216 protein-coding genes, 1 tRNA gene, 2 pseudogenes and 1 riboswitch (2 of these 220 only partly in view) are annotated in these 230,686 nt (G+C 36.0%); of the genes and pseudogenes, 120 read left to right on the top strand and 99 right to left on the bottom strand.

Annotated features, from left to right (window positions below; genetic code table 11):
* From BUE84_RS07505 to BUE84_RS07565, 13 genes are all read right to left on the bottom strand, one after another.
* On the bottom strand, nt 1-410 hold the 5' end (the start) of the coding sequence (locus BUE84_RS07505) for a protein-glutamine glutaminase (protein WP_079241097.1). It extends 550 nt beyond the left edge of the window; the window shows 410 of its 960 coding nt (coding positions 1-410); the start codon lies at nt 408-410; its stop codon lies beyond the left edge, outside the window.
* A 510-nt stretch (nt 411-920) separates the two neighbouring features.
* Nucleotides 921-1,649 carry a lipoyl(octanoyl) transferase LipB gene (gene lipB / locus BUE84_RS07510; RefSeq protein ID WP_079241098.1) on the bottom strand — a complete coding sequence of 243 codons (729 nt, stop codon included), beginning with the start codon at nt 1,647-1,649 and terminating at the stop codon, nt 921-923.
* A 31-nt stretch (nt 1,650-1,680) separates the two neighbouring features.
* Nucleotides 1,681-2,415 (bottom strand): tryptophan synthase subunit alpha, encoded by a 735-nt coding sequence (gene trpA, locus BUE84_RS07515; RefSeq protein ID WP_079241099.1) that lies wholly within the window; start codon nt 2,413-2,415, stop codon nt 1,681-1,683.
* 87 nt (nt 2,416-2,502) lie between these two features.
* Entirely contained in the window at nt 2,503-3,681 is a 1,179-nt protein-coding gene (gene trpB / locus BUE84_RS07520; RefSeq protein ID WP_079241100.1) for a tryptophan synthase subunit beta, read from the bottom strand.
* 4 nt (nt 3,682-3,685) lie between these two features.
* A complete protein-coding gene (locus tag BUE84_RS07525; RefSeq protein ID WP_079241101.1) occupies nt 3,686-4,231 on the bottom strand; it encodes a GNAT family N-acetyltransferase in 546 nt (181 codons plus the stop codon).
* Nucleotides 4,228-4,737 (bottom strand): hypothetical protein, encoded by a 510-nt coding sequence (locus BUE84_RS07530; protein WP_079241102.1) that lies wholly within the window; start codon nt 4,735-4,737, stop codon nt 4,228-4,230. The genes BUE84_RS07525 and BUE84_RS07530 overlap by 4 nt, the downstream gene beginning before the upstream one ends.
* Nucleotides 4,738-4,756: 19 nt before the next feature.
* Nucleotides 4,757-5,440 carry a phosphoribosylanthranilate isomerase gene (locus BUE84_RS07535; protein WP_079241103.1) on the bottom strand — a complete coding sequence of 228 codons (684 nt, stop codon included), beginning with the start codon at nt 5,438-5,440 and terminating at the stop codon, nt 4,757-4,759.
* Between the two features lie 11 nt (nt 5,441-5,451).
* Nucleotides 5,452-6,225 (bottom strand): indole-3-glycerol phosphate synthase TrpC, encoded by a 774-nt coding sequence (gene trpC, locus BUE84_RS07540; protein ID WP_079241104.1) that lies wholly within the window; start codon nt 6,223-6,225, stop codon nt 5,452-5,454.
* Nucleotides 6,226-6,258: 33 nt separating this feature from the next.
* A complete protein-coding gene (gene trpD, locus BUE84_RS07545; RefSeq protein ID WP_079243880.1) occupies nt 6,259-7,245 on the bottom strand; it encodes an anthranilate phosphoribosyltransferase in 987 nt (328 codons plus the stop codon).
* Between the two features lie 41 nt (nt 7,246-7,286).
* A complete protein-coding gene (locus tag BUE84_RS07550) occupies nt 7,287-7,889 on the bottom strand; it encodes an anthranilate synthase component II (protein WP_079241105.1) in 603 nt (200 codons plus the stop codon).
* Nucleotides 7,890-7,940: 51 nt separating this feature from the next.
* Complete coding sequence (locus BUE84_RS07555; protein WP_079241106.1) at nt 7,941-9,365, bottom strand: anthranilate synthase component I family protein; 1,425 nt, start codon at nt 9,363-9,365, stop codon at nt 7,941-7,943.
* A 246-nt stretch (nt 9,366-9,611) separates the two neighbouring features.
* Complete coding sequence (locus BUE84_RS07560) at nt 9,612-10,256, bottom strand: hypothetical protein (RefSeq protein ID WP_079241107.1); 645 nt, start codon at nt 10,254-10,256, stop codon at nt 9,612-9,614.
* Between the two features lie 183 nt (nt 10,257-10,439).
* A complete protein-coding gene (locus BUE84_RS07565) occupies nt 10,440-10,892 on the bottom strand; it encodes a cupin domain-containing protein (RefSeq protein ID WP_079243881.1) in 453 nt (150 codons plus the stop codon).
* 200 nt (nt 10,893-11,092) lie between these two features.
* Between BUE84_RS07565 and BUE84_RS07570 the strand changes: the two genes are divergently transcribed.
* The 5 genes from BUE84_RS07570 (at nt 11,093) to BUE84_RS07590 (ending at nt 15,475) form a co-directional block, all read left to right on the top strand.
* Nucleotides 11,093-11,308: a hypothetical protein gene (locus tag BUE84_RS07570; protein WP_034696013.1), complete on the top strand. Its 216-nt coding sequence runs from the start codon at nt 11,093-11,095 to the stop codon at nt 11,306-11,308.
* A complete protein-coding gene (locus BUE84_RS07575; protein ID WP_079241108.1) occupies nt 11,308-11,682 on the top strand; it encodes a c-type cytochrome in 375 nt (124 codons plus the stop codon). The genes BUE84_RS07570 and BUE84_RS07575 overlap by 1 nt, the downstream gene beginning before the upstream one ends.
* Nucleotides 11,683-11,685: 3 nt before the next feature.
* Complete coding sequence (gene rlmF, locus BUE84_RS07580; RefSeq protein ID WP_079241109.1) at nt 11,686-12,615, top strand: 23S rRNA (adenine(1618)-N(6))-methyltransferase RlmF; 930 nt, start codon at nt 11,686-11,688, stop codon at nt 12,613-12,615.
* Nucleotides 12,616-12,906: 291 nt separating this feature from the next.
* A complete protein-coding gene (lysS, locus tag BUE84_RS07585; protein WP_079241110.1) occupies nt 12,907-14,604 on the top strand; it encodes a lysine--tRNA ligase in 1,698 nt (565 codons plus the stop codon).
* A 127-nt stretch (nt 14,605-14,731) separates the two neighbouring features.
* Nucleotides 14,732-15,475, top strand: coding sequence for a hypothetical protein (locus tag BUE84_RS07590; protein WP_079241111.1), 744 nt, complete (start codon nt 14,732-14,734; stop codon nt 15,473-15,475).
* 19 nt (nt 15,476-15,494) lie between these two features.
* Here the strand turns inward: BUE84_RS07590 and BUE84_RS07595 are convergent, their stop codons facing one another.
* Genes BUE84_RS07595 through BUE84_RS07605 form a run of 3 tightly spaced genes read right to left on the bottom strand, consistent with a single transcriptional unit; the run spans nt 15,495 to nt 18,362 of the window.
* Nucleotides 15,495-16,010, bottom strand: coding sequence for a ClbS/DfsB family four-helix bundle protein (locus tag BUE84_RS07595; protein ID WP_079241112.1), 516 nt, complete (start codon nt 16,008-16,010; stop codon nt 15,495-15,497).
* A gap of 7 nt (nt 16,011-16,017) precedes the next feature.
* Complete coding sequence (locus tag BUE84_RS07600; RefSeq protein WP_034695999.1) at nt 16,018-17,022, bottom strand: cytochrome d ubiquinol oxidase subunit II; 1,005 nt, start codon at nt 17,020-17,022, stop codon at nt 16,018-16,020.
* Entirely contained in the window at nt 17,019-18,362 is a 1,344-nt protein-coding gene (locus BUE84_RS07605; protein WP_079241113.1) for a cytochrome ubiquinol oxidase subunit I, read from the bottom strand. Before BUE84_RS07605 ends, BUE84_RS07600 begins: the two co-directional genes overlap by 4 nt.
* A gap of 234 nt (nt 18,363-18,596) precedes the next feature.
* On the opposite strand from BUE84_RS07605, the gene gyrB reads away from it, so the two are divergent.
* The 6 genes from gyrB (at nt 18,597) to BUE84_RS07635 (ending at nt 27,080) form a co-directional block, all read left to right on the top strand.
* The gene (gene gyrB, locus BUE84_RS07610; protein ID WP_079241114.1) at nt 18,597-20,531 is read left to right on the top strand and encodes a DNA topoisomerase (ATP-hydrolyzing) subunit B; all 1,935 of its coding nucleotides are present in this window, start codon (nt 18,597-18,599) and stop codon (nt 20,529-20,531) included.
* 81 nt (nt 20,532-20,612) lie between these two features.
* Nucleotides 20,613-21,035, top strand: a complete 423-nt coding sequence (locus tag BUE84_RS07615) for a DUF5684 domain-containing protein (protein WP_034695994.1) — start codon at nt 20,613-20,615, stop codon at nt 21,033-21,035.
* A gap of 401 nt (nt 21,036-21,436) precedes the next feature.
* A complete protein-coding gene (locus tag BUE84_RS07620; protein WP_079241115.1) occupies nt 21,437-23,329 on the top strand; it encodes a DUF3857 domain-containing protein in 1,893 nt (630 codons plus the stop codon).
* A gap of 2 nt (nt 23,330-23,331) precedes the next feature.
* On the top strand, nt 23,332-25,266 hold the full coding sequence (locus tag BUE84_RS07625) for a DUF3857 domain-containing protein (protein WP_079241116.1): 1,935 nt from the start codon (nt 23,332-23,334) through the stop codon (nt 25,264-25,266).
* A gap of 94 nt (nt 25,267-25,360) precedes the next feature.
* Nucleotides 25,361-26,185 (top strand): RsiV family protein, encoded by an 825-nt coding sequence (locus BUE84_RS07630; RefSeq protein ID WP_079243882.1) that lies wholly within the window; start codon nt 25,361-25,363, stop codon nt 26,183-26,185.
* Between the two features lie 43 nt (nt 26,186-26,228).
* Nucleotides 26,229-27,080 (top strand): diacylglycerol/lipid kinase family protein, encoded by an 852-nt coding sequence (locus BUE84_RS07635; protein ID WP_079243883.1) that lies wholly within the window; start codon nt 26,229-26,231, stop codon nt 27,078-27,080.
* Nucleotides 27,081-27,240: 160 nt separating this feature from the next.
* On the opposite strand, the gene BUE84_RS07640 is transcribed toward BUE84_RS07635, so the two are convergent.
* Together BUE84_RS07640 and ggt are read right to left on the bottom strand one after the other, a co-directional pair.
* Nucleotides 27,241-28,521 carry a dicarboxylate/amino acid:cation symporter gene (locus BUE84_RS07640; RefSeq protein ID WP_079241117.1) on the bottom strand — a complete coding sequence of 427 codons (1,281 nt, stop codon included), beginning with the start codon at nt 28,519-28,521 and terminating at the stop codon, nt 27,241-27,243.
* A gap of 169 nt (nt 28,522-28,690) precedes the next feature.
* Entirely contained in the window at nt 28,691-30,379 is a 1,689-nt protein-coding gene (gene ggt / locus BUE84_RS07645) for a gamma-glutamyltransferase (protein WP_079241118.1), read from the bottom strand.
* 203 nt (nt 30,380-30,582) lie between these two features.
* Here ggt and BUE84_RS07650 point away from each other — a divergent pair, with 203 nt between their 5' ends.
* A complete protein-coding gene (locus tag BUE84_RS07650) occupies nt 30,583-31,548 on the top strand; it encodes an NAD-dependent epimerase/dehydratase family protein (RefSeq protein ID WP_079241119.1) in 966 nt (321 codons plus the stop codon).
* Nucleotides 31,549-31,632: 84 nt separating this feature from the next.
* A complete protein-coding gene (locus BUE84_RS07655; RefSeq protein ID WP_079241120.1) occupies nt 31,633-32,385 on the top strand; it encodes a polysaccharide deacetylase in 753 nt (250 codons plus the stop codon).
* Between the two features lie 129 nt (nt 32,386-32,514).
* Here BUE84_RS07655 and BUE84_RS07660 read toward each other — a convergent pair whose 3' ends face one another.
* Together BUE84_RS07660 and BUE84_RS07665 are read right to left on the bottom strand one after the other, a co-directional pair.
* Nucleotides 32,515-33,720: a metallophosphoesterase gene (locus BUE84_RS07660; RefSeq protein WP_079241121.1), complete on the bottom strand. Its 1,206-nt coding sequence runs from the start codon at nt 33,718-33,720 to the stop codon at nt 32,515-32,517.
* Nucleotides 33,721-33,785: 65 nt separating this feature from the next.
* The gene (locus tag BUE84_RS07665) at nt 33,786-34,859 is read right to left on the bottom strand and encodes a 3-oxoacyl-ACP synthase III family protein (RefSeq protein ID WP_079241122.1); all 1,074 of its coding nucleotides are present in this window, start codon (nt 34,857-34,859) and stop codon (nt 33,786-33,788) included.
* Nucleotides 34,860-34,960: 101 nt separating this feature from the next.
* Between BUE84_RS07665 and BUE84_RS07670 the strand changes: the two genes are divergently transcribed.
* From BUE84_RS07670 to BUE84_RS07705, 8 genes are all read left to right on the top strand, one after another.
* Nucleotides 34,961-35,530, top strand: a complete 570-nt coding sequence (locus BUE84_RS07670; protein WP_034695976.1) for a hypothetical protein — start codon at nt 34,961-34,963, stop codon at nt 35,528-35,530.
* Between the two features lie 72 nt (nt 35,531-35,602).
* The gene (gene ubiE, locus BUE84_RS07675) at nt 35,603-36,265 is read left to right on the top strand and encodes a bifunctional demethylmenaquinone methyltransferase/2-methoxy-6-polyprenyl-1,4-benzoquinol methylase UbiE (RefSeq protein WP_238590583.1); all 663 of its coding nucleotides are present in this window, start codon (nt 35,603-35,605) and stop codon (nt 36,263-36,265) included.
* 3 nt (nt 36,266-36,268) lie between these two features.
* A complete protein-coding gene (locus BUE84_RS07680; protein ID WP_034695972.1) occupies nt 36,269-37,051 on the top strand; it encodes a porin family protein in 783 nt (260 codons plus the stop codon).
* Nucleotides 37,044-37,493 (top strand): hypothetical protein, encoded by a 450-nt coding sequence (locus tag BUE84_RS07685; protein WP_238594386.1) that lies wholly within the window; start codon nt 37,044-37,046, stop codon nt 37,491-37,493. Before BUE84_RS07680 ends, BUE84_RS07685 begins: the two co-directional genes overlap by 8 nt.
* Complete coding sequence (locus BUE84_RS07690; RefSeq protein WP_034695967.1) at nt 37,493-37,780, top strand: cell division protein ZapA; 288 nt, start codon at nt 37,493-37,495, stop codon at nt 37,778-37,780. Before BUE84_RS07685 ends, BUE84_RS07690 begins: the two co-directional genes overlap by 1 nt.
* Nucleotides 37,781-38,013: 233 nt before the next feature.
* Nucleotides 38,014-39,579: a ribonuclease Y gene (gene rny / locus BUE84_RS07695; RefSeq protein ID WP_034695966.1), complete on the top strand. Its 1,566-nt coding sequence runs from the start codon at nt 38,014-38,016 to the stop codon at nt 39,577-39,579.
* A 73-nt stretch (nt 39,580-39,652) separates the two neighbouring features.
* A complete protein-coding gene (locus BUE84_RS07700) occupies nt 39,653-40,894 on the top strand; it encodes an MFS transporter (RefSeq protein ID WP_079241123.1) in 1,242 nt (413 codons plus the stop codon).
* A gap of 168 nt (nt 40,895-41,062) precedes the next feature.
* Nucleotides 41,063-41,245, top strand: coding sequence for a hypothetical protein (locus BUE84_RS07705; RefSeq protein ID WP_079241124.1), 183 nt, complete (start codon nt 41,063-41,065; stop codon nt 41,243-41,245).
* A 183-nt stretch (nt 41,246-41,428) separates the two neighbouring features.
* Here the strand turns inward: BUE84_RS07705 and BUE84_RS07710 are convergent, their stop codons facing one another.
* From BUE84_RS07710 to BUE84_RS07730, 5 genes are all read right to left on the bottom strand, one after another.
* The gene (locus BUE84_RS07710; RefSeq protein WP_079241125.1) at nt 41,429-42,226 is read right to left on the bottom strand and encodes a hypothetical protein; all 798 of its coding nucleotides are present in this window, start codon (nt 42,224-42,226) and stop codon (nt 41,429-41,431) included.
* A 253-nt stretch (nt 42,227-42,479) separates the two neighbouring features.
* Complete coding sequence (locus BUE84_RS07715; RefSeq protein WP_099049879.1) at nt 42,480-43,415, bottom strand: YeiH family protein; 936 nt, start codon at nt 43,413-43,415, stop codon at nt 42,480-42,482.
* A 168-nt stretch (nt 43,416-43,583) separates the two neighbouring features.
* Nucleotides 43,584-44,459: a LysR family transcriptional regulator gene (locus tag BUE84_RS07720; RefSeq protein WP_079241127.1), complete on the bottom strand. Its 876-nt coding sequence runs from the start codon at nt 44,457-44,459 to the stop codon at nt 43,584-43,586.
* Nucleotides 44,460-44,652: 193 nt separating this feature from the next.
* Nucleotides 44,653-45,960 (bottom strand): voltage-gated chloride channel family protein, encoded by a 1,308-nt coding sequence (locus tag BUE84_RS07725; RefSeq protein ID WP_185117017.1) that lies wholly within the window; start codon nt 45,958-45,960, stop codon nt 44,653-44,655.
* A 31-nt stretch (nt 45,961-45,991) separates the two neighbouring features.
* Nucleotides 45,992-46,059, bottom strand: a riboswitch (Fluoride riboswitch).
* A gap of 145 nt (nt 46,060-46,204) precedes the next feature.
* Nucleotides 46,205-46,672: an acyl-CoA thioesterase gene (locus BUE84_RS07730; protein WP_047432118.1), complete on the bottom strand. Its 468-nt coding sequence runs from the start codon at nt 46,670-46,672 to the stop codon at nt 46,205-46,207.
* 121 nt (nt 46,673-46,793) lie between these two features.
* On the opposite strand from BUE84_RS07730, the gene BUE84_RS07735 reads away from it, so the two are divergent.
* The 3 genes from BUE84_RS07735 to BUE84_RS07745 all read left to right on the top strand — a co-directional run bounded on the left by BUE84_RS07735 (nt 46,794) and on the right by BUE84_RS07745 (nt 47,756).
* Nucleotides 46,794-47,150, top strand: a complete 357-nt coding sequence (locus tag BUE84_RS07735; protein WP_079241128.1) for an arsenate reductase family protein — start codon at nt 46,794-46,796, stop codon at nt 47,148-47,150.
* The gene (locus BUE84_RS07740; protein WP_079241129.1) at nt 47,147-47,488 is read left to right on the top strand and encodes a hypothetical protein; all 342 of its coding nucleotides are present in this window, start codon (nt 47,147-47,149) and stop codon (nt 47,486-47,488) included. Before BUE84_RS07735 ends, BUE84_RS07740 begins: the two co-directional genes overlap by 4 nt.
* Before the next feature lie 79 nt (nt 47,489-47,567).
* Complete coding sequence (locus tag BUE84_RS07745; RefSeq protein ID WP_079241130.1) at nt 47,568-47,756, top strand: hypothetical protein; 189 nt, start codon at nt 47,568-47,570, stop codon at nt 47,754-47,756.
* A 56-nt stretch (nt 47,757-47,812) separates the two neighbouring features.
* Here the strand turns inward: BUE84_RS07745 and gcvT are convergent, their stop codons facing one another.
* Genes gcvT through idi form a run of 3 tightly spaced genes read right to left on the bottom strand, consistent with a single transcriptional unit; the run spans nt 47,813 to nt 49,881 of the window.
* Complete coding sequence (gcvT, locus tag BUE84_RS07750) at nt 47,813-48,889, bottom strand: glycine cleavage system aminomethyltransferase GcvT (RefSeq protein WP_079241131.1); 1,077 nt, start codon at nt 48,887-48,889, stop codon at nt 47,813-47,815.
* A 9-nt stretch (nt 48,890-48,898) separates the two neighbouring features.
* The gene (locus BUE84_RS07755) at nt 48,899-49,372 is read right to left on the bottom strand and encodes a hypothetical protein (RefSeq protein WP_079241132.1); all 474 of its coding nucleotides are present in this window, start codon (nt 49,370-49,372) and stop codon (nt 48,899-48,901) included.
* Nucleotides 49,372-49,881: an isopentenyl-diphosphate Delta-isomerase gene (idi, locus tag BUE84_RS07760; RefSeq protein WP_079241133.1), complete on the bottom strand. Its 510-nt coding sequence runs from the start codon at nt 49,879-49,881 to the stop codon at nt 49,372-49,374. The genes BUE84_RS07755 and idi overlap by 1 nt, the downstream gene beginning before the upstream one ends.
* Nucleotides 49,882-50,195: 314 nt before the next feature.
* Here idi and BUE84_RS07765 point away from each other — a divergent pair, with 314 nt between their 5' ends.
* Entirely contained in the window at nt 50,196-50,606 is a 411-nt protein-coding gene (locus BUE84_RS07765) for a phosphoheptose isomerase (protein ID WP_002980498.1), read from the top strand.
* Between the two features lie 86 nt (nt 50,607-50,692).
* Nucleotides 50,693-51,652 (top strand): D-2-hydroxyacid dehydrogenase, encoded by a 960-nt coding sequence (locus BUE84_RS07770; RefSeq protein WP_079241134.1) that lies wholly within the window; start codon nt 50,693-50,695, stop codon nt 51,650-51,652.
* Nucleotides 51,653-51,726: 74 nt separating this feature from the next.
* On the opposite strand, the gene mscL is transcribed toward BUE84_RS07770, so the two are convergent.
* A complete protein-coding gene (gene mscL / locus BUE84_RS07775) occupies nt 51,727-52,104 on the bottom strand; it encodes a large conductance mechanosensitive channel protein MscL (protein WP_079241135.1) in 378 nt (125 codons plus the stop codon).
* Between the two features lie 246 nt (nt 52,105-52,350).
* On the opposite strand from mscL, the gene BUE84_RS07780 reads away from it, so the two are divergent.
* Entirely contained in the window at nt 52,351-53,868 is a 1,518-nt protein-coding gene (locus BUE84_RS07780; RefSeq protein ID WP_079241136.1) for an NAD(P)H-hydrate dehydratase, read from the top strand.
* A gap of 122 nt (nt 53,869-53,990) precedes the next feature.
* Here BUE84_RS07780 and lgt read toward each other — a convergent pair whose 3' ends face one another.
* Nucleotides 53,991-54,779, bottom strand: coding sequence for a prolipoprotein diacylglyceryl transferase (lgt, locus tag BUE84_RS07785; RefSeq protein ID WP_238594421.1), 789 nt, complete (start codon nt 54,777-54,779; stop codon nt 53,991-53,993).
* Between the two features lie 513 nt (nt 54,780-55,292).
* Nucleotides 55,293-55,541: a membrane protein insertion efficiency factor YidD gene (gene yidD / locus BUE84_RS07790; RefSeq protein ID WP_062670874.1), complete on the bottom strand. Its 249-nt coding sequence runs from the start codon at nt 55,539-55,541 to the stop codon at nt 55,293-55,295.
* Nucleotides 55,542-55,643: 102 nt separating this feature from the next.
* Between yidD and BUE84_RS07795 the strand changes: the two genes are divergently transcribed.
* Complete coding sequence (locus tag BUE84_RS07795; RefSeq protein WP_079243887.1) at nt 55,644-56,921, top strand: replication-associated recombination protein A; 1,278 nt, start codon at nt 55,644-55,646, stop codon at nt 56,919-56,921.
* Between the two features lie 49 nt (nt 56,922-56,970).
* On the opposite strand, the gene BUE84_RS07800 is transcribed toward BUE84_RS07795, so the two are convergent.
* From BUE84_RS07800 to BUE84_RS07820, 5 genes are all read right to left on the bottom strand, one after another.
* Complete coding sequence (locus tag BUE84_RS07800; RefSeq protein ID WP_079241137.1) at nt 56,971-57,408, bottom strand: hypothetical protein; 438 nt, start codon at nt 57,406-57,408, stop codon at nt 56,971-56,973.
* A 116-nt stretch (nt 57,409-57,524) separates the two neighbouring features.
* Entirely contained in the window at nt 57,525-59,759 is a 2,235-nt protein-coding gene (locus BUE84_RS07805) for a DUF2339 domain-containing protein (RefSeq protein WP_079241138.1), read from the bottom strand.
* 113 nt (nt 59,760-59,872) lie between these two features.
* Entirely contained in the window at nt 59,873-60,583 is a 711-nt protein-coding gene (locus BUE84_RS07810) for a hypothetical protein (protein WP_079241139.1), read from the bottom strand.
* Between the two features lie 363 nt (nt 60,584-60,946).
* A complete protein-coding gene (gene pheA, locus BUE84_RS07815) occupies nt 60,947-61,795 on the bottom strand; it encodes a prephenate dehydratase (RefSeq protein WP_079241140.1) in 849 nt (282 codons plus the stop codon).
* A 272-nt stretch (nt 61,796-62,067) separates the two neighbouring features.
* Entirely contained in the window at nt 62,068-62,478 is a 411-nt protein-coding gene (locus BUE84_RS07820) for an acyl-CoA thioesterase (protein ID WP_079241141.1), read from the bottom strand.
* 136 nt (nt 62,479-62,614) lie between these two features.
* Between BUE84_RS07820 and dnaA the strand changes: the two genes are divergently transcribed.
* The 5 genes from dnaA to BUE84_RS07845 all read left to right on the top strand — a co-directional run bounded on the left by dnaA (nt 62,615) and on the right by BUE84_RS07845 (nt 68,086).
* Complete coding sequence (dnaA, locus tag BUE84_RS07825) at nt 62,615-64,069, top strand: chromosomal replication initiator protein DnaA (RefSeq protein WP_002980474.1); 1,455 nt, start codon at nt 62,615-62,617, stop codon at nt 64,067-64,069.
* A gap of 100 nt (nt 64,070-64,169) precedes the next feature.
* Nucleotides 64,170-64,619, top strand: a complete 450-nt coding sequence (locus tag BUE84_RS07830) for a low molecular weight protein-tyrosine-phosphatase (protein WP_079241142.1) — start codon at nt 64,170-64,172, stop codon at nt 64,617-64,619.
* 5 nt (nt 64,620-64,624) lie between these two features.
* Nucleotides 64,625-65,125 (top strand): nuclear transport factor 2 family protein, encoded by a 501-nt coding sequence (locus BUE84_RS07835; RefSeq protein WP_079243888.1) that lies wholly within the window; start codon nt 64,625-64,627, stop codon nt 65,123-65,125.
* Between the two features lie 4 nt (nt 65,126-65,129).
* Entirely contained in the window at nt 65,130-65,828 is a 699-nt protein-coding gene (locus BUE84_RS07840; RefSeq protein ID WP_079241143.1) for an SAM-dependent methyltransferase, read from the top strand.
* Between the two features lie 455 nt (nt 65,829-66,283).
* On the top strand, nt 66,284-68,086 hold the full coding sequence (locus BUE84_RS07845) for a lytic polysaccharide monooxygenase (protein WP_079241144.1): 1,803 nt from the start codon (nt 66,284-66,286) through the stop codon (nt 68,084-68,086).
* A 135-nt stretch (nt 68,087-68,221) separates the two neighbouring features.
* Here the strand turns inward: BUE84_RS07845 and BUE84_RS07855 are convergent, their stop codons facing one another.
* Nucleotides 68,222-69,115 carry a DUF4349 domain-containing protein gene (locus BUE84_RS07855; protein WP_079241146.1) on the bottom strand — a complete coding sequence of 298 codons (894 nt, stop codon included), beginning with the start codon at nt 69,113-69,115 and terminating at the stop codon, nt 68,222-68,224.
* Between the two features lie 180 nt (nt 69,116-69,295).
* Between BUE84_RS07855 and BUE84_RS07860 the strand changes: the two genes are divergently transcribed.
* Nucleotides 69,296-70,363, top strand: coding sequence for a DUF2891 domain-containing protein (locus BUE84_RS07860; protein WP_079241147.1), 1,068 nt, complete (start codon nt 69,296-69,298; stop codon nt 70,361-70,363).
* Here BUE84_RS07860 and BUE84_RS07865 read toward each other — a convergent pair.
* Nucleotides 70,360-70,833, bottom strand: coding sequence for a DUF962 domain-containing protein (locus tag BUE84_RS07865; RefSeq protein WP_079241148.1), 474 nt, complete (start codon nt 70,831-70,833; stop codon nt 70,360-70,362). The two genes, BUE84_RS07860 and BUE84_RS07865, sit on opposite strands and share 4 nt — an antisense overlap.
* Nucleotides 70,834-70,907: 74 nt before the next feature.
* Here BUE84_RS07865 and BUE84_RS07870 point away from each other — a divergent pair, with 74 nt between their 5' ends.
* The 7 genes from BUE84_RS07870 (at nt 70,908) to BUE84_RS07900 (ending at nt 80,468) form a co-directional block, all read left to right on the top strand.
* The gene (locus BUE84_RS07870; protein WP_079241149.1) at nt 70,908-71,753 is read left to right on the top strand and encodes a helix-turn-helix domain-containing protein; all 846 of its coding nucleotides are present in this window, start codon (nt 70,908-70,910) and stop codon (nt 71,751-71,753) included.
* 89 nt (nt 71,754-71,842) lie between these two features.
* Complete coding sequence (locus BUE84_RS07875) at nt 71,843-73,153, top strand: TolC family protein (RefSeq protein WP_079241150.1); 1,311 nt, start codon at nt 71,843-71,845, stop codon at nt 73,151-73,153.
* Between the two features lie 22 nt (nt 73,154-73,175).
* A complete protein-coding gene (locus tag BUE84_RS07880) occupies nt 73,176-74,291 on the top strand; it encodes an HlyD family secretion protein (protein WP_079241151.1) in 1,116 nt (371 codons plus the stop codon).
* A gap of 109 nt (nt 74,292-74,400) precedes the next feature.
* Nucleotides 74,401-75,993 carry an MFS transporter gene (locus tag BUE84_RS07885; RefSeq protein WP_079241152.1) on the top strand — a complete coding sequence of 531 codons (1,593 nt, stop codon included), beginning with the start codon at nt 74,401-74,403 and terminating at the stop codon, nt 75,991-75,993.
* A 353-nt stretch (nt 75,994-76,346) separates the two neighbouring features.
* Entirely contained in the window at nt 76,347-78,557 is a 2,211-nt protein-coding gene (locus tag BUE84_RS07890; protein WP_079241153.1) for a TonB-dependent receptor, read from the top strand.
* 104 nt (nt 78,558-78,661) lie between these two features.
* Complete coding sequence (locus BUE84_RS07895; RefSeq protein ID WP_079241154.1) at nt 78,662-79,474, top strand: siderophore-interacting protein; 813 nt, start codon at nt 78,662-78,664, stop codon at nt 79,472-79,474.
* 289 nt (nt 79,475-79,763) lie between these two features.
* Nucleotides 79,764-80,468: a class I SAM-dependent methyltransferase gene (locus BUE84_RS07900; protein WP_079241155.1), complete on the top strand. Its 705-nt coding sequence runs from the start codon at nt 79,764-79,766 to the stop codon at nt 80,466-80,468.
* Between the two features lie 182 nt (nt 80,469-80,650).
* On the opposite strand, the gene BUE84_RS07905 is transcribed toward BUE84_RS07900, so the two are convergent.
* Both BUE84_RS07905 and metG read right to left on the bottom strand, forming a co-directional pair.
* Nucleotides 80,651-81,316: a hypothetical protein gene (locus tag BUE84_RS07905; RefSeq protein WP_079241156.1), complete on the bottom strand. Its 666-nt coding sequence runs from the start codon at nt 81,314-81,316 to the stop codon at nt 80,651-80,653.
* 64 nt (nt 81,317-81,380) lie between these two features.
* Complete coding sequence (metG, locus tag BUE84_RS07910) at nt 81,381-83,417, bottom strand: methionine--tRNA ligase (RefSeq protein WP_079241157.1); 2,037 nt, start codon at nt 83,415-83,417, stop codon at nt 81,381-81,383.
* Nucleotides 83,418-83,751: 334 nt separating this feature from the next.
* Here metG and BUE84_RS07915 point away from each other — a divergent pair, with 334 nt between their 5' ends.
* The 4 genes from BUE84_RS07915 (at nt 83,752) to BUE84_RS07930 (ending at nt 91,556) form a co-directional block, all read left to right on the top strand.
* Nucleotides 83,752-86,613, top strand: coding sequence for a SusC/RagA family TonB-linked outer membrane protein (locus BUE84_RS07915; protein ID WP_145953224.1), 2,862 nt, complete (start codon nt 83,752-83,754; stop codon nt 86,611-86,613).
* Between the two features lie 13 nt (nt 86,614-86,626).
* Nucleotides 86,627-88,186, top strand: a complete 1,560-nt coding sequence (locus BUE84_RS07920) for a RagB/SusD family nutrient uptake outer membrane protein (protein ID WP_079241159.1) — start codon at nt 86,627-86,629, stop codon at nt 88,184-88,186.
* Nucleotides 88,187-88,203: 17 nt separating this feature from the next.
* Nucleotides 88,204-89,316: a SusE domain-containing protein gene (locus BUE84_RS07925; protein ID WP_079241160.1), complete on the top strand. Its 1,113-nt coding sequence runs from the start codon at nt 88,204-88,206 to the stop codon at nt 89,314-89,316.
* A gap of 83 nt (nt 89,317-89,399) precedes the next feature.
* Nucleotides 89,400-91,556, top strand: coding sequence for a glycoside hydrolase family 97 protein (locus BUE84_RS07930; protein WP_079241161.1), 2,157 nt, complete (start codon nt 89,400-89,402; stop codon nt 91,554-91,556).
* Between the two features lie 57 nt (nt 91,557-91,613).
* Here BUE84_RS07930 and BUE84_RS07935 read toward each other — a convergent pair whose 3' ends face one another.
* Nucleotides 91,614-92,603: a sterol desaturase family protein gene (locus BUE84_RS07935; protein ID WP_079241162.1), complete on the bottom strand. Its 990-nt coding sequence runs from the start codon at nt 92,601-92,603 to the stop codon at nt 91,614-91,616.
* A gap of 202 nt (nt 92,604-92,805) precedes the next feature.
* Between BUE84_RS07935 and BUE84_RS07940 the strand changes: the two genes are divergently transcribed.
* The 12 genes from BUE84_RS07940 to guaA all read left to right on the top strand — a co-directional run bounded on the left by BUE84_RS07940 (nt 92,806) and on the right by guaA (nt 106,048).
* The gene (locus tag BUE84_RS07940) at nt 92,806-94,665 is read left to right on the top strand and encodes a glycoside hydrolase family 13 protein (RefSeq protein WP_079241163.1); all 1,860 of its coding nucleotides are present in this window, start codon (nt 92,806-92,808) and stop codon (nt 94,663-94,665) included.
* An 8-nt stretch (nt 94,666-94,673) separates the two neighbouring features.
* Nucleotides 94,674-95,192 carry a nuclear transport factor 2 family protein gene (locus tag BUE84_RS07945; protein ID WP_079241164.1) on the top strand — a complete coding sequence of 173 codons (519 nt, stop codon included), beginning with the start codon at nt 94,674-94,676 and terminating at the stop codon, nt 95,190-95,192.
* On the top strand, nt 95,192-96,610 hold the full coding sequence (locus BUE84_RS07950) for an MFS transporter (protein WP_079241165.1): 1,419 nt from the start codon (nt 95,192-95,194) through the stop codon (nt 96,608-96,610). The genes BUE84_RS07945 and BUE84_RS07950 overlap by 1 nt, the downstream gene beginning before the upstream one ends.
* Before the next feature lie 181 nt (nt 96,611-96,791).
* Entirely contained in the window at nt 96,792-97,316 is a 525-nt protein-coding gene (locus tag BUE84_RS07955) for a hypothetical protein (protein WP_079241166.1), read from the top strand.
* A gap of 459 nt (nt 97,317-97,775) precedes the next feature.
* A complete protein-coding gene (locus BUE84_RS07960) occupies nt 97,776-98,504 on the top strand; it encodes a pirin family protein (RefSeq protein ID WP_034696330.1) in 729 nt (242 codons plus the stop codon).
* 37 nt (nt 98,505-98,541) lie between these two features.
* Nucleotides 98,542-99,093 (top strand): NADPH-dependent FMN reductase, encoded by a 552-nt coding sequence (locus BUE84_RS07965; protein WP_079241167.1) that lies wholly within the window; start codon nt 98,542-98,544, stop codon nt 99,091-99,093.
* 38 nt (nt 99,094-99,131) lie between these two features.
* The gene (locus BUE84_RS07970; RefSeq protein ID WP_079241168.1) at nt 99,132-99,380 is read left to right on the top strand and encodes a hypothetical protein; all 249 of its coding nucleotides are present in this window, start codon (nt 99,132-99,134) and stop codon (nt 99,378-99,380) included.
* Nucleotides 99,381-99,703: 323 nt separating this feature from the next.
* The gene (purM, locus tag BUE84_RS07975) at nt 99,704-100,696 is read left to right on the top strand and encodes a phosphoribosylformylglycinamidine cyclo-ligase (protein WP_079241169.1); all 993 of its coding nucleotides are present in this window, start codon (nt 99,704-99,706) and stop codon (nt 100,694-100,696) included.
* A gap of 99 nt (nt 100,697-100,795) precedes the next feature.
* Nucleotides 100,796-101,362, top strand: a complete 567-nt coding sequence (gene purN, locus BUE84_RS07980) for a phosphoribosylglycinamide formyltransferase (RefSeq protein WP_079243889.1) — start codon at nt 100,796-100,798, stop codon at nt 101,360-101,362.
* Nucleotides 101,363-101,478: 116 nt separating this feature from the next.
* On the top strand, nt 101,479-102,996 hold the full coding sequence (gene purH / locus BUE84_RS07985) for a bifunctional phosphoribosylaminoimidazolecarboxamide formyltransferase/IMP cyclohydrolase (RefSeq protein ID WP_079241170.1): 1,518 nt from the start codon (nt 101,479-101,481) through the stop codon (nt 102,994-102,996).
* A gap of 90 nt (nt 102,997-103,086) precedes the next feature.
* A complete protein-coding gene (gene purD / locus BUE84_RS07990; RefSeq protein ID WP_079241171.1) occupies nt 103,087-104,325 on the top strand; it encodes a phosphoribosylamine--glycine ligase in 1,239 nt (412 codons plus the stop codon).
* A gap of 193 nt (nt 104,326-104,518) precedes the next feature.
* On the top strand, nt 104,519-106,048 hold the full coding sequence (gene guaA, locus BUE84_RS07995) for a glutamine-hydrolyzing GMP synthase (protein WP_034696325.1): 1,530 nt from the start codon (nt 104,519-104,521) through the stop codon (nt 106,046-106,048).
* A gap of 54 nt (nt 106,049-106,102) precedes the next feature.
* Here the strand turns inward: guaA and BUE84_RS08000 are convergent, their stop codons facing one another.
* Both BUE84_RS08000 and BUE84_RS08005 read right to left on the bottom strand, forming a co-directional pair.
* Nucleotides 106,103-106,405, bottom strand: coding sequence for a hypothetical protein (locus BUE84_RS08000; protein WP_079241172.1), 303 nt, complete (start codon nt 106,403-106,405; stop codon nt 106,103-106,105).
* Between the two features lie 356 nt (nt 106,406-106,761).
* Entirely contained in the window at nt 106,762-107,148 is a 387-nt protein-coding gene (locus BUE84_RS08005) for a hypothetical protein (protein WP_079241173.1), read from the bottom strand.
* 89 nt (nt 107,149-107,237) lie between these two features.
* On the opposite strand from BUE84_RS08005, the gene BUE84_RS08010 reads away from it, so the two are divergent.
* A complete protein-coding gene (locus BUE84_RS08010) occupies nt 107,238-108,746 on the top strand; it encodes a carbon-nitrogen hydrolase family protein (protein ID WP_079241174.1) in 1,509 nt (502 codons plus the stop codon).
* Nucleotides 108,747-108,807: 61 nt separating this feature from the next.
* On the opposite strand, the gene BUE84_RS08015 is transcribed toward BUE84_RS08010, so the two are convergent.
* Nucleotides 108,808-109,452: a hypothetical protein gene (locus tag BUE84_RS08015; RefSeq protein WP_079241175.1), complete on the bottom strand. Its 645-nt coding sequence runs from the start codon at nt 109,450-109,452 to the stop codon at nt 108,808-108,810.
* 235 nt (nt 109,453-109,687) lie between these two features.
* The gene (locus BUE84_RS24555; RefSeq protein ID WP_167595386.1) at nt 109,688-109,858 is read right to left on the bottom strand and encodes a hypothetical protein; all 171 of its coding nucleotides are present in this window, start codon (nt 109,856-109,858) and stop codon (nt 109,688-109,690) included.
* A 211-nt stretch (nt 109,859-110,069) separates the two neighbouring features.
* Between BUE84_RS24555 and BUE84_RS08020 the strand changes: the two genes are divergently transcribed.
* The 3 genes from BUE84_RS08020 to BUE84_RS08030 all read left to right on the top strand — a co-directional run bounded on the left by BUE84_RS08020 (nt 110,070) and on the right by BUE84_RS08030 (nt 113,825).
* Nucleotides 110,070-111,716, top strand: coding sequence for an ABC1 kinase family protein (locus tag BUE84_RS08020; RefSeq protein ID WP_079241176.1), 1,647 nt, complete (start codon nt 110,070-110,072; stop codon nt 111,714-111,716).
* 81 nt (nt 111,717-111,797) lie between these two features.
* The gene (locus BUE84_RS08025; protein ID WP_238594387.1) at nt 111,798-112,307 is read left to right on the top strand and encodes a hypothetical protein; all 510 of its coding nucleotides are present in this window, start codon (nt 111,798-111,800) and stop codon (nt 112,305-112,307) included.
* Between the two features lie 165 nt (nt 112,308-112,472).
* Nucleotides 112,473-113,825, top strand: a complete 1,353-nt coding sequence (locus BUE84_RS08030) for a DEAD/DEAH box helicase (RefSeq protein WP_079241178.1) — start codon at nt 112,473-112,475, stop codon at nt 113,823-113,825.
* Between the two features lie 54 nt (nt 113,826-113,879).
* On the opposite strand, the gene BUE84_RS08035 is transcribed toward BUE84_RS08030, so the two are convergent.
* The 6 genes from BUE84_RS08035 to BUE84_RS08060 form a co-directional block, all read right to left on the bottom strand.
* On the bottom strand, nt 113,880-114,536 hold the full coding sequence (locus tag BUE84_RS08035) for a GDSL-type esterase/lipase family protein (protein WP_079241179.1): 657 nt from the start codon (nt 114,534-114,536) through the stop codon (nt 113,880-113,882).
* Between the two features lie 64 nt (nt 114,537-114,600).
* Nucleotides 114,601-115,062, bottom strand: coding sequence for a lipocalin family protein (locus BUE84_RS08040; protein WP_079241180.1), 462 nt, complete (start codon nt 115,060-115,062; stop codon nt 114,601-114,603).
* Between the two features lie 216 nt (nt 115,063-115,278).
* The gene (locus BUE84_RS08045; RefSeq protein ID WP_079241181.1) at nt 115,279-116,442 is read right to left on the bottom strand and encodes an iron-containing alcohol dehydrogenase; all 1,164 of its coding nucleotides are present in this window, start codon (nt 116,440-116,442) and stop codon (nt 115,279-115,281) included.
* A gap of 127 nt (nt 116,443-116,569) precedes the next feature.
* Complete coding sequence (locus tag BUE84_RS08050) at nt 116,570-117,175, bottom strand: hypothetical protein (protein ID WP_079241182.1); 606 nt, start codon at nt 117,173-117,175, stop codon at nt 116,570-116,572.
* A 37-nt stretch (nt 117,176-117,212) separates the two neighbouring features.
* The gene (locus tag BUE84_RS08055) at nt 117,213-117,617 is read right to left on the bottom strand and encodes a hypothetical protein (RefSeq protein ID WP_079241183.1); all 405 of its coding nucleotides are present in this window, start codon (nt 117,615-117,617) and stop codon (nt 117,213-117,215) included.
* 37 nt (nt 117,618-117,654) lie between these two features.
* Nucleotides 117,655-118,320, bottom strand: a complete 666-nt coding sequence (locus tag BUE84_RS08060; RefSeq protein WP_079241184.1) for a hypothetical protein — start codon at nt 118,318-118,320, stop codon at nt 117,655-117,657.
* Between the two features lie 477 nt (nt 118,321-118,797).
* Here BUE84_RS08060 and BUE84_RS08070 point away from each other — a divergent pair, with 477 nt between their 5' ends.
* On the top strand, nt 118,798-121,332 hold the full coding sequence (locus BUE84_RS08070; protein WP_079241186.1) for a phosphoenolpyruvate carboxylase: 2,535 nt from the start codon (nt 118,798-118,800) through the stop codon (nt 121,330-121,332).
* 211 nt (nt 121,333-121,543) lie between these two features.
* Here the strand turns inward: BUE84_RS08070 and BUE84_RS08075 are convergent, their stop codons facing one another.
* Nucleotides 121,544-123,145, bottom strand: coding sequence for a S8 family peptidase (locus BUE84_RS08075; RefSeq protein ID WP_079241187.1), 1,602 nt, complete (start codon nt 123,143-123,145; stop codon nt 121,544-121,546).
* An 88-nt stretch (nt 123,146-123,233) separates the two neighbouring features.
* Between BUE84_RS08075 and BUE84_RS08080 the strand changes: the two genes are divergently transcribed.
* The 4 genes from BUE84_RS08080 to BUE84_RS08095 all read left to right on the top strand — a co-directional run bounded on the left by BUE84_RS08080 (nt 123,234) and on the right by BUE84_RS08095 (nt 126,423).
* Nucleotides 123,234-124,358 (top strand): DegT/DnrJ/EryC1/StrS family aminotransferase, encoded by a 1,125-nt coding sequence (locus tag BUE84_RS08080; RefSeq protein WP_079241188.1) that lies wholly within the window; start codon nt 123,234-123,236, stop codon nt 124,356-124,358.
* A 3-nt stretch (nt 124,359-124,361) separates the two neighbouring features.
* Nucleotides 124,362-124,799, top strand: coding sequence for a hypothetical protein (locus tag BUE84_RS08085; RefSeq protein WP_145953225.1), 438 nt, complete (start codon nt 124,362-124,364; stop codon nt 124,797-124,799).
* A gap of 9 nt (nt 124,800-124,808) precedes the next feature.
* Complete coding sequence (gene galE, locus BUE84_RS08090) at nt 124,809-125,831, top strand: UDP-glucose 4-epimerase GalE (RefSeq protein WP_079241190.1); 1,023 nt, start codon at nt 124,809-124,811, stop codon at nt 125,829-125,831.
* 139 nt (nt 125,832-125,970) lie between these two features.
* Entirely contained in the window at nt 125,971-126,423 is a 453-nt protein-coding gene (locus BUE84_RS08095; RefSeq protein WP_034696297.1) for an adenylyltransferase/cytidyltransferase family protein, read from the top strand.
* A gap of 45 nt (nt 126,424-126,468) precedes the next feature.
* Here the strand turns inward: BUE84_RS08095 and BUE84_RS08100 are convergent, their stop codons facing one another.
* The 5 genes from BUE84_RS08100 to pnuC form a co-directional block, all read right to left on the bottom strand.
* Nucleotides 126,469-129,048 carry a TonB-dependent receptor domain-containing protein gene (locus BUE84_RS08100; RefSeq protein WP_079241191.1) on the bottom strand — a complete coding sequence of 860 codons (2,580 nt, stop codon included), beginning with the start codon at nt 129,046-129,048 and terminating at the stop codon, nt 126,469-126,471.
* Nucleotides 129,049-129,181: 133 nt separating this feature from the next.
* Nucleotides 129,182-130,207: an endolytic transglycosylase MltG gene (mltG, locus tag BUE84_RS08105; protein WP_079241192.1), complete on the bottom strand. Its 1,026-nt coding sequence runs from the start codon at nt 130,205-130,207 to the stop codon at nt 129,182-129,184.
* 33 nt (nt 130,208-130,240) lie between these two features.
* The gene (gene dapF, locus BUE84_RS08110) at nt 130,241-131,008 is read right to left on the bottom strand and encodes a diaminopimelate epimerase (protein WP_079241193.1); all 768 of its coding nucleotides are present in this window, start codon (nt 131,006-131,008) and stop codon (nt 130,241-130,243) included.
* A gap of 88 nt (nt 131,009-131,096) precedes the next feature.
* On the bottom strand, nt 131,097-131,762 hold the full coding sequence (locus BUE84_RS08115) for a hypothetical protein (protein WP_034696292.1): 666 nt from the start codon (nt 131,760-131,762) through the stop codon (nt 131,097-131,099).
* Nucleotides 131,763-131,766: 4 nt separating this feature from the next.
* Nucleotides 131,767-132,429, bottom strand: a complete 663-nt coding sequence (gene pnuC / locus BUE84_RS08120) for a nicotinamide riboside transporter PnuC (RefSeq protein WP_079241194.1) — start codon at nt 132,427-132,429, stop codon at nt 131,767-131,769.
* Between the two features lie 164 nt (nt 132,430-132,593).
* Between pnuC and BUE84_RS08125 the strand changes: the two genes are divergently transcribed.
* From BUE84_RS08125 to hemN, 3 genes are all read left to right on the top strand, one after another.
* Entirely contained in the window at nt 132,594-134,111 is a 1,518-nt protein-coding gene (locus tag BUE84_RS08125) for an amino acid permease (protein ID WP_034696290.1), read from the top strand.
* A 50-nt stretch (nt 134,112-134,161) separates the two neighbouring features.
* On the top strand, nt 134,162-135,175 hold the full coding sequence (locus BUE84_RS08130; RefSeq protein WP_079241195.1) for a WD40/YVTN/BNR-like repeat-containing protein: 1,014 nt from the start codon (nt 134,162-134,164) through the stop codon (nt 135,173-135,175).
* Between the two features lie 178 nt (nt 135,176-135,353).
* Complete coding sequence (gene hemN, locus BUE84_RS08135; protein ID WP_079241196.1) at nt 135,354-136,712, top strand: oxygen-independent coproporphyrinogen III oxidase; 1,359 nt, start codon at nt 135,354-135,356, stop codon at nt 136,710-136,712.
* A 47-nt stretch (nt 136,713-136,759) separates the two neighbouring features.
* On the opposite strand, the gene BUE84_RS08140 is transcribed toward hemN, so the two are convergent.
* A complete protein-coding gene (locus BUE84_RS08140; protein WP_079241197.1) occupies nt 136,760-138,127 on the bottom strand; it encodes a PQQ-dependent sugar dehydrogenase in 1,368 nt (455 codons plus the stop codon).
* Between the two features lie 216 nt (nt 138,128-138,343).
* Here BUE84_RS08140 and secD point away from each other — a divergent pair, with 216 nt between their 5' ends.
* From secD to BUE84_RS08165, 5 genes are all read left to right on the top strand, one after another.
* Nucleotides 138,344-141,253: a protein translocase subunit SecD gene (secD, locus tag BUE84_RS08145; RefSeq protein WP_079241198.1), complete on the top strand. Its 2,910-nt coding sequence runs from the start codon at nt 138,344-138,346 to the stop codon at nt 141,251-141,253.
* A gap of 440 nt (nt 141,254-141,693) precedes the next feature.
* Nucleotides 141,694-142,266, top strand: coding sequence for a hypothetical protein (locus BUE84_RS08150; RefSeq protein WP_079241199.1), 573 nt, complete (start codon nt 141,694-141,696; stop codon nt 142,264-142,266).
* 82 nt (nt 142,267-142,348) lie between these two features.
* Nucleotides 142,349-143,617, top strand: a complete 1,269-nt coding sequence (locus tag BUE84_RS08155) for a hypothetical protein (protein ID WP_145953226.1) — start codon at nt 142,349-142,351, stop codon at nt 143,615-143,617.
* A gap of 215 nt (nt 143,618-143,832) precedes the next feature.
* Complete coding sequence (locus BUE84_RS08160; protein WP_079241201.1) at nt 143,833-145,086, top strand: TCR/Tet family MFS transporter; 1,254 nt, start codon at nt 143,833-143,835, stop codon at nt 145,084-145,086.
* Between the two features lie 108 nt (nt 145,087-145,194).
* A complete protein-coding gene (locus BUE84_RS08165; protein WP_079241202.1) occupies nt 145,195-145,998 on the top strand; it encodes an arylamine N-acetyltransferase family protein in 804 nt (267 codons plus the stop codon).
* 74 nt (nt 145,999-146,072) lie between these two features.
* Here BUE84_RS08165 and BUE84_RS08170 read toward each other — a convergent pair whose 3' ends face one another.
* Complete coding sequence (locus BUE84_RS08170) at nt 146,073-147,020, bottom strand: hypothetical protein (RefSeq protein WP_079241203.1); 948 nt, start codon at nt 147,018-147,020, stop codon at nt 146,073-146,075.
* A 313-nt stretch (nt 147,021-147,333) separates the two neighbouring features.
* On the opposite strand from BUE84_RS08170, the gene BUE84_RS08175 reads away from it, so the two are divergent.
* From BUE84_RS08175 to BUE84_RS08190, 4 genes are all read left to right on the top strand, one after another.
* Complete coding sequence (locus tag BUE84_RS08175; RefSeq protein WP_034696279.1) at nt 147,334-147,675, top strand: twin-arginine translocase TatA/TatE family subunit; 342 nt, start codon at nt 147,334-147,336, stop codon at nt 147,673-147,675.
* A gap of 2 nt (nt 147,676-147,677) precedes the next feature.
* On the top strand, nt 147,678-148,244 hold the full coding sequence (locus tag BUE84_RS08180; RefSeq protein WP_076594296.1) for a phosphatase PAP2 family protein: 567 nt from the start codon (nt 147,678-147,680) through the stop codon (nt 148,242-148,244).
* Nucleotides 148,241-149,053 (top strand): tetratricopeptide repeat protein, encoded by an 813-nt coding sequence (locus BUE84_RS08185; RefSeq protein ID WP_079241204.1) that lies wholly within the window; start codon nt 148,241-148,243, stop codon nt 149,051-149,053. Before BUE84_RS08180 ends, BUE84_RS08185 begins: the two co-directional genes overlap by 4 nt.
* Nucleotides 149,054-149,117: 64 nt before the next feature.
* Complete coding sequence (locus tag BUE84_RS08190) at nt 149,118-149,570, top strand: tRNA (cytidine(34)-2'-O)-methyltransferase (protein ID WP_079241205.1); 453 nt, start codon at nt 149,118-149,120, stop codon at nt 149,568-149,570.
* A gap of 135 nt (nt 149,571-149,705) precedes the next feature.
* On the opposite strand, the gene rlmH is transcribed toward BUE84_RS08190, so the two are convergent.
* The gene (rlmH, locus tag BUE84_RS08195) at nt 149,706-150,179 is read right to left on the bottom strand and encodes a 23S rRNA (pseudouridine(1915)-N(3))-methyltransferase RlmH (protein WP_079241206.1); all 474 of its coding nucleotides are present in this window, start codon (nt 150,177-150,179) and stop codon (nt 149,706-149,708) included.
* Nucleotides 150,180-150,408: 229 nt separating this feature from the next.
* Here rlmH and BUE84_RS08200 point away from each other — a divergent pair, with 229 nt between their 5' ends.
* Nucleotides 150,409-151,422: a YihY/virulence factor BrkB family protein gene (locus BUE84_RS08200; RefSeq protein ID WP_079241207.1), complete on the top strand. Its 1,014-nt coding sequence runs from the start codon at nt 150,409-150,411 to the stop codon at nt 151,420-151,422.
* Here BUE84_RS08200 and nhaA read toward each other — a convergent pair.
* The 12 genes from nhaA to BUE84_RS08260 form a co-directional block, all read right to left on the bottom strand.
* Complete coding sequence (nhaA, locus tag BUE84_RS08205) at nt 151,419-152,597, bottom strand: Na+/H+ antiporter NhaA (protein WP_079241208.1); 1,179 nt, start codon at nt 152,595-152,597, stop codon at nt 151,419-151,421. The genes BUE84_RS08200 and nhaA overlap by 4 nt on opposite strands.
* Nucleotides 152,598-152,599: 2 nt before the next feature.
* Nucleotides 152,600-154,810, bottom strand: coding sequence for a RelA/SpoT family protein (locus BUE84_RS08210; RefSeq protein WP_034696272.1), 2,211 nt, complete (start codon nt 154,808-154,810; stop codon nt 152,600-152,602).
* Nucleotides 154,811-154,919: 109 nt separating this feature from the next.
* On the bottom strand, nt 154,920-155,285 hold the full coding sequence (locus BUE84_RS08215; protein ID WP_079241209.1) for a hypothetical protein: 366 nt from the start codon (nt 155,283-155,285) through the stop codon (nt 154,920-154,922).
* A gap of 256 nt (nt 155,286-155,541) precedes the next feature.
* Nucleotides 155,542-157,449, bottom strand: coding sequence for an acetate--CoA ligase (gene acs / locus BUE84_RS08220; protein ID WP_079241210.1), 1,908 nt, complete (start codon nt 157,447-157,449; stop codon nt 155,542-155,544).
* Nucleotides 157,450-157,501: 52 nt separating this feature from the next.
* Entirely contained in the window at nt 157,502-159,400 is a 1,899-nt protein-coding gene (locus BUE84_RS08225; RefSeq protein WP_079241211.1) for an AMP-binding protein, read from the bottom strand.
* 144 nt (nt 159,401-159,544) lie between these two features.
* Nucleotides 159,545-159,904, bottom strand: a complete 360-nt coding sequence (locus BUE84_RS08230; RefSeq protein ID WP_079241212.1) for a response regulator transcription factor — start codon at nt 159,902-159,904, stop codon at nt 159,545-159,547.
* Between the two features lie 9 nt (nt 159,905-159,913).
* Nucleotides 159,914-162,616: an ATP-binding protein gene (locus BUE84_RS08235; protein WP_167595413.1), complete on the bottom strand. Its 2,703-nt coding sequence runs from the start codon at nt 162,614-162,616 to the stop codon at nt 159,914-159,916.
* Nucleotides 162,609-162,803 carry a hypothetical protein gene (locus BUE84_RS08240; protein ID WP_079241214.1) on the bottom strand — a complete coding sequence of 65 codons (195 nt, stop codon included), beginning with the start codon at nt 162,801-162,803 and terminating at the stop codon, nt 162,609-162,611. The genes BUE84_RS08235 and BUE84_RS08240 overlap by 8 nt, the downstream gene beginning before the upstream one ends.
* Nucleotides 162,804-162,865: 62 nt before the next feature.
* On the bottom strand, nt 162,866-163,093 hold the full coding sequence (locus BUE84_RS08245) for a DUF6814 family protein (RefSeq protein WP_034696261.1): 228 nt from the start codon (nt 163,091-163,093) through the stop codon (nt 162,866-162,868).
* A 43-nt stretch (nt 163,094-163,136) separates the two neighbouring features.
* Nucleotides 163,137-164,717, bottom strand: coding sequence for an MFS transporter (locus BUE84_RS08250; protein WP_079241215.1), 1,581 nt, complete (start codon nt 164,715-164,717; stop codon nt 163,137-163,139).
* 172 nt (nt 164,718-164,889) lie between these two features.
* Nucleotides 164,890-166,269: a porin gene (locus BUE84_RS08255; protein WP_079241216.1), complete on the bottom strand. Its 1,380-nt coding sequence runs from the start codon at nt 166,267-166,269 to the stop codon at nt 164,890-164,892.
* Between the two features lie 242 nt (nt 166,270-166,511).
* The gene (locus tag BUE84_RS08260; protein WP_079241217.1) at nt 166,512-166,928 is read right to left on the bottom strand and encodes a helix-turn-helix domain-containing protein; all 417 of its coding nucleotides are present in this window, start codon (nt 166,926-166,928) and stop codon (nt 166,512-166,514) included.
* 160 nt (nt 166,929-167,088) lie between these two features.
* On the opposite strand from BUE84_RS08260, the gene BUE84_RS08265 reads away from it, so the two are divergent.
* The 8 genes from BUE84_RS08265 to argH all read left to right on the top strand — a co-directional run bounded on the left by BUE84_RS08265 (nt 167,089) and on the right by argH (nt 175,871).
* On the top strand, nt 167,089-167,778 hold the full coding sequence (locus tag BUE84_RS08265) for a GNAT family N-acetyltransferase (RefSeq protein WP_079241218.1): 690 nt from the start codon (nt 167,089-167,091) through the stop codon (nt 167,776-167,778).
* Complete coding sequence (locus tag BUE84_RS08270; RefSeq protein ID WP_079241219.1) at nt 167,750-168,946, top strand: argininosuccinate synthase; 1,197 nt, start codon at nt 167,750-167,752, stop codon at nt 168,944-168,946. The genes BUE84_RS08265 and BUE84_RS08270 overlap by 29 nt, the downstream gene beginning before the upstream one ends.
* A 52-nt stretch (nt 168,947-168,998) precedes the next feature.
* Nucleotides 168,999-169,967 carry an N-acetyl-gamma-glutamyl-phosphate reductase gene (gene argC, locus BUE84_RS08275; protein WP_079241220.1) on the top strand — a complete coding sequence of 323 codons (969 nt, stop codon included), beginning with the start codon at nt 168,999-169,001 and terminating at the stop codon, nt 169,965-169,967.
* Nucleotides 169,968-170,078: 111 nt separating this feature from the next.
* A complete protein-coding gene (locus BUE84_RS08280) occupies nt 170,079-171,218 on the top strand; it encodes an aspartate aminotransferase family protein (RefSeq protein ID WP_079241221.1) in 1,140 nt (379 codons plus the stop codon).
* Nucleotides 171,219-171,418: 200 nt separating this feature from the next.
* Complete coding sequence (locus BUE84_RS08285) at nt 171,419-172,375, top strand: N-acetylornithine carbamoyltransferase (protein ID WP_079241222.1); 957 nt, start codon at nt 171,419-171,421, stop codon at nt 172,373-172,375.
* 68 nt (nt 172,376-172,443) lie between these two features.
* Nucleotides 172,444-173,238: an acetylglutamate kinase gene (gene argB / locus BUE84_RS08290; RefSeq protein ID WP_079243890.1), complete on the top strand. Its 795-nt coding sequence runs from the start codon at nt 172,444-172,446 to the stop codon at nt 173,236-173,238.
* A complete protein-coding gene (locus BUE84_RS08295; RefSeq protein WP_079241223.1) occupies nt 173,213-174,295 on the top strand; it encodes a M20 family metallo-hydrolase in 1,083 nt (360 codons plus the stop codon). The genes argB and BUE84_RS08295 overlap by 26 nt, the downstream gene beginning before the upstream one ends.
* A gap of 271 nt (nt 174,296-174,566) precedes the next feature.
* Nucleotides 174,567-175,871: an argininosuccinate lyase gene (gene argH, locus BUE84_RS08300; RefSeq protein WP_079241224.1), complete on the top strand. Its 1,305-nt coding sequence runs from the start codon at nt 174,567-174,569 to the stop codon at nt 175,869-175,871.
* Nucleotides 175,872-176,315: 444 nt separating this feature from the next.
* Here argH and BUE84_RS08305 read toward each other — a convergent pair whose 3' ends face one another.
* Nucleotides 176,316-176,777, bottom strand: coding sequence for an Lrp/AsnC family transcriptional regulator (locus BUE84_RS08305; RefSeq protein ID WP_002980286.1), 462 nt, complete (start codon nt 176,775-176,777; stop codon nt 176,316-176,318).
* Nucleotides 176,778-177,017: 240 nt separating this feature from the next.
* Here BUE84_RS08305 and BUE84_RS08310 point away from each other — a divergent pair, with 240 nt between their 5' ends.
* The 6 genes from BUE84_RS08310 to BUE84_RS08335 all read left to right on the top strand — a co-directional run bounded on the left by BUE84_RS08310 (nt 177,018) and on the right by BUE84_RS08335 (nt 184,603).
* Nucleotides 177,018-177,908: an aspartate carbamoyltransferase catalytic subunit gene (locus tag BUE84_RS08310; RefSeq protein WP_079241225.1), complete on the top strand. Its 891-nt coding sequence runs from the start codon at nt 177,018-177,020 to the stop codon at nt 177,906-177,908.
* Between the two features lie 167 nt (nt 177,909-178,075).
* Nucleotides 178,076-179,149, top strand: a complete 1,074-nt coding sequence (locus BUE84_RS08315; protein ID WP_079241226.1) for a carbamoyl phosphate synthase small subunit — start codon at nt 178,076-178,078, stop codon at nt 179,147-179,149.
* 160 nt (nt 179,150-179,309) lie between these two features.
* Nucleotides 179,310-182,492, top strand: a complete 3,183-nt coding sequence (carB, locus tag BUE84_RS08320) for a carbamoyl-phosphate synthase large subunit (RefSeq protein WP_079241227.1) — start codon at nt 179,310-179,312, stop codon at nt 182,490-182,492.
* A gap of 118 nt (nt 182,493-182,610) precedes the next feature.
* On the top strand, nt 182,611-183,048 hold the full coding sequence (locus BUE84_RS08325; RefSeq protein WP_079241228.1) for a hypothetical protein: 438 nt from the start codon (nt 182,611-182,613) through the stop codon (nt 183,046-183,048).
* Between the two features lie 14 nt (nt 183,049-183,062).
* Nucleotides 183,063-183,899, top strand: coding sequence for a hypothetical protein (locus BUE84_RS08330; protein WP_079241229.1), 837 nt, complete (start codon nt 183,063-183,065; stop codon nt 183,897-183,899).
* Between the two features lie 203 nt (nt 183,900-184,102).
* Entirely contained in the window at nt 184,103-184,603 is a 501-nt protein-coding gene (locus BUE84_RS08335; RefSeq protein WP_079241230.1) for a hypothetical protein, read from the top strand.
* A 144-nt stretch (nt 184,604-184,747) separates the two neighbouring features.
* Here the strand turns inward: BUE84_RS08335 and BUE84_RS08340 are convergent, their stop codons facing one another.
* A complete protein-coding gene (locus tag BUE84_RS08340) occupies nt 184,748-185,149 on the bottom strand; it encodes a nuclear transport factor 2 family protein (protein WP_079241231.1) in 402 nt (133 codons plus the stop codon).
* A 199-nt stretch (nt 185,150-185,348) separates the two neighbouring features.
* Between BUE84_RS08340 and BUE84_RS08345 the strand changes: the two genes are divergently transcribed.
* The 3 genes from BUE84_RS08345 to BUE84_RS08355 all read left to right on the top strand — a co-directional run bounded on the left by BUE84_RS08345 (nt 185,349) and on the right by BUE84_RS08355 (nt 190,026).
* Nucleotides 185,349-187,499 carry a TonB-dependent siderophore receptor gene (locus tag BUE84_RS08345; RefSeq protein WP_079241232.1) on the top strand — a complete coding sequence of 717 codons (2,151 nt, stop codon included), beginning with the start codon at nt 185,349-185,351 and terminating at the stop codon, nt 187,497-187,499.
* Between the two features lie 216 nt (nt 187,500-187,715).
* Entirely contained in the window at nt 187,716-188,990 is a 1,275-nt protein-coding gene (locus tag BUE84_RS08350; protein WP_238594388.1) for a PepSY-associated TM helix domain-containing protein, read from the top strand.
* Nucleotides 188,974-190,026, top strand: a complete 1,053-nt coding sequence (locus BUE84_RS08355) for an alpha/beta hydrolase (protein WP_079241234.1) — start codon at nt 188,974-188,976, stop codon at nt 190,024-190,026. The genes BUE84_RS08350 and BUE84_RS08355 overlap by 17 nt, the downstream gene beginning before the upstream one ends.
* Nucleotides 190,027-190,386: 360 nt before the next feature.
* Here BUE84_RS08355 and BUE84_RS08360 read toward each other — a convergent pair whose 3' ends face one another.
* Entirely contained in the window at nt 190,387-191,403 is a 1,017-nt protein-coding gene (locus BUE84_RS08360) for a hypothetical protein (RefSeq protein WP_079241235.1), read from the bottom strand.
* A gap of 30 nt (nt 191,404-191,433) precedes the next feature.
* A complete protein-coding gene (locus tag BUE84_RS08365) occupies nt 191,434-192,288 on the bottom strand; it encodes a hypothetical protein (RefSeq protein WP_079241236.1) in 855 nt (284 codons plus the stop codon).
* Between the two features lie 69 nt (nt 192,289-192,357).
* Here BUE84_RS08365 and BUE84_RS08370 point away from each other — a divergent pair, with 69 nt between their 5' ends.
* The 10 genes from BUE84_RS08370 (at nt 192,358) to BUE84_RS08415 (ending at nt 198,861) form a co-directional block, all read left to right on the top strand.
* Entirely contained in the window at nt 192,358-192,876 is a 519-nt protein-coding gene (locus tag BUE84_RS08370; RefSeq protein ID WP_079241237.1) for a Crp/Fnr family transcriptional regulator, read from the top strand.
* Between the two features lie 53 nt (nt 192,877-192,929).
* A complete protein-coding gene (locus BUE84_RS08375; RefSeq protein ID WP_079241238.1) occupies nt 192,930-193,475 on the top strand; it encodes a DinB family protein in 546 nt (181 codons plus the stop codon).
* A gap of 39 nt (nt 193,476-193,514) precedes the next feature.
* Nucleotides 193,515-194,027: a methylated-DNA--[protein]-cysteine S-methyltransferase gene (locus BUE84_RS08380; protein WP_079243891.1), complete on the top strand. Its 513-nt coding sequence runs from the start codon at nt 193,515-193,517 to the stop codon at nt 194,025-194,027.
* A 96-nt stretch (nt 194,028-194,123) separates the two neighbouring features.
* Nucleotides 194,124-194,891 carry an isocitrate lyase/phosphoenolpyruvate mutase family protein gene (locus BUE84_RS08385; protein ID WP_079241239.1) on the top strand — a complete coding sequence of 256 codons (768 nt, stop codon included), beginning with the start codon at nt 194,124-194,126 and terminating at the stop codon, nt 194,889-194,891.
* Complete coding sequence (locus BUE84_RS25005) at nt 194,888-195,934, top strand: bifunctional transcriptional activator/DNA repair enzyme AdaA (RefSeq protein WP_079241240.1); 1,047 nt, start codon at nt 194,888-194,890, stop codon at nt 195,932-195,934. Before BUE84_RS08385 ends, BUE84_RS25005 begins: the two co-directional genes overlap by 4 nt.
* Before the next feature lie 61 nt (nt 195,935-195,995).
* Entirely contained in the window at nt 195,996-196,601 is a 606-nt protein-coding gene (locus BUE84_RS08395) for a CDP-alcohol phosphatidyltransferase family protein (RefSeq protein ID WP_079241241.1), read from the top strand.
* A gap of 128 nt (nt 196,602-196,729) precedes the next feature.
* Entirely contained in the window at nt 196,730-197,332 is a 603-nt protein-coding gene (locus BUE84_RS08400; protein ID WP_079241242.1) for a DUF2911 domain-containing protein, read from the top strand.
* A 3-nt stretch (nt 197,333-197,335) separates the two neighbouring features.
* Nucleotides 197,336-197,863, top strand: coding sequence for a GNAT family N-acetyltransferase (locus BUE84_RS08405; RefSeq protein WP_079241243.1), 528 nt, complete (start codon nt 197,336-197,338; stop codon nt 197,861-197,863).
* Nucleotides 197,860-198,231, top strand: coding sequence for a cupin domain-containing protein (locus BUE84_RS08410; RefSeq protein ID WP_079241244.1), 372 nt, complete (start codon nt 197,860-197,862; stop codon nt 198,229-198,231). Before BUE84_RS08405 ends, BUE84_RS08410 begins: the two co-directional genes overlap by 4 nt.
* Before the next feature lie 249 nt (nt 198,232-198,480).
* Complete coding sequence (locus tag BUE84_RS08415; protein WP_079241245.1) at nt 198,481-198,861, top strand: PEGA domain-containing protein; 381 nt, start codon at nt 198,481-198,483, stop codon at nt 198,859-198,861.
* A 63-nt stretch (nt 198,862-198,924) separates the two neighbouring features.
* Here the strand turns inward: BUE84_RS08415 and BUE84_RS08420 are convergent, their stop codons facing one another.
* The 4 genes and pseudogenes from BUE84_RS08420 to BUE84_RS08435 all read right to left on the bottom strand — a co-directional run bounded on the left by BUE84_RS08420 (nt 198,925) and on the right by BUE84_RS08435 (nt 201,837).
* Complete coding sequence (locus tag BUE84_RS08420) at nt 198,925-199,668, bottom strand: dienelactone hydrolase family protein (protein WP_079241246.1); 744 nt, start codon at nt 199,666-199,668, stop codon at nt 198,925-198,927.
* Nucleotides 199,669-200,309: 641 nt separating this feature from the next.
* A pseudogene (locus BUE84_RS24165) lies at nt 200,310-200,561 on the bottom strand (thrombospondin type 3 repeat-containing protein); the annotation flags it as partial.
* A 193-nt stretch (nt 200,562-200,754) separates the two neighbouring features.
* Nucleotides 200,755-201,375, bottom strand: a complete 621-nt coding sequence (locus BUE84_RS08430; protein WP_079241248.1) for an HAD family hydrolase — start codon at nt 201,373-201,375, stop codon at nt 200,755-200,757.
* Between the two features lie 30 nt (nt 201,376-201,405).
* Nucleotides 201,406-201,837 carry a type I restriction enzyme HsdR N-terminal domain-containing protein gene (locus BUE84_RS08435; protein WP_079241249.1) on the bottom strand — a complete coding sequence of 144 codons (432 nt, stop codon included), beginning with the start codon at nt 201,835-201,837 and terminating at the stop codon, nt 201,406-201,408.
* Nucleotides 201,838-201,844: 7 nt separating this feature from the next.
* Between BUE84_RS08435 and holA the strand changes: the two genes are divergently transcribed.
* The 3 genes from holA (at nt 201,845) to BUE84_RS08450 (ending at nt 204,997) form a co-directional block, all read left to right on the top strand.
* Complete coding sequence (gene holA / locus BUE84_RS08440; protein ID WP_079241250.1) at nt 201,845-202,882, top strand: DNA polymerase III subunit delta; 1,038 nt, start codon at nt 201,845-201,847, stop codon at nt 202,880-202,882.
* Between the two features lie 292 nt (nt 202,883-203,174).
* Nucleotides 203,175-204,116, top strand: coding sequence for a thioredoxin-disulfide reductase (gene trxB, locus BUE84_RS08445; protein WP_079241251.1), 942 nt, complete (start codon nt 203,175-203,177; stop codon nt 204,114-204,116).
* Nucleotides 204,117-204,619: 503 nt separating this feature from the next.
* Nucleotides 204,620-204,997: a VOC family protein gene (locus tag BUE84_RS08450; RefSeq protein WP_079241252.1), complete on the top strand. Its 378-nt coding sequence runs from the start codon at nt 204,620-204,622 to the stop codon at nt 204,995-204,997.
* Nucleotides 204,998-205,255: 258 nt separating this feature from the next.
* On the opposite strand, the gene BUE84_RS08455 is transcribed toward BUE84_RS08450, so the two are convergent.
* The gene (locus tag BUE84_RS08455) at nt 205,256-206,107 is read right to left on the bottom strand and encodes a hypothetical protein (protein ID WP_079241253.1); all 852 of its coding nucleotides are present in this window, start codon (nt 206,105-206,107) and stop codon (nt 205,256-205,258) included.
* Nucleotides 206,108-206,539: 432 nt separating this feature from the next.
* On the opposite strand from BUE84_RS08455, the gene BUE84_RS08460 reads away from it, so the two are divergent.
* Nucleotides 206,540-206,752, top strand: coding sequence for a glyceraldehyde-3-phosphate dehydrogenase (locus tag BUE84_RS08460; protein WP_079241254.1), 213 nt, complete (start codon nt 206,540-206,542; stop codon nt 206,750-206,752).
* 70 nt (nt 206,753-206,822) lie between these two features.
* Here the strand turns inward: BUE84_RS08460 and BUE84_RS08465 are convergent, their stop codons facing one another.
* Entirely contained in the window at nt 206,823-207,194 is a 372-nt protein-coding gene (locus BUE84_RS08465) for a helix-turn-helix transcriptional regulator (protein ID WP_317047295.1), read from the bottom strand.
* A gap of 162 nt (nt 207,195-207,356) precedes the next feature.
* Between BUE84_RS08465 and BUE84_RS08470 the strand changes: the two genes are divergently transcribed.
* The 4 genes from BUE84_RS08470 (at nt 207,357) to BUE84_RS08485 (ending at nt 210,406) form a co-directional block, all read left to right on the top strand.
* The gene (locus BUE84_RS08470; protein WP_079241256.1) at nt 207,357-208,631 is read left to right on the top strand and encodes an AbiH family protein; all 1,275 of its coding nucleotides are present in this window, start codon (nt 207,357-207,359) and stop codon (nt 208,629-208,631) included.
* Nucleotides 208,632-208,795: 164 nt separating this feature from the next.
* Nucleotides 208,796-208,880: transfer RNA gene (locus BUE84_RS08475), tRNA-Ser, on the top strand.
* A gap of 331 nt (nt 208,881-209,211) precedes the next feature.
* A complete protein-coding gene (locus BUE84_RS08480) occupies nt 209,212-209,679 on the top strand; it encodes an NUDIX hydrolase (RefSeq protein ID WP_238594389.1) in 468 nt (155 codons plus the stop codon).
* A 25-nt stretch (nt 209,680-209,704) separates the two neighbouring features.
* The gene (locus tag BUE84_RS08485) at nt 209,705-210,406 is read left to right on the top strand and encodes an HAD family hydrolase (protein ID WP_079241258.1); all 702 of its coding nucleotides are present in this window, start codon (nt 209,705-209,707) and stop codon (nt 210,404-210,406) included.
* Nucleotides 210,407-210,802: 396 nt separating this feature from the next.
* On the opposite strand, the gene BUE84_RS08490 is transcribed toward BUE84_RS08485, so the two are convergent.
* Both BUE84_RS08490 and BUE84_RS08495 read right to left on the bottom strand, forming a co-directional pair.
* Nucleotides 210,803-211,783: a sterol desaturase family protein gene (locus tag BUE84_RS08490; protein WP_079241259.1), complete on the bottom strand. Its 981-nt coding sequence runs from the start codon at nt 211,781-211,783 to the stop codon at nt 210,803-210,805.
* An 11-nt stretch (nt 211,784-211,794) separates the two neighbouring features.
* Entirely contained in the window at nt 211,795-212,445 is a 651-nt protein-coding gene (locus BUE84_RS08495) for a lysoplasmalogenase (protein ID WP_079241260.1), read from the bottom strand.
* A 281-nt stretch (nt 212,446-212,726) separates the two neighbouring features.
* Here BUE84_RS08495 and BUE84_RS24805 point away from each other — a divergent pair, with 281 nt between their 5' ends.
* Entirely contained in the window at nt 212,727-212,894 is a 168-nt protein-coding gene (locus BUE84_RS24805) for a hypothetical protein (protein WP_238594390.1), read from the top strand.
* 31 nt (nt 212,895-212,925) lie between these two features.
* Nucleotides 212,926-212,991: a hypothetical protein gene (locus BUE84_RS24930; RefSeq protein ID WP_262487990.1), complete on the top strand. Its 66-nt coding sequence runs from the start codon at nt 212,926-212,928 to the stop codon at nt 212,989-212,991.
* 123 nt (nt 212,992-213,114) lie between these two features.
* On the opposite strand, the gene BUE84_RS08505 is transcribed toward BUE84_RS24930, so the two are convergent.
* Entirely contained in the window at nt 213,115-213,903 is a 789-nt protein-coding gene (locus BUE84_RS08505) for a PhzF family phenazine biosynthesis protein (protein ID WP_079243892.1), read from the bottom strand.
* 374 nt (nt 213,904-214,277) lie between these two features.
* Between BUE84_RS08505 and BUE84_RS08510 the strand changes: the two genes are divergently transcribed.
* Nucleotides 214,278-215,873 (top strand): tail fiber domain-containing protein, encoded by a 1,596-nt coding sequence (locus BUE84_RS08510; protein ID WP_079241261.1) that lies wholly within the window; start codon nt 214,278-214,280, stop codon nt 215,871-215,873.
* Nucleotides 215,874-216,109: 236 nt separating this feature from the next.
* Here the strand turns inward: BUE84_RS08510 and BUE84_RS08515 are convergent.
* The 3 genes and pseudogenes from BUE84_RS08515 to BUE84_RS08525 form a co-directional block, all read right to left on the bottom strand.
* A pseudogene (locus BUE84_RS08515) lies at nt 216,110-217,159 on the bottom strand (alpha/beta hydrolase).
* Between the two features lie 12 nt (nt 217,160-217,171).
* Nucleotides 217,172-217,738: a sugar O-acetyltransferase gene (locus tag BUE84_RS08520; RefSeq protein WP_079241262.1), complete on the bottom strand. Its 567-nt coding sequence runs from the start codon at nt 217,736-217,738 to the stop codon at nt 217,172-217,174.
* A gap of 81 nt (nt 217,739-217,819) precedes the next feature.
* Nucleotides 217,820-218,641 (bottom strand): helix-turn-helix domain-containing protein, encoded by an 822-nt coding sequence (locus BUE84_RS08525; protein ID WP_079241263.1) that lies wholly within the window; start codon nt 218,639-218,641, stop codon nt 217,820-217,822.
* Nucleotides 218,642-218,904: 263 nt separating this feature from the next.
* Here BUE84_RS08525 and BUE84_RS08530 point away from each other — a divergent pair, with 263 nt between their 5' ends.
* Nucleotides 218,905-220,194, top strand: coding sequence for a hypothetical protein (locus BUE84_RS08530; protein WP_079241264.1), 1,290 nt, complete (start codon nt 218,905-218,907; stop codon nt 220,192-220,194).
* A 53-nt stretch (nt 220,195-220,247) separates the two neighbouring features.
* Here BUE84_RS08530 and arsB read toward each other — a convergent pair whose 3' ends face one another.
* The 7 genes from arsB to BUE84_RS08565 form a co-directional block, all read right to left on the bottom strand.
* Nucleotides 220,248-221,279, bottom strand: coding sequence for an ACR3 family arsenite efflux transporter (gene arsB / locus BUE84_RS08535; protein ID WP_079241265.1), 1,032 nt, complete (start codon nt 221,277-221,279; stop codon nt 220,248-220,250).
* 2 nt (nt 221,280-221,281) lie between these two features.
* Nucleotides 221,282-221,893 carry a low molecular weight phosphatase family protein gene (locus tag BUE84_RS08540; protein WP_079241266.1) on the bottom strand — a complete coding sequence of 204 codons (612 nt, stop codon included), beginning with the start codon at nt 221,891-221,893 and terminating at the stop codon, nt 221,282-221,284.
* Nucleotides 221,894-221,909: 16 nt separating this feature from the next.
* Nucleotides 221,910-222,383, bottom strand: coding sequence for a DUF6428 family protein (locus tag BUE84_RS08545; RefSeq protein ID WP_079241267.1), 474 nt, complete (start codon nt 222,381-222,383; stop codon nt 221,910-221,912).
* Between the two features lie 77 nt (nt 222,384-222,460).
* Nucleotides 222,461-222,790, bottom strand: a complete 330-nt coding sequence (locus tag BUE84_RS08550; protein WP_062670547.1) for an ArsR/SmtB family transcription factor — start codon at nt 222,788-222,790, stop codon at nt 222,461-222,463.
* A 171-nt stretch (nt 222,791-222,961) separates the two neighbouring features.
* Nucleotides 222,962-223,903, bottom strand: a complete 942-nt coding sequence (locus BUE84_RS08555; RefSeq protein ID WP_079241268.1) for a 3',5'-cyclic-nucleotide phosphodiesterase — start codon at nt 223,901-223,903, stop codon at nt 222,962-222,964.
* Nucleotides 223,904-224,029: 126 nt separating this feature from the next.
* On the bottom strand, nt 224,030-225,154 hold the full coding sequence (locus tag BUE84_RS08560; RefSeq protein ID WP_079241269.1) for an agmatine/peptidylarginine deiminase: 1,125 nt from the start codon (nt 225,152-225,154) through the stop codon (nt 224,030-224,032).
* 69 nt (nt 225,155-225,223) lie between these two features.
* Nucleotides 225,224-226,048 (bottom strand): GyrI-like domain-containing protein, encoded by an 825-nt coding sequence (locus BUE84_RS08565; RefSeq protein ID WP_079243893.1) that lies wholly within the window; start codon nt 226,046-226,048, stop codon nt 225,224-225,226.
* A gap of 163 nt (nt 226,049-226,211) precedes the next feature.
* Here BUE84_RS08565 and BUE84_RS08570 point away from each other — a divergent pair, with 163 nt between their 5' ends.
* Entirely contained in the window at nt 226,212-226,460 is a 249-nt protein-coding gene (locus BUE84_RS08570) for a hypothetical protein (RefSeq protein WP_079241270.1), read from the top strand.
* A complete protein-coding gene (locus tag BUE84_RS08575) occupies nt 226,460-226,867 on the top strand; it encodes a YybH family protein (RefSeq protein ID WP_079241271.1) in 408 nt (135 codons plus the stop codon). Before BUE84_RS08570 ends, BUE84_RS08575 begins: the two co-directional genes overlap by 1 nt.
* 75 nt (nt 226,868-226,942) lie before the next feature.
* On the opposite strand, the gene BUE84_RS08580 is transcribed toward BUE84_RS08575, so the two are convergent.
* From BUE84_RS08580 to BUE84_RS08595, 4 genes are all read right to left on the bottom strand, one after another.
* Complete coding sequence (locus BUE84_RS08580; protein ID WP_079241272.1) at nt 226,943-228,397, bottom strand: sigma 54-interacting transcriptional regulator; 1,455 nt, start codon at nt 228,395-228,397, stop codon at nt 226,943-226,945.
* A gap of 61 nt (nt 228,398-228,458) precedes the next feature.
* The gene (locus BUE84_RS08585) at nt 228,459-229,598 is read right to left on the bottom strand and encodes a vWA domain-containing protein (RefSeq protein WP_079241273.1); all 1,140 of its coding nucleotides are present in this window, start codon (nt 229,596-229,598) and stop codon (nt 228,459-228,461) included.
* A gap of 282 nt (nt 229,599-229,880) precedes the next feature.
* Nucleotides 229,881-230,282, bottom strand: a complete 402-nt coding sequence (locus BUE84_RS08590; RefSeq protein ID WP_079241274.1) for a PaaI family thioesterase — start codon at nt 230,280-230,282, stop codon at nt 229,881-229,883.
* A 12-nt stretch (nt 230,283-230,294) separates the two neighbouring features.
* Nucleotides 230,295-230,686, bottom strand: partial view of a DUF2000 domain-containing protein gene (locus tag BUE84_RS08595; protein ID WP_079241275.1) — the 3' portion only. The gene runs 19 nt beyond the window's last position; only the last 392 of its 411 coding nucleotides appear in the window; the start codon falls outside the window, past its right edge — the gene reads right to left on this strand; its stop codon occupies nt 230,295-230,297.

Here is a 230,686-nt window from a genome sequence, read left to right on the forward strand (position 1 = left end):
CTCACTGCTTTTTTGCTGTCTCCTCTCTCTTCTTTATTGAAAACAGATTTGAAATAACGGATGTCATCAGCTGTTGCTTTTTCAACCTTTGCTATTTCATTAGAATTAGCTTTCAGAAAAATCTGAACAGGCGTTTCATTTTCTACAGCTTCTTTGATCATGGAGATAAATCCCGCATTTTCTTTGGTATCCTTAATTTGATAAGGTTGAGCGGAAACCATAAAGGAAACTCTAAATTTTCCATCTTCTTTTTCAATCCCTACCGGAACAGTTTTACCAAAGTCTTTCATTGCGATTTCATTAGACTCTTTAGCAACAAGATTGGGATCCTGATTGGCACCTGAATCCGAACAGGCATTGAATGACAGCATCGTCACGAATACCATCATGGATAACAGAAATTTTTTCATAGTTTTTATATTTTGGTGGTTAATTTTCAGTGAACTTTTTAACTGTAATAGTTCACTATTTTGTGAGATTAAAAGTAATAAAAATTAAAATACATGCAAGAGTTTTTTTGAAAAAAATAAATAATTCTGTTGTTTTATTGATTTTATGATATTGAAAAGGCAGAAAAATGATAATTTTTATAGAGATGTTCAGGGAAAATAGAAAATTATTAAAATAATATTTTTTTGATTCTTGCAGTCTGAATTCCTACGGAATAGACAAGTTGGATGGATAATTTATCACTAGAATACGGATGTTTTTAGTACGTATCTTTTCTTTACTCGCTTTGTCATTCTGTAGGAATCTGAACTCCTATTTTATCTTCATTCATTATCACAAGCTTTCTGTGTCTGGATTCCTGCGGAATGACAAACGTTGTGGATAGTCTAAGCGAATAAAATAACATTATCATATAATAAACCCGGTTTCAACTATTGAAACCGGGTTTATTATATTGTAAGTAAACTTGACTATTTGTAAATCAGTTCTGCCTGAAATACCTCTGCAAAATGTTTTCTGATCTTAGCCTTGAGTTCCTCCATTTCTTCAGGAGTTAATTCTCTTTCAAGTTCTCTTTTTAAAGAAGTAACCTGCTTGTCTTTGATTCCACACGGAATGATGTATTCAAAATAACGCATATCCGTATTTACATTCAGTGCAAAACCGTGCAGGGTAACCCAACGGGAAGCTTTCACTCCCATAGCACACATCTTTCTTGCATAGGGTTTTCCTACATCCAGCCATACTCCTGTTTCTCCAGGTGAGCGTTCTCCTTTAATCCCATATTCGGCAATGGTTCTGATGATTACTTCTTCCAGATTCCTCATATATAAATGAATATCAGTGAAAAAGTTTTCAAGATCCAGAATAGGGTAGCCTACAACCTGTCCGTACCCATGATACGTAATATCTCCGCCACGGTTTACTTTTACGAAAGTAGCATCAATTTCTTTCAGCTTATCAATACCGGCCAACATATTTTCTTCGTGCCCGCTTTTTCCCAAAGTATACACGTGAGGGTGCTCTACAAAAAGAAGGTGATTGGGCGTAGTACTATGCTCCTCTGCAGGAAGATCCCTGTTTTTTATTTTGGTGTCAATGATATTTTTCATCAGCTGTTCCTGATAATCCCAGGCTGGCTGATATTCTTTGACTCCTAAATCTTCAAATTCTACTGCTTTATTTAGATTTGTATTCATTTCAATTTTTGATATACAAATTTAGTGATTTTTACCCTTTTATGGAATGGATAAAATCTATAGCACTTTTCTTCCAGTCTCTATCCTGAAGCAGGATATTTACAAAGGCTGTTCCGATAATACCACCGTCTGCTTTTTCTGTAACATTTTCAAAATCTTCTTTCGATTTGATCCCAAACCCAATCATCACCGGATTTTTGAGTGGAAGAGAAGCTACCCTGGAAAGGTAGTCCTCATTTTTTACAACGGCATTTTCATTACCTGTTGTAGAAGAAGAGCTTACTGCATACAGAAAACCTGAACTTAAAGAATCCAGATAAATCATCCTTTCATCGGACGTTTCCGGAGTTATCAGAAAAGTGAAATTAAGATTATACCGCTTTAAAATATGTTGATAATTTTTCTCAAACTCAATAGGAGGAAGGTCTGGAAGGATCAATCCTGAAACACCACTTTCCGAACATGCTGCACAGAATTTCTCAAATCCGAAACTTAAAACAGGATTGATGTATCCCATCAGAATAATCGGAATTTTGATTTCATCTTTGATGGCTTTCAGTTGAGATAAAAGCTTTTCGATAGTCATTCCGTTTTGTAAAGCAAGCTCGTGCGCTTTCTGGATCACGGGTCCGTCTGCCACAGGATCAGAATAAGGCATTCCGATTTCGATCATATCTGCTCCGGAATCCTGAATCAGTTTTATAATATCAGCGGTATCTTCCAGATGAGGAATTCCTGCTGTGAAGTATATATTTAGTTTTTTCATTTTTTATTGTATTAAAGTATAATGTATAAAGTATAATGTATTGAAAGTTAGGATAGGAAATACATTGTACATTTTACATCCGACATTTTACAGATTTTTCAAATACGTTTCCATATCCTTATCTCCACGGCCGCTCAGACAAATAACGACAACATCATTTTCATTAAATTTTTTCTTGTCCAGAACAGCCAGCGCATGAGAACTTTCCAGTGCCGGAATAATTCCTTCCAGTCGGGTCAGCTCAAAAGCACATTGTAAGGCTTCATCATCATTAATACTAAAGAATTCGGCTCTTTTCTCTTTAAATAAATGCGCGTGAAAAGGTCCGATTCCAGGGTAATCCAGTCCTGCGGAAATAGAGTGGGGCTCTATCACCTGTCCGTCTTCCGTCTGCATCACAAGGCTTTTGCTTCCATGAAGAACTCCAAGCGTTCCTAAAAAGGTAGTCGCTGCAGATTTCCCTGAATTGACTCCCAATCCTCCGGCTTCAGCAGCAATGATTTTCACTTCTTTTTCCTCTACAAAATGATAAAAAGTTCCCGCAGCATTACTTCCTCCACCTACACAGGCAATCACATAATCTGGGTTTTCTCTTCCGATTTTCTCTTGAAGCTGTTCTTTAATTTCTTTTGAAATAATACTTTGAAATCTTGCCACCAGATCCGGAAAAGGATGAGGTCCCACAACGCTTCCAATCACATAATGAGTGGTCACAGGATTGTTGATCCAGTCTCGTAATGCTTCATTCACCGCATCTTTCAGCGTTTTTGAACCTGAAGTAGCTGCTACAACTTCGGCACCCAGCATTTTCATTCTTGCAACGTTTGGGGCCTGTCTCTGAATATCAATTTCTCCCATATAGACGATACACTCCAGCCCCAGTAAAGCACATGCTGTAGCGGTAGCAACACCATGTTGTCCTGCTCCGGTTTCAGCAATAATCCTTGTTTTTCCAAGACGTTTTGCCAGTAAAACCTGTCCCAGAGCATTATTGATCTTGTGAGCTCCGGTATGGTTGAGATCTTCCCGCTTCAAATAGATCTGTGTCTGGTATTTTTGACTTAAGTTTTTAGCAAAATAGAGTGGAGTAGCTCTTCCTACATAATTTTTCAGCAAATCCTGATATTCAGCCTGAAAATCTTCAGATTCTATGATTTCAAGATAGTTTTTTTGCAGTTCTTCTACATTAGGATAGAGCATTTCGGGGATGAAAGCACCTCCAAACTCTCCATAATATCCGTTTTCATCGGGGTTTTTATAATTCATTTTTTTATTCTTTAATAGTTAAATAAGCATTGTTTTGTGCACTCAGCTGGTTCAGTAGTTTTTTTCTTTCCTGTGAAGTATGAAAAATCAAAATATCATCATCTTCAGAATTTACCCACTCCGAACCGATACTTTCTTTGATCATTTTGGCTTTGTCGTGGAGAATTTCTATATCACATTTTTCATAAAAGGAACGGAGATCTGAATGACAGAAACCAATCGTTTCCAAATTTCTCCGAATGACGTTTTCCTTGAAATTCTTTACCAAAGCTGCACCATATCCTTTCTTTTTATGAGTGGCTACAAGTCCTACAGCTTCTGCAAAAGTATATGCTGTGTCTGCTATTTGTAAGGTAAAATCAAAATTTACCCTCAAAACTGCCAATATATTTTCATCTTTATCCATCAGAAAATGAAATTCCGAATCTTTGAAAAACATCCGGAAATAGGGAGATTTCATGGTGTTCCATGCAGAAATGTCCCAAAGTTCAAGAATATGTTTTATCTCGGTTTCCGTTAGATCTTTTGTTTCTTTTATCTGATATTTCATGGGTTTAAACTATTAATAAATGTGAGGTGATAATCGTGCTGTTGTTTAGTAATCAGTTTTTTATAATATAATAGTTCTATTTTGTGCATTAAATCAATTAAGGTTGCTTTATCTATTTTCGACTGATACATGGTAATGGCAATTTCCAGATTGTCAATCAGATAATAAGGATCGGAATCTTCGTAAAGCAGAAATATTTTAGCATAAATCAGTCCCAAGTCATATTTTATACTTGATCTGACATGGGTTTCCAAAAATTTATCTGAAATAATGACCAGATAATAGCTGTTCCATAAGCTGATTCTTTCAAAAAAATACTGAATATCACTTTCTTCAAAATCTTTTATAATACAAATGAAATCGGACAATAATCCACCCACTTCCCAATGTTCTGTAGTACTGTCGTTCTGGGCAACAAAGTGGTATAGATCCTGGATTTTTTCATTCCCAAATTTGGGTGGAAATAATGTTTTATAAAATGTCTTCTTTAGCAAATGTATATTCATCCTTGTGTGTTTTTATGTGTTATTTATTTTGCTGATATAAAGTTTTAAACTTTTTTATGCTGTTAATATTTTTATTTCCGGGCTCTGTTTCAAATTTAGAATTGATATCCAAAGCAAAAGGCTGTTGTTTCAATGTATTAATATTCCCTATATTTTCCTCAGAAATACCGCCGCTTAAAAAGTAGGGCAGTGGAATTTCAAATTCATTCAGAATATTCCAGTCGAATTGTTTTCCCGTTCCACCAAAGGCTTTGCTGTCAGTATCGAATAGGTAGTAGGTAACAGGTTGCAGGTTGGAGGAAAGAGTTTGTGCTATTTTATCTTTGTTGTCAGAATCAATATTTTCTATTCTAATTGCTTTAATGATTCCAACCTTAGGATTCAGTTTTTGTCTTAGTTCAGCAATAAAATCATTATTTTCATCACCATGAAGCTGTACAAAATTTAAATCTGCGTGCTGAACGATCTTTACAATGATATCTACTTCTTCATTGACAAAAACGCCTACTTTTCCCTGATGATCAATGGTTGATATCTCTTCCAGCCTCAGATGATTCAAAACATATCTCGGTGATTTTTTGTACAAGATGAAACCAAGAAAATCTACTTTCATAGAAATCAATTCCTGAATCTGATCCGGTTTTGTAAGACCGCATACTTTAAGTTGAGGTGGCAGGTTTGAGGTTGTAGGTTTGAGGTTCATCGTTGATTATTTTAAATTTGAGACGCGAATTCTTCAAAAGCTTTGGCCGGATCTGTATTTTTCATGAAATATTCTCCCATCAGGAAACTGTCAAATCCTTTTTCTTTTAAAAATTGGAAATCTTCAAGGCTGTAAATACCACTTTCTGCAACAGATAAAACTTCTTTTGGAAGCTGGTTTTTCAACTGAACCGAATGCTGCAGATCCACCTTGAAATCTTTAAGATTCCTGTTATTAATACCAACTAAGTCGATTTTTGAATTAAAGTGCTTCAGTTCATCCTCCGTATGAATTTCCAGTAGAACCTCCATTTTCAGTTCATGAGCCAATTCTGTGAATTCTTGTACCTGAGAAGGTGAAAGGCATGAAGCAATCAGTAAAACGACATCAGCCCCAATACTTTTGGCTTCATAAAACTGGTATTCATCAATCATGAAATCTTTTCGCAGAATCGGAATGTTAATATTATTTCTTACATCTATAACATCATTTAAATTTCCTCCGAAAAAATCATGGTCAGTCAGGATAGAAATTCCGCTGGCTCCAAAATTTTCGTAAGCAGAAACTACTTCCAAAGGCTGTACACTATTGTTTATGATTCCTTTTGAAGGAGATTGTCTTTTAAATTCAGCGATAATACCGCTCTTATTTTTAATGGATTCTTTTAGTGAATATGTTGGTCTTCCAAAAGAGGCTGTATCTTTTAATCGGTCAGGGGAAATGCGCAATTTTGCAGAAGCAACTTCCTCTTTTTTTCGTTCAATAATTGTATCGAGTATCGTCATTTTTTGTGTCCAGAGTTAAGTGAATGGTGACTATTAATTAATCAAAAGATTAAAACTATTCAATGCTTTTCCGCTTTGAAGACTTTCCTGAGCCATTAAAAGACAGTCATCATACGTCCCGAATTTACCAGTGTTGTGTAGCGCTACTGATGCATTGGCAAGGATTACAGAGTTTTGTTGTACTGTACCATTTCCTTCCAGAATATTCATAAATATTTTTGCGGTTTCCTGAATGGAACTTCCGGCTTTAATATCTTCCAGTGTAACCGGATTGAAACCTAAATCTTCTGCAGAATAGATTTCTTCACCGTTTTTTGTAATAATCTTGCTGTCGTCGGTAAGGCTTATTTCATCATATCCGTCAAGACCGTGGACCAGAGTAAAATCACGTTCCTCTTTCTGAAGGAGATACTGATAAATTCTTGCAATTTCCAGATTATAAACTCCAATCATTGAATATTTTGGTTTTGCCGGATTTACCAATGGACCCAAAAGGTTAAAGAATGTCCTCAATCCCAAAGATTTTCTCAATAATCCGACTGATTGCAGTGCAGGATGAAAATAAGGGGCATGTAAGAAACAGATATTGGCTCTTTCAAGATCTTCATTCAATTGTTCTGAACTCTTTTTAAACTGATACCCCAGTTCTTCCAGTACATTCGATGAACCTGTAGTAGTAGAAGCTCCGTAATTTCCATGTTTTGTTACTTTTTGTCCGGCTCCGGCAACTACAAAACTGGCCAGAGTAGATATATTAATGGTGTCCTTTCCGTCACCTCCGGTTCCAACAATGTCAATTGCATCACTGGCATTGATATTTACAGGAACAGCCATTTGTAATAAAGCTTCTCTGAAGCCTTCCAGTTCTTTCAATGTGATATTCCGCATCAGGAAAACACTCATAAAAGCAGTAACTTCTGCAGTGTTGAATTTATTCTGTGCAATCTCAATCATCATTGCTTTTGCTTCAGATTTTGAGAGTGTGTTATGATTGAACAGATATTGCAGTATTTCTTTCATTTGTGGTGTTTTTATGGTTGTTGAAGAGATTTCTAAGGTTTTCATGACAACAGAAAGTTTTTAATAATTACTTCTCCTTCCGGCGTTAAAATACTTTCAGGGTGAAACTGTACTCCGTGTACATCATATGTTTTGTGCTGCAAAGCCATGATCATTCCGTCTTTATCTACAGCTGTAATTTCCAGTTCTTCCGGGAATTCTTCCGGATTTACTGCCCAGCTGTGATATCTTCCTACTTCCAATCCTGAATGTAAATCTTTGAAAACTTTGGTGTTTTCTTTTACAATTTCAGTAGTGGTGGCTACTCCGTGGAAGATTTCAGAGAGGTTAATCAGGCTTCCTCCAAAAGCTTCGGCTATAGCCTGCTGCCCGAGACATACTCCAAGGATACTTTTTGTAGGGGCATATTCTTTAATAAGGTCTAATAAAATACCGGCTTCTTCAGGAATTCCAGGCCCGGGAGAAAGGATGATTTTGTCATATTTTCCAATCTCTTCAAGAGTAATTTTATCATTTCTTACCACATCCACTCTTTGATTCAGAACTCTTTCGATAATCTGGACAAGGTTATAGGTGAAGCTATCATAGTTGTCGAAAACGAGAACTTTAAGCTGTGGCTGTTGGGTGTTTATATTGTTGTTCATTGCTTTTTTTGTTAGATAGTTGCTGGTGATTTTTGTTGCTAATTGACGGACTTATTTTTCAACTATTTTTTCGGCTTTTTCTACAGCTTTTTTAAGAGCATTCAGTTTGTTGTTGACTTCCTGCAGCTCACTTTCAGGAACAGATTTTGCCACAAGGCCGGCACCAGCCTGATAAAATAACGTGTTATTTTTGCTTAAGAATGTTCTGATCATGATGGCCTGATTACAGGTTCCGTTCAATCCGATAATTCCTATACAACCTCCATAGTATCCACGGGAATCTTTTTCGTATTGGTTGATCAGCTGAAGTGCTTTATGCTTAGGTGCACCGCTCAATGTTCCTTGAGGGAAAGTTGCGGAAACCATTTCAAGAGGATTGATATCGTTAGCAACATCTGCAGTCACTTCACTTACCATATGAATCACGTGAGAGAAAAGCTGGATCTCTTTAAGTTTAGTAACGGTTACATTTTTTCCAAGCTTTCCAAGATCATTTCTAGCCAGATCTACCAGCATGGTGTGTTCTGCATTTTCTTTAGGATCAGCTTTTAAAACTTCAATAGCTTCAAGATCAGCTTCAAAGTTTCCTGTTCTTTTTGAAGTTCCGGCAATCGGATGAATAATTGCTTTATTATTTTTAATGATTAACTGGCTTTCAGGACTTGATCCGAATAATTTATAATTTCCGTAATCAAAATAGAACAGGTAAGGGGAAGGGTTGATATTTCTCAAAGCACGGTACACATTGAACTCATCTCCCTTAAACTTCTGTTCAAATCTTCTGCTCAGCACCAACTGGAAGACATCACCGCGCATACAATGTTTCTGTGCTGTTTTTACCAGTTCAAGATAATCTTCATCGGTAATATTAGAGGTTTCCTCACTGGTTTTTTCAAAAGGATAAACTGGAGTATTCTGATTTTTAATAAGGTTTTCCAACAGATGAAGTTCAGATTTTACCCCATCAATAAAGTTTTCAATAATATGCATTTCATCATTGAAATGATTGATAGCAATCACATATTGGTATAATCTGTATCTCATCACAGGAATTTCTACTTCCTTGCTCTGTGCTTTAAGATTAATGTTTTCAAAGAATTGTACCGCTTCAAAGCTTGTATATCCAAAAAGACTCTGAGCTGTCTGTTCAATCGGGTCATGGGTTTCTTCACATTTAAAAATTTTTCGGAACTCTTCAAATATATCTGTGATATTTCGCTCCATAATAAATTGCTTTACAGGAGCAGAAGCAGGAAGTTTGATTTCATATTCGTTGAGGTTTTTCACTTCAATTCCGGCAATAGCGTTCACCGCAATAAAGGAAAAATTATTATCAATACTCTTTGAATCTGAACTTTCCAGAAGAATGGTGTCCCGGAATTTATCCCTGATTTTAAGATAAATATTCATAGGAGTATGAAGGTCTCCCAGTGTTTTTTTCGAAACAGTTTTTATTGTAATTGTGTTGGTCAGCATCTTATTGTTTTTTGTGAGATTAAGGAATAAAAAAAGGCTTTAACGGTATCCGTCAAAGCCTATATATTGTTTTTTGATTATTTCTGCTGTAGTTAACAACATGACAATACCTCCAGACCCGACGAAGAGTTTGAAAGCCACCACCAAATATTGTTGTTCATTTTTAACATGGGACAAATGTAGAAATTTTTTTAATAAAAAAACTAAAAAATATCAGAAAATACTAAAACTTAATATAGAAATCCTTTATTTAAGCTGCCTGAGCTCCTGTTTCAATTCTTTGATTTTTTCTCTGTATATTTTATCATTATCATATTCAACGTAATTTTCCAGTGCAGAAATGTATTCTTTTATGAATTCCTTATTTGTTGTATCAGCTTCATATTTGATTCTGGCAGAGTTAACAGGAGCCAGTTTTGAATACTTAATATTGGCCTGCCCTTCATCAGACTGATAATAGAGAATGACCATGTTTTTTTCATAGCCCGGAATGTATTTTACAGGAAAAGAAACTTCTGTCTGCGGAATCCTGATAGCGTTTTCAATCGGATAAATCGCTGCGCTGGTCGTAGAGAAAAATGTTGAAATATATTTTCCATCCTGTTTTTTGACAATAGCCTCATAATCGTGGATATACATGTCGTTCAGGGTAGAATTGGTTTCTACATCCGAAGTGATAATAGCTGTGCTTTCAACACCATATTTATTTAAAAACCATGCATTTAAAAACTGTCCTCCAAATCCATTTATTATAGCCAGTGGAATGATTGGGATCAAAAACCACGCTTTTTTGGTCAGATAGGAGAGCAATCCAAAGAACGCAAACAACAGAACCACAGTATAAAAACCATGATGGCTGGTGAAAAACAGAATTTTTGAAATTAAAACCATGGATTAAATATAATTATTTTATTTAAACGCTGAGATCGCAAAGATGTTATTAAATGATTATTAAAATGATCGCAAAGGCTTTTCATTCAGCAAAAGACGCTGTCATTAGCTAAACAAAGTGCCATGGCGAACAAAAAATTGAGTTTTATTATAATTACCTTGCGAACCCAGCGTTTAAACCATTTATTGTACCGGTTCAGACAAAGGAATATCAGGAGTTCCGCTGTAGAAAACAATTAAGGTGACTCCTTTGTCACCCGTTTTTCCTCGGTGACCCACATTCACCATTTCCGGTAGCACCTGGCCTTTACGTATCCATTGTGTTTTACCGTCTTCTTTTCTTTCCACCTGAATTTCACCTTTTTCTACATATGCTGCATTGATCACAGGATGTTTATGCCAATTCAGTGCTGAATTAGGAGGTACAGCAATTTTAAGAACCGTGATTTCCGGTTGTGTAGTAGGATAGGCCGGATATACCGTTCCATCCCATGATTTGGTGGTCTTTAATAATGTCACTGATTCAATTTTATCAGAATATTCTGATTGTGGTTCGTTAGATGAATTGTCACACGAAAGAAAGAGGGAAGAGGATACAACAAAGAAAGTTGTAGCCAACAAATTTTTTTTAGTCATAAGCTTCATATTTATATTTCGGTTTTGGTTCGGATCATCCGATATACAAAAATAATAACCTATTTTAAATTTCCCTATTGATGGAATTAATTTTTTATTGTTAAATTAAAACTCTGATCCCAAAAATATTTCTCAAAGAAAACATTTGTCATAAGTTTAAAAGGTTATTTTTTATATTTTTGCTTCCAAATTAGAAAAAAATGAAAAAAGTATTAGCAATCGCATTTATCGGAGGTTTATTATTAGCAAGCTGTTCTAAAAAAGTAGATCACTCTTTACAGGACACCAACACGATGCTTCCAGAGCCAGAAGTAGCTACTGTTGATTCTACGGCTAAAACTGCTGCTCCAGCTGCTGCAACTCCGGCTGCTCCTGCACCTGAAGCTGCTAAAACAGATTCTACAGCGAAGAAATAATGAAAAAAATACTTTTAGCAGGAACTTTGGGTCTTATGATCATTTCCTGTTCTAAAAAAGAAAATACAGCAGAAGTAGCGTCTTCTTCTGAAACAAGTGCTGTTTCAGAACCTGCTCAATCTAATCTTTCAGGTGATCAGATCATCGAAACATTGGACTGTTCAGGATGTCACTCTGTTAATGAGAGAATGATAGGACCTTCTTATAAGGAAATTGCAGGAAAGTATACTGAAAAGGATACAGAACTACTAGCTTCCAAAATTATAGAAGGCGGAAGTGGAGTATGGGGAAGTGTGCCTATGGCCGCCCATCCACAGGTATCTAAAGAAGATGCCAAAAAAATGGTGGAATATATTTTAAGTCAGAAGAAATAGAATATGTCCGCTGAAAAATCCAGTCTGCACACAAGAAATCTGCATCGCAATCCCTATGATTTTGATCAGCTTATTTCTTGTGTGCCGGAACTGAAACACTATGTTTTCGTGAATGCTTATCAGACGGTAACAATTAATTTCAGCATTCCAAAAGCAGTGAAACTGCTCAATAAAGCCTTACTCTTACATTTTTACAACATTAAAGGCTGGGATATTCCCGATACCAATCTTTGTCCACCCATTCCGGGAAGGGCAGATTATGTACATTATATTGCGGATCTTTTAGCTGAACAGCTTGATACAATTCCTACAGGAAATTCTGTAAAAGGCCTGGATATAGGAACAGGAGCCAATCTTGTGTATCCTTTAATCAGCCACAGATCTTATGGCTGGACAATGCTGGGAACAGATATTAATCAGGATTCATTGAAAAATGCTCAGAATATTCTGGGTCAGAATGAAGATCTATCCACTGCCATTCACTTGAAAAGTCAGCCTGATGCTGATCATATCTTTACCAATATCATTAGTCCTGACGACAGATTCACTTTTACGATGTGCAATCCTCCTTTTCATGATTCTGAAGAATCTGCCATGAAAGGGAATATCAGGAAAACAAAAAACCTTAGTAAATCAAAGAAAAGCAAACCTCTTCTTAACTTTAGTGGTCAACAGTCTGAGTTGTGGTGTGAAGGAGGCGAACTTGCATTTATTACAAAAATGATTAATGAAAGTGCATTATTTTCATCACATGTTCTTTGGTTCACATGTCTGGTTTCAAAAAAAGATAATATCAATAAGCTGACTAATCTTTTAAAAAACATCAAAGCTGTAGAAGTGAAAACCATTGATATGGCTCAGGGACAAAAAGTAAGCAGAATACTTGCCTGGTCGTTTATTCCTCAAAAAAACAGAAAAACCTGGTTGATTTAAAGTTCAATGTTTAAGGTTTAAAGCTTCTGACACGATAGATCAAATTACGAGACTAAATTAACTAATAATAGGGTGCCTTGCTAAGTGAAACGGCTTTGCGATCGTTTTTTTACCATTATATTAATAATAATCTTTGCGACCGCAGCGTTTAAATACTTCAATTATTGGTTGCAATACCTTATATCTCTTATCTCAAGTCCATTCCTTGTTTACTTTTTAAAATTTCTGCAAAAACCCATTGATGGTCATGTCAAAAATGCCTAAATTTGTACGCTTTTAGAAAAATAAGAAATGCAATTATCAGAACAAGAAATCATTAGAAGAGAAAAGCTGAATAAGCTTACTGAAATGGGGATTAATGCGTTCCCTGCGGATGAGTATATAATTACAGATACTACAGAATCTATAAAACAGGACTTTTCTGAAAGTAAACAGGTGAAGATCGCTGGTAGATTGATGTCCCGCAGAATTCAAGGAAAGGCTTCTTTTGCAGAATTGCAGGATTCTAAAGGAAAAATCCAGGTTTATTTCAACAGAGATGAGATCTGTCCGGGTGAAGATAAAGAACTATATAATGAAGTATACAAACACCTTTTAGATATCGGTGATATTATCGGTATCGAAGGAGAATTGTTTACTACTCAGGTAGGAGAGAAGACGGTTTTAGTGAAAAACTTTACGCTTCTTACAAAGGCTTTACGTCCTCTTCCACAGGCAAAAACTGACGATAACGGTGTTGTACACGACGGGTTCACCGATCCGGAATTAAGATACAGACAGCGTTATGTAGATTTAACGGTAAACCCACAGGTAAAAGAAATTTTCGTGAAAAGAACAAAATTGTTCAATGCCATGAGAACATTCTTTAATGATGCAGGATATTTTGAAGTGGAAACACCAATTCTACAGTCAATTCCTGGCGGAGCTGCAGCAAAACCGTTTATCACGCATCACAATGCATTAGATATTCCATTATATTTAAGAATTGCCAACGAATTATATCTGAAGAGATTGATCGTAGGTGGTTTTGATGGTGTATATGAATTCTCTAAAAACTTCAGAAATGAAGGGATGGACAGAACACATAACCCCGAGTTTACCGCTATGGAAATCTACGTAGCGTACAAAGATTACAACTGGATGATGGATTTCACTGAGAAATTATTGGAATTCTGTGCTATTCAGGTAAACGGAACTACAACGGCTACATTTGGAGAACACAATGTAGACTTCAAAGCTCCTTATCCAAGAGTTTCCATGACAGAAGCAATCCTGAAATTTACAGGTTTTGATATCACAGGAAAAACTGAGAAGGAATTATATGATTTTGCCAAGTCTATCGGTATTGAAGTGAATGAGACGATGGGGAAAGGAAAATTAATCGATGAGATCTTTGGTGAGAAATGTGAAGGAAACTTCATCCAGCCGACTTTCATTACAGATTATCCGATCGAAATGTCTCCACTGACAAAGAAACACAGAAGTAAAGAAGGCTTAACAGAGCGTTTTGAATTAATGGTATGCGGTAAAGAAATCGCTAACGCTTATTCAGAGCTTAATGATCCTATCGATCAGAGAGAACGTTTTGAAGCACAGATGGCTTTATCTGAAAGAGGAGATGATGAAGCAATGTTCATTGATCAGGACTTCTTAAGAGCATTGGAATATGGTATGCCACCAACTTCAGGGCTAGGAATCGGTATGGACAGATTAATCATGTTCTTAACGAATAATCCATCTATCCAGGAAGTGTTATTCTTCCCTCAGATGAGACCTGAAAAAGCGGTTCCACAAATTGAATTGGGAGAGGATGAAAAAGTAATCCTTGAAATCCTTAACTCTCAGGAAGAAGCAATGTCTCTGGCTGAAGTAAAAGAAAGAAGCCAGTTATCCGGTAAAAAATGGGATAAAGCTTCTAAAACTTTGACAAAAAATAATATTGTGAAAGTAGAGAAGATTGACGAAAATCTTTTGATGAAACTGGCTTAAGATTTAAGACAATAAATAGTATAAATAAAAAGACTGCTTTTGGGCAGTCTTTTTTTGTAGGGCATTGTAAAAGAAGGTTTTATTTGTATATTCATCTCCTGAAAAACTAACTGAAAACCTATTAAACATGTCAAAAAGAATTAAAATTCTTCAACCTGTTGCGCTATATTCGGCTCATGAAGAAAATTCCAAAACTTCTGACTTTTTACACGAAGGAGAAATTGTAGAATTTAACCGTGAAAAAAGGCGAAATGGAATTAACTGGATGGAAATTTATGTTGCCGGAAAGATCTTATATATAAAGAAAGATTTTTCTAAAATGTATATTGTAAGAGATGCCAGTCTTTCCGATGATTCCTGCACCGTTGTATTTATTGAAGAAAATGATGGTAGAAAACGGTCTTTTTCTGAAGTATTCAGTGGTTCAAGAATAGAAAATGAAGAAAATAATACGGCTGTAAAACTAAGCAGGACTTATGATTCAGGGAAAAAGGAAAAGTATCTGGAACTTTTCTATGATAAAAACAATGCAGACGTGAATATTAAAACACTTGTTAAAAAAGATAAATTTGACATTACTTCTGAAAACAAAATTTTTCTTGAAATTTTATATGGTAAAAAAACGGGGTATATTCTTTCTAATGTAGATTATTCTGAAAGTAAAGACTGGTGGATGAAACCTCTTATGTATATCATCATGATTGCTGTAGCAATCCTTGCGTTTGCAGTAATTTTTAAAACCGGATGGATCGTTATAGGGCCAATTCTTTTGATTCCAGGTGCTATATTGGCATTTGTCATTATGCTTGTTGTCAAAATAACACTGGGGATACTCAATTTCTTTTTTCAAAGAATTAGAAAACGTTTTTAAAAATATAAAAGGTACAGAACTATGCTGTACCTTTTTCTTTTTTCCATTTCCGAAGCTGTCCTCTGAAGTTTTTAAACGGAGCTACGGTATTGATGTGAATCCATTTCCAGACCGGCCATTGGGCGGGAGTAGTTGCCCATTTCCTCTGTCCGGGAGTGAATAATGTTTCATCGTCAAGATTTTCTATCCAAGTGATAATTTCATTAACCTGACTTCGTAGCAGCTCTCTTTGCTGTTGTAGACTATAAGAACCATATTCATGATAAAAAGACTGATATAATCCTCCAAGATTATTCCATTTATATTCAGGAGTGGGAGTTTTCACTTCAATTCCTTTGCTTTCATCAGATTCCCATTGTAAAAGCAGGTGAGTCCAGCCCAATTGATAGGAAATATTTTGGGATGGAGTTTTGTCAACTCCCGGTTGCAGAAGATCTTTTTCCTCTTCTTTTACATCATCAAATTCCTTATCATAGAGCAGGTATCTTTTCTTTAACTCTTCAATCAATTCTGTTTTGTCTTTATAAGTCTGCATATTTTATCTATTTTCTCAGCTTACTGAAAGAAGCCATCAGATAAAATAAGAAAGGAAGAATAAATAATGATCCCAGCATCAATGCCCATCCTAATGCAGCAATAGTTTTCGGAGGAGCCATATGCTCAAGCAATGAAAGATGCTGTCCGTTTCCTAATAAAATAATATCCGGATTATGCTGATAGGTTGCCGCTACTAAAATCATCACCATCTGGAATCCAGCCAAAGCACGTACAGGAAGTAGTTTTTGACGGTTCATCGCTCTTAAAATAAGCAATAAAGCAATCGTAGCAAAGGCAATTGCCATAATCCCCAAAGGTTTGGAAAATACCCACATCAAAAGAGGAATATCTGAAATATAAGCGGTCACAAATACCAGAATTCCTGTAATCACAACGAAGATCATGGTCTGTTTGGATTTTCTGATCATTAATAAAAGATCAGCTTTATCACGGGTTTCTCTTAATGAAAAGATGGAAGCAAGATAGGCACAAAGCGCCACCGTAAATAAACCTACAGAAACTCCAAACCAGTTCAGCCAGCTAAATACATACAAATCCAGAAAACCTACAGCATCAGGATTGATAGAATGTGAAACGGTAGCAGCAGCAATTAATCCCAAAAAGAAAGGAGTTAAAAGACTGGCATAGTAAAAGATCTGAGTATATAAAACCTGCCAGTTATCCTTTACCGCATCATAATGTCTGAAGGTAAAGGCTGTTCCTCTTGCAATAATTCCCAAAAGCATCAGTACTAAAGGAATATGAAGGTAGGTAGACATGGTGGTATAAATCTCGGGAAACCCTACAAAGAGAATTACAATGGCGATGATGAGCCACATATGATTGGCTTCCCATACAGGAGCAATGGATTCATACATGATTTCCTGGGTTTTATTTCTGGCTTTTTTATGCGTGAAAAGTTCCACAATTCCAGCCCCGAAATCAGCTCCGCCTAAAATAATATAAAGACAGATGGAGAGCCAGAGAAAACCTATTACAATGTAAATCATGATTTTTTATTTTTATCGTTAAACTGAGCATCGGTAGGATCATAAAGCTTCGGTACCATTTGAATCTGTCTCTTTAAAAGGAAAACAAGGATCAATGATAATGATACGAAAATAGCAGTAAAGAAATAGAATGAATACTGTATTCCCGGCATAGGAGTTACAGCGTCAACCGTCCTCATGATTCCATAAATAATCCAAGGCTGCCTTCCGACTTCAGTTACTGTCCATCCGGCTTCCAGCGCAATATATCCAAAAGGTGTTGCTATTAAAAATGTTTTCAGTAACCAGTGTTTATTCAGCCATTCTTTTTTGAAGAAGAAAGCATATAAATAAATAGCTCCAATAACAATCATCACCACTCCGAAGAAAATCATGATTTGGAAAGCATAATGAACCACAGCAATCGGAGGCCATTCATCTCTAGGGAAATCCTTAAGACCTTTAACTTCAGAATTGAAATCATTGCTCACCAGAAAACTTAAAACTTTCGGAATTTTCACCGCATATTTCACTTCTTCTTTTTCCTCATCAGGAATTCCTCCAATCACAAATGAAGCCCCTTTTTCAGTTTCAAAATGCGCTTCCATAGCTGCCAGCTTAATAGGTTGTCTTTCCGCTACCGATTTAGCGGCAACATCACCACTTAACGGTGCACCAAATGCTCCGATCAATGCAAAACCTACAGCAATTCTGAAAGCTTTGGTATGAAATTCAATATTTCTTTTTCGCATGATCATAAAAGCATGTACTCCAGCTACAGCAAATCCTGTTGCACAAAATGCAGCAACCGTCATGTGGAGAGCCTGAGGGAACCATGCATCATTAAACATCGCTTTGATAGGATCTATATTAAGATACTGTCCATTGATATAATCGAAACCGGTTGGAGAGTTCATCCATGAGTTGGCTGCTACTACCAGAATTCCGGAAGCAAGCCCGCTTACTCCTACAAGAAATCCGCAGAACCAGTGAAACCATTTATTGAACCTTTCCCATCCATATAAAAAGAACCCGATAGCAATAGCCTCAATGAAAAAGGCTGTTCCTTCCAATGAAAACGGCATTCCGAAAATAGGACCTGCATGCTTCATAAATCCAGGCCATAGAAGCCCAAGTTCAAAGGAAAGCATTGTTCCTGAAACCGCACCTGTCGCAAAAAGGATGGCTACCCCTTTGCTCCATGCTTTTGTCAGTCCTTTGTATACTTCGTTATTGGTTTTTAAGTATTTCCAATGGGCAAAAGCCATCAGAAAAGGCATCACCATACCCACACAGGAGAATATGATATGAAAGCCCAGAGAGAGTGCCATCTGAGCGCGTGCTGCTATAAAATCATCCATAATATCAACTTTTCAGTAAATAAATTTACGCATAAATTATTGATGTTGAATATGATTTACAACAGTTGGTATTTCACGAATACCTTTTAATTTTGAATCTTTTATTGGCATTCTATTTCTTATGTTTTTACTAAGAAAACTCTACATTTTTTTGACACTTTTTAACTTTCATACCTCGAAAAAAATCACGATATTTGTAAGTCTTTGCATATAGCAGGATTTTTAATATTTAATATGAGTCAAAAACAATATACAGCTAGTAGTATTCAGGCATTGGAAGGAATGGAGCACGTTCGTATGCGTCCTTCAATGTACATTGGTGATGTAGGAGTCAGAGGACTTCACCACTTGGTTTATGAAGTAGTAGATAACTCTATTGACGAGGCATTGGCAGGATACTGCGACACGATCTTCGTTAGCATCAAGGAAGGAAACGGAATTGAGGTAAGTGATAACGGTAGAGGTATCCCGGTTGATTTCCACGAAAAAGAACAGAAATCTGCCCTTGAAGTTGTAATGACGAAAATTGGAGCCGGAGGTAAGTTTGACAAAGACTCTTATAAGGTTTCTGGAGGTCTTCACGGGGTTGGGGTTTCGTGTGTGAATGCACTTTCCAACGAGATGATCACTACTGTTTACAGAGACGGAAACGTTTACCAGCAGATCTATTCAAGAGGAAAAGCACAAACAGGTGTAGAGGAAATTGGTCACAGTGAAAGAAGAGGTACCAAACAGTTTTTCCAACCGGATGATACCATCTTTACAGAATTAATTTATAATTACGATACATTAGCAAGCCGTTTAAGAGAACTTTCTTATCTTAATAAAGGAATTACCATTACATTAACGGATGAAAGAGAGAAATTAGAAGACGGATCTTTCCGTTCAGAAATTTTTCATTCAGAAGGTGGATTAAAAGAATTCGTTGCTTACATTGACGGAAACCGTGAGTCCATCATGGAACACGTAATTTTCATGGAAGGGGAAAGAGATGATATTCCTGTAGAAGTAGCAATGCGTTACAATACTTCTTTCAACGAAAATCTTCACTCTTACGTAAACAATATCAACACACATGAAGGAGGAACTCACCTGGCAGGTTTCAGACGTGCTTTGACGAGAACCCTTAAGAAATATGCAGATGATCTTGGTATTCCTCAGAAAGAGAAAGTAGAAGTTACAGGAGATGACTTCCGTGAGGGGTTAACAGCTGTAGTTTCTGTAAAAGTAATGGAGCCTCAGTTTGAAGGACAGACTAAAACAAAATTAGGAAACTCTGAAGTTTCAGGGGCTGTAGATAAAATTGTAGGGGAAATGCTTACTAACTTCTTGGAAGAAAATCCTAATGAAGCTAAGCTGATCGTTCAAAAGGTTGTTTTAGCTGCAAAAGCAAGACAGGCTGCTAAAAAAGCCCGTGAAATGGTTCAGAGAAAATCTCCGATGGGAGGTTCTGGTCTTCCGGGAAAACTATCTGACTGTTCTTCAAAAGATCCTGCAGAATCTGAAATCTTCCTTGTAGAGGGAGATTCCGCAGGTGGAACAGCTAAGCAGGGAAGAGACAGGCACTTCCAGGCTATCCTTCCTTTAAGAGGTAAAATCTTGAACGTAGAAAAATCTATGCTTCATAAAGTTTACGATAATGAGGAAATCAGAAATATCTATACAGCTCTTGGGGTTTCTGTAGGTACTGAAGAAGACAGCAAAGCGTTGAACATGGCTAAGCTAAGATACCACAAGATTGTTATCATGACCGATGCCGATATTGATGGATCTCACATTTCGACACTGATCCTTACTTTCTTCTTCAGATATATGAAGGAGCTTATTGAAAACGGATATATCTATATTGCTCAACCTCCTTTATATCTATTAAAGAAAGGGAACAAAAAAGTATATGCTTATAACGAAAAAGAACGTGAAGAGTTTACTTTAGAAATGGCTCCGGACGGAAAAGGAGTAGAAGTACAACGTTACAAAGGTCTTGGAGAAATGAACCCTGAGCAGCTTTGGGAAACTACCCTTAATCCTGAACACAGAATTCTGAAGCAGGTAACTATCGATAATGCTGTAGAGGCTGATAGTGTTTTCTCAATGTTGATGGGAGATGAAGTTCCGCCAAGAAGAGAATTTATCGAGAAAAATGCGAAATATGCAAAAATTGATGCATAAACGTTTTTAAAAATATAATAAAAAAGCTTCTAATTATTTAGAAGCTTTTTTTATATTTGGATAAACCAAAAAAACAATAATATGTTAACTCTTTTACAAACAGACCCTTATAACGGGGCAGATGCAGCTTCCGGAGCAGTAGCTGCAGGATTAGGGATCGGAACAATGTTCTTCGGCTTACTTTGCTATATTTTCTATGGATATTGCATGTACAAAATCTTCCAAAAAGCAGGAAGACAAGATGCCTGGGCTGCCTTTATTCCTATTTATAATACTATCGTATTGCTGGAAATTGTGAAAAAACCAATTTGGTGGATCATTTTGTTCTTTATTCCATTGGTGAATATCTATGCATGCTGGGTTGTATATGACAGATTAGCCAAAGGTTTTGCCAAAGAAACTCCTCTCTACACAATTCTGATTCTCCTTTTCGGATTTATTTTTATTCCTGTATTGGGACTTGGAAGTGATCAGTTTGATAGTAAACTGGTCCCAAATGATTAAAAAAAACAGAAAAAATTAAAAGACTTCATCTTTGAGGTCTTTTTTTATAAATAATTTTTCAGCTGTAGAATTTATTGTACTTCTTCTTATTATTAATTCTACATTATTAAAATTACCTGAATTGTAATTTATTTTAAATTTGAAATGCAGATAATATGAAGTTTATCCCTTCATACCACAGAATAGATACATCCTTCGCCCAATATAGAATGAGTATAAATATTCTGTTTTTAACTTTTCAAAATTGAATGATGAAAAGTTGATAATGTGTTCATTTTCTTATAGGTACATTTAATACAGTACTTTTTTAAGTAATAGGTTAAGGCTTCACATGTTGAAGCCTTTTATATTTTTTTTAACAGTTATTAAGATTTTATTATTTTTGTGTAATTTTAATAACTATGATGAAAATACTAGTTCTGGGGGCGCTCTCTGTTGCCTCCTTATATTTCGCACAGAGCTATCCTGCCTCTGCCATTCCGGAGAATTTAAAAAAAAATGCAGATGTTGTGATTCGAAAGGATTTTACAACAATTCAGATCAATAAAATTGATGAAATAAAATATCAGAAAAATAAGGTCACTACAGTTTTAAATAAAGACGGGGATAATGAAGCAGTAGCTTATATTTCTTATGATAAATCAAAAAGTATTTCGAACATCAAAGTGACGATTTATGATGAAGTCGGGAAAAAAATTAAAAGTGTTTCAAAATCTGATTTTAAAGATGTAGCCAACAATCCTCAGGGAGTTTTTTATTCTGATAACAGGATATTGGTTTATTCATATACCCCAGTTCAATATCCCTACACTATTGACTTTTCGTATGAAGCGGAAGATGAAGATACTGTTTTTATCCCGGATTTTGTACCGTTTATTTCTCCTAAAATCTCTTTGGAAGAAGCACAGTTTAAAATCATTAACACTTCGGGAATTGAACTTAGATCTAAGATTTACCCTTCAAAATACAATTATACCTCAGTGATAGAAAGCGGTAGTGGAAATGATAAAACATATTCATATAAAAATGTAGCAGCCATTGACGATGCTTTTATGGTTCCACAACCTGTTAAAATTTTACCTGCAGTCAACTTTGCACTTACGAAATTTAATCTGGCAGGAAAGCAGGGAACTTTAAATACCTGGACGGACTTTGGAACCTGGATTTACAATGATCTTTTGGTACCTGTTTCTGCATCTACTCCTGCTATTAAAGCTGAAGTAGCTTCTTTACAATTACAAGGATCAGTAGAAGATAAAGTAAAGAAAATTTATCAGTACATGCAGAACAAAACCCGATATATTGCTGTTTCATTAGGAATAGGAGGCTGGCAGCCCATGTTGCCGGATGAGGTTCAGAAAAAAGGATATGGAGACTGTAAAGGGCTCACCAATTATATGAAGATTCTTTTGAATGAAGCTGGAATCCCTTCCAATTATTGTATTATCAATTCCGGTCGTTCAGAGGTTTCCTTTGATCCGGAATTTCCTTCTATGGGTGGGAATCATATTATTCTGATGGTCCCAACGGAAAAGGGAAATATCTGGCTTGAAAATACTTCTCAGCAAATAGCTTTTAACCACTTAAGTTACAGTACTACGGACAGAAATGTACTTTCCGTAACCCCAAAAGGAATAGAACTCATTAATACACCGGTCTATAAAGCTGAACAGAACAAAGAAAAACAAATATTGAGAGTTAACCTTAATGAAGATAATAGTATTATCGGAACAGGAAACTTTTCCTATACAGGAAATCAGTATGATTATAATTTAAGATTTGCTAATCTTAATCCTAAGGAAAAAAATGATGCACTGAAGGGAACTTTTGATGTTTTAAACTTTGAAAAAGTTGAAATGAAAAACTTTAATAATGACAGAGATAATGCTGTTATTACTTATGACGTGGATTTCAAAACCAATAATTTCTCTAAAAAAGCAGGAAACAGCCTTCTCTTCAGATCGGTTCCTATTTTTTCAGATTTGATCTTTAAAACGGATGAAAATCGTGAACTTCCTTTTGAAGTAAATATGTCTTACGAAGATGAATATGAAATTGATTTTGTTCTTCCTATGGGGTATAAAGTGGATGAAACTCCAGATAATTCAAGCATCACTTCAGAATTTGGATCTTATAAGCTAAGTTATGTTAAAACCGATGGCGAGGTAAAGGTGATCAGAAAAATGCAGATTAATAAAGGATTATATCCAAAAGAAAAATACAATGATTACATCAATTTCAGAAAAAAGATTCTGAATATGGACAACTCAAAAATTTTAATAACAAAACTATAACCATGAAAAAAATTATAATATTGCTTCTTTGCTCTGCCAATACAATATGGGTCAATGCTCAGAAGAAATATGAATTTCTGAATCCTCCTAAATTTAATGATGCAGATTTGTCTAAAGCAAAATCATTATTAGATGAAAATGCTCCTGCCGAAATTTTGTATAAATCTGCTTATTTTATGGTAGATGCCAATACAGGGAATCTGCACAAAAGATATTTTTACAGAGTTAAGATTTATAATAAAGATAAAGCTGAAGACTGGTTGAATCTTGAAATTCCTATTTATAATGTTGGAACCAACAGAGAATCGCTGGGGAAATTCAAAGCTTTTACCTATAATCTTGAAAATGGAACTACGGTTCCCGTAAAAGTGGAAAAAAGTTCTCAATATAAAAGTAAAGAGAATAAATATGTTACTTTAACGAAATTTGCTTTTCCAAGCGTGAAAAACGGATCAGTTATAGAATATCAATATGAAATTATATCTCCGTTCCGATTTATGATTCCTGAGGTATTGATAGAATCCGATACTCCTTCACTGAATACGGAATATGTTTTTGATACGCCCATCAATATGTCTTATAATGTAAACTATACGGGAGGAATCAGCCCTAAGTATAGAGAAATGGAAGAAAGATATCTGTATGGTGCTCAATATAAAACCTTTAGGTTTGCTTATGAAAATTTGAATGGCTTTAAAACTGAGAAATTTGTGCGAAATGATAGAAATTTCAGAACAAAAATCAGCGCGGAACTAAACTCTACAAATTTCGGTGAGCTTAAGTTGTATTCATCTTCATGGGATCAGATTTCTAAGAGACTTTATGAAAGTGAAGATTTTGGAGGTGAGCTGAAAAGAACAAAACTGGCAAAAGAAAATATGCCGGCAGGAGTTTCGGAAATGAAAACTGACCTTGAAAAAGCAAATGCCATTTTTTCATATGTTCAGAAAACCTTTACCTGGAATAAAGACAAAGGGGTTTACACCGAAGATGGAATTAAAAAGCTTTTGGAAACTAAAACCGGAAATGCTGCAGAAATTAATCTTTTTCTGGTTATGATGCTTCGTGAAGCTGGTCTTAAAGCCGATCCGTTGGTTATTTCTACAGTAGAAAACGGGCTGATCAATATGGTATCTCCCAATATATCCAATATGAACTTCGTGTTGAGTGCAATCAATATAGATAATCAGCTGCATATTTATGATGCTACTTCTAAACAGTCTTCGCTGGATGAAATTCCTCTTAAAAACTGGAATCAGCTAGGAATCCTGGTGACCAAAGATAAAGCTCTGCAGATTCAAATGACCAATTTGAAATCCAGTAATACTTATCTTACCGCAAATGCCAAGATAAATGATGACGGAAGTATTTCCGGTACCTATTCAGATAAAGATACAGGTGCATACGCAATGTATGTTAAAGACAACTACGATGATAATGCAGAAAAATACAAAAAACAGTATAAGGAGAACTTTTCAATGGACTTCACGGATATCAATTCAAAAGTGCTGGAAAATGGAGACTTTGAAAGCAGCATGAAATTTTCTTCATCCAACCTTATTGACAGAGTAGGGAAGAAAATGATTATTAATCCAATGTTGTTTTTGAGTAAAAACTCTAATGAATTTGATCAAACCGAAGTCAGAAAATATCCTATCGATTTTGGATCGCCTATAACCAGAACCAAAAAGGTCACTCTTGAAATCCCGGAAGGATATGTGATTGAGGAAATGCCTAAAGAAAAAAGAATTGTTACCGAAGATAAAGAGATAGCTTATACCTATTCTGTAGAACAAAAAGGAAATTTATTGGTGGTGACTACGACTACAAAAATTGGTAGTTCAGATTATCCGAAAGAATATTACCCTGCATTCAAACAAATCTGGGGCGTTGCTTCGAAATTTGAAAATCAGGTAATCAGCCTTGTAAAAAAGTAATAGTTAATAGGATTTAAATAAAAAAATATTTTTTTTTCAAAAACCATTCATCTTTTGAATGGTTTTTGTATTTGATACCAAAAAAAATAGAATTATGAAAAATACGATTGCTGTTATAGCATTATCTTCTTTCTTAGCAGTGACTGCCTGTAAAAAAAATGAAACGGCGGGACCAGTAGAAAAAACAGAAAACAAAGCCGCTGAAGAATTTGTAGTAGACTCTGTGAAAGTCAATGACTCTACAAAAATTACTGATTCTTTAAAAGTGAGCTTTACTTCAAAGCTCTTGGTTTTCCCTACTTTAAAAGATAAAAAACTGTTAGACAGCATCTATTTCCAGAATGAAAAGATTAAAGATTTTTCCAAAGCCGGTCTTCAGGCTTATCTGGATAATGAAAAAAATAGTTATTTCAATTCTGTAAAAAATGATAATAAAGACTGGGTTTCAGATGTCACTTATGCTCAAAACTGGTATTCAAGCTCGCATATGAATCTTATTTCTAATACCAACGGTTATATGCATATTCAATATTTGGGAAGCGGATATGAAGGCGGAGCGCACGATAACTACGGGTTTTCTGAAAGGGTTTTTGATCTTAAAAACAGCAAAAAATTAGAATTGAAAGACATTACTTCAATGCCTAAAAATAAAATTGAAGCCATTCTGATGAAAAATATTGATAAAATGAATAGTGGTACGATGGATGGGGACGGAGAAGTGAAAAACTCAGAAATGCTTTTAGTGGATAAAATTCCGGCATCTGATAACTTTTATTTTGATGATAAAAACCTGTATTTTCACTACAGTCCCTATGAAATTGCTGCTTTTGCTGCCGGAGATATTACAATTCCGGTTTCGTGGGACGACCTCAAAGGCACATTAAATACAGAATTTAAAGAAAGAATGAAAATTAAGTAAATTAATGCTTCCAGTTTTGGAAGCATTTTTTAATTTTGTGCTAATGGACAAAGTAGCTTTTATTATCAATCCTTTTTCGGCCAAAAAAAACTATCAGCCGTTTTTAAACGAACTTAAAACAAAGGTTAATAACCCATTGTATTATGTGTCAGAATCTATTCCCGGAACAGAAGAGTTTATTCAGTCCCATTTTGAAGAGGTAGATGTTTTCGTGGCAATAGGAGGTGATGGAACTATTTCTACAGTGGCCAAAAGCCTTATTAATACAGAAAAAATTCTGGCAATTTTTCCGGCAGGTTCAGGAAATGGGTTTTCCAATGAAACACAATTCAGTAAAAACCTTGATGAACTTTTAGAAAAAATAAAAATCAAAAACTCCAGAAAGATTGATACTTTCACGGTAAACGACAGGCTTTCCATCAATGTTTCGGGAACGGGATTTGACGGTAAAGTCGTTAAAGAATTTGAAAAAACAAGCCGTGGATTCAAAAACTATATCAAAGTTTCCCTAAAAACCTTTTTCAATTACAAGCCCATCAAGGTGAAATTTTTTGATGAAGAATATCAACAATACAATGGAAGGTATCTGATGATGAACATCGCCAATACGCGCCAGTTTGGTAACAATGCTTATATTGCTCCGAAAGCCAGTAAAAGTGATGGACTGGTTGACATGGTTTTGGTAAAAAAGTTTCCATTAACGTATTCTGCACTCTTTGCTTTCCGAATGTTTACCAAAAGACTGAAAGATGATGAATATGTAACTTATCTTCCGGTCTCTGAAATATCATTTAAGGTCAATACCAAAAACTGGCATCTGGATGGTGAATTCAATAAGATCAAATCACCGATTCATGTTAAAGTTCAACCTGCAAGTTTGAGTATTTTGATTTAAAGTTTTTGGGTACGAGGTGCGGGTTAATTTTGTTTCGGGTTTACTAGTTGCTGGTTGTTTGGTTTCTAGTTATGTTTTACACACAACCTAAAACCTTGAACTTTGAACCTTGAACCTTGATTCTCTCCCTAATCCCGGCAACCTAAAACCTGCCACCTATTTACACTTCCAGTTTCTTTTCTACTTCAGCCGGATGATCCAGGCAGTATTGAAGTTGCTTCTTATCAAGTTGTTTTTCCCAGTTGGCAACCACTACGGTAGCAACAGAATTTCCTATTACATTGGTAAGCGCTCTGCATTCGCTCATGAACTTATCAATTCCAAGAATTAAAGTCATTCCTGCAATTGGAATTTCAGGAACTACGGCCAGTGTTGCTGCAAGGGTAACAAAACCGGCACCGGTAACGCCTGCAGCACCTTTTGAACTTAGCATAGCCACCAAAAGAAGCATCAGTTGCTTTTCGATGGGAAGATGAATATTTAATGCCTGCGCAATAAAGAGAGAGGCCAGGGTCATATAAATATTCGTTCCGTCAAGATTGAAAGAATATCCGGTAGGAACCACAAGACCTACAATAGCGCGTGAACAGCCTGCTTTTTCAAGTTTTTCCATAATTCCCGGCAGGGCAGACTCTGATGAGCTTGTACCCAAAACAAGAAGAAACTCTTCTTTAAGATAGAAAAGAAGTTTGAAAATATTGAATCCGTTATACCATGCTACCGCTCCCAATACCAACACCACAAAAAGAGCAGAAGTGATGTAAAATGTGCCCACCAAAAAAATAAGATTTATGACCGAGTGAAGCCCATATTTACCGATCGTAAAAGCCATTGCTCCGAAAGCACCTATTGGGGCCAGCTTCATCAGCATATGAACAATTTTAAATACCGGAGTTGATAAATCTTGTAGGAAATCAGTTACTTTCTGGCTCTTTTCTTTTGTTAAAACCAAAGCAACTCCCATTAAAATTGCTACCAAAAGTACCTGAAGAATATTTTCACCCACCAACGGACTGAATAAAGTCTCCGGAATAATATTCATAATAAACCCTGTGAGCGTTGATTCATGAGCTTTTGCCTGATATTGTGAAACATCCCCTGAAAGAGTAGAAGGATCAATATTTAAACCATGTCCCGGCTGTAGAATATTTCCCACTAATAATCCGATGATGAGAGCCAGAGTTGAAAAGGTGAAAAAGTAGATCATTGCTTTGATTGCAATTCTGCCAACTTTTTTCAAATCGGTCATGTGGGCGATTCCTAACGTAAGTGTAATAAAGATTACCGGAGCGATAATCATTTTTACCAATTTGATGAATCCATCTCCCAAAGGTTTCATCTTTTCTCCTAATTCAGGATAAAATTTTCCTAGAAGAATACCTGCAATGATGGCGATAATCACCTGGAAATAAAGCTGATTGTGTATTTTTTTTGCTTTCAAAGAACAGTCGTTTTGTTTTTTTAAGGGCGAAAATTAAGAAAATTTATCTGAAAACATGACAAAAGTCATTGAAAAGATCTGGCGTTTGGTATATGGGAAGATGAAAAAAAGCCTGGGCTTCATTCGAAGAATGAAGCCCAGGATGTATTTTTGATTTGTTATATAAATATTATTCCACTGCAACAGAATCATCTCCACGACCGTCTGCTACTGCGTGAATATTTCCGTTCTCATCAAGAACAATCATTTCGGTTTTACCAATATATTTTGTCTTTTCAATGACGTAATTCTTGCTTTTCAGTTCAGAAATAGTACTTTCCGGAAAATTATTTTCAACAGTAATGGTTTCCGGAAGCCACTGATGGTGGAATTTGGGTGCATTCACCGCAATATTGGCATTCAGTTTAAAATCTACCACATTCACGATAGACTGATACACTGAAGTCGGAATTGTAGTTCCTCCCGGTGTTCCCACGACCATATAAGGCTTTCCATTTTTAAGAATAATAGTTGGGGTCATAGAAGAGAGCATTCTCTTGTTAGGTTGTATTGAATTAGCTTCTCCGCCTACAGCTCCAAACATATTCGGTACACCTGGTTTGATAGAGAAATCATCCATTTCATTATTTAAAAAGAATCCTGCACCTGAAACAAGGACTTTACTTCCATAGTATCCATTAAGTGTAGTGGTTACAGAAGCCGCATTTCCATCCTTATCCAATACTGAAATATGAGTAGTTTGCATAGATTCTTTAGGTTGTTCTATGATTTTACCTACTTCTGCACTTGGAGTAGCCTTGTCAAAACTAAAGCTTTTCCATCTGCCTTTAAGATATTCGTCAGAGATCAGATAAGATGTTTTATCCTGAATAAAATCAGGATCTCCCATATATTCTGCTCTGTCTGCATAAGCCCGGCGTTCTGCTTCGGTCATAATCTGGACCGCTTTTGTAGAGTTTTGCTGGTATTTTTCAAGATTTTCAAAACTTGCCATTCTTAGCATTTGAGCCAGAAGAACTCCACCGCTTGAAGGTAAAGGCATGGTAACAACATTGCTTCCTTTATAGTCGAATTCCAGAGCTTTTCTTTCGGCAACTTTATAATTTTTAAGATCTTCCAGGGTGATGATTCCGTTTCCTCTTTTCATTTCGGCAACCAGAAGATCAGCTGTTTTTCCTTCATAAAAACCTTTAGCGCCTAGTTTTTGGATCAGTTTCAGGGTTTCTGCCAGATCTTTTTGGATCAACAGATCACCGGCTTTCCACGGAGCATCTTTTACAAAAATAATCGAAGATTTATTATGTTTCTGGAATTTTTCTCTTTGGTTATTCAGCATTTCTGCTTCTTTATCCGTAATGGCAAATCCTTTTTCCGCCAGATCAATTGCGGGTTGGATAATTTTTTCCATAGGAAGCTTACAGTATTTCAGCGTAGCAAAGAATCCTGCTACACTTCCGGGAATACCTACTGCCAGTCTTCCATTTTGGGAAAGATCTGTGTCCGCTTTTCCTTTTTTATCAATATACATATCCCGGGAAGCTTTTTTAGGAGCTGTCTCCCTGTAATCCAGTGTAAATTTTTCACCGTTATTCTTTACGCCTACCAAAAACCCACCTCCTCCGATATTTCCTGCCTGAGGATAAACCACAGCAAGAGCGTATTGTGTTGCGGTAACGGCATCATAGGCATTTCCTCCCATTTTTAAGATTTTAGCTCCCGCTTCACTGGCTAATGGGTGTGCAGAGACTACAACACCTTTCTTCTTTACCTGTACTTCTTTGATAATATTGATATCTGTGAACTGAGCCCAGCTGAGTTGAGCTGCCAAAAGCATCGAAGCAATTAAAATCTTCTTCATATGATTGTTTTTTCTTACAACAAAATTATTGAATTTTAAGTTAATGTCAACTGATGATGATTGGATTTGATTATTTCTATTGTTTTGGAGAATTTTTACTGGCTGTTAGTCCCTTTTACCAGAGAAATATTTTTAAACACACCTTTTTTATTATGGTTGACATGTTTTTTTTACTTTTGTACAATTCTAAAAAAATCTGAAAAATGGAATCCTATACGGAAAGAATACTGATTACAGGTGCCTTGGGACAAATTGGTACCGAACTTACGAACAGACTTGTTGAAATTCACGGAGCGGAAAACGTTGTTGCTTCAGGATTGGACAGATGGCAGGAAGGAATTACTTCTGCCGGACATTACGAAAGAATGGATGTTACCAATACTCAATTGGTAAGACAGGTGATTCATGATTATGAGATCACGACAGTGTATCACCTCGCTTCTCTTTTATCCGGAACTTCGGAAAAGCAGCCTATTTTTGCGTGGAAACTGAATCTTGAACCACTACTTCATTTTTGTGAAATGGCTAAAGAAGGGCTTCTTAAAAAGATCTTCTGGCCAAGTTCTATCGCGGTATTTGGAAAAGGAATTCCAAAGCATGATGTAGGACAGGATGTAGTGTTGAACCCAACAACTGTTTATGGGATCTCTAAAATGGCAGGGGAGAAGTGGTGTGAATACTATTTCGATAAATATGGTGTGGATGTAAGAAGTATCAGATATCCTGGATTGATCTCCTGGAAGACTCCTGCAGGAGGTGGAACTACTGACTATGCAGTTGAGATTTTCTACAAAGCGATTGAAGAAGGGAAGTATACAAGTTTCATTTCCGAGAATACAGGAATGCCGATGTTGTATATGGATGATGCCATCAATGCAACCTTGAAATTAATGGATGCTCCAAAAGAAAGTTTGACGGTTCGTTCTTCTTATAATTTGGGTGGAATGTCATTTACTCCAAAAGAATTGGCAGAAGAAATCACAAAAGAAATTCCAGATTTTACGATTGATTATAACCCGGATTTCAGACAGGCGATTGCAGATTCTTGGCCGGCATCTATTGATGATTCAGTAGCGAAAAAAGACTGGGGCCTGACTTATGATTTCGGAATTTCTGAAATGACAAAAGATATGATCAAGAATCTGAAAGTAAAATTAGGGAAGGATTAATAATGTAAAGTAATACTTTAATTATTTTTGTTTTTAACATCTGATTTATAGTATTTTATATAATTTATATAAACTTTAATTTAAATGGTATTATTGACTTTTAACATCACTTGTATTGAGGCTGAAGTAAAAAATGGCTCTCAAATTACTGATGATGAACGATTGAAAATTACAGAAGATAATACCAAAGCGATTCTTAGAATTTTAGATATTCATGATATCAAATCAAGTTTTTTTGTAGAGGTTTCCCTCACTGAAAAACTTCATAATTTAATAAAAGCAATTTCATCCAAAGGGCATGAAATTGCTTTTTATAATAAAGGGTCAAATCCGGAAGAAATTGAAAATGCCAAGAAGAATATTCAGGATCTTCTGGAAAAGCAGATCAGAGGAATTCGTCAGAAAGATGTAAAAGTTTCTCAGGAAACTTTGAAGATGATGGAATTTAATTATGTCTCCAATATCGATAATGCCAATATTCTTTTTCCCTTCAAAAGACTTAAAAGAGATACTGTAATCACAGAAGAAGACGGACTGAGTATTGTCCCGGAAAGTATCTCTCCGTACAGTCAGCTGCCTTATAATGATTTTGTATTTCAGATCCTACCGATGAAGTATTATCAGAATATGGTTCTGGAAACTTTGCAGAATGAAGAATTTGTACTGATTTATCTGAACACATGGCAGTTTACAGATTTCAAGAAATACCGTTTTGATATTCCTTTTTACCGAAGCTTATTTTCGGGCAAAAAAATGGAGGACAAATTAGATGCCCTCCTTACTTTTCTCAATGACAGGGAAATGGCTACTTCCCGTATGAAAGATTATATTTTTTAGGTGTTAGGTTGCAGGTAGTGGGAGTTAGGAAAGAACTATTTCTAGTGATAACAGATATTCAATTTCTAAACCTCTAACCTCTAACCTTAAACCTTGAACTTTGAACTCAAAAACTCGAAGCCTGCATCTCTAGCTCAGTTCAAAAAGTGTAATCTCCGGCAGTACACCCACTCTTCCAGGATATCCCAATACGCCAAATCCTCTGTTTACATATAATAGTTTCCCTTCGCTTTCGTATAAGTCAGCCCATTTTGGATATTTGTATTGTACTGGTGACCATTTTACATTTTTAAGATCTAAACCAAACTGCATTCCATGGGTATGTCCCGAAAGGGTTAAGTGGATATTTGAAGGGTGTTTTTTGACTACATAATCAAAGTGGGTAGGGTCGTGGCTCATCAGAATCTTCGTAGCGGATTCAGGTACTCCTTTTAAAGCATCATCTATTCTTCCGAATTGAGGAAATGGTTTCAATCCCCAGTTTTCAACTCCAAGAATGTATAGTTTTTCTCCGTTTTTTTCAATGACTCTGTGTTCGTTTCTCAGCATATCGAAGCCAGCCTGTTTTTCATAGCCAATTAAGGTGTCAAGATTTTCTTTTTTAGCTGCAGGTGATTCCCAGGTTACGTAATCTCCGTAATCATGATTTCCTAATACAGCTAATTTTCCGTCTTTGGCCTTAATTTTTGAAAACAAGGGAATAAAAGGTTTGAACTCGTCCGCAACGTTGTTTACCATATCTCCGGTAAATAATACCAGATCAGGTTTCTGCTCGTTGATCAGGTCAATCGCATGCTGCAATTTACTGGGGTCTGAGAAGCTTCCGCTGTGAACATCTGAAATCTGAATGATTTTATATCCTTTAAAGCTTTTCGGAAGGTTAGTAAAATTTACCCTTACTCTCCTTACTTTATGTCTGTACTTTCCAAACGTAATTCCGTCTATGAAAAGAGCGGAAAGAACTCCACTCATTCCCAAACCAACCAGACTCAGGAATTTCCTTCTCTCCGGGAAGAAATTCTCCGAAGGTTTGGCAAAACCTATCAGGTAGCCTCCGGTTCTGATGATATCATCAATTAATAAAAACAGGACCACGAATACTTTTGGAAGAATGAAGATCAAAAATAATGAAATCATGATCTGGGCTCTTACCATACTTCTGTCTGATCTCTGGTAGTGAGTGACTTCGTAAGCGAAAATCCCGTACACGACCAAAGAAATTACCCAATATCCGATTCTGATCCAGAAATTATCGGTAAGCGTTCTGATGGCCTGATAAATATACACTTCCAAAAAAAGGAAGATTCCGGCGATGATTAAAAAATTCTTTTGCATGTCTGATCAAAAAAAGCACAAAGAATAAACTTCCCTGTGCTTTTATATTTTTAATGGTTTAAATATTACTTTTTAGGAAATCTATAAACGATAGCATTGATGTTCATTCCGGCACCTACCGAAGTCATCACAATGTTACCATTATCTTTAAACGATTGACCCTCCATTTTTCCTTTAATTATAATATCATACATGGTAGGAATTGTGGCTACAGAAGTATTTCCAAGGTCCTGAATTGTCATTGGAGAGATTGCATGATCGTATTCTTTCACATCATAAAGCCTGTGAAGCCTTTCAATCATGGCGTAGTCCATTTTAGCGTTTGCCTGGTGAATTAAGATTTTATCTATATCTTCAATAGAAAGATTTGCATCGGTAATGGTATCTTTGATGGCAACCGGTACATTTTTAAGAGCGTATTCGTAGATTTTTCTTCCTAACATCCTTACATAAAGACGTTTTTGATCTGCTTCTTTATTGATAGATGGTTGATTTTCAAGGTAGTTTAATTCCGGCCCATTGTCACAGATCGTGTTATGAGCAATAATTCCTACATTTTCTTCGTCAGTTGCTTTTACTACTACAGCTCCGGCACCATCAGCAAAAATCATTCTGTTTCTGTCGTATGGATCAGTTACTCTGCTTAAAGTCTCTCCTCCGATAACAAGAATTGTTTTAGCTACTTTAGCTTTGATAAGATTATCTGCCAAAATCATAGCTTCAACCCATCCCGGACATCCGAAAACCATATCATACGTTACACATTTTCTGTTTTTGATTCCCAGTTTATTTTTTACTCTCGCTGCCATTGTTGGCATAAAATCAGCGTATCCGTTTTCAGTAACTTCCCCGAAATTGCTTGCGTAGATGATATAATCCAATTCTTCGCCGTTTACTTTTGCATCCTCAAGGGCAATTTTTGCAGCTTCATAACCGATTTGAGAGTTGGAAAGATCATCCTCAATGAATCTCCTGTTTTCGATTTCTGTAATCTCTACAAATTTCGCAATGGTCTCTTCCACAGGCTTTTCAATCTTTACTCCGTCTTCAGTGTAGAACTCGGAATTCATGAAGTAATCTCTACCAATAACTCTGTTCGGAATATAAGATCCAGAGCCAATAATGATCGTATTCGGCATTCGTTTATATGATTTTTTTAAAGATGCAAAGTTAATAATTAATATTAATAACGGAGAATTAAAAATATTATTAAATTTGCAAAAATTGTACTTTACAATCTATGAAAAACAACTCGTCCTTAAAAGGCTTACTTATTGCAGCTGTGGCGTTTATCGTTGCCTTTGGGATTTACTTCCTTTTTTTAGCCAAGAAGAATTATTATGTGGTAGATAATCCTACCCCGAATACATATTACTTTAAGATCAATAACGGATCTGAAGGAATTATTTCAGCGGGGCAGTATGTGCATGTGGATTTGAATAAAGGGAAAAACTCTATTCAGGTTTTTGATCAGAACAAAAAAATGCTTTACGATTCTGCATTTGAAGTCAATAAACTTCGTGGTTTGATTAATATTACACACCAGGATTACTATGTAAACGATCAGTATTACGGATACAATCTTAAAAAAGATTCGTTACTGGCCAACCTTGATAAAACTGTTATTGACGGAAAGGATTATTACGGAGGAGCAAGACGCTTCAATAAGCTTTACACAGAAGATTTTTATTACAATGTAGATGAAGACTATGACAAAGTGATCAAAAATATCCAGAAAGTGGAATCACGATCCAAAATCTTCAGAAAGCAGGATTACCTAAATTATTACAAAGAATATTACAAGTTTTAAGTTTTGACAAAAGATATCACCAAAGTTACTCCCTACAATTCAGAGGCTACAAAAAAAAGCCAGGTAGAGGATATGTTCGACAACATTGCACCGAAGTATGACCTTCTGAACCATGTTTTATCCATGAAAATTGATGTTTTATGGAGAAATAAACTGGTAAGATGGATGAAAAATGATAATCCGCAGGAAGTGCTGGATGTGGCTACAGGAACGGGAGATCTGGCAATTACTATTGAAAAAGGAACCGGTTCTAAAGTAGTTGGATTAGATTTATCACAACAAATGCTGAATGTTGGCGTTATTAAAATAAAAAAACTTAAATTAGACGGCAAAATTTCCATGCAAAAAGGAGATGCAGAAAATTTACCTTTCGAGGACAATAGATTTGATGCTGTTTCCGTTGCATTTGGAGTAAGGAATTTTGAAAACCTTACCAAAGGTTTGGCAGAGTTAAGAAGAGTAGTTAAAGATAACAAAAGTGTTTATATACTGGAGTTTTCAAAGGTTGAGGGTTTCATGGGACCATTTTATATGTTTTACTTTAAAAATATATTACCTGCCATTGGCAGATTGGTTTCTAAGGATAATAGGGCGTATACATACCTTCCGGATTCTGTAAATGCTTTTCCTTTCGGGGAGAAGATGAAGCAAATTCTTTTAGATACGGGATTTAAGAAAGTTGAATATAAAAAATTAAGTTTAGGTATAGCCACAATTTATAAAGCAACAAAGTAACCTATGAATAAATTTCTATTAAAAGCACTGGTTTTAACCTCAGTAAATGTTGCCGTTTTTGCAAACGCGCAATTCAGAACCCGAAACAGAATGGATAAGTTGGAAGATTTCGACGAACAGAAATTCAGTTGGGGGTTTTATTTGAACGGGAACAGACTGGATTACCGCATTGTTTTGCATCCGAAATATGGGATGAATGATAATGAAAACCTTGTTACCTCCAAGGAAAGTTATAGTTTCGGTGCCGGGCTTATTGCAAAATGGAGACTGAATGACTATCTTGATGTAAGAGTAGAACCAGGGTTACAGTTTGCACAAAGACAGTTGACTTTTAATACTCAATCCAATGACATTTATGCAGGTGGATCTTTAACTAATCCTCCTTTTATGCCATTCCCTTTACAGGAAAAGGATAAAGTAAGAGAAATTAAATCTACTTTGATTGATATTCCGGTACTTTTGGAACTTCACGGTCAAAGATGGTACAATTCAAGGCCTTACGTTGCTGCAGGGGTGAACTATGTTGTAAACCTTCAGTCTAACTCAAGTTCTACAGATGATAACATGCAGGGAATCTACAGATCTACAACGCACAACTTTGCATGGTCTGCAGAAATGGGAATTCAGTTTTATTTCAACAAGTTTAAACTGACTCCTGCTGTAAGAGGAACATTCTTCATGAACAACGAAAAAGTGGCAGATAATGCTACTACACCTCCTTACTGGTCATCTGCGATCTCTACATTGCAGACAAGAGCGGTAATGTTCGTTCTGAAATTTGAATAAAAAATATTGTATTAAAAAATACACAGGAGGTGCACTAGCGCCTCCTTTTTTATTGTTATATCAAAATATAGAGTGTTTTATTTTTGTTAGTGTTATTATTTTTTTATTTTTGCTTTTAGTTAGAATATACAAACCTGAAATGCTTCAAGATTTAGAAAACAATTTTTCAGAATTAGAGAGAAAGATTTCGACTCTGCAAAAGAACTATAAAAATCTTACGGAAAATTTAAAAGAATTAAATTTTGAGCATGAAGAGTTGAAGAAGAAATATGATGAGGAAAGAAGAAAGAATCAGGTATTAGCAGAAGAACAAAAAAATATAAAACTTTATTCAGCAATATCAGGAAATCCTGAACACAATAGGTTAATGAAAAACCATATCAACAGATTGGTGAAAGAAATTGATTTCTGTATTGCTCAGCTTCAAAACAGTGGATTATAATGGAGGTAAGGAGAATAACCGTCAACATTGCAGGAAGAGTGTATCCGCTGAACGTACCGGCAGCAGAGGAAGAAACTTTGCGTAAAGTAGGGAAGCAGATCGAGAATATGATTAAAGATTTTGAACAGAATTTCGATGTAAGAGATAAACAGGATGCTTTGGCAATGTGTGCCCTTAAACTGGGAACCAATGCAGAAGTAGTTTCTCTTAACTACGAGAAAAATATTAATTCAACCAACGAAAGATTAACGCAGATTAATCAATCGTTGAATGAAATCGGGAAATAGATTTTTTTTCCTGAAAAGTACTGCCTACAATAATTCTAACACATTAAAGGTAAACTCAACGCTAAACAATTACCGAACAAATGTCCATTGAATGGCGTGCCGGACTTCCGGATTACAGACAGTGGAAATCAGTTCAAATCGTGTTGATTAGGAGTTTACTCTCAATCTCTGGATTATTGTAGGCTTTTTTTATTGAACAAGGATATGAATACAATTAAAACTCAATATAAATTATGATAGAAGTTATAGTCGGTGTTGTTTGTTTAGTAATCGGAGCTGTCGTGGGAATGTTTTTTTCCAGAAGTTCTCTGAATACTAAAGCAAAATTCATCATAGATGATGCAAAGAAAAATGCCGAAAACCTTATAGAAAAAGCTAACGTTCAGGCTGAATCCATAAAGAAAGAAAAGAATCTTCAGGCTAAAGAAAAATTCCTGGAATTGAAATCACAGCATGATGCAGATATTCAATCCCGCGAAAAGAAAATGCAGGAAGTTGAAAAGAGAACGAAAGACAAGGAGCACAAGCTGAATGACGAGCTTAGCAAGACTGGAAAACTTGAAAAAGATTTAGACAAGCAGATTGCAGATTATGCTAAGAAAAATGAAATTCTTGAAAAGAAACAACAGGAATTAGATACAGCTACTGCCAAGAAAGTAGAAGTACTTGAGAAAATCTCTAATTATACAGCAGATGAAGCGAAAGCAGAATTGGTAGAAACCATGAGAGCTGAAGCTAAAACAAGAGCACAGGCACATGTTCAGAGCATCATGGAAGAGGCTCAGATGAATGCTAAAAATGAAGCGAGAAAAATCGTTATCCAAACGATCCAGAGAATCGGAACAGAGCAGGCTATCGAAAATTCAGTATCAGTTTTCAATATTGAATCTGATGAAGTAAAAGGTAGAATTATCGGTAGAGAAGGTAGAAATATCCGTGCTTTAGAAGCCGTAACAGGAGTAGAAATTATTGTTGATGATACTCCGGAAGCTATTCTTCTTTCATGTTTTGATCCTGTAAGAAGAGAGATTGCAAGACTGTCACTTCACAGATTGGTAACCGATGGTAGAATTCACCCGGCAAGAATCGAAGAAGTTGTAGAAAAAACAAGAAAACAGATCGAGGAGGAAATCATCGAAGTGGGTAAGAGAACGATCATTGATTTAGGAATCCACGGATTACACCCAGAATTGATCAAAATCGTAGGGAGAATGAAGTACCGTTCTTCTTACGGACAAAACTTACTACAGCACTCAAGAGAAGTAGCTAATATTGCTGCAACAATGGCAGCTGAGTTAGGATTAAACGTAAAATTAGCTAAAAGAGCAGGTCTTTTACACGATATCGGGAAAGTTCCTGAGCAGGAATCAGAATTACCACACGCCCTTTTAGGTATGCAGTGGGCTGAGAAATACGGTGAGAACCCTGAAGTAGTAAATGCTATCGGAGCTCACCACGACGAAATTGAAATGAAGTCATTATTATCTCCGATCATTCAGGTTGCCGATGCGATCTCTGGAGCTAGACCGGGAGCAAGAAGACAGGTATTGGAATCTTATATTCAGAGATTAAAAGACCTTGAATCTGCAGCATTAAGCTTCGATGGAGTATCAAGTGCTTACGCGATCCAGGCAGGTAGAGAACTGAGAGTAATGGTAGAGAGTGGAAAAGTAAATGACGAAGTAGCGTCTCAGCTTTCTTACGACATCTCTGAGAAAATCCAGAATGAACTGACTTATCCGGGACAGGTAAAAGTAACAGTAATCAGAGAAACGAGAGCTGTGAATATTGCCAGATAATAATCAGAAAAAGATATTTGATAAAAACCTTTCAAGAAATTGAAAGGTTTTTTATTTTTATCAAAACTTAAAAATGCAAGAACTGTCCCTGTCTTCAAAACTGAAGTACATTTTCTCTATTCCCGTTATTATTTCTGCCTTAGGCTATTTTGTAGATATTTATGACCTTCTTTTATTCGGTATTGTTAGAATTCCAAGTTTAAAAGCTTTAGGGCTTAATCCGGATGCGGACGGAACCTTTATACTGAATTGCCAGATGGTAGGACTTCTTATTGGAGGAGTATTCTGGGGTATTTTCGGAGACAAAAAGGGAAGGCTTTCTGTACTGTTTGGATCTATTCTGGTCTATTCATTAGCCAATATCGCCTGTGGTTTTCTTCCTTATTTTCCCAAAGAGCATTTGGTGTACCAATATGCCGGTTTAAGGTTCATAGCAGGTATTGGGCTTGCCGGAGAGCTCGGAGCAGGAATTACACTGGTTTCTGAGAGTCTGCCGAAGAATTTAAGAGCAATCGGAACCTCAGTGGTTGCTGGTTTTGGATTAATGGGTGCTGTAGTAGCTCAGCTTACCGTAGAACTGGCCGGAGGATGGAATATTTCTTACATTATCGGTGGCATCATGGGAATTATGTTATTGATACTGAGAATAAGCGTATCGGAATCCGGAATTTATAAGAATCTTGAGCATAAAAACATCTCAAAAGGAAACTTTCTCTCCTTTTTTACCAATAAAGACCGATTGATAAGGTATTTAAAATGTATTGCCGTAGGATTGCCTACATGGTATTGCATAGGGATTCTGGCCGTTTTAGCCAATCAGTTTGCTCCTGAATTAGGTATTACAGAGATCAATCCCGGAAAAGCAATTATGTGGGCTTACGTGGGGATTTCTGTCGGTGATCTGTTGAGTGGTTTTATTTCCCATGCTTTAAAATCCCGTAAAATGGCCATCTTTTATATGCTGATCTTTACCCTGATCGGGGTGGCAATCATGTTATTTGGTAATACGAATACAGAAACGAAATATTATCTGTTTTGTGTATGGCTTGGTTTCGGAACAGGATACTGGGCAATGTTTGTGACATTGGCCGCAGAGCAGTTCGGAACGAATATCAGAAATACTGCCACCACAACCGTTCCTAATATGGTAAGAGGGTTGGTGCCAGTAATGATATTTGCTTTTGATTCCCTTAAAGGACATTTCCCTGTTGTAGAAAGTGCTGCCATAGTAGGAGTAGTGGTATTCGGGCTTGCATTTTATTCTTCACTTACCATTTCTGAGACCCACGACAGAGACCTTGAATTTACAGAATAATTTAACTTGTTTAATAAATAAGATGCTGATAATCCTTATTTTGAATATAATAATGAAGTTATAATCAATAAATTATTAAATTTTATTCTGGTTTTTGTTGTAAGTGTTTAATATTTGTTTAACTTTGGAAAGTAACTAAAACTATATTTTTAATCAAAACTAAACCACATGAACATTATGAAAAACGCTAAAAAGCTGAGAAAGCAAGATTTGAAAAATATTACAGGAGGAGTAAGCGGTAAGCCGGATTTATCTCTTTGCGGATGCAGCTGCTCAGGTGCTGTAACAGGTCCTGATTATTGCTCCATATATATGGGCTGTCTACAAGTTTATACTTGTGGAGAGGTTTAAGAAATTATTTCAATACGAAATAAACATTTCCACATTTAATACGCAAAAGCCTTTTGGAGTTTCAAAAGGCTTTTGTTTTTCAAGAATTTATTTTTTTATATTATCAATCATTACAAGTAACAGACTAATTAAGAAGCTAACCTTAGGAGGAAAACAATTTAACATATCATCTATGTGTATCCTTTAATCTCCAATTTTAAAAATCAACAAATGGGTTGATTGTGCTTTTAAAGTCATTCCACTTCCTGTACAGTTTCCGGACTGTCCTCTTCCCAAATTCACTTGCCAGTTCCTATTTCCTGTAACAGTTGTTGTATAAATGATATTACCACCATGATTAGAAGTTGCTCCTTCTATGTGGCTAGCTGTGCTGTGTACTCTTGTAGTGGCAGTGGTTCCTTCCGGAAAATCAAGATAATAGGAACTTATAGTACAACCTGTTGCATTGTGTATTGCTTCATAAACAAATGTAATCTGATATGTACCTGGTGGAAATGTAATGTTAGAGCTATTAGGGTCATAAATAAGACCGGGGATTGCATTTTTAATTTGTAAAAGATTGAATACCCTTGTAGATTGACCTATACTCTGTGAAATTAAAAAGCTTGGAATATCAGCCGTAACTCTAAAATAGGCTGGCATAGGAGTTGAAATATCCGGACTCATTTTTTGGCAGACACTGCCATCAAAGTAATAATAACCTACTGCGTTCATATTAATTCTCTGTGAAGTAGTATTTCCTCCACTGATGTCTGTAATATAGATCATAGTACTTCTTTCATTTGCAGTATATAATGCATCTCCTTTGTTGGTAAGCTGCTGTCTGGTAAGTCTCGGAACGGTAACGCCATCTTTTTTAGATAGATCAGCAGGGCTGGAAACAATATCAAGAGTTGTTGCCGGAGATGATGTATTGATACCAATCTGAGAGAAAAATAAGATTGGTAATAAATTACTTATTAGAAGAAAATTTTTTTTCATAATGTTACTTTTTTGGGTTTTTTTAAAAAATTTTCGAAAGACATCTTAAATTTATTAGAAATTGAGCAATTAAAATTTAAAACAGCATACATCATATATAAAATTTGTTTATTTATAATATATACAGAATGCAAAAATTTCAATCCTATTAAAATTATGTATAGAAAAGCCTAAAAAAAATAGTTCAATATGGATAAACATTTCCACATTTAATATGCAGAACCCTTTTGATTCCAAAAGGGTTCTGCTCTTTTTAATGGATTATATAAAGAAGACTGCCGATGCTTATCGTTACCCATAGGATAATTGCCATAACCAAAGGTTTTAATCCGATTGATTTCAGCGTTTGAATAGAAAGGGTAGAACCAATCAAAAATAAAGTCAGATTCAGACCGGATTTTGCCAGAACAGTAATTGAAGTGCTGAAACGGTCAAGAATGGGGAAATAAGTGTTCAAAAGGATCGCCACAATGAAATACCCAATAAACCAGGGAATCTTTATTTTGGAATCTTTACTTTTAAAAATAAACATGGTAATCAGTGAAACAGGGATAATCCATAAAGCACGTGCTAATTTCACAGTAGTAGCTATTTTCAAGGCTTCATCTCCATATTTGCTGGCAGCACCTACTACAGAACTCGTATCATGAATTCCCACGGCACACCAAAGTCCAAACTGTTCCTGTGAAAGATTCAGAAGATGTCCTATGGCAGGATAAACAAACAGCGCAATAGAATTTAAGGTAAAAACAATGGCCAGTGCAAGAGAAATCTGTTTCGTACTGGGTTTAATAATAGGAGATACGGCTGCAATGGCACTCCCACCACAAATAGCAGTTCCTGCGGAAAGAAGATAAGATAAAGGTCTTTCGAGTTTAAATAATTTTCCCAGAAAATATCCTAACACCATTACAGTAACAATACTTACAACGGTCAACATCAGTCCTGTTTTTCCTGCGTGAAGTGCTTCGTCCAGTTTCAGCCCGAATCCCAGACCTACAATTGAAATCTGCAGCAGCAAATGAATATAGTGATGAAGGTGTTTTTCAAATGGATTTCCGATAAAAACAACCAGGAAAAAACCTAGAGCCAGAGCGATTGGAGAAGATATAAGTGGTGTAAGGCATAATACAGCCAAAACAATAAAAAATACTTTCCGTGTCATTTCATTTTGAATGAAATCTTTCATAATGCGAATTTTTAAAATCTGCATCAAAATTCCGGAAAATACTATTATAAAGTAAATTGTATTTTGTTATATCGGATAACTAAAAGTTATATCTTTGCTTATTGCTTATTGCTTATTGCTTATTGCTTATTGCTTATTGCTTATTGCTTATTGCTTATTGCTTATTGCTTATTCTGCAAATCTCAGAAAAAGCCTGATCAGTTCAGATTGTTCGCCTTTAGGAAGAATAAAATGAAAATCTCTTTCAATACTGAAGTTTTTAATATCCATCACGGTCAGTATATTGTTTTTCAGTTCATTCAAAATAGTACTGATGGAAAGAAACGCCATACATTCTGAGTGGAGAAGATAATTTTTAATACTTTCACTACTTCCAAGCTGCATGACGGTATTCAATTCATGGAGATTGATTTCCTTTTCTTTAAGCCTGTTTTGTATATACTCCAAAGTCCCGGAACCCTGTTCTCTGAAAATCAGATCCTGTTGATAGAGATCTTTCAAATGCAATGTCTTATGAGCAAGAGGATGATCGGATTTTGCAGCCAGAACAATTTCATCCGGCTTGAATGTTTTATACTCGAAATAAGAAGACTGAGATTCACCTTCAATAATACCCAGATCAATTTTTTCTTCTTTTAAAAGTAAGGAGATCGTTTCTGTATTTCCCGTAAGAAGTTCAATCTTGATATCTTTATAATAAGAATTGAATTTGGCCAAAATCTCTGGTAAAATATACTGTGCTACGGTTGTACTTGCCCCGATAATCAGTTTTCCTTTATGCTGTTGATTGATCTGGCTGATCTCAAATTCCATATCACGATAGATATTTCTGATCTTCTCTGCATGTTCATACAGAATTTTTCCGCTTTGGGTCAGCTGAATAGAAGTTCCTTTTCGGTCAAATAGTTTAGCGCCTATCTGCGTTTCAATTTCTTTAATGTGTTTAGTAACAGCCGGCTGGGAAATGTGTAGCTCCTCTGAAGCCTTCGTGAAACTTAATCGGGTAGCTACCGTATGGAAAACTTTTAATCTGTAATCGAACATGGAGTAAAATTACGAATTATAGTTGGAAATGGAGAAAGGGAATTGGTGAGTTTGAGAGTGGGAGGGTTTGAGTGTAGCTGGGCTTGTGTTTTGAGATACGGGATTCGAGGGTATAAATTTGAGGTAACCAGTAACTATCAACAAAAACAACTAGAAACTAGAAACAAAAAATAACCAGCAACTAAAAGACAACTTATAAAAAATCCGAAATAGATCTGTCCTGTTGATTTTCATACCTTCTGTTTTTTGCTTCTCCGATTTTCTGTTTCGTATAAATACTGTTGTGACCGGAAAGAAGATAAGATACAACACAGGCAATCGCCACGTACACACCACATTCCGCTCCGAATAATTCAATTCCCATCAGCATACAGGCCAAAGGAGTATTGGTAGCTCCGGCAAATACCGCTACAAATCCCATTCCTGCCAATAATCCGAACGGAAGCGGAATAAAAAGAGATAAAGCACTCCCTAAAGTAGCGCCAATAAAGAACAGGGGAGTTACTTCTCCACCTTTAAATCCGGCAGATAATGTCACAATGGTAAGAATCATTTTTAAAGCAAAATCATAGAAAGGAAGCTGTTTTTCAAAAGACTCTACAATCACAGGAACTCCCAATCCTATATATCGGGTTGTGCCCATCGCAAAAACAGCAAGCGCAATAATAATTCCTCCTACAACAGGGCGAAACGGAGGATATTTGATTTTTGATTTGAAAACAGAGCTCATCCAATGGATCATTTTGCTGAAAACTGCGGCACATATTCCGAAAGCTATTCCTGCCAGAATACTGTAGAGAACTGGTAAAAACTCAAGCTTTGGAATAAAATCAATATGATAATGGGTATGTTTTACATTCCAGAGATTGGTTGCCCAGTCTGCTAGAATTGCAGAAGCGAATGCCGGAAAAATAGCATTGTAACGAATTCTTCCAATCAGAAAAACTTCAAGACCAAAAACCGCTCCTGCAAGTGGAGTTCCGAAAACAGAGCCAAATCCGGCCGCAATAGCTGCAATAATTAATATTTTTCTTTGATTTCTGTCTAACTTAAAAGGTCTGTTAAGCTGATCCGCGATAGCACCTGCCATTTGAAGTGCTGTTCCTTCACGACCTGCTGAACCTCCGAAGAAATGGGTGACAATGGTTCCGAGATAAACAAAAGGCGCCATTTTAAACGGAATAATTCCCTTCGGTTCATGGATGGTATCAATGAGCAGATTGTTTCCAGCCTCAACATCTTTCCCGAAATAATAATAGAGAAGTCCAATCAGGAATCCCGCTGCTGGCAGCAAAGCAATCAGCCACAGATGATTTTCCCTGAAGTTCGTTGCCCATTCTAAGGATTGAAGAAAACCTGCAGAAGCTGTTCCCACTAAAGCTCCAATAATTGTACTGATGCACAGCCATTTTAAAATATAAGGCAGAGCCGGAAACTTTCTGAAGAAAAAATGAGTGTGAAAAACTGCTTTTTTACCTAATGTTCTTTGGTTTTTTGACATGATAATCCTGATTAGTTATTTGTTAATAATCTTTTAATCAGGCGTCATCAGCTTTTGTAAAGCGGTTGGGTAAGGAAGAACACCATTTCCTTTTGTTTATGCAAATATAAAAAGAAGAATCTGTTTTTCAAAAAGAAATTCTTTGTTGCAAGTTGTGTAGGTTGCTGGTTATTTTGTTCATAGTTACAGATTACCAACAACCATAAACTCTAAACCTCGTAATCCCGCATTTCGAAACTCGCCCTTACAAAAACGGTTTCATCTCATCCTCAATCTGCGTTCTCAGTTCCATCAGGCGTTTAGCATATATTTCCTGCTGTTTTTCTTCCTCTGTTTCCGGTATCCATTTCGGGACAGGCAGTTTTTTTCCATTCTCGTCTACGGCAACAAAAACAATAATACAATGTGTTTTTTTCTCAAAGTTAGGCTGCTTCAGGTTTCTTGAAAAGACATTAATGGCAATATGCATGCTTGAAGTTCCTGTATAAATTACCTGGGCATCAACTTTTACCACTTCACCGATTTTAATAGGATCATAAAAACGGATTCCGCCCACATACACGGTGACAGAATAATTCCCACTCCAGGTTGTCGCACATGCATAGCCGGCCTGGTCAATCCATTTCATAACACTTCCCCCATGTACATTTCCTCCGTAATTAACATCTGAAGGCTCCGAAATAAACTGAAAAGTAATAGGCTTGTTCTGCATCTTTATAAAATTTGAATAAAGTTATTTAATAATTTCCAAAGTTTTAGATTAAATCCTACTTTTGAAAGACGAAACTTTCAATGAAAGAGAATTTTAACCAATAAAAGATTTAGAAACAGTAATGAAGAAAGTATTTTATCTCAACACATGTGATACCTGCAGAAAAATTTTAGCCCAATTTGACCTTACAGACTGGGAACTTCGCGAAATAAAGAAAGAGCCGATCACAAAAGAAGAATTGGCGGAAATGCATAAAAAAACAAAATCATACGAAGCTTTATTCAGCAAAAAATCTACTCAGATCAAACTGAGAGGGCTGGATGTGAAATCTTTGACCGAAAAAGATTTTAAAGAATTATTGCTGGATCATTATACGTTCCTGAAAAGACCTGTTTTTATTACAGATAAGGAGATTTTCGTCGGAAATGATAAGAAAAATGTAGAAGAACTGCAGAAATTCTTTGGTGTACATGAATGAAATGTCTGATTTCCATATTGCTTTTTCTTGCCGTCAGTGTAAAAGGACAGACGGTTTACAGAACTCCTTCGGGTACAAAGTTTCATACATCATCATGCAGAATGGTGAAAAATGTTTCTTCCAGCCTGTCTGTAAATAAAGCTCTGGAACTTGGACTTCAACCTTGTAAGATCTGCAATCCTGGACAAACATCAGGATATGGAATGGTTTCCAGCCCTAAAAAAGTAAATGGTATCAATAAAGGAAATCAATGCTTGGGAACAACCAAAAAAGGAACCAGATGTAAGCACTATACCAGTATTGGTAATGACTATTGCTTTCAACATGTTCCAAAATAAATTTTATCTATAATTTGTGATTTATTTCAATTGGTTAATTATTAAATACTTAACTTTATAATTGCCAAAAAATAAAATCATGACTAAAAACTTTTCAAAAACAAAGAATCTTAACAGATCAGCCTTAAAGGAAATTAACGGTGGATTAATACCACCTCTTGCAAACTGCTTTACTTTATGCGGACCTGCTGGTGGAGTAATTTCGAATACACCCGGAGTAGGTGATGCCTGTTCACCGGATAGAAAAGTTTGCTGTATCTGCTATTAAATTAAAAAGAGTCCATGATTATCACGGACTCTTTTTTGTTCTTATATTTAAAACACTTATACAAAAGGAGCTTTTACCACTTTTGCAGGAATGTTCTTATTTCTTACCTGAATAAAGATCTCAGATCCTAATTTGAAATGTGGTTTATCTACATAAGCAAGACCTAAACCTACTTTCTTCATTGGAGACTGTGTTCCGGAAGTTACTTTTCCAATCACATTTCCTTCAGCATCTACTACAGGATAATCGTGTCTTGGAACTCCTTTGTCTGTCAATTCGAAACCAACTAATTTTCTGCCAACTCCTTCTTCTTTCTGTTTTGCAAAAACATCTTTAGAAACGAAGTCTTTATCAAACTTAGTGATCCATCCTAAACCAGCTTCAATAGGAGAAGTGGTATCATCGATATCATTTCCGTAAAGACAGAATCCTTTTTCCAGTCTTAAAGTATCTCTGGAAGCTAATCCACAAGGAATAATTCCTTCTTCTTTACCTGCTTCCATTACAGCATCCCAAAGTTTTTCAGCACTTTCGTTATTGAAATAAATCTCAAAACCACCGCTTCCTGTGTATCCTGTGTTTGAAATAATCACATTATTTTCTCCAGCAACACTTCCTACTGTGAAATGATAGTAAGGAATTTCTGAAAGGTTTACTTCGGTAAGTTTCTGAAGGATTTCAGTAGCTTTAGGTCCCTGAATTGCTAATAAAGACATTTCATCAGAAGCATTGGTCATTTTAGCCCCGAAAGTATTGTATTTTGAAATATGATTCCAGTCTTTTTCAATATTGGAGGCATTTACTACTACAAAATATTTGTCATCTTCCATTTTGTAAACGATAAGGTCGTCTACAATTCCTCCGTTTTCGTTGGGAAGGCAAGAATACTGAGCTTTTCCGTTTTCAAGTGCATCTACATTATTAGTAGTTACATACTGCAAAAGATCTTTTGAGCCTGGTCCTTCGATGAAAAACTGTCCCATGTGGGAAACATCAAATAATCCTGCTTTTTCTCTTACGGCAAAGTGCTCTTCTGTAACCCCTGAATATTGAACAGGCATTTCAAAACCTGCGAAAGGTACGATCTTAGCTCCCAAAGAAACATGTTTGTCGTACAAGGCTGTTTTCTTCATATTTAATTTTTATTTCTTTATTTTAAAACTGTTAAAAGTCTCATTGAATAGGGTCATATAGTTTCCGTTCCAGAATTTCTGGCCACAGTTGATGGAAACTAAATATAAGTTTTTGTCTTTTTGAAAAGCCTTGGTAATCCAGAACAGCTTCTCTTTTTCATCAAAGTGTTCATACAGATATTCTGTATATCCTTTCTGGCTCTTTTTTTCTTTTACTTTTTTCTCTTCTTCCTGAGATTGATAAAGGGCCAGGATAAATTTTTTCACTTCTTCTTTTGGAAGAGAAAGATCATGATATTCCGAAATCGTAATAGCACCGATCTGGCTGGTAGGGAAAATATTGATGATCTCACTGTCGTTTGTGGATTTCCACCCTTCAGGAACATTGATAGAGTAGTTCGGAGTGTCAAATACACCTGCCTTTTGGGCAAAAAACAGACTTCCTGTCAGAAAAGCAGAAAAAAGCAATATTTTTTTCATCATTAAAAGTGGTGTTTGTATTCTTCGAGGATGATTTTGAACCATTCTGTAAAGTTTTCAGGCTGTTCGGAAATTTCTTTATCCAGATCTTCCATAGAAATGAATCTTACTTCTTCCACTTCCTCTTTATTTAAATTGAAATCTGCTTCATGATTTCCTACAAATACATGATCAAGCTCGTGCTCCCAAAGGCCGCCACCCACATCTGCTTTGTAAATAAAATTGAATTTTTCTGAAAGCTCTGCCTCAATTCCCAGTTCTTCCCTTAATCTGCGCATAGCGCCTTCCTGATAAGTTTCCCCTTCTCGTGGGTGAGAGCAGACCGCATTGGTCCATTGGCTAGGAGAATGATATTTTCCTGAGGCTCTTTTCTGAAGAAGCATTTCTCCTTTACTGTTAAAAAGAAATACAGAAAAAGCACGGTGTAACAGGCCATTGATGTGAGCCTGCTGTTTTTCCATCAGTCCTAAAACTTTATCTTCAGGATTTACTAAAACAACATATTCTTCCATTCCTACAAATGTAAGAGTAATAAATGTATTTTGGAAATTTTTAGATAAACATCATACTTTTTATAATAATGGTAATAAGGTGGGGGAAATAAAGAAAGCTTATGGCAAATTGGTAAATTCAATGAAAGCTTTATTTATACTCAATTTTCCTTACCTCAAAAAAGCGAAAAACTTTAACTATTTGTAATAAAATAGCAAATAAATTATTGATATTATTCTTTAAATAATTTTTTGCAGTAAAATTTGAAGATAAATCAAAATCGATGATGTGCCATAATTGTAAAAACGCTAACTTTGTTACTTAATATTTAGTGATGGAATTAGAATACATTGAACACATTAGTCCTATTCTAAAGGATGGAATAAAAAATTATTTAATTGATATTGATGGAACGATTACTGATGACGTTCCCAACGAAGAACCAGAAAGAATGGTGACCTGCGAACCTTATCCTGATGCTCTGGAAACAATCAACAGATGGTATGACGAAGGACATCAGATCTGCTTTTTTACTTCAAGAACCGAGAATCTAAAACAAATCACTATCGACTGGCTGGATAAGCATGGCTTCAAATACCATAGCGTGCTTTGCGGAAAACCAAGAGGAGGAAACTATCACTGGATAGACAACCACCTGGTAAGAGCTACAAGATATAAGGGAAGATTTACGGATTTGGTTGAAAAGCAAGTAACCATTGAAGTATTCAAAGAAGACGGCGAATAAAAATATAATTTAAAGATTTAAAAATTAAATGGGAGTCAGTTCCTATAATTTTTAAATCTTTTATTTTTTAATATACTTGATATTTTATGAAAGTTTTAGCAAATGACGGCCTTGATCAATCTGGAATAGATGCATTGACAGAAAAAGGCTTTGAGGTTATCACTACAAAAGTTCCACAGGAATTTTTAGTAGATTATATTAACGAGCACAAAATCCGCACCCTGCTGGTGAGAAGTGCTACACAGGTAAGAAAAGATATTATTGACGGATGCCCATCCATCGACATTATTGGTAGAGGGGGTGTTGGTATGGATAATATTGATGTAGATTATGCAAGAGAAAAAGGGATCCACGTGATCAATACACCTTCTGCATCTTCAGAATCTGTGGCTGAACTTGTTTTTGCTCATTTGTTTTCCGGAGCAAGATTCCTTCAGGATTCCAACAGAAAAATGCCTTTGGTAGGAGATACTGAATTTGGAGGTCTTAAAAAAGCATATGCTGCAGGGATTGAATTAAGAGGAAAAACAATTGGTATTGTTGGAATGGGAAGAATCGGGCAGGAAGTGGCAAGAATTGCTTTAGGACTTGGAATGAGAGTTGTGGCAGCCGATAATAATGTTGGGAAAGCAAGTATTAAGGTCAAATTTTACAACAACCAGTTCATCAATGTTGACATAGAAACAGAACCGTTACAGGAGGTTTTAAAACATTCAGACTTTATTACGCTGCATGTTCCGGCACAGAAAGACGGCTATATGATTGGTCAGAATGAATTCGAAATAATGAAAGACGGTGTGGCTATTGTGAACTGCTCAAGAGGAGGAGTTATTGATGAAGCGGCTTTGATTCAGGCTTTGGATTCAGGTAAAGTAAGATTTGCCGGATTAGATGTTTTCATTAATGAGCCAACACCTTCTAAGGAAATCCTTACTCATTCTAAAATCTCTCTTACCCCTCATACGGGAGCTTCTACTCTTGAAGCACAGGATAGAATCGGGCTTTCTCTTGCAGAGCAGATTTCAAGTATCTTACAGATTCAGTAATCTGAAAACGATATAAAACATAGCAAAAGCACCTCAATGGAGGTGCTTTTTATTATAAAACTGTTGTTTACAGATTAGATATTTTTGTTTTTCAATAAATCTCTGATCTCAGTCAGTAATTTTTGATCTTCTGTAGGTCCTGCAGGAGCAGCTTCCTCTTTTTTGTTCACTTTATTAGCCAGTTTAATGATCCAGAAAAGAACCATCGCAATACAAAGGAAACTGATTACCGCTGAAAGGAAGTTTCCATAGGCAACACCATTCCATGTAAGTTTTGCAATGTTTTCTGCACCGGCTGCTTTCAATGCGGGGTTTAAGATCAGAGGCGTGATGACATCTTCTACTAAAGACGAAACAATTTTACCAAAAGCTGCTCCAATGATCACACCGACAGCTAAATCGAGAACATTGCCTTTAAAAGCAAACTCTTTAAATTCTTTTACAAATCCCATAATTTATATTTTTTTTAATTAGTATATACACAAAAATATAATTTAAAAATGTAAAAAACACTACGTTTTATAGTTTTTTATTCCCAAAATATTGAATTTTATGCTGGTTTCCTATGATCTGTTTTAATGAATATTTCAGCATTATATCAATACATTATTTCATTAATGATGACTTTTTATTTTTGTTAATGACGTGATATCATAATGAAAAATCTTTTGTAATTTGCTTAAAAGTTTAATTTACCTATGAAAGTTTTTACTGCAGAACAGATACGAAGCTGGGATCAGTTCACGATTTCTCAAGAGCCGGTTTCCTCCATTCAATTGATGGAAAGAGCTTCAATGGCTGTTGTACATTGGATTTCGGAGCATTGTAAAAACCATAAAAAGCTAGCCGTATTTTGCGGTAATGGAAATAATGGAGGAGACGGATTAGCGGTTGCAAGATTACTTTACCTGAAAGGGTTTGATGTGGATGTATTTGTAAGCGATTCTAAAAGAAAATTTTCAGAAGATGCTTCTGTCAACCTGAAAAGACTCCGCGATTTATCCGGAATTTCAGTGAGAAAATTTGATTCTAGTGAACAATACAGTTTTGATGATAAAACGATTATTGTAGATGCACTTTTCGGAACAGGATTATCCGGACCGTTGGAAGGAGAATGTAAAATGCTTGTTGAGCAATTGAATACCAAAAAGAATATTAAAATATCCATTGATACCCCTTCCGGGTTGCCTGCGGATGGAATGTTTGATAATAATTCTGTTATTCTGAATGCTGATTATACGCTGACTTTTCAATGCTGGAAGCGAACTTTCCTTCATCCTGAAACAGGAAAATATACAGGAAAAGTAGTGTTGCTGGATATTGATTTAAGTAAAATATATGCAGATGCTACTGATTCTGATTATTCTGTGATTGATGATCCGCTGGCAGCCTCGATATTCATTCCTAGACAGGAATTTTCTCATAAAGGAAGTTACGGTAAGGCAGTTATCATAGGAGGCAGCTATGGAAAAATAGGAGCAGCAGTTCTGGCAACAAAGTCAGCCTTAAAAACAGGAGCAGGACTGACTTTTACACTGGCACCGGAATGTGGATATAATATTTTGCAAACCTCATGTCCTGAAGCAATGTTCATTAAAGGAGGAGATACGTTTATTCTCAATTTTAAGATTGATAAAGATGTTACATGTGGTGCAGGGCCTGGATTGGGAACTCATTCCGGAACAGAGAAAAGCTTTTTGAACTTTCTGAAAAACTATTCAAAGCCATTGATTCTGGATGCAGATGCATTGAATATCATTTCAAAAAATCAGGAAAATTTGAAATTAATCCCTGAAAAATCAATCATCACGCCTCATCCGAAAGAATTTGAAAGACTTTTCGGAAGTACGGAAGATTCTTTCAAAAGGCTTGAACTGGCAAAGGAAAAGGCAAAAAATCTGAATATTTATATTATTCTGAAAGATCATCATACCCAAGTTGTTACTCCACAAGGAAATGTATTTTATAATATAACCGGAAATGCAGGGTTGGCGAAAGGAGGAAGCGGAGATATTCTTACTGGTATTTTAACCTCACTTTTAGCGCAAAAGTATTCTCAGGAGCAAACCTGTATTTTCGGGGTATGGCTGCATGGCAAAGCAGCAGATATAGCTTCAGAAAAACATTCAAAAGAATCTATGCTGCCTACGGATGTCATTGATGCATTTGGGAGTGTTTTTGAGGAACTTAACAGGAAGACAGAGAGGAATCTGTAATAACTCTGAAAGGCAAAACAGTGAAATCGCTGAATAATTTTAAGGATATTAAAAAGGCAAATCTGTATGTATACAAATTTGCCTTTTATATTTTATTGCTGAATAAAACGTTTAGTCTTCAATTATTCCGGCTTTCCGTTTTCTTCTTCTGTAATTTTAAATTTCTTGGAAACAATCATGATGACAACCCCTGCAATCATAAAAGGAATCGAAAGAACCTGACCTGTATTCAGGCCACCGATCTGGATGAATTCATCTCCTTGTGGCTCTTTAAGGAATTCAACAAAGAATCTGATCGCCCAAAGAATGATGAAAAACAGACCGAATAACCATCCTTGCTGATATTTTTTATCAGTCTTTCTGTAAAGTACCCACAATAGAATGAACAGCAGAACATACCCTACTGCTTCAAATAACTGGCTTGGGTAACGTGGTACAGTAAGACCATACTCACTGCTTTGTTGCGGGAAAAGCAAAGCAAACGGAGAATTCGGGTCCGCTGGTTTACCAACGATTTCAGAATTGAAAAAGTTCCCCATTCTTACAAATGCTCCTCCTAAAGCAACAACAATACCCAATCTGTCATATACCCAGAATGGATTTTTTCTGATGATTTTAAATGAATAATAAAGCGTAGTGAAAATCAAGGCAATCGTAGCTCCGTGGCTTGCCAGCCCTGAAAATCCAGTGAATTTAAAACCGTTTTTTGTGCTTATCGGTAGGAATACACTCCAGAAATCCTCTTTAAATAATTCCGGCTGATAAAAGATAACATGTCCTAATCTTGCTCCTAAAATTGTCCCGATCAGTGTCCATGTGAACAGAGGCTCAAGGTATTTTTGGTTGACATTGTCAATCTTAAAGATTCTTGTCATTAAAATATATCCGAACCCAAATGCAAATACAAACATCAAACTGTAAAAGTGAAGTGTAAATGATCCAATGTGAATACCTTTTGAAGGATCCCAGATTTTAAATGACGTTTTAAGTTCTACTTTATCAGAATCAGTGATAGGTTTTATAGATTTTACTGCATATTTAAAAGTGGTGATATTTTCTTTGGTAACACCAGTTTCAATCAGTTTAAAATTTTTATCGAAAAACTGGTACTTTGAATCCTTGTACTTTGCTAAAGTGGAAGCACCATAGTTGTAATAAGCGGGTTCAAAATTAGATTCATTAAGGATGACAACAAAAGACTGGTTCTTGTCTGATTCTCTGTCCGGAAAAGCTGTAAGGTCTCCCATCTCTGTAGTAGAATAGATTTTTACAGGAACATTGCTTCCGTTGATATCTAAAGTTCCGTCAGATAAACCTCCAGGGTATTCCTGTGCAAAAAGAAGCTGCGTGGTGAATGCAAACAGCACAAGATAAATTCTGAAAAAGATAGTATTCATTTTTCTATTGATTTAATAGTTTGATTATTAACATTTATGTTTGGGTGGAACAGGGTCGTAACCACTTCCTCCCCATGGGTGACATCTTAAAATTCTTTTAAATCCCAGCCAGAAACCTTTAAAAACACCATGCACCTGCAGAGACTCAATCATATAATGAGAACAGGTAGGTTCGTAACGGCAGTTTTTGGGAAGTAAGGGCGAGATGAACCATTGGTAAAATTTGATCAAAATTACCAGCGGAAATGTAATGATTTTATTGAATGTAAGTTTCAAAACAATGCAAAAATAGGGTAAAAAAATGAAAATTAGTTTAAATTTGTTATAAGTTTCGGAGATCAGAAATCCGAAACATTGATCTTAAAAAATAGAATTAGTTTGAATCAAAATATTCCATTAGCTGAAAAATTAAGACCTAAAACCCTGAATGATGTGTTGGGGCAGGAACACCTTACCGGCGATAAAGGAACAATCAGAAAAATGATTGAAAATAATACCTTGAATTCGTTGATTTTATGGGGACCTCCGGGAACAGGAAAAACTACGCTGGCTGAAATTATCTCAGAACAGTCGGGGAGAAAATTTTATAAGCTTTCTGCTGTTTCTTCCGGGGTAAAAGATGTGAGAGATGTGATTGAAGATGCAAAAAAGCAGAATCTGTTCTCCGGAAAATCGCCTATCTTATTTATTGACGAGATTCACAGGTTCAATAAGTCGCAGCAGGATTCATTATTGCATGCGGTAGAAAAAGGTTGGATTGTATTGATTGGAGCGACTACTGAGAATCCAAGTTTTGAAGTAGTTTCAGCTTTGCTCTCAAGAAGTCAGGTTTATATTTTAAAGGCTTTGAGCTATGAAAAGCTGGAAGAATTAATTGATATTGCTTCGGAAAGATACAATAAAGATGAAGGAACGGATTTTAAAATCCTTGAAAAAGAAGCTTTTATTCAATATTCAGGTGGTGACGCCAGAAAATTGATTAATTCTGTAGAATTGGTTTTGAATCAATATAAAAATTCGGGTACAACGGAAATTATTAATTCTGATGTACTGGAAGTTCTTCAGGAGACGATGGCTTTGTATGATAAAAATGGAGAACAGCATTACGACATTATCTCAGCCTTTATCAAGTCCATGCGTGGAGGTGATCCTAATGGAGCGGTATATTGGCTGGCGAGAATGATTGCCGGGGGAGAAGATATTAAGTTTATCGCAAGGAGAATGCTTATTCTAGCTGCTGAGGATGTAGGTCTGGCTAATCCCAATGCTTTGGTAATAGCTAATAATTGTTTTCAGGCGATCAATGTGATCGGGAACCCTGAGGCAAGGATTATATTAAGTGAAACAGCGGTGTATCTTGCAGTTTCACCTAAAAGCAATTCTGCATATATGGCCATCAATGAGGCTCTGGCTTTGGTAAAACAGACGGGAAACCTGCCTGTGCCACTTCATTTAAGAAATGCTCCTACCAAACTGATGAAAGACCTGGATTATGGAAAAGAGTATAAGTATGCTCATTCTTATGAAGGAAACTTTGTAGAACAGGATTTTCTTCCGGAAGAAATCAGGAATGTGAAACTGTATGAGCCGGGAAATAACTCTACGGAAAAGAAGATTTACGAAGAGCTCAAGAAAAAATGGAACAATAAATACTAAAAATAAAAAAAGGATGCTGAAAAAACGGCATCCTTTTTTATGTTATTAATTACTCGGTCGTGTAAATAAATAATGTTTTCTTACCGTTGTAATCTTTTGTTTCTGTTCTTTTCTTGATTTCAGGATAGATCACAATACTTGTATCTGCAAATTCATATCCTTCAATAAATACAGGATTATCTGCCGGAATATTATATTGTACATTAATGGAAGATAATGGCATTCTGTCTAATATATTTTCTCCATTTTTAAACTTATATTCAGTTACGCCTTTTGTAAAAACAGAACTGTATTTTTTTAAGCTTTGGGGAAGACTGGCTGAAGTATTGTATATCTTTGAAACCTGCAATACGTTCTTTTTGGTATTGAACAATTCTACCGTCCCAATGGCATTGTCAGCCACTGCAAACTTCACCGCAGGATTTTTTTGCTGAGCAAATAAAGTAGCAGAAGATAGGAGTAAAAAAGAATAGAGTAATTTTTTCATAATCAGAATATGTAACTGTTAAAAACGTGATAAATATAGTTATTTTTTATAAAATTTGAATAAAATCTTAAATTGTTTTAAATTTTATTTAGAAATAAAAACTTTTATCCTGATTGTCAGTCGGTGCTTTCTTCTTTTTTATCTTTTTTGTCCACCATATTTCTGATCATATTTTTCAGGCGCTGAAAAGTGAAAGAGCTTAATAATAAAATAATTCCGAGAACAATAAAGGCGCTGATTCTTGAAATGTTATCCATTTGCCATACATCATACCCATAAAGTTTTAATACCATCAGGCCTATCAATGCAAAACCAATCTTGTTATATTCCTGGATATTATTTTTCAAGCCGTTATAAATAAATATACTGGCAAGAATTGTCCATATAATAGGAAGATAAAGAATATTGAAATGTTCACTTGCTTTATAGGAATGAGGAAGATCATTTGAGGTGATTAAAATATAAGAATGGTGAAGTTCACAGCTTACAGAGATAATGAGTGCTAAAGACAGCATCCAGTAAGAAATCCGTTGCTTATGAAATTCTGAAGAAGGAATAATTCTATATCCTATATATATAAAAGGAATCCATTGAAGCAGATGTAGAAAATAAAAACTTAAATGGAGTTTTTTTGTTACAATAGCTGCTACAACTGGAAATGTAGAAGCAGATGCATTAATGATGATCAGGAATAAAAACAGATAAATCAGGATGTTTTGGATATCATTTCTGATGTTCAATGGTTTTCTGAGAAGTAATAAAGCAAAAATATAATAAATACTGAATAAAAGTCCTACGCTGGTAATAGCTTGCCAGGGCATTTCTGAAATATGGTACGTAATCTCAAGAAGAAAAGTAATGTAGATAACCCCGTAGCTGACCACTGTAATAAGATCTTCAAAAAAGTGATGATCTTTTCCATTGGATTCTTTGGAGGTATTCCTTAATAAATAAAGGTTAATTGTGATGGAGATGATGGTAAATAAACTGGTGATAAACGGAGTATTCAATATGATGCTGAAATCTTTTGTTCCAAAATATGCCGTCCAGGTTATAAGTTGAGCGATCATCACTAATGGAAACAGAATATAAAAGAAGATTTTGAAAATCCTATGGCCTGTTTTTTTCCAGATAAAAAGAAGAAGAGGAGTCTCTATAGCCCAGATACTGGTGGTGAGATGGGTTTTAAACTGAATAGCAATCGCAACGGTTATAAGGCTGGTAACAAGACCTGCAAATACAGAATAGGCAATTCCGAAATTTCTGCGGCTATATTCTCTGAACAGAAGAACGGTGTTTACGGCAGCAAAAATAAGTGGGAAAATAATTGGAGGTTCATATTGTAGGGTATCAAAAATGTAAAGCAGTCCCAGAATGCTCGAAAAATTAGCGAGAGCAAGTATTAAAATATCGGAGGTTGAAAGTATATTTCTTCTGAAGTAATCATGCAGGGCAAAGATGTAGAAAATCAGATAACTGATCAAATAAAAAGTAATGCTTAAAATCTCAGGGCTTTCATTGGTCCAAGAGAAGAGATATCCTGTGGTAAAAATATAAGCTGTCCATCCCACGCTTTTCCAGTGCTGCAGAAAAGAGGCTGCCAGCATTCCTGTATTTAAAAGAGTAATATAAATAAAAAGGAAAAGATAGTTGCTTTGTCCTGTACTGATCATCAGAGGAGCTGCAAAACCTCCTATCAGTGAAAAGATGATCAGTACTTCACTTTTATAATAATAGGATAAGATAATAGAAGCTGCAGTTATGAGTGCAGTTATGATAAAAGCTGTATTTTGGGTAAACAAATGGTATTCACGGAAGGCAATGGTGGCTGTGAAATATAAAACGGCAACTCCACCTCCGGTAATAATAGAAGAAAAAACCTGATAATTTTTCCTGAGAAAATGTCCGGTTATAATGATTCCTGCTCCGGTACAAAAACCAATTCCCGCTCTTGCTGCTTCACCAATCCAGTTTTTGTCAATAGCGTATTTTACAAAATAACCAATTCCGAGAACAAGAGTGAAAATACCAATAATGGTAAGTGTATTTTGTTTTAAAAAATCAAAAACAGGAGTAAGCCAGTCTTTTTGAGCGGGTGTAGAAATGTTTTCACTTTCTTCACTGTACTTTGCGTTTGTATGTTGAATCTGCTGAGGTTGCTCTTGCTGAGGGATGAATGTCTCTTCTGTTGAGGTTTTCTTATGAATTACTTCAGTCTGAGCCGGAGGAGTATTATTGATTTTATAATTAAGATCTGAAATCTCCTTTTCCAATTTTCTGATTTTGGTATTCAGATTATTGAAAATGATGAAGATAATGATAAAGATAATGGCCGCAACAAATTCATTCATTTCATTAGTTTTTATCAAATATAAAGAAATGTTTGATATGCTATTTAAAAAATTAACCCATCACGGTATAAGCGATGGGTTAAATGGTATAGATAACTAACAATATGTTTTTACTAGTTGGATACTTTGTAAATGTAGAAGGATGCGATACTGGATCCTAATAATCCTGCTGTAACAATACCGGAATCTACAATTCCAAAAGAGACTTTGTCGCCTGCCTGAAATGAATACAAAGAATTAATGCTGGAGTCAGAAAGTGTTAAGTTAACTGCTAATGCAAGGTTAATACCACTGAATGGGCGTGTGTCTATTAGAGTTGTTACTGCAGATCTGGTTCTTGCAATGGCGATACCAGGTGCTCCAGATAGTAAAGAAGCCTGTAAACCTGTTCCGTATCTGAATGCGAACCCAACAGCATATACTCCAGTGGATGGAATATTATAAGAACCGTCAGCATTTGTAAATAAAGTAGCAGTTCCTATAGTTCTGTCGGCTTGTACAAAGCTGACAGGTTGGAAATCAGACGGTAAAACACCTAGGTTAAGAAGGGTTATACCTGTTGTTTTTTTTGCAGAATACACGGAAGTATTAGTTCCTGCAGCGGCCGTTAATAGAGCAGGGTCCATTGAAAAAACTTGTGTAGTTCCCTGATTAACTGCTAAAATTTGATACCCAGGTAGTGCTGTAGCTGCAGGAGTATCACGAACTTTCATAGTTCCGTTAACGTCTAAGGTTGCGGATGGGGTTGCTGTATTGATACCTACTTGCGAGAATAATGGTAACGTCGCGCATGCTAACATTAAGCTGTAAAGTTTAGTTTTCATGATCAAGATTTTAATTAGTTGCAAAGCAAATATACAATAAAAATTATACTCTACATTGTGATATTTTTATTTTTAATATTAATATGATGTAATATCTTTAAACATATGTTTATATTTTGATTTATATTATCGCATAATTTAATTACGACTTATTATATTTGTTTTTAGTTTAATTCGTTGTTTGTCAGTGTCTTATTGAAAAATAATTCTCTCCATTGTGTGGGTTATTTTTTAATTAAACAGAAGGTGTTGTCATTATGGTAATTTATTGTAAAAGTTTTTTGGATTTTGTGTTTTTTATAGTGTAAATAAAAAAAACACTGCTTTAATGGCAGTGTTTTTTACAGATTTATTGTTTTTTTTCTAGCTTTCCAGGAGAAATTCTTTGTAATTCCCAAGAAAATCTACATTTGCGTGGATTGATTCAAGCTCTTTTAGTGCATTTTCATGTAAGACTTCTTTCCATGGTCCTTCAACATTGATAAAGAAGAAATAGTTCCCCAGTCCTGTTTTTAATGTTCTGGATTCAATCTTGCTGAGATTCATTTTTCTCCATGCAAAAACAGATAATACCTGATGCAATCCACCGGGATGATCTTCGGGAAGAGTGATCAGCATACCTGATTTTTCACCCAGTGTTTCCAGGTTATCATTTTGGTATTTATTCTGCTCTTTAGAAATGATGATAAATCGGGTGTGGTTCTGTTCAAAATCCTGAATATTACGCTTCACTATTTTCAAGCCATATAGATTGGCTGCAAACTGATTAGCTACTGCAGCAATAGGAGTATCCGGATTCTCAGAAACAAACTTGGCAGCGGCTGCAGTTGAGGAAAAGTCCTGTTTTGGAATTTCTTTATAATGGGTATCCAGAAAATGAAAGCTCTGTGCAAGGGCTTGCGGATGTGAATATATTCTTTCAATATTCTCAATAGAATTTTCCGGATGAATCATCAGATGATGGGCAATAGGCATTACTGCTTCTGCTTCAATTTTAATAGACGGAGTTTTATACAAATAATCCAGCGTCATAGAGACGGTTCCTTCAATAGAGTTTTCCAAAGGTACTACTGCTTTTACTACCTCTCCGTTTTCAACGGCATTAAAACAATCCAGAATGCTGGCTTGTGGTACTATTTCGTCATCAGGGAAAAGCTGTGCTGCAGCAAGCTGGGTGAAACTGGCATGAGGTCCCAAAAATGCAATCTTCATAATATAGTATATAAGGGATGGTTAAATAAGGGTACAAAGGTGCGAATTAATTCATAAATAGAATACGTATTGTGGGGTGTTTTGTTACGGATGAGAGTTGCTGGTTTATTTTGTTGCTGGTTTCTTTTGTTATTAGTTAAGTAGAGATAAATATATCTTAATTGCGTTAAAACATTCACCTTTCACTTGCGAAGCAAAATTCACCATTGACATCCAATACTCCTGCATTAATATTTCACAGAGTAATTTCTCTAATTCCTGCAACCTACAATCTATTTCTTCCAGTTCTTTTCAATCAACTCCATCAGGAAATCCGGGCACTTGATCACTTTATTGGTTTTTGCGTCGAGAAAGAATAGAGTAGTGGAAGCTTCTGTTATTTTAGTATGCTCTTCATTGTAAATTTCATACTCAAATTCAATTCTTACCCCTGGAATTTTTTTTACATAAGTATGAATTTCTAATTTTTGATCATATAAAGCAGGTCGGATATATTTAATTTTATAGTCTGAAACCGGCAGCCAAATTCCTTGGTTTTCAATTTCATCGTATGAAATTCCTATGCTTCTGAAGAGTTCAACTCTCGCTACTTCGAAGTACGTTGCATAGTTTCCATAGTATACATATTTCATCGGGTCTGTTTCTGCGTAACGTACTCGTATTGAGTGTGTTGTGTGTATCATTTTACGGGTTAAATTATACATACAAATATATTTTTAAATAATCAATACCTGCAATATTTTTTTTTGAAAAGAAAATATTGGACCTTTGTCTTCCTTCTAAACACAGTACAAACAAAGAATAATCGGGGCTTAAAAAATGGATGACAATTTAATGATGATATGGCAGAAATGCCTTCAGTTTATGCGCGATAACCTGAACGCTGCTGAAGACAATTCTGACCTAAAAAAACTTGAAAAATCTTTCGATATGCTATTCGACAAGGTTCAGCCGCTTTCATTGGTGGCTAATAACCTCACGTTGATCGTACCGAGCGATTTTTACAAGGAATATATAGAGGACAATTACCTGTCCTTACTTTCTGCTGCCCTGAAGAAAAATATTGGAAAAGGAGTGAAATTATGGTATTCTGTGATGGAAAACAGACCAAAAGGTGAAGAGAAACCTGTTACCATGAACATCAAGGGACAAAGTGTTCCTACTCCGAAAACACAGGAAACAATGCCGCAGGGTTTTTCTGCTAATATTGTAAACCCGTTTGTAGTTCCTGGAATTAGAAAAGTAAACATAGATTCTAACCTGAAGCCTGACTACTCATTTGATAGTTATGTAGAAGGAGAAAGCAATAAATTTGCAGCCACTGTAGCCAGATCCATTGCAAAAAGACCTGGAGCAACTGCTTTCAACCCCTTATTTTTATATGGAGGTTATGGAGTTGGGAAAACCCACTTAGGTCAGGCTGTTGGTCTTGAAGTAAAAAATCAGTTTCCTGATAAAGTAGTTCTTTATCTGTCTTCTGAAAAGTTTATCCAGCAGTTTATCTCTGCGGCTAAAGCTCATAAGCAGACTGAGTTTGCGAATTTCTATCAAATGGTAGATGTACTGATTATTGATGATATTCAGTTCTTATCTGGAAAATCTGCTACACAGGACAGCTTCTTCCATATTTTTGATCACCTGCATCAAAACGGAAAACAGATTATCCTTACCTCAGATAAAGCACCTGCTGATATTATGGATATCCAGGACAGAATTGTTTCCCGTTTCAAATGGGGACTTTCTGCAGAAATCAAATCTCCGGATCTATCTACAAGAAGACAGATTATTGAAGATAAACTAAGCAGAGATGGAATTGTTCTTCCGGGAGATATGCTTGATTTCCTAGCTGCCGAAGCAAAAACGAATGTAAGAGAGCTTATCGGGGTTATCAACTCTGTGATTGCTTACTCTACAGTATATAAAAGAGATCTTAGTCTTGAGTTGCTTAAGGAAACGATCAACAGAATTGCGGCGAACCAGAAGAAGGTTATCAATATTCCTTACATTCAGGAAGTGGTTTGTGATTATTTTGGAATCAAAAAAGAACAGCTGCTTTCAAAAACAAGAAAAAGAGAGATTGCATTACCAAGACAGCTTGCCATGTACTTCTCCAAAGAATTTACCAATTCTACCTTTACTAAAATTGGTGAAGAAATGGGTGGAAAAGATCACTCTACAGTAATGTATGCTTGTGATACCATCAAGGACGTTTCTAAAATTGATAAAGAAATCAAGAAATACGTAAAAGACCTTACTGAAAGAATCAAACAATAATTAAGGTTGAGCTTACATAAATTAAAATGAAGGATAGTTTTATTCTTCATTTTTTATTTAGTTTTGTCGTGAGAAAAGACTCTTTTTAAATACACGGGATATGAAAATATTAATGGTTTGTCTGGGGAATATATGCAGAAGCCCCTTGGCGGAAGGAATTATGAAAGCAAAACTACCGGAGCATTATACGGTGGATTCTGCCGGAACTATTTCAATGCATGAAGGTGAACATCCTGATAAAAGAGCCATTAAAACGGCTGCTAATCATCATATTGATATATCCGGACAAAGATCAAGACCTATCACCAGAAGAGACTTTGAAACCTTTGATAAAATCTACTGTATGGATATTGACGTATTGGAAGATGTAGTTTCTAAAACTAAAAATGAAGAAGAACGTCAGAAAGTATCTTTGTTTTTAGAAGTATTGGGAGACCACAAAAATGCTGAGGTTCCGGATCCTTATTGGGGAGATATGAAAGATTTTGAAAAGGTTTTCCAGCTTTTGGATAAAGGATGCACTGCAATCAAAAACCAAATATCAAAATAATAATCATGAAAAAACTGCTTTTACTGCTTTTGTTAAGCTTTAATTTTTCCTTTGCTCAAACCAAGGATGAAACTGAAATCCGCAAGGTAATGGATGATTTCATGGGATGTATCAAATCCAGAGATGAAGCCAGATATCTTTCTTTATTCCAGGAACCGGTGCTCTGGACTGGAATTTATAAAGACAGAACACAGGCCAAACGTTTGGAGAAAAACCCTAAGGCAGATTATTACTTTGCAGATGATTATAAAGCTTTTATCAAGAGTTTTAAAGATGATAAATCTGAAGAAAAATTTGACAATATTAAGATTGTGGAAGATGGAGCAATAGCTTCTGCCAATTTCGATTACAGTTTTTGGTATGATGGTAAAATGGAAAACTGGGGAAAGGAGATCTGGACATTAATGAAGATCAATGGAACCTGGAAAATCACCTCCGTTACCTTTTCTATGGATTTGACAAAATACTTCCTTCAACCTACATTAAACGAAAGAACTAAAAAATAATACAATGCTTTTTTTACTCCCTGCTTATTTATCTGAAAATACTTCTATCAATCATTTTTCGCCTGTTCTGAAGGATTATATCATGCAGACAGATTATTTCTTTGTGGAAAATGAGAAAACAGCGCGAAAGGTTGTGAAATTTTTTGCTCCTGAAAAAAAACAGGCCGATCTGAAGTTGTTCTTATTGGATAAATACACTGAAAATGCAGATATCAAGGAAGCTCAGGAGCTGATGATGAAAGGGCAGGACTTTGGATTACTGTCGGAAGCCGGATTGCCTTGTATTGCAGATCCCGGAAACCTGATTGTAAAATGGTGTCATGAGAAAAACATCAGAGTGATCCCAATTTCAGGGCCTTCATCCATTATTCTGGCTTTAATTTCCAGTGGTTTTAATGGTCAGGAATTTACTTTTCATGGTTATCTGCCAATTGATAAAGGAGAGAAAAAGAAACAGATTATGAATCTTGAGAGCCTTGTTCAGAAAACCGGATATTCACAGATTTTCATGGAAACTCCTTACAGAAATAACCAGCTTTTTGAAGATTTATGTAAGTTTTTATCGCCTAATACAAAACTTTGTATTGCTGCCAATATCAACGATCCGGAATATGAATTCATCAAGACAAAAACCATAAAAGACTGGCAAAAACAAAAGCCGGAACTTCATAAAATTCCTGCAGTATTTGTACTTGGGAAATAAATATGATTCCTTTTGAAGATAATTTTAGGATTTTTAAAATTTACTGGCTGAGAGAATGATCAATTCTCTCATTTTTTTTAGTAATTGCATACAAATCATATAATTGTCAGTGTTTTGTATTTCATTGTCCCTCTATGCTCTATTTAATATTGATTCATATGAAAAATATTTCAACAAAATGTGATTAATTGTTTAATTTTTTGTACTTTTATATTTTGACATGTTGTAATTATATGTTAATAATATGTTATGAATTATTATTTTATGTTTTAATTTGAAGTATTGGCTAATTTGTGTTATTTAATTCGGTTTTTATTGAAAATTTTATAATTTAAATTATTTAATGAATTTAAACTAATAGCTCTTTCATTTCTTTAGTTATCTGGAGTGCAATGGTTTGAAAAATTAGCTTTTAGAAAATTGATCTTATAAAATCAACACCAAAATATTAAAATATGATGACACGTAAATTTTTTCTTCCGGTATTGCTGATGATGGCGATACTGGTACCTTCTCTAATTCATTTATCTGCACATGGATATGTAATGAGCCCTGCCTCAAGAGGCTATCAGGGAAGTCTGGATAAGGCTACCCTCGGTTATTCTGCAGCATTTAGCATCTATGGATCTATCATTAATGAACCTGGATCCCTGGAAGCCCCAAAAGGCTTTCCTGCATTAGGGCCGGCAGACGGAAAGATTGCTTCTGCTAACGGAAGTATAGGGGGAGACACCACATTGGATATCCAAACTGCTGACCGATGGAAGAAAACCAATATCACCACCGGAGTGAACGCTTTTATCTGGAAATATCTGGCTTACCATGCCACTGCGAAATGGCATTATTATATGACAAAGCAGGGCTGGAATCCCAATCAGCCGCTTTCCCGTCAGGATCTTGAACTTATAGGTACAATTACGCATAATGGAACACCACCACAGGACAATGTTTCTCATCAGATTACAGTTCCTGCTAACCGTACTGGTTATCATATTATTTTAGCGGTCTGGGATGTTGCAGATACCACCAATGCATTCTATAATGTAATTGATGTTAACGTCACCTCCGGAACAGGAGTTTCTGCACCCGCTACTCCAACAGGATTAACACAAGTAGGAGTAACAAGCTCTTCTGCTAAAATAAGCTGGAATCCACAATCAGATGCAGTATCCTATAACGTTTTTCGTAATGGTCAAAATATTCAGCAGGTAAGTACACCTACTTTTCAGGATATGGGCTTAGCTGCCAATACAATTTACACCTATGAAATACAGGCGAAAGGTTCTTCAGGGCTCACATCAGGAAAAAGCGCGCCACTCAATGTAAAAACGAATAGTGAAGGCGCTCTCGAAAAACCTACAGCACCATCAAACCTCCACTCAATGGAAGTTACTGAAAATTCAGTTTCATTGATGTGGATGGCTTCTACTCATTCGCAGGGAATCAAGAATTATCAAATCTTTGAAAATGGAATCAAGGTAGGAGAGACTGTGCAAACAAGCTTTTTACGAACAGGATTAGCACAAGATACAGAATATCGGTACATTGTTAAATCGGTTGCCGTGAACGATCAGTTATCTGATGCCAGCAATGAATTAAAAATCAGAACTAAGAAAGTGATACCAGGAAATGGTCAATCCTATTGTGGAGCAGAGCAATATAATGCTGCTAATGCATATCCTACCGCAGGAGTGAAAGTTTTCTACTCTTGTAAGATCTGGAAAAACAAATGGTATGCGAATCCGGGAGAACTACCAGGAATCAATATGGTATGGGAAGAAGTAAGTACTTGTACCGAAGGCCCTGGTTGTGAATCCAGCGGTCCGGTTACGTATTGTGGCGCTCAGGAATATAATATGTCAAAAACGTATCCAACAACAGGAACAAAGGTTTTCCATGCCTGCAAAATCTGGGAAAACAAATGGTATGCAAATCCGGGAGAAGCACCGGGAAGTAACGCTGTCTGGAAAGTGATAAGTGACTGTAATGAAGGGCAAAGTTGCAAAACATCGTCTTTTGCTAACAAAGAGAATGATCTTTCAATTATTGTATCGGAATATATGATCAATTTTGCACCAGAAACTTATTATGGTAAAATAAGCAGAGTAGATGTCATCACCCCTCAAGGACTTCAGATCATAACTTTCATGAATCCGGGGCATAATAATATGAATATAAGTCGACTTCAGTCTGGAATCTATTTTTTAAAGATTCAGTATAAAGATGGAAGCAGTATTACCAAATCCATAAGAAAGTAATTTTTTTAAAATATTTAACAGCTCTTAACAAGACTATTGCATTGTTATTGATTTTAAACAAGTACTGGAAACAGTATAAATTGTTGATAATGCAGTGAAAATCCGGGCATCGCAGATGCCCGGATTTTTTATTATTTAATTCTGATTTTTCTTTTTTGATTTCCATTTTCTCCAAAGCAAAATAATAACAGGAATAAGTAAAAAGAAGGGCCATAACGAAACCATTCCCAGCAGAAAACCTACAAAACTGTTCCACCCTTCTGTCAGAGAATCTATAAAGCGGCTTCCGAAACCAATTTTGGAAGTGGTTGAGCTTCTTACTTTCTCTTTATATAAGTTTAAATTCAAAGTACTGTAATTCACACGGTCATCAATAAAACGTAGGCTACCTTCAGCAATGTCAATCTCATCTTCCAATTCGCGGATATTTTCCTGAATTTCCAACATATCTTTTGTGGTAGCAGCCTTTTTAAGCATTTCACGGTATTTTTCAAGATATATCTTTTTGTTGGCCAGCTTTATCGCTATATCAGTATATTCTTCAGTTACATCATTGGATGAAATATTTTTAGACAGAACAGTTCCTACACCGTCTGAAAAGGAATTGATCAGTGCATCAAAATTTTTATGAGGCACACGGATGATCAGAGTAAGATTATCATCCATATCCGTATTTTGAAATTCTTCTTTCTGGATATAGGCATTGTTTTTCTTAATGATTTCATTGACCTGGTTCTGCGTTTTTTTAATATCACCCACCTGAATCTTCATATCTCCGTTTTTGATGATTTTTTTGGAAATTGTATCTGTTTTCTTTGGAGTGTAAACACCTTTGTTGATCCCATTTTCATCGGAGACTAGCTTTTCGGAAACAGAAAGTGATGGAGGTATGGGGGCGGAGGCTGCAGAAGGTACTTTATCTTCGGTTATAACTTCCATCAGATCGGCTTTTACCTCGTGTTTTTCACCACCTGATTGGCTGCAATTGATCAGAATAAGACCTGACATTAGGAAAATAATTTTTTTCATAGGTTAGTTAGTTTTTTATGGGTATGATCAAAAAGTGTGCACAAAAATGATTATTTATAAGATTGGTTAAAAAATTAAAATGAAAGAAAAATTTAATATAAAATCAGTAAATAGAAGAAATAGCTGGGAAACCGGCTTGAAAAATTACTTAAACTGATAAATTATTTCTATTTTTAATTCATGAAAAAAAGTCTTTTAGCATTAGTGTTTTCTCCATTTCTGATGTATGCCCAGGAAGTTCCAAAACTTACAGACGAAATGGCCATGAAATTGTCCGATAAGCCTCTTCACTGTATCAATCAGGAATATCCAAATAAAACAGCTCATATTATCAATAATGCTGGCGAAGTTCCTTTGACTCCCAAAGATCTTCACCCTAGTTTTTATGGGTGTTTCGACTGGCATAGCTCTGTTCACGGACATTGGATGCTGACAAGACTTTTAAAAACAAAACCTAATCTCTCCAATGCCAAAGAGATTGAAAAAATTCTGGATGAATCATTTCAAAAGGAAAAACTTCAGACAGAAGCAGATTACTTTACAAAATATCAGCTGACAGGAACTTTTGAAAGAACCTATGGCTGGGCGTGGATCTTAAAACTGGATGAAGAACTCACGACCTGGGATCATCCAAAAGCTAAAATATGGCATGAAAACCTGAAACCGCTCACGGATCAGATTCTGAAGTCATGGAAGACCTATCTTCCAAAACAAACCTATCCCAACAGAACCGGAGTTCATCCTAATACGGCATTTGCAATGGCATTTGCCATAGATTGGGCAAGAGCCAATAAAGATAAAGTGTTTGAAAATCAGTTGATGGAAAAGGCAAAATACTTTTTCTTAAAAGATCAGAAAACACCAGCTTATCTGGAGCCGGACGGTTCGGATTTCTTTTCGCCAAGTCTGGAAATTGCAGATCTGATGCGAAGAGTTCTTCCTCAAAAAGAATTTGTACAGTGGCTGAATGCTTTTTACGAAAAAAAAAGCCTGGAGAATGTTGAAAAAATTCCGGTAGTAAGTGATCTTAGCGATTATCAGACGGTTCACCTGGTAGGATTGTCTTTTTCCAAAGCATGGTGTATGAAAGGAATTTCAAGTGCACTTCCTGCCAATCATCCCCTGAAAAAGGATTTCAGAAAAACTGCAGACGTATTTCTTACCAATGGGCTGCCTTTGCTTTTCCAGGGAAATTATGGAGGAGACCACTGGCTGGCAAGTTTTGCTGTATATGCTCTGGAAGATTAATATTTGATTCCTGTTTTTTTCAGAATAAAGCCTAAAAGCCAGATCGGTCCTATCAGAAGAAACTGCAGATCTTTGAGGAAAGTGGGCTTTTTCCCTTCAATTTTATGACCTATAAACTGAAAAATCCAGGTGATAATAAATACACTAAGGTAAACCATCCATGACTGTCTTCCAACATTAATATTGGTCAGATAGATAAAATGCTCCATAATGAGCATTATTACAATCATCACAATAGCGATCCGAAAAGACAGTCTTATATAGAACAGCGTGATCAGAATAATTGCAATAATACTTATGATGCTGGCACATCCGAAGTAGGAAGCGCAGAAATGAGGGGAAGGAATCAGGGATGCAAAACCTAGGATTGTCCAGAAAATTAAGGGTACGCAAATCCAGTGAATAAACTTGTTGGTCGCATTTCTGTGACTTTTACTGTATTCGGCAAATAATAAATCGACCTTTCTCATGCTGATGGAAAATTGGATTCCTGCTAAAATAATAAAATTTTGTAATCACTGGTAAGATTGCTTACATTTGTCTTATGTCTGCCCTGGAAAAATTTGGCGTTGATATTTTTACCGAACATAATATTTTCGAGCGAATAGCTGTGGGTAAACCGTTTCGTCCCGAAAATCCTGCATTTATTTTTATTAAATCCGGCACCATAAAACTTCGTCAGCATTTCAGTGATCTGGAAGTTTCTGCTAATATGTTTATGGTAACCGATCCGCAAACTATCTATGAAGTGGTAGGAGTTACTGATGATTTTCAGTCGAGGATGGTTTCTTATAAAAGAGGATTTATTTCTGCTTTATCATTAAAATTTAATCGTTTGATTACTTATCGTTATTTCAGGCAGCAGATGAATAAAGGAGTTCCTTTTCCAGAGGACGAAATGGAAGTGGTCTGGAAAAGCGTCAATTTCCTGAAATATATCCTGGATTCTGATACGGAAATGCTTTACAAGAAAGAAATGGTGGAGCATCTTTTCTCTGTATTTTGCTATCAGATGGCAGGAATCATTTCCAAGGAAGATAACAGTTCTATGAATCAGATGTCCAGACAGGAAGAAATTGTATTTGTATTTCTTACTGATCTTTCGGAATATCATCTTACGGAAAGGACTGTTGAGTTTTATGCCGAACGGCAATCAATTACAACCAGACATCTTTCCGCAGTAGTGAAGACCATTACAGGAAAGTCTGCAAGCCAAATCATCGCTTTAATTGTGATCAATGAGGCGAAGGTACTCTTAAACTCTTCCAGTAAACCGGTTTCAGAAATTTCTTCTATTCTCGGATTTAGCGATCAATACTCATTTTCTCACTTTTTTAAGAAGCATCTGGAGGTGAGTCCTACACAGTACAGACATCAGTTTGAAAACTAAAATCTTACATTTGAACATCTTTTTCCAAAAATCAAACATTTGATTGATTTTGTTGTTGACCTAACTTTGCATCTGTAAAACAAGGTAAAATGACAAAGAAAATAAAAACAGCACTATCTGTATTGATAGCAGCTTTTCCTGCGCTGTTTTTTTCACAACAGATTAAGCAGATGACCGCAAGTGAGGTAGCGGAACTCGCTGTTCAGAATCACCAGCAGCTCAAGGTTTCTGCACAGAACATTGGTATTGCAAAACAAAATACGAATGTCGTTAAGCTTCAGAAACTTCCTACGATCACAGCTTCTACAAGTCAGTTCTATTTAGGAGATGCAGTAGCTATTGACAAAGACTTTTCGAATTCTACAAACGTTCCGATGCCACATTATGGAAGTTCATATGCTGTACAGGCAACACAATTGATCTTCAAAGGAGGATTGGTGAATAAATCTATTGAAATGGCAGGGCTTCGTGAACAGCTTTCGGAACTGGATTTAGAGAAAAATAAGCAGGATGTGAAATTTTTAGTGATTTCTAATTACTTGGACGTCTATAAAATTATCAATCAGGAAGAGGTATTTCAGAATAATAAAAAACTGGCTCTGGAACGTCTGAAGAACATCCAGAAATTCTATCAGCAGGGAATGGTAACCCGAAACGAAGTGATACGTGGAGAATTGGCCATTAAAAACCTGGATCAGGGAATTCTTACCCTTACGAATAATAAGAAAATCCTTAATTATAATCTGAATATTGCATTAGGTTTATCTTCAGACACAGAGATTATTCCTACAGAAAATCTGGAAAATAAAGAATCCGGAATAGGAATGGGATATTATACGGATCTTGCTCATGAAAGCAATCCGTTACTGAAATCTGCTCAAAAAAATATTGCGGTGGCAGATAAGAATATTGAGATCATAAAAACGGATAATGCACCTACTTTGGCCGGATTTGGTGGATATACGCTGCAAAGACCGATTACGACAAGAAATCCTGTTTTGGATATGTATTCAGGAGGCTGGCAGACCGGAGTTTCTTTAAGCTATAATATCGATACTCTTTTTAAAACAAAAGAAAAAGTAAAATTAGGTGAGCTGCAAAAGAATCAGGCGAATGATGCCATGACTCTGGTACAGCAGAATGTAGATATGGGAGTGAATGCTGCCTATACAAAATATCAGGAAGCGATTCAGCAAGCTGATATTCTGAATGATTCCAAAAGACTGGCGGAAGAAAACTACAAGATTACAGAAGCCAAGTATTTGAACCAATTGGCTGTGCAGGCAGAAATGATTGATGCACAGAACCAGAAACTACAGTCAGAACTGGATTATGCAAATGCTGAGATCAATGTTCTTTATCAGTATTACAACCTTTTGAAATCTACAGGAACACTTTAATTTTTAAAACTGAAAATCAACAATGGAAAACAAGGAACAAACTACTCAAAATACAACACCAACTCCAGCAAAACCTGCTGTAGAAAATAAGAAAAAGAAAAATAAAACCAATAAAATCAGAGCTATTATTTCCAATATCATAGTCTTTCTGGTGATCGGTTTCGGTTTATTCTGGTTAATACGTGAATATTTCCATATCGGAAGCAAAACCTATACAGAAGCGGCACAGGTAGAGGAATTTATTAATCCTATCAACACCAGAGTTTCAGCTTACATCAAAGAAATTAAATTCATAGAACATCAGCGTGTAAAAAAAGGAGATACTTTGGTCATTCTTGATGAACGCGAAATACTTACCCAGCTGGGCCAGGCAGAAGCAGCTTATCAGAATGCAATGGCTCAAAAAACGGCAACAAGTTCTTCCGTGAATACGGTTTCCAACAATATCAATGTAATGCAGTCCAATATTGCAGGAGCAAAAGCGAGATTATGGAATGCCGAGCAGAATTTAAACCGATATAAAAACCTTTTGGTAGCTGAAGCTGTTACCAGACAGCAATATGATCAGGTAAAAACAGAATATGATGCTCAAAAGGCAGCTTATGAAACGTTAGTGAATCAGAAACAATCCGCCAACCTTTCTACTACAGAAGTGAAAAGCAGATTGGGAATTAATGATGCCGAAATTAAAAGAACAAAATCTGCTCTGGATATGGCAAGAATCAATCTTTCGTATACTGTTATTACAGCACCTTATGATGGAGTAATGGGAAGAAGAACCATCTCCGAAGGTCAGTTGATCCAGCCGGGGCAACAGGTGGCAACCATCGTTCTGAATGGTCAGAAATGGGTAACCGCCAACTTCCTGGAAAGCCAGATGCCCAATATTAAAGTAGGTGAGAAAATTTCCATGACAGCTGATGCTTTAGGTGGTAAAAAATTCGAAGGAGTAGTCACAGCAGTTTCAGCGGCTACCGGTTCAAGATATTCAAATGTACCTACAGATAACTCTACCGGAAATTTCATTAAAGTACAGCAGAGAATTCCTGTAAGAATAGAGTTTACAGCTTCCAACAAAAAAGAAGATCTGGATAAACTGAGTGCCGGAATGAATATGAATGTAAATATTGGGCAGTAATTTAAAGATTTAATCATTGAAAGATTAAAAGATTGGAAAATACAGAAGTTAAGCTGAAAACTTTCAGTTACTAACTTCTAGTTTCTAACCTCTAACTTCTAACTTCATCATGTACAACAAAGGATTATATAATGACTGGGTGCCAAAACCCGTGCAGCTACTGCTGATTGTATTACTGCTTGCTGTAGTAATGCCTATTGGTGGGGTGTATACGGGAAATATCAGTTCTCTTGTGAATGGTACCGGAGCCATGACAGAATATTTTATGTGGGCTAACTACGCAACTACTATTGGGATGGGAGCCTGTATGCCTGTGGTTCTCAGAATCAAAATGAGATTCAAAGTAAGGGATAAGTTGGTTTTACTGCTGGTACTTTTAGGATTGCTCAGCTATGTAAACGGAACTACTTTACAGCCAATGATTTTCATCTTTACTTCTCTTTTGATTGGTTTTATGAAGATGATGGTTACCATAGAGCTGTTCCTCCCACTGATGGTTATGATTGGAAACCGCGGGATGTTTTACGGAGCTTTTTATACCTTCGTTCTTGTCATGAACCAGTTAGCTACCTATTATGCTGCTGAGTTTGCCCTTCTTTACAATTGGCAACAATTTTACCTTTTCACAGCAGTTTTATGCTTTATTTTAGCCTTAATACACTGGATTTTTATGCATGATAAATATTTTGCATTAAAAGTCCCTCTGCACTATATTGACTGGCTGAGTATTTTGCTTTTCATTTCAACGTTCATGTTTTCAGCATACGTTTATTCTTTTGGAAGACAGCAGGACTGGTTCAATTCCAAGAATATCATGAATGCAAGTATTGCTGCTTTTGTGAGTTTTGCACTGCTTTCTATTCGTCAGCTCACTTTAAAACGACCGTATCTTTCATTCAAAATCTTCAAAAAAAATAATGTACAGAATGGATTGTTTATGCTTTTCTGGCTGGGAATGTTTTTAGGAACAGCTTCTATTCAGAATACTTTTGCAGTGGGAGTATTAGGATATGATCAATTGACCAATACCAGACTAAGTTTATTGATGATTCCCGGAATTATTTTAGCCGGAATCATTGCCATTTTCTGGTTCAAAAAAGAAAAACCTTTGAAAATGTACATTTTTTCAGGTTTTGCAGCAATGATCGGGTACTCCATTATTATGTACTTTTCTATGGTATTGGAGTTCAGTTATGACAACTGGTATCTGCCGATGTTTTTAAAGGGCTATGGAATGTGTTCACTGTTTATTTCCGTATGGTTTTATACACTGGATAAACTTGAAATGGATGAAATGCTGGCTGCCATCGGACTTGTATTGGTTTGGAGAACCTTCCTGGCTGTAGGAATTTTTTCTACACTGTACTCATGGTTTCAATACCGTTTCCAAGTTACAGCAATAGGTGATCTTGCTGTTTATATGGATGGGATAACTATTACTCCTCAAAATGTAGCGGCTAATATGAAAGCGATTCAGCTTAATGCCATTATCATAGCCACCAAAAAGATATTCGGATATATTATTTTAGTCGGATTTGCGGTATTGATTTATGTTGCGACCCATCATTTTGGAGCAAAACGATTCCAGTATTTCAGATTTATAAGAGTTTTGGGAGGTAAATCCGTTATTGCGAGAAGAAGACTTCGTGAAAGAAAAAAATTATTAGAAGAAATAAAAGATGCAGCAGGGCCTGCAGTATAAAAGATACCTTGTTTTTCACTAGTAAAATCCTGGTCCTTCATTGGGCTGGGATTTTACGTTTTTAAGAAGATGTCAGATTTTAAACTTTTTGAAACATTAAGATTGTATTAAGGTGTTTAGAGTATTAAGATGAGCTTCGCTTTAAGCTTTAAAAATCAGAATGTTTATCTTAACTATACTTTATTCTTTAAATTTTTCTTAATGGTTTTTAATATATATCCAGATTTAGAAAACTTTTCTGTAAAAAGATGTTTACCATCATAAAATAAGGGAAAATCTCATATTTTGTTATTTTTATTCTTTCTAAATAAGAATTATCTTTGTGAGATTATAAAAACTTTGAAGTAGAAAGAATGAAAAAGCAGTATGCATTCATAGGTCTTTTGGTTTCGGGAGTGATGATTTCCCAGACCGTGAAAGATTCTATTGCCTCTAAAGGTATTGAAGATGTGGTGATCGTAGCCTCCAGAAAACCTACAAAAATTTCTGAAGTTCCGGGAACGGTTTGGGTCGTACAGAAAGAAAAAATTCAGGAACAGGCTAAAAGCGGAGTTCCCATCAAAGAAATGTTATCGATTCTTATTCCTTCTATGGATATTGGTCCACAGGGAAGAACCAATTACGGACAGAATATGAGAGGACGTTCTGCGCTGGTGATGATCGATGGTGTTTCTCTGAACAGTATCCGTGCCATCAGCCGCCAGCTGGATGCTATTGATCCCTTTAATATTGAAAGAATAGAGGTGCTTTCAGGAGCAAGTTCAATTTATGGAGGTAATGCGACTGGTGGAATCATCAATATTATTACAAAAATCCCTTCCAAAAAAGGAATCAGTGGAGAGACAGAACTGGGAGTGCGTACAGGATTTATGGGCAAAGACGACCATGACTTCCGTGCAGCTCAGTCTATTGCAGCCAAAGGGGATAAGTTCTTCGGAAGATTAGGAATTGCTTACCAGCAAAATGGAGGAGTGTATGGCGCTGACCAGAAGCAGCTTTTTACAGATATTACCCAGACTGACCTTCAGTATAACCAGTCGATTGACATTTTGGCTACAGGAGGATATCAGTTTAATAATAAACATAAAATAACAGCTTCCCTTCAGTATTACAATTCTAAATTTAATGGAGACCGAAGTTTATTTTTAGGCGAAAATCTGAGTGCATTTACTACAAAAAATGCTTCATTGCTGGAAATGAGAGATGGGTTCTCTTCCGATAAAAATGTAGGAACAGAACGTTATATGGCAACTGTAGCGTATAATGCAAACGATATCTTAGGCGGGCAGGATTTGTATGTGCAATTGGCTACCCGTGGTGAAAAATTAGGATTCTATCCATTTCCTGGAAATGTTACCCTGCAGACGGGAAAAGTACCTTATATGTCCTCTTCACAGCAGGATACTTATTATTCAGGGATTAAAGCTTTACTATCCAAATCATGGCGAGGACTGAATGTTACTTATGGAGCTGATTTCGATTTTGAAAAGTTTGAAGGAACACAATCTGTTTATGATATTGCAAAAACAATGTCTAGCGGTGGTTTAATTAATGAAACAAAATACAGCTTGGGAAGATACCCAACCAATCATTCACAGAGCTACGCAGGATATATTCAGGCAAAATATAATATTCTTCCCAAATTACAGCTGAATGGAGGGATTCGTTATCAGCATATCAATGTGAAAATGGATGACTTTGTGGGTTCAGAACAGCAAACACAGATTGCAATGGGTTATGGAAGCTCAGCATCTGCAATTCCGGGAGGCGAAAGTTCTTATAATGTGACCTTAGCCAATGCCGGATTGTTGTATAAATTCAATGAAAAGCATCAGATTTGGGGAACATTTTCTCAGGGAGCAAGTTTAGCTGATCCTGCCAAGTTTTATGGAATTGGGCAATATAAATTGGTGGGAACAAACTGGAATGTGGTATCCAGTATCAATGTAAAAGAACAGCCGCTTCAGGCCATTAAGACCAATCAGTTTGAGCTGGGTTACCGTGTCAACAGAGGTGGTTTAAGAGCTCAGATTGCGGGATTCCTGAGTAATTCTGATAAAACGGTTGCCGTTGATAAAAAGACCTTCCAGATTCTCGTGAATGATTTGAAATTAAGAAACATGGGAATTGAAGCTGAGGTTTCTTACGCTTTACACAATGGAGTTTATTTCGGAGCAAGCGGACTTTTGATCAAATCTGAGGTAGATAATAAAGGGGAATGGCAGAAACAGGAAATTTACAATGCTTCTCCTTCCAAATTGGTAACCTATATCGGATATAACATTCAAAACTGGTCATTCAGATTCCAGTCTTTGCAGAATTTCAAACAGAAAGACGAACTTAATAATGCTGTGGAAGGTTATAATACTTCAGATCTGATGATGGGATACCGTTTCAACTGGGGTAAATTCAATCTGGGAATCCAGAACCTGTTTAATACCGATTATCAAACCATCTGGAGCAAACGTTCCCAGGTTTTATATTCTACTTACGGACTTCCGGAACTGTTTAATTATAAAGGAAGAGGAAGAACATTCAACCTTTCTTACACTTTTGAATTCTAGAAAATAAGATGAAGGTAAAAATGCCTTGATCTGAAAACATATTGTATTTCAAATCCGGTTTCTGAATCAATCGGAAACCGGATTTTAATTTTAAAAAATCAGTTATGGCCAAAATTTCAACAGGGCAGATTGTTGCCGAAGTAACCAGAAAAGAATACATTACTGACCATTTTATCAGAGTGTATTTGTATTCACCGGAAGTTCAGTTGTTCAGGAACACGATGGTGGGAGATAATAATAAAATTGCCGTTCCACCTACTGGATTGAACGAAATTCATTTTCCGACTTTGGATGAAAATCATCAGTGGATATATCCGCCTAAAGAAGTCGCTCCGGCAATCAGAACCTATACTCACAGAGGAATTGATCTTGAGAAAAATGAATTAATTATTGATTTTGTAGACCACGGAGACGGTGGCCCGGCTTCCCGATGGGTGAGAGAGGCTGAAGCAGGCTCAAAATTGGGTGTGATGATGCGTTTGGAGGGAAAAGAGCTGTATCCCGCTGCAGATTGGTATCTGTTGGTAGGAGATGCTACAGCCATTCCGGTGATCAGTGCCATCCTGGAAACGCTTCCTGAAACGGCAAAAGGAATATGCATCATTGAAGTTCATGGAAAGGAAGATGAACAAATGCTTGAAACCAAAGCCCAGATTGACTTTAAATGGTTACACAATGCACAGCCTCAGATCAGCAGCGAAATTGCCAATGTGGTAAAAAGCATTGAGATCCCCGAGACGGCAAAATTTGGTTATGTTGCCTGTGAATTTTCAAGTGTGAAAGAAATCCGCACCTATCTGAGAAAAGAAAAAAACTGGACTTCACAGGAATTATATGCTTATTCTTATTGGAAAGCTGGGGTTGCAGAGAATGAATCTCAGGCGGACAGACATAAAGAGAAGGATTCGATGGAGTAGGTGGCAGGTTTTAGGGATTAGGGATTAGGGATTAGGGATTAGGGAGATATTCTGTAAAATATTGATGGAAGCCCATTGATGTCAATAGTGAATTTTGCTTCGGAAGTGAATGGTGAATTTTTTTATAGAGCTAGAACGTCTATCTTTAATTTTAAGAATCCACAAAATAAACTTGCGACAAAAGAAACCAGCAACTCGTACCTCGCAACTATCATTCCATAGCAAATAAACCAGCAACTCGCAACAAAATAAACTCGCAACTATCATCCTGAACCCGTATCTTTGCCCCATGAAAGATTTAATGGGCAGAGCGATCTGGGATTATTATCACAATGAAAATCCGGAGGATCTGCAGACTGAAACATCAATTTCTGAGCTGGATGAACTTCCGGTGGATTATTTATTCAGAGATTTTGAAGAAATGAATGATATTGAGCAGAAAGCACTCCATGTATCCGAAGGAAAAGTTCTGGATATCGGAGCTGGAGCCGGTTCTCATTCTTTATTCCTTCAAAACGAAAGAAACCTTGAGGTGACCGCATTGGATATTTCACCAAAATCTGTTGAGGTCTGTAAACTGAGAGGAATTAAAAAGGCCGTTTGTGAAAATATGCTTGATTTTTCCGGAGAAACTTTTGATACCATTTTATTATTGATGAACGGTACCGGAGTTTTTGAAAGCCTGGCGAAAATTGATACCTATCTTCAGAAACTGTACACCTTGTTAGATGATAAAGGGCAAATCCTGATCGACAGTACGGATATCCTTTATATGTTCGACCGTGATAAAGATGGCGGAGTGTATATTCCTGCAGGAGGTTACTACGGAGAACTGGAGTATGTGGTTCATTATAAAGGAGAGTCTGAAGAACCGATTACCTGGCTGTATCTTGACTTTAATACGTTGAAAAATGCTGCCACAAATAATGGCTTCAAAATAGAAAGAGTTTTGAAAGACGAAGATTCTTACCTGGCCAAACTTACTAAGAAATAATTGACAACAAGTCATTGCGAGCTGAAAGCGAAGCAATCTCAAAAACAATAGTGTCATTCTGTAAACCGGGATGACTTTTTTGTAGTTATTCTAGCCCCGATAGGAACGGTTACCCCACAGCATGCGGTTGGCTCCGGGCCAGGCGCGAGGAGTAAAAGTGGATAGCGGGAAACAGCTCCTTATTATGGTCTGAACAGATGGATGGCTCTTGCAAACGGATAGAAAGAAAACCATTCCTGAAAATAAAAATACATCAGAACAGCGGTTCCGGCGCATAAAATCACTGGAAGAATATAAGACTCTGCACGGTAAGGAAGTTTTTTTGGAGTTGCTAAAACGCTGATGACAAGTAAACCCAAAGCACCTACTGCAATGACTCCAATTTCGGGACTGTATCTGGAAGTGGTACCAAAGTCGAAATGCGAAAGCAGAACGTATTTTTGAAACATAAAAAAAAGAAAACCAAATGCCAGTGCTAAGAAGCTTGCAGGATATTTTTTTAGTTTAACTAAATTAAGGAATAGTAAAATAGCCCCCGGAATTGGAGAGAAAAAAACGGTGCTGACAACAATAGTCATTCGTGAATAAAGACTGATGGCCTCCGGATCTTCTGTGATATGGTCTTTCCAGGTTTCTACTTCTTCTGCATGTTTGGCTTCCTCTTCCTGTTTTTTATGCTGAATCAATTGCTGAACAGCTGTTTTTTCCATTTCACTGAAAGTACGCCCTCTTTCTTCCAGAATTTCAAAAGCGATCTGAACGGCTTCCGGAACAAAGCGGTTGCCTTCTTTTAAATATCCTTCTAATTCCTGATTGGAAAGCTTTCTCAGAACATTTCTATTGACCATAAGCTGTGTATAAAAGAAAGGCTGCTTCTTGTGAAACAGCCTTTGATCTTTATAAGGATTTTAATTATCCGATCTCAATACCGTTTTCAACATTGCTGTCATCCGGTGTTACGAAAGATAATTTTCCGTCTGGTTTTGTTGTTAATAATAACATTCCCTGAGATTCAATTCCTCTGATTTTTCTTGGAGCAAGGTTCAGAAGGATCATCACCTGCTTCCCGATTAATTCTTCAGGAGTGAAACTTTCTGCAATACCAGAAACAACAGTTCTTACATCTACTCCTGTATCTACAGTAAGTTTTAATAATTTATCTGCTTTTTCTACTTTTTCAGCTTCTAAAATGGTTGCTGTTCTAAGGTCTATTTTAGTAAAGTCATCAAACGTGATCTCCTCTTTCATAGGGTTTGCGTTAGGGTTTGTTTTTTTATTGTTTTGTTTTGTGTCTTCCAGCTTTTGGATCTGAGCTTCAATGACATCATCCTCAATTTTTGAGAAAAGAAGAGATGATTCGTTGATTTTGTGCCCTGTTTCAATTAATACTGATTGGTTTTCAATAGAATTCCAGTCTTTCTTTTCAACATTGAACATGTTTAATAATTTTTCGGAGCTGAAAGGCATGAAAGGCTCGCATAACTGAGCTAAAGCAACAGCTATCTGCGCCCCGACGAATAAAGATTGAGCTGCTTTTTCAGGATTGTCCTTAATGGTTTTCCAAGGTTCTTCTGTCTGAAGGTACTGGTTTCCAAAACGGGCAAGGTTCATTAATGCAGTTAATGAATTTCTGAATTCATAATTTTCAAGGAATCCTGAAATTTCTTTTGCAGATTTACTTATTTCCTGCAATTCAGGACTGTTGATATCACCTTGTGGAATAATGCCATCATAATATTTATGAATAAGAACCGCAACTCTGTTGATGAAGTTTCCGAAGATTCCTACCAATTCAGAATTATTCTTCGTTTGGAAATCCTTCCATGTAAAGTTGTTGTCTTTAGTTTCCGGAGCTGATGAAAGAAGAGCATATCTTAAAACATCCTGTTGTCCAGGGAAGTCTTCTACATATTCATGAGCCCATACTGCCCAGTTTCTTGACGTTGAGATTTTATCGTTCTCAAGGTTCAGGAATTCAAAAGCAGGAACATTTTTAGGCAAGATATAATCTCCATGCGCTTTCATCATTGAAGGGAAAATAATACAGTGGAAAACAATATTATCCTTTCCGATAAAATGTACCAGATCGCTTTCTGGACTTTGCCAGTAATCTTTCCAGTCTTTTCCGTTTTTCTCTGCCCATTCTTTAGTGAAAGAAATATAACCGATAGGAGCATCAAACCATACATATAATACTTTTCCTTCAGCATTCGGAAGAGGAACCGGAACTCCCCAGTTAAGGTCTCTGGTCATCGCACGAGGCTTAAGGCCATCATTTAACCAAGATTTAACCTGTCCGTATACGTTAGGCTTCCAGTCATCTTTATGACCTTCAATGATCCATTCATTGAGGAAATCTTCGTATTCGTTTAATGGCAGGTACCAATTTTTTGTTTCTTTAAGGATAGGAACATTTCCACTAAGCATTGATTTCGGATTAATCAGTTCAGAAGGAGAAAGGGTAGAACCACATTTCTCACACTGATCCCCGTAAGCGTTTTCGTTACCACAATTAGGACAAGTTCCTACAATATAACGGTCAGCAAGGAATTCTCCTGCCTGCTCATCAAAATACTGCTCAGAAATTTCTTCCGTGAATTTTCCTTTCTCGTATAAAACCTTGAAGAAATCCTGGCTGGTTTCATAATGGTTTTTAGACGTTGTTCTGGAATATTCATCAAATGAAATTCCAAGGTCAGAAAAAGATTTTTTAATGATCTCGTGATATTTGTCAACGATATCCTGAGGAGTAACTCCTTCTTTTTTTGCTCTTATGGTAATAGGAATTCCGTGCTCATCTGAACCACAGATAAACGCTACATCTTTTCCTAATCTTCTCTGAAATCTTGCGTAAACATCCGCAGGAATATAAACACCTGCCAAATGTCCTATATGAACCGGACCGTTTGCATAAGGCAAAGCTGCCGTAATCATCTTTCTGTTTGACATTTATAGTAAAGTTTTGACTGCAAAGATAAGGAATATCTGTTGAATACCGCTATTGGTGGCATTATTATGATGAAGAAAGCAAATTTAAGGAGCTGAATATGAAATTAAGTTAAACAGTTGTTTAACATTATCTTAATTTAAAACAAATATTATGCAATGCATAAGACGTTGTAAATTATTGGATTTTAAAAAACTAACTAAAATCGGTTTCGTAATATACATAATTTTAACTAAAATTATATTAAATTTATAATAATTCTAATTTTTTTTTAAATTGCGAGTCTGGCTTTAGGCTAAAATAAGACTGAAAACGAAACTATAAAAAAATAAGATTGTGAAGAATTTTACAACAGTATTAAAAATCGCGCCCGCTTTTTTACTGGCCAGTACAGTAATGCACGCGCAGAAAAAAGATTCTCTTCCTCAGGAGAAGAAAATAGAGGAGGTGGTCTTAGTAGGATATGGGAAGCAGAAGAAATCTGATCTTACGGGTTCTATCACTGCGGTCTCTGAAAAGGACTTTAATAAAGGTGCTATTGTTTCAGCCGATCAATTAATTACCGGTAAGGCTCCTGGTGTAAGAATAACCAATGCTGGTGGGTCACCAGATTCAGCTCCCAATATAAGAATTAGGGGAGGATCTTCTTTTAGTGCTAATAATAATCCCTTGATTGTTATTGATGGTGTTCCTTTAGATACCAATAACCCAGCGGGTGTAGGTAACCCTTTGAATCTGATTAATCCAAATGATATTGAATCTTTTTCAATATTAAAAGATGCTTCTGCAACAGCAATTTATGGAAACAGAGGTTCAAACGGTGTTATCATCATTAAAACAAAAAGAGGTGGTGGCAAACTTAAAATTAGTTTGAATACTAATGTTTCTGTAGGTACAGTAACAAGATATATTGATGTTATGAATGCTGATGAGTTTACAAAATTCATCAATCAAAATTATCCTAACTACAATTATTTATTAGGTGTTGGAGGAAGTTCTGCAAATCCAACACAACCGGGTACAATCTACAATACAGATTGGCAAAAAGCTATTTATAGAAACTCTGTATCTTCAGATAATAATTTGAGTATATCAGGAAGCTTGTTTAATAAAGTTCCTACAAGACTGTCAGTAGGTTATAATAGAACGGAAGGGGTTATTAGAACAAGTGATTATGAGAGATTTTCGACAGGATTAAACATTACCCCTTCATTTTTTGATAATCATTTAAAAATTGATATTAGCTTAAAGGGATTATTTTCCAAGCTTAATGCAATTGATGACGGAGGGGCTATTGGAGGGGCAATCAATATGAATCCTACGCTTCCAATTTATCAGTCTCAGACTAATTTAACAGGTGACCCATACAATAGATTCGGAGGTTATTATCAGAATATTGTTTTAAAAGGAAATCAATATCTGATTCAAGGACAGAGTAATCCTTTGGCGATTCTTATGCAAAGAAGCTCGCCACAAAAGATTGCTAAATTTTTAGGTAATGCTGAGATTAATTATAAATTTCATTTTTTACCTGACCTGAGAGCTATTGTTAATTTAGGTTTAGAAGCTTCAAGATCTAATTTAAAAACAGTTTATTCAGATAATGCAGTGGCAACGTATAGGAATCCACAAAATTTATTTGTTCCTAATGATTATGTATTCAGTCCTGGAATTGATTATGCAGAACATCAGAATATTGTAAATCAAACAATGGATGCCTACTTGGTATATGAGAAAAAATATTCAGGATTTCTTTCTCACTTCTTAGTGCAAGGAGGATACTCCTATCAGAATTTTAAAAATGATGGATATAAAGATCAATATAGGTATGATGATGTGACAGGACATAGAGTTCCAAACCCAGGCACTGCTTTGAATCCAACGAACAGATATTATAATGTATTAAATTTACAGTCATTTATAGGAAGAGCAAATATTGATTTCTATGATAAATATTTGTTTACATTAAACTTCAGAGCAGATGCATCTTCTTTATTTCAAAAAGGTGAACGATGGGGTTATTTTCCAGGGGTAGGTTTTGCCTGGAAAGTTAATAAAGATTTCTTCACAGAATCTTCTTCTGTAAAAGATCTGAAATTAAGATTGGGATGGGGAAGAACAGGTAATGCTGATATTGTGAGTGTAGCTGGATTTTATCCTTCAAGCCCTTATTTCTCGATTGGTGGCTCCAATTCACAATATTTTCCAGGAGTTGGAACATACAGTGCATTGCCATTTAATCCTGGTTTAACATGGGAGACTACAGAAACCTGGAATGCTGGAATTGATTTTTCATTCTTCAGCCAGGATAGAATATCAGGAAGTATTGACGTCTACAAAAGAAAAACAACAAATCTTTTAGCAAAAGTACCATTGCCGGCAGGGCAAGGTTTAAGTAATGAATTTACTACCAATGTAGGGTCTCTTGAAAATAAAGGGGTTGAATTCAATTTGACAGTAGTTCCTGTAAAAACTGAAAATTTAAATTGGTCTGTTTCAGGTAATTTTGGTTATAATGATTCCAAGATCTTAAGTTTAGGTGATGTTAGCTATTTTCCTGATAACTCAAGTACACTTCCAATTGGTACGGGGATAAAAATTGCAAATAATGCAATAGGCTATCAACCTTATTCGGCATGGGTATTACAACAGGTTTATGATGCAAATGGTAAACCGCTTGATAATGTATATGTAGATAGAAATAACGATGGGATTATTAATGAGAAAGATAGGTATTATAAGGCAATAAGACCAAGGTGGACATATGGTTTCAGTACTTCTTTAACTTATAAAAACTGGGATCTTAATGCCGCTTTCAGAGGACAAATAGGAGGATTAATCTATAATACTAGAAAACTTGCGCAAGGCTTTAAAAGCTATACCGTTCCTCAAAACTCACAAAACTTAAATAATGTGCTTACTTCAACCGCAGATTCTCCATTTACATTATCAGATAATCTGTACTTCTCAGATTATTTCTTAGAAGATGCTTCATTCTTGAAACTTGATAACGTAACGATAGGTTATCTGTTTAAAAATGTATTTAAGAATACTAATGTAAGAGTATATGGTTCTGTAAATAACGTTTATACATGGACTAATTATTCCGGGCAGGATCCTGAAAACTTTACAGGTATTGATAATAATTTTTATCCAAGACCAAGAACTTATACCATTGGATTTAATTTTAATTTCTAAAAGCACTTAAAAAATGAAAAATACTAAATATAAAGTACTGGCTCTTTTGGCTTTCTTAGCAATAAATACTGCTTGTCTTAATGATTTGGATACAGAGCCTAAAGTAGAACAAACTTTAGAAAACCTATTGGCGGCAGATCCCAATGCTGTTGAAGGGCTATTGTCGAGATTATATGCGAGTTTTGCACTTTCAAGTGTGGAAGGTCCTGATAAATCGGATATTTCAGGTGCGGACCCTGGAGAATCACCATTTGTAAGAGGACTTGTTAATCTACAGGATTTCACTGCAGATGATATGAAAAACAGATGGGGAGACAACGGATTGGATCAGTTGACAACAACTGCCAACTGGACTTCCAATAATAAGTTTTTCAAGTATGTCTATGATAGGATTTATTATACCGTTCCACAGGCAACAAATTTGATTCTTATTATGAAAAGTGATAAGGTAAATTATGCCAATAAAAATCAGGTGGTTGATGAACTTAGATATTTAAGAGCATTATCTTATTACTATTTAATTGATCTTTTTGGAAAAGGAGCTTTGGTCACGGATGAAAATTTTAATACAAGTGCCCTTTTACCAGAAACATCAAGAAAAGATCTTTTTAATTATGTTGAAAGTGAATTATTGGCAATAGAAGCTACTCTGCCTGCTTCAAACTCATATGGAAGAGCGAATAAAGCCTGTGCAAGAATGCTTTTAGCTAAGCTATATCTAAATGCTGAAATATATACGGGAACACCTAGATATAGTGATGCGGCCAATTTTATTAATAAAATTATTAGTGAAGGAGGATATCAGCTAGAAACTAATATCAGAAAGAATTTTTCTTCAGATAATAACACTTCTAAAGAAATTATATTCCCACTTTTAGCAGACGCTGTTTCCAGCCAAAGTTTTGGTAATACAACTTATCTTGTAAATGGAAGTATAAGTACAGATACAATGGTTCCTGCTGACTTTGGAGCTAAACAGGGTTGGGCAGGTCACAGAGCTACAAAAGCTTGGTATGGATTATTTGGAAATAGTATTGCAGATCTTCAGGCAAGTCCTGATAAAAGAGCTAAGCTGTTCTGGACTCAAGGTCACAACTGGGAAATGAATGATTATAAAACATGGTCTGATGGATTACCATCTGATAAATTCTGGAACAAAGATTCAAATGGAGCAGGTGGAGCAACTGATTTTTCTTCTACAGATTTTCCATTATTCAGATTGGCAGATGTTTATTTAATGTATGCTGAATGTGCTTTAAGGGGAGCTGCTGGAACAACGGTCCCACAAGGGTTGATATACTTGAATCAGGTAAGAGCCAGAGCAGGGGCAACAGCATTAAGTGCAATAACTCTGGATGTGGTTTTAGATGAAAGAGCCAGAGAATTGAACTTTGAGGGAATGAGAAGACAGGATCTTATCAGATTTGGTAAATTTACAGGAGGTACTTACTTATGGCCTTGGAAAGGAGGAGTGAAAAACGGAACTTCAATTTCGGATAATTATAAAATATTCCCAATTCCAAGTACTGCTTTACAATCGAACCCTAATTTAACTCAAAATCCAGGTTATTAATTTAAAAACTAAAAAAAATGAAAAAAATATTCAATGTTTTATTAGTGACTATGGTAGGTTTATACCTTATCTCATGCTCTAAGGAGGAGGATAAAATAGAGTTAAATAATACTTCACAGGCTAAAATAACTTCAGATAAAACTTCTGTAGTACTTGATGAAACGAAAGCAGGACAAAATGCAATGACTGTCACTTGGGAAAATCCAACTTTTAATCCAAGTGTGGGATTCAACAATTCTCTACAGTTTGCAGTAGCCGGAACAAGTTTTGCAACAAACGTACTTCAGGATCTGCCTTTAGACCAAAAAACTTTCTCACTTACTCATTTGCAGCTTAATAACATCCTAGCACAGCTGAATGTTGCACCTGATACAGCAAAGCCTATTGAAGTGAGAATGAGAACAGCATTAAACAGCACTACTTTCTTTTATTCTAATGTAGTTACTGTAAATATGACAGGGTATAAGCCAAATCCGGATCTTATTTATCCAAAAATAAATGTTCCCGGAGGATATGCCGGAGCAGCAGGATATGCAGATTGGGAGCCAACCAATTCACCCAATTTATTTTCACCTGAGAAGAATGATAAATACAGAGGATTTATTTATGTAACTAATCCCAATAGTGAGTATAAGTTTACAATTAATCAAAGTTATACTGGAGATAAGGGAGACGATGGTACTTTTACAGGGAAATTAGTGGAAACAGGAGAAGTTAATGTAAAAGCTGTTGCGACAGGAGCCTATTACATCAATGTAAACTGGGCTGCTAATACCTATTCTTCAGTCATTGCCAACTTCGGAGTTATCGGAGATGCAACGCCTACGGGATGGGGATCAGATACTGATTTTGTATATAATCCTGCAACCAAAACTTTTGTGATTAATTCTATTGCATTATCAAGTACCGGAGTATTTAAATTCAGAGCCAATGATGATTGGACAATGAAATTCCAGCCAAAAGATGCAGATCAGACTCTGGTTTCCGGAACTGCTGTTCAGTCTTATTTAAGCGCAGAGAACACGGTAACAGGAGATCCTGCCTATAAAGTGTCACAGGCAGGTAATTATAAAATTGAACTGGATTTACACAATTCAGCATATTACAAACTAACCATTACTAAATTGTAAATTAAACTAAACAAACTAAAATAAAGCAAAGTGCTGCTTTACCGTGGCACTTTATCTATTTTTTAAGTTAATAAATAGTCATTATGAAGAAAATTACAGTTGGAGCACTTTTGCTCTCAATGATGTTTACAGGTGTGAAAGCCCAATCTTTAAAATCTCCGGACGGGAAATTTGAAATGAATTTTCAGCTGAAAGAAGGAGTTCCTTACTACAACCTTAAGTATAACGGTGCAGTAGTAGTTGAAGATTCTAAATTGGGATTGAGATTATTTAAAGACACAGCCATAAAATTCGCTTCTGAGATTGCCAAACCAGAAGATGCAAAATACGATCTGAACAACGGTTTTGCAAAGACAGATGAAAAAAGAGACTCCAAAAATGAAATCTGGCAGCCGGTTTTAGGAGAAAAGAAAAATTATATCAACCACTACAACGAACTGGCAGTTACCCTGAATCAGGCTTCTACAGACAGAAGTATTGTGGTGAAATTTAGATTATTCAATGATGGTCTTGGTTTCAGATATGAATTTCCGCAACAGAAAAACCTTAATTATTTCGTCATCAGAGAAGAAGATTCTGAAATTGATTTCCCTACCGATATGAAAGCATGGTGGATGGTTGCAGATTACGATTCTCAGGAATATCAGTATCAGGAAACTAAAGTTTCTGAAATCCCTTCAAAATGGGACAAAGCATACGATGCAAATGCTTCACAATCATTGGTGAAAAATGCAGTTCAGTCTCCTTTAATGCTTAAAAAAGAAGGAAAAGAACCTTTATATATTAACGTTGCTGAAGCTGCTGTATTAGATTATCCGGCTTCACACCTTGAGGTTGATGCACAGAATTTTAAATTCAAAACGCATTTGACTGCCGACAGACAGGGAGCGAAAGGATATATTCAGACTCCGTCAGTAACGCCTTGGAGAACGATTATTGTAGCTCCGAAAGCAGAACAGGTGATGGATTCTAAAATGATCTTTAACCTTAACGAACCTACAAAGTACACTGATACTTCTTATATCCACCCTACAAAATACATGGGAGTTTGGTGGGAAATGATTATCGGAAAATCACAATGGGCTTATTCTACTGCTGAAAATGTTCATTTAGGTAAAACAGACTTCGCGAAATTAACTCCAAACGGAAAACATGCAGCCAACAATACAAAAGTTAAAGAATATATTGACTTTGCTGCAGAAAACGGGTTCCAGGGATTATTGATCGAAGGATGGAATATCGGTTGGGAAGACTGGTTCGGACATTCAAAAGAATTTGTTTTTGATTTTATTACTCCTTACCCGGATTTTGACATCAAAATGTTGAATGAATATGCGCATTCAAAAGGAATTAAACTAATCATGCACCATGAAACTTCAGGTTCTGCAACGAACTACGAAAGATGGGCAGACAAAGCATTCCAAACGATGAACAAATATGGATATGATGCTGTGAAAACCGGATATGTAGGAGATATTATTCCTAGAGGAGAACATCACTATTCTCAATGGACTATCAACCATTACTATAGAATTGCAGAAAAAGCAAATGATTATAAAATCATGGTGAATTCTCACGAGTCCGTACGTCCTACAGGAGAAAGCCGTACTTACCCGAACTATATCTCTGCAGAAGCAGCCCGTGGAACAGAGTATGAAGCATTCGGAGGAAATAAACCAGATCATCAGACGGTTCTTCCGTTTACAAGATGGATGGGAGGTTCTATGGACTACACGCCGGGAATTTTCCAGACAAAGTTAGACTACTATTTCCCTGGAGATAACCGTTTTGTAAAAACTACACTGGTAAAACAGCTGGCTCTTTATGTAACAATGTATATGCCGCTTCAGATGGCTGCAGATCTTCCTGAAAACTACAAAAAGCATATGGATGCATTCCAGTTTATCAAGGATGTGGCAGCAGATTGGGATGATACCAAAATTTTATCAGCAGAACCTGGTGATTATGTGGTTACAGCGAGAAAAGCAAAAGGTACTGAAAACTGGTTTGTAGGAGGTATTACCGATGAAAACAAACGTGAGTATACAGTAGACTTCTCTTTCTTAGATAAAGGAAAAAAATATGAGGCAACCATCTATGAAGATGGAAAAGATGCTGATTATATTGATAATCCTCAAAGCTATAACATCTACAAAAAAGAGATTACAAGTAAGTCAAAAATTAATTTTAAAATGGTAAGAAGTGGCGGTTTCGCAGTTTCAATTAAACCAGTAAAATAATTGTAAAGATACACTAAGGTGCCCCGGTTTATCGAATTTTCGATGGCCGGGGTATTTTTATTTATCCTCTGCCTGTTGAATCAATTGGGAATATTGATTTTCAGATTCTAATATTTGCTCCTTTACTTTAACAGGAGTTTTTACTTTCTCTTTATATTCTTTCTGATATTGTTTCACTGTTTTTCCAGTACCGTCATGTCTCCATCCTGGCGAATAAAAAAGATATTTAATGCGGTCTTTAAAAGAAATTCCCGGTTGTTTGATATCTTTCCCTATTCTTCTCCATTCATAGAAAAGCATCGTTGCAGGGTCTTTGGATTTTATTTTAGGATAAACTCCATATTTCACAGGAACTTCAGGATCTTCTTTTTCAAAAGTTCCGAAAATTTTATCCCAGATAATCAGCCCCATTCCCATGTTACGGTCCAGATATTTGATATTACACGCGTGGTGTACTCTGTGATGAGAAGGAGTAACCAGAATATATTCTAAAAATCCCATACTTTTAATAGATTGAGTGTGTACAAATGTACCGTAAATCTGTATGGAAGAGTAGGCTACCAGAATATGCCACGGATGAAAGCCCATGAAAGCTAATGGAGAGAAAAATAAATATCTGTATAAAGGTTGAAATACAGGACTTCTGAATCCTGTACTGATATTAAAATAGTCAGAATTGTGGTGCGTAATATGTACCGCCCAGAAAACACGTGAATGGTGATCTACATAATGATGGACATAATAAGCAAAATCCTGTGCCAGGAATACCGCAATCCAATACCATATTCCTTCTTGCCAGTCAAAAAGACGATGCTGGTAAAAAAACATCATAACAAATAAAGAAAAACCCTTCATGATGATGTCTAACCCATAATTAAGCAAGGCGAAAAGGACATTTGTTGCTACATCTTTAGTCTCATATATTTTCTCTTTATTAAAATGACTGTAGGCCATTTCCAGGAAAATTATAGCAGCAAACACAGGGATTGTCCATGTGTAAACAACATCCGGTCCTTCAGTTTTGAATATATTACTGAAATCCAACATTTTTTCTATAAAACTAAACATAAAAAGCATGGGAAATTAATTTTATGCATGAATTTTTTGTGAAAAATTTAATTATTCTTTATAAAATTTAAAATGGAGATATTTAATCTTATCATCTTATAGAAATGAAGATAAAAAAAGAGGTTTTCTGTAACATTTTTGAGCGTGTATTTGAAAATTTAATGCTAAATTGAACACTAATATGAAGACAATATATGCAGCATTCGCCCTTTCGATAACTTCTTTTGCTTTTTCTCAGAAAAATCTGGAAAGAGTAGAACCGGCTTTCTGGTGGAAGGGAATGAAAAATCCTGAACTTCAGATTCTTGTGTACGGAAAAGAAGTGGCTAATAACGAAATTACGCTTTCAGATGGAATACAGATTAAAGACATCCGGAAAGTAGACAATCCGAATTATGTTTTTATTACAGTCAATACCAACGAAATAAACGTTCCGAAGTTTGCTATCAATATTAAAAAGGGTAAAAAAAATATGGGTTCATACACTTATGAGCTGAAACAGAGAAATCCGGGATCTGCCAACCGTGAATCTTTTACTTCAAAAGATCTCATGTATCTGATCATGCCGGACCGATTTGCCAATGGTGATGAGAAGAATGATTCAAGGCCGGAACTTACCGAAAAAGCAGATCGCAGTCTTCCAAACGGCAGACATGGAGGTGATCTCCGTGGGATTATCAATAACCTTGATTATATTCAGAATCTGGGAGCAACAGCAGTCTGGCTTACTCCTGTGAATGAAGATAACGAAAAAGTGTATTCCTATCACGGTTATGCTCAGACCGATCTGTATAAAATTGATGCCCGTTACGGTACCAACGAAGAGTATAAAACATTATCTCAGGAACTGAATAAACGAAAGATGATGTTGGTGATGGATTATGTGACCAATCACTGGGGCGGCTCACACTGGATGATGAAAGACCTTCCGTCCAAAGACTGGATACATTGGTTTGATGAAGGAGAAAAAGGATTTAAACGTTCCAATTATAAAACTACAACGCAATTTGATACCAATGCGTCCGATATTGATAAAAAATATGCACTGGATGGTTGGTTTGATACAACGATGCCGGATATCAACCAAAAAAATCCATTGGTTCTGAAGTATCTGATTCAAAATGCAATCTGGTGGATAGAATATGCCGAACTGGGAGGATTTCGTGTAGATACTTATCCTTACAATGATAAAGATGCGATGGCAAAATGGGCTAAGGCGATCACCGATGAATATCCTAAATTCAATATTGTAGGAGAAACCTGGTTGTATACAGCTGCACAAATTGCAGCATGGCAGAAAAATTCTAAAATCGGAGAGATAGAAAATTATAATTCAAATCTACCCTCGGTAATGGATTTTATGCTCTTTGAAAATATGCCCAAAGCGCTTAAAGAAAAAGAAGGCTGGGATAAAGGAATGATTCGTATTTACGACTCTTTTACCAGCGATTTCCTTTATCCGGATATCAATAACCTTTTGGTTTTCTTTGAAAATCATGATACCGAAAGATGGAACGAAATCTTTAATGCAAACCCTGATGCCTACAAAATGGCACTCACTCTTATCTCAACAGTAAGAGGAATTCCACAAATTTATTACGGATCTGAAATAGGAATGAGAGGCGATAAAAAAGCAGGGGGCGATGCCGATATCCGCAGAGATTTTCCGGGAGGATGGAAATCTGATCAACAAAATGCTTTCGATCCATCTACTCAGACTCCGGAGCAGAAAGAATTTTTTCAGTTTACTCAAAAATTAATGAACTGGAGAAAAGATAAAGAGGTGATTCATAATGGAAAGACTAAAAATTTCGTTCCTCAGGATGGTGTTTTTGTGTACTTCAGATATAATGCAAAAGAAAGTGTAATGGTAGTCATCAACAATAATGAAAAAGATCAGTCGTTAGAATTGAAACGATTTGCAGAATCACTTAACGGATTTGCAAAAGGAAAAGAGATTATTTCAGGCAAAGAAATTTCATTACAAAACAATATGAATATCCCTGCGAAAACATCATTGATTATTGAACTAGAAAAATAATAATACTTATGAAAAAACTAACGACTGTTTATACCTTACTCCTTTTTTTACTGGGATTCTCTTCATTTACCGCACAGTCAAAAAATACATTTGAGAAAGAAAAAGCGGAAATCACTACGATGCTGGACACTTTCAATGCAACAGCTGCAAAGGCAGATTACACAGGATATTTTAATCTCTTTGCGGATGAATCTACCTTCATTGGAACAGATGCTACTGAAATCTGGGATAAAAAAGCATTTATGGTGTGGGCAAAACCTTATTTCGACAAAAAGAAAACCTGGAATTTTAAAGCCCTTAAAAGAAATATTTACTTCAGCAAAGATGGAAAACTGGCATGGTTTGATGAATTATTGGATACTCAAATGAAAATTTGCAGAGGTTCCGGAGTGGTAGAAAAGATTAACGGAAGCTGGAAGGTAAAACAATATGTTCTTTCTGTGACAGTGCCTAATGAAGTGGTAGATAAAGTGGTTACTGAAAAAGCACCTATCGAAGATGCATTAATTCAAAAACTGAAGTCATAATGGCAATAATGATGGGGAAATATGATACTGGGGCAGTCGGGAAAAGAAAAAAGCCAGACTTATCAATGCTCCAGATTATCAATATGAGCATGGGATTTCTGGGAATCCAGATGGCTTTTGGATTACAAAATGGAAATGCAAGCCGTATTCTGGGTAATTTAGGGGCAGATGTTCATGAGTTATCCTGGTTCTGGCTGGTGGCCCCCATTACAGGCTTAATTGTCCAGCCTATTATCGGGCACATGGGCGACAATACTTGGAGTCCGTTGGGAAGAAGAAAACCTTATTTCCTGATTGGGGCTGTTTTATGTGCCATAGGATTGGTTCTCCTTCCGAATGCTGCCTCTGTTACGCAGATGTTTGCGGCCAATGCGCTTTTGTTAGCGGTAATATTTCTTGCCATGATGGATGCTTCGGTGAATATTGCAATGGAGCCTTTCAGAGCTTTGGTAGGAGATATGCTTCCAAAACATCAGGGGACGATAGGATTTTCTGTACAAACGATTTTAATTGGAATCGGTGCGGTATTGGGTTCATATTTACCGGATTGGCTAACCAAAATGGGCATTTCCAATGTAGCTCCAGAAGGATTTGTAGCGGATAATGTTATTTATTCTTTTTATATCGGTGCGGGATTGCTTATTATATCAATTCTATACACCATCATGACAACCAGAGAATATTCCCCACAGGAATTTGCAGATTTTGAAGATGGAAAAGAAGGAGAACAACATAATTCTAAGTTTTCAGATATTTTCAAAGATTTTGCTGCGATTCCTGCACAGATGAAAAAGCTTGGAATTGTTCAGTTTTTCTCATGGTTTGCATTGTTTACGATGTGGGTTTTCACTACCAGTGCTCTGGCAACCCATCATTTTGGACTTTCCCCGGAAGATACCCATTCCAAAGCATTTAATGATGCTGGTGACCTTACCGGAAAACTTTTCGGAATGTATAATCTTTGGGCAATTCCGTTCGCATTTCTATTAACACCAATTGCTAAACTGATTGGTAAAAAACAGACTCATGCTTTAGCTTTATTGTGTGGAGGTTTGGGATTGGTTTCCATGTATTTTATTAAAGATGTCAACAACCTATGGGTTTCTATGATCGGATTAGGTTTTGCCTGGGCAAGTATTCTGGCAATGCCCTATGCTATGCTTATTGAGGTGATTCCACAACGAAAAATGGGTGTTTATATGGGTATATTCAACTTCTTTATTGTGATTCCGCAGATCATCAATGGTTTATTCGGAGGCCCTATTGTAAGTGGTATTTTCGGGAAACAAGCTATGGATTATGTTGTTGTAGGTGGTGTTTGCATGCTCATTGGAGCTGTAGTAACGATGATTTTTGTGAAATCAGAAGATGAAACTCCTAAGGAAATTGAAGAAGAAATCAAGCAGGTACACTTTTAATTAGAAACTAGAAATTAGAGGTTAGAAATTAGTAATGTGATGTGTTTTGAAATTTAAAATAACATTATAAAATTCAATAGGAGCGGGCTTTAGTCTGTTTTCTCTTTCAATATTTATTGATTGGCTTTAGCTAAAACCTATCTTTTTTTTGTAATTTTTTTTAAAACCAAAATTGTTTATCATGAAGCTTAATTTTTTGAATAAGTTTTTTTCGTCTATAAAACAAAAGGATAAGATTGAAAATGAATATATTGCTGAAATTAAAGATGTTACTGAAAATTTAGAAGATAACGGCTTCACTCAGGAAGAGTTACTTGAATACGATAAGCACGTACATCTCTATTATACTTATATGATCAATTCACTGATTCTTTATACCTATAATGTAGACCAATTGGATGGGATGGCTCCCATTTTAATAGATCCTCTGGCAGAACTGTATGAAGAGCTTGATTATGCATTCCTCCCTGTTTTATTTAATACCATTTTCAGAAATAAACTCATTGACGAATCTTTTAAGGAAGACCTCCTGAATTTTAAAAAGAAAGTTGATGATATCCCTGTGGAAATTTGGGACTGGGACTTTTTAGATCACCATGAAACGTGGAAAAACATAAGACTTGAAGCCGAAAAGCTTTTAAATAAACTCAATATTGAAACAAGAACTTATAATACAGATTATACTACCATTATTTTAAAAAAATAAGAGTTTAGTAAGAAACAATTCAATAGGAGCGGGTAGTAATCCAGAGCGTAGACGAAGGAAGTCTGCTTTTATTTTAAACATTCATCACTTGACTTTATCCAAAACTTAAAATCTATCCTTCATATACTTATTAGTTTTTTGATCTTAAGATTATAATAATCTCCCACAGATTTTCACAGATATCACAGATGTTTGCGCTTATTCATACAATTGGCTCAATCTGTCAAATCTCCGTAAGAAAAGATATTCGATATGAAATTTTATCGCAGATAAAATCCTTGCGCCCTAAAAACATATCAAATGCAAAAAAAATCGCGTCTTTGCGTAATCCAACCTATAAATAATCCTCACTTTCTGAGCTCTCTCGATATTTTTACTGCTCTAATTTCCTTTCTTAACCTACATCAACTTTTAAAACACCCACATCCCGTACATTTGTACCATAAATAATCACAGAAAATGAAAACAGTATATCATAAAGCAGATTCAAGAGGCCATGCCAACCACGGATGGTTAAATTCATACCATACATTCAGTTTTGCCAACTATCAAAACAGAGACAGAACGAACTTTGGAGTTTTAAGAGTGTTGAATGATGACACCGTTTCTCAGGGAATGGGCTTCGGAACTCATCCACACAGAGATATGGAAATTATTTCAATTCCTTTGGAAGGAGATCTGGAACATAAAGATTCAATGGGAACTACGGCGGTGATCAGAAAAGGAGAAATCCAGGTGATGAGTGCCGGAACCGGTGTCATGCACAGCGAATACAATAAAAATAAAGATGAAGAAGTAAAATTCCTTCAGATCTGGGTGTTCCCAAAAGAACAGAATGTTGAACCGAGATACGATCAGAAAAGTATCAAAGAAGGTGAAAAAATCAATGGATTTCAACAGATCTTATCTCCCAATAAAAATGATGACGGAGTTTGGATTCACCAGGATGCCTGGTTCAACCTGGCCAACTTTAAAAAAGGGAATGGCAAAAATTATATGCTCAACAAAAAAGGAAACGGAGTGTATGCATTTGTTTTAAAAGGAAGTGCAAAAATCGGCGACCGTGTTCTGAATGAAAGAGACGGATTAGGAATCTGGGACACACAGAGCTTTAATATCGAAGCTGTAGAAGACACTGAAGTATTATTAATGGAAGTCCCTATGGAACTGCCTTCTTATCTTAAATAAAAAACTAAATTTGTAATCTTAAAAATAAACCTCACCTATGAAAATTTTAGCAATAGCAGGAAGTAACTCAGAAGCTTCAATGAACAAACAGTTGGTAGCATATGCATCAACATTATTTGAAAATGCAGATGTAGAAGTGATAGATTTAAATCCTTTCGAAATGCCAATCTATAAACATGAAAGAGAATTAGCAGGGGGTGTTCCACAGGAAGCTCATGATTTTGCAGCAAAAATTGATGGTGCAAATCTATTATTGGTTTCTTTAGGAGAACACAACGGAACGTATTCTACAGCATTCAAAAATGTATTCGACTGGGTATCCAGAATCAAAGACAGAACAGTCTGGAATGAAGTACCAATGCTATTGATGTCTACATCTCCCGGAGGTAGAGGCGGAGCAGGTGTTTTGGAAGCAGCATCAAAGCGTTTCCCTTTCCACGGAGGAAATGTGGTAGAGACTTTTTCTCTTCCTTTCTTTAATGATAACTTTGATAAAGGAACTCAGAAAATTTCTAATAAAGAGAAAGACAGTGAGTTAAAAGAAAAAATCAAGAAGATTGCAGCTATTGAAACTATTCTTGAAAAATAGAATTTGAATAAAAATTATTAACCATTAAATATAAAATTATGACAGTAAGAGAAAAAATGGACCTTATCTTAAATGATGCAGAGATTGATAATCTTCAATTATTAGATTGTGATATTTATAATTTAGACTATAGGCAACAAGGTATTATTCAAAATATAGGAACAGGTCAAATTATAGTTGTTTATGAATCAAAAGATGATATAGATAATGAAGGTATTCCCCAAATTGTAAAGATGGAATATCAAAATTTGAAAGAATTTTTAGATGATTATCCTCCAACGTACTAGTTTTTAGGATATTTATAATATATTTTTTAATATAAAAAATAGAATTTGAATATTCATTTAAAATTACTATTTTTGCAAAAAGAAAAGAGATGAAAATTCAGACCTCCTATAAACAATGTTTTTCTCATAAAGGGAAAGTTGTGGGCTCTGAAATTCTGATATAAAATAACGGCCGATAATCTGAAAAGATTGTCGGCTTTTTTGTTTTCTAAAATCGAGTATAAAAGTAATTGAAATATTAAAAGATAATAAGATTCCGGAAACCGTTACTAGATCATAAATAGTATGAAATCTGAAATCTGAATCTAAAAATCTAAGCAGACATGAGCAACACTTACAAATCAGCAGGAGTAGACAAAGAAGAAGGATACAAAACGGTTGACAAGATCAAAAAGGCGGTCGGTGAAACCCACAATTCCAATGTACTGAACCACTTGGGGAGTTTTGGTGCTTTCTATGAAATCGGAGGATACAAAAATCCGGTTCTTGTATCAGGAACAGATGGAGTAGGAACAAAGCTGAAAGTAGCTTTAGATACCAAAAAATATGATTCTATCGGGGTAGATTGTTTCGCAATGTGTGCCAACGATATTCTTTGCCATGGAGCAAAACCTTTATTCTTCTTAGATTATTTGGCTTGCGGAAAGCTTGATTCAGAAATCGCTGCAGAAATCGTTTTAGGAATGGTTGCTGCTTGTAAGGATAACAACTGTGCACTGATTGGTGGTGAAACTGCTGAAATGCCTGGAATGTACCAGCCTGGAGATTATGATGTTGCAGGATTCTGTGTAGGAATCGTAGAAAAAGACCAGATCATTGATGGTTCTAAGATCAAAGCTGGGAACAAAATCATTGCATTACCAAGCTCAGGATTCCACTCAAACGGATTCTCTTTAGTAAGAAAAGTATTCCCGAACTTTGAAGAAGAGTTTGAAGGAAAACCATTATATGAAACACTTTTAGTGCCTACAAGACTGTACTACAAAGATATTCACAAAGTACTGGAAGAAGTAAAAGTAGAAGGAATTGCTCACATCACTGGAGGTGGTCTTTATGAAAACGTTCCAAGAATTATTCCTGAAGGACTTTGTGCTTCTATTGACGAAACAAAAATCAGAATTCCTAGTGTTATGCTTGAGCTTGAAAAAAGAGGTGGAGTAAAACGTGAAGAAATGCACGGAACATTCAATATGGGTGTAGGAATGGTAATCGTTGTAGATGCTGAACATGCTGAAAAAGTATTGCACCTTTTAGATGACGCTTATGAAATCGGTGAAATCACTGAAGGAGCAGAGAAAATCAATTTAAAGTTTTAGAAGCTTAATCCCGCTTTCCGCTATATCTTTTTTGCCAGTGCTTTTTTACAAAGCCATTTCAAAAAAAGGATGCCGCTGCAATCGGGGCTAATTAAAAATATGAAGAACATCGTTGTACTCGTATCCGGTTCAGGAACCAATCTGCAGAGAATCATTGATACTATTGACTCAGGAGAAATCCAGAATGCAAAAGTAACTCTGGTGGTAGCAGACAGAGAATGTTTCGGATTGGAAAGAGCAAAAAATCATAACATAGAAAACGTTCTGATTCCGAGAGGGAAAAACTTCAGCAGCGAATTGAGTAAAATCATCCCGGAAAATACAGATTTAATCGTATTGGCAGGATTTTTATCCATCTTAAAATCTGAATTCTGTGAAAACTGGAATGGTAAAATAATCAATATTCATCCGGCTTTGCTTCCGAAATTCGGAGGAAAAGGAATGTGGGGACATCATGTTCATAACGCTGTGATTGAAGCCAAAGAAGTAGAGAGTGGAGCGACTGTACATTTTGTAACGCCGGGCATTGATGAGGGAGAATCTATTCTTCAGAAGTCTTTTGAAGTGACTGCTGATGATACTCCTGAAACGCTGGCTCAGAAAGTCCACCAGATTGAATATGAGATATTTCCTATAGCGATCAATAAGGTCCTGGGAAATAAATAATGTCAAAAATTTTGACAGAAAAATAGAAAAATCTAAGTAAAATAAAAGTAAGTTCGGAGGTGAAAGACCCGGACACAGTTTGAAATAGCTGTAAAAAGTAAAAAATTGAAAGTAAAATGAGTAAAAAGAGAGTTTTAATCAGTGTTTCTGACAAAAGTGGATTAATTGAATTCGCGCAGTTTTTGGAAGCTCAGAATTATGAGTTGATCTCTACAGGAGGAACGTTCAAACATTTGAAAGACGCTGGTTTAAATCCTATTCAGATTGATGAGGTTACCAATTTCCCTGAAATGTTGGATGGAAGAGTGAAAACTTTACACCCAAAAGTTCACGGAGGATTGCTGGCTGTTCGTAACAACGAAGTGCACATGCAAACCGTTCAGGAGCACGGGATTGATCTGATTGACATGGTAATCGTAAACCTTTACCCTTTCTTTGAAAATGTAAACAAAGAAATTTCTTTACATGAAAAAGTAGAGTTTATCGATATCGGAGGCCCTTCAATGCTTCGTTCTGCAGCGAAAAACTTTGATTCTGTAACGGTAATCACTGATGTTGAAGACTATGCAGCAGTGAAAATCGAAATGGAGCAAAACGGGGATACATACATCGAAACCCGTAAAAAGCTTGCAGGAAAAGTATTCAACCTTACCTCTGCGTATGATGCTGCGATTTCCAGAATGCTTTTAGATGAAGAATATCCTACTTATCTGAATGCTTCTTATAAAAAAGCAGCTGACCTGAGATACGGAGAAAACCCTCACCAGACAGCAGCTTACTACGTTTCTACTTTCGAGAACGGAGCGATGAAAGACTTTGAACAGCTTGGAGGTAAAGAACTTTCTTTCAACAATCTTCGTGATATGGACCTTTGCTGGAAAGTCGTTACTGAGTTCAAAGAAGAGATGGCGTGTTGTGCGGTAAAACACTCTACACCTTGTGGCGTTGCAATCGGAACTTCAGCTTTGGAAACCTACCAGAAAACATTTGAATGTGATCCGGTTTCCATCTTTGGCGGAATTGTTGCAATGAACTATAAGATTGACGCAGCAACAGCTGAAGAATTAAATAAAACCTTCCTTGAAATTGTAATGGCTCCTGAATTTGATGAAGAAGCCCTTGAAATTTTAAGAAAAAAGAAAAACCTGAGAATCATCAAAATCGTAAACCCTGTTTCAGACAAACAGACCTGGGTGAAAGTAGACGGAGGAATCCTTGTTCAGGATAATGACCTTCACTTCTCGGATGATATCAAAGTGGTAACAGAAGTACAACCTACAGAAGAGCAGAAAAAAGCATTACTTTTCTCTCAGAGAGTAGTAAAATATGTGAAGTCTAACGCGATTGTAGTTTCCAACGGAATTCAGGCATTCGGTATCGGAGGCGGTCAGGTAAACAGAATCTGGGCAACTCAACAGGCTATCGAAAGAGCAAAAGAAAAATTCTCCGGAGATTTGGTACTGGCTTCAGATGCATTTTTCCCTTTCCGTGATGTGGTAGATTTCTGCGCTCAGGAAGGTATCAAGGCGATTATTCAGCCGGGTGGAAGTGTAAAAGATCAGGATAGTATTGAGGCTGCAAACGAGCACAATATTCCAATGATGTTTACAGGTGTTAGACACTTTTTCCACTAATTAAAATAGAATTAAAAAATAATTAGGGATTGTATTTTTAGCATTCAAAATTATATATTTGTAAAATAAGACTAGATAATAATATAAAGTATGAGAATATTAATCATAGGTGAAGGCGGTAGAGAATCTGCTTTAGCGGCAAAGCTTCAGAATGACTCAAGAATTTCTAAAATGTTTTTTGCCAACGGGAATGCTACTACCGATGTAATAGGGAAAAATGTTCATTTATCAGAAATCAAAGAACTTAGAGATTTCGCTATTAAAGAAAAAATTGATCTTACGATCGTAGGTCCGGAAGCTCCTCTTGTAGCGGGTATCAAGGACGAATTTAAAAAGCATGATCTTAAGGTTTTCGGGCCTACTCAAAAAGTAGCGAGCCTGGAAGGAAGTAAAGCTTTCTCTAAGAAATTTATGCAGACCTATGATATCAAAACGGCTAAAGCTGTGGTATTTGATTCATATAATGAAGCTAAAGAATATGTGCAGACACAGCAGTATCCTTTGGTAATCAAGGCAAGTGGTTTAGCTGGCGGAAAAGGTGTTGTTATTTGTGACAACCTTGAAGAAGCTGAAGCTACAATCCATGATTTCATGATCAGAAGAATCTATGGTGATGCTGGTATTCGTTTAGTTATTGAAGAATATTTACAAGGTTTTGAAGCTTCTATTATTGCTTTCTCTAACGGGGAAAAATTATTCCCATGTGTAGCAGCTAAAGATTATAAAAAAGCTGGAAACGGAGATACAGGACCTAATACAGGAGGTATGGGTTCAGTAGCACCAAGCCCGGAATTTACTCAGGAGCACTATGCAGATTTTGAAAAAAATATCTTAGAACCTACTGTTAAAGGTCTTAAAGCTGAAGGTTTCGGATTTAAAGGAATCATCTTCTTCGGATTGATGGTAACGAAAAACGGAGCTTACCTTCTTGAATACAACATGAGATTCGGAGATCCTGAAACTCAGGTATTGATGGCATTGATGGAAAATAATCTTTTGGATGTGATCCAGGACTGTATGGAAGGAAAAGACATTGAGCTTAAGTTTAAAGACGAAAAGGCAGTTTGTCTTGTAATGTGTTCAGGAGGTTATCCAAGAAATATCGAAATAGGTTTCGAAATTACAGGAGAAGAGAAACTGAAACACAGTAAACTGTTATACGCAGGAGCAATCAGTAAAGGAGATAAAGTGGTTTCCAATGGAGGTAGAGTACTGAACATTGTGGCTACAGGAGCTACTTACGAAGATGCCCGCAAAAAAGTTTACGAAGACGCAGGTCATGTACATTTCGATTACGGCTTCTACAGAGAAGACATCGGAAAGTTTTAATAAAAATCATGAAAAAAGATTTGGAGCTAATCCAAGTCTTTTTTTGTAAAACAGTTAATAATTAGAAGTTAGACGCTAGAGGTTAGAAATTAGTTGCTGAAAGTGAAATTGGGAAGTTTTTTCCAAGCCAGAAGCCATTAGCCAGTGGCCATTAGCTCTATCATTTATCAATCATCATTTATCAATTATCAAAATGAACAACGGTATTATTATTTTAGATTTCGGATCCCAGTACAACCAGCTTATCGGAAGAAGAATCCGTGAGATGGGCGTGTACTCTGAAATCTTGCCTTACAATACACCATTACAAGATATTTTAGCAAAACAGCCAAAAGGAATCATCCTTTCCGGTGGACCAAGTTCTGTAAATGCAGAAAATGCTCACCTGGTTGAAAAAGAATTATACGAGCAGGGAGTTCCTGTATTGGGAATCTGCTACGGAATGCAGATGACAGCTCACCTTTTAGGAGGTAAAGTAAACAAAGGAGAAAAAGGAGAATACGGTAAAGCAAACTTAGAGATCGTTAAAGAAAGCTCTTTATTAAAAGGAGTGACTCAGAACTCTGTCGTTTGGATGAGCCACTTTGACGAAGTAGGAGAATTGCCTGCAGGTTTTGAATTAAATGCAAAATCTGGAGTAATTGCTTCTATCGCTAATGAAGATAAAAAAATCTACTGTGTTCAGTTCCACCCGGAAGTTTCTCATACAGAAGAAGGAGGGAAAATGCTTGAAAATTTCGTTTTCAGCATCTGTAACTCAGAAAAAAACTGGAAACTGACCAACTATATTGAAAAAACAGTTGAGGAGATCCGTGAGAAAGTAGGAGACAACAAAGTGATCCTTGGACTTTCAGGAGGTGTAGACTCTTCTGTAGCTGCTGTTTTGATCCACAAAGCCATCGGTGATCAGTTGACTTGTATCTTCGTAGATACTGGATTATTGAGAAAGGATGAAGGCAAAAAAGTAATGGATCAGTATGGAGAGCATTTCCATATGAACATTAAAATGGTAGATGCTCAGGATAGATTTCTTTCAAAACTAGCTGGAGTAGACGATCCTGAAGCGAAGAGAAAAATCATCGGAAACGAATTTATCCACGTATTTGATGAAGAATCTCACAAAATTGAAGGCGCTAAATTCCTTGCACAAGGGACTATTTACCCGGATGTTATCGAAAGCCAGTCTGTAAACGGACCATCTGCAGTAATCAAGTCTCACCACAACGTTGGAGGACTTCCTGAAGATATGGAATTCGAATTATTAGAGCCACTAAGAGAGCTTTTTAAAGATGAAGTTAGAAGAGTAGGAGAAGAATTGGGTATTCCTCACCACCTGGTATACAGACATCCTTTCCCAGGTCCTGGATTAGGGATCAGAGTATTGGGTGCGGTAGATGCTGAAAAAGTAAGAATCCTTCAGGAAGCTGATGATATCTTCATCGAAGAATTATACAAAAATGACCTTTACGAAAAAGTATCTCAAGCTTTCGTAGTACTTCTTCCGGTAAAATCTGTAGGAGTAATGGGGGATGAAAGAACGTATGAATACACTGCTGTAGTTCGTTCTGCAAACACCATCGACTTTATGACAGCAACGTGGAGCAGACTTCCTTACGAGTTCTTAGATACTGTTTCCAGCAGAATCATCAACGAAGTAAGAGGAATCAACAGAGTAGCTTACGATATTTCAAGCAAACCACCTGCAACCATTGAGTGGGAATAATTTTTGACTTGAATTTTAAATACAAATCCTGCCCTTTTGGGTGGGATTTTTTTGTTAAAATGCAAACTCCGAGAAAATTTTAGAATAATCCTCGCTGAAAACAAACATGCTGCTGATTCCATCATATCTGGCAATAACAAACTTAATATTTTCGTGAGATTGCTGTTTGATCAGGCAGAAATCATCATGAATTTGTTGTGTTAATTTTTTTACATCTTCACTGCTGGCTATTTCATTTCTAAATCTATATAAACTAATTAAATCATCTAGAGATAATGAGTGATCAGTAAATGAAATTTCAAAGTTTTTCATTTCTGTATCGTACTCTTTAATTTTTTGAGAAATCAATTCTTCCATAATTTATGATATAATGATATCTTTATTTAGGTAATTGTTTTTATTAAAACTGTTTCAATGAAGAAATGATCAGTAAAATATTTAAAGCAATTAACAAGCAATATACCAGTTTGAAGAGTATATGCTTATGAAAAATAAGGTAATTTACTAACATTGTCACCATTAAATAAAAGTAAATAAAACTTTTTGCTTCCTGAGGTTTTATTTCATATACTGAAAACAAGTTTAAATTATGTGAAACATTGACTGATGTGTCTGCATAAAAAATTCTTAAAATAAAAATAATTGAAATACTTATGAGTAAGGTTACTGCGTATGGCTTCATCAGTTAATAAAATATTAATATTATTTCCTTTTTAATTTACGTTGTAAAAGTAAAAATCTTCAGCAGAAAAAGCATTCAGGTTTTCCATAAAATCAAAATAAGCATTATAAATATCAGGATCTACAGACAGATATGGATGAGATAGGGTATTGACCATAATGTATTCTATATCATGAAATATATGAAGAAGATTTGTTACTTGTAAAGCATATTGACTCTCTATAAAAATCAGAGGATAATTCAAACAGATATATCCAATGGGTTTATTTCCTAGGTGCAGAGCCGTAATTTTTTCTATATCCATTTCTATATTAATGTCATAATGAAATGAAAGTACCTCCACTACTGAGATGAAATCAGTATGTTTCCAGTAATTATTTGAATGAACTGCTGTTTGTAAAGTTTCGGTAATATCCACTGTTAAATTTTGTGTAAAATAGTTGGGAAGTACTTTGTATAAGGATGTAAGTAAAATATTTTCCCTAAATTTAAGTAAAATTACATCAAATGCAAATAGAAACAAGAAACCTGACCCTTCAGGATTATGATGAACTGGCGGAAACGATGAAAAGGGCCTACCCGCAGATGTCGGAGTCCATTTGGTCCAAAAAAAGTATTGATAAACTCACCAAAATATTCCCTAATGGACAGATTTGTATCACCGTAGATGGGAAACTGGCTGCTGTGGCACTTTCCATAATCGTTAATTACGAAGAATTCGGGGATGATCATACCTATAGTGATATTACGGGAAATTATACGTTCAATACCCATAGTTCAACAGGAAATGTCCTTTACGGAATTGAAGTTTTTGTAGATCCGGAATTTCGTGAACTCCGTCTGGGAAGGAGGTTGTATGATGCCCGAAAAGAACTTTGTGAATTATTAAACTTAAAATCTATTATTCTGGGGGGAAGAATCCCGAATTATCACAAATACAGCCACGAGCTTTCCGCAAGAAATTATATCCGAAAGGTAAGAGATAAAGAGATCTATGACCCGGTACTGTCTTTCCAGCTTTCCAATAATTTTCTTCCGATAAAAATCCTGAAAAAGTACCTTCCGGAAGATGAAGCTTCCAGAGAAAATGCAGTTCTTTTACAATGGAACAATATCTATTACAGCCGAAAACCAAATACCATGCAGGACAGTATTATCCGTCTTGGATTGGTGCAATGGCAAATGAGGACTTTCAAAGATATAGAAGCCTTTTATGAGCAGGTAGAATTCTTTGTGAATGTGATGGGAGATTATAAATCTGATTTTGTCCTGTTCCCGGAACTTTTCAACACGCCTTTGCTGGCTCCTTTCAACAATCTTTCCGAAAGAGACAGTATGATTGAGCTGTCTAAACTTACTGAGCAGATTAAAGAAAAGATTTCAGAATTAGCGATCAGTTACAACGTGAATATTATTTCCGGAAGTATGCCCGTTTTTGATAGTGATAATAATGATTTATATAATGTAAGTTATCTTCTTCACCGTGACGGCCGTATGGACGAGTACAGAAAGATTCACATTACCCCGAACGAAAAAAGGTACTACGGAATGAAAGGCGGAAATGAAATCAAAGTCTTTGATACCGACTGTGGGAAAATAGGTCTTGTGATCTGCTATGATGTAGAATTCCCGGAATTACCAAGAATTCTAGCTGATCAGGGAATGAAAATCCTGTTTGTACCGTATCTTACAGACACTCAAAATGCCTATATGAGAGTACGACACTGTGCTGCTGCAAGAGCTATAGAAAATGAATGTTATGTAGCCATTGCCGGCTGTGTAGGAAACCTTCCGAAGGTAAACAATATGGATATTCAATTCGGACAGGCTGCTGTGTTTACCCCTTCAGATTTTGCCTTTCCATCCAATGCTGTGAAAGGAGAAGCAACTCCCAATACAGAAATGACGCTGATTGTAGATGTGGATCTGAACCTCTTGAAAGATCTCCATCATAACGGTTCTGTTCAGGTAATGAAAGACCGAAGAAAAGACCTTTACGAAACTTACCTTAAATAAAAATATCTGCGGCAGCTCCAATGGAGCTGCCGCAGATATTTAAGTATCCAAACGGAACGAACTAACCTTTTTTAGCAGATTCTCTTATTAAATCCTGATTGTTTTTATAAACCTCATATTGTTCAGGGCTTAATATCTTTTTAAAATCTTTATCAAGTGCTTTAAAATCATTGATAATAACACGTTTTGCTTTTTTGCTGTCAGCATCTTCCGGACCTGTATTTTTCTTGTTAAGACGCTTTCCAAAATCCTTCTGAACTTCCTTTACCCCTTTGAAGTTGATCTCATATACCTGCTCAACCTGTCTTTCAGTTAGATCCAGAATAGGAACCATAAGAAATGTTCTGAAAAGAGCAATCTTTTCTGCTCTGTCTTGTTTTACCACTGCCATCTGTTCAGGAGTAAGGATTTGTTCCATAGCCTGATGACGTTGAGCGATGATGCTTACAAATTCGTCAGCAATTATTTTGTTGTTCTCTGGACTGTTATTGTTACCGGCTTTGCTGTCAAGAGCAATTAGGGCATCTGCGGTCATTGTATTGATTTCGGTCACTTTATTGGCCTGTGATTCTGTAAGTCCCAGATAACTCATTTCTTTTGTGGCTACTTCAGCAATAGAATGAGCTGATGCTACTTGTGCTTTTACTTGGGTGGTAAACATAATTGCTGATACAATAAGACCAGCTGAAATAATTTTTTTTAACATAGTGTTGTAATTATATTTATAGTTTGTTGTTAATTGAATATGATTATGTATTTAATTCTCTATTTCGGGTTATATTATGTAATGGTTTGATCAATAGATTTTTGTGTTTTGTATGCTATTGTTTTAGATGGAAATAATATGCCATAAATTGGGCTACGTAAGCATTTTTTGGAGCAAAAAAAATACCCGAAGAATATTTCTTCGGGTACTATATAGTTCTGTATAAAATCAGATTTTACATATACTCAGGGCAAACTACAGCAGGGCAAATCAATCCTGGACATGTTGGTCTTCCATCAGTAGGACAGCATTGGTTTGAGCAGTTTTTGATAGGGATGATAATCCCATTTCCTGCAATCCCTTTTAATTGTTCTCTTGAAAGTTTGTTGTTGCGTAAATTTTTCATGTTTTAATACTTTTGGTTTGTTTTATTTGTAAGTTGTAAATATATCAATTTTTATAATATATGATGTTTTTTTATTGTTATGATTGTGTTTTATTCTTTAAAATACTGGTTATGTGTTGATATTTTTAATTTCACATCCTGATGTTATTGTCATAATTCTTTTCATAAAGGAACAATTTTTGGAGTAAATTGCACCTACTATTGATACACTATGTTTGATAAGCCTCAAAGAAAACTGAAAAGATCCGCAAGACTGATTTCCGTATTAAGCAAATATGGATTCAAAGATCTTCTGGCCAGAATGAATGGAAATAAGCAGGAAGAAACTTCTGGTCATTCAGATGAAATTATTTCAAAAGGTACCGTTTACGAAAGAATAAGATTGGCACTCGAAGAGTTGGGGCCTACTTTTGTGAAATTGGGTCAGACATTCAGTAATAGGGAAGACTTATTGCCACCGGAATTGATCCAGGAGTTGCAAAAGCTTCAGGACAAGGTGGATACGGTAGATATGGATGTAGAAGAAGCACTGGAAAGCGAGTTTAATATTTCCGTTAAAGATTATTTCCGTGAAATTCAGAAAAAACCTCTGGCTACAGCTTCTATTGCACAGGTTTACAAAGCTGTTCTGATGGATGGCAGTCCGGTGATTTTAAAATTGAGAAAACCTGATGTACAGTCTGTCATTGAAGATGATTTGCTGTTGATTAAAGATATTGAAAAGCTGATATCCGCCTATTCGGAAATAGGAGAAAAACTGAATCTGAAACAGGCGATTTCTACCTTCGAAAGGTCTTTACTGGAAGAAGTCTCTCTGATCAATGAAAAAAATAATATCCAGCAGTTCCGACTGAATTTTAAGAACAATAAAGAAACATATGTTCCTAAAGTCTATGAAGAATTTTCAAACAACAATATTCTTTGTATGGAGTTTATTGATGGGATTAAGGTTACCGATAAATCTGTTCTGCTGGCGAATGATATTGATCCGGTGAAAGTTTCAGAAGCAGGGTTAAGGCTTTTTGTATCGCAGATTTTAGACTATGGATTTTTCCATGCTGATCCTCATGCCGGAAATATTTTAGTGAGAAAAGACGGCAAAATTGTTTTCATTGATTTCGGGGCAGTAGGAAAGATTCAGCCCAATGATAAAGAAATTCTTGAAAATCTTATTGTCAGTTTTGTTGCTAAAAATTCGCATAAAATAGTCCGTTCACTCAAAAAAATGGCGATAAGCTATGAAATTCCTGACGAAAGAAGATTTGAAAATGATGTGGATGATATTCTGAATTTTGTTCACAGTTCGTCATTACAGGACATCAATGTGCAGGTGATCATCAACAAGATGAAGGATATATTGAAAGACAACAGGCTTTATATGCCGGATTATTTCTATCTTCTGTTCAAAGGAATCAGCCTGATAGAAGGAGTGGGAAGAAGTATTAATCCTGATCTTGATATTGTTAAAAGTCTTCATCCTTACACCAAAAAGATTTTTACCAAGAAAATCAGTCCTAAAAATCTTTTAAAAACAGGGATGGACCGTATGATGAATTTCACTGACAATGTGGATGAAATCCCAAAAGAGCTCCGTTCCGTTCTTCAAAAACTAGATGAAAATAAATTTACGGTTTCCAGTGAAATCAAAAATATAGATAAAACCAACCAACTGATCAAATCCAGTGTCATCAATCTGATTCTGGCTATGGTTTTAGGAGCAAATATCATTGCTACAGCTATTGTTTTTTCTTCCGAATCCGGACCAAGGATCGGAGAATTATCTTTGGTAGCAGTTCTGGGCTTTATTTTTTCAATCATTTTAGTGCTCATACTCTTATTGAGAGTGACCAGAAAGTAAACCCGGAAAATTCAAAAACTTGAAACCCTAAACCCCGTAACTAGTAACCCGAACCCCACAACTCATAACCCCAAACCAACAATGAAAACACTTATTATAACAACACTCACCTTGTTCAGCTCATATTGTATGGCTCAACAGGGAAATGAAGAGAAACTTCAGGGAGATTTTGATGGAAATGGAACAAAAGAATACGCTTACACAAAAGTCAGCGACTGTGGTGATGAATGTGAAGGAAAGTGTGAAACAATCATTTATTTCAGTGATAAAAACATAAAACCTATAACGATTACACCTGCAAACAAGGGAAGTCTGTATAATTTGGGTGATCTTAATGGGGACGGGAAAGAGGAGATCGGATTTTATCCCAATTGGTGTACCAGCTGCTGGCATCCTTTTTATGTGTATACTTTAAGTAAAACAGGGTGGAAGCCATTATTGCCTTCTATTTCAACTCATTGTAATCAGTGGGAAGAGGATCAATTCCCCATCAAAAAAGACCCCAAAAAGAAAGGATATGTTATTGTTACCTCCAGCAAATGGATAGATGATGATATTAAAATTATCAGTGAGAGTGTAAAGGTGAATTGAGTACAATCGATGGAGGATGGAGGCTTGAAGAGGGAAGTAAATGATTTGTGTTAATACATTAATCTGTTTCATTGTACATTCAAAAAATTAAAAGAACGTTTGATAATCTTCCAGCTTCAAACTTCGTGCTTCCATACTACAAAATTAAATACCTATCTTTGCAAAATGGAAAAACTCACTTTTGCGGATTTTGACCTTCCGGTTAAAATTCTTGATGTTTTAGCGGATTTGGAATTATTTGAACCTACTCCCATTCAGGAGAAGAGCTTAAAGCCTATTCTTTCGGGAAGAGATGTAATGGGAATTGCACAGACCGGAACCGGAAAAACATTGGCTTATCTTTTACCCGTTCTGAAAACCTGGAAATACAGCAAAACAGGAAATCCTACTGTTTTGGTGCTTGTTCCTACAAGAGAATTGGTGGTACAGGTGACTGAAATCCTTGAAAAACTGACGGAAAATATTACTGCAAGAGTAATCGGAATATACGGTGGAAAAAATATCAATACTCAAAAACTATTGTTCAATGATGGTTGTGATATTCTGGTAGGAACACCGGGAAGAGTAATGGATCTTTCCATAGACAATGCAATCTCTCTGAAGGAAGTTCAGAAGCTGATCATTGACGAGTTTGATGAGATGCTTAACCTTGGTTTCAGACCACAGCTTACCCACATTTTTGAAATGATGAAAGAGAAGAGACAGAATATTCTTTTCTCCGCTACCATGACAGAAGCGGTAGATGACATGCTGGATGTTTATTTTGCCAATCCAATTGAGATTTCACTGGCAAAATCAGGAACTCCGCTTGAAAAAATTGAACAAACGGGTTACAAAGTGGAAAACTTTAATACTAAGATCAACTTACTTGAACATTTGCTGAAGAATGATACAGATATGTCTAAGGTGTTGATTTTTAATAATAATAAAAAACACGCAGATCTGCTCTTTACTAAAATCAATGAACTTTTCCCTGAACAGTTTGATGTGATTCACTCCAACAAATCTCAGAATTACAGATTAAAAGCGATGAAGAGCTTTGAAAATGAAGAGATCAGAGGTTTGATTACTACAGACGTAATGGCAAGAGGTCTTGATATCTCAAACATTACGCATGTGATCAATTTTGAAACCCCTGATATTCCTGAGCAATATATTCACAGAATTGGTAGAACGGGTAGAGCGGACAAAGAAGGAAAGGCTGTTACTTTTGTTACTAAAAAAGAAGAACCTTTGATTCTTGACATTGAGCTGTTGATGGATAAAGAATTGAAGTTTAATGAATTCCCTGAAGATGTTAAGATCAATCCTAAAAAGATTGCGGCTGAAGAAGATCAGGTAGTGATGAAAAATCCTGCTCAGGTAAAACTGAATGATGGAGGAGGCGCATTCCACGAGAAGAAAGCCAAAAATACAAAAGAAAACTGGGGTGGACCTTCCAAAAGAAAAGCACCTAAGAAGTTTGGAGCCAACAGAGCTCAGCAGAAAGCAATTTCGAAATCGAAAAGAAAGAAATAAAATAAAAAACTCCCGGCGAACCGGGAGTTTTTTTATGGTATGAGGTATTAATTTTTATTTCAGGTAAGGAGTAATCACTTTCGTCCAGATTTTATATCCTTCCGGCTTAAAATGAAGCATGTCTTCCACAAAAATATCTTTTCTTACATTTCCGTTAGCATCTTCCATTGCCTTTGTAACATCAATGAATTCTGCGTTGGGTTCTTTTTTCATAAAAGCTTCAATCTTTTTGTTGGCTATTTTCATTTGAGGCCAGATCACTTCTCTGCTCGGCGAATATTTGATGGAAATATAATCTACCTCAATATTAGGGAATCTCTCACGTATTTTTTTGTAGAACGCTTTGTATCGGTCTACAACCACTTTTGCTTTTAGCTGATGATTGTCTGCGAAATCATTTTCACCACAATAAATAATGATTTGTTTGGGTTGATAGGGGGCTAAAAGATCATGTGAAAAATCATTAAGATCTGTAAGTCTTGATCCTCCGAAACCTCTGTTGATAATTGTTTTGCCGGGAAAGTAATCTGCTATATCAGTCCATTTGGTGAATGATGAGCTTCCCAGAAATAAGATAGCATCTTTTGCGGGTGGGTTTTGCTGATCCAGTTTTTTGAATTCCTGGATATCCTGCCAGAACATCGGTTTTTTTTCCTGAGAAAAGGCAATAGCAAAGTACAGCAATAGAAATGCTGATAGAATCTTCTTCATTATATTCAGTTTTAAATTAGATATAAAAGTAATAAAAAACTCCCGATTAGCGGGAGTTTATGATTTATCTTTTGTAGGTAACGTAAGGGATGTCGGGAATTTTATCTCCATTCATATCAAAGATTCCTGATTGCTGCGCAAGTTTAAGATCTTTGGCGGTCAAAACATCCACTCTGTAGTTTACAGAACCTTCGTCGCCAAGTTTAATTCCGATAACTTTTGAGTCAGCATCGTAGGTATATCTTCCTTCGGTTTTCGGAGATGGAGTACAGTTGGCACCCTCTCCTGTATACGCTGTATAGCTAACATAATAATCTGTTCTTAAGAAAAGAGTATTTTTAGCTGCACACCCTGTTAAAGTTTCAGTATAAAGCACTGTTTTATTATCTTTTCCGGAAATTACTTCCCTTTTAACTTCCTTCCAATCTCCCTTCATGATATCCATATCATAAGCTTCAAGATTGTCATCTTTACAAGAAGTAAGCGCCAAAGCAGAAAAGGCAAATAAAAGTAGCTGTTTTTTCATTTTCACAAATTTAAGAATATGCTAAAATATAAATAAATTTGAAATATCTATAATGAAATAACGAATTTTTAAACGAATGTTTGTAAATTAAATAATTTTATGAATGCTGAGATGCGAGATACGAGTTTTGGGTTATATATTTTCAACTCGAAAATGAATATAAACTTTCATCCGAACCTCGAAATAGCGTAGCTCAAACCTCGTACCCAGTATCCATTAATAGCTCATCTCTACAATCTTATAAGCATCCTGCGGAGTAAGTTTTTTATATTCTCCAAGACCTAGCCAGTTTCTGTCTGTAAAGGCTTTTTCAACTTTTTCAGCAGTTCCTTTAAAGTCTTCTGTATACTCGGAAAGTCTGGTTTTGATATGCAGACTGTGGAAGAATTCTTCCAGTTTTTTGATGCCCAGTTCAGCTTTTTCCTCTACACTTCCCTCTTTGATTCCCCAAACTCTCTCAGCATATTGAGCCAGTTTTCCTTTTTTATCTTCGAAATTATAACGGTAATGGGATGGAGCAATAATTGCCAGTGTTCTTGCATGATCAATACCGAAGTAAGCCGTCAGCTCGTGCCCCATTGCATGTACTGCCCAGTCTGTAATCACTCCTTTCTGGATGAGTCCGTTCAGAGCCATTGTACAACACCACATAAAGTTTCCGGCAGCATCATAGTTGAAATCATCTGCCAATACTTTAGGAGCAGTTTCCTGCAGGCTGATCAGAATACTTTCTGCAATTCTTTCCTGAAGATCAGCAGAAGAAGGAGCTGTCATGTATTGTTCCAAAACGTGAGTGTAGGCATCAGTGATTCCGTTTACGATCTGGTTTTTCGGGATAGTTCTGATCACTTCCGGATCCAGAACAGAAAATTGTGGGAAAAGTCCAGGTCCTCCTGAAGATAATTTCTCCTGGGTTTCCCTTCTTGATATCACATAACCGGAATTCATTTCTGAACCTGTTGCAGGCAGTGTCAGAATACTTCCAAAAGGCATTCCTTCCCCTTCAAATGTTCTTACCGACTTTCTCAGGATATCCCATGGCTCACCGTCATAATTGGCTGCTGCAGAGATAAACTTCGTTCCGTCAATCACGGATCCGCCACCTACAGCAAGAAGGTAAGTAATATTTTTCTCTTTGATAAAGTTTAAAGCATTGATCAGGACTTCATATTCAGGATTGGCAGGAACTCCGCCGAATTCATATAATTCATGATCTTTTAAAGCTTCTTTTACCTGATCGTAAACACCATTGTTTTTGATGCTTCCGCCACCGTAAATCATTAATATTCTTGCGTCTTGAGGAATTTCTTTGGAAATTTTAGCGATTTCGCCTTTCCCGAAAAGTATTTTTGTTGGGTTTTTAAACTCGAAATTAAGCATTGTTCTAAATTTATTTTAAGTCAAATTTACGGAATGAAAAAGGAAAAGTGAGTTAATGAAATTTTAAAATTGCTATTATTAAATTTTATGAAAGCTATTTATACCTTAGTGTTTTTCCCAAAAATCATTACAAAGAAGTACAATTCTCATCCTTTGCATACACTCCATTACTTTTCGCTTCCAGTTTTCCGGTTTTTCTATTGATTTTAACCCAAAAAGATTCTTTCACAGCGGGACAACCCTTTGACTGCATAAGGTACATTGAAATATGACGGTCTTCAATTTTATAAGCCCCTGTAAAATGATTGCTTGTATCCACTGAATAACCATACGTTTTTGCCAGTAAAATAGCTTCAGGAAGATTGTCTACCGTTCCGATAAAATCTCTCAACTGTTGCTCGCTGGAAAAATAAACAGATCTTTCATTTTTACAAGCAAGAATATAAGAAAAACAGTTGTTTCCAATACATTTCTGGAAAAAGCCTCTTTCTGGAACAGGTTCATTGATGGTCATAAAATCAGGAGCCTGGCTTTCATAGAGTACTGATTTTTCATAGTCCACATCATTACTGAGAACGCGCCAGTAAGCATAGTCTTTATCAGGAACAATGAACGGGTAAAGATATTCGACGGTATCAAGAATATCAGGAATTTTTTTATAATCATCAGGAACCTTGATCTGGCTGTAAAGCAGATTGGAGAGAATCAGGGAAAATGCGATGATTACTTTCATAGAGAATGGGTTTCCGGTGCAAATTTAACAAAGAGAATTATTCCAATATAATTTTATAATATCCTTTTTCAGCAGTTACATCAATATCTATACCTGTAAACGTTATTTTATTAATTTGATAGCCATCACACCCTCCGTTAAACTCTGATGACTGTATTGAAAAGTCTAAGTCTTTAATATTAGAAAAGAATTTATACTTTTTTGTTCCATTGTAAGCGCCTACGTTTTCTACAATAATCATATTGTCAGATGTTTTGGATAGTTGGATACTATTGTTATCTTCGTCCTGAACTGAATAAGTGGTCAATGTTCCATTGGCAATAAGATTTTCATCATTAGAATCCACAAACTTAAAAAGGATCGGCAGAGGAGCATTATAACAATCTTTTTCACAAGAGATGAAAAGAAAGGCTATGAGTAGAAAAGTAAATATTTTTTTCATGGATTATGGATGATGTGAGGAGTAAAATTAATCAAAATTATATTAAACCAGAATTATTAAAACGGGCTCTAAATATTTTCAAAACCTGGGCAAGCTGATAATCTGTAATGTCAAAATCATCGATGTTTATTTCTATTTTTTCGTTGTGGTGAAAAAAGTATAAATAATTTACTTCAGGTTTGTAATCATGTTTAGATTCGCGGCTTACTAAACGTTTTACAATAATCTTTTCAAGCTGAATTTCATGCCATAAATACCTGGTATTATCATTTATCTGAATTCCTTTTCCATTGATGGAGATAAGAATTTGTGATATTTTTTTGACTTCAGAAATTATTTTAAAAATAAAATATCCGGTAAATCCAAGAAGTACAAATAATACAAATATTGCTGTTCCATTGAATTTGAACTTAAAACCCAAAAGAAAAAATAGTCCCAAAATCATAAACATACTGTAAGTTGCAATAGCAATAATTCTACCTGAACGTGAATATTTGACTATAATTTCATCAGGAATTGAGTTTTCGTCATATTCAATTTTATCACTTTTATGAAGAGAATATTCTTTATGAATGAAGACGCCATTGATGAATGAAGCAATGAAAAAAATAATAGAAAGAGGAATAAAATATTGTAGTAAATAAATGCCTATGAATAAAGTTAAACTTCCTAAAATTGCATAAAAAATAATTCCGAATTTCATCTATGGTTAAATTTTTTGCGAATATACATTTTAAACTCAATTTACACGAGATTCATAAAAAATATTTCCGTTCCAAGGATATTCAGAACCATACCAAATAGTAGCTTTCAAACCAATGATAATAGTTTGAATTAAGAAAATCAAAGTGAGAATAGCATGAAATGAATTGCTTTTTTTCTAAAAATTAAAGTGAAAATTAAATGGATAATTGTTGTTAAGTATAAAATAGCATATTCTATTAGATCTCCCAATCCCCAACCAAAAGAAATGTGTTTGTAAAATGTTCCTAATAAAGAAATAATAATTAAAAAAATAAGAATAATTAAATTGAATCTTTTCCAAAGATAGTTCATGGTTAACTTATGTGTTTATTCTGCAAAAGTATTTATAAAATTAGTATTATTTTTTTTGTATTTCGACCTCAATTTTTGTCATTTGTCAATTAAATTAATTTCAAAATCGCTTACATTTGTTAATATGATACACGACCAACGCGCAGAAAAATTCAGGCAGATTGTGGAAAATAAGTTCCAGATTTACAATTCATTATTTATGAGCCTGCCTTATGATAAAATGACGAATATCGGAATGCTGCTTCCGTTTCTATATGAAGAAAGCAGAACCGGTTATGAAGCAGGGAAAACCCCTGAAGATATCGTCGAAGAATTCTTTAAAAACCATACCGATCTTCAGAACGAAGAGCAGAAACTTGAACTGCTTTTCAAGATCATTCAGTATATAGAAAGACAGGTTGTTTTGTTTGACAGTATTGAAGATGCTGCATTTCCTAACCTTCATTCAGAAAGTGATAACGGAACTGTGACCAACCTCTTTGAACGTTCTTTTCAGGATCATAAAATTGAAAACGTACGTGAGAAATTAAAAGATTTTAGTGTTAAAGTTGTATTTACTGCGCACCCGACTCAGTTTTATCCGAGTTCAGTACAAAGAATTATTCAGGATTTGAGAGGAGCCATTACCAGTGATTCGGTGACGCAGATTGATATGCTTTTGCAACAGCTGGGGAAGACTCCTTTTGTCAACAAAGAAAAACCTACTCCAATAGATGAAGCGCTGAGTATTATTTCCTATCTGAGATATGTATATTATGATACCATTGGCGAACTGTTTACGAAAATCAAAAAGACTTTCGGGAACGGGCATTTTCATCTTCATGAAGACATTATCCAGCTTGGTTTCTGGCCGGGAGGAGACAGAGACGGAAATCCTTTTGTAACCGCAGAGGTAACGAAAAGAGTAGCAGAAGAACTTCGCTCAGCTATTCTGAAGTCTTATTACAGCCATTTGAAATTTATCAGAAGAAGATTAAGCTTTAGAGGTGTTTCTGAAGTGTTGACCCAATTGAGTGAAGAACTGTATGCTGCAATTTTTGATGGGAAAACCATTAAAGCAGAAGATATTTTAAAGAAAGCGAATGAGGCAGAAAAAATATTAATCAATGAGCACAACTCTTTGTTTTTAGATCTTTTGGTCAATTTCAGAGACCGTGTGATGATTTTCGGAACTCACTTTGCGACACTGGATATCCGTCAGGACAGCAGGATTCATCAGAAAGTTATTGATGAGGTATATACAAAAGTGTATGGAAATGAAGACGCTGATCACGAACAGAAGTTCAATAAACTTATTCAGATATCAGAAACTGTCAATGCAGAAGATTTCGAAGATATTGTAAAAGATACTTTGTTAACGGTTTCTCAGATTACAGACATTCAAAATCTGAACGGACTGAGAGGAATGAACCGATATATTATTTCCAATTCTGATGCCGTAAAAGACGTTATGAATGTATATGCATTCTTTAAAATATGCGGTTATCAAAATGAAGAGATCAATATGGATATTGTTCCACTATTTGAAACAATGGAAGGTCTCGCCAATGCAGAGCATGTAATGAATGAGCTGTACCATAATCCTGTCTACAAAAAGCATCTTGAGAAAAGAGGAAACCAGCAGACTATTATGCTTGGATTCTCGGATGGAACTAAAGATGGAGGGTATTTAAAAGCCAATTGGGAAATCTATAAGGCCAAAGAAGTATTGACAAAACTTTCTGAGCAAAATAATATTAAAGTGGTATTCTTTGACGGTAGAGGCGGACCTCCGGCAAGAGGAGGAGGAAAAACCCACGATTTCTATGCTTCTCAGGGAAAAACGATTGCCAATAATAAGATTGAATTAACCATTCAGGGGCAGACGATAACCAGTATTTTTGGAAATAAAGAACAGGCAAAATACAACTTTGAACAGCTTCTGACCGCTGGCGTTGAAAATGATGTATTCAAAAATGAAAAAAAAGAACTTACCGAAAAAGAAAGAGCATTGATTATTGAGTTGGCGGATATCAGCTATAAAAAATATTCAGATCTGAAAGCCCACCCAATGTTTGTTCCATACCTTCAGGAAATGAGTACGCTTGAATATTACGGGAAAACCAATATCGGAAGCCGTCCTTCAAAAAGAGGAAGCGGAAGTGAACTGAAATTTGAAGATCTGAGAGCAATTCCTTTTGTAGGTTCATGGTCACAATTAAAGCAGAACGTACCGGGATTTTTCGGTTTTGGATATGCGATGCAAAAGATGAAAGAACAAGGTAGATTTGAAGAAGTAAGAGAATTGTACAAAGGTTCCGACTTCTTTAAAACTTTAGTTCTGAACTCTATGATGAGTATGAATAAGTCTTATTTTCCTTTGACCTTTTATATTAAAAACAATCCGAAATTCGGCGCATTCTGGAATGTTCTTTTCAATGAATATGAGCTTTCAAGAGACATTATGCTGGAGTTGACAGGATTTAAAATGCTTCAGGAAGAAGATCCATTGTCCAGAAAGTCTGTGAAAATCCGTGAAAAGATTGTTCTGCCGTTATTGAGTATTCAGCAATATGCTTTAATGAAAATTCAGAAAGGAGAAGGAAACAAAGAGGCGTATGAAAAGCTGGTGACACGTTCCTTATTCGGGAATATCAATGCGAGTAGAAATTCTGCATAAATTATTACGAAAGTTTTGTACCTAACGTACAATATTATATCAATAGGAATGGGCTTTAGCCCATTCTTTTTTTATTGACCCATCCATAGGCTTTAGCCAAAACATATTGTATACTGTGTTAAAAGAATATCTCCCGCAGATTAAGCAGATCACAGATGTTTATGTTGTACTAAATCTGCCCAATCTGAATAATCTGCAAGAAACAAAAAGATTACTCTTTTAAGAATTTTTCATAGAAAACTTTATCTTTCGTCTGAATTTTCAGATAATAGGTTCCCTTTGCAAAATCCTCTACTTTTATAGATTTCTGATGGTTGCTTTTTCTGATAAGTCTCCCCAGGTTATCATAAATTTCAAGTGACTGAATTTCTTGCTCTGAGGCAACATTCAGAATATTTCTTGCAGGATTCGGGAAGATAGAAAACTTCTCTTTTTTTACGGTTTCGGAGGTGTTTAGAACCAGATTGTATAAACTTCCGAAATTAAGAATTCCAAATCCTGTCTGATCCGAATGAAGAGGATAAAGCGAAGCCGTTTGTCTCAGCTTTGTTCTCATCTGCTCTCTGTTCATGGTTGGAAACGCCTGAATAAGACATGCAACACCGCCTGCGGCAATAGGAGTAGCAATAGAAGTTCCATTTACAACTAAGGTCGCATTATCATACACGGTTGTTGTACCAGTTCCCTGTGTACTTCCGTCTGGTTTTACCACCCCAAGAGCATTAGGTCCGAAAGAAGAAAATCCGGATGCATTTCCGGCAGAATCTACAGATCCGATAGAAAATACTTTTGCATTGTCAGAGGGGGTCATAAGGTAATGCCAAGGCTGCTGTCCGGAGTTGCCTGCAGCGGCAAGAACAAAAATACCTTTTTCAGCAGCAATGCCGGCTCCGCGGGCAATGAATGAAGTATTACCATCCATATCGGCATAAGTATAATTATAACGGCTTTCATCAAAAATATTGTATCCCAATGATGAGGTAATAATTTCTACTCCTTTTCTGTCTGCTTCCTCCGCAGCTTCAATCCAGTAAAGCTCTTCTTCTGGAATTTCTACAGCAGCATTTTCACTTCGGTAAAGATAAAAATCAGCATCAGGTGCTGCTCCTACAAAAACATCCTGCAGATATCCACCGATAACACCTAGCACGACAGAACCATGGGTACTGAGAGCTGCATTGTAAATATCTCCGGTTTTGGTCACAAAATCATAAGAAGCTTTAATATGATTATTGGTCCACAATCTTGAAAAAGCATTTCCTGTGTTCACTGTTGGAAATCCGGCGTCAATCACTGCTATGGAAACTCCTGTTCCTGTGTAGCCCGCCAGATGAAGCGGCCGGATATTGACCTGATCTATTTGTCCTGCTCCGGAACCATAATTAAAATTGGTAAGTGTTTTATTAATGCTGGCATCGTCTTTCCATTTTCCTGGTGCTGTTTTCACGGTAGTAGAACTGTTTCTGGCAAAACTTTCAACAGAGGAAACAAAAGTTTGAGCCTGAAGTAATGTTTTTTGTGCAGGTGTGGCATTGACTGCTGCACCGTTAAGCCATTTTGAATAATCCGTAACAACAAATCCCAAATTTTGAAGATTCTGAAGGTAAGACTGTTCAATAGGAGCGTCCTGGTCATTAAGCGGGATTCCCAGCGCAGTACGCCTGTTGAGTGATTTCTGACTGAGTTCTGACAGCGGATTTGCATAAAAAGCTGCTTTATTAGGCTTATCCGTGAAGTAAACAAAAACGAGTTCCGTTTGTGCGGAAACGGTAAGGTAACCAGTTAGGAAACAAAAGAGTAAAAGTTTTTTCATAAAATTTATTTGTATAAAGATAAAAACAAAATCAATAAAATTTTTGATAGGATTTTAAATTCCTTATTTTTACAGAAATATTTAGTATATGAAAAAAATTCAGATGGTTGACTTGCAAAGTCAGTATTACAAAATAAAAAATGATGTAGACAATGCAGTTTTGAATGTAATGGATTCTGCGGCATTTATTAACGGTCCTGAAGTAAAGTCTTTCCAGAATGAATTGGAGTCTTATTTAGAAGTAAAACATGTGATTCCGTGTGCCAATGGTACAGATGCATTACAGATTGCCCTGATGGCTTTGGATCTGAAAGAAGGAGACGAAATTATCACGGCCGATTTTACTTTTGCTGCTACAGTAGAAGTTATTCACCTGCTTAAATTAAAGTCTGTACTGGTAGATGTAGATTATGATACATTCACGATTTCTACTGAACAGATTAAAAAAGCAATTACGCCAAGAACAAAAGCGATTATTCCTGTGCATATTTTCGGACAGTGTGCCAACATGGAAGAAATTTTAAAAATTGCTGAAGAGCATAATTTATATGTTATTGAAGACAATGCTCAGGCAATCGGTTCAGAATATACATTCTCTGACGGAAGTGTAAAACAGGCTGGAACAATGTCTACTGTGGGAACTACTTCTTTCTTCCCTTCAAAAAACCTGGGATGCTACGGAGACGGAGGTGCTATTTTTACCAATAATGATGAGTTAGCTCACCGTTTAAGAGGAATTGTAAACCACGGAATGTATGAGAGATATTATCATGATGAGGTAGGAGTAAACTCACGTTTGGATAGTATTCAGGCTGCGGTTTTAAGAAAAAAACTTCCTCACCTTGATTCTTACAACGAAGCAAGAAGAAAAGCAGCTGATTTTTATGATGAAGCATTCGAAGGAAACCCGAATATTCTTACTCCAAAAAGAGCGGAGAACTCTACTCATGTATTCCACCAGTACACGTTAAGAATTCTGAACGGAAAACGTAATGAGCTTCAGAAGTTTTTAACGGAAAAAGAAATTCCTGCAATGATTTATTATCCTGTGGCTTTGAGAAAACAAAAAGCGTACTTCCAGGAAAGTAATGCAGCAGACTTTGTGAATACTGATAAGCTTCTGGATCAGGTAATTTCTTTACCTATGCATACAGAATTAGACGAAGAGCAGCTGAAGTATATTACAGATGCAGTGCTTGAGTTTATGGGATAATTGATGAAAAATAGGATATTTAAATATAGAGTAGTTGGAATAGTAGTATTTCTATTCGAATTGTTTCTACTTTTTTTATTTAGCGTTGGAACTTATGATTCATCCATGGAGCTAGGTATTAAAAGCGTATTTTCAATAGAGACCCTTATCTTTATTTTTTCAGTGTCAATATTTGTAAGTACATTTTTAAGTTTGATTTTACTTTTATTAAAAAGTAAAAAAACCATTCTTTATTTAAATATTAACTATACTTTAATTATATTATTTTTTGTTTTAGGATATTTTAAGCTTTGGATCGAGAAATCGCTTGAAGAAGATGATAATTTAAAAATTTTCCTCACTTTTTCTATCATTTCAATTGTTCTTTTTATAAGCAACATTTTTAGGAATAAAAAAGTACAGTTTTTAGAGATGGAAGATATAGGAAAAAGTAATGATTAAAAAATAAAAATGGCAATACTTGTTACCGGAGGCCTTGGGTATATTGGTTCTCACACCGTAGTAGAACTTCTTAATAACGGCTTTGAAGTGGTTATTGTAGATGATTTATCCAATACGGAAAAGTTTATTTTAAAAAATATTGAGGAAATTACAGGTAAAAAGCCTGTTTTTTATCCTTTTGATTTAAGAAGAAAAGAACTTCTTACTCAGGTTTTTGATGCCCATCAGATTGATGGCTGTATCAATTTTGCCGCCTCTAAAGCGGTAGGAGAGAGCCAGATCATTCCTGTAGATTATTATGAGAATAATCTGTTTTCTTTGATTAATATTCTTCAGGAATTTAAAGCAAGAAAGATCTCCAACTTTATTTTCAGCTCATCATGTACGGTATACGGACAGGCAGATGTAATGCCGATAGATGAAAATACTCCGTTGAAAACCCCTGAAAGCGTCTATGGGAAAACAAAACAAATGGGAGAACAGATCCTGATTGATTTTGCAAAAGCCTATCAAAGTAAAATATCACTATTAAGATATTTTAATCCAATCGGAGCACATCCTTCCGGAAAGCTGGGAGAATTGCCGATAGGGATTCCTAATAATTTAGTGCCTTATGTGATGCAGACGGCTTCAGGAGTACGTGAGAAACTGAATATTTGGGGTGATGATTACCCTACAGAGGACGGAACAGCTGTTCGTGATTATATCTATGTTGTTGACCTGGCAAAAGCACACGTTGCAGCATTAAAGAAACTGATAGAAGATTCTTCATCAGATGCTGTGATAGATACTTACAATCTGGGGACAGGAAAAGGTTCATCTGTACTGGAAGTGGTAAAAGCTTTTGAAAAAGCCAATCATGTAGAAGTGCCTTATCAGATCTGTGCCAGAAGAGAAGGAGATATCACTATTGCCTATGCAAATCCTGATAAAGCGGAAAAAGGACTCAACTGGAAGTCTGAAACCTCGCTTGAAGAGGCTTTAAGAACAGTTTGGGAATGGCAAAAATATCTGAACACCAGAAATTCATAACTTAGCATTGAGAAATGCTTATATAGAAAGAGCAATTTAAACGATCATAAAACAAATTACAAAAACATCTTCCTTGAAATTGAATGTTTTATCTTTTTAAAAAACATTTATTTCAGCGAAGCTTTAATTTAACATTAATATGAAGACACAGAGAATAGGTATTACATTTTCGTCATTTGACTTATTGCATGCAGGCCACATTAAAATGCTTGAAGAAGCTAAAACTGTATGTGACTATTTAATCGTCGGACTTCAAATCGATCCGTCCCACGATCGTCCAAACAAAAATAAGCCAAGTCAGACTATTGTTGAAAGATATATCCAACTGAAAGCGGTGAATGCTGTTGATGAGATTATTCCTTATTACACAGAAGAAGATCTTTTGGATATTCTTAAATCATTTGTGATTGACGTAAGAATCATCGGGGATGATTATATGGACAGAGACTTTACAGGTAAAAAATACTGTGAAGAAAAAGGAATAGAGCTATTTTTCAACAAAAGAGACCATCGGTTTTCCACCAGCGATCTGAGAAGAAGAATCTATGAAGCTGAAAAAGAAAAATATGCAAAAGCAGAACCTGTAAAATAACAGAAATAAAAAATCCCGAAAGAAACTTTCGGGATTTTTGCTGTATTACATTGGGCCGCCTTGTTCTTCGTCGCCTTTTGTATTAGAATTAATATCTTTTTTAATTTTAGGTTTGGCATCAATCTTCTCACCTTGCTTGAACTTATACGTGAAAGATAAAGCAAACTGTCTTGGCTGCCATTGCATTTCCATTTCTCTAGTAAACTGAGCATTATCGGAGAAGTTTTTCATTTTTCTGGTATTAAAGATATCTCTGATATTGAATCCTATAATTCCGTTTCCTTTCCAGATAGTCTGGCTTACTCCTAAATCTATACCATACATTGCCTTTCTGTTATTCATGGCCGTTTTCTCAGCAGCTCTGTAGAAACTTTGGATTTGAAGGCTTAAGTTTTTTGTCGGTTTAAATGTATTGTTAAAACGTATTCTGTATGAGAATCCGGAACCTGAGAAATCATTCAATGTTCTTGGATTGTCAGGGAATAGGTTAAAGCTTCCTGTATTTTTATATCCGTAAAGGTCAGCAGAAAGCATTATTTTCCACCAGCTGTAAGGATCATAAGTTCCGTTCAGATCCAAACCATAATTGGTCTCTGTACCTACGTTGAAAGGAATTGTATTTACAGCTCCGGTATCATCTATATATTGGTATCTGTTTTGCTCGTCTTCAGACTTTTTAAAATATAAAGTTGGATTAAACGTGATCTTTTTGTTTGAAAGATTGTATCCGACTTCAAAAGAGTTTTCGTACGTTGGATTAAGGTTTGGATTCCCTCTGAAGTAGTTTCTGTCATCATCAAAAGACATAAAAGGAATCAGAGAGAAAGCTCTCGGACGGTTAATTCTTCTTGAATAGTTTAACAAGATCTGATTGTTCTTTGCCAGATCATAACTTAAAAATACAGAAGGGAAGAACTTCGTATAGTTTTTATTAACTTCCGGAGTATTTGCCGGATTTCCGTTAACATCAAAATTCTGGAAGTTAACGTCAATTTTTGAAGTCTCACTTCTTAATCCTAACTGATACGCAAATTTTTCTCCAATCTTACTTTTAAACTGTGCATAGACACCAAGAATGTTTTCAGAATATACCGTGTTACTTGTAAAATCAAATCTTGTATATGGAGTTTGTCCATTATCACTTTGATCCACGAAATAGTTGTATGTATTTCTGTTATAATCATAACGTGCTCCTGCTTCTAATTTAGATTTTTCACCTATTGGAAGTTCATAATCAATTTTTCCAATAAAGGTATCTGTTTTAGAATCTGTGCTTACATTATTAACAACACTGGTAGGTTGTAAAATAGTATTGACAAAACTTCTCTGTACAATCTGATTGATTCCATCCGTTTTATTAGTCTGATAACTTGCAGATGCCGATAGCAATTGGCCATTATCTCCAATTTTCTGATCAAGTCCAAGATCAAACTGAGTTGCCAGGTTTTTGTTATTTCCGTAGCTGTTTCTTTCTCTTACAACATCATTTATGGTAGAGGCGTCTTTATAAACCTTTTCATTGTAAGCGTTGATCCCGGTTTGATCCGTATCAAAACTTCTTACCATTCCTGAAAAGTTGATTGATGTTTTATCACTGAAATCGTGAGTGAATCCCGCGGTAACATTGTAAGTATCACTTTCTCTGGTTGTCTTACCATTTTGTTGAGAATACTGTGTAAATGGGAATGCAGTTGAAGACAGGCTGCCAATATCATCCTTTCTGGTAGTCGTATTCTTCATGGTACTTTCATTCTTCTGATAACCGCCACCGCCATTCAAAAACCAGGTCCAGTTACCTTTTCTCCAGTTTAAGTTAGCATTAAGATTGGTTCTTGGAAGATAACCTAAAGTTCCGGTTACACTCCCATTGAATCCCATTTTTTTATCCTTTTTAAGAATGATATTCAGAATACCCGCAGTTCCGCTTGCCTCAAATTTAGAAGAAGGGTTAGTAATTACTTCAATTCGTTCAATCTGATCTGCCGGAATACTTTGCAAAGCGTTGGCTCCATCATCTATTCCAAGAAGAGAGGATGGCTTTCCGTTGATCAGAAATTTTACATTCGAATTTCCTCTCATCGATACTGTTCCGTCTGTATCTACAGAAACTGAAGGAACGTTGGTCAAAACATCCTGAAGATTTCCTCCTTTACTTACAATATCCTGTGAAGGATCATAGGTCTTTTTGTCAAGTTCTACTTTATATGCTTTGGATGCTGAAGCAGTAATCACAACACCCTGTATTTCCTTTGTTTTACCATCAGCAGTAGAGGTTGGCTCTGCTTCAATAGATAATGCTCCGATATTACCTGCTTTTGCAATATTTTTGCTGACTACACTTTTTTTATAATCAATAGCTTCTACTGTAATATCATAGTCTCCGGGCATAAGCTGAAGAGTATATTGCCCTTTTTCATCTGTCAGTACAGCATCACTTAAAGTCTTGTTGGCCTTATTGCTAAAAGTTACGGAAGCATAAGGAACCGGTTGATTTTTTTTGTTGACAATGATTCCTGAAACTCCAGCCTTCTCCTGTGCAAAAGCCAGTGCTGCTGCTGAAAGTACTAAGGTAAGTCCTAAAGTTTTTCTGGTGAAAATATTGACAATTTCTGTCTTATTCTTCATAGGTTATTTTTTTGTATAAGATCGTGAAAGAATAACCCTTAATATTTTGAATATCCATATCAATTTGATCTTCAAAACATTATGGTTGTATGTTTTTTTTCTAACTGTTTAAATTTTCAGGTGCTTTCTAAGCTTATTTTATATTTTTTGAGTTGAGCCAGTCCTGATAAGCCTTTGCATTCACCGCATGTTCTTCAGCACTTGCAGTAAACTTATGGTATCCGAATCTTGCCGGATCAGCACACATAAATATATAATTGTTGTTTTCGGCATTTAAAACAGCATCTATTGAATTCTTATCCACTACGCAGATAGGTCCCGGAGGAATACCTGCATTGGCATAAGTATTATAAGGTGATGGTGTAGACAAATGCTTATATAATACCCTTTTTATAGGTTCTTTAAAATTAGTCTGCTTATTGATTGCATAAATTACCGTAGGATCAGACTGAAGCTTCATGCCTTTTCTGTAACGGTTTAAATATAATCCTGCAATTGTTTTCATTTCGTCCTTTTTTCCTCCGGACTCTTTGTAAACAATAGAAGCCAGAGCATAAATCTGATCCCTTGTAAGACCGGACTGCTGTTCTTTGTTTTTTCTATCACTTGTCCAGAAATCATGATATTGATTTTCGAACTTGGCAAAAAATTCTCTCGGACTTACCGTCCAGAAAAAATTATACGTATCAATGAAAAAATATTTTTTTAAATCTTCAACATTTTTATAGCCTTTCTCCTGTGCAACAGCATCCAGATCATTCACAAAATGTAATGAATCAATTTCTGTTTTTTTAGTCACCTTACCAATCATCTGATACATATCTCCAAAATCACCGATTCTGTAAGAATTTGCAGTCTGGTTACCTGCTTTGATCATATTGACAAGGTTTTTATTACCTGTTCCGCTCTGAATATGATATCGCCCTGCTTTAAAATTCGTCTCAAGGCCTTTTTCCTTAGCTACAGCTTCAAAAGACTCTCTGTCCTTAATATAAGGAGCAATAGAATCGAGGATCTGTTTAAAGCCTGCTCTATGAGGAATCAGAACATAACCATCCTTTTCTACGTTATTTCCTAAATATTTATTATAAAATCTCAAACCAAAAAATCCTGCCACTACAAAAACCAGCAGAATGACAATGAGAATTGCTTTTTTCATTCTTTATAAATGTTGATTAAAAGTTTTTTGTTTTTAAAGAAGATCTGTCTTACCTCTAAAAACTTGCTTTGCAGGACCTTCCAGCCAAATATTCTGGAATGCATCACCGCTTTTTTCAGCATATACTTTAAGGTTTCCACCTAAAGTTTTAACTTTTACAGAGGTTAGATTATGTTTTTGCAGAAAAGTTAAAGCAGAAGCTGTAACTCCTGTTCCGCAACTGTAAGTTTCGTCCTCAACGCCTCGTTCATAGGTTCTTACAAAAATTTCATTATCAGAAATTTTTTCTACAAAGTTCACATTGATTCCTTTTTCTTTATAATTTTCAGAATTTCTGATGCCATATCCTTCGTCATAAACGTGATAATCTTTCAGGTTGTCTACATATTTTACATAATGGGGAGATCCGGTGTTCAGAACAAAATCATTTCCGTCATGGGAAACAGTATCTACATTGATCATTTTTAATTTAATGATTCCGTTATGGATTTCAGCTTCATGTTCACCATCGGTAGCAATGAACTTACATTTGTCTTCAAAAATGTCCAGGAAAAAAGCAAAAGCAACAAGACATCTTCCTCCGTTTCCACACATCGTACTCTCTCCACCATCAGAATTGTAATACACCATCTTAAAATCATATTCAGGATCGTTTTCCAATAGAATAAGACCGTCAGCACCTATTCCGAAACGTCTGTCACATAATTTTTCAATACTATCTTTATCTTTAGTAAATTGCAGATCACGGTTGTCTACCATTACAAAATCATTCCCTGTTCCCTGATATTTATAAAATTCCATATTTTTTGTTAAATAAAGAAGCAAAATTACTATATTTTAAATGAAAAACGAACAGTGTTAGCTGTTCGTTTCCTTATTTATAATCGTTTTATCTAAAGCCGCCTCCGCCGCTTTGTTGCCTGCTTGAGCTCGTGCTTTGGCTGCCTGAGCTATTTCTAAATCCACCGCCAGAAGATTCTGATCTGCTGCTTTCAGAATTTCTGAAACCGCTGTTATTTTGGTTTCCCTGGTTGTTCTGATTACTGCTGTTTTGATTTCTGAATCCGCTGTTACTGTTGGAATTTCTGAAACCACTGTTGTTTTGATTTCCCTGATTGTTTTGATAACCACTATTCTGGTTTCTGAATCCGCTGTTGCTGTTGGAGTTTCTATTATTATTGAATCCTCCGTTATTATTGTATGAGCCGTTACTGTTCGTTGTACGCGTATTCTGGAATCCGTTTTGAGGTCTTGAGGAAGAAGAAGATCTTCTTTCTACATAGACTTTTCTTCTGGAGTTGTTATAACTGTCATAATAATAAGGAATGCCATTATCATAGTAATAATTAACGTTGTTTCTGTAATAATAGCCGTCATTGCCCCAATATCCACCGCTTCCGTAGTATCCTGAAGGAGCATAATAATACCCATTGTTGTAATAGGGATCACCATATCCGTAACCACTATTGCTTCCGTATCCGTCAGTATATGCTAAACAAGAGGTTAAACTGGTAATAGCAAAAATACTGATTGCTATTTTAAATAAATTTTTCATGACTTTATTGTACTTTTTTTTCTTTAAAACTTTTTTTCCAATTGACATATCCTAAGATCGCCATTATAGTAAATACCAAATATTGAACCGAAGTGATTCCAAGTCCCTTAAAAATCATCATAGGGATGCAAATAAGATCTCCGAGAATCCAGAAAATCCAGCTCTCAATGCGCTGTTTGGCCATCAACCACATTCCTACTAAAAATATGGAAGTGGTAAAAATATCCATCCAATTGGCCCAATCGAGATGATATAATCCCAAATAACCACCTTCTAAATGATCAATATAGGGTTTACAATAATAAATAAAAGTAACAAATGCCAAACTCAGCACAAAAAGAATACTTGCATGTATCCATTCTTTTCGGGTAGCCCATGTAACTTCTACATGAACATGATCTTCAGAATTTCTTGCCCATAGAACCCAACCATAAATACTCATGACAGTATAATAGACGTTAATCATACAGTCTCCCAGCAGCCCGGCATTGAAAAGAAGATATACATAGATCAGGGTTGAAATAATGCCGGTAGGGTATACCCATATATTTTTCTTTATGGAAAAAAATACGCTCAGTATTCCGAAAATTGCACCTGATGCTTCCAACGTAATTTGTAAAGAATCATAGCTTTCATAAGGCTTTACAAAAAGATCATATAAATTCATGCAATCAAAAATAAGCAAAAATATGGACTTTTTAAAATGGATTATATAATGTGTTGTTCAGGTTTTTAAACCTTTAATGTAAAATAAATGAGGAAAGTTTAACGATAAACGCGGGAGTTCCTAAATTTTTTATATTTTCGTAAATCCTTAATAAATAAAAAAACATGTCGAAAATTTGGGTTAAAAAGCCACTAAGTGCCTATGAGGCAGATATGAAGAAAAGTGAGCTGAAAAAAGTCCTAGGAAAATGGAGTTTAACAGCAATTGGAGTGGGTGCTATCATCGGTGGTGGAATCTTTGTTCTTACTGGAACAGGAGCCTATTATCATGCAGGACCAGCACTTGCAATTTCCTTTATCATAGCAGGGATCGCCTGCGTTTTTGCTGCATTATGTTATGCAGAGTTTGCATCCATTATTCCTGTAGAGGGTTCAGCTTATGCTTATGCATATGGAACAGTAGGAGAAATTTTTGCATGGGCCATGGGATGGTGTCTCATCCTCGAGTACGCCATGGCGAGTATGGCCGTTTCCGTGAGTTGGTCCGGATATTTTAACAAATTTTTGAAGATTTTTAATATTCATTTGCCCGCTTATCTGACATCAGATCCGGCAAGTTATACGGGAGATGGTTTTTCTATGAACCTGCCAGCATTTATTCTTGTTCTTTTAATTACTGCATTATTGGTAAAGGGAACTAAAGAAGCTGCAGGAGCGAATAACCTGATCGTTTTAATGAAAACTTCAGCGGTTATCTTTGTAATTATCGCTGGTGTATATATTATTTTCTCTAATACAGATCTTTACAATGCGGTAGATGGTGTTAAAAACTGGAAGCCTTTTATTCCGGATCAGGTTCAGATTAAAAATTCTGAAGGAGATATGGTTTCTGCCTACGGTATTAAAGGAATTATTTCCGGAGCAGCAGCTATTTTCTTTGCTTATATTGGTTTTGATGCTGTTTCTACACAAGCTGGAGAGGCTATTAACCCTAAGAAAGATGTACCTTTCGCTATTATCGCTTCATTATTGGTTTGTACCGCTTTATATATCTGTGTATCTCTTGTATTAACAGGGATGATGCATTATACAGACTTTAATCCGGAAGGTAAATATCCGGATGCTATCAAAGCTCCTGTAGCGTATGCTTTTGAAATTGCAGGAAAACACTGGGCGAGTAATATTGTAACCATTGCAGCTACTGTAGGATTAATTTCTGTAGTAATGGTAATGATGATGGGGCAGTCCAGAATCTTCATCGGGATGGCAAAAGACGGATTGATTCCTAAATTCTTCGGTGATCTTCATCCAAAAACAAAAACACCTTACAAAGGAATTATTTTATTAGGACTTGTGGTAGCATTGATTGCTGCATTTACTCCAATTTCAACATTGGCTGATATGACAAGTTTCGGAACCCTGTTTGCATTTACACTGGTTTGTATTGCAGTTTGGGTGATGAGAAAGAAAGAGCCTAATTTGATCAGGCCTTTCAAAGTTCCGGCTTATAAAATAGTTGTGGCACTGGGAGTATTTATCAATATTTATTTGATCTTTAACTTAAGTGCTCATGCTTTGGAGCTTTCTGCAGTATGGTTGTTCTTAGGAGGTTTAGTATACTTCCTGTATGGAAAATCAAACAGTAAGCTTAACAATCCTGAAAAATATCAGAATCAAGATTAATCATCATATTAAACCGCTTCGGCGGTTTTTTTTGTCCCAATACTATTATTATGAAAAATATTTTGTCCATTTTATTCCTGTCCATAGGAATTACAGCATTTTCCCAACAGGTGGAAAGCCTTGAAACCATTCTTAATGATAAGATCAGTATCAGAGCTCTTGAATTATATGACAACAAGGTCTGGTACAGTGGTACGGATTCTAAATTTGGGTTTGTAGATCTTAAAGATTATAAAAGCCAGAAACAGATAAAATTATCCGAAGAGAAACTTCAATTCAGAACATTAGCGCAAAATAAAACTATTTTTTATGCTATCAATATTGAGAGTCCAGGACGTTTCTTTGCTATCGATAAGAAAACTTTAAAGTCACAGATTGTTTTTCAAGATACTGCAAAAACAGCTTTTTATGATGCTTTGCATTTTGTGAATGATAAGCTAGCCTATACTTTTAGTGATTCAGATAAAGATCAGATGTTGAAACTGGCTGTGTACAAAGAAGGGAAATGGAGTATGTTTAAGAATAATGTAAAATTAAATGAGGGCGAAGCTGCTTTTGCTGCAAGTAATACCAATATTTCATCCTCTAAAAAATATTTATGGATTGCAACCGGAGGAAAAGCTTCAAGAATCTTAAGAATGAATCTGAAAGATGAAAAAATAGAAGTGTTCAACACCCCAATCATACAAGGAGAATCTTCACAGGGAATGTATTCTATTGATTTTTTTGATAATAATTTTGGAATTGCAGCAGGAGGAGATTATACTAAGCAGGATGCCAATATCAATAATATCGCAACCACAAATGATGCAGGAAAAACCTGGCAAATTCAGGCTTCAGGGCAGAATGCGGGATATACCACCTGTGTGAAAATAAAGCCAGGATCAAAAGGAAAAGAAATTATTGCAGTAGGAGACAAGCATATCAGTTATTCTTCAGATTTTGGAAAAACATGGACTAAAATTTCCGATGAGAAAGGCTTTTTTGTATGTCAGTGGATTGATGTCAATAGAGTGGTTCTTGCAGGAAATAACAGAATTGCGGTGATGAAATTAAAATTTTAAATATCAGGAATAGAATTTATCACTATTTGTCAAAAGCCTGATCATACGTATTTAGACTCATTATAAAATAGAACCTAATATAATTCATAGGTTAAAATTCATAACTAATGGTTAATTTTGTAAGATGAAATTTAAATGATGCTAAATTTCATGTCCTTATAAAATTTTAATTTTCAAAATGAACTCTTTAATAGATAAGTATAATATTCCCGGACCGCGTTACACTTCTTATCCTACCGTTCCATATTGGGATGAATCAACATTCTCACCGGAAAAATGGAAGGAAACTGTAATCAGGTCTTTTCATGAAAGCAATGCAGAGGAGGGAATTTCTATTTACATCCATTTGCCTTTCTGTGAGGCATTGTGTACGTTCTGTGCTTGCCATAAGCGTATTACCAAACAACATAGTGTTGAAGTTCCTTATCTGGAAAGTGTTTTAAAGGAATGGAAACTGTATCTTGATCTTTTCAACGAAAGACCTAAACTGAAAGAATTACACCTTGGAGGTGGTACTCCTACATTTTTCTCTCCTGAGAATTTAAGAACATTATTGGAAGGTATTTTTTCATCTGTAGACATTGCGGAACACCCTGAATTTTCTTTTGAAGGACATCCAAACAATACCACGAAAGAACATCTTCAGACTTTATATGATCTTGGTTTCAGAAGAGTAAGTTTTGGAGTTCAGGATTATGATCCTAAAGTTCAGAAAGCAATCAACAGAATCCAGCCTTTTGAAAATGTAAAAAACGTTACAGAATGGGCTAAGGAAATCGGATACAGAGGAATCAGTCACGATCTTGTTTTCGGATTGCCACACCAGAATTGGGATGCAATGGAGCACACGATCAGAAAGACAATGGAGCTGAAACCGGACAGATTGGCGTTCTATTCTTACGCACACGTTCCATGGGTGAAGGGAGTTGGGCAGAGAGGTTTTGATGAAAATGACCTTCCAAGTGGAGAAGAGAAACGCCGTTTGTATGAAGATGGTAAAAAGCTTCTTCAGGATTTAGGATATATTGAAGTAGGGATGGATCACTTCTCTCTTGAGCACGATGATCTGTATCAGTCTTTGATTCATAAAAAACTACACAGAAATTTCATGGGTTACACTTCAAGCAATACGCAACTGATGGTAGGACTTGGAATGTCTGCGATTTCAGACTCATGGTATGCTTTTGCCCAGAATGTAAAAACGGTGGAAGAATACCAGAAAATGGTTGAAGAAGGTGAGATTCCTGTTGTAAAAGGACATGTTCTGAGTGATGAGGATCTTACGGTAAGAAGACATATTCTGAATCTGATGTGTCAGCTTGAAACCACTTTTGATGTTAACAATTCTTTCCCTGAGCTTGACAATGCACTGGAAATGCTCAAAGAGATGGAAAATGACGGTTTGGTTGAAATCAACGGAACTGAAGTTAAAATAACAGAAGCTGGAAGAGCATTCACGAGAAATGTAGCGATGGTTTTTGACCTGAGAATGATGAGAAATAAACCTGAAACAAGGATTTTCTCAATGACTATATAAAACAAAAGCGGTTCAGTTCTGAACCGCTTTTTTATTGTTTTAAAATTTTATTTGATGATCAATTTCTGACTATATGATTTCAATTCCCCGGATTTAAGATTAATGTAGTACACTCCGGCAGGAATTCCTGAAATATTAATTCCTTTGCTATTAATAATCTGATCCGTTTCCATCACTTTTCTTCCCTCCGAACTGATGATTTCCAGGGTTGCTTTTTTATCTTTAACCCCATCAATGAAAATTTCTTTGGAAGCAGGATTAGGATAAACTTTTACTGTTCCTAAAGTATTTTCATTAGTCCCTAAAGTTCCTGTGGATATTTTGAAAATTTTTCCATTGCTTAAATCTGCTACATACAATCCTTTCTGATAATCTTCTCCAAAAGTAGAAAAGTTATTTCCGGAATAAGGAGTCGTCCACGTAATGGCATTATTGGTATCCAGCATTCCGATCTGAGAAGAACAATAGTCAGCAAAGAAATATTTCCCCTGAAGTGAAGGGTATTGGTTTCCTCTGTAGACATAACCACCGGTGATAGAACATTTCCCACCAGAATGGTTATATACAGCAACAGGGAAGGTCATGGTGGACTGGGCAGCACATCCTGCAGTATTGTAGGCATTATTCCCTTCATAGCAGCGCCAGCCATAATTTAATCCGGCTGTAGTAATAGGCATTTTATTGATTTCTTCTATTGCTCCCTGGCCAACATCCGCAATCATGGCATTGCCCGTAGTCAGATCAAAAGAAAATTTCCATGCATTTCGGAGACCATAAGACCATATTTCGTCTGCACCATCCACTCCAGCTCCTGCAAAAGGATTGTCTGGCGGAATATTGTAAGGACCGGTGGCATCTACATCTATTCTCAACATCTTTCCTAATAACACATTTTTATTTTGGGCATTATTATTCGGGTCGCCACCACTTCCTCCGTCTCCGGTGATGATCCAAAGTTTTCCGTCAGGAGCAAAATGAATGCTTCCTCCATTGTGATTGTCGAATGGCTTGGGAATATTCAGCAGGATTTTTTCAGAAGCAGGATCTGCTACGTTTGAATCTGTTGAACTTACACTGTATCTGGCAACAATAATATTGCCTGAAAGGTTGTTATAATACACAAAAAAATACCCGTTGGTAGAGTATTGAGGATGAAAGGCAAGGCCGAGAAGACCTCTTTCGCCGCCGAAAGTAATTTTTGATCCGATATTCAGAAAGTTGGTTGTGTTAATTGTCCCATTGGGTTGAATAATTTTAATGATGCCGTCCTGTTGAACCACAAAAAGCCGGCTGTCATTGGCGTTCGTAATCTCTACAGGGCTGGTAAGTCCTGTCACAAATTCTTCCAAATTAATGCTTTGAGAATTAACAATTAAGGAAGAAAAAATACTGATACTAAAAAGTAGTTTTTTCATAATATTTTGAGAGTTAGTGTGTTGGGAAAGTAAATGAAAATTTTATACCAATCGATTTTGAAGACTTCATTATGATAGTATGAAAAAATTGTTAAATCTTAAATAGAAATCACGATACCAATATATCTGGAAATAAACCATTTCTGTTGTTAAAAATTCATAAAATACAAGAAAATCATTATATTTGCCGACTTAATTTAACGTAGTTATAACAAAATGCAAGGAAAAGGACTTATTACAATTGTCGCTATTGTACTAGGGTTGATTTGCTTAAACGAGCTATTACCAACATGGTACGCCAGCAAAATTGAAAAGCAGGCGACTGCTATTGCAGGAGACAATCCGGAGAAGTATCAAAAAGAAATCGCAAGACTTTCTAAGGATACTTTGAATTTAGGATTCACAAAACTTTATTACACTAAAGCCAAAGACAAGGAAATGAAACTTGGTCTTGACTTGAAAGGAGGGATCAACGTTCTTTTGGAAATCAACCAAAGAGATCTTGTGAATGATTTAACCAATTATTCTACAAATCCTGTTCTTATTGAGGCTTTAAACAAAACTGATGAAGCACAGAAGAATTCTACTAAACCTTACATCGACAACTTCTTTGAGCAGTTCGATGTAATTAACAAAGCTAAAGGGGCAAACCTTAAGTTGGCAGATCCGGAAATTTTCGGAAATACAACCCTTACTGAGGTGAAGTACAACACGCCTGATGAGCAGGTGAAAAGCATTGTTAAAAGAAAAATCGATGCATCTGTAGGAACAGCTTTCGAGGTAATCAGAACGAGAATTGATAAGCTTGGAGCTATCCAGCCAAACGTCCAGAGAGTACCTGGTACAGCGAGAATTTCTGTGGAAATGCCTGGTATGAAGGACATCGATAAAGTGAAGAAAATGCTTCAGACTTCTGCAAAACTTCAGTTCTGGGAAGTACAGCAGGTTCCTGAAATTGCGCCTTATTTCCAGACTTTGACAACTATGGTTGCTACAAAAGGAGATTCTATGGGAGTTGCAAAGAATGTGAACTTCATGAGCCTTTTACAGCTTGACAAATTAAGAACAAATGGTGTTGCTAACGTAAAATTATCTGATACTGCTGTTGTAAACAAAATCTTAAACAGCAAAGTAGGTCAGTCTTTACGTCCGTCTAACATTAAATATACACAGTTCATGTGGGGTTACAAACCTGAAGCTACAGATAGCGAAAGCTTAGTATTGTATGCGATCAGAGGTAACATCAACCAGAAAGCTCCGGTAGACGGTGCTGTTGAAACTGCAAATATCAGCTACGATGAACTAAGCAGAATAGTGGTAGATATGCAGATGGACTCTAAAGGAGCAAAAGAGTGGAAAACATTAACCGAGAAAAATGTTGGAAAACCGGTTGCAGTAACTCTTGATAACAGAGTGTACACAGCGCCTAACGTTGTAGGTGCTATCCCTAACGGTAGAACTCAGATCTCTGGTAACTTCTCTCAGGAAGAAGCTAAAGAATTGGTAGACGTGTTAGGTGCTGGTAAATTGCCTGCAGGTGCAAAAGTAGTTCAGGCTACCGTTGTAGGTCCATCTTTAGGACAAGAGGCTATTGACTCTGGTTTAATGTCGTTTATCATTGCATTCGCTATTATCATTGTTTATATCATTTTCTACTACGGTGGAGCTGGTGTATATGCGGTAATTGCAATGGTGATCAACTTATTCTATATTTTCGGTATTATGGATTCGGGTGACTTTACCCTTACGCTTCCAGGTATCGCGGGTATCGTTCTGACGATGGCAGTAGCGGTCGATACGAACGTTATCATTTATGAAAGAACTAAGGAAGAATTATTCGCTGGGAAAAGTATCCTTGAAGCTTACAAAGATGGTTTCAAACATGCATTAAACGCGATTATCGATGGTCACACGACCACTTTCCTAACGGCAGTTGTATTGTTCTTCTTCGGAACAGGGCCTATTAAAGGTTTTGCATTGACGTTGATGATTGGTATTTTAATGACATTATTCACGTCTGTATTGCTTTCAAGAGTAATGATCTTCTCAAGATTAAATAAAGGAAAAGGACTTTCTGTTTGGACTCCGGCTACGAAGAACCTATTCAGAAATACCTGGATCGATTTCATCGGAAAGAGAAAATATGCTTACATCGTTTCTGCTGTTCTTACCGTTATTTGTGTGATTTCAATCGCAACGCACGGTTTCAAATACGGTATCGATTTTACCGGTGGTAGAAACTATGTTGTAAGATTTGATAAAGATGTAAAAGCTGAAGATGTTGAAGAAAAATTAGTAGCATTATTCAAAACTGAAGACGGTAAAAACTCTTCTGTAGAAGCTAAGACTTTCGGAAACAACAAACAATTAAAGATTTCTACCGATTACCTTATCGAGGACGAATCTTTAAAAGCTGACCAGATTATCGAACAGAAATTATTCGAAGGTTTAAAATCAAACTTACCGGCAGGAACTACATTGAAGGATTTCAAATCTGCTGATAAAGACCACGCAGGAATTATCTCTTCTGAGAAAGTAGGACCTTCTGTTGCTGATGATATCCAGACTCACGGTATCTATGCGGTATTAGCTGCATTAGCAATGATCTTCGTTTATATCTTAGTAAGATTTAGAAAATGGCAGTTCTCTCTTGGAGCAGTTGCTGCTCTATTCCACGATGCGGTAATTATTTTAGGAGCATATTCATTGCTTCACAAATATATGCCGTTCAACATGGAGATCAACCAGGATTTCATTGCTGCGATTCTTACTGTATTAGGATACTCAATTAACGATACCGTAATTATCTTCGACAGAATTAGAGAATACCTGAGAGAGAAAAAATCTTTAACATTAGCAGGTCTTTTTGATGACTCTATTTCAAGTACATTGGGTAGAACATTCAATACCTCATTCACTACGATTTTGGTTATCCTTGCGATCTTCATCTTCGGTGGTGATAACTTGAGAGGATTCATGTTTGCGATGTTAATTGGTATTGGATTCGGTACTTATTCATCCATCTTTATTGCGTCTGCAATTGCTTACGACTTCCTTAAAACAGGGAAAGAAGAAGAGGTACATGGAAAATCCACTTCTGCTAAAGAAGAACTTGCTTCAAAGTAATACAAACTACAATAAATTAGTAAAGACTGTTTCGAAAGAAGCGGTCTTTTTTTATATACTTATCCTTTTTTTTCTTTTTGATCATTTCAAATGATAAATAGGTATCTCACCCTAACTATTTGAAAGCTTTTGTTTTAAATGATTAAATTTTCATCTGGTTTTTAATTATTTTATCTGTTTTCTATTGGTAATTATTTATTAGTGTTTTTTAAACCTTGTTTTTATAATTTATATTGTAGATTTTACTTTTTTTTAATTGGTTTTAATTGGAGTTATGTATAATAACTCTAATTTTAGAGAATAATTTGTTTGTGTGTAATTGTTGAACAATAAAGGATTTTTGTGAGTTTATATGGAAATAATTATTTTAATTGAAAAATATTAAAAAATAAGAGTTTTATGTAGTAAAATATTTTATATTTATATAAAACAAAACAAAAATGAAAACCGAAAAATTATTCGTTGCTGTGGCATTATGTGCTGCTAGTTTCCTTTTAGCTCAGGTAGGAATTGGAACTCCTAATCCTGATAAAAGTGCTGCCTTAGATATTACGAATACTAATAAAGGCGTACTGATCCCGAGAATTTCCAATCTGTCAACAATAGTTACACCGGCCAACGGCTTGCTGGTTTATGATCTCCAAAGACAGGCATTAACTCAGAATATAGGAACTCCTTCCAGTCCTAACTGGGTTCCCATCAGTGGTAATATTGTTAAGTTCTTCTATATGCCGTCCATCAGTATTGATACCTCTACTTTAGGTACAGGAAGAACAAAAGATTTGTTCCAGCTCTATAAGGTTCAGTTTTCTACTCCTAAGGTTTCGAGTACGGGAGCTCCGGGAGGAATCCCTTTCTTTGCTAATGCATCAGATTTGTATTATTATGTTACTGATTTCGACAATACCGTATTAAGTAATGTAAGCATTGATCCCAATGGCATATTGAAATATGATGTGGTAGGAACGGCAACGGCCTGCTCTTTTGTCAATATTGTATTTGTAATCAAATAATTTGAAATGACATACAGTCATTATGATCATCCTTATCCAGGGATGAGTGTTTACCACGTATAATTAACTTTAAAAATTATTGATGATGAAAACAATTTCAATAGTACGCTGTTTGCTTATGGCAATAGGTCTTTTTGTATCAGGCAAAGTAATATCGCAGGAGATGGTCGCCCTTCCCAATGGTGGATGTGGAAGATTATTGGATACCAATACCTCCAGTTCAAGTGATGGTGGTTTTCTTTGTTTCAGATTGGGAAAGGAAGCGGCTAATCCTAATAATATGACGGATACTGATGTCAATTCTTTTGCATCTTTAAAGCCGGGTACAGGCGCTGGTCTTTTCTGCAGTATGTATGTAGGAGTAGGAACCAGTGGTGCAGATTTTCAGGCGAATAAGCCGGTTTATATTGACTTTGCTTCCGATGGGTTCAATTTTAATCCCAGTTTTAATGGTGGTAATTTTGTTTTCTACAATAATGGGCAGGAAGTCTATCGTACAGGGATTAACGGACATTTTTTCTTTGATTTTGGTGATAACCAGGAACGAAGAATTATTAAAGTAATTCCGACGGCTGCATGGGATGAAGTGCAGTTGGCTTTCGGAGAAGCTATTGGTATTGGTTTTTCCTTCAGCCAGATGAGAGTATATAATATCCTTTCCGAATATTATCTGGCACCTATGACCTATTTATCTCAGCCTTCTGATAAAACAGTTGCTGCCGGAGGATCTACAACGATGACAGCGGTAATCAATAATACGCCTACAGATGAAACACCGGATAATATTACCTATCAATGGCAGGTTCTTATCGGAAGTACATGGACTGATCTTGCAAATGGTTCCAACTATGCTAATGTCACTTCATCCACTCTTAGTATTAATAATGTTCCTGCAGGATTTCACAATAATCAGTACAGGGTTGTTGCCAATTCCAGCTTTCATACCTGTTCTTTCCAGGCAATTTCTACTGTGGGACGACTTTTTGTCAACTCGGTAAACAGCCCAGGAACTATTGCTGTGGATCAAACAGTATGTATGGATATCAGTAATGATCCTGCAGCATTTAGCCAAACTGCAGCTGCACAGGTGAGTGGTGCTGCAGAATATCAGTGGCAAAGTTCCACAGATAATATAACATTCTCGAATATTACGAATGCTACATCTGCTACTTACGATGCTCCACCGATTACGCAAACTACTTATTACCGTCGGGGAGTAAGATCTGTTCTGAATGGAAATACAACTGCTTATCAATACAGTAATGTAGTAAAAGTAACTGTAAAGCAAAGTTGTCTTATTAAGTGTATCATAACAAACAGAATGATATACACGACATTGAACAGCAACTAATACTGGTCTCTAATTAAGGATAGTAACCTGTTCCAAATTTATTTTTGAAACAGGTTTTTTCTTTATGTTCGGCAGGAAAATGCGGGAAAAATAAAGCTATGGTAAATGTAATGTATTATTTAACAGTGTTTTAATCTTTTTGCTTTTTAAAATTTATATGAAGTATTCATAATTTAGAATCATTATTTTTCAGATTTGATTAATTTTGCACCATCATGGAAAATTCAAAGAAAAAAGCGGCTATAGGCTTCATATTTATTACTTTACTGATCGATATTACGGGATGGGGAATCATCATTCCTGTTGTTCCTAAATTAATCGAGGAACTTATTCATGCAGATATTAGTGAAGCTGCAAAGTATGGTGGCTGGCTTGGATTTGCCTATGCATTTACGCAATTTATATTCTCTCCGTTAGTTGGAAACCTTAGTGATAAATACGGACGAAGACCCATCATTCTGATTTCTCTTTTCGGATTTGCTGTAGATTATATTTTCCTTGCACTGGCTCCCACGATCTGGTGGTTGTTTTTGGGAAGAGTTATTGCCGGGATTACAGGAGCAAGTGTCACCACGGCCAGTGCTTATATTGCAGATATTTCCACGGATGAAGACAGAGCTAAGAATTTTGGATTGATAGGAGCTGCTTTTGGGCTCGGATTTATTATAGGACCTGTTTTGGGCGGAGTTCTTGGGCATTATGGAGCAAGAGTTCCTTTCTATGCTGCTGCGGGCTTGTGTTTACTTAATTTCCTGTATGGATATTTCATCCTTCCTGAAAGTTTGGATAAAGATAAAAGAAGAGAATTCGACTGGAAACGTGCCAATCCTATAGGTTCATTTAAGTTTTTAGGCAAGCACCCTGAAATTTCCGGACTAATCGTTTCGTTGATCTTAATCTATATTGCAGGTCATGCTGTACAGAGCAACTGGAGTTTCTTTACCATGTATAAGTTCAGCTGGACAGAAAGAATGGTTGGCATCTCGTTAGGAGTTGTTGGTTTATTGGTAGGTCTCGTACAGGGTGGTCTTATCCGATATACGACTCCCAGGCTGGGAGAACAGAAAAGTATTTATTACGGATTAGCTTTCTATGCTGTAGGAATGCTGTTGTTTGCCTTTGCTTCAGAAGGCTGGATGATGTTTGTGTTTCTGGTGCCATACTGTTTAGGAGGAATTTGCGGACCAGCTTTGCAATCTGTCATCACGAAAAGTGTTCCTTCCAATGAACAGGGAGAACTTCAGGGAGCATTAACGAGTTTAATGAGTGCCACATCCATTATCGGACCTCCGATGATGACCAATTTATTTTACTATTTCACCCATGATGAAGCACCGTTTAAATTTTCAGGCGCACCTTTCTTTTTAGCGTTTGTTTTAATGGCAATCAGCGTAGTAATTACCTATTCTGCTTTTCAGAAGAAAAATAAAAATTTAGTTGATGTGACTTCAAAAAAAGATTTTCATTAAATAGATTTGTTCTATTGATGAGATATAGATGATTTTGGGTTACATCTTTCAATAATTTTACAGGAGTGAAATAGTTTTACTCATTGTTGAAACAGGAAAAACCAAATTATGAATACATCAGAACTGGAAAAGTATTTTGAACGGATCCATTTCTCCGGAACTCCGGAATTGAGTTTGGAGACATTGAAAAGAATACATCAACTCCATCCCAAGTATATTCCCTTTGAGAATATTGATTCTTATACAGGAAAGGTTCCTTCTTTGAATACAGATGATGTTTTCAGAAAAATAGTGATTGAATCCAGAGGTGGATATTGCTATGAACAAAACCTGCTTTTAAGTGAAGTTTTAAAAACATTAGGATTCAATGTAAAGCTCCAGCTTGGAAGGGTAGTGTGGGGAAGACAGGAGGATAGTATTGCTGCACAGACTCATCTTTTGCTTATTGTCGATTTTGATGGAGATCAATATGTGGTAGATTGTGGATTTGGAACAGCCACCCTTACTGCACCTATACTTTTAAACAAAATAGAACAGCAGCAAACACCCAACGGAATATTTAAAGTTTCCCATAAAGAAGAAACCTATACACTTTGGATGTGGAAAGAGCAATGGCTTCCGGTGTACCGATTTATTCCTGAGTATGTAGAACCTATTGATCTTGATATTTCCAACTGGTATTTGTCTACTCATCCGGATTCTCATTTTAAGAACAGACTTATTCTTTCAAAAGTAGATGAGAATGCCCGCTACACTTATACAGACCATATGCTGAATATCCGGTCTGATGATGGTGAAAAAGAATCTATAAGGATAGAAAATGATGTACAGCTCTATGAGATATTGATTAATACTTTTGGACTTCAAGAAAATGCAGTAGAGGCATTGAAGTCAAAAGTCAGAATCTGGTAGTACTTATCAATACAATAAACGGGAAGCTCACTGAGTTTCCCGTTTTGATTAAAATCTGATTTTTATGAAAATAACTATGGATAAAGGGATTTTGTCCCGTTACTTACAATATTACTGCCTAATCCGGAGAATGATACAGAGAAATTAGTGGAGTTAAAGCTTAAAGAACCTGTAGGTGTACAAAGTCCCAGTGCATAACGACATTGTCCGTAAGCCCCTGTCTTTTTGGTAATCTTACTTTCACTTTTTGCTTTTCCTAAACTGATATATCCCCAGTCACTTACATCTGCATTGGACACCGTAGACCCTGAATAATAAATGGTAATCTGATATCCTGCTTCACCTCGTTTAGAACCCCAAAGCCAGTTGGCTGTCCACCATTGTTTATACCATGTAGAAACCACTTTTGCAGCCGTGTTGTTCGATGCTTCTGAATTTCCACGGGTATCCATCATCACAAGGCCTCCGAAGATATTGTCCCAGATAATTCCTGAATCACCATAAAAACATAATGTGGTAAATTTCCCGTTTTTGCCGCTCCATGTTACTTCCATAACCTGGATGCCTGGTTTTACTTCTTCGGTGATGGCTTCTTTTAACCCTTTTTGAGCAATTGTCAGATCATCTCCGTTATATAAATCTCCAATTTTTCCGATTTTTACAGAGGATGGATCCATAATGTTTCCGGATGCAATGAACTGATCTTTATCTGTAATCAGTTTTTTGGACAGTTCTATGCCTTGTTGGGTTGAAATTTTTCCTAATACAGCCACTCCAACGATCTGTAAATCATTTTTTAAATAAGTTTCAAGATTTGTTCCGGATTCATTCAATTGAAGTTGTACTGCTTCAGGAACAAGTTGAGAAGAAGAAGGAGTAATCTCTTTTTTCAGCTCATCTATGGTTGTCTTAGCCTGAACCGCTTCCTGCTGATTCATTTCATTGTTTTCATTCTGGCAGCTGTGGAGCACCATTACCGATAACACGGCGAAAACTTTAAAAGTAGTCACTAGTTTTTTCATAATTAATATTTATTTGGTTGTGCATTATAAATATACAGAATTGTTGTGTAATTCTCATTATTTTGAATTAAATATTTGTTAATTACTAGGTAGCAGATGGTAGGCAGCAGGTTATAGGGATTAGGGATTAGGGATTAGAAAGTTTAAAGTTCAGGGTTTAAGGTTTAAGGTTTTGAGCTAACGAGCAACAAAAACAACCAGCAACAAAATAAACCTCGCCACCCGAACCCCTGGAACTTTATAAAATCTTAAAATTTGTTTAAATTTTTAGTTTACAGTCTATAAATGCAATAATCTTTCGTAATTTTACGCCATGGAATTAAGCATTGGAGAAATGGCACTCATTGCCATTGCAATCGTTGTATTATTCGGTCCGGATAAACTGCCTCAGATTGCGCGTGACTTAGGTGCAGGCGTTAGAAAAATGCGTGGAGCAGTAGAAGATATCAAAACTGAAATCATGAAGGAAACGGATAATCCTGTTTCTGAAATCAAACGTGAGATTGAGAAGGTAAAAGATGCTGCAAAGGATTTCAACCCGATGAATGATATCCAAAAAGATATTCTGACGGAACCTTCTTCAGTAGCTTCTAATGAGCCTCCAAAACCGAAACCGGCAGATGATGAAACTTACGAAGGACCTGTAAGCAGATAATGATGGAGGAAATCATTCAGGAAGATAAGAAGGTATTTCTTTACCTTAATAATTTGGGCGATTCATCTTTCGACCAGTTTTGGATGCTGATTTCCAGTACCTGGATCTGGGTGCCTCTTTATATTATATTTCTTTACTTTTTATACAAAAATCACAAACTAAGATCATTAGTTTTTATTCTTATATTTTTGGCTATTGGGGCAACGGTTTCTGATCAGTTGGCCAGTGTTTTCAAATATGGTGTGGCAAGGTTGAGACCGTGTCATGATCCTACGCTGGAACATCATATGAGAATCGTGAAATGCGGTGGACAGTTTGGGTTTTATTCTGCTCATGCTTCCAATACATTCTTTTTGGCATCCTTTTTAAGTATTTTATTAAAAAATAAGCTTAAATGGTTTCCATATGCTATATTTGTATGGGCTATAGTGGTTTCCTACAGCCGTATATATTTAGGAGTGCATTTCCCGATAGATATTTTGGTGGGGGCGTTTGTTGGATCTTTATTGGGAGTGATATTTGGTGCACTCGCCAAAAAAGTGATCAACAAACAAACTATAAATTCATGAAAAAAACTTTACTAGCCGTAATCTCCCTCTTTTTTGCTCTTAATTTCTATGCCCAGGATAAAAAACTAGCTGAAGAATGCTTCCAAAAAGCTGATTATAAATGTGCAGAAGAGCAGTATTTAAAACTGGCAGAAAAAGAACAGATCCAAAAATTTCAATCTGAATATTACGATTATCTGGGTACAGCTCAGAGAAGGCTTGGAAAAACGACTCAGGCTTTTAAATCCTACGATTCTGCCCTGAAAGCAAATCCATTGTCGGTTTCTGTATACGCAAATCTATCATCACTTTACAGTCAGAAAGGAAATAAGGTAAAAGCCTTGGAATATATAGAAAAAGGACTTCAGGTGAATGCTGAAACTCCGGATCTGTATCTTACACGTTCCAAAATTTACGACAGTCAGGGAAAAAAAGACCTTGCCATCAAAGACCTTAATCAGATTCTGACTTTTGCTCCTGACAATCTTTTTGCAAAGACAGGGCTTGCCAATCTGAAAAAGAATAATGGCGATCTGGACGGAGCTTTAAAAGATTATAATAAACTTCTTGCTGAAAAACCGGAATCGTTACTTTATAATGGTAGAGCAGATGTCTATTTTAAAATGAAAAAATATAAAGAAGCTCTTACAGATGCCAATAAAGCGATTTCCATAGACCCAAAAATTGCCCAATCTTATGTGAGCAAAGCCATGATTCTGATGGACACTTCCAAACTTAAGGAAGCTTGTGAAAATCTGGATAAAGCAGTTGCTTTAGGCTATGAAAAAGCAGTCCTGACGGATTTTTATGCTAAATGTGCAAAGAAATAAAGTAAGAAATATTTTATCCAAATCATTTAAATAAATCCATACTAAAAACGAAAGAGATAGAAAGATGTTGAATATTGTTCTTGTAGAACCTGAAATACCTAATAATACCGGAAATATCGGAAGATTGTGTGTAGGAACCGAAAGTAGATTACACCTGATCCATCCGTTTGGATTTGTAATTAATGATAAAAACCTGAAGCGTTCCGGTTTGGATTATTGGGTACATCTCGATGTTACTGAATATGCAAATGTGGAAGAATGGATTAAAGTAATTCCTGATGTGTCCCGGGTGTTTTTAATGAGTTCACATGCTGAAAAATCATACCTTGAAACTGATTTTCAGGATGGAGACTGGTTGGTTTTCGGAAAGGAGAGTGTGGGACTGAGTAAAGAGGTTTTAGACCGTTTTGAAAATCATTTGACCATTCCTATGTCGAAACTCATCAGGAGCTTTAATATTGCTAATTCTGTTGCTTTTGTTGTGGGTGAGGCAAAGAGACAGATCAGTCTGAAATAAAAAAGAGGTTGTTTCAAAAATGTCATTCTGAATGAAATGGAATGAAGAATCTCATACTTCTGTTTATCAATGAGATTCTCCTTCGTCAGAATGACAAAAGCCAATTATTTGACTTTTGAGACAATACCTTTTGTTTTAATCATTATGATAAGGTTTTCCCTGTAAAATCTGGTCAGCACGGTAAAGCTGTTCTACAATAAACAGACGGATCATCTGATGGGTAAAAGTCATTTTAGATAAAGACATTTTTTCATTGGCTCTGTTGTAGATTTCTTCAGAAAAGCCATAGGCTCCTCCAATAAGAATATGTACTTTTTTTACAGAAGAATTCATCCAGGTATCAATTTTCTGAGAAAATTCACGGCTGGTAAACTGTTTTCCCTTTTCATCAAGAATCACAACCAGATCGTTTTTGTCAATATGGTTTAAGAATAACTTGGCTTCTTCCTTTTTAAGAAGGTCGGGGGATAGGTTTTTGGCATTTTTTACATCCGGAATTTCTGTGATTTCAAAATTCCAGTGTTTGGGTAAGCGGTTGAGATAATAATTGATTAAAGAGGTAATTTCCTTATCATCTGTTTTACCGATACAAAGTAAACTGATTCGCATTGTAAAGAAGTTTCAGAATGCAAAGATAGGGTTTCGCAACTAATTTGTTGCTGGTTTTTTGGTTGCGGGTGGCTTTTATTCTTGTTTACTCACAACGTCAAACCTCAAACTTTAAACTCTCAACCCCTCCCACTCTCAAACTTCCAACCCTGTAATCCCTAAAACCTACCACCTATATTTTCCCTATTTAATTTAATTCCCCTACCTTTGTATAAAGACAAACAGATCGATGGGTGTAAAGGTTCCTAAATTTATTTTAAAGATTCAAGAGTTTTTTGACAGCATTCATATTCCTGTTTTGGGAATATCACTTTGGCAGATGTTTCAGATCTATATCTCCGGGATTTTTAAAGGAAAAATAGGAAGAAAAGCAGCGGCTATTTCGTGGAGTTTTACCATAAGCCTCTTTCCGTTTATTCTGTTTTTGCTTTCTGTACTGCCTCATATGCCACTATATGATGAGCTTCAGTTTTATATTTTTGATGTGCTGATGCATAATGTTTTCCCTTCCAACATGGAAGGAGATGTAAAAGGATATATCGTAAGCAATATTATTCCGAATATGAAAGGAATCAGTAACCTAACCATTCTTCTGGCTCTTATTTTCGCGACCAATGGTACATTTTCTCTGATTAACGGTTTTAATGAAAATACAGATGAAAAATTAAGTGATGTAAAAGAGTTTATTCTTTCCTTCTTTATTACGATAGGTTTTATCACCATTGTTTTTCTAACGCTATTTGGAGTATATTATGCAGAGGTTGTGATGAAGCTTTTTACTCCGGCTTATGATGTAACGTGGCTTGTAGATAACCTTTCCAAAATTATCGGGTTTGTTTCTTTCCCGCTTTTTTATTTTATACTTCTGACTTTATTTTACTGGCTGGGAACTGTGAAGATTACAAGATTCCGACAAGCGGTTCCAGGAGCTATTCTCACAACAGTATTGTTTGTGGTTACAACGTATATTTTTGCCATTTATGTAAAGGATATCGCCCGATATAATGTACTTTATGGCTCTATTGGCAGTATGATTCTACTGATGGTTTGGGTGAATGTCAATGTATATCTTCTTTTATTCGGAAATGAGCTGAATATGGCGATCAGAAAACTCAGAATAGAAAAGCTGTTGTCTGATGAGATTGAGAAAGAAGCCTCAGAATATCATGCCCAGATTACTGAACCTGACTTTGATAGTGATGAGGAACATAAAAGAAAATTGGAGAACCGAAAGAAAGATTAATTCTCTTCCAGTTCAGGGTTTTCTTTTGAGCTTACGCTGAGTATGGTAAATCCGGCAATTGCAGCGATAAAGGATGCAATCAAGATGGCAAACTTCGCTTCATCCTGAATCGGAATTTCTCCTTTAAAAGAAAGCAATGCAATAAAAATGGACATGGTAAACCCGATTCCGGCTAACAATCCTACACCAATCATTTGCAGCCAGTTACTGTTTTGAGGCAGAGAACTCAGCTTTAATTTGATAGCTATCAGAGAGAATAAGTTGATCCCGATCAGCTTACCCAATACCAATCCACAGATAATTCCTAATCCTAATGTACTTGTTACTCCTGCGACCATTTCACTGGAAAAAGTGATATTGGTATTCGTTAAAGCAAATATCGGCATAATCAGAAAACTTACCGGAATATGAAGCTGATGCTCCAGTTTTTCCAAAGGTGAGATTTCTACATTAGATGCATTGGTAGGAATGGAAAATGCAAGCAAAACACCTGCTATCGTCGCATGAATTCCGGAATGATGAAGAAAATACCATAAAAACAATCCCGGAATGATGTAAAATATTGTTTTGGTTACTTTTAAAAAGTTTAAAATAAAAAGCAGGGCAGTCACTCCAAAAGATAGGAGAAGATAACTCCAGTGGATTTGCTCTGTATAGAAAATCGCAATCACGAGGATAGCTCCCAGGTCATCTACAATGGCTAATGCTGCCAAAAATATTTTAATAGAATTAGGAATCTTTTTACCTAACATCGAAATGATAGCCAAAGAAAATGCAATATCGGTTGCCATAGGAATTCCCCAACCATTGCTGTATTCCGTTCCCGTATTGAAAATGCTGTAGATTACAGCAGGAATAAGCATTCCGCCTACCGCTGCAAAAATAGGAAGGGAAGCATTTTTAAAGGATGACAATTCACCTTCTACAAGTTCACGTTTTATTTCAAGACCTACCAGCAGGAAAAATACGGCCATTAATCCGTCATTGATCCAGATGCTGACAGGATATTCTAATCCAAAAAGATGAGTGCCTACTTCCTGGTCTAAAAAATGCTGAAAGTTCTCTGCAGCAGACGAATTGGCAATAAGCAATGAAATAAGCACACAGAAAATAAGAATAATTCCTGAGGACTGACTGTTGTTGAAAAATTTTTTAAAATAAAGAGATAAATTCATGTTTACGATTGTACTCGTCTCACTCTGGAAACACCATTAATATTTTTAAGTTTTTTAAAGGTTTCTTCCAACTGACCTTTATTTTTGACTTCGAGGTTGATATTCCCTGTGAAAACACCATTGTTGGATTCAATAGACATACTTTTCATATCCATTCCCATACTTCCACTGATGACAGTGGTGATATCATTAATCATCCCCATTCTGTCAAGTCCTTCAATTTCAATTTTCACTCTGTTTTTGAAGCTTTCCGCATTCACCCATTTGGCCGGAATAACACGGTAATCATACTGAGCTCTCAGATTGATGGCATTCGGGCAGTTATCACTATGCACTTTGATTCCGTCTGAAATTGTGATGAATCCGAAAATTTTGTCTCCCGGAATCACGGTACAGCATTTTGCATACGTGTAGTTAAGCTTCTCTTCGTCCTTTCCAAAGACAATCATGTCAAGGTTTTCCTCTTTCGGATCCTCAAAATGCTGGCTTTTATTAGGTGATTTTCTGAATCTTGAAAGTAAGTTATTGAATACGTTTTTACTTTCTATATATTTTCTCAGGCTGCTTACATCCAGTTCATTACTTTGGAATTTAAGGAAGAGCTCCTGAGATGATTTTAAATTAAAGAACTTCTGAAGTTTATTAATTTCTTCATCATTAAAATTGATTTTCGCATGACGAAGTTTTCTCTGCAAAATTTCTTTTCCTTCTTCTACCAATTGGTTTTTCTGAGAGTTCAGATAACTTTTAATCTTGGATTTGGCTTTCGAAGTTACTACAAATTCCAGCCAGTCAGATTTTGGCTTCTGATTCTGTGAAGAAAGAATATCTACCTGATCTCCGTTTTGAAGGATATAAGAAATAGGAACCAGTTTTCCATTAATTTTAGCTCCCAGACACTTCATTCCCAAATCGGAGTGAACAGAGAAGGCAAAATCCAGAGCGGTAGCATTTGTCGGAAGGATTTTAATTTCTCCTTTTGGAGTAAAGACAAAAACCTCTTTTGAATATAAATTAAGTTTAATATTATCCAAAAGTTCCGAAGTGGAAAGGTTCTGCTGTTGTTCCAATACCTCGCGGATCTCGGTCACCCATTTTTCAAAGTTTCTGTCATCAGAACTCTGTTTGTAACCTTCTTTGTATTTATAGTGAGCGGCAACTCCTTTTTCAGCAATTTCATCCATTCTTTCCGAACGGATCTGTACTTCAATCCACTTTCTGTCCGGCCCTAAAACGGTTAAATGCAAACTTTCATATCCTGTAGAACGGGGCTGCGTAATCCAGTCACGCATTCTTGAAGGGTTACTGTGGTATACATCCGTAACGATAGAGTAGATCTTCCACGCTAGGAATTTTTCATTTTTTGCATCCGATTTATAAATAATCCTGATGGCGTAATTGTCAAAAACTTCTTCAAAGGAAACTCCCTGTTTCAGCATCTTTCTGTAAATGGAAGAGATCGCTTTTGCACGGCCTTTGATTTTAAAGTTTAAGCCTTCTTCATGAAGTCTTTCAGATACTTCTTTCTTAAATTCTTCGATATATCTTTCACGGCTTTCTTTGGCCAGTTCCAATTTCTCCGTGATCTCGTTATATACTTCGGGACTATTATATTTTAAGGAAAGATCCTCCAATTCAGATTTAATATTGTACAATCCAAGACGGTGAGCCATTGGGGCGTAGATATAAACCGTTTCGGAAGCAATTTTTTTCTGCTTGTCCGGAGCCATGCTTTCCAGAGTCCTCATATTATGGAGACGGTCAGCAATTTTAATCAGAATAACCCTGAAATCCTCAGATAATGTCAATAACAGTTTTCTGTAGTTTTCAGACTGCACAGAGATATTCTGATGGTTCATGATGGAAATTTTGGTCAGTCCATTCACGATATTGGCAATCTTCTCACCAAAGATTTTCTTCAGATCTTCGTAGGTATAATCAGAATCTTCAATCACATCATGCAAAAGCGCACAGGCAATAGAAGTAGCACCCAGACCAATCTCTGTTGCTACAATCTTAGCAACAGCAATAGGGTGGTAGATGTAAGGTTCTCCGGATTTTCTCCTTTGATCCTTGTGGGCATCCAGCGCAATATCGAATGCCTTTCGGATGAGTTTATTGTTTTCCTCATCCAATGTTCTGTATGTGTTAGAAATCAGATCCTTATATCTGGCAAGGATCTCTTTATTCTCTTGTTCTAAATCGTAGCTCATTTGTGCACATGCCTATAATTAGACGAAAATACGAAATTTTTTAGTTTTTTCAAACATAAAAGATCCGCAGTATACACTACGGATCTTCGGCTATTAGATTTTATATCGATTAGAATTTCACTTCAGAATTCATACCGTCACTTGATGTTTTGATTTTAATATCAGGGCTGCTGTGGATTTCTGCTCTGTTTCTTGCATCAATATACTTTTTGATGGTATCGTAATTGGTTTCATTGATCTTCATGTTTTCAAATAGATAGGATTTCAATGCTGCATTCTGAACAAATGCATTTCGTGCAAGGTCAATCTGATTAAGATCATTAACGGTAACACTTGCCAAATATTGGGAATTACCGGAACCATCATTAAGGTATACAATGTAATCTGAAGTTCCGAATCCTGAATTTTCCAGATCACTTTCCAGTTTTTTGTAGTCGCTGTGATGACCAAATACTCCAGCTAATATATGTGACATAGTTAATTGGTTTTAAAGTTCTCATTAAAGTTAGTAATAATTTTCTGATTATCATTGCATTTGAGTCAATATAATTTGTTAATTAACATTCAGTTTTCAATAGATAATGATAATGTTTAAGAATAGTTGTTGAACAGGTGTTTAATTTTAATAATTGGATAATATTCGTCTTCATCTCAGGATAATTTTCTTGTTCTATAATAAAAGCCCTGAAAATGACTTCCAGGGCTTCTATTGGTTAAAAAAATGATGAAATTTATATTCTTTCGTTTTTGATTTCCTCTACAATTTCAGGATTTAAAAGCGTACTGATATCTCCGAAATTACTGAAGTCTCCTTCTGCAATTTTTCTCAGGATTCTACGCATAATTTTTCCGGAACGTGTTTTTGGAAGACCTGAGACAAACTGAATTTTATCCAGCTTGGCAATCGGTCCGATCTGATCTGAAATCAGTTGGTTAATCTCTTTTTTCAGATTTTCCTTATCACGTCCTTCTCCGGTTTCTTTAAGTGTCACATAACCGTACAGTGCATTCCCTTTGATGTCATGTGGATAACCTACAATAGCAGATTCAGCAACGGCAGGATGCTGGTTGATGCTGTCTTCAATAGGTGCGGTTCCAAGATTATGTCCTGAAACAATGATCACATCATCTACACGTCCCGTAATTCTGTAGTATCCAACTTCATCTCTTAAAGCTCCATCACCTGTAAAATATTTTCCAGGGAATGCTGTAAAATAAGTCTCTTTATATCTTTGGTGGTCACCCCAGATGGTTCTGGCAATTCCCGGCCATGGAAAACGGATACAAAGATTTCCGGTCACCTGGTTTCCTGTAATTTCGTTTCGTTTATCATCCATTAATACAGGTTGTACACCAGGCAATGGGAGCGTGGCGTAAGTAGGTTTGGTAGGTGTTACAAAAGGTAATGGTGAAATCATAATTCCTCCTGTTTCCGTTTGCCACCATGTGTCCACAATCGGACATTTTTTCTTTCCAACATGATCATTGAACCAGTGCCATGCTTCATCATTAATAGGTTCTCCTACAGATCCGATTACTTTCAGAGAGCTCAAATCATGTTTATCCACCCATTCTGTACTTTCTTTTGCTAAAGAACGAATGGCGGTAGGAGCGGTGTAAAACTGAGTGATTTTATGTTTTTCAATCACTTCCCAGAAACGATCCGGTTCAGGGTAAGTAGGTACGCCTTCAAAGATTACGGTAGTCGCTCCATTTAATAATGGTCCATAAAGGATATAAGAGTGTCCTGTAATCCATCCGATATCTGCTGTACACCAATAAATATCATTTTCTTTATAATTGAATACGTTTTTGAAGGTATAAGCGGTGTATACCATATAGCCTGCACAGGTATGCAGCATTCCTTTTGGTTTTCCTGTAGATCCGGAAGTATATAAAATGAAAAGCGGATCTTCAGAATCCATAATTACGGTAACGAAATCAGCAGAAGCTTTTTCATATAAATCAGCCATCCAGTGATCTCTCCCTTCTTTCATTTTAATTTCGTTGTGGGTTCTTTTTACAACAAGAACTTTCTCAACAGTCGGCGTTTTTTCTAGGGCATCGTCCACAATAGTTTTCAGATCCAGAACTTTATTTCCCCTATAGCTGCCATCTGATGTGATGACCATTTTTGCTTCACAGTCATTGACTCTTGAAGCCACTGCAGAAGCTGAAAATCCGGCAAAGATCACGGAATGTACAGCTCCCAGTTTTGCACAGGCAAGCATCGTAACGGCCAGCTCAGGAATCATGGGAAGATAAATACAGACTCTGTCTCCCTTTTCAATTCCCATATCACGTAAAATATTGGCTGTTTTATTAACGCGCGTATATAATTCATTGTAAGAAATATGCTGTGCTTCTTCCTTAGGATCGTTAGGTTCCCAGATGATTGCTGTTTTTTCTCCTCTTATGGTAAGATGTCTGTCGATACAGTTTTTGGTAATATTGAGTTTCGCATTTTTGAACCAGGTAATCTTAGCTTCATTCATGTCGTACTTAACAACCTTGCTCCATCGTTGATACCACACGAAGTTTTGATCCGCTACTTTATCCCAGAATTTTTTAGGATTTTTGATAGACTTTTTATAGTCTTCAAAATATTGTGGTAAATCTTCTATTAAGTAATTTCTCATATCCCTTTCGTTTTTTTTTGAAATTTGAATTTATTGTATTTTAAATTTATGTTTAATTTCTGGCTTTAGCTCTATAAACCTGGATTTTTTCCTGAATTTCATCAATGATTTTTTCATCATCAATGGTGGATGGAATCTGAAAATCTTTTCCGTCAAGCATCGTTCTGATCAGTTTTCTTAAAATTTTTCCTGATCTTGTCTTAGGTAAGCGTTTGACAACCATTACATTTTTTAAAAAAGCTACAGCTCCAATTTTGTTGCGGACCATCTGAATGATGTCCTTTTCAATCTCTTCTTCAGAAATAATTGAACCATTCTTTACAACAACTGTGGCAAAAGGAACCTGTCCTTTTAAATCATCATCAATACCTACTACCGCACATTCTGCAACATCGGGGTGGGATGAGACAATTTCTTCCATTTCAGAAGTGGAGAGTCTGTGTCCAGCTACGTTGATCACATCATCCACTCTTCCTGTAATAAAAATATAACCATCCTCATCCTGAATTGCACCGTCTCCTGAAAAATAATACCCTTTATACTGAGACAAATAGCTGCTTTCAAAACGGGTGTAGTCTTTCCATATTCCAAGCATGGTGCCAGGTGGAAGAGGAAGTTTGATCACCAGATAGCCTTCATGATGAGGATCTAGTTCCAATCCGTTTTCATCAAAGATTTTAATGTCATATCCAGGAACAGGCTTCCCGGCTGATGCTCTTTTGATCTGATAACTTTCATCGTGAGTCAGCAATCCAAGCATAGGCCAGCCGGATTCTGTCTGCCACCAGTGATCTATTGCAGGAACGCCAATATGTTCTGCAAACCAGTCCAGAGTGGCTACATCACATCTTTCACCAGCCAGAAACTGTTTTTTGAAATGTGACAAATCGTATATTTTTACCAGTTCTCCATTAGGATCTTCTTTTTTAATCGCTCTGATGGCAGTAGGAGCTGTAAACATCACCGAAACTTTATATTCTGAAATAATTCTCCAGAAAGTTCCTGCATCAGGAGTCATGATGGGTTTTCCTTCAAAAATTATCGTTGTGTTTCTGTTGATTAATGGCCCGTATACTGAAAAACTATGTCCTACAGCCCATCCGAAGTCTGAAGCTGCCCAATATGTTTCACCGGGTTTTACACCATAAACATACTTCATTGAGAACTGTAATGCTGTGGCATAACCTCCGGTGTCGCGAACGATGCCTTTAGGTTTTCCGGTAGTTCCAGAGGTGTAAAGCAAATAAAGCGGATGAGTAGATTCTACAGAAATACAGTCTGCTGGAGTAGATTTTTCTACCAGTTCTTCATAATCAATCAGTCCCTCGAACATTTCATCCTGATTATCTACTAATTTTCTGTTATATACAATGATATTGTCTACTTTATCCTGTGCCAGTTCAATTGCTTTTTCTACTAATGGCAGATAAGGAATTCTTTTGGCAATTTCCACACCGGCTGTAGCGGTAATTAAAACTTTAGGTTTGCAGTCATCAATTCTCACTACAAGCTCATGTGGAGCAAAGCCTCCAAAAACCACATTATGAATAACCCCGATTCTCGCACAAGCAAGCATGGCAAAAAGTGTTTGCGGAATCATCGGCATATAAATAACGGCCGTATCTTCCTTTTTTAATCCCAGAGAAATCAATCCTCCTGCCAGCTTTGCAATTTCCTCTTTCGCCTGATGGAATGTGTAGGTTTTTTTCTGGTTGGTTACAGGGGAATCGTAAACAATTGCTACCTGATCTCCGAAACCGTCTTCAATGTGTTTGTCAATACACAAATAGCACATATTGAGCTTTCCGTCCGAAAACCATTGTGGATAATCGTTTTCTCCATTTGAAAGAATCTGTTGTGGAAATTCAAACCATTTGATTTCTTCTGCTTGTTTTTTCCAGAAGTCTTCTTTGTTTTCTATGCTTTGTTTAAATAATGTATCTGTTTCCATGTCAATAGTTGTGTGTTTGATTTTTTGCTTATCCTTGTCAAGGTTTTAAACCTTGACAAGGATAATTGCGGTCCGCAGGCGAAGCCATAAGGTTTTTTATTAAGTCGTTGTCTGAAGTCTTATACCTTGATTCTAGATTCTTTTTTAAAACATTTCCTCAATCTGCTGCATCAGTTTCTTAATCGAGTAGGGCTTTGTGACATAGGCATCTGCTCCCATTTCCAATCCTTTTTCAATATCTCTGGGATTGTTTTTGGCACTCAGAAAGATGACTTTGGTATCCTTTAGTTTTTCGTTCTGCTTAATGAGATCGAGCGTACTGTAACCATCAAGATTCGGCATCATAATATCGAGAAGAATCACGTCAGGAACCATCGTTTTCAGGAATTCAAGGACTTCCGTTCCGTCACGGGCAATATAAACGTCATAGCCGTTTTTCTTAAAGCTGTATTCTAACGACATTAATATTTTGTGTTCGTCATCCGCAATAATTATCTTTCTCATAATAAGGTTTTAATGGTGTTCAACTTCATTTATAATCTCTTTTTTGGTTTTTTCAGGAATGCTGATGGTGAAAGTGACCCCAAGCCCACTGTTTTCTGCTTTTATACTTCCTCTGTGTGCCTGTACAATTTTCTTTGAAATGGCCAGTCCCAGTCCGCTTCCTGTAGGTTTTAAAATATTCTGGTTTTTCGACTGATAAAACTTGTCAAAAATCATTTCCAGATCCTCTTCCGGAATATGTTTTCCGGTATTGAAAATGGTGATGATCAGCTGACCTTCTTTCTCAAATATTTTAGTCTGAATGGTTCCTTGTTCTTCTGTGAATTTTAAGGCATTTCCCCAGATATTCTGAAATAGCTGAATCATTCTCGCTTCATCATATTCAAATATAAACTGATTCAGAAGATTAACTTCACTCAAATGAATATTTTTCTGTTGTATCAGATGAAGGAGAGGGTTTAAGGCTTTTTTATACGTTTCAATAATATTATTTTCCTGAATGTGTAAAGAGATTTCGCCATGCTGTAATTTGTCCAGATACAAAATATCATTGATGATTTCACTTAATCTGTCGGATTCTGTGATGATATTGTTCAAAAATTCCTGCTTAATGTCAAAGGGAATATCGTCATCATCAGCCAGGATTTCTCCTGCAGAACGGATTGCAGTAATCGGAGTTCTTAATTCATGGGCAACAGAGTCCAGAAAGTCGTCTTTTTGACGGTCTTTAATGATCAGACTTTCGTTAGCATTTCTTAGATCATCAGAGAGTTTTTGTAATTCTTCAGACTGTTCGGTAAGTTTTTTATTTAAGCTGATGTTTTCCTGAGATTCTTCGAGGATATTTAAAACCTCTTTTAAAGATATTTTATCTTCTTTGGTAACGCCTTCAATCAATATTTTGGCTGAAGCGGTACCAATTCTTCCGGCTAAAAGGTTTTCTGAGAATTTGATAAATCTTGAGTCAGCAGTTTCCGTTTTTGAATCAATATTATATTTTAAATTAAAAATTCTTAAGGCCTGTTCTGTTTTATTTTTGCCTAAAAAACGCTCCAGGATATTCTGAATATCTGAAATATAAGCCGTTCCCCGCCAGATGAAAGCATTTTCATGGTTCTGAATATACTTGTCTATATCTACGTACAGCTCAGCAAAGTTTCTTTCGCGGTAATTTCCTTTAGAACTTACTGAAACGATAGTAAACAGGCTTGTATTGACCAGCATTGACCAAAAAAATATCTGCGGAATTCTTCCCAAATAAGGGATGGTGAAAAAGCCGAAAGCATTATACATTTCTCTGATTACACCCTTGAATTCCTGATTATAAGAGAAATAATACTGTGGAATAATCAATCCGAAATAACAAATCACTAATCCGGCTATAAGCCCTGTAACAGCTCCTTTATAACTTCCTCTTCTCCAGAATAAAGCACCGAAAAATGCAGGAGCCAATTGTGCAATTACAACAAATGAAATTAACCCTACAGAATCCAGCGAGGTTTTCAGAATGAAATATTTGTAGAAGGCAAAAGCCATAATAATCAGTGCGAAAATGCTGAATTTTCTGATATTAGTAATGCTTCTTGTATTTTTTTCTTCATTTTCAGATTTTAATTTTCCCAGCAATCCGTAGGGAATAATGAGGTTGTTAGAAAGCATAATGGATAAAGTGATGGCAGAAATAATAATCATGGAAATACAAGAGCTTAGTCCACCAAGAAATACAAGTACCGTGATCAAAGTATTATCAAAATGCTGTGGAATGAGAATAGAGTAGAACTCAGGATTTACTTTTTGTCCGTCAAAAATCAGCCTTCCTCCCCAGGCAATCGGGAAAATAAATATAGTAAAGATTAAAAGATAAAGTGGGAAAAACCAAATGGCTGTTCTGATGTGTTTTTCCTGTCTGTTTTCAACAATGGCTGTGTGAAACTGTCTGGGAAGAATACAGATGGCTGTTGCTGAAATCATACACAGAACCATCCAGTTCATTGCTCCTTCAATTCCGTTGAAGGTATTTTTTTCCTTAAAATCTTCAAATTTGCTGGCTTTCTCATAAATATCGGAGAATCCGTCAAAAGCATAATAAATCACGAAAAGTCCAAGAATAATAATAAAAAACAGTTTTAAAAAGCTCTCCAGTGCAATAGCTGAGATGATTCCCAGACGTTTTTCTGAAGCATCTACATATCGTGTTCCATAATAAGAGGAAAACAAGGCAATTAAAACCACTACAAAAGTGGCGTTGTCTGTTAGAATATCTTTAGACATCGGAGTTTCCGTTACCAGATGAAATGTTTCCGAAATGGCTTTGATCTGTAGTCCGATATAAGGAACAATTGCCAGAAGGCAAACCACGGTAATAATGGCACTCAGGCTTCTGCTGTTTCCATATCTCAATGAAATAAAATCGGCTAGGCTGCTTATTTTGTTGATTCTTGAAATTCTTACAATCCGGGTATTGATGTAGATCCATGCCGGAATAATCATAATAGGACCAATGTAAATCGGAAGATAATTTAATCCGCTTGTAGCTGCCACACCAATGCTTCCATAATAGGTCCATGCAGTACAATAAACTGCAAGAGAAAGGGCGTAAATGTATGGGTTGTTGATCCATCGCTTACTTCTTTTCTTCTCTGCCAGATAAGCAACTAAGAAAAGAAGAGCCAGGTAAAACAGAACTACAAAAAATAATGCGAAACTACTCATCATGTCTTTTTACAATTACAAAAGAAATCACAATGGAGATCATCCAGATCACGAACAGATAGATCAGGATCATTGGATAGCCCAAAACTTCCCTGTCACTGTTGAAAAGCAATGAAATAGGAATACTGAAAGCAATCATAAGCCCTGCGCTCAGTATGATAAGTTTTTGTTCGTGTCTTTTTTTCATAAATGATTTTTGATAAAAGATAATTGATGAATACAGTCATTCATCAATTATCTCTATTACTTTTAAATTTTATCGTCAGAATATTCTCCTTTTAAGGCATAATACCCGAAAATGGCCATTCCACCTGAGATAATCGGCATCAGTACAAAAAGGATGATAATGCCAAAAACCAGATCTTCCTGTTTTCCGGAAGCAATTTTTGGGATTCCCAATACTGTAATTCCGAAATATCCTACAATCACCGCAATAGCGATCCAGAGAATGCCTAATATTTTTTTTAGTCCGTTCATTTTAGTAGTTTTAAAATTAATAAAAATTTGAGTGATTCAGTACCTAATCGTGAAGATTATTGTTCTTATTTTTAAGATAAAACAATCCGATAACCAAACATACTGTTGCAACCCCAATCGGGTACCAAAGCCCTTCTAAGTACCATGTTGCATGTCCTGCTTCTTTTCCTGTAGTGACCAGATAAGTTGCCACTGCCGGAAGAAGTCCACCGAATACTCCGTTTCCAATATGATAAGGCAATGACATTGAAGTGTATCGGATTCTTACAGGGAACATTTCAACAAGGAAAGCTGCAATAGGGCCATATACCATTGTTACAAAGATCACCTGGATGAATACGAGGAAAATCAAATACCATTTAGTATTATCACTCAATTTTAAACTTTGAGAGACTTTGGCTTCCTCAGCTTTTCCGTCTTTCATGACAACTCCTGCAGGCGACCAGTGAACAATACTGTCTTTTTTGATTAAGGTTCCATCGGTATAAAGAGTTTCCTTGTGAAAAGTAACTAAACTGTCTGTTGCGATGTCATTATGAATTTTTGCCGTTCTTTTTTCTGTAATTCCATTAGCTGCAACTGTTTTACTTTCAAGGTTTACACTCTTGAACATGCTGTCGTAAATAGGTCTGTAGGCTAAAATAGCAACCAGCATTCCGGTCATCATCACTGCTTTTCGCCCAATTTTATCAGACAGCCATCCGAAAAATACAAAGAAAGGAGTTCCTAAAAATAAGGCTGTTGCCATTAGTGAGTCTACCTGTGCAGATTCTACATTCATTACCTTTTGAAGGAAGCTCATTGCGTAGAACTGACCTGTATACCAAATTACCCCTTGTCCCATCGCAGCTCCAAATAAAGCCAATAAGACAAACTTGAAGTTATATTTATTTCCAAAACTTTCTTTTAACGGATTTTTAGATGTTTTACCTTCACTTTTAGCTTTGGCAAAAAGAGGAGATTCCTTCATGTTTTTTCTGATGACATAAGAAACGGCAACCATTAAAATCGAGATCCAGAATGGAACTCTCCATCCCCAGGTATCGAATTCTTCTGCAGACAACGTTGTCTTAGTAATGAGAATGACAATTAATGAAATGAAAAGTCCGGCTGTTGCAGTAGTTTGGATCCATGATGTCCAGTAACCTCTTCGATGAGGTTGGGCGTATTCTGCAACGTAGGTGGCGGCCCCTCCATATTCTCCTCCCAGAGCAAGTCCCTGCAGTAATCTTAAAATTAAAACCAAAACCGGAGCCATAAAGCCAATGGTTTCATAACTTGGAATACATCCGATCAGGAAAGTGGAAAATCCCATGATCAGTAAAGTAACAAGGAAAGTATATTTTCTCCCGATAATATCTCCCAGTCTTCCGAAAAATAACGCCCCAAAAGGTCTTACCACAAATCCGGCAGCAAAAGTAGCCAGGGTAGATAAAAATGCGGCAGTAGGATTATCGGCAGGGAAAAATTTGGTAGCTAAAACAACGGCCAAGCTTCCAAAAATGTAGAAGTCGTACCATTCTATTAATGTTCCGAGGGATGAGGCAGTGATTACGCTCCAGATGGTGCGGTTTTTCTGCCTGTCGGTCATATTTTCGTAGCTTTCGTGATGATTTTCGCTCATATCGATTAGTTTTTGATGTTATGGGAATAGGATTTTAAATTGATTTTTTTAAACCATTAAGGGCTTTTAAGGGGTTAAGAATAATTAAGGCATAACTGAAGTTATTATTAAGGTGAATGCTTTATCCATCTTTGATGGAGCTTAACTTATCTTAATTTTAATGGGTCAAGTTTTATAAATAGATTTGAAACTGTACAATAAATTCCCCTTTAGAAGATGGGCTTTCTGTAGGACTTGTATAAATAGGCCTTGTTGAATATTGTGTGGTTATTTTTGCATGATGTCCGTCTATGAACCAGTTGGCGCCTACATCAAACTGTGATGAAGATTTATCAAAAGCCTCAAAACTCTTGTGCGTATAAGCGGCAAAAGGCTGTATTCTGATTTTTGGCTTTTCTGCCTGACTTGGTAAAAGTAAACCAGCCTGTGCGTAGATAATATTACCTGTTCCGATAGTCGGTTGTAGATTTCCTGGTCCTGCAATGGCTTTATTGCCGATGAAATTAGGATCTGATGCTCCAATATTCATCGTTCCCAGATTTCTTATATAGTTCGGTCCGAAATTGTAATTATAATATCCTGCATATGCTGAAACAGCCATCTTGTTTTTCGCTTCTCCCAGGGGAATATCTGCGAAAGCATCTACTGCAAAAAGAGTAATGTCGTGTTTCTCAATGTTTGAATTCACGGAAGTTCTTGTTCCGTCAGCCTGATGATAAAAACCTGCGCCTACATTGAAAACCTTTTTTGTCCCAAGGTAAGAGCCTACTTTGAAAGGTAATGCGTTGGATTCTTCGTCAAGAAATTGATATTCAACATATCCTGCTTTTGAAAAACTGGGATTTCCGTTGTTGTCTACTGCGATAGCCTTTGAAGGATCTGTTACATTCACAGGTGTAAGGTCAGTAGCGAAAGGTTTATTTAAACTGAAACGATATTCCAGTTTTCCGTATTTTCCTTTCGCAAACATTCCCAGTTGTCTTGCAAACTGGTCGGAATTGTCAATCAGTGGCCATGAAAAAACAGGTGAATCTAATGTGAGGAAATTAAGGGTAGAAGCCATGGTCATACGGGAAAGCCCCATGTAGTAATGAAGACCTGCTCCTAAAGTTAAACTGAATTTTCCTGCTTCTCCAGGTAAAATAACTGCATATTCGTTCCAGGCATCATGAAAAAATAATTGTGTTTTCTTTCCGTTTCCATAACCTCCTGTACCTGAAGTGCCTGTAGCACCGCCATTGATGAACGTCTGATTGTTAATCCCAAAATGGAGTAGGATCATATATCTTTTAGAAATTTGCGCATAGGTTAAAGCTCGTAATCGTCTGTTTCCCAGGCTCCATGAATTGTCGGTAGGTTCTCCTCCTACCATGGTTCCGGGGTTCATAGAAGTGTTTCTTAGCCAAAACTGGTCCCATAAAATAAATCTGACGAATTTATCACCGTTTTGGTTGAGGTTAATTTTTAAGCCATTGCCATAATCAGGAGAGCCTTGTGAGTAGGCAGAACTGCTGATTAAGGCTAATCCAATGAATGTAAGTAATTTCTTCATAAATTATCAATTTTTGGCGTTGTTTTTTGTGAATGCCAAATTGTAATTAATAATTTATTTATGAAAATTTAATATATATTAGTGGTAATAGTATAGTTATGGGGTGTTTAATGTTATATGGGTTCGGATTTCGAGATCCGGGATTTTAATCTAATCGGTTTGTAAGTATTTGATATTAAGAAACATAATTAAATATAGTGGCTCGCGCCTCGTATCCCGTAACTCGCACCTTGCGTCCCGCACTACTTCTTAAACCTTTCCCACTTAATCAGCATGTATTTATCTGCAAACTGAGTAATGATAATCCCTGAATTTTTAATGTTTTCTTCTTTGGCAATATAGTCAATCAACTCATTTTGTTTTAATATCTTATAAACAGGATGGAATTCAGAATGAGGAGGTCTGGTAATATTGTACTTTTTAATCCATGAACTTATTGTAACGTGTGAAACTCCGATAATTCTTTCAATTTCACGGTAGCTTAAACCTTCCAGATAGAGCTGAAGCGCTTTCGTGACATAATAATCATCAATTTGTTTTCCCAGTTTTTTGACGGTAAAATAATAGTTGCAGTTTTTGCAGTGGAAGCGTTGTTTTTCATTGATGATGCCGCTTTTTACTACTTTGCTGCTGTTGCATTTAGGGCAGGTATTTTCCATAACTATATTATTTTAGCAAATATATAATAAATTAGCAAATGTATATTTTTTAATAAAGATAATTTTACCTGTTTAAAATTTTAAACCAAAAAAAATATCTTTTTTATTTGGTTTTTAAAGAAATTATATTTTAAATTTGCCAAAAAAATTAGATAAATAAATGGAAATAGAAATTTCCTCATGCGAACATTTAATGTATGTGAGTGAAATACAGCAGGAAATGTACGATTCTGCACAGCGTAGAGGGACGGGTATCGCAAAACGTTCTATAGAATATTTGAGTAAGAAGATTTCAGAAGGCAATGCTGTGGTAGCCACTGAAAACGGTGAGTGGGTAGGTTTCTGTTATATAGAGACCTGGTCACATGGGAAGTTTGTGGCTAATTCGGGATTGATTGTGTCACCGAAATTCAGGAACGGAGGAGTAGCTACTCAGATTAAGCAGAAAGTTTTCCAATTATCTAGAGATAAATATCCGGATGCAAAAGTATTTGGTTTGACAACAGGTTTGGCGGTGATGAAAATCAATAGTGATTTAGGCTATAAACCGGTAATTTATTCTGAACTGACTCAGGATGAGGAATTTTGGAATGGCTGCAAAAACTGCGTGAACTATGAGATTTTAATGATGAAGGAACGCAAAAACTGTCTGTGTACAGCGATGTTGTTTGTTCCTGAAAATGATAAAAAAAAAGATGAGGTAGTAGATAATCTACCTGAAAATAAATATAATGGAACGAGTCAAGGTGATTTTGGGTATGCTGCTCAGAATTCTATTGGAGAGTTTCAGATGACAATTAATAAAAATAAAAAGAGTCCAGATGAAAAAGAAAGTCATCTTAGCGTTTAGCGGAGGTTTAGATACTTCCTATTGTGCTAAATATCTTAGTGAAACACTAGGGTATGAGGTGTATGCAGTTACTGTAAATACCGGAGGTTTTTCAAAAGAAGAAGAAAAAGAGTTGGAGAGAAAAGCTTTAAACCTTGGGGTGAAGGAATACAGGTGCGTAAACGCTCAGGAAGATTATTATAATTCATGTGTGAAATATTTGATTTTCGGGAATGTACTGAAAAATAATACCTATCCTCTTTCCGTAAGCGCTGAACGTACCATTCAGGCACAGGAAATTGCAAAATATGCGATTGAAGTAAAAGCAGATGCAATTGCACACGGAAGTACAGGAGCTGGAAATGATCAGGTTCGTTTTGATCTAATCTTTCAGGTGATGTGCCCAAATATTGAAATCATTACACCCATCCGTGATATGGCTTTGTCCCGTGAGGAAGAGATTGAATTTTTGAAGGAGCACGGATATGAAATGGAATTCCATAAGGCACAATATTCAGTGAATAAAGGTCTTTGGGGAACTTCGGTAGGAGGAAAAGAAACATTGACTTCCAGAAATTATCTTCCGGAAGAAGCTTTTCCCTCTCAGATTAAAGAAACAGAGCCTTCAGAAATGGAGATCGAGTTTAAAAACGGAGAAGTGATCGGAGTGAATGGAGAAAGCTTTGAGCATTCTGTATATGCAATTCAAAAAATAGAGGAATTAGCTTCACCGTATGGAATTGGTCGTGATATTCACGTAGGTGATACCATTGTTGGGATTAAAGGACGAGTAGGATTTGAAGCAGCAGCGGCATCGGTGATTATCAAAGCGCATCATTTATTGGAAAAGCACACCCTTTCAAAATATCAGCAAATGATGAAGTCTCAGTTATCCGACTGGTATGGAAACTGGCTTCACGAAGCACTTTTTTTAGATCCTGTGATGAGAAATATTGAGTCTTTCTTAGTGGATTCTCAGAAAACAGTAAGCGGAAAAGTATTTGTGACTCTTCACCCATACAGATTTATTCTTAATGGAATTGAATCTGCTCATGATCTGATGTCTGATAAATTCGGAAGCTACGGAGAAGCCAACAGAGCGTGGTCAGGAGAAGATGTGAAAGGATATACGAAGATTGTAAGTAATTCTTTAAATATATACCATCAGATTAACCAGAATATCAACTAGTTCCGAAAGGACAATGTAATGAAAGGCAGCATAAAATTCTGCCAGAATCAAAATGAAGAAAACAGTAGGAATCATTGGTGCTAACGGTTATACAGGAAGTGAGCTGATACGCTTACTGGCTTTTCATCCCCATGTGACATTGAGTTTTTTATATAGTCGTTCGAATTCGGGAACAAGAATTTCGGATCTGTACCCGGATTTAACGACAGTTTGTGAAATGGTTTTGACGGACAAATCTGGAGACGTAGATATTCTTTTTCTGTGTCTTCCCCATAAAGAAAGTCAAAACTGGTTAACTCAGAATTCTGTTAAAGATGAAACGCTGGTGATTGATCTTGGAAACGATTTCCGTTTGGAAGGAAATTTCGGAAAGAGAGATTTTATCTACGGATTGCCGGAAATCAAAAAAAAACAACTGGTAGGTGCTAAAAGTATTGCGAACCCGGGATGTTTTGCTACGGCCATTCAATTGGCTTTATTGCCATTGGCAGAAAAAAGAGTATTAAATGAAGTTTTTACTACAGGGATTACAGGTTCTACAGGGGCCGGACAGTCTCTGCAGGCAACCACTCATTTTACCTGGAGAAATGATAATGTATCAGCCTATAAAACATTAACTCATCAGCATGTAGATGAGATTTTGCAGCAGCTGAACTCATTCAATAATAAAAAAGAAGTAAACCTGAATTTTGTTCCATGGAGAGGAGATTTTGCAAGAGGAATTTTTACAAGTTCCACCATGAAGACGGATCTGAAGCTGGAGGAAATAGAACAATTGTATCAGGATTTTTATGCGGAGGAGCCTTTCGTTACGGTAAGTAGAAGGGCAATTGATTTAAAGCAGGTTGTCAATACCAATCGCTGTGTGATTCAGATCGAAAAGAGTGGAAATGTTGTCGTTATTCACTCAGCGATTGACAATTTGTTAAAAGGTGCTTCAGGACAGGCAGTACAGAATATGAATCTGGCAATGAACTGGGAAGAAAATGCAGGGCTGAACCTGAAACCGATAGCATTCTAATTTATTAATAAGGTAGAAGGTTGTAGATGATAGGTTGCAGTAGTGTGAAGAATAACTTTAGATCTGCAGGCTTTCAACCATCAACCATCAAACTAACAACTAGCAACAAAAATGAATTTATTCAACGTATATCCATTATTCAACATAAATCCGGTAAAAGCTCAGGGATCTTTTCTTTGGGATGATAAAGGAGAGCGGTATCTTGATTTTTACGGAGGTCATGCTGTGATTTCTATTGGTCATAACCACCCACATTATCAGAACAAACTGAAGGATCAGCTGGAAAAAATATCTTTTTATTCCAATTCGGTTCAGAATGAATTACAGACTGAACTGGCGGAAAAGCTGGGAAAACTTTCAGGATATGAAAATTATAACCTTTTCTTATGTAATTCAGGAGCTGAAGCCAATGAAAATGCTTTAAAACTAGCATCGTTTCATAATGGGAAAAGCAAAGTGCTTTATTTTTCCGGTTCATTCCATGGAAGAACTTCTGCAGCTGTTTCCGTAACAGATAATCCGAAAATTGTGGCTCCGGTTAATTTTTCAGAAAGATTCATCAAATCAGACTGGAATGATGTGCAGCAGCTTGAAGAAACTTTTGAGAAACAAGGAAATGAAATTTCTTCTGTTATCATTGAAGGAATTCAGGGAGTAGGCGGAATTATGATTCCTACCCCGGAGTTTTTATCTAAAATTAAAGAACTGTGCGACAAGTATGATGTTGTTCTTATTTTGGATGAAGTACAGTCAGGATATGGAAGAAGCGGATATTTCTTTGCTCATCAGGAGTTTGGAGTAGAAGCGGATATTATTACAACCGCAAAAGGTATGGGGAATGGTTTCCCTGTAGGCGGAGTTTTAATTCATCCTAAATTTCAGGCAAGCAATGGTTTGCTGGGAACTACATTCGGAGGAAATCATCTGGCTTGTGCCGCTTCAATTGCTGTTCTGGATGTCATGAAAGATGAAAATCTTATCGAAAATGCTCAGAAAATGGGCGAGTATATCGAAAATGAAATTAAAGATTTACCACATATTAAATCCATCCGAAGGAAAGGATTGATGATCGGAATAGAACTCGACAGAGACTGTTCAGAAATAAGGAAAAGCTTATTGTTCGATCATCATATTTTCACAGGAAACTCTAATGATAAAAGTGTCTTAAGGATTCTTCCTGCACTGAATATCAAACAAGAGGAAACCGATCTTTTCATCAATGCCCTGAAAATGGTATTGGGGAAGATTTAAACCGCAAAAGCCACAAAAGAATTTAAACACTTAAGTGATTTTAAGAAAATACTAAACGCTTAAGAAGTATCCTTAAGTTTTCGAAAATCTTTGATTTTCTTCTTATGTGAGCTTATATATTAAAAAAAATAAACTTTTGTGCCTTTTGTGGTTAGATCAACAATTAATGTGTAAACAAAATCTTTAAAATCAATTTTAAAATGAAAAAATTTACCTCTGTAAGTGATGTAGAAAACTTACAGGAAATCATAAAAAAAGCTTTACAAATAAAAGCAGATCCCCTTACTGAAACAGAAAAAGGAAAGGGAAAAACAATTGGACTTGTATTTTTAAATTCAAGCTTAAGAACCCGTTTGAGTAGTCAGATTGCAGCGCAAAATCTAGGGTTGAATGTTTTGACATTAAATGCAGCACAGGAAGCGTGGAATTTAGAGTTTGCTGATGGAGCTGTAATGAACGGTGACACTGTAGAACATATCAAAGATGCTATTGAAGTTTTAAATCAATATTGCGATATCATTGCAGTGCGTTGTTTCGCAGGGATGAAGAGCAAAGAAGATGATGTGAATGAAAGTATCTTAAGCCAGTTTGAAAAACATGCAAAAGTTCCTGTTGTTTCTTTGGAATCTGCAACACGCCATCCGCTGCAAAGTCTGGCAGATTGTATTACCATTACAGAAAACTGGAAAAAAGACCACAAACCCAAAGTGGTATTAACCTGGGCTCCACATATCAAACCTATTGCCCATGCCGTTGGAAACTCTTTTGCAGAATGGATGCAGGAAATGGATGTGGAATTGGTGATTGCAAACCCTGAAGGGTATGATTTGGATAAAAACTTCACAAAAGATGTGAAGGTGATCCATGACCAGGATGAAGCCCTAAAAGATGCAGATTTTATCTATGTGAAAAACTGGTCTTCCTTTGATGACTATGCTGCAATGCCTGAAGTAAAAGGGGATTGGATGCTTACGAATGAAAAATTAGCCAATACGAACGCTGCGAAAGTAATGCACTGTCTTCCGGTTCGTCGTAATATAGAGCTGAGTGATGAGGTGATGGATGGAGATCATTCTATCATCTATCAACAGGCTAAAAACCGAATTTTCTCTGCACAGGCAGTGTTTAGTGAAATTTTAGATGAATTAAAAGCCTGAAATAATCCTTGTCAAGGTTTTAAAAATTGACAGGGGTAGAAAGAGGTAAGGATCTCAAAAAGTTGACAATGAAAGAAAAGTTATACATCATAAAAATTGGAGGAGCTTTAATTGATGATGAGGAATTATTAAACCAATTCTTAGAACAATTTTCTGAAATTCAGGAAAAAAAGATCCTTGTTCATGGCGGTGGAAAGCTAGCAACAACACTGGCAGATAAACTGGGTATCGAGCAAAAAATGATCAACGGAAGGAGAATTACGGATAAAGAGACACTGGATATTGTAACGATGGTATATGCGGGAGGAATCAATAAGAATATTGTTGAAAAGCTGCAGCAGAAAAAATGCAATGCCATTGGATTCTCAGGAGCGGACGGAAATCTGATTAAAGCTAAAAAAAGAGAACATCCTGAAATCGACTTTGGATTTGTGGGGGATATCAATAAGAAAAGCGTGAACAGAAAGCTGGTTTCAAAACTCATCAAGCTGGATCTTGTTCCTGTATTTTCTGCGATTACCCATGACAGAAAAGGGAATCTTTTCAATACCAACGCAGATACCATTGCTTCTGTGATTGCACAGGCTTTGTCAGAAAAATATGAAGTTGAACTGTTGTATTGTTTTGATAAAGAAGGCGTTTTAGAAGATGTAAACGATCCGGAATCCGTGATTAAAAGTGTAAATGAGGAAGAGTTTACGGTATTAAAAGAAGAAGGGAAACTTCACAAAGGGATTTTACCCAAACTTGAAAATGCTCTTGGAGCGATAAAAAATAATGTAGATAAAGTGTTTCTGATTAAAGAGACACAATTGAAAAATCATATAGAAAATCATCATGCAGGAACTGAAATCTGTTTATAATAAAGAAGAGCTATTGAATAATGCAGTCGGATTGCTTAAAAATTTGATTGAGATTCCTTCATTCAGTAAAGATGAGTTCAATACGTCAGTAGAAATTGAGAATTTTTTCAAAAAACATCAGATTCCTACTAAACGTTTTAAAAACAACATCTGGGCAGTGAATAAACATTTTGATGTATTTAAGCCTTCCGTTTTACTGAATACTCACCATGATACGGTAAAGCCCAACAAAGCCTATACGCTGGATCCGTTTATTCCTATTGAAAAAGAAGGTAAGCTGTTTGGTTTGGGAAGTAATGATGCCGGAGCTTCTTTGGTTTCTATGGCTCAGGTTTTTTTACATTTTTATGATAAAGAAGATTTAAAATATAATTTAGTTATTGCTTTGACGGCAGAGGAGGAGATTTCAGGATTTGATGGAATTGAAGCCTTATTTCCGCAGCTACCCAATGTAGAACTCGCTATTGTAGGAGAACCCACGCAGATGAATCTGGCGATTGCAGAAAAAGGACTTCTTGTAATTGATGGAGAAATGAAAGGGACTCCTTCTCATGCCGCTCATCCTAATGATGATAACTCGATTGTAAAATGTATGGAGGATCTCCAGAATATTTTAGCTTTTAAATTTCCAAAGGTTTCAGAATATCTGGGCGAAGTGAAAGTTACTTTATCTGGAATTCATGCAGGGGTACAGCATAACGTTGTTCCTGAGTCCTGCAATTTCACACTGGATGTAAGGGTAACAGACGAATATTCCAATCAGGAAGCGTTTGATATCATTCAGTCTCAGATGAAGTCAACGTTAACAGCAAGATCGTTCAGACTGAATTCCTCCAAAATCGAACTGGATCATCCGTTTGTAAAATCAGGAGTTGAAACCGGAAGGACCACCTACGGTTCACCAACTTCTTCTGACCAGGCGATTATCCCATGTACATCGGTGAAAATGGGGCCTGGAGACAGTAGGCGCTCTCATACTGCAGATGAATTTATCTATATCCATGAAATAGAAGAAGGAATAGAAATCTACATCAGAGTTTTAGAAAAAGTGTTATAAAAGAGAGAAGTTAGAAGCTAGAGACTGGAAGTTAGTAAGAAAAAGACCATATGAGGTTATAACTAATTTCTAACATCTAATTTCTAATCTCTGAAATATATGTTTTGACTCCGCCCGGCAGGCACTAGAAGTTCAGTTTTTAATAAGATTTATGCAAAAAGAAAATTAGAAATGAAGGCTTTACATAAGGAAATGTTTTTTTATAGTTAATAGTAATAAGGATTGCCTTGCTGGGCTTGTCAAAACCCATCAGTATTTTAAATCAAAGAATATGAAAAAAATATGGCAGAAGGATGACCTTGCCACCAATATATTAGTCAATAACTTTACAGTCGGTAAAGACCTTGACTTTGACGAACGTTTAGCGAAATATGACGTAAAAGGTTCTATGGCCCATTGCACAATGCTGGCAGAAACCGGAATTATTACAAAGGAAGAATCAGAACAGATGTTATCTGTTTTGAATACTATTTTAAATAAAATTGAAGAAGGTAGTTTTGAAATTGATAAAGATGCTGAGGATATCCATTCTCAGGTAGAAGCCATTCTTATTGAAGAATTAGGCGATACAGGAAAGAAAATCCATACAGCGAGATCACGAAATGATCAGGTTTTACTGGATATAAAATTGTACTTATTGGATGAAATCCGTGAAATTACAGCACTTACAGACGAATTTTTCCAGATTTTAATTCAACTGGCAGATCAGCATAAAAACGTTTTGCTTCCAGGGTATACTCATTTGCAGATTGCGATGCCTTCATCATTTGGATTGTGGTTTGGAGCTTATGCCGAAGCGCTTTTGGATGATGTGGAAATGCTGTTTTCAGTAAAGAATATCATTAATAAAAATCCATTAGGATCAGCGGCTGGTTATGGTTCGTCTTTCCCAATCAATCGTGAAAGTACCACTTATAATCTAGGCTTCCAGTCGATGAATTATAATTCGGTATATGCTCAGATGACCCGTGGAAAGTCGGAAAAAATGCTGTCAATGGCAATGGCTACTTTAGCAGGAACGCTTGGGAAGTTTGCTTATGATGTATGTTTGTATCTAAGCCAGAATTTTGACTTCATTAGTTTTCCAAAGGAATTTACTACAGGAAGCAGTATTATGCCTCATAAAAAGAATCCGGATATCTTTGAGCTGGTTCGTGCACGATGTAACAGAATTCAGTCACTTCCCAACGAATTAATTCTTTTGACAAATAATCTGCCTTCCGGTTATCACAGAGATGTACAACTGACGAAAGAAATACTTTTCCCTGCGATAGACTCTTTAAAAGAATGTCTGGAAATCCTAAATTATACTTTACCGAATATTAAGGTAAAAGACGGAATTCTGGAAGATGAAAAGTATAAATATCTTTTCAGTGTAGAAAAGATTAATGAAGAAGTGAAAAACGGAAGTTCATTCCGTGATGCTTATGTAAAAGTAGGGCAGGAGATCGAAAACAACGAGTTTGAATTTGAACCTGGAAATCTTGAACATACCCACCAGGGAAGTATCGGGAATCTTTGCCTGGATAAAATAGAATATCAGTTCAATAAACTGAAAAATAAATTATTGGGTTAGAATCTAAGCCGTTAAGGTCATCAAAACTTAGGCACTGTCAGTAGAATTCTAAAAGTAATTTTTAGCCTGCTGTCTTTTCGTTTGTGAACCTTAATCTTTAATAAATCTTAATTGCTTAAGTGATCTTAATGGCTGGATTGTAATTCCGCTCTTTGAATTTGATGATTGATTATCTTGAACTATTAAGGAAGATGAAGATTTTAAGATAAGTTAAGAAAATCTGCTGTATAAAATTTTATCGGAGATAAAATCTTTGCGCCCTACAACATGAAGTTTATGAATTTCTTTTGCGTCTTTGCGTTTTCTAACAAAATACGAGTTTATAAAAGAAGTTGGTATACGCAAAGGCGCAAAGATAATTATTTGAGTTAATTTTTAAGGCACAAGAAAATCCTTGATTTTCAGCAAGAAGTTTAAATCAGTTTTGGTTTAAAAACAGAAGAGTTATTCCAGATCAATTTTAAACTTGGTAGATTTTTTTACCTCATGAAGTACAATTGAACTGTGGTATTGCCCGATATTAGGAATGTTTGAAATGACATTAACAGCAAATTCGTTATAAGAATTGATATCTTTGGCAATGATCTTCAACATATAGTCATACTCTCCGGAAAGACTGATGATTTCCTGTACTTCATCATATTTCCCAATGTGATTCTCAAAGGTTTCCAATACTTTCTTGGATTGTTCCTTAAGGCGGACATTACAGTAAACTACAATATTTAAACCCAGTTTTTCACGGTTTAAAAGTCCTACATACTTCTGAATGATTCCTTGCTTCTCCAATTGTTTGATTCGCTCATACGTAGGAGTAAAGGTAAGACCTATCTTTTCGGAAATTTCTTTAACCGATAGTGTAGAGTCTTCCTGAATAATACTGAGAATCATTTTGTCTTTTAAATCCATAAATAAAGTTGTGTGCTAACAAAAATATTAATTTTAAATGAGAATAAGGAAAGACTGAAGTTTTTAATTTATTTTAAACATAATTTTTGTAGGTTCATAAAATTGTTGTATCTTTGCACCTAATGAATAAAAAAGCATTTATATCATTAGATTTACCGGGCGAAAGCGCCCTTTACGATATTTATTGTTATTAAGCGAAGATAGTTGTCTTCGCTTTTTTTATGCCCAAAAATTAGAATTATGTTTACGATTACAGAACTAAGCACCGAGAGAATCAACAGTATACTGACAGAAGCACTGGCTTTTGCGAACGGTAAAACTGCTAAAATTGAAGGAGAAGTTTTTTGCTCAAACCTTTTCTTCGAAGACAGTACAAGAACGAAAACAAGTTTTGACCTTGCAGAAAGAAAACTGGGATTGCAGGTAGTTCCTTTTGATGCGTCACACAGTTCGGTAAACAAAGGGGAAAGCCTTTATGACACCGTAAAGACGATTGAAAGTATAGGAGTAAACCTTGTGGTAATACGAGATAAGAAAGACAGATACTTTGAAGAACTGAAAAATATTAAAATTCCAGTAATCAATGGAGGAGACGGAACAGGAAACCATCCTTCACAGTGTATGCTGGATTTGCTGACCATCTATCAGGAATTCGGAAAGTTCGAAGGATTGAAAGTGGGAATTGTAGGCGATGTAAAACATAGCCGTGTAGCAAACTCAAATGCGGAGGCTTTAAGAAGATTAGGCGCTAAAGTATACTTCTCAGGACCGGAACAATGGTTTGACGAAGGAGCCTTAATCAACGGGACTTATATGTCAGTAGATGAACTGATCGGCGAAGTGGATGTTTTAATGTTATTAAGAATCCAACACGAAAGACACGATGCCGCAATGAGCTTCACCGCTTCAGAATACCATAAAAGATATGGACTGACGAAAGAAAGAGAAAAGGTCATGAAAAAAGAAGCCATCATCATGCACCCGGCTCCGATCAACAGAGGAGTGGAAATAGATTCAGATCTTGTAGAATGCGAAAGATCAAGAGTCTTTAAACAAATGGAAAACGGTGTTTTCGCCAGAATGGCCATTTTAAAAGAAGCGTTGGAAAGCAAAGGGCATACTTTTAAATAAGAGCCAGGGTGAAAGTAAGAAGTTAAAAGGTAAAGAGCCCCGTAGGGGCGACCTGTTAATAGCAATGGGTGAAGCCCATGGAAATAAAAAGGATTTAGATAATCCAAGCCCTGTAAGGGCGACCTGTTAATGATATATAAATAAATAATAAGAGATAATAGTTTAAAATGAAGAAAAAATTAATACTGGAGTCCGGTGAAGTGTTTCATGGAGAAGGTTTCGGAGCAGAATTGGAAACTGCAGGGGAAGTAGTTTTCAATACCGGAATGACAGGGTATCAGGAATTGATCTCTGACCCATCATACTGCGGTCAGATAGTTTGTATGACCTATCCGCTTATCGGAAATTATGGTATTAACCGTGATGATTATGAAAGTATCGAGCCGGCAATTAAAGGGCTTATCGTAAAAGAACTTTGCGATCTTCCTTCCAATTTCCGTACTCAGATTACTTTAGATGAATTATTTAAAAAGAAAAACCTTTCAGGAATTTCAGGAATCGACACAAGAAGACTGACAAGAGTTCTTCGTAATTATGGAGTAGTAAAAGGAAAAATTGTAAACGCAGATGCTGATGAAGCTGCAGTGGCTTCTGAACTGAAAACAACAACTTTTCCAATCAATCAGGTAGAGGAGGTTTCTACAAAAACACCTTACGCCAACCCGAACAGAGGTTTCAAAGTAGTATTGGTAGATTTCGGTGCAAAACTGGGAATTATCAGAGAATTGTCTCAAAGAAACTGTGACATCATCGTAGTTTCTCAGGATACTACTGCAGAAGAAATTCTATTGATGAATCCGGATGGAATTATGTTGTCAAACGGTCCTGGTGATCCGGAAGATGTACCACACGCTTTAGATATGATCAGAGGGTTATTAGGAAAAGTTCCCATCTTCGGAATCTGTTTAGGACACCAATTGATTGGTCTTGCTTGTGGGGCGAAAACTTTCAAACTGAAATTCGGACACAGAGGAGGAAACCACCCGGTATTGGATCTGGAGAAGAACACCGTAGCAATCACATCTCAAAACCATGGATATGCTGTAGATCAGGAAAGTTTAAAAGGAACAGACCTTATCGAAACACACATCGCCTTGAACGACAGAACAAACGAAGGATTAAAACATAAAATCCACCCTTGTTTCTCAGTTCAGTATCACCCTGAAGCGAGCCCTGGCCCTGAAGATGCAAACTACCTGTTTGATGAGTTCATTCAAATGATGGAGGACTTTAAGAAGTAAAACGGTACAATTGTCATTCTGAACGAAGCAATAGCGTAGTGAAGAATCTCTATAAAGTATGTTTAGATTCCTACGGAATGACAAAGTGTGTTAATTCAATTTAAATAAAGCACAATGCTAAAAGTCTAAGCTCAAATTTTTAGCATCTAAAAAAAGAAAAATGGCAAAACGTACAGATATAAAAACAATTTTAGTAATCGGTTCAGGACCTATTATCATTGGTCAGGCAGCTGAATTTGATTACGCAGGAACGCAGGCTTGTCTGTCTCTGAAAGAAGAAGGCTACAAGGTAATTTTGATCAATTCAAACCCTGCAACAATCATGACGGATGTGGAAATCGCTGATAAAGTATATATCGAGCCGATTTCATTACAGTTTGTAAGCCACATCATCAGAAAAGAACGTCCGGATGCATTATTACCAACATTGGGAGGTCAGACAGGACTGAACATGGCGGTAGAATTGGAGAAGTCAGGAATTCTTGAAGAGTGCAAAGTGGAAGTATTGGGAACAAAGCTTTCTGCCATCAACAGAGCTGAAGACAGAGATCTTTTCCGTGAGTTGATGAGAGAATTGAATGAGCCGGTTCCGGAATCTGATATCGTAAACACGGTAGAAGGAGCACTTGCTTTTGCAGATGAAATAGGATATCCTGTAATTGTTCGTCCTGCCTTTACAATGGGAGGTACCGGAGGAGGTATTGCTTCTACAGAAGCTGAATTGAAAGAGATTGCTGAATTGGGACTAAAACACAGCCCGGTTACACAGTGTCTTATTGAAAAATCAATCGCAGGTTTCAAAGAAATTGAATACGAAGTAATGCGTGATGCAAACGACAACGCCATTGTGGTTTGTAACATGGAAAATATAGATCCGGTAGGAGTTCACACAGGAGATTCTATCGTAGTAGCACCTTCTCAGACGCTTTCAGACAGAGAGTATCAGTTACTGAGAAATGCTTCCTTAAAAATCATCAGAGCGCTAGGAATTGAAGGTGGATGTAACGTACAATTAGCTTTAGATCCGCATTCATTCGACTACTATATTATCGAGGTAAACCCTAGAGTATCCCGTTCATCAGCGTTAGCAAGTAAAGCAACAGGGTATCCGATTGCAAAAATTGCTGCTAAAATCGCTGTAGGATTAACACTTGATGAAATCATGAACCCGGTAACAGGAAAAACATACGCATGTTTCGAACCTGCTCTTGACTATGTGGTAACGAAATTCCCAAGATTCCCATTCGATAAATTCGAAACGGCGGACAGAAGACTTTCTACTCAGATGAAAGCAACAGGAGAAGTAATGGCGATCGGAAGAAACCTGGAAGAATCTTTACAGAAAGCGATCCGTTCATTAGAAACAGGAATCAAGCATTTAGGATTAAAAACTAAGCAGGCGGAAGCGCTTACTGCTGAGGAAATCGAGAGAAGAATCAGAGTATGTGATGATGAAAGATTGTTCATTATCGGAGATGCTTTAAGAAGAGGATACGACTGGGAACAGATTGTAGAATGGAGTAAAATCGACAAGTTCTTCATCTGGAAACTGAAAAAACTAGTTGACTTCGAAAAAGTAATCGCTGAAAACAAATTCGATAAAGAAACATTAATTGAAGCGAAGAGATTAGGTTTCGCAGATATCAATATTGCTGTTCTTTGGGATGTAAAAGAACGCGAGGTTTTCAACTTCAGAAAAGAAAACGGAGTAATGCCGGTGTACAAAATGGTAGACACTTGTGCTGCTGAATTTGAATCTGAAACCCCTTATTTCTACGGAACTTACGAAGAAGAAAACGAAAGTGTTGTTTCTGACAAAGAAAAAATCATCGTACTAGGTTCAGGACCTATCAGAATCGGACAGGGAGTTGAGTTTGATTACGCAACAGTTCACTCAGTATGGGCAATCAAAGAAATGGGTTATGAAGCGATTATCATCAACAATAACCCAGAAACAGTTTCTACAGACTTCTCTATCTCTGATAAACTATACTTCGAGCCGCTTACAGAAGAAGATGTAATGAACATCATCGAGCTTGAAAAGCCTAAAGGAGTAGTGGTACAGTTCGGAGGGCAGACTGCAATTAACCTTGCCGATAAATTAGCCTCTCACGGAGTACAGATCTTAGGAACTTCATTAGAAGATCTTGACAGAGCTGAAAACAGAGATAAATTTGAAAAAGCACTTCAGGAACTGGGAATTCCTCAGCCAAAAGGAAGAACTTCAACTTCGAAAGAAGAAGCGATAAAAATTGCTAACGAAATCGGATATCCGGTATTGGTGCGTCCAAGCTACGTTCTTGGAGGGAGAGCGATGGAAATTGTATACGCAGAAGCAGAACTGGCTCACTACATGGAGCATGCGGTAGATGCAAGTCCTGAGCACCCTGTATTGGTTGACAAATACATGGTAGGAAAGGAAATTGAAGTAGATGCCATCTGTGACGGAGAAACTGTAGTGATTCCAGGGATTATGGAGCACATCGAAAGAGCGGGAGTTCACTCCGGAGACTCAATCGCAGTATATCCACCACAAAATATTTCTCAAAGTGAGATTGATACTTTGGTAGACTATACGAAAAGACTGGCAAAAGGACTGAAGGTGATCGGATTAATGAACATCCAGTACGTTCTTTTCGAAGGAAACGTCTATGTAATCGAAGTAAATCCTCGTTCTTCAAGAACAGTTCCTTTCTTATCTAAAATCACAGAGGTTCCTATGGCTAACCTTGCAACAAAGGCAATCTTAGGACAAAAACTGAAAGACTTAGGATACGAAAACGGATTGGTTCCAAACAAAGAAGGAGTATTTGTAAAAGTTCCGGTATTCTCTTTCTCTAAACTAACGAAAGTTGACATCTCTTTAGGCCCTGAAATGAAGTCTACAGGAGAAGTTATGGGGAAAGATACAACCCTTGAAAAAGCATTGTACAAAGGATTGGTTGCCGCAGGAAGAAAAGTTCCTATGCACGGATCTATCCTGTTCACAGTAGCAGATAAGCATAAAGACGAAGCAGCAGCTCTTGCAGCAAGATTCCATGAAGTAGGATTCAGAATCTGGGCTACGGAAGGTACTGCGAAATTCTTTGAAGAAAAAGGAATTCCTTGCAAAATAGGATACAAAATCGGAGAAGAAGATGTAAACCTTATCGACCTTATCCAGAAAGGAAAAGTTCAGTATGTTGTAAACACTACTACAAAAGGTAAACAAGCCGAAAGAGACGGATTCCAGATCAGAAGAATGAGCGTTGAAAACGGAGTTCCTTGTTTAACTTCAATGGATACGGTAGAAGCGATCTTAAAAGTAATCGAAAGCATGAGCTTCAAAATGGAGACGATGTAATTTCGAACAGAAATAAATACTTAAGTTCCGCAAGTTTTCTTGCGGAATTTTTTTATCATTTAATCTAAACAGAGAGGAATCTGTTTATTTTTGCAAAAACCAAGTAAGATAAAATTATATGAATGCAATTATTAAAGGAGTTTTAAGTGTTGTTTTTGTGCTTGTATTTTGGGGATGTTCGATACCAACAGATTTTTATATTCAAAATTTAACAGAAACAAAAAAAACAGTAAAAATTAATTATAAAAAAAGAATGGTAAAAGAATTATCTGAAGGTTCTTATGGTGCATTTAGTTTCAATTATGAGAATGATATTGTACAGCCAAAATTTTTCAGAAAAACTAAAAATCTAAAATCTCTTGAAAAAAAGATGGACAGCTCTGGTGTTATGCTGGAAATCAACCCCCATTCAACAGTACGGATTGAAAAAACACATAATTTTATGTGGAAATGGTATATTGTTGATGTTGAAATTGACGGACAAAAATATAGTATAGACGAAATAGCCAAAAAATCTGAGAACGTTAAAGATGATTATATTTTTAAAATTGAATAAAGAAAAAAGTTATAATGGATAAAAAAGCCATAAAAATTTTATTGAAAACCATAAAAAGTTCTCAGGATGAGAGTCTAAACGACTGGTTTTATTGGGAAACCTATATGCAATACATCACCGAAGATGATTTTGAGTATGCAAAGAAGCAGTCGGTAATGTATGATCAGGAAGAAATAAGCCATGATGAAATTTGCCGTAGAATTAAAAAAGCTGTTGCTAATATTACAAAGCAGGACGTTGTTGATGCCTTTATTTACAGCCTGAGTACAAGGCAGTTGGAATACCGTTCATTCTTGTCCAGCTACTGTATTGCCCAAAGTCTGACTGAGCATAGCTTTACACCAAGCCCACAACCTAATGAAGGTATCTGTGCGGTGTGTGGCATTCATGCTTATGAATTTGAAGATCCTATCGAATTCAATACGATCAATTATTTCAAGTATAAAGATGGAGCCTGTTTTGATAATTTAATTCAGGTTTTATTTGATGTAGAACAATTTCCAAAGCTTCCGGCTGTCAAACCCAATGAAAATGATTACAGCATACTCAATGAACTGAAAAAAATCATGGAGACAACAGATCCAAACGACAGAATTTCTCAACTCAAAAAGAAAATTTCTAAAATTTTCAAATCAAATGATGAAGAACGGTTAGGAGTATTGGAAATTTTAGGAATCATTGGAATTTTACATGATGATGAGCATTTTGGATATGCAGATCATTACATTACCTATCCTGAAAGAGAGCACAGACCTATAAGAAATGATGATGTTGGTTACCCTGCGAGATGGTGGCAGGGAAAATTCGGGATTGATAATGAAAAGTGGGAGTATTGGTTCGGAACCAAATAATAAGCTGGAGGTTGTACAGTTACATATTTGAAGCAAACTTTCATTATAAAAAAGATTCTCAGAATTAATTCACAATAGTTTTTATTCTATCATCTTAAAAGTAGATTATGTTTGAAGAATTATTTATAAATTAGAGCGTTAAAATTCAAGCTGTTATTGCTATTTAAAAACTAATAAAAACTTCACCAAATCAAGATATAACCATGGCAGAATATTACGCAAAATCAAGCAATTCTTTATCTTTTGAAGTCACAAAAGAAGAGACATTAATTGGGAAACTTACTTATACAAGCTGGTTTAAATTTAATGCTGCCATTGAAATTGCAGAGGGTCAGAGCTATCAGGTAGAGCCAAAAGGTTTTTGGGGAACCACCATTGAACTGAAAGACCATGAAAGAGTACTTCTGAAATTCAGAATGAACTGGAATGGTGAAATTGTGGTACAGACTTATTTTGATGGCATAAAGAATGGTTATCTTTTTAAACACAGAGGGATTTTTAAAGAATCATTTGTCCTTACAGATCAGGAAGGTGTAGAACTGATGATCATAAAGCCACATCTGAAATGGACTTCCATGAATTACGAATACCAGATTACCACCTCTGATGCCTTTGAGACATTTTCGGAAAAAGAAATCGTTTTAATTAATGCTCTACACTGTGCCAATTACTATATGTCTATGATGGCTTCTGCTGTGATATAAAAGTTCATCTTACACTTCAACAGAAATAACTCCTAATTTTATCAAATAGAGTGCCTCAAAAGTCGAAGAATTCGACTTTTGTCATTCTGACGAAGGAAGAATCTCATTAATAGTCTATTTGTTATCAAAACAGAGAGTTCTTAACTACTTATCCAAAGCCTTTGAAACCGCCAGACTATCTTCCAATAGTCTGTAGCGTATAATTTTATTATTTTGAATGCACATCTGTATACAGAATAAAGACTCTACAATTTTGCTTGTTTCAAGCATTTTCGTTACAAATTCTCCTGTAATCACGGCATTTTCATCATCGGTAAAAATATGATCAATTTTTGCAGAAACAGGTTCTGTATTTTTCCATAGCAGTTCAAAAAATTCGGCGACTTCCTGTTTATTATTTCTTACTCCCAGCCAGGCCACTTTTTGCTCATCACCAGGTATATACCAATCCACGGTATCAGAAAAAAGGTTGGTTAATGCTATCAGATTTCTTTCCGACATGAACTGTAAAAATTGTTGAATGGTTTCTTGGATGTTGCTGCTCATTTTTTGAAAATTATAATCAATAATTGACTTTGTATAGAGTTATGAAGATATGAAAAATTTACATTCTAATTGTTGTTTATTTTCATAAAATCCTTTATTGATCGGTTATTTCATTAAGCAAGTTTTATGATTTGTATCATGTTTTTATTTAGAATTAATAAAAATAAGATAATTTTGCAAAACTAACTTAATTATAAACATGAAAAAAACTATTATTTCTGCAGCTCTATTAGCCGTAACAATGCTGAGTGCCCAGGAAACGGATACCATCAAAGTGGCTGAAATCCAGTCTGTATCCCTTCAGGGAACTCACAATTACAGAACAAAAAAATCTGAATCTATAGCAAGACTTCCTCTTGAAAATCTTGAAAATCCTACCGTTTACAACCTCGTTCCCAAAGAAATCATTAGTGAAATGGGAGCAATGGACTTCAATACAGCGATGGCTTCTGCCCCTGGAGTAGTGGTAAGCAACAGTGTAAACGACAGCGGAAATGATATTTTCATGAGAGGTTTCAGCTCAAATGCCAGTTTCAGAAACGGATTGGTTCAAAACCCAAGAGTTCAGTCCGAGATCGCTAATATCGAGAGGATAGAAGTAATAAAAGGGCCATCCGGAACTTTATTCGGAGGAACCTTAGCCAACTATGGCGGAGTGGTGAATATCGTTACTAAAAAACCGCAGGAAAACTTCGGGGGAATTATCAATTATACCACCGGAAGCTGGGGAATGAACAGAATCACAGCGGATGTAAACACCCCTTTGAATAAAGAGAAAACAGCATTAGCAAGATTCAATGTAGCAGCTTACTCCCAGGATTCTTTCCAGGATGCAGGCTACAACAAAGGATTGTTCTTCTCAGGAAGTGTTTTGTACAAAGTAAGTGACAAAACCACAGTAACGTTAGACACCGAGTTCCATGCTCCGGATAAAACATTGAATGCCTATGTAAGAAACTCAGAAAAACTGACTTTACATTCCATGAAAGACCTGGAAGTTGCCTATAAAAGAGCATTTACAAGTAATGATATCGGTTCCAAAAGAACCAATTTTGTAACGATGGCGGAGGTTACTCATAAATTCAACGATCAATGGACATCAAGAACCTCTTACCAAAGAGGAGAAGCCAATGAAAATGAATCAATCTTTTTAGTGCTTAGATATTTGAATAATAATCAGGTAGAAAGAATGATCCGTCCTTTCGACAGCTTTAAAGTAACCACAGACAATATTCAACAGAATTTTACAGGAGATTTTAAAATAGGCGGCTTAAGAAACCGACTGGTAGTGGGAATAGATTACTTCCAGCAAAGAACAAAATATCAGTTCCCTTATTATGAAGCCAATGGATACAGCAATGTTTTCATGCCTTATGACAAAGTAACCTTGGACAGCTCTTCAGCGTGGGATCCTATCTCAAGAAACAAATTCATGAACAAGGAGAGAAAATCTACAGAATCTGATATTACAACTTTCAGAACGATCAGTGGTTATATCTCCAATGTTTTAAATATCACAGATAACTTGCTGGTAATGGCCAGTTTAAGAGTAGACAGCTATAAAAATGATGATACAGTGGTAAACGGTGTGGAAATCTCTACAAAAAACGGATATCCTGAAAATAAAGTGACAGGGTACAGCCAGACTCAGTTTTCACCAAAGTTCGGATTGGTATATGAAATCGTAAAAGACCAGATTTCATTCTTTGCCAATTATGTGAACGGATTTAAAAACTATGCTCCATCATTAAATGAAGTTGGTGTTTTGACAAAATGGGATCCTGAGCAGGGAAATCAGGTTGAAACAGGGTTTAAAGTAGATCTTTTTCATAAAAAATTACTGACGACCGTGAGTTATTATAATATTAATGTTAAAAACAGACTGGTTGCAGATCCGGGTGGAATAGGAAGCATTCAGGATGGTAATATCAAAAGTCAGGGATTGGAAATTGGAATTATTGCCAACCCTTTCAAAGGATGGAATATCGTGGCCGGATATGGTTATAACGATAACAAATATGATGACCGAAGCAAAGATAGCGGAAAAAGAATCGCATGGACACCAAAACATGTAGCGAATCTATGGACGAGCTACAAAATTATGGATGGTGCTTATGAAGGACTTGGTTTCGGAGCTGGATTTAATTTTGTAGATCAAACTTATATCAATATTACCAATCATTTCCTTGCTCCGTCTTATACTACTGTAGGTGCTACCATTTTCTATGACAAGAAAAAATACAGAATCGGTCTGAAAATGAATAATGCGCTGAATGAAAACTATTGGAACTTCTACGGACAGCCACAGAAGCCAAGAGAAATCCTTGCCAATTTTGCATTCAAATTTTAATACCTGAAAACAAAAATAATTTCAACGAAAATATAAGGATGAAAACCGCAAAGGTGCAAAGCTTTGATTTATAATATATCTATTTCTGATGCCTTAAAATATGCTAAAGTAAACGGCAGCAGGAATAACTCTTTTCACTTTACAAACACGCCATTATAAATACAATTGCGCCTTTGCATTTTCTACACTTACATTTTTGAATGGATGAAAACAGATATGGAAAATAAAAAAACGAATCCTAAAAAAAAGCAAGGGAAATCCCTTACCAAAAGAATCACAGGCTGGCTGCATCTATGGCTCGGGCTGGTTTCCGGAATCATTGTGCTTACTGTTACTCTTTCGGGAACTGTATTTGTCTTTTGTGACGAAATCATTGATTGGTGTGGAGGAAGTGCCAAATATGTTCAGGCTCCGGCTCATGCTAAAAAAATGACGCCTGAAGCATTGCTGGCTCAGTTCCATCAGCAGGTTCCGGATCGAAAAGCATTCTATTTTGATACGTATAAAGAAGCAGACAGAAGTTTCAGGGTAGCATCGGCAACGAAACCACCTAAAGATAAAAGTGCGGACAAAGCAGAAAAGTCAAAGAAAAAGGGGCGCGGTCCAAGAGGTGTATTTGCCTACCATTATCTTAATCCTTACACCGGAAAAGTAATGGGTTTCACAAAAAGCTATGAGTTTTTCTATGTTGTAGCCCATATTCATGCACAGCTACTGGCGGGGAAATTCGGGAAAACAGTAGTCGGTGTTGCTTCCATCATATTTTTTGTTCAGCTTATCGGTGGACTGATTCTCTGGTGGCCAAAAAAATGGAACAAAACAACAAGAACAACAGCTTTTAAAATCAAATCCGGAACAAAATGGCGCAGGAAAAACTACGACTTTCATAATGTTTTTGGGTTTTATTCATTGCTGCCGGCAGTGTTTATTACCATTACAGGGTTGATTATGGCCTATGAGGTTTTAACAAATCTTACCCAGCAGGCTTTCGGAGGAACTGTAGATGCCCATAGTATTGCAGAAAAGTATGAACCTAAATTTGATCCTGAGAAAAAAGCATTATCATATACTGATTTTGTAGAGAAAAAATTTAAAGAGTTTCCTGAAGCAAAGCAATTCAGGATGAGTATTCCCAGAAATGATTCAGCAACAGTTTATCACGTGGGCATAGCTCAGTTTATTGGTTTAAAAAGCCTTGTCAATGGCAAAAGTATAGAAACGAATAAATATACCGGGAATGAGATAGATTATCCCAAAGAAGTTCAGATGCATGAAGTCATTGAGCATATGAATTTTGACCTGCATGTAGGCTATTGGGGCGGAATGTTCGGTAAAATATTCACATTCATTATCGGGATTATTTGTACCAGCCTCCCTATTACCGGATTTCTGATCTGGTGGGGAAGAAGGAATAAATCACCCAAAAAGAATAAAGAAATTAAAAATATTCATCAACACAGAAAAGATTCACACCATGAACAACTGGTTTAAAATTATATACCTTCCCTTATTTTTATTCTTCATAGCAGGAAAGGCTCAGGAAAAACTGACCATTGGAGAGAAGCAAAATGTATTTTCAAAAGTTCTAAATGAAAACAGAGAAATCTGGGTTCATCTGCCCAAAACTTATAACGACAATACCATCAATCCTGCAAAATATCCGGTCATCTATCTTTTAGACGGAGAAATCAATTTTGAATATTATACAGGATTAACGGATTTCATTGCCAGAACACCCTATGCCGATATTCCGGAATGTATTGTGGTAGGCATTAAAAATACAGAACGAACAAGGGACCTTACACCCACTAAAGCTCAGAAGAAAAGTCCTGTAAACCCCAACATTATTCTTTTTGCAGACAGTGGAGGAAGTGAAAAATTTGTAAAATTTATACAGGAAGAACTGAAACCATTCATTAGTAAAACCTACAGAACTCAGGATTATTCTGTGTTGGTAGGACACTCTTTCGGAGGATTATTTGCTATTAATACCTTCCTTTTGCATCCGGATTATTTTAATGCTTATGTTGCCAATGATCCTAGCCTATGGTGGGATAATAAAGTAATGATTGTAAAAACAAAAGAATATCTGGAAAAAAATAAGACATTTCCTGCGAAAAAATCTTTGTATGTTTCTCAGGCAGATAATGAAGAACAGCAGAAAAACTGGAATTCTGATATGACTCAGGCCATTGAAGAATTTAAAGGAATCATAGAAAAGAACGGATCTTTAAACTATAAACATTGTTTCTTCGAAGGTGAGACCCACGGAACCGTTTCCTATCCTGGAAATTATGCAGCTTTGAAATTTATATTTAAAGGTTTCAGAACCGATATAAAACAGTTGGCCAAAAATCCCAAAATGCTTGAAGAAGATTATAAAAAGTTTTCCGAAAAAATGGGAGCAGAATTTATCCCTTCAGAAACTTACCTGAATGTAGTCATCAAATTTATGAAAAGTAATGGTTTTAAAGACTCAGAAACTTATTTTATGAATGTGAAAGACAAATATTATTCTAAGAAATAAGACACTCAAAATAAAAAAGCAAATCCGTTGATGAACGATTTGCTTTTTTTATACATGGATAAGAATTCTTATAATAGTTTTTGGCTAAAGCCAATGGAATATTTCTAAAAAATAAAAACGGGCTAAAGCCCATTCCTCTTGAATCTTCTTTTGGTGATTGAAATGAATCCTAATTCCAAAAATCTATCCGCACAGTTTGTCATTCCGTAGGAATCTATACTCTTACCATCTAAATACAAGATCTAGATTCCTACGGAATGGACAAACTAAACGTTTTATTTATCCAAAGAATTTGACATTCGGTAGAAGTCTAAACCGATTCTTTTAGAAGCTTTTTTACCATTTAGCATGTTTATCCTATTAATGTCTGTTATCGCAATTAATCGGGAAATCCTTCTCCTTTTGATCTAAAAAACTAATGGAAGGACAGCCAAAAGACTGAGCCATAAACCCAAAAATAACAGGAGGTTTTCCTTTGAAAAGATGGCCTGTCCATTGGGAAACATTGGCTTCATCAGCATCTATTCCATAAAGAGGCATGAATTCTCCGCCATCACTTCCTGCTAGACTGAATGTCTTCTCCGCAATTTTTTCTTTGCGATCATTGATGACTGCAAGTTTACGCTCAACAATATTTCCTTCTTCAAGATAATCCTGCAGATAATAGGTCAGATTTTCATATTGTGACTGATAAGTTTTTCCCAGAGCCAGTTTTGAGTGAGAAAAATATTTTTTTGAAACATCAGCGCTGCCTTTTTGCCATTTCACCGCTTTCATTTTATTGTCTACGAAAGGGTTTTTATTTCCAAAATAAGCGACGGCATTATTATAACGGTCGTATTCTGTTGTTTTTTGATGAGTGGCTACCTGGAATCCCATCATATAAGAATCCGGATCTAAATCCTGATCATCAGAATAAGGACTTAAATAAGCCACAGCCTTTAGCTTGCTGACTGGCATTCTTTGAAGTTGGTTAGAGCCATACTCATAGATGTACAGGGAATCATTTTCAGTGAGCTGAATTCCGTTGAGCAATTTTTTTCTGCTGGGTGCATCCAGTTCAAAATGCTGGAGTTCTTCGAAAGACATCTGTTTATGATTTTTAACAATTTCGGCAGGTATCGGTTGCTCTCCTTTATAGATATCTGAAACAGAAATGAAAATATCCATATCAGAATCTTTTTCAGCTGATGAAATAACAGACAGGCTGAAAATATTAAAGTTGGTATAATCTATTTTCTCTTCAGTTTTTGCTGTTTTTATAGTATCATTCGTGATTTTTGTTTCTGTGGTAACTGTTTTCTTTTCATCTTTTTGACAGCTCACCATAACCAGTTGAAAACAGATAAGTGCTGCGACAGTTTTGATCTTCATCATCTTTCTTAATAGTAAAGAGTTATTAATATTTTAATTCATTTTGTAATAAGGTTCTGAAAAATATTTGCTGGGTTTGATGTAAGCTATTTTCCTTTCAGCATCAAAGATCCATATAAACCTGCGAAGCATGTCAGCCCCGAGATAACTTACATTTTGTGTTTTCAGTTCACCGGAGAAAAATCCTACGGAAACATCTTTAAAAACACTATTTCCCAACTTGAAATATGGTAGAACAGCTTGTTTGGTAGTTAAAGTTTTACCTTCAGAATTTTTTAATGTTTTTTCTCCCGTTACTTTAAGCTTTTTCTCCAGATTCTTTTCTTCTGCAAACTCATTGCTGTACAGAAGCGCTCCGGAAAATCCGGATTGTAAAACAAAATAGGCTTCCTGCTGCTGGTCACCATCAAGGATATTGTCTGCTGCCAGATAAAATCCATCATGATCCAGGATAATATTAATAGGCTGGTAACCTTTCAGATCCGGCATTTTGTCATAGATTACAAACTGGTTGTTGTCATAATCAATTTTAAATGCTTTCCCTTCAAAAATTCCGGTCCCGATTTTTCCGTCTGCTTCATGCCCTGTTAACTGATTGTCAAAAAAACGAACCTCTTTCTGGACAATTTCCCCGATTTGTACCGTATTGTGGTCGCTGAGTTCTTCTTTGTTGAAAATAATATGATTTGCTTTCTGTTTGCCATCAGGAGAAATTGAATAATCTTTCATCGCTATCTGAAACATCAGATCCAGCGAATCCTTTTGGTTGACAAGAGTTTTGACAATAATATTATTGTGTTTGGTGATCCGGAAAGAAATGGTCTGCTGTGCTTTCATACCGTAAAATCCAGCCGAAAGCAGTATGAAAAGTACTGTTTTTTTGAGCATTATAAGTGATTAGTGTTTTAAAACTTTAAAATTACCTATTATCTTTGGAAAAGCAAATAATAAAATGAAATGGTTGAAAAATTGCTTCAGAGTGGAATCCATTGGGAAAAGAAAGAATTCAGACGAAACGAATTCCTGAAGATTTCAGGCAGTGTAGACACCTATATTTATTTTATTGAAAACGGAAGCGTTCGGATCTTTATGATGGATGAACATGAAGAAAGAATTATTCGTTTTGGATATACCGGAAATATTATTGTAAGCCTGGATTCCTTTTTATCGGGAAAGCCTTCTGATCTTTATATTCAGGCAATTAAAAAAACAACGGTAGGAATGGCCTCGAAAAAGGATTTCTATACGTTTGTGCAATCGGATGAAGAACATATGAAATTCTGGATGAATGTTCTGGAAGATCTCGTATTGCAGCAGCTTGAAAGAGAAAAAGACTTGCTGATCAATGCTCCCGGTGAACGCTTTGAAAGAGTTTTAAAACGAAGTCCGAAACTGTTTCAGGAAGTTCCCAATAAATACATCGCCAATTATCTTAGAATGTCGCCGGAAACTTTGTCAAGACTTAAAAAATCTTGAGTTCAGTCAAGATTTAAGAACATTCAGATCAGCATATTTGCATAAAAAACGTAATGAAAATTTCAACCGCAGAATTACTGAACGAATTAAGAAATAGAACTGAAGAACATTTACAGTTTGCTGAAATGTTGTCTTTAAAGACGGAACATGATCTGAATTTCAGAACTTCAACAGAAAGCTGGAGTACATTGGAATGTCTGGAACATCTTATCCGCTATGGAGATTTTTATATTCCTGAAATTAGCCGTATTATTTCTTCTGCCAATAAGTCTCCACAATCTTATTTTAAACCCGGAATTCTTGGAAATTATTTTGCTAAAAGCATGCTTCCCAAACAGAATCTAAATACAATGAAAACACTTAAAGCAATGAATCCTATCCACAGCAATCTGGATAAAAGTGTAGTGGATACGTTCATTAACTATCAAGGAAAATTACTTGAGTTATTGGAAGAAGCACAATATATTGACTTAGAAAAGACAAAAACAAGTATAAGCATTTCAAAACTAATCAAACTAAAGCTTGGAGATACCTTTCGTTTTGTTATTTATCATAATGCGAGACATGTTGAACAGATAAAAAGAATTTTAACGAATTAAAAACAAATTATGATTTCCAAAAAGCTTAATTTTAAACTAATGGAAATTATACACCAAAAAAACATATCAACCCCATTGGGAGAAATGATTGCCTGTACCGTAGATCAGGGGATTTGTCTGCTGGAATTTACAGACCGGAAAAATATTGAAAAACAACTGAAGGCTTTATCAAAGGTTCTGAATGCAGAAATTGTAGAAAAAGAACATCCTCATTTTGTTCAGCTTGAAAAAGAACTGAAAGAATATTTTGGCGGACAAAGAAACCATTTTGAAGTTCCATTGTTTACTACCGGAACTGAGTTTCAGGAAAAAGTGTGGCAACTTCTCCGTGAAATTCCGATGGGAGAAATCAGAACTTATAAACAGCAGTCAGAAATATTAGGAAATCCCAAGGCGATACGTGCCGTAGGAACAGCCAACGGAATCAATAAAATTGCTATTTTAATTCCCTGCCATCGTGTGATTGGTTCAAACGGTGAGTTGGTTGGATATGCAGGTGGTATCTGGAGAAAACAAAAACTGCTTGAGCTTGAAAAGGCAATTCTATTTTAAAAACCGAAGTTCGGATTCAGAGAATTATAAAAAATAGGTGTTCATTTTTCGGTTGTAGAGCAGGCAGTAATCTTTCTACTTTTGAATAAAAAAAATATGATCAGTTTTAAACAGTTACATCATGATGAATATCCATTAATATTGGGTAATGTATGGAATGTAGAAAGCGCAAAGGCATACGAAAAGCAGGGGTGTAAAGCGTTAGCAACCTCAAGTTCGGCAGTCGCATTGAGTTTAGGATATGAAGATGGAGAACAGATGACCTTTGAAGAATATTTTTATATCATTAAGAGGATCAGAACCTCCGTTTCAATCCCTCTGTCGGTAGATCTGGAATCCGGATATGGTCTTGAAAATGATACGGTAGTTTCGAATATCATGAAACTTATAGAAATTGGAGTATCGGGAATTAATATTGAAGATACAAACGTTATTCACGGAATACGAAAACTGCTAAAAAGAGATGTCTTCTATGAAAGATTAAAAGATGTTTTTATCAAATTAGGAGAAAACAGAGGTAAAATATTTATCAATGTACGGACAGACCCTTTTTTACTGAATATTGAAAATGCATTGGAAGAAACTTTAGAGAGAATTAAACTGTTTGAAGAACTTGATGCTGATGGTGTTTTCGTTCCGGGGATGACAGCTGAAAATGACATCAGAACGATTACAGAAGCAACCTTTCTTCCTGTGAATGTTATGGCGCTGCCTGATTTACCGGATTTTGATATGCTTAAAACATTAGGTGTAAAAAGAGTTACTTCAGGTGCTTTTATGTACAGACACATCTACAGTGAGCTTGAAAAAGCAAGTCAGAAAATTACAAATACAAGAAGTTTTTCACCTCTTTTTATTGAATGATGGAACTTACAGAAAAAATCATGTATGAGGCATCTTATACCAAAGATGTTTCATTTGAAGGGATATTCTGGATGGGCGTAAAAACCACAGGAATATTCTGCAGACCGACCTGTACCGCAAGGAAACCGAAATTTGAAAATGTAGAATTTTTTTCCAATACCAAAGATGCGATGCTCAAAGGGTATCGTCCTTGTAAAGTGTGCCGGCCTTTGGAAAATCTTAATGCTACACCTTCATATATCAAAAAGTTACTGAAAGAAATTGCCGATGATCCTATATTAAAGCTTAAAGATTACGATCTTGTAAAAAGAGGATTGGAACCCGCAACAGTACGCAGATGGTTTCTGAAACACCATGGAATTACGTTTCATGCTTTCCAGAGAATGTCAAAACTCAATACTGCCTTTAAAAAGCTTCAAAATGGAGAATCAGTTACAGAAGTAGCATTTGACACAGGATATGAAAGTCTGAGCGGTTTTAATGAGAGTTTTAAAAATATTTTTGGCGTATCACCTAAGAATAATACCATGGAAAAAATCATTGATCTGAAGAGAATAGAAACGATGCTGGGAACCATGATAGCCTGTGCCGATGAACATGGAATCTGCCTTCTTGAATTTTCCGACAGAAAAGCGCTTCCCACAGAATTGAAGAGTATTGCGAACTATTTTAAAGCAAATATTATTCAGGGAGATAATCCTCATTTTGTTACTCTGGAAGAAGAATTGAAAGAGTATTTCGAAGGAAAAAGAGCCATATTTACAGTTCCTCTTTCCCCTGTAGGAACAGCTTTCCAGAAAGAAGTCTGGAATATTCTTCAGGAAATTCCTTACGGTGCAACAAGAAGTTATCAGGAACAGGCAGATATTCTGGGAAACCCTAAATCCGTAAGAGCTGTAGCCAATGCTAATGGTCTGAATAAGATATCCATTATAATTCCTTGTCATCGTGTAATTGGCAGCAACGGACAATTAACAGGCTATGGAGGAGGAATCTGGAGAAAGCAAAAATTACTGGAACTGGAAAAGGCTATTTTGTTTTAGAAATATAAAAAGAATTTTATCCTTATCTTTCGCTATTTACAATAAGTTTTTCCCTCTTTTTATGAAATCGAAAATTCCGGATATTTTAATTTTTTCCAGACTGATTATTGGGTTTATCATCATTTTTTTAAGTGTAATTAAAATCGAAAACTATCAGATTATTATTGTTATTCTGTTATCAATCGGGTTATTAACTGATATTTTTGATGGAATTATAGCAAGGCATCTTCAGATTTCAACTCAGAAACTCAGACGTCTGGATTCTACTGTTGATCAGATTTTCTTTATCTCGGTAGGAGTTGCAGCGTATATACAATGTCCTGAGTTTTTCAAAACAAACGCTTCCAAAATAATCATTCTTGCAGGATCTGAAGCCCTTATTTATCTGGTAAGCTTTTTAAAATTCCGAAAGGAGGTTGCGACACACTCTATTGGTGCCAAGATCTGGACTTTATTACTTTTTGGAACACTGATTCAGGTTATTTTACAATGCCAATCCATTGTTTTATTTAACCTTTGTTTTTGGGTTGGTTTACTTACCAGAGCAGAGATTATAGCTATTCTTCTTATACTGAAAACCTGGACCAATGATGTTCCTTCCATTTTTCATTCCATACAACTGAGAAAAGGGAAAACGATTAGGAAAAGTAAATTATTCAATAGTTAATCATTTATTTTTTATAAGGATTTGATTAAAAAATACCTTCATAGAAAAATATCGGTAAAACAAAATTTAACGAAGTTTGGGAAAGCTATTTCGTTTTGATTTTTGTAATTTTAAGCAAAAATTTACACGTGAAAAAGTTAATAATAGCAGTTTGCATTTCAGTTTCAGCATTCAGTTTTGCTCAGGATTATTCTGTACCGGCAGCAAGTCCGCGTCAGAAGGTTGAGCAGCAGTTTTCTATGTCCAAAATCTCTATCGATTATGGAAGACCAGGAGTGAAAGGACGTAAGATTTTTGGAGAATTGGTTCCTTATGGCCAGGTTTGGAGAGCGGGAGCGAACTCTTCTACGAAAATTACTTTCGGACAGGCCGTTAACTTCGGCGGGAAAACAGTACCTGCAGGAACATACGGATTATTCATCGTTCCTACAGAAAAAGAATGGAAAGTTATCCTTAATAAAGATTTCCAGCAATGGGGAGCTTATACTTACGATCCTAAACAGGATGTAGTAGACGTTACGGTACCTGTTAACAAGTTGACCGACAAACAGGAGTGGTTTGAAATCACTTTAAATCCTACTGATGAAAATACAGGAAACCTTGTCATCAAATGGGATATGGCACAGGCAGAAGTTCCATTGAAGCCATCAAAACTAGACACTGTCATCAAGATTTCTGACAAACTGAAAGAAATCAAGAAAATAGAATCAGATTCTACTAAAAAGAGCTAAATAATGAATTTTTCTGTTCAGCCTGTTTTAGAGAATGAAGAATTTCAATTAATCCCCTTACAGAAAGGGGATTTTGAATCTTTATATGACGTAGCTTCTGATCCGAAAGTCTGGGAACAACATCCCAACAAAGATCGTTACAAGAGAGAAGTTTTTGAAAACTTTTTCACAGGAGCTATGGAGAGTAAAGGAGCTTTCAAAATTATGGAGAAAGCCACCGGAGATGTATTAGGAAGCAGCCGTTATTATAATTTTGATGAAGAAGACAATCATATTTTCATCGGATATACTTTCTACGGTACAAAATCATGGGGGAAAGGCATCAATCCGCAGGTTAAAAAGCTGATGTTGGATTATATTTTCCAGTTTGTAGACAAAGTTCATTTCCACATTGGAAAAGAGAATTTCCGTTCGCAGACAGCTTTGGAAAGACTTGGGGGACAAAAAATTGCTGAAGAAGAAGTAGCTTATTTTGCAGAGCCTACAAGAACCAATTTTGTGTATGAAATTAAAAAAGAAGATTGGGCATGAAAAAATATAAAATCCAGCAGTCTCCATTTGTAGTTCCCACAACAGATGGGAAACTGATCGAAGAACACTGGGGAAACTCTACGGGAAATTCTACTGTTTCTATTGCTCACATGGTGGCTCCTCCGGATTGGAGCGAACCTCACCAGACTCCTGAATTTGATGAGTTTACCTACATTATTTCAGGGAAAAAACAATTTGAAATAGACGGAGAAATTGTTGTTCTTGAAAAAGGACAGAGTATTCTTATTGAAAAAGGAGCAAGAATCCGTTACAGCAATCCGTTTTCAGAACCTTGCGAATATCTTGCAATCTGTCTTCCTGCATTTTCTATGGAATTGGTACATAGGGAAGAGGAAGGTGTAGACTAATAAATAATTAAAAAAATATACAAAAAAAGCAAATCTGCGGAAAGGTGGGTTTGCTTTTTTTTGTGTAATTACTCCATCATGAAAAAATAATCATGGATTGCTGATTTCTTTGATGTTAATTTTCAATATATTTTTATTAAGAATGCCTGTCAATACTAGGTTTCGCCATAGTTTTTTCTTTTTCATGCTTGATAATTTTAATTTATTTTGTAAGTTCGCGGACTTAAAAAAATGAACTAATTAAAATCTATGAAAAACAAATTATCAATTGTATTCATGCTGGGGATTGCACTTTCTACTACTTCATGTGCAACCATTTTTACAGGAACTCAGGATTCAATCGCTTTTTCTTCAAGCCCTGAAGGAGCAAAAGTATTTCACAAAGGAATAGAAAAGTGTACAACACCTTGTACCACAAAAATCCCAAGAGCTTTAGGGAAGCAGATGGTCACATTTGAAAAAGAAGGATTTGAGAAGCAAGAAATAAAGTTGACAAAAACTTTTAATGCCGTGACTTTACTAAATATTATTCTGGGAGGAGCAATAGGAGTAGGAATTGATGCTGCAACAGGTTCTCTTACCAAGTATTCTCCAAAAAAATATGATGTTGAGCTTCAGGCTAAACCGTAATTAAGCTAACAATATAAAAGTAAAAAGGCAAATTCATCAGTACATGAATTTGCCTTTTTATATTTATTTTAAAATTTCTTTAAGGAAGAGCAGCGTATGATTCCATGCTCTTTTGGCCATTGTTGCATTGTAATCCGGTGATTTCGGATCTGTGAATGTATGCTTAGAATGAGCATATGTGATGATCTGCCAGTCGGCATTTCCTTCATTCATTTCTTTGATGAGGTTATTATAATCCTCAGGAGTTACACTTTTATCATCAGCCGGATTTTCAACCAGGATTTTAGCCGTCAAAGTCTCATTTTTTCTGCTCTGATCTCTGCCCAGACTTCCGTGGATGGAAACCACACCTGCAACAGGAAGATGTCCTCTTGCGGATTCCAAAGCTCCTGTACCTCCGAAACAGTACCCGATAACTGCTACTTTATCAGAAATAGCTCCGTTTTTCTTCAGTTGTTCCAAAGCCAGTGAAATTCTTTTCTGGTATTCCTGATAATTTTGTTTGTAATATCCGGAAGTTTTAGCAGCAGATTCATTGTCAGTCGGAATTTTTCCTTCACCGTAGATATCAGCAATAAAAGCAATATAGCCTTGCTTTTCTAGTTCAAGAGCGGCTGTTTTAGCTTCTTCATCAATCCCTTTCCAGGCTGGGAGAATAAGAACTCCCGGAAGTTTCTTTCCTGTATTGGAGGTAATTAAGCCATTCAGTTTCTGTGCGCCGTCCTGATAGGAAACCGTTTTAAGTTTCTGACTGAAAAGGGTTCCTGAAGCCATAATCATTGTGGTTAATAAGATGGAACGTATCATATTATTTTATTTTGTAATTTTTTGAAATCCTCAACTAAATTAATGAAAATAACTTATTGCGGAGTATTGTTTCTCTGAAGTTCCCACTTCTTATTTTTATATTCATATATTACACTGTTTTGATTATAGCTTGCTTTAATTTTATAAGGAGTAATAAAATCTAATAAGATGTTAATTGGGAATTCGGTGGTGCTTGCCTGTTTGCCTTTTATTTTTATTTTGTAGGATTCCGGATCATAGTATTTTATAAGATAATCGAAATTTTTATTACCGATTATTTTGCGATATGCATTAATACTTTCAGGGATGATAGATGTTGACAAATAGATATCCATACCATATTTTGTACGGGCATATTCAAGGACGTTTTTATTCCAAAATCTGATGATCAGAAAATTATATCCGGGAGAAATACCCTCATCAGGCGTATCAATATCAATGTAAGACTTTTTGTCTATGTATTGAATATGGAAAAAAGCTTTTCGGCCAGCAAGATCTTTTTTAGATATTGTTTGTACAAGATCATCTAAAACTCTCTTGTTGATCATGTTGTAAATACCTTCAATATTTTTAACATTCATCTTGATCTTCTCCATTCGGATATTGACATCATCGTTCCCAAAAGAACAAACTATTACATGACATCCATTAGCATGAGCCGGCCCCGGAACTGTAGGACATGCATCATCTTTATCCAAAATACCATCACCATCTGTATCCTCCCATGGGCAACCGTTGTTTTCTATAGGGCCTTCAACGGTAGGGCAGTTATCATCCTTATCTATTATGCCATCCTTATCAGTATCCTGCCATGGACAACCGTTATTTTCTATTGGGCCTGCTTCTATAGGGCATTTATCAAGATACAATGGAATATTGTCTTTATCTTCGTCAGAAAAGCAATGTTTTTTATTGAATTCTTTACGGCATTTTCTTAATGTTTCTTTGTTTTCAATACTTTGTGCGTGAGAGTAAATTCCCACGAAGATCAACAGCAATAAAATCTTTCTCATAGTTATAAAAAAATCCTCACCTAAATTAGTTAAATACAATTTAATAGTGAGGACGGTAAATATTATAAAATTTTTATTGATCTGAACTGAAAATGCCCAGCTTGATTAATTCCTGCTCCAGATTGGTGTCAGATGTAACCTGAACAGTAATGAATCCCAGTGACTGTGCCATTTCAATATTCTTTGTATTATCATCAATGAAAACTGATTCCTCAGCCTTGATATTGTATCTGTTTAACAGAACATGCCATATTTTAGGATCAGGTTTGATTAGTTTTTCTGTTCCGGAAACCACAATTTTTCCGTCGAAGATCTGGAAGAAATCATAATTTTCCAATGCGTAAGGAAAGGTTTCTTCAGACCAGTTGGTAAGCCCGAACAGTTGATAATCCGTGTTTTTCAGTTTTCTCAGTACTTCTACATTTTGTGGAATATCGCTTTTCAGCATTACCGTCCAGTTGTCATAGAAAGCGCGGATTTCTTTTTCCCATTCCGGGAATTTTTTCACCTGGATTTCTGTTCCTTCGGCAAGACTTCTTCCTCGGTCCTGTTCAATATTCCATTCATCATGGGTAATATTTTCAAGAAAATATTCCATTTTTTCGTTATCATTAAAATAATCTTTAAAATAATATCTCGGATTCCAGTCCATGAGTACGCCTCCGAAATCGAATATGATGTTTTTTATTTTCATAATTAATATGGTTGTGAATTGTTGTTATTTTTATTCAGGTCTGTAAAACTGATACTGTCCGTCTTCATAATAAGCATTGATATGCTGAAGTCCGTTAGTCAGAATAATTTCTCTGGCTCCGATAATAGAATTGTATCTGGCAGTCTGCTCAAATGTTTTTTCTGTTAGTTTGATCTGCGGAGCTTTACATTCAATCAGAATTACGGGTTCTGTTTTTTCAGTAACCAGAAGGTCAATTCTTTTGGTAAGGCCATTCAGAATAATCTTTTTTTCGGTAATCAGAGCAGATGTAGAGTAAGATTTTACAGTAAGATAATAATGTATCCAGTGTTGTCTGACCCATTCCTCAGGAGTGAGCAGAAGATAAGTTTTGCGAACCAAATCATAAATAAAAAACTTATCTTTGTCTTTCTTGAATTTAAAATCAAAAGTTTCCTGAAAATTCAGTTTTGGAAGTTCCATTAATAAGATGAAAGAATTAGATTTAATCCTCAAAAATATTAAAAATAAAGAAGTTTTACCTATTTATTTTTTCCATGGAGAAGAAGCTTACTTCATTGATGTTGCTGTAAAAGCCCTTGAACATAACTTTTTGGAAGAAGATGAAAAAGCCTTCAACCAAACGGTTACTTACGGAAAAGATACTTCTTATCAGGAAGTTCTTTCCCTGGCAAGACAGTTTCCGATGATGGGAGATAAGCAGGTGATTATTGTGAAAGAAGCTCAGGATTTACGATTCAATGAAGAGGAAAACAGAATTCTGGAATCTTATGTAGACAACCCTGTTCCTTCTACAGTGTTGGTCTTTGCTCATAAACACAAGAAACTGGACAGCAGAAAAAAAGCAGCCAAAGCATTAGATAAAGCCAAAGTGCTTTTCCTGAGTGAATCTGTAAAGGAAAATAATCTTCCCAAATGGATCTCAGATGAATGTATAAAGCTTTCTATCAAAACGGCTCCCAATATTTCTCATCTTCTGGCAGAATACTTAGGGAACGACCTTTCAAGAATTGCTAATGAACTGAACAAGTTAAAGATCATTCTTAAAGAAGGAGAGATTCTTGATGGATCGATAGTTGAAAACCATATCGGAATCAGTAAAGAATATAATATTTTTGAGCTTCAGAAGGCTTTGGGAACTAAAAATGCCAATACAGCTTTTAAAATTGCACATTTTATGGGTAAAAATCCGAAGAATAATCCTTTTGTCATGATGTTGGCAAGCCTTTACAATTATTTTTCAAATGTGATTATTTATCAGACAATGGCCGGGCAGTCGCCACAGACTATTGCTTCACAGATGGGAGTAAATCCTTATTTTATCAAAGACTATGCAGAAAGTGCAAGACTTTATCCTTTGAAACATGCCACAAGAGTCATTTCTATTTTACGTGAATTCGATATGAAAGGTAAAGGACTTGGAGCGGTAAATATGGGGGAAGCAGAGTTGATCAGAGAACTGGTGTACAAGATTATCAATGTAGATAAGATTAAGATGAAAGTGTGAGGCGAATTGTGAGATACGTGTTCCGAGATAATGAGATACGTGATTCGAAGTTTGAGATAGGAGGGTAAAAAGAAAAAAGTTTTAAATTTTCTTACCAACCTAAACCCTGTAACACCATAACTCGCATCCCGAATCCCGGAACTCGAACTGCAAAACCCACCCAGAACAATTGCCATCGAAATTCAACATATCAGATATTGACAAGTATCATTAAAATAACTTTAAAAAGAAATTAAAAATTCCGAAATTAGCGGTCTTAATTCAAATTAAATCTTTTCGAACAAAGTAAATTATGGAGCAAAACATTTTAGATTGTGTGATCGTTGGATCTGGGCCTTCTGGCTTCACCGCTGCTATCTACGCAGCAAGAGCAGACTTAAAACCTGAATTATACACAGGGTTAGAGCCGGGCGGACAATTAACAACCACTACAGAAGTTGACAACTTCCCAGGGTATCCAGCCGGGATTACAGGTCCTGAAATGATGATGGATCTGCAAAAACAGGCAGAAAGATTTGATACCAAAGTTCATTACGAAATGATCACTAAAGCTGAATTCTCCAAGGAAGTAGGCGGTGTTCACAAATTATATGCGGGAAACAAAGAGATTCTTGCCAAAACAGTAATCATCTCTACAGGAGCTACAGCAAAATATTTAGGTCTTGAAGATGAGAAAAAATATGCAGGTGGTGGAGTTTCTGCTTGTGCTACGTGTGACGGTTTCTTCTACAGAGGAAAAGACGTTGTAGTAGTAGGAGCGGGAGATACAGCTGCTGAAGAAGCTACTTACCTTGCAAAACTTTGTAAAAAAGTAACGCTGTTGGTGAGAAAAGATGTATTCAGAGCTTCAAAAGCAATGGTTCACAGAGTGGAAAGTACTCCGAATATCGAAGTGAAATTTCATCATGAGCTAATCGGGATTGAAGGAGAAAACAGTTTAGTAGAAAGAGCAGTGATTATCAATAACCAGACTCAGGAGAAATCTACAGTGGATGTTGAAGGGATCTTTATTGCGATTGGTCACAAACCGAATACAGATATCTTCGTAGGTCAGGTAGATCTTGATGAAAACGGATATATCGTGACTGAAAAAGGTTCTACAAGAACGAATCTTCCAGGGGTATTTGCTGCCGGAGACGTTCAGGATCATATCTACAGACAGGCTATTACAGCTGCAGGAAGCGGATGTATGGCTGCTATGGATGCAGAAAAATATTTAGCTGAATTACACTAATCGTATTCAATATATACAATACAAAGCGTGCCTTATGGGTGCGCTTTTTTGTTTTTCAAATGCATCTTTAATTTGTTGGATAATCGCAAAGACACAAAGATTTTTCTACTTTATGTAAATTTTTTAAGGCGCAAGAAAATCGAAGGTTTTCAGCAAAGAGTATACGTTATCAATTTTATCGGAGATAAAATCTTCGCCTTATAACAGTCTTTTTTAATACTACTTGTGTCTTTACGTATAGTTTTAAGACGCAATAAACTCGAAGATTTTCAGCAGAGAGTATACGTTATCAATTTTATCGGAGATAAAATCTTTGCGCCTTATAACAGCCTTTTTTAAGATTACTTGCGCCTTTGCGTTTTTCAAAAAAAATATTTCTTCGTATCAAATATTCAATGAAAAATTAATGAAATGGGTAATCAAAACATTAATATATTTGTGAAACTGCAAAACAAATTAAATTTGCATCAGAAAACTATAGACTGAACAAAAACGAATAAAAAATGAAAAGAGTAACTGCTATCGGAGGAATTTTCTTCAAATGTAAAGACCCGGAACAAGTCAATGAATGGTATAAAACCCATCTAGGATTACCAACGAGTCCATATGGTGCCAAATTCGACTGGAAAGATGAAGAATCTGATAAGAAAGGATATACACTGTGGAGTCCTTTTAAAGAATCTACCCAGTATTTTGAGCCTTCTGCTAAAGATTTTATGATTAATTATCATGTAGAGAATATCGAAGCATTGGTAGAAGAGTTAAAAAAAGAAGGGGTAACAGTACTGGATGAAATCGCTACTTATGAGTACGGAAAGTTTGTCCACATCCTGGATCCGGAAGGAAATAAGATTGAATTATTCGAGCCGGCAGGGGAGTAGCCAGTTTGTTTTCCGGAGAATTTCTGAAAACTTTACCACCTATATAACAACTGAAGACGTACACATTCCCCTCCGCCGGAGGGGTGGCAAAAATTCAAAGAATTTTTGACGGGGTGGTTTTCCACACAAAGCTCTCCACACTGTCATTGACTACATTGAGTCTTCGATTTCTGACAAAGGAAGAATCTCATAAACCCATAAGATTCTTCCTTCGTTTAAAATTGCAGCTGCTCTTAGTTTTGCAACATTTCTGTAATTCTAATCCAGAATATAGATTTTCTTCTCTTTAAGATTGAATCCCAGTTTTTTCCCCAGCCAGTTGATGCTTGTTTTACCTTCATAAATAAGACCATCTACAAAAAAGACCTTAGGCTTTTCAACCGTGGCAAAAGGGGTAGAAATAGAGCCGATATCACTTTTATAAAACTTGGTCGTCAGATCAGGATTGAATTCACTTTTCTTTTCAACCACATTCAGGCCTTCTTTTTTGATATCCATCGTATTCATCAGGCGTTCACTCAGCCAGAAAGAATCTTTACCGGAACCGGAATCCAGAAGAACGTTAATCTTATATTTATTGTTCAGAAGCACATAGGTTGTAATATCCATCGACTGGTCTGCATTGGTAGAAAGCTGGATATCCATTACTTTCTTGCCATTCAGTTTTTCTTTTGGAAAGATAAGCTCGTTGGTGGTATAGTCTATGATAAACTCTGTATCATAAAGCATGGGAAGGGAAATCAAACCGTCAATTCCTTTGATTTCCATATCATGTGTGGAGTACCAGGTATCTTTAAATTTTTTACCATTAAAAATAATCTCTTTTGATTTGAAAAGAGGAATCGTCATTTTCTCACCGGTTGCCCGAAAAGCCGTTAAATAGTTATACGTTTCTTTGGGTTCCAGACCTTTGGAAAAGTTTCCCAGGAAAAGATTGATTCCTCCTCCCGTATCAAAAATAAAATTTCCCTTTTTACCATCTATTTCAGCGCCTACCACCAGATGACCGGAAGGAAGAACAGAAATAGGCATTTTTTGGGAAAAAGCCATAGAGGTGATGGCTAATGAAGCGGTAATAACCGATTTTTTAATAAAGGATTGAATAAGCATCTGATAATAGTAGTATTAGTTTTTATTAGGGTATTGAAACCTTACAAATATAATATAATCTGATGACTGGCAGGATATATACCCTTTGAAAGGGTCTCGAGGGACTTGCTCAAGGGTCTTCAGTGACTTGAATAACCCCCTGTAGGGTGTTCATGTACGGTCTACAGCCACTTCGGAAGGGATTCTACCCCCTTAGTGAAGGGGCTATACCCCCTTGGGTAAGGGGGTAAAGGGTGTTGGTGAACGGTCTCCCGACCCTTATTGAAGTGGCTTTAGGGGCTTTAGAAGTGGGTAAATGGATGTTTTTGATAATAGTAAAAGAAAAATGGCTTCCAATGAAAGGCATTATAATAACCAGTTTGTCTATCTTCCTGAAAATATCTTCATACTTAAAGTAAAATCCCTACATTTAATTCCTAATCAAAAAAGTATATGGAAACCAAAGTTATCAAAATCACACATGTTACAGGAACTTATATCATTGAGGCTGCTCATGGAAAACTTAATGATCTGAAAACCCAGTTGGACAAATGCCTGAACGATGAGCAGGGAGCTATTGTAGTAAAGGGAGAGGATGGTGATCAGTTTGTATATCCTTCCGATCTTTTAAAAAATAGCTTCATTGCAATTGTAGACCGTGAATAGGAGATTTTTACAGGGATAAAAATAAAAACGGCTTCCATTGGAAGCCGTTTTGTTCTTTATGTAGAAGAGATTATCCCTTTTTTAATTTTTCATTTTCTTCTTTTAAAGCTTTAATCTGCTCTTTCAGAAGATTAATGTATTCCTGTTGGTTTTCTAATAAGTAATTTGGAACGTTACAATTATAGATGCCAGACTGATGAAATGAACTAGTGTCATTAAATGTTATGTTTTCATTTTTCTGTACAATATTCGGTTCTTTCTCTTCTTTGATATCTTCTATAGGAACTTCCAAAGCTTTAGCCAGTTTTTCCCATTCGTCATCAAATATTCTGACATCTCCATTTTCTTTTCTGCTATAGTTGGAGACATCTGTAGCAAGAAGATCAGCAATCTGCTGCTGAGTATAGCCTTTCTGCTTTCTTAAAGTTCTTAGTTTTTCCATTGTCATAGGATACCTGTGTTTTTACAAATGTAGTGAAAAAATAATACTATAAAATAAAGACAATATCTATATGGGATAGAATTATTAAATTTTCTTGTAATTTATATTTTATAAGGAAAAGAATTATATTTGAGAGAAACTAAGACAGAAAATTAAAATTAAATGAATAGATTAATCATTGTAGGAAATGGGTTTGATCTTGCACATGGATTGCCCACATCATATTCTTCATTTTTAAATTTTATTTGGCAGGAATTTCATCAAACAACAACTAATCCATTATTTATGGAATTATTTGAAATTGACGAGATGCACTTGTCTACAAATGGGCTGAGTTATCAAGACTATAAAGATTTTTGTAGTAAAATGAAATTTAATTATAGGAGTAGTAACTATATGTTTAAAGATTCTCATTATGGATCTACAAGTTTTAACCTTTTTTATAGAAACACTTTATCTTTTGATGAGGATTATCAAAAAGTATTTTCCTTTAAGAATAAATTTTTTGAATTAATAACAGTTAGACAGGCAATTAATTGGGTGGACATTGAAAACTCTTATTACCAAGTTTTGATATCATTAATTACAGGCGAAGGAAAATATATGCATATAGGCACTGTTAAACAACTAAACGAAGAATTCACTTCAATAAAAAATCTTTTAGAATATTATTTAACTGAAAAAATTGAAAAAAAATATCAGCTTAGTACTTCTTATTCTCATTGTGAATCTATTTTAAGTTTATTTGAGTATAAGTTTAAAAATTTAAAATCACAATATAATGAGGATAATCCATTCTACTTAGAATTCCCACCAGACTACAGAAAAAAACTCGAAGATTTTGATTATTTATTTTCAGAAGGATACATCGATAAATCAAATAGCGCTTATGAAAATTTCTTTTTGGATTTCAACTATACTTCCAATGTAGAAAATTATGTTACTAATTTAAATTTTAAAAATTCAAGATTTTTTGGTGAATCTTCACATATACAAATTCATGGTCAATTAAATGATGTTATTAACCCAATTAATTTTGGTTTCGGAGATGAGATGGATGATCATTATAAGTTTTTGGAAAACACAAATGATAATGATTTTCTTGAAAACATTAAATCTTTTATGTATTTGAATAATTCTAATTATAGAAAATTGTTAAACTGGATTGAAGCTGATGATTATCAAATATATATTATGGGGCATTCTTGCGGACTTTCAGATAGGACATTATTGAATACTTTATTTGAACATAATAATTGTAAATCCATAAAGATTTTTTATTATAAGGGAAAAGATGGATCAGACAATTTTAAAGAATTATCTCAAAATATATCAAGACATTTCAATAAAAAATCATTGATGAGACAAAAGGTTGTCGATAAAACACTGTCATTACCTTTGCCACAAAATGTAAGGTATGATCAAAAGACTATTTAGACAGGATAATTTTTATTTATATATTATTTTCTATAAAAAAATAATTCCCCTGATTCCTAGTCTATTATTAAGTTTTGTTAAAATTTGTGTAGTAAAAGTTTTGCAGAAATTAAAAATCGTTCTATATTTGCACCACTGAAAACAACGGTATAGCCGGAGTTTAGGGAGAGTTGGCAGAGTGGTCGATTGCGGCAGTCTTGAAAACTGTTGACTGTAACAGGTCCGGGGGTTCGAATCCCTCACTCTCCGCTAAGGGAGACATTCATTTTTGAATGTCTCCCTTTTTTTATATATTCTATACGTATTGATTTTCAACTGATTACATTATTTTGGAATAATGTAAAATGTGTTCGAGTTTTGAATATTTCTTAATATAAGAAAATATTTGCTATTAGAAGATTCCCATTCTTCATTATTATGTGTTCAATATTCCCTTAACCATTCAATCTCATAGCTCAGATACAAGAGGTAATTTATAATTTTGTTGAAGATATATGCAGTTCAGGTATTGAAAACTCTTTTGGAATTTTATTATTTTTGTTTAAAAAGGTAAAAAGACATGAATAATTGTGTGAATGGAATGAAGAAGGTAGCTACGCTATGTATATTAAGAAACAAGGATAAATTTTTGTTGCTAAAAAGACTAAAAGAACCAAATAAAGATATGTATGTTCCCGTTGGCGGAAAAATAGATCCATTTGAAAATCCTGACGATGCTGTGGTACGTGAAGTAATGGAAGAAACGGGAATTCATATTACTTCGAAACAGTTTTGTGGGATTTTAACTGAAACATCACCTGTGAAATACAATTGGATAAGTTATGTATATGTATCAGATATCGAATTTGTAGATGCCCCATATTGTAATGAAGGAGAACTACAATGGATAGATGCTGAAAATTTGGCGGATATTCCAACCCCTTTAACCGATTTATATATATACGATTATGTTTCTAAAGGTGAGGTTTTTGCGTTTAATGCTATCTATGATTCAGAATTAAATCTGATATCTTTATGGGAACAGTACAGTAATACCCAAATTAGATAATATTAAAAATTGAATAATTAATATAATGAATATAAATAGAGAGTCCATCAAGATTATAGCCTTTGATGCTGATGATACTTTATGGATAAATGAACCCTATTACCAAAAGGCAGAGGTTGAATTTTGCCAATTATTAGAAAATTATCTTCCTCAACATTCAATATCAAAAGAACTATTTGAAACGGAAATGAATAATCTATCCTTATATGGATATGGAGTGAAAGGTTTTATACTTTGTATGATAGAAACAGCGAGTAGAATCTCAGCAGGCCAATTATCTTTAAAAACAGTGAATAAGATTATAGAAATTGGGCAGGATCTATTAAGGATGCCAATTGAATTGCTGGATGGTGTAGAAGAGACATTGGCTCAACTTAATAAAAACTACAAATTGATAGTAGCCACCAAAGGAGATCTTTTGGATCAGGAAAGGAAACTAAATAATTCGGGTCTCCAAAAGTATTTTCATCATGTTGAGATTATGAGTAATAAAAAGAATAATGATTATTTAAAGCTCATGAGTAAACTTGAATGCGAGGCAGGAGATTTCTTGATGATTGGGAATTCAATAAATTCAGATATTTTGCCTGTTTTAGAAGTCGGAGCACAAGCAATACATGTTCCGTATCATGTAACTTGGGAGCATGAAAAAAATGATGAGAAAGTCAAACCAAATAATTTTTTACAGATAGAAAGTTTGGCTCAGCTTCTACCTATCCTGTTGTAGAAATGCACATTGTGGATAGTTTTTTAATGGCTAGCTATTAGATTAAGTCATAGCTATTACAATGTACGAATTATCGTTGATGGAATTTTTGAAAAATGTTCAATAAACTTAAGGAGACATTCAAAAATGAATGTCTCCTTTTTTTATGTTCTAAATTGCTTGATTTCCGGTCGGCTATACTGATATTCATCATTGTAAAGGCTTCATTAGCTACACGCCTAAAACGGTCAAGCTGGTCTACAACCAGATAGTTTACTGTTTTATGACGCTTTGTTATGAAATCTTTTAGTTTTATAAAATCAGACGGTCAAATGTTATAGGTTAGATTATTCTTACTTGCTATGAAAAAATTGCATACCTGACGAGAATCGTATTTGTTTTCATGCAAGACAACCATCAATTCATCTTTTCTTCTAATTCCCGCTTCAAAGTAGAAATCCGCTCATCTTTATCATTATGATGCCAGCCCGGAGCATTGAATATATACCCCAATTTCGCTTTCCATGTAGGTGCATTTCGGACATCCTTTATCATATTTCCAAACTCATCAAAGACGATATGAAAAACATTATAAGTATGAATGTTATGATAAATGCCGTACTCCGTCGTTTTCTTTTCTTCCGCTTTGTACGTGCCGAAAAGATGATCCCAAATCATCAAAATACCTCCATAGTTATTATCTAAATCTTCAACTTTTCGAGAATGATGCACCCGATGATTGGATGGAGAATTGAATATTTTATCGAACCACCCTAATTTTCCAATAGCATTAGTATGCGGCCAAAATTGAAAAATCAAGTTAAATTGATGCATCATAGCAATCATAATAGGATGAAAACCAATAATGATAAAAGGGATATACCAAATATCTCGATATATGATTTCAAACCACCCTTGACGTAATGCAATAGCAAGACTCAAATGATTAGCCGAATGATGATTGACATGACCTGTCCAAAATAATCTGATTTTATGACTCAATCTATGATGCCAGTAAAAGCCAAAATCCTGAACAATCATAACCAATAACCAAAGCCACCAGTGATCCGCATGCCATTTTAAAGTGAAGAATTTATTGAAATCTTTGATCCCGAAAATATCAGTAAGTCTAAAATGATTGTAAATCCAAAAAAAGTAGGACAATGAAATAGCTTTCATCCCAAAGTCTAATATTACTGCCCCTATCCCCAATCCGATACTCGATACATTATCTTTGATGAGTCTTTTTGTGAATACTTTTTGAGGAATCTGATACAAAAATATTTCCCCTACTATCAACAAGATAAACACAGGAATAAAATAAGTAACAGGATCGGTAAAATCCAATGGACAGAATAGGCCAATACTATGAAAAAAACGGTTATCTTTTCTTTTCATAAGCCTTGATTTTATCGGATAATTCTGTTCTTTTTTTCAATGTCAACCACTCCCAACACCAACATCAATTGGGCTAAAACATAAGTAATCATCACAACAAGTTCTTTCCCAATACTATGCTGTACGAAAATATTAATGGCCAATACAGAATCTGATATTACAAACAAAACAGCTCCCAGGATTAATAATAAAGAATAAGTTCTGATACTAAAATACAGCATCGTAGCAATGGTAATTCCGTAAATTACCACGGGTATCTTCATTTCGTTTAAATAAGGATATATATAGTAAATAAATGAACCTAAATATAGAAAAACAAAGGGAAGCCAACTCCATGCATTTTTCTTTTTAATCTTCAAAAAATAAGCGATGTAACAAATATGAGCCAATAAAAAGCTTCCCAAACCGGGTATAAATCCCCATCCAAATAACAAAAACACATCACCCAAAAAGCTCAAAATTAATCCAGATAAAAACCATTGGTTGATCCGACATATATTTTGTTTAGAATACGTAAAATAAAACCAGATAACAATAGGTAACAACAGTGGCTTGGTAAAAAACCGCCAAGAACTATGATCCATAGCAATAAATATTAAATCAAATGCAAAAACAATGGCAAGAAGGACTAATAACAATTTGATATTCACAGACTTTATCATGGTACTTTTTTATTGCAATCTTTTAATTATCTTTTTTCTTGTTACAATATGGGTATATCTCCGGTTTGTGCCAAGTTATTCTATATGTGGCACTTAGCTCAGATTGTTAAATTACAAATAAAATTGAGATAAAATACTTTTGAAATATAAAAATACAATGCATCACACTTTAGTTTATTTTATGTTTTAGAAATAGACTATTATTATTAGAAATATTATTTAAGTTTATACAGTTTAATCACAACGGAAAGGCTTATGAAGTTCTGGCTGCAGCACCAGGTATGGATAAAAATGATTTTCAGATCAGGCTGGATGGTAACCTGCTTACCATTTTATCAGCGAAGGAAGATCGTAAAGAGACAAAAGATGAAAATTTCACAAGAAGAGAATTCAGTTACCAATCTATCAAAAAAGTTTTGAGCTTCCAAAGATGTTGTGGATCAGGATAATATTAATGCAAAATATGAAAATGGCCTTTTAATGTTAACCATCCCGAAAAAAGAAGATGCGAAGCGGAAACCACCAAGAATGATTAAAATATCATAGAAATAACTACAAAATTGGCTACCAAAAGAGTAGCCAATTTTTTTTTATTTTTGAAAATACAGACAGATTAACTTACATCTTTGAATTATTTGATTCAAAGATGTATTACAATATTATATTCTCTTACTCTACCCAGAAATATCCCACAGAGTATGTTTGGGCTTTCCCCGCCACAATTACCCTTTCGTTTTTGTTCTCACAATAGAGCTGTCCGCCTCTTTCAGAGATCTGACGAGCAAAAAGCTTATCTTTTCCTAATCTTGATGACCAGAAGGGAATCAGTGAACAGTGTGCAGAGCCGGTAACCGGATCTTCAAGAATGGAGGATTGTGAGGTGAAATATCTTGAGACAAAATCACAATCAGTACCCGCTGCTGTTACTACAACGCCGCCAGGATCCAGATTGATAAGATCAAAAACGGATCTTTCAATGTTGATATTCTTTATATCTTCTTCAGAATCGTATACCAGTACATAATCTCTTGATTTTAAGACTTCTTTCGGCTGTATAGTAAGTGATCTGGATATAATATCCGGAAGAGCAGAGGCTTCGGGCATTCTTGATGGAAAATCCATATAATACATTCCATCTTTAACATCTACTGTCAGTTCACCACTTTTGGTTTCAAAAATGATTCTATTACCCTGATAATGTAAGAGGGAAACAAGACAATGAGCGGTAGCAAGAGTAGCATGCCCACATAAATCCATCTCTATTTCAGGGGTAAACCATCTTAAGTGAATGGTATCACCGTTATCAATGAAAAAAGCGGTTTCTGCTACTGCATTTTCACGGGCTATTTTTAAAAGGGTTTCATCCGGTAACCAGTTTTTTAATGGAACAACACAGGCAGGGTTTCCATGGAAAACAGATTCTGTAAAAGCATCTATCTGATATAATTCTAACTTCATAGGTTGTGAAAAATTTGTGAAGAATAAAGATAGTTCATTTCCTGCAGGAAGTCCTCTGATATTCATGAGAAAAATATTTCAGATTCTATTTTTATACAAATAAATAATGACTTTTTATGGTCCTGTTTTGTAATAATTTTTCCACACTAAAATGGAGATTTATTTACATCTATTTTTTCAAAAAGGATTTCTGAAAATTTAGCTTTGTACTAAATAAAACGGGAAACAATGAAAAAATATAATCATGATTTTCTTCATTCAAGTCTTTCGGGAATACCCATGGTTAAAGTCTTCAATCTTTTGAAAAGACTCTGAATCGGCAATTGTTTTCCTAAGATTTCTTCACTTCATTAATAACTCATAATCAAATAATAATGTTTAAAAACTTTACTACATTATCAGTAGCAGTGGCTTTGCTCTCTTACGGTATTGTGTCTGCTCAAAGTGTCGGGATCAATACAGCTCAACCAGGTTCAACACTGGACGTAAACGGATCTTTAGCTGCGAAATACAGTGCTGTTACTTCCGCAGCTTATACAATGACTTCTGCAGATTTTCATATCTCGTATAACGGAACTACTAATGCTGCTTTTACATTACCAACAGCAATATCTGGTACAGGTAATTTCAAAGGCCGTATGTATACCATCAGAAATAATACGGCTTTTACCATTACAATAACTCCTTCAGCTTCAGAAACAATTAATGGTAATGCAAGTATGGCAGTAGGTCCTAATCAGAGTCTTCAGCTGATCAGTACAGGTCTTACGGGAGCTGCTTCTACATGGGATATCTCAGGAAGCGCAAATGTAACGGCAAGCAACGGCCTTACAGCTGTAGGGCAGGAGGTGAGACTTGGCGGTACACTTTTACAGAATACAGCCATTGATTATTTGGACAAAGCATTATATTTCAGAAGCAATGTAGATGGCGCAGGACTGACATCCATCAGCAATACGAATTCCGGAACTAATGCTTCCGCTCTTTTAAGGCTCACGAATGATGTGGGAACTTCTATGGATATGTTTCTTAATTCTTCCACCAAAACAACTGAAGGTGGAGCTAATGCAGGAATCATAAACAATATTGGAGGAGCGCTAACGATAGCGGGAAATAATAATGTTGCCCAGTTGAAGCTCAGCCAGGCGAATGGAGGAGATTACCTTTTTAACGGAGACAGAAAGCTTAACTTCAATGGAGACGGTGATATTACAGCTTTTGGGACTGCCGGCAATTCAGTGAATGCTTTCAATGGTCTTCTTACTTTAAAAGGAAACAGTAATAATCCTGCATTTGCTCAGGTAACACTTGGCACTACAGGTCTTAGATACTATTATGGTAACAGTGTTAACAGTATGCTTGACATCGATGGTAATGGAGATATCAATATGAACAGACCGGAAGTTGGTGGTATTGGTGGAAATAAAGTGGCAGCCACCAAAGGACATCTTGATTTAAGCGGATACAATACGCTGAATGGCTCTGTAACCCAGATTTATCTTGGGGCGGAAGGATTCAAGTACAGCTACAACGGAAGCACTAAGGTGACAATTGATGGTAACGGGTTGGTGAGTGCTGCAGGTGGTTTTGTCAATACTTCGGATATGCGTTTAAAAACTCAGGTTAAAGAAATAGGGTATGGTCTTACTACCATTATGGCATTAAAGCCGAAACAATACGAGCTGTCAGCTAATAATCAGATTAAAGAAGGTAAACCGGCTGTGAATCCGACACAGAAGACTCAGCATAAAATAGGATTCCTGGCACAGGATCTCTATAAAATAATTCCTGAAGCCGTCTATAAACCAAAAGATGATACCAGAGAAGCCTGGGCTGTTGACTACGCTTCACTTGTTCCTGCCCTTACAAAAGCTATTCAGGATCAGCAGGCTGAGATAGAAGAACAGAAAACCAAAATCAAAAAAATAGAAGCAGAAATGGAAGCCATCAAAAAGAAACTGGGATTGTAATAAACTGGTGCAATATTTTGGACTTAAAGTTATTGCATTTCCGATTCTAAGAACACACACTAAAAAGAATACCTTATCCTGTTGGAAGACTATTTTAATAAAACATTCCCTCTGTTTTTATTAAAATATTCCGGGATTTAGGGTTTAAAATATTCAAATTTTTTATTTTCCAATACGTCGCAAAAGCCTGCTATTTGCAGGCTTTTGTATTAATGAATCTGGTTTTACAAATAATCTTATTTCAGGTTTTCCTTAAAAAAAACATCCAGTTTATCGAAAGGGATAATTTCTGTTTTGTCGTAAAGATCTGTATGTACAGCGTCAGGAATGATTATTAACTCCTTAGGTTCGGCAGCCATCTTGTAAGCATCCTCACTGAAGTATCTGGAATGTGCTTTTTCTCCGGCAATAATCAGTACTGGACGGGGAGAAATTTCTTTGATATAGGTGAGTAATGGCATATTCATAAAAGAGAGTGCATTGGTTGCATTCCAGGAACCAATTGAGTTTAATGAACGTTTATGAAACCCTCTCGGAGTACGGTAGTAATCAAAGTATTCTTTTACAAACTGAGGTTCATCTCCTTTCAGTTTTTCAGCATTCAGCCTTGGTCCGGGCTGAAATGTTCCCTTTTCTGCATCTTTCCAGCGTTGTTCACCAAGTTGCTGTAACAATTGCGTACGCTGTTCCGGAGTGATGGCGTCATAATATCCTCTGGACATTACCCGTGACATATCATACATACTGGTTGTTGCAACCGCTTTTATCCGTTGATCCACTGCTGCAGCATTTAATGCAAACCCTCCGAATCCGCATATTCCGATAATTCCTATACGGTTTCTGTCCACTTCTTTCTGTAATCCCAGAAAATCTACTGCAGCACTGAAATCTTCCGTATTGATATCAGGAGATGCCACACTTCTCGGTTCTCAGCCACTTTCCCCGGTATACGACGGATCAAATGCCAATACAATAAATCCACGTTCTGCCATCTGATTGGCATAGAGACCGGATGACTGTTCTTTTACTGCCCCAAAAGGTCCGCTTATGGCAATAGCTGATAGCCCTTTATTTTTAACGAGGGATAAAGGACTGTATAGATCACCGGTAAGTAATATTCCGTAACGATTTTTAAAATGTACTTTTTTACGGATAACATTGTCACTCAGTTTAAAAGTATAGTGTTCGTTTTTTTCTGTATTTTTCATTTTCTTTTCATTTTGCTGTGCATAAGCTTTTCCTGTTAACAGCAATGCAAATGCTGTTAAAATTGTCCATTTTTTCATGGGAATATTTCTTTAGATAGGTTTAATGATTTTTGCAGGAACTCCTCCCGCAATGACATTGTCCGGAATGTCTTTATTGACAACTGCTCCGGCAGCTATTACACTATTCTCGCCTATGGTAACTCCGGAAAGAATGGTTGCGTTAGCTCCAATCCATGCATTCTTTTTAATATGAATACGTCCGGGAATAAGAGAGTGGCGGTTTACTGAAGAAACAGGATGTGTTTCAGAAAGTAAACTGACGTTGGGAGCGATTAAAACATGATCTTCTATTGTAATACCTCCCAGATCAAGAAATGTACAGCCGAAATTGATGAACACGTTTTTACCGATTTTTGTATTCTTTCCGTAATTGATATATAATGGAGTAAAGATGGTCGTGCTTTCTTCGATGTATTTACTGGTGATCTGACCTAAAAACTCCCTGATTTCTGCCGGATCAGAAGAACTGTTCATTCTGATCAGTAATTTCTTTGTTTCAAAAGAGGCTTCACGCATTCTGAAGGCCTGCGGATCATCTGCAGGAATTGTTTCCCCTTCTGTGAGCCGTTCAAAAATATCCTGTGTTTTCATTATCATTTATTTACAGGACAAAATTAAAAAGTGAACCTCACAGTACTATTACTGCGAGGCTCAAATAACTTTTCTCTGAAGCTCAGGTTAAATTTCCTTCGGTGAAAATCCGTATTGTTTTTTGAATGCTGTGGAAAAGTGTGAAGGATTTTTAAATCCAACCTCTACATAAACATCCTGTACTTTCCTGCCTTCGTTTTTCAGTTTGAAATAGGCGGCTTCAAGACGTTTTCTGATCAGCCATTTTTGCGGGCTCAGGTCACTTATCTTTTGGAAATCACGCTTGAAAGTGGCAAGACTGCGGCCGGTATAGGAAGCAATTTGTTCCATGGTAAGCTCATCCATATAATTTTCATTCATGAACTCCATAATATCAATTTTCCACGGCTCTGTAAAATCAAACAAAATAGGAAAAAAGATCTCTGAATGATTGAGTAAGGCGTAGATTCCTTCCTGTAATTTAAGATGAACAACCCCTTCAGTTGGTCTTGTATTCTCCTCAAAATAAGGAGTAAGCGATTGAAATAGGCTTGTAATATCGGCACGCGGTTCTATTTTAAATACATTTTCTTCAGAAAAATGAACCTTCTGAGGCAGATCCGATTTATTTAGTTTATGATAAAAATCCCGGAGTAAGTTACGGTTAAAGGTTAATGAAATACCCTTGTAAAGTTCATCACCTTTACTGTTTTTATACATTAGCAGACGATGGTTACGCCGTATAAAAGCACATTCTCCTGCTGTTATGGTTATTTTTGTATTCCGGTCTTCAATGATTTGTTCTCCTGAATACAAATAGAGCAGTACATGTTCGGGAGTTGCATGAATACATTTTTCACTGTAATCCGAAAAACAGGAAAAAAATATTCCTGAGTAATTTATGGTTTTCAATAGGTCAGTCTGTTCCATCTTGTGCTAAAAATATAAGGTCTGTAATAACAAAGTTAGTTATTAAATGCTAAGTTTTCTTTTCTTTACGGCTCAATATATATTTCTTAGAAGCTCATCAATCAATTTATCTGCAGGTTATTTTTTGATGGTTGCAATTGTTCTTCATCATTGTAATTCATTATATTAGCTGCCTAAAGTATTAATTTGCACTTATTATGTGTATATAACTATAAGGTGCAGCGATGTATTTTCATAGAAAACATTAACCAAAGGATTTAACCATGAAGCAGACTGTTACAGCTTTCTTTTTCTTGTTTGTATTGGGTGTAAAAGCACAAAAACAAGCTATTTCCTCTGATACAATTTCTATTTTTTTTGATGAGCTAAACACCGCTTCAAAAAAGAATATCGGACTTTGGAACAAAGATTTATATGGTCCTATGATGTTAATCGATCCGAAAACCAGAGAATTTTTTGCCAACGAGCCGGATTCGGAGGGAATTCTGAAACGTAATGGCACTATCTATTCCGGAGTTTTGCCTGCTGCTGTCAACATCGCAAATACCGCTATGAATTGGGGTGGAAAAAGATGGGCAATGATCATGCTTCCTCTTTCTCAAAATAAGGAAAACAGGATTAATCTTTTGGCTCATGAGTCTTTTCACAGCATTCAGCCTTCATTGGGATTTACTCTTAACAATGCAGAAAATAATCATCTGGATCAGAAAGAAGGGAGGATTTACCTTCGTCTCGAATTGGAAGCGCTAAAGCAGGCAGTCCGATCATCTTCAGAAAAGGAATATACCCATCACCTCACCAATGCATTGACCTTTAGAAAATATAGGAATAGGCTTTACAAAGGTTCAGAGACTACAGAAAACCTGCTGGAACTGAATGAAGGAATTGCTGAGTTTACAGGGCTGATTGTGAGTGGCAGAAATAAAGATCAGACAGGATTATATCTTTTGAATAGCATTGATGGTTTTATGAAAAATCCAACATTTGTACGTTCATTTGCTTATTATACAACACCTGTTTATGGATATTTGCTGTATCTTAAAGATCCGGACTGGAACAAAAAAATTAATGCAAAAACTGATCTGACCGGCTATTTCATTAAAGCATTTGATATAAGGATTCAGACTGACCTGCAAAAAGCAGTTGAAAAACTATCTGACAATTATAATGGTACATCAATTATAAAACAGGAAACCGATAGAGAAGAACAAATGAAAAAACGTATTGCTGAATACAAACTTAAATTCATTCAACAGCCTCACTTTGAAATCAAATTTGAAAAAATGAATGTTTCGTTTGATCCAAGAAATATTGTGCCTGTAGAAGATCAAGGGACAGTATATCCCAATATCCGGATTACTGATTTGTGGGGTATTCTGACAGTTGAAAATGGAGCATTGATGAGCCCCAACTGGGATAAAATTTCAATATCAAATCCAGTGAAAACTGAAAATAAAAAAGTATCAGGGGATGGGTGGATCCTTGAACTGACAGACGGCTATACCATAGCTAAAGATGAAGACAATGGAAATTATAAATTGATTAAGAACTGATATCCACAAAAAAGCATCACTATTTCGGTGATGCTTCTTATTTTGTAATAAGATTAATGATACCATTTCTTTTTCAAGAATAAACTGGCTTTTACCAGAAGTATTAAAACCGGAACCTCTACCAATGGACCAATCACGCCTACAAATGCCTGCGGTGAATGAATGCCAAAGACTGAGATGGCCACAGCAATAGCCAGTTCAAAATTATTTCCGGTAGCAGTAAAGGCTATAGATGCATTTTTATCATAAGAGACTTTTAATGTTTTGTTGATCATAAAACTTATAAAAAACATCAAAACAAAATAGATAACCAATGGGACGGCTACTTTGATGACATCCATTGGTAATTCCAGTATTTTAGAACCTTTTAAGCTAAACATCAGTACGATGGTAAATAACAAGGCATACAATGTCACAGGAGATACCTTAGGCACAAATTTTCTGTTATACCAGTCTTTACCTTTTGATTTAATCAGGAAATAACGACTAAGAAATCCTGCCAGAAAAGGAATTCCCAGATAAATCAATACGCTTTCTGTGATGTCCCTCATAGAAACATTCACATTAAAGCTTGCCAGACCAAGTTGAGTAGGAAGTACATTGATAAACAGCCAAACCAGAAAACTGTAAGTGAACACCTGAAAGATACTGTTTAAGGCCACCAATAATGCTGCATATTCTCTGTTTCCTTTGGCGAGATCATTCCAGACAATAACCATGGCAATACATCTGGCCAATCCAATGAGAATTAAGCCTGACATATAATCAGGTTCATGTCTTAAAAAAAGGATGGCAAGACCAAACATCAGAACCGGGCCAATAATCCAGTTGAGCAATAAAGAAATGCTGATTACTTTTTTATCTTTAAAAACCAACGGCAGAAGAGTATAGTCAACCTTAGCTAATGGCGGATACATCATCAAAATGAGTCCGATGGCCAGAGGAATATTAGTAGTACCCACCGACTGTGAATTGATAATAGTAGGAATGACCGGGAAAAAATGTCCCAAAGCAATTCCTATCCCCATAGCCAGAAAGATCCATAAGGTAAGATAACGGTCAAGAAATTTTAATCTGGGCTGCATGATTATTTTTTGATTTTAGAAAAAACATAAAACATTTCTGTTGCAATTTGTAAGCTTCTTTCAGTATATACTGCTGTTTGTTCCGGTGTATGATCTGAAATCTTAGGATCTTCAAATGTGATCGGAATTCTTTTTTCTGCACCGGGAATAAAAGGACATCCACCATCTGCCTGCGAACAGGTCATAATTGCTGCAAATCCCGAAACAGGATTGAACAGACTCTCGTATTTTTTTGAAAAGCCAATTATTGGAAGGCTGTTATCATCATATTTTATAGCATATACAGGATTGGTTGTATCGGCAATGCCGAAAATTGAAAAGCCCTGTTCTGCTAAAACTTCCGCGATCTTAGGAAATAATGCCGTTGTTTCCGTTCCTCCGGAATAGCAATGGACTTGCGGAATGGTAAAGAAAGAAGCTGCCACCTGTGCCCAAATCTGTGCCAGATGGCTTCGTCGGGAATTGTGGGTGCAGATAAAATTCAGGTTGATTTCTTGGCTATCATCCACTTTTTGCTGTATAAAACTGATCAATGGTTTCAAAACCTCTTTTCTATCGGTATCTATAGCGTCCCATTTCAGAGATTGAACCGTATTTAATAATTCTTGATACATAATTTATTCGTATTAATTAGCAGCATCCTGATCCCGGAGTGCAGGCTGATGCTGGGTTTACAGATAATTCAGACAGATTTTTCTTTTGTTTTTCGGAAGGAATTCCGCAGGCTTCCTGTGCAAGGCAGGCTGTTGTTTTATTTTTCAGTACAAAGTTTTTTCCGTTAAATTCAAGGTTATATTTTCCAATGGTTTCTCCCTGATATTCAACTTCAATTTCGTTATCTTCTATCCCGAGTTTTTCTTCAGAAAGCAGAATGATATGAAGCAGTTTTCCCGGTTTCAGTCGGTGTTCATAATCATCAGTATCCCATAGCTGAAAGTTGACCACTTTTTCATTTCTGATTACTCCGCCACAATCGATAAAGTTTTTAATGATCTGACCCACTTCTGTTACATGGAAATGTTCAGGGACAAAATTTCCGTTTTCTAATTGAAATTCAACATTTTTCAGGGTGGGAAGAATTTCCTTAATTTCTGATAGTCTCATAGTAGATTAAAATTTAGTGTTATAATTTTTTAAACGTTATATTGCAATATTACGATGTATTAGTTCAAAAAAATGCCTTAACAGCATTGTTTTATACTAACATCCTGATTAAAAAACAGGTTGAATTCATTTTGAAACTGCTTCCAGTTGCTTTCATTAATGCAGTAGCATACAGATTTTCCTTCAATGGAACCTTTGATAATTCCTATATTCTTCAACTCTTTTAAATGCTGAGAGATCGTAGCCTGTGCCAATCCAAGTTCTTCAACAAGATCATTACAGATGCATGCTTTTTGATTAATGATATACTGTAAAATAGCGATTCTTGCCGGATGTCCCAAAACTTTAAGCAGAGAAGCCAGCTTATTTTGCTCGTCAGTATAAATTTCTGTTTTAGTAACTCCCATTATTGTATTTTATATTGCAATATTACGATGATAAATTAATTAAGCAATGAAAAAATTTCATAATTTTAATTTTTGATATTTAAATTATTGATTGTCATTGTTTTAAAATTCAATGAATCATGTCTGAAATAAAAAGATGAAGCAAAAACAGGCTTCATCTTTTATTTGTTGTTATGGTAAACTAATCTTTTTGCCTTGTTCAGGGAAGATGTAATTTACTTTTAAAGGATTGTTTTTCAATAATTCCTTTTTGATAAGCTCAGGATTATCGCCTGTAGGTTTTCTGTGAGTAACCACGATGTTGAGACCCTCAAGGCTGCTTTGTCCGGTCTTTTCTTTGAGTTTGCTCAATTCCTCATTCAGCAGATTAGGAGTAAGATGTCCAAACAGAAGATGTTCTGGCTGACTGTTGGGGAAAGAAACTTCAATTAATATCGTATTGAGCTGTCTTTTTTTAACAAGAGGAGCTGCTATATTCCAAAGTTGATCCAGACGGTCAGATTTTTCTATACGGTCTGCTCCTGTATCTCCAAGATAAAGCAGATAATGATTCTCTCTTCTTACCAATGCGGCACTGCTTTTATATGGATTTACGTGGCTCAATTCATAACCTGTTATAAAAAAAGGTGTTTTAGGTGCGGGAATTTCAGTTCCTGCCTGCAACTCATTGTAATGGTATTTTCCAAGGATAGGTTTCTGTCCCTGATCTGCAAAATTGATCCAGGTATCTGTAATAAAGTAATGATTCTGTAAAATTTGAATCACAGGAGCTATAGCGAAAATATCTTTCTTAGAATCAGCCGGAGAATTGATGATAAGGCCGGATAAATGATCAAGATGACCATGGGATACAAAATATCCTTTTATCTGATCTTTTAAAACCGTTTCTGCTGATCCTTCTAGACTTTTTAGTTCAATCGCTTTTCGGATTCCTGCATTTACGGTACCGGCATCCAGGCAGAGAAATGCATTGTCTTTCGGAGCGCCTACCAGATAGGCAGATAAATTGTCTTCCTGCTCACCACCATATATTCCTAAGGGAATTACATCAAAATTTTGTGCCTGGCAAACAATATTCAGAAGAACCAATAAAGAAAGTGCTGTTTTTTTCATAATACGTATAATAGAAAACCATCTTTTTCGGGATGGACAAAGCAAATTTACGCTATTTTTTGATGACAGAATCTCCGAATCAGTAAAGCCTGCTGAAAATGAGCAGGCTTTATTTTGACTATTATTTTATTGAGGCTGTTGCTGGGTTACACAATGAACCATTCCTCCATTGGCAAATAAGTTACGACAATCAATTCCAACTACCTGCTTGCCAGGATACAGCTGTTGGATAATGTTGTTGGCAACTGCATCATTCGGGTCATTATAATTAGGAACCAATACACGGTTATTGGCAATATAATAATTGATGTATGAGGCACGACCTACGTTTTTACCGTAAGTAGTGATCACATCATTTCTTGTTAAAGGCACTTTTACAAACTGATAGGCAGCTCCGGTTTTTGTGGTTGCATCATACAGTTTATCAATATCTCCATTGGGAACCTGCCAGTAGGCAAGATCGTCCGGATTCATTGTGATAATGGTAGATGAATTGGCAAATCGGGCAAACCCGTCAATATGCATGTCGGTGATATCCAGACCGGCTTTTCCATTCAGCCAGATAAATTTGGTAACTCCGAGGTTTTTAGTAAATATGGCTTCTGCCTGTTGTTGCGTCATCCCCGGATTTCTGTTGTTATTCAGGATAGAACTTTTACAAGCCATCAATACTCCGTTTCCGTCAATTTCCACACTTCCTCCTTCATTAATCATGACTGAATTAAGATTGATTTTTGGAATATTCGTATCTGCTGATATTTTAGATGGAATTGCATTACATTTACTGTAATCTGCCTTATTTCCCCATCCGTTAAATCCCCAATCCTGAATAAATAACTGTCCGTTCTGATCTTTTACATAAATAGGACCGTTATCTCTTACCCAGAAATCATCTGTAGGATAAATTTTGAAGTTGATATTGGTAAGAGGAACTCCTGCAGTGTTGAGTAGTCCTACAATACGATTCTTTTCTGCACCGTCATAAGCAATAATGTGAACTTTTTCACTTTGTACAAGCTCTTTGGTCATGGCTACCCAGGTGGCATCCAGACGGTTTCGGTAGGTAGTTCCGTATTGATACTGGTGTGGCCACTGAAGCCAGGTTCCTTCATGGGTTGCAGACTCTTCCGGCATTTTATAAAGAGCTGTTGCAGGGTTCACTGTATCCGGATTCTCTATTATAGGATCTGTTTGAGAACAGGAAAGTAGAAGAGCAGGTAATAACAGGAACATGATTTTCTTTTTTTGCATAATTGATCTATTTTTAACAGGGCAAAATTAGATCAGCAAAAGTTTTGAAAGTTGTCCCAAATTGACAACTTACTTCAATGGCAATAAAATATAGGTCAGCTGTTTTTCCTTGTCGTTTCCGTTTTCAGCATGATTTTCATACTTTTCAATGATGGGAGTGTGTGAAAACTCAAGACCTGAATTAAAAATCCAGCGGGAGTAGATCTTCGTGTAGGTGTCGTCTATTGTTTCGTAGCTTCCGGAATGGGTAAAGCGGGCATATTTACCCCCGAATATCATTTTTGAAGGAAGCTTTTTATTTCCGGATTGAACAGATGAGCATGAATCATAGCGGCAGTTGATTTCAGTTTTAATCAAAGGTTCATCGGCTATAACTCCAAAATATTCTACCCCAGAGTCAGGGAAATCATTTTCCATGAACTTTTCCCATAACACTTCAATTTCTTCATTGTTATAATAGGTGTTAATGCTCTGATAATATACCTGTACGGGCTTCAGATATACAATTTCGGGTTCCAGTAAGACCTCTGAGGTAACAGGGATGATTGCATCTCCACAAAGAAGCTGTTCTTTACTTTGTCTTGCAACTTTAGGGGAAATCCCAAAATGTTGTTTAAAGGCTTTGGAAAAAGAAGCGATATTGGCAAAACCTACTTCAATGGCGATGGAGGTGAGATTTTCCTGAGTATAAAGAATCCGTTTATAGGCATTTTCTACCTTCAGCCTTTGTTGGAAAGCACCTATTGTCTCCCCACAGCTGTACTTGAAAATACGCTGGATATTCCGGTAAGAATAATGAGAAATGTCTTCCAGCTCCTTTACAGAAACAGGCTGGTCGTAATTCTTTTCCATGAAATTGATAACTCTGTAAATACAATTCAGGTTGTCTTCCATAAGCATTGAAATTTTTCCGAAACTGGTAGTAAGAAATAAATTACAAATAAAAGAAATAAAAAAATATCTTGACAATATTGTATTTTAGCTTTCGGTAAAAATAGATTTAAAAACAATAAATTTTACCGTTATAACAAAAACAACCAAGAAATTACTATTAAGCATGGAAAAAGATTTGTCAGAATTAACGGATCAGGAGCTGATAGAGAAAAAAAGAACTATTGAAGCCAGAAATGTTGTGAATGCTATCATCCTGGGAGTATTAGCTGGAATTGCTATTTACAGTACCATAACCAAAGGGATTAGTTTCACTACTTTCTTACCCATACTTCTTGCTTTTTTTGTGGCCAACAGCTGGAATAAAGATAAGAAAGGTTTGAAAAGGGAAATGGACGCCAGAAATATGAAATAATGCAGGAATTTAACAGAAAAACAGAAACTGGTGCTGTAGCCTATTTTCGTTATTGCATCAGAAACGGAGATATAAAAGGAGCATTAAGCTGTTTTTATCCTGAAGCAGTTTATATAGACCGCGATGGAAGAGAGTGGAGAGGACTTGAGCAGATAGAAAAGGCAATGAATGAGATTTGCTGCTTAAAACTGGATATTCAAGGTGAAACTCCGCATATCACAGTTGTAAATGATCTGGCGATGTGGCAGGATCAGTGGGAAATGACAGGAGCTGCTCCGGATGGGCATCCTATTCATATGAAAGGCAATACATCCTGTGTTATGAAAAGAAATGAAGAAGGAGAGTGGCTATGGTTGGTTGACAATCCTTTTGGCTCTGCTGTGCTTAAAAATGACAATCTGGTATAAAATGATTTTGTTTCTTAAAAAATAAAAACCTTCAGATGAACTGAAGGTTTTACTTTTATATTATTTTACTGATTTTTAGTTACGTAAGAATTGACCGATCCCGGGAGAATCAAAAGTGAATGCATTCTGATTTTCAGATTTGTCAATTTTATTATTGATAGTTAATGCCCATAATATAAGTTCTTTGCAGAAATTCTGGTCTTCTTTGCTCAATTCTGAAGTATTTTCTTCCACTACAGTTGTCAGAGGTAATATCTTATCAAGTTTAGCATAAAATTCTTCATCTGTATCATTGTAATTAAGTTCTAAATGATTTTTGTTGAACCACCTGATCAGGTCAGTGTACGGTGTTTTGATTCCTTCTTTTTCCAGTTTTGAAATACGTGGGAAGAGGCTTTCAAATTGGGTGATGACGGCTTTATCAATTAAGATTTTGGCTACATAATCAGCTCCTTCCTGTTCACCTTCATATACCAGTTCAATTTTTCCTGTGATTGATGGAATGATCGACATAAAATCAAGCAGGCGTACAGTGGTTTTTTCTGCACCGGATTCAATCAAACGTAGTTTCGCTGCTGCGATTAAATTTTCCATAGCACTGATGGTAAGACGGGCACTGACTCCGCTTTTCGCATCCACATATTCGCTGATACGGGCTGCAAAAGCAACCTCTTCCAAAAGATCTTTCGCCAGATCAGGAATCTGAATCTGGGCTTTATCTTCAGCAGAAATCAATGCTTCCTGCTCTGTAATCTGTCTTGCAAGAGCAATGGTTTTTGGATAATGGGTAAAGATCTGAGATCCGATTCTGTCTTTCAACGGAGTTACAATACTTCCTCTGTTGGTATAATCTTCCGGGTTAGCTGTGAAAACAAACTGAATATCAAGTGGCATTCTCAGCTGGAATCCTCGGATCTGAATATCTCCTTCCTGCAAAATATTAAACAGGGAAACCTGGATTCTGGCCTGCAGATCCGGCAATTCGTTCAAAACAAAAATAGAACGGTTGGCACGAGGAATCATTCCGTAATGTAAAACACGTTCATCGGAATAAGGTAGTTTCAGCGTAGCCGCTTTGATAGGGTCTATATCACCAATTAAATCTGCAACATTCACGTCAGGAGTGGCCAGTTTTTCGTAGAAACGATGAGAACGGTGTACCCACGAAATTGGAGTTTCATCACCTAATTCAGCAAGCAGATCTTTGGCAAACTTTGAAATCGGATAAAAAGGACTATCATTAATTTCGGATCCCTTTACGATGGGCATATATTCATCAAGCAGATTAACCATACTTCTTGCAATTCTGGTTTTTGCCTGGCCGCGTAAGCCCAGCAAGTTGATGTGGTGACCGGCAAGAATTGCTTTTTTCAATTGGGGAACTACCGTGTCTTCATAACCCCAAAGTCCTTCAAATACAGGTTTTTTAGCTTTAATTCTGGCAATTAAATTAGCTTGAATTTCCTCATTAATCGTTTTATGAGTATAACCGGATTTTTTTAATTCTTTGAATGTAATATCGTTTTTCATTGTCTTGTAATACTATGTTATCTGACCAGGTTTGTATGTTAAGTCATTTAAAATCTGATCTTTATATTCTTCTTATTCTGTTTTTTTCGTAATCTTCAAAAATCATCTGTCCCAAACCTGATAATCCGGTCAGGAATGCTTTTCCTTTGTTTTGAGCTGTGAATTCCTCCACAAACTGACGCAGATAAGGATCCTGGGCAATCATAAAGGTAGTGATAGGAATTTTCAGTTTTCTTGCCTGTGCTGCTCTGTTGAAACATTGGTTCACAATTTTTTCATCCAGGCCAAAGCTGTTCATATAGAATTCACCACTGGGAAGCTGAATGCAACTGGGTTTTCCATCGGTGATCATAAAAATCTGTTTGTTGGTATTTCTTTTTCTGCGGAGAATATCCATGGCCAGCTCAAGTCCGGCTACGGTATTGGTATGATAAGGTCCTACTTTCAGATAGGGAAGGTCTTTGATCTTAATAGGCCAGGCTTCGTTTCCAAAAACAATGATATCAATGGAATCTTTTGGATATTTGCGTTTGATCAATTCCACGAGAGCCATGGCTACCTTTTTGGCTGGTGTAATCCGGTCTTCACCGTACAGGATCATAGAGTGGCTGATGTCAATCATCAGAACGGTACTCATTTGTGCCTTATGTTTGGTTTCTTCTACGATGAGGTCTTGTTCTGTCAGGCGAAGGTCTGAGATTCCGTTGTTGATCTGTGCATTTTTCAGGCTTTCTGTCATATTCACGGCAGCAAGATCATCTCCGTATTGGAAGGAACGGTTTTCTCCATCTCTTTCATCCCCAATTCCTGTTTTGTTGGTACGGTGATTTCCTGCTCCGTTTTTCTTTAGTTTTCCAAAAATCTGATCCAGTGCATATTCACGAAGCGCAGCTTCAAGCTTAGGTGTTAATATATTTTTACCTTTTCCACTTCCCGTATTGCCTTCTTCAGGATCTTCTTCCCTGATATAGCCTCGTTTTTTCAGATCTTCTTCAAAATCCTGAAGGGTGTATTCATCACTGAAAATATCATATTCCTGATCAAGCATGTCCAGCCACTCGAAAGCTTCTTCAATATCTCCAGAGGTGTGGGTAAGCAAATCTTTGAAAACATCAAAGACGCGGTCAAAATGTGATAATTCCTCCGGCACATGTTTACTGAATATAAATCCTTTTCCCTGATTAAAATTTTTATCTGTCATAAGATGATAAAGAGGTTTTGCAGTTATTTGCTATTGAATATTTCAGAAAATGTAATGAATTGTCTGAAGCATTCTTTATTTCGTTTCAAACTGAAAAGTTAGGAAAATATCATGGCAAGATTTCCTTAGAAAAATAGAAAATACTAATGATGGTGATATGGAATAAGAATATAATAGCTTGCTGTTTTTGTGGGGTTAAAAAACCTTCTACATCATTTATTTATACTGAAAATGCACAAATAAAGATTTGTGCATTTTAAATGTTATGGGAGAAAATTTGTTTTATGAATGAATAGCAATCATGGTTGCGGTCATTTTTGCAATGAGTTTTTCCTCTTTTTGATCATAGACATATCCTTCACAGATGGTAAGGGTTCTTCCTGCCTGTAAAACTTTTCCAATGGCAACAAGCTTATCCGTATTGGCTGGCTTCATAAAATTAACTTTGAACTCTACAGTCAATACATTGGCATTTTCAGGCATTGTGGTTAGAGCTGCATATCCGCAGGCGCTGTCTACAATAGTTGTGAGAACGCCTGCATGAAAAAAGCCGTTGTGCTGGGTTAGGTTTTCAGAAAATTTGCAGGTAATTTTCACCTGTCCCTGCTGAACTTCTTCTAATTGGGCACCAATTGTTTTCATGATTCCCTGCTTGTCAAAGCTTTGTTTTATTTTATTGTACATGATGATTGATTTTTATTCATGAAATTTTAATCCATCCAGCGCTTTATCTACTTTTTTATTCTCACCATACATGATAATCCCCACAAGATCCAGATGGTCTACAGGATGTTTTGCGATCTCCAGAACATTTTCTTCACCGGAGCGGGTAGCAAAAAGCTCTTGGGTATAAACTCCAATGGACAGTTCACGGTCTCTTGAGCGGCGGAATGCGCGCTGAAGTTTTTCTGTATTGTCTGCTTTATAGATGAGGGTAGGATGTTTTATAAAAGCTAAAAATTCCTCCTGATCCGCAGTTACGAATTTTTCACCATGAGTTTCCGGAAATTCAATAGCAATGCTTCCCGCCAGAAAAGAAACAACATTCAGTTTTTGCCATGGCAAGAGATCATCTTTAATGACAATGG

The sequence above is a fragment of the Chryseobacterium indologenes genome (genome assembly GCF_002025665.1).
Lineage (GTDB): Bacteria > Bacteroidota > Bacteroidia > Flavobacteriales > Weeksellaceae > Chryseobacterium > Chryseobacterium metallicongregator.

Bases quoted from the DNA above. Each gene is read 5' to 3' on its own strand.
- BUE84_RS08510 (WP_079241261.1), top strand. From the start codon at position 214,278: ATGTTTAAAAACTTTACTACATTATCAGTAGCAGTGGCTTTGCTCTCT.
- BUE84_RS07725 (WP_185117017.1), bottom strand. From the start codon at position 45,960: ATGTCAAAAAACCAAAGAACATTAGGTAAAAAAGCAGTTTTTCACACT.
- idi (WP_079241133.1), bottom strand. From the start codon at position 49,881: ATGGAAGAATATGTTGTTTTAGTAAATCCTGAAGATAAAGTTTTAGGA.
- BUE84_RS08200 (WP_079241207.1), top strand. From the start codon at position 150,409: ATGGGTGTAAAGGTTCCTAAATTTATTTTAAAGATTCAAGAGTTTTTT.
- rlmF (WP_079241109.1), top strand. From the start codon at position 11,686: ATGTCCGCTGAAAAATCCAGTCTGCACACAAGAAATCTGCATCGCAAT.
- trpA (WP_079241099.1), bottom strand. From the start codon at position 2,415: ATGAAAAAACTAAATATATACTTCACAGCAGGAATTCCTCATCTGGAA.
- BUE84_RS08060 (WP_079241184.1), bottom strand. From the start codon at position 118,320: ATGAAATTCGGAATTATTTTTTATGCAATTTTAGGAAGTTTAACTTTA.
- BUE84_RS08245 (WP_034696261.1), bottom strand. From the start codon at position 163,093: ATGAACGGACTAAAAAAAATATTAGGCATTCTCTGGATCGCTATTGCG.
- rlmH (WP_079241206.1), bottom strand. From the start codon at position 150,179: ATGCGAATCAGTTTACTTTGTATCGGTAAAACAGATGATAAGGAAATT.
- BUE84_RS07615 (WP_034695994.1), top strand. From the start codon at position 20,613: ATGTTAACTCTTTTACAAACAGACCCTTATAACGGGGCAGATGCAGCT.
- BUE84_RS08410 (WP_079241244.1), top strand. From the start codon at position 197,860: ATGAAAAAATATAAAATCCAGCAGTCTCCATTTGTAGTTCCCACAACA.
- BUE84_RS08435 (WP_079241249.1), bottom strand. From the start codon at position 201,837: ATGGAACTTCCAAAACTGAATTTTCAGGAAACTTTTGATTTTAAATTC.
- BUE84_RS07870 (WP_079241149.1), top strand. From the start codon at position 70,908: ATGTCTGCCCTGGAAAAATTTGGCGTTGATATTTTTACCGAACATAAT.
- pheA (WP_079241140.1), bottom strand. From the start codon at position 61,795: ATGAAGATTGCATTTTTGGGACCTCATGCCAGTTTCACCCAGCTTGCT.
- BUE84_RS08335 (WP_079241230.1), top strand. From the start codon at position 184,103: ATGGCAGAATATTACGCAAAATCAAGCAATTCTTTATCTTTTGAAGTC.
- acs (WP_079241210.1), bottom strand. From the start codon at position 157,449: ATGAGAAATTACTTAATAGAAGATTTACCACAATATTTTGAAGACTAT.
- BUE84_RS08370 (WP_079241237.1), top strand. From the start codon at position 192,358: ATGGTTGAAAAATTGCTTCAGAGTGGAATCCATTGGGAAAAGAAAGAA.
- BUE84_RS08165 (WP_079241202.1), top strand. From the start codon at position 145,195: ATGAATACATCAGAACTGGAAAAGTATTTTGAACGGATCCATTTCTCC.
- BUE84_RS08415 (WP_079241245.1), top strand. From the start codon at position 198,481: ATGAAAAACAAATTATCAATTGTATTCATGCTGGGGATTGCACTTTCT.
- BUE84_RS07740 (WP_079241129.1), top strand. From the start codon at position 47,147: ATGAAATGTCTGATTTCCATATTGCTTTTTCTTGCCGTCAGTGTAAAA.
- BUE84_RS07720 (WP_079241127.1), bottom strand. From the start codon at position 44,459: ATGTTCGATTACAGATTAAAAGTTTTCCATACGGTAGCTACCCGATTA.
- dapF (WP_079241193.1), bottom strand. From the start codon at position 131,008: ATGGAATTTTATAAATATCAGGGAACAGGGAATGATTTTGTAATGGTA.
- BUE84_RS07920 (WP_079241159.1), top strand. From the start codon at position 86,627: ATGAAAAATACTAAATATAAAGTACTGGCTCTTTTGGCTTTCTTAGCA.
- BUE84_RS08260 (WP_079241217.1), bottom strand. From the start codon at position 166,928: ATGGAAAATACCTGCCCTAAATGCAACAGCAGCAAAGTAGTAAAAAGC.
- BUE84_RS07630 (WP_079243882.1), top strand. From the start codon at position 25,361: ATGAAAAATACGATTGCTGTTATAGCATTATCTTCTTTCTTAGCAGTG.
- BUE84_RS08545 (WP_079241267.1), bottom strand. From the start codon at position 222,383: ATGAGACTATCAGAAATTAAGGAAATTCTTCCCACCCTGAAAAATGTT.
- BUE84_RS07830 (WP_079241142.1), top strand. From the start codon at position 64,170: ATGAAAATATTAATGGTTTGTCTGGGGAATATATGCAGAAGCCCCTTG.
- BUE84_RS24555 (WP_167595386.1), bottom strand. From the start codon at position 109,858: ATGAAAAATTTACGCAACAACAAACTTTCAAGAGAACAATTAAAAGGG.
- BUE84_RS08115 (WP_034696292.1), bottom strand. From the start codon at position 131,762: ATGAAAAATTTATTTAAAATAGCAATCAGTATTTTTGCTATTACCAGT.
- BUE84_RS08585 (WP_079241273.1), bottom strand. From the start codon at position 229,598: ATGACAGATAAAAATTTTAATCAGGGAAAAGGATTTATATTCAGTAAA.
- BUE84_RS08020 (WP_079241176.1), top strand. From the start codon at position 110,070: ATGTTTGATAAGCCTCAAAGAAAACTGAAAAGATCCGCAAGACTGATT.
- BUE84_RS08310 (WP_079241225.1), top strand. From the start codon at position 177,018: ATGTTTACGATTACAGAACTAAGCACCGAGAGAATCAACAGTATACTG.
- purD (WP_079241171.1), top strand. From the start codon at position 103,087: ATGAGAATATTAATCATAGGTGAAGGCGGTAGAGAATCTGCTTTAGCG.
- BUE84_RS07800 (WP_079241137.1), bottom strand. From the start codon at position 57,408: ATGAAAAAATTACTCTATTCTTTTTTACTCCTATCTTCTGCTACTTTA.
- purN (WP_079243889.1), top strand. From the start codon at position 100,796: ATGAAGAACATCGTTGTACTCGTATCCGGTTCAGGAACCAATCTGCAG.
- BUE84_RS07525 (WP_079241101.1), bottom strand. From the start codon at position 4,231: ATGAAATATCAGATAAAAGAAACAAAAGATCTAACGGAAACCGAGATA.
- BUE84_RS25005 (WP_079241240.1), top strand. From the start codon at position 194,888: ATGATGGAACTTACAGAAAAAATCATGTATGAGGCATCTTATACCAAA.
- BUE84_RS08285 (WP_079241222.1), top strand. From the start codon at position 171,419: ATGAAAAAATTTACCTCTGTAAGTGATGTAGAAAACTTACAGGAAATC.
- BUE84_RS07745 (WP_079241130.1), top strand. From the start codon at position 47,568: ATGACTAAAAACTTTTCAAAAACAAAGAATCTTAACAGATCAGCCTTA.
- BUE84_RS08095 (WP_034696297.1), top strand. From the start codon at position 125,971: ATGAAGACACAGAGAATAGGTATTACATTTTCGTCATTTGACTTATTG.
- BUE84_RS07865 (WP_079241148.1), bottom strand. From the start codon at position 70,833: ATGAGAAAGGTCGATTTATTATTTGCCGAATACAGTAAAAGTCACAGA.
- gyrB (WP_079241114.1), top strand. From the start codon at position 18,597: ATGAGTCAAAAACAATATACAGCTAGTAGTATTCAGGCATTGGAAGGA.
- BUE84_RS08470 (WP_079241256.1), top strand. From the start codon at position 207,357: ATGAATAGATTAATCATTGTAGGAAATGGGTTTGATCTTGCACATGGA.
- BUE84_RS08100 (WP_079241191.1), bottom strand. From the start codon at position 129,048: ATGAAGAATAAGACAGAAATTGTCAATATTTTCACCAGAAAAACTTTA.
- BUE84_RS07595 (WP_079241112.1), bottom strand. From the start codon at position 16,010: ATGCAGACTTATAAAGACAAAACAGAATTGATTGAAGAGTTAAAGAAA.
- BUE84_RS07655 (WP_079241120.1), top strand. From the start codon at position 31,633: ATGGTATTATTGACTTTTAACATCACTTGTATTGAGGCTGAAGTAAAA.
- metG (WP_079241157.1), bottom strand. From the start codon at position 83,417: ATGTCAAACAGAAAGATGATTACGGCAGCTTTGCCTTATGCAAACGGT.
- BUE84_RS07885 (WP_079241152.1), top strand. From the start codon at position 74,401: ATGTACAACAAAGGATTATATAATGACTGGGTGCCAAAACCCGTGCAG.
- BUE84_RS07755 (WP_079241132.1), bottom strand. From the start codon at position 49,372: ATGATGAAAAAAATATTGCTTTTTTCTGCTTTTCTGACAGGAAGTCTG.
- secD (WP_079241198.1), top strand. From the start codon at position 138,344: ATGCAAGGAAAAGGACTTATTACAATTGTCGCTATTGTACTAGGGTTG.
- BUE84_RS07705 (WP_079241124.1), top strand. From the start codon at position 41,063: ATGAACATTATGAAAAACGCTAAAAAGCTGAGAAAGCAAGATTTGAAA.
- BUE84_RS08175 (WP_034696279.1), top strand. From the start codon at position 147,334: ATGGAATTAAGCATTGGAGAAATGGCACTCATTGCCATTGCAATCGTT.
- argB (WP_079243890.1), top strand. From the start codon at position 172,444: ATGAAAGAAAAGTTATACATCATAAAAATTGGAGGAGCTTTAATTGAT.
- BUE84_RS07970 (WP_079241168.1), top strand. From the start codon at position 99,132: ATGACAGTAAGAGAAAAAATGGACCTTATCTTAAATGATGCAGAGATT.
- hemN (WP_079241196.1), top strand. From the start codon at position 135,354: ATGAACTCTTTAATAGATAAGTATAATATTCCCGGACCGCGTTACACT.
- BUE84_RS07835 (WP_079243888.1), top strand. From the start codon at position 64,625: ATGAAAAAACTGCTTTTACTGCTTTTGTTAAGCTTTAATTTTTCCTTT.
- BUE84_RS07700 (WP_079241123.1), top strand. From the start codon at position 39,653: ATGCAAGAACTGTCCCTGTCTTCAAAACTGAAGTACATTTTCTCTATT.
- BUE84_RS08555 (WP_079241268.1), bottom strand. From the start codon at position 223,903: ATGAAAAAAACAGCACTTTCTTTATTGGTTCTTCTGAATATTGTTTGC.
- BUE84_RS08225 (WP_079241211.1), bottom strand. From the start codon at position 159,400: ATGGAAACAGATACATTATTTAAACAAAGCATAGAAAACAAAGAAGAC.
- BUE84_RS08560 (WP_079241269.1), bottom strand. From the start codon at position 225,154: ATGCAAAAAAAGAAAATCATGTTCCTGTTATTACCTGCTCTTCTACTT.
- BUE84_RS08495 (WP_079241260.1), bottom strand. From the start codon at position 212,445: ATGATAAAGTCTGTGAATATCAAATTGTTATTAGTCCTTCTTGCCATT.
- BUE84_RS07620 (WP_079241115.1), top strand. From the start codon at position 21,437: ATGATGAAAATACTAGTTCTGGGGGCGCTCTCTGTTGCCTCCTTATAT.
- BUE84_RS07575 (WP_079241108.1), top strand. From the start codon at position 11,308: ATGAAAAAAATACTTTTAGCAGGAACTTTGGGTCTTATGATCATTTCC.
- BUE84_RS07625 (WP_079241116.1), top strand. From the start codon at position 23,332: ATGAAAAAAATTATAATATTGCTTCTTTGCTCTGCCAATACAATATGG.
- galE (WP_079241190.1), top strand. From the start codon at position 124,809: ATGGCAATACTTGTTACCGGAGGCCTTGGGTATATTGGTTCTCACACC.
- BUE84_RS07690 (WP_034695967.1), top strand. From the start codon at position 37,493: ATGGAGGTAAGGAGAATAACCGTCAACATTGCAGGAAGAGTGTATCCG.
- BUE84_RS07810 (WP_079241139.1), bottom strand. From the start codon at position 60,583: ATGAAAACTAAACTTTACAGCTTAATGTTAGCATGCGCGACGTTACCA.
- BUE84_RS07635 (WP_079243883.1), top strand. From the start codon at position 26,229: ATGGACAAAGTAGCTTTTATTATCAATCCTTTTTCGGCCAAAAAAAAC.
- BUE84_RS08565 (WP_079243893.1), bottom strand. From the start codon at position 226,048: ATGGAAGACAACCTGAATTGTATTTACAGAGTTATCAATTTCATGGAA.
- trpC (WP_079241104.1), bottom strand. From the start codon at position 6,225: ATGACGATACTCGATACAATTATTGAACGAAAAAAAGAGGAAGTTGCT.
- BUE84_RS07930 (WP_079241161.1), top strand. From the start codon at position 89,400: ATGAAGAAAATTACAGTTGGAGCACTTTTGCTCTCAATGATGTTTACA.
- BUE84_RS07950 (WP_079241165.1), top strand. From the start codon at position 95,192: ATGGCAATAATGATGGGGAAATATGATACTGGGGCAGTCGGGAAAAGA.
- BUE84_RS08130 (WP_079241195.1), top strand. From the start codon at position 134,162: ATGAAAAATATTTTGTCCATTTTATTCCTGTCCATAGGAATTACAGCA.
- BUE84_RS07840 (WP_079241143.1), top strand. From the start codon at position 65,130: ATGCTTTTTTTACTCCCTGCTTATTTATCTGAAAATACTTCTATCAAT.
- BUE84_RS07880 (WP_079241151.1), top strand. From the start codon at position 73,176: ATGGAAAACAAGGAACAAACTACTCAAAATACAACACCAACTCCAGCA.
- BUE84_RS07600 (WP_034695999.1), bottom strand. From the start codon at position 17,022: ATGATTTACATTGTAATAGGTTTTCTCTGGCTCTCCATCTGTCTTTAT.
- argC (WP_079241220.1), top strand. From the start codon at position 168,999: ATGAAGAAAACAGTAGGAATCATTGGTGCTAACGGTTATACAGGAAGT.
- ubiE (WP_238590583.1), top strand. From the start codon at position 35,603: ATGTTCGACAACATTGCACCGAAGTATGACCTTCTGAACCATGTTTTA.
- BUE84_RS08530 (WP_079241264.1), top strand. From the start codon at position 218,905: ATGAAGCAGACTGTTACAGCTTTCTTTTTCTTGTTTGTATTGGGTGTA.
- ggt (WP_079241118.1), bottom strand. From the start codon at position 30,379: ATGAAGAAGATTTTAATTGCTTCGATGCTTTTGGCAGCTCAACTCAGC.
- BUE84_RS08550 (WP_062670547.1), bottom strand. From the start codon at position 222,790: ATGGGAGTTACTAAAACAGAAATTTATACTGACGAGCAAAATAAGCTG.
- dnaA (WP_002980474.1), top strand. From the start codon at position 62,615: ATGGATGACAATTTAATGATGATATGGCAGAAATGCCTTCAGTTTATG.
- BUE84_RS08160 (WP_079241201.1), top strand. From the start codon at position 143,833: ATGGAAAATTCAAAGAAAAAAGCGGCTATAGGCTTCATATTTATTACT.
- BUE84_RS08525 (WP_079241263.1), bottom strand. From the start codon at position 218,641: ATGGAACAGACTGACCTATTGAAAACCATAAATTACTCAGGAATATTT.
- BUE84_RS07605 (WP_079241113.1), bottom strand. From the start codon at position 18,362: ATGGATGATTTTATAGCAGCACGCGCTCAGATGGCACTCTCTCTGGGC.
- BUE84_RS07945 (WP_079241164.1), top strand. From the start codon at position 94,674: ATGAAAAAACTAACGACTGTTTATACCTTACTCCTTTTTTTACTGGGA.
- BUE84_RS07860 (WP_079241147.1), top strand. From the start codon at position 69,296: ATGAAAAAAAGTCTTTTAGCATTAGTGTTTTCTCCATTTCTGATGTAT.
- trpB (WP_079241100.1), bottom strand. From the start codon at position 3,681: ATGAATTATAAAAACCCCGATGAAAACGGATATTATGGAGAGTTTGGA.
- BUE84_RS08280 (WP_079241221.1), top strand. From the start codon at position 170,079: ATGAATTTATTCAACGTATATCCATTATTCAACATAAATCCGGTAAAA.
- BUE84_RS08375 (WP_079241238.1), top strand. From the start codon at position 192,930: ATGAAAATTTCAACCGCAGAATTACTGAACGAATTAAGAAATAGAACT.
- BUE84_RS08075 (WP_079241187.1), bottom strand. From the start codon at position 123,145: ATGAAAAAACTTTTACTCTTTTGTTTCCTAACTGGTTACCTTACCGTT.
- BUE84_RS08180 (WP_076594296.1), top strand. From the start codon at position 147,678: ATGGAGGAAATCATTCAGGAAGATAAGAAGGTATTTCTTTACCTTAAT.
- BUE84_RS08395 (WP_079241241.1), top strand. From the start codon at position 195,996: ATGAAATCGAAAATTCCGGATATTTTAATTTTTTCCAGACTGATTATT.
- BUE84_RS08580 (WP_079241272.1), bottom strand. From the start codon at position 228,397: ATGAAAAACGATATTACATTCAAAGAATTAAAAAAATCCGGTTATACT.
- BUE84_RS08485 (WP_079241258.1), top strand. From the start codon at position 209,705: ATGAATATAAATAGAGAGTCCATCAAGATTATAGCCTTTGATGCTGAT.
- BUE84_RS07555 (WP_079241106.1), bottom strand. From the start codon at position 9,365: ATGCTGACCAACACAATTACAATAAAAACTGTTTCGAAAAAAACACTG.
- BUE84_RS08540 (WP_079241266.1), bottom strand. From the start codon at position 221,893: ATGTATCAAGAATTATTAAATACGGTTCAATCTCTGAAATGGGACGCT.
- trpD (WP_079243880.1), bottom strand. From the start codon at position 7,245: ATGAAAGAAATACTGCAATATCTGTTCAATCATAACACACTCTCAAAA.
- BUE84_RS07895 (WP_079241154.1), top strand. From the start codon at position 78,662: ATGGCCAAAATTTCAACAGGGCAGATTGTTGCCGAAGTAACCAGAAAA.
- BUE84_RS07900 (WP_079241155.1), top strand. From the start codon at position 79,764: ATGAAAGATTTAATGGGCAGAGCGATCTGGGATTATTATCACAATGAA.
- arsB (WP_079241265.1), bottom strand. From the start codon at position 221,279: ATGCAGCCCAGATTAAAATTTCTTGACCGTTATCTTACCTTATGGATC.
- BUE84_RS08240 (WP_079241214.1), bottom strand. From the start codon at position 162,803: ATGAAAAAAAGACACGAACAAAAACTTATCATACTGAGCGCAGGGCTT.
- BUE84_RS08505 (WP_079243892.1), bottom strand. From the start codon at position 213,903: ATGAAGTTAGAATTATATCAGATAGATGCTTTTACAGAATCTGTTTTC.
- lysS (WP_079241110.1), top strand. From the start codon at position 12,907: ATGCAATTATCAGAACAAGAAATCATTAGAAGAGAAAAGCTGAATAAG.
- BUE84_RS07530 (WP_079241102.1), bottom strand. From the start codon at position 4,737: ATGAATATACATTTGCTAAAGAAGACATTTTATAAAACATTATTTCCA.
- BUE84_RS07680 (WP_034695972.1), top strand. From the start codon at position 36,269: ATGAATAAATTTCTATTAAAAGCACTGGTTTTAACCTCAGTAAATGTT.
- BUE84_RS08465 (WP_317047295.1), bottom strand. From the start codon at position 207,194: ATGGAAAAACTAAGAACTTTAAGAAAGCAGAAAGGCTATACTCAGCAG.
- BUE84_RS08000 (WP_079241172.1), bottom strand. From the start codon at position 106,405: ATGGAAGAATTGATTTCTCAAAAAATTAAAGAGTACGATACAGAAATG.
- BUE84_RS08230 (WP_079241212.1), bottom strand. From the start codon at position 159,904: ATGAGAAAGATAATTATTGCGGATGACGAACACAAAATATTAATGTCG.
- BUE84_RS07770 (WP_079241134.1), top strand. From the start codon at position 50,693: ATGAAAGTTTTAGCAAATGACGGCCTTGATCAATCTGGAATAGATGCA.
- BUE84_RS24805 (WP_238594390.1), top strand. From the start codon at position 212,727: ATGGATAAAAATGATTTTCAGATCAGGCTGGATGGTAACCTGCTTACC.
- argH (WP_079241224.1), top strand. From the start codon at position 174,567: ATGAAAAAAATATGGCAGAAGGATGACCTTGCCACCAATATATTAGTC.
- BUE84_RS07845 (WP_079241144.1), top strand. From the start codon at position 66,284: ATGATGACACGTAAATTTTTTCTTCCGGTATTGCTGATGATGGCGATA.
- purH (WP_079241170.1), top strand. From the start codon at position 101,479: ATGAGTAAAAAGAGAGTTTTAATCAGTGTTTCTGACAAAAGTGGATTA.
- trxB (WP_079241251.1), top strand. From the start codon at position 203,175: ATGGAGCAAAACATTTTAGATTGTGTGATCGTTGGATCTGGGCCTTCT.
- BUE84_RS08070 (WP_079241186.1), top strand. From the start codon at position 118,798: ATGATACACGACCAACGCGCAGAAAAATTCAGGCAGATTGTGGAAAAT.
- BUE84_RS07735 (WP_079241128.1), top strand. From the start codon at position 46,794: ATGAAGAAAGTATTTTATCTCAACACATGTGATACCTGCAGAAAAATT.
- BUE84_RS08085 (WP_145953225.1), top strand. From the start codon at position 124,362: ATGAAAAATAGGATATTTAAATATAGAGTAGTTGGAATAGTAGTATTT.
- BUE84_RS08035 (WP_079241179.1), bottom strand. From the start codon at position 114,536: ATGAAGAAGATTCTATCAGCATTTCTATTGCTGTACTTTGCTATTGCC.
- BUE84_RS07570 (WP_034696013.1), top strand. From the start codon at position 11,093: ATGAAAAAAGTATTAGCAATCGCATTTATCGGAGGTTTATTATTAGCA.
- lgt (WP_238594421.1), bottom strand. From the start codon at position 54,779: ATGTTTGTATTTGCATTTGGGTTCGGATATATTTTAATGACAAGAATC.
- BUE84_RS08325 (WP_079241228.1), top strand. From the start codon at position 182,611: ATGAATGCAATTATTAAAGGAGTTTTAAGTGTTGTTTTTGTGCTTGTA.
- BUE84_RS08355 (WP_079241234.1), top strand. From the start codon at position 188,974: ATGAACAACTGGTTTAAAATTATATACCTTCCCTTATTTTTATTCTTC.
- BUE84_RS07960 (WP_034696330.1), top strand. From the start codon at position 97,776: ATGAAAACAGTATATCATAAAGCAGATTCAAGAGGCCATGCCAACCAC.
- BUE84_RS07715 (WP_099049879.1), bottom strand. From the start codon at position 43,415: ATGAAAGATTTCATTCAAAATGAAATGACACGGAAAGTATTTTTTATT.
- BUE84_RS08520 (WP_079241262.1), bottom strand. From the start codon at position 217,738: ATGATAATGAAAACACAGGATATTTTTGAACGGCTCACAGAAGGGGAA.
- BUE84_RS07805 (WP_079241138.1), bottom strand. From the start codon at position 59,759: ATGAATGAATTTGTTGCGGCCATTATCTTTATCATTATCTTCATCATT.
- BUE84_RS08340 (WP_079241231.1), bottom strand. From the start codon at position 185,149: ATGAGCAGCAACATCCAAGAAACCATTCAACAATTTTTACAGTTCATG.
- BUE84_RS07535 (WP_079241103.1), bottom strand. From the start codon at position 5,440: ATGAACCTCAAACCTACAACCTCAAACCTGCCACCTCAACTTAAAGTA.
- BUE84_RS07890 (WP_079241153.1), top strand. From the start codon at position 76,347: ATGAAAAAGCAGTATGCATTCATAGGTCTTTTGGTTTCGGGAGTGATG.
- BUE84_RS07710 (WP_079241125.1), bottom strand. From the start codon at position 42,226: ATGAAAAAAAATTTTCTTCTAATAAGTAATTTATTACCAATCTTATTT.
- pnuC (WP_079241194.1), bottom strand. From the start codon at position 132,429: ATGAATTTATATGATCTTTTTGTAAAGCCTTATGAAAGCTATGATTCT.
- BUE84_RS07875 (WP_079241150.1), top strand. From the start codon at position 71,843: ATGACAAAGAAAATAAAAACAGCACTATCTGTATTGATAGCAGCTTTT.
- BUE84_RS08295 (WP_079241223.1), top strand. From the start codon at position 173,213: ATGCAGGAACTGAAATCTGTTTATAATAAAGAAGAGCTATTGAATAAT.
- BUE84_RS07550 (WP_079241105.1), bottom strand. From the start codon at position 7,889: ATGAACAACAATATAAACACCCAACAGCCACAGCTTAAAGTTCTCGTT.
- BUE84_RS08190 (WP_079241205.1), top strand. From the start codon at position 149,118: ATGTTGAATATTGTTCTTGTAGAACCTGAAATACCTAATAATACCGGA.
- BUE84_RS07925 (WP_079241160.1), top strand. From the start codon at position 88,204: ATGAAAAAAATATTCAATGTTTTATTAGTGACTATGGTAGGTTTATAC.
- BUE84_RS08420 (WP_079241246.1), bottom strand. From the start codon at position 199,668: ATGATACGTTCCATCTTATTAACCACAATGATTATGGCTTCAGGAACC.
- gcvT (WP_079241131.1), bottom strand. From the start codon at position 48,889: ATGAAGAAAACAGCCTTGTACGACAAACATGTTTCTTTGGGAGCTAAG.
- BUE84_RS07935 (WP_079241162.1), bottom strand. From the start codon at position 92,603: ATGTTGGATTTCAGTAATATATTCAAAACTGAAGGACCGGATGTTGTT.
- BUE84_RS08210 (WP_034696272.1), bottom strand. From the start codon at position 154,810: ATGAGCTACGATTTAGAACAAGAGAATAAAGAGATCCTTGCCAGATAT.
- BUE84_RS08490 (WP_079241259.1), bottom strand. From the start codon at position 211,783: ATGAAAAGAAAAGATAACCGTTTTTTTCATAGTATTGGCCTATTCTGT.
- BUE84_RS08430 (WP_079241248.1), bottom strand. From the start codon at position 201,375: ATGAAAATAAAAAACATCATATTCGATTTCGGAGGCGTACTCATGGAC.
- BUE84_RS08365 (WP_079241236.1), bottom strand. From the start codon at position 192,288: ATGCTCAAAAAAACAGTACTTTTCATACTGCTTTCGGCTGGATTTTAC.
- BUE84_RS08140 (WP_079241197.1), bottom strand. From the start codon at position 138,127: ATGAAAAAACTACTTTTTAGTATCAGTATTTTTTCTTCCTTAATTGTT.
- BUE84_RS08570 (WP_079241270.1), top strand. From the start codon at position 226,212: ATGGAAAAAGATTTGTCAGAATTAACGGATCAGGAGCTGATAGAGAAA.
- BUE84_RS08185 (WP_079241204.1), top strand. From the start codon at position 148,241: ATGAAAAAAACTTTACTAGCCGTAATCTCCCTCTTTTTTGCTCTTAAT.
- BUE84_RS08040 (WP_079241180.1), bottom strand. From the start codon at position 115,062: ATGAAAAAACAGCTACTTTTATTTGCCTTTTCTGCTTTGGCGCTTACT.
- BUE84_RS08380 (WP_079243891.1), top strand. From the start codon at position 193,515: ATGGAAATTATACACCAAAAAAACATATCAACCCCATTGGGAGAAATG.
- BUE84_RS07855 (WP_079241146.1), bottom strand. From the start codon at position 69,115: ATGAAAAAAATTATTTTCCTAATGTCAGGTCTTATTCTGATCAATTGC.
- holA (WP_079241250.1), top strand. From the start codon at position 201,845: ATGAAAGAATTAGATTTAATCCTCAAAAATATTAAAAATAAAGAAGTT.
- BUE84_RS08015 (WP_079241175.1), bottom strand. From the start codon at position 109,452: ATGTTAAAAAAAATTATTTCAGCTGGTCTTATTGTATCAGCAATTATG.
- BUE84_RS07780 (WP_079241136.1), top strand. From the start codon at position 52,351: ATGAAAGTTTTTACTGCAGAACAGATACGAAGCTGGGATCAGTTCACG.
- BUE84_RS07565 (WP_079243881.1), bottom strand. From the start codon at position 10,892: ATGACTAAAAAAAATTTGTTGGCTACAACTTTCTTTGTTGTATCCTCT.
- BUE84_RS07820 (WP_079241141.1), bottom strand. From the start codon at position 62,478: ATGATACACACAACACACTCAATACGAGTACGTTACGCAGAAACAGAC.
- purM (WP_079241169.1), top strand. From the start codon at position 99,704: ATGAGCAACACTTACAAATCAGCAGGAGTAGACAAAGAAGAAGGATAC.
- BUE84_RS08460 (WP_079241254.1), top strand. From the start codon at position 206,540: ATGGAAACCAAAGTTATCAAAATCACACATGTTACAGGAACTTATATC.
- BUE84_RS08050 (WP_079241182.1), bottom strand. From the start codon at position 117,175: ATGAAAGTAATCATCGCATTTTCCCTGATTCTCTCCAATCTGCTTTAC.
- BUE84_RS08350 (WP_238594388.1), top strand. From the start codon at position 187,716: ATGGAAAATAAAAAAACGAATCCTAAAAAAAAGCAAGGGAAATCCCTT.
- BUE84_RS08045 (WP_079241181.1), bottom strand. From the start codon at position 116,442: ATGCTTAATTTCGAGTTTAAAAACCCAACAAAAATACTTTTCGGGAAA.
- BUE84_RS08360 (WP_079241235.1), bottom strand. From the start codon at position 191,403: ATGATGAAGATCAAAACTGTCGCAGCACTTATCTGTTTTCAACTGGTT.
- BUE84_RS08455 (WP_079241253.1), bottom strand. From the start codon at position 206,107: ATGCTTATTCAATCCTTTATTAAAAAATCGGTTATTACCGCTTCATTA.
- BUE84_RS08330 (WP_079241229.1), top strand. From the start codon at position 183,063: ATGGATAAAAAAGCCATAAAAATTTTATTGAAAACCATAAAAAGTTCT.
- BUE84_RS08125 (WP_034696290.1), top strand. From the start codon at position 132,594: ATGTCGAAAATTTGGGTTAAAAAGCCACTAAGTGCCTATGAGGCAGAT.
- BUE84_RS08345 (WP_079241232.1), top strand. From the start codon at position 185,349: ATGAAAAAAACTATTATTTCTGCAGCTCTATTAGCCGTAACAATGCTG.
- BUE84_RS07955 (WP_079241166.1), top strand. From the start codon at position 96,792: ATGAAGCTTAATTTTTTGAATAAGTTTTTTTCGTCTATAAAACAAAAG.
- BUE84_RS07965 (WP_079241167.1), top strand. From the start codon at position 98,542: ATGAAAATTTTAGCAATAGCAGGAAGTAACTCAGAAGCTTCAATGAAC.
- BUE84_RS07730 (WP_047432118.1), bottom strand. From the start codon at position 46,672: ATGCAGAACAAGCCTATTACTTTTCAGTTTATTTCGGAGCCTTCAGAT.
- BUE84_RS08155 (WP_145953226.1), top strand. From the start codon at position 142,349: ATGATGAAAACAATTTCAATAGTACGCTGTTTGCTTATGGCAATAGGT.
- BUE84_RS07650 (WP_079241119.1), top strand. From the start codon at position 30,583: ATGGAATCCTATACGGAAAGAATACTGATTACAGGTGCCTTGGGACAA.
- BUE84_RS08575 (WP_079241271.1), top strand. From the start codon at position 226,460: ATGCAGGAATTTAACAGAAAAACAGAAACTGGTGCTGTAGCCTATTTT.
- BUE84_RS07670 (WP_034695976.1), top strand. From the start codon at position 34,961: ATGAAAAACAACTCGTCCTTAAAAGGCTTACTTATTGCAGCTGTGGCG.
- guaA (WP_034696325.1), top strand. From the start codon at position 104,519: ATGAACAACGGTATTATTATTTTAGATTTCGGATCCCAGTACAACCAG.
- BUE84_RS07940 (WP_079241163.1), top strand. From the start codon at position 92,806: ATGAAGACAATATATGCAGCATTCGCCCTTTCGATAACTTCTTTTGCT.
- BUE84_RS08450 (WP_079241252.1), top strand. From the start codon at position 204,620: ATGAAAAGAGTAACTGCTATCGGAGGAATTTTCTTCAAATGTAAAGAC.
- BUE84_RS08235 (WP_167595413.1), bottom strand. From the start codon at position 162,616: ATGAGTAGTTTCGCATTATTTTTTGTAGTTCTGTTTTACCTGGCTCTT.
- BUE84_RS08405 (WP_079241243.1), top strand. From the start codon at position 197,336: ATGAATTTTTCTGTTCAGCCTGTTTTAGAGAATGAAGAATTTCAATTA.
- rny (WP_034695966.1), top strand. From the start codon at position 38,014: ATGATAGAAGTTATAGTCGGTGTTGTTTGTTTAGTAATCGGAGCTGTC.
- BUE84_RS08270 (WP_079241219.1), top strand. From the start codon at position 167,750: ATGAAAAAGAAAGTCATCTTAGCGTTTAGCGGAGGTTTAGATACTTCC.
- BUE84_RS08010 (WP_079241174.1), top strand. From the start codon at position 107,238: ATGCAAATAGAAACAAGAAACCTGACCCTTCAGGATTATGATGAACTG.
- nhaA (WP_079241208.1), bottom strand. From the start codon at position 152,597: ATGAATTTATCTCTTTATTTTAAAAAATTTTTCAACAACAGTCAGTCC.
- BUE84_RS08170 (WP_079241203.1), bottom strand. From the start codon at position 147,020: ATGAAAAAACTAGTGACTACTTTTAAAGTTTTCGCCGTGTTATCGGTA.
- BUE84_RS07905 (WP_079241156.1), bottom strand. From the start codon at position 81,316: ATGGTCAATAGAAATGTTCTGAGAAAGCTTTCCAATCAGGAATTAGAA.
- BUE84_RS07765 (WP_002980498.1), top strand. From the start codon at position 50,196: ATGGAATTAGAATACATTGAACACATTAGTCCTATTCTAAAGGATGGA.
- BUE84_RS07665 (WP_079241122.1), bottom strand. From the start codon at position 34,859: ATGCCGAATACGATCATTATTGGCTCTGGATCTTATATTCCGAACAGA.
- BUE84_RS07590 (WP_079241111.1), top strand. From the start codon at position 14,732: ATGTCAAAAAGAATTAAAATTCTTCAACCTGTTGCGCTATATTCGGCT.
- BUE84_RS08480 (WP_238594389.1), top strand. From the start codon at position 209,212: ATGAAGAAGGTAGCTACGCTATGTATATTAAGAAACAAGGATAAATTT.
- BUE84_RS08150 (WP_079241199.1), top strand. From the start codon at position 141,694: ATGAAAACCGAAAAATTATTCGTTGCTGTGGCATTATGTGCTGCTAGT.
- BUE84_RS08055 (WP_079241183.1), bottom strand. From the start codon at position 117,617: ATGAAAAAAATATTTACTTTTCTACTCATAGCCTTTCTTTTCATCTCT.
- mscL (WP_079241135.1), bottom strand. From the start codon at position 52,104: ATGGGATTTGTAAAAGAATTTAAAGAGTTTGCTTTTAAAGGCAATGTT.
- lipB (WP_079241098.1), bottom strand. From the start codon at position 1,649: ATGAATACAAATCTAAATAAAGCAGTAGAATTTGAAGATTTAGGAGTC.
- BUE84_RS08315 (WP_079241226.1), top strand. From the start codon at position 178,076: ATGAAGAAAAAATTAATACTGGAGTCCGGTGAAGTGTTTCATGGAGAA.
- BUE84_RS08250 (WP_079241215.1), bottom strand. From the start codon at position 164,717: ATGAGCGAAAATCATCACGAAAGCTACGAAAATATGACCGACAGGCAG.
- BUE84_RS08305 (WP_002980286.1), bottom strand. From the start codon at position 176,777: ATGGATTTAAAAGACAAAATGATTCTCAGTATTATTCAGGAAGACTCT.
- BUE84_RS07660 (WP_079241121.1), bottom strand. From the start codon at position 33,720: ATGCAAAAGAATTTTTTAATCATCGCCGGAATCTTCCTTTTTTTGGAA.
- carB (WP_079241227.1), top strand. From the start codon at position 179,310: ATGGCAAAACGTACAGATATAAAAACAATTTTAGTAATCGGTTCAGGA.
- BUE84_RS08215 (WP_079241209.1), bottom strand. From the start codon at position 155,285: ATGTCACATATATTAGCTGGAGTATTTGGTCATCACAGCGACTACAAA.
- mltG (WP_079241192.1), bottom strand. From the start codon at position 130,207: ATGAAAAAAGCAATTCTCATTGTCATTCTGCTGGTTTTTGTAGTGGCA.
- BUE84_RS08385 (WP_079241239.1), top strand. From the start codon at position 194,124: ATGATCAGTTTTAAACAGTTACATCATGATGAATATCCATTAATATTG.
- BUE84_RS08590 (WP_079241274.1), bottom strand. From the start codon at position 230,282: ATGTACAATAAAATAAAACAAAGCTTTGACAAGCAGGGAATCATGAAA.
- BUE84_RS08025 (WP_238594387.1), top strand. From the start codon at position 111,798: ATGAAAACACTTATTATAACAACACTCACCTTGTTCAGCTCATATTGT.
- BUE84_RS08030 (WP_079241178.1), top strand. From the start codon at position 112,473: ATGGAAAAACTCACTTTTGCGGATTTTGACCTTCCGGTTAAAATTCTT.
- BUE84_RS08265 (WP_079241218.1), top strand. From the start codon at position 167,089: ATGGAAATAGAAATTTCCTCATGCGAACATTTAATGTATGTGAGTGAA.
- BUE84_RS08080 (WP_079241188.1), top strand. From the start codon at position 123,234: ATGAAAAAAATTCAGATGGTTGACTTGCAAAGTCAGTATTACAAAATA.
- BUE84_RS07560 (WP_079241107.1), bottom strand. From the start codon at position 10,256: ATGGTTTTAATTTCAAAAATTCTGTTTTTCACCAGCCATCATGGTTTT.
- BUE84_RS08255 (WP_079241216.1), bottom strand. From the start codon at position 166,269: ATGAAGAAATTACTTACATTCATTGGATTAGCCTTAATCAGCAGTTCT.